Origin of the sequence: Sulfitobacter profundi, assembly GCF_042661425.1 — a bacterium.
GTDB lineage: Bacteria > Pseudomonadota > Alphaproteobacteria > Rhodobacterales > Rhodobacteraceae > Sulfitobacter > Sulfitobacter profundi.
Genome location: NZ_JBHSWA010000004.1, coordinates 1 through 229832 on the forward strand (window position 1 = coordinate 1; position 229832 = coordinate 229832).

The window sequence follows — 229832 nt, forward strand, 5'->3', positions numbered from 1 at the left end:
GGGTGATGTTCAACGCCTCGCGCGCGGCCTTGGGCGCCCCGACGCGCACCGCCTATTCGGCGTCGAAAGCCGGGATGATCGGCATGGCGCGCACATGGGCGCTGGAGCTTGCACCGCATGGGATCACCGTCAACGTCGTGGCCCCCGGCCCAGTGCAGACCGACAATTTCTGGGGCATCATCCCGAAAGAAAGCGAACGCGAAGCAGAGCTTGCCAAACGCATCCCGGTGGGCCGGTTGGGGCAAGTCGAGGACGTGACCAACGCATTTCTCTTCTTCTGCGATCCAGCCAATAGTTTCGTCACCGGCCAGACGCTTTTCGTCTGTGGCGGGTCGAGCATCGGGACGCTGACGCTCTGACCCTAGGGCTTAACCCTTGCGGAAATGCTGCACCAATTCAGGGACATAGGCATCGCCCGCGCCCATCTCGACGACCTTGGACAAGGCACCATAGACCCCATCGGCAATCTCAACCTGCGCGCCGGCTTGGGCGGACATCTGCCGATAATAGTCGAAATCCTTCAACGCGTTGCTGATCGCAAAGGGCAGCGCCTCGCGGTCGCCGTTTACGATGAAGGGCGACAGCCGATCAAGCGCGACACTGGCGCCGCCGCCACCCGCCAAGACATCGACAAAGCTCTGCGGATCAATGCCGGCATCTGCCGATTGCGCGGCGGCTTCGGCGAGCAGCGACATAAAGCCAACAGAGACGTAGTTGTGCAGCAATTTCAAACGGTGGCCTGCGCTGACCTCGCCCACATGTTTGACCTCGTCGGTGAAGGAGGCGAGGACGGGAGAGACCTTTTCAACAACCGCCGCGTCCCCCCGACCAGCAGGTTCAACTTCCCCTCATGGGCGAATTGCGCGGTGCGGGTCATTGGCGCGTCAACGAATTCGCCCCCCGCCGCTTTGACTGCCTCGGCCATCTTTACCGTCGAGGCGGGCAGAGAGGTAGAGCAATCGACCACAACCGCACCGGGCTTCAGTCCGGCAATCACGCCGCCTTCGCCGGTCAGGATCGCTTCGACCTGCGGAGAGCCGGTGACGCAGAGGATGATCACATCGGATGCGGCGGCAAGATCGCCCAGACTGTCAAAGGCCGTGGCCCCCAGCCCGTCCAGCTCATCGGTCGGCTGGTTGCCGGGGTGGCCAAAATAGCCAAGCGCAAAACCCCCGCGCCGCATCACGTTGCGGGCAATTCCGTGGCCCATTAGGCCAACACCAATCATACCGATTTTCATGGATTTTTCTCCCCTTGCCACCGCCACCCCTGCGCGCGGTTCCCTTGGGGAAAGGTCTACCGCGCGGTCTGCCATGGCGCAACGCGGCTGTAGCGGATTTTCTCGGCCAAACAGGGCTTTGTATATTTGAAACCGACACATCGGTTGATAGGAATGACCCATTGATTGAAAGAGGCTGATATGACCCTGACCTTCGACCCCCACCAGATCGCCGAGACCCTCTACCACGGGCAGTTCTGCCCGATGTTCATCGACGGCAAGGATGTGCCCGCGCGCTCGGGTGAGGTGCTGAATGTGGTCGATCCCGCTTCGGGCCGGGCGCTGGCGACGGTGCCGCGTGGCGGGGCCGAAGATGTCGATGCCGCCGTCGCCGCCGCGCGCCGGGCCTTTGAAGGGGCGTGGTCGAAATTCACGCCCTATGACCGGCAAGAGGTGCTCTTGCGCATTGCCGATGTGATGGAGCGCGATTGGGAAAAGCTCTGTGTGTCGGACACCGCCGATATGGGTCTGCCGCTGGCGCGGACTATGGGCAACAAACGCCGGGTGATCGGGATGCTGCGGTTCTATGCGGGGCAGGCGGTCGCGTTGCACGGCGATGTGATCGAGAACTCGGTCTCGCAATCGATGTTCTCTTTTACAACGCGCGAGCCGGTCGGCGTGGTGGGGGCGATTATCCCTTGGAACGCCCCGACCGCTGCCTCGATCTGGAAAATCGCGCCTGCCTTGGCGACGGGCTGCACCGTGGTATTGAAGCCCTCCGAAGACGCGCCGCTGACGCCCTTGATGATCGCGAAGTTGATGCAAGAGGCAGGCGTGCCCGATGGGGTGGTCAACGTGGTGACCGGCACGGGCCGCGAAGCAGGCGCGCGTTTGGCCGAACATGAGGACGTGAACAAAGTGGTCTTCACCGGTTCGACCGCCACGGGCAAGACCATCGCCCGCGCTGGCGTTGAGAACCTCAAGCGGATCACGTTGGAGTTGGGCGGGAAATCTCCGCTGATCATCTGCAAGGATGCTGACATCGACAAGGCGGTGCCTGTCGCGGCGATGGCGGTCTACGCGCATTCGGGGCAAATCTGCATCGCAGGCTCGCGGCTGTTCGTGGCGCGCGAAATTCAGGATGAGTTCATCGAGAAACTGGCCGCTTTCGCGCGGGGGCTGAAGATCGGGCATGGCTTGGATGAGGGCACGGACCTCGGCCCGCTGATCAACCGTGTGCAGGCCGAAAAGGTCGAGGGCTATATCGCTGCGGGCAAAGCCGAAGGCGCGCGGCTGGTCACCGGCGGGGCGCGGCCCGAGGGCGCGGACTATGAAGGCGGCAACTTTCTTGAGCCGGTGATCTTTGCCGATGTGACCGACGACATGACCATCGCGCGGGAAGAGATTTTCGGCCCCGTGATCTCTGTCCTGCCCTTCGACACGATGGAAGAGGTGATCGCGCGCGCCAATGCCACGCCCTATGGGCTGGCGGCGGGCATCTTTACCCGCGATCTAAGCACGGCGCACCAGACGGTGAAACGGCTGAAAGCGGGCTCGGTTTGGGTGAATATGTACCACGCAATCGACCCGGCGGTGCCGTTCGGCGGGCTCAAGATGTCGGGCTATGGCAAGGAAGGCGGCGTGGAGCACCTGCAGGCGTATTTGGATACCAAGGCGGTTTGGATTCAGACCGAGTAGGGAAACGCGACCGGCAACGCCGCCCGGTCTGATGCCGGGCGGTAAACTGTTAAAAACCGCTGACCTTCGGCAGCCATGTCGAAATCGCCGGCACAAAGGTCAGCAGCATCAACACGACAAAATTCGCCAGAAAGAACGGCGGCATCTCACGGATCAGCGCAGCCGGACGCAGGTTCACCGCCGAGGACACCACAAAAATCAAGCTCCCCACTGGCGGGGTCGTGAGGCCGAGTGTCAGGTTCACGATCACCACAATCGCGAAATGATCCGGCGCGATGCCAAGCGCATGGCTGATCGGCGCCAAGATCGGCACCAAGATCATCACGCCCGGCAGCGGGTCCATAAACAGGCCAAAGAGCAGCAGCAACACGTTGACCGCCAAGAGAAACAGGATCGGCGACAACTCCCATGAAATGATCGTCTCGGCCAGAAACTGCGGCACGCCTTCGATCACCAGAACCCATGCAAAGGCCCGCGCCGCGCCAAGGATCAACAAAACGGCGGACGAAATCAGCGCGGCGCGCAGGATCAGCCCCGGCAGGTCACGCAAGCGCAGCGCGCGGTAGACGAAAAAACCGCAGAAGAGGGCATAGAACACCGCGATGACCGACGCTTCGGTGGGCGTGAAAATACCGCCCCGGATGCCGCCGACGATCAGCACAATCAGCCCAAGTGCTGGCAGCGCCATGAATGTATTGCGCCACATCTGCGCCCGCTCGGGGCGCGCATCTGCGCTGCGATAGTCGCGTTTCCAACTGACCCACCCGTTGGCGGCAAGACTGCCACAGGCCAGCAAAAGCCCCGGAATGACACCGGCCATAAACAGCGACCCGACCGAGACTTCCTGATCCTGCAGCGCATAGATGATCATCACGATCGACGGCGGAATGATCGGCCCTACCACCGCCGAGGAAATCGTCAGCGCCCCGGCGTAGGAGCGGTCATAGCCGCCTTTTTCCATCATGCGGATCATCATCGCCCCCGGTCCCGCCGCATCGGCCAAGGCCGAGCCGGAAATGCCAGCGAACATGGTGGAGGAGATCACATTGGCATAGCCCAGCCCCCGCGCAGATGGCCCACGAATTGTGCCGCAAAGCGCAAAAGCGTGTGGGTGATCGCGCCGCCGGTCATGATCTCGGCGGCGAGGATAAAGAAGGGGACCGCGAGCAGGGGGAAACTGTCGAGGCCGGAAAACATCTCTTTGACAACGACGATCTGCGGATAGGAGCTGCCCAAGCCAATTGCCGCAAAAACCGAAATGGCCATGGCAAAGGCCACAGGCAGGCCCAGCACCATCAGCACGAAAAGCGAGATAAAGAGGATCTCAGCCATTGGCGGCTCCCGGCATGTTTTCGGTTTGGCCATCGGACTGATGGTAGTGGCCCGCCATTATGAAAGGCCGCGCGATCAGCAGCAAATGCACGATCAACAGCGTGAACCCAACGGGCATGGCAGCATAAACATAGCGGAACGACAGGCGCATTGCGGGGGTCATCTGGTACTGCGCGCGCTGCATATAATCCCAGCCGACTTTAACCATAAAGGCGAAAAAGAACAGCAGCACCGCCACGATGACCGCGCGCAGGATACGCTGCATCCGGGTGCTCATCACGTCATGCAGATTGGTAATCGCGACATGGCCACCCTGCCGCAACGCCAGCCCGGCACCCAGAAAGGCCATCCAGATCATCAGGTAACGGGCGGATTCATCGGACCATGACAGCGAATGGTTGGTGCTGAACCGCAAAGCGACATTGGCCCCCACGACCAAGACCATCCCCGTCAGGCAGGCGATCACCACCGCGGCGTTCACTTTGACGAATAGCTGTTCCAATCTGCGCATGGTTTCCCCTCCCGTGCAAAACGGCCGGAAGCGCTGCTCCCGGCCGTCTGATTTTACATCGCGGCGCTTACTCGGTCGCGGCGATCTGGTCGATCAACTCTTTGCCGTAGGTCTCATAGTAGCCTTCATAGGCGCTCTCAATCGAGGCGCGGAAAGTGGCTTTTTGCTCTTCGGTCAGCTCGTTGACTTCCATGCCGCGCTCTTTCAGCGTCGCGACGCCGCTTTGCTCGACATCATCGACGAAGCCGCGCATGGCAGCCACAGCCTCGGTCGCGCCCTTCTCAAAGGCAGCCTTGTCTTCGTCAGACAGACCTTCCCAGAAGGGTTTGGAGACCAGCAGCATGGCGGGCGAATAGACGTGGCCCGACAGCGTCAGGTACTTTTGCACTTCGTCGAGTTTCACCGACACAATCACCGACAGTGGGTTTTCTTGCCCGTCAATGGTGCCTTGCTGCAGCGAGCTGATGACCTCGGGCCATGCCATCGGCGTCGGCGCAGCACCGGCAGCGTTGAAGGCATCAAGGTGCACCGGGTTTTCCATGGTGCGCAGCTTCATGCCCGCGATGTCTTCTGGGGTCTCGATCGCGTTGCGGTTGTTGGTGATGTGGCGGAAACCCTGCTCACCCCAAGCCAAGGCCACCATGCCCGCGCCGTCAAACTCGGCCAGAATGTCTTGGCCGATGGGGCCATCAAGCACGCGGCGGGCGTGGTCGAGGCTGCGGAACAGGAAGGGGATGTCGGTCACACCGGTGGCGGGGACGAAGTTGCTCAGCGTGCCGGTGGAGACGATGGTCGCCTCTACGGTGCCAAGCTGCAGACCCTCGACCACTTCACGCTCACCGCCCAAGCCGGAAGAGGGGAAATGACGGAAGCTAAACTTGCCGTTGGTCTCGGCTTCCACGACTTCCTGCCACTTCTGCGCCGCGACGCCGTAGTGGCTGTCGGGGGCGAGGGCGTAGCCGATCTTGACTTCGGTCTGGGCGCTCAGTGCTCCTCCGGTGAGCGCGGCCAAAGTGGCGATAATTGCCGTGGGCTTGGTGATTTTGAACATTTTGTATCCTCCAGCGATCTTATTAACAAGGTCATGAAATCTGCTAGCGCTGGACGCTCAAAATGGCAATGGGGTGAGGGCGCTTTGTGGACAATGAATCCACAGCGTTTTGAGGGTGTTTTCCTTCGTGATATGAGCGGACTCGATGCTACAACCCTTGACCACTTCAGCAGTGCTCAGGGCTGACCCAGCTAGAGATCGAGCTCGATCTTGCGCACCCGGTCACGGAGCAGGGTTTTGGATACGGTCAGCAAATGCTGTTCCATCGCCGCGGCCGCACCGAGCGTATCGCGCCGGGCGATGGCGTCGTTCAGGGTCATGTGTTGTTCGCCAAGTATCTGCAATGTCTCAGGCGCGTGATAGGTGCGGCGGCGCGAGGTCCAAGCCACTTCGCGGCGCACCGCGCGGATGGATTCGTAGACCGTGAGGAACAGCGGGTTCCGGGCCATCTCGGCGATCTTGTAGTGGAACATGTCATCCGCTGCCTCATAGGCGTCGGGATCACTGAGGTTCAGCGTGGCGCGCATCAACTGGTCCAGCCGCTCGATCTCTTGCGGGCGGGCGCGGTCGGCGGCGAGGGCGGCCAGCGCGGGCTCGACCTCAAGCCGGACTTCCATGACATCGCTTGGCGTGACCTGCCGGGCGAGGTGGCGCAGGCTGTCGGCATTGGTGGCGGGCGGCGGCGTGGCAAAGGTGCCTTGGCCGTGGCGGCGGTAGATCGTGCCATCCTCTTGCAGCAGGCCAAGCGCCAGCCGCAGCCGCGCGCGGCTCACGCCGAAATGCTCGGCCAATGCCCGTTCGGGCGGCATCCGCCCATCGTTCAGAATATCCCCTTGCCGGATCGCTCCGCGCAGCCGCTCGGCCAATTCATCTTCACTTGGGGCGGTCTGGGGGGCTGAGTCATGAGTTGGAAAACGCTTCAAATAAATCAATGAACATACGCAATGACGTTACCATCAGGAAAATTCCAAAGGCAAACCGAAGCGCCCTTCGGGGGATGCTATGGGCCAATTTTACTCCGACATGGGCAAAGCTGCTGGTCAGCGGAATGATGATGGCCGCAGCGGCAAGGTTCACATAGCCAAGCGAGAAGGGCGGCAGCCCTTCGGCGCCGAGGCCCGTCAGCGCATAGACCACCGCGCCGGGCAGCCCGATGATAAAGCCGATTGCGGCAGAGGTGCCGACCGCGCGGCGGATGTCGTAGCCGAGAAAATTCAACAGCGGCACGCCAATGGTCCCGCCCCCGATGCCCATCATCGCCGACAGCCCGCCGGTGACAACACCCAGCACCGCCCAGATGGACTTGGCAAAGCCGCGCGGCGTGGGGTCGTCTTTGGTCTTGCGAAAGATCATGTCGAGCGCGACGAGCGCGGCTACGGTGGCAAAAACGCCGACAAGGATCAGCCCCGAGACATAGCCCCCAAAAGCGCGCCGATGACAACGCCAACCAAAAGCGACGGCGCCCAGAGTTTCAGCAGGTCCATATCAATCGCGCCGCGTTTGAAGTGACCATAGCCAGAGGACAAAGAGGTAAAGACGATAGTCGCCAGCGAGGTGCCAACGGCTACCTGCATGGTAATCGCCGGGTCCATCCCCGCCGTCGACAGGGCAAGATAGAGCGCAGGCACAATCACAATACCGCCGCCAACACCCAGCAGACCCGCAAGGATACCGCCAAAAATACCGGCGGTCACCGCAATGGCGAGGAGGGGCAAAAGCTGGCCAAAATCGAGCGCGTTCATCGGGTTAATCTTTCTTTGTCTCTACATCTGTCGCCAGTGACCGGCTGGCTTTGCCCGCTGCTTTGCGCGCCTCTTCGGCCCGCGCAATCGCGGCATCAATTGGTCCGCGGTCCGAGGTGCCCGAGAAATTGTCGAGGCTCGGCATCGCTTCGGCCACATGGAGATAGCGCTCTCCTGCGACCTCAAGCAGCCGGTCAAGTTCGCCAAGCGGATCGCCGTGATCGTCGACCCGCAAGTCGAGATAGGCGTGGTCCTGCCCGCGGTGGATCACCAGCCCCGCCGCCTGACGCCCGCGTTTGTCGCCGCCCGCCTCTTCGCCCGCACGCATCGCGGCAAGCAGCCGTTCGGCCATCGGCAGATCGCTGCGGGCGGCATAGGTGTCGAACGTGGCCTCTACGACCTCTGGCCCGGTCAGCATATTGCCCGCAACCGAATGAGTGCTGCCAACGCGGTGCCCGGCCCAATCGACACAGCCCGCACCGGTATGCGCGGCGAAATTCCCCTCGGCGTCGAGCATATGGCACTGGCGGATATCGCGGCCTGCGTCGCGCGCGGCGAATTCCTTCAGCAGTGCTTCGGCGGGGTCACCGCTTTCCAGCATGCGCCGGCCTTCGGTCCCCCAAAGCGGATTGACGAAAGCCTGCGTCGCCACGGCGACACGGCGCCCGATGTAGGGCACGGCAGCCCCGCAGGCGAAAAAGCGGCTGGCCACGGCGATGCCGATTTCTTGGCTGTCGGGATCACGGGCGATGATGGAATAGGTCATGGGTCAACGTCCTACGGCATAGGCCTGCATCAGGCGGGGGTCGCGGCGGCCTGAAGGCTGCCATCGGGATTGCGCAGCGCGGCGGTCATCCGCCCCACTGACCACGGCTCGGCCACGGTGACAATATGCCCCCGCGCGCGCAGCACGTCGATCACCGCAGCGCCGACATTGGGTTCGATCATCATCTCGCCGGGCAGGGCTTGGCGGGGAAAGAAGCTGCTTTGAAAATGCATGGTATGGAACAGCGGCGCGTCCATGCCTTCTTGGAGGTCGATCCCGTGATGCACGAAACGCAGGAACCAGATCAGCTGCCATTGATCCTGCTGGTCGCCACCCGGCGTGCCAAAGACCAGTTGCCGCCCATCTGCATGCTCGGCGAAAGAAGGGGTCAGCGTGGTGCGTGGCCGACGCCCGGGGGCAAGCGACGTGGGCAGGCCCCGCTCAAGCCAGAACATCTGTGCGCGCGAGTTCAGCGGAAAGCCCAAGCCTGGCACGACCGGATTGCTCTGCAACCATCCGCCCGAGGGCGTGGCCGAGACCATATTGCCCCAGCGGTCGATCACATCAAGGTGCACGGTATCGCCGCGTTTTTCGGTCAGATGCGCCATCGTCGGTTCTTGCGGCGCGGCATTCTGAACGCCGAAATCACGGGCAGCGCGTTCGATATAACGCTCGGCCAAATGCTCCAACCCGGCGATCACGCCGGGGCGCTGCTCAAGGGACGCTTTGCCGTTCACCAGTTTCGCGCGCTCAGCGTTATAGGCGTCAGAGAGCAGTTCTTCCATCGGGATGATGCTCTGTTCGGGGTCGCCGTAATAGGCTTCGCGGTCGGCATAGGCGAGTTTCATCGCCTCGATCACCGTATGGGTAAAGGAGGCGCCCATCGGGTCCATCGCGGCCAGATCAAAATGCTTGAGAATGGCGAGGGCCTGCAAAAACACCGGCCCCTGCGACCAGGCGTGGGTCTTGTGCACCGTCCAGCCGTGATACTCATACGTGAGCGTGTCTTCGTAGCTGGCCTGCCATTTGGCCATGTCCTCGCGCGCCAAGAGGGCGCTGTTCTTTTGCTCTGACACGTCATGAACGCAGGCGTCTTCTAGATAGTCGAAAATTGCATCGGCCACGAACCCTTCGGACCAGATTTTCCGCGCGGCCTCGATCTGCGCGCTGCGGTCCTCTCCTGCGGCTTCGGCCTCGCGCAGAATCCGTTCATAGGTGGCGGCTAGATCGGGGTTTTTGAAGTTGGCATTGGGCTCTGGCGCTTCGCCGCCCGGCGTCCAGACGGCGGCGGAGCTGGGCCATTCGGCGGCGAAATATTCGGCCAACCCCTTGATGGTGTTCGACACGCGCGGCAGCACCGGATGGCCATCGCGGGCATAGTCGATCGCGGGCTGCATCACCTCGCGAAGGCCCATGGTGCCATGATCGCGCAGCATCAGCATCCAGCCGTCAAAGGCACCGGGCACCACTGTCGACAAAAGCCCCGAGCCGGGGATCAGTTTCAGCCCGAGTTCCTCGAAATGCTCGAGCTTGGCGGCGGCGGGGCTGACCCCTGGGCGCAGACGACCTTGGTCGCCTGTTTCTCCGCGTCGTGAAAGATGATCGGCAGATCGCCTGCCGGGCCGTTCAAATGCGGCTCGACAACCTGCAAGACAAAGCCCGCAGCCACGGCGGCGTCAAAGGCATTGCCGCCTTTTTCGAGGATGCCAAAACCCACGGTCGAAGCGATCCAATGGGTCGAGGTGGTGACACCGAAGGAGCCGCGGATTTCAGGACGGGTGGTAAAGGGGGTCATGTCGTCTCCGGTTAGTGTTCGCGCGGGTCCAGCGCATCGCGCAGACCATCGCCGAGAAGGTTGAAGCCAAGCACGACCATGAAGATCGCAATGCCGGGCCAAAGCGCCATCCATGGCGCTTGATTGAGGAAGTTCTTCGCCATGTTCAGCATCGACCCCCAAGAGGGCGCGGGCGGCTGCTGGCCGAGGCCGAGGAACGACAGCGAGGCTTCGGCGATGATCGCGGTCGCGACGGTCAGCGTGGCCTGCACCAGCACGGGCGGCAGAACGTTGGGAAAGATGTAGCGGCGCAGGATGCGCGGGGTCGACAGGCCAATGGCGCGCGCGCTTTCGACGTAATCTTCGGCAGCGACACTTAGCACCTGACCGCGGGTGAGGCGGATGAAGATCGGCGTGGCCGAGATGCCGATGGCGATCATCGCGTTGGTCAGGCTTGGCCCGAGGAAAGCCGCCAGCGCAATGGCGAGGATTAGGAAGGGCGCAGCCAGCAGGGCTTCGGTGCAGCGCGAGATGATCGCATCGGTCCAGCCGCCGAAATACCCGGCAATGATGCCCAGAGGGACGCCAAGCCCAAGCGCGATGGCGACTGAAACGACCCCCGCCAGCAAGGACGCCTGCGCCCCCAGATCAGCCGGGACAGCACATCGCGGCCCAGCTCATCGGTGCCGAACCAATGCGCGGCGGACGGACCTTTGCGCACGGCGCCCCAATCGGTGGCGGCAGGGTCGGGGATGGGCAGCAACGGGGCCAGCAAAGCGATGGCGCAGAAGAACACCACCAGCACGCCGCCAAGCATGGCGCTGCGGTGGTGGCGGAATTTCTTCCAGACCCGGTTTTCCGGACGGGCAGAGAGGACCGGATCAGCGGCGCTTTCGGCGTCGATGGTGATGGGGGTGGCAGGTTGGGCCATTATTGCTTCCTCAGGCGGGGGTTCAGCAGCACATAGGCGACATCGGCCAGCAGGTTCATAAAGATAAAGCCAACGGCGGTGACCAGCACGATCCCCTGCACCACGGCGTAATCGCGGTTGAACACCGCATCGACCACAAGCTTGCCAAAGCCGGGGATGGTGAAAATCTGTTCGGTCAGCACCGCGCCCGCGATAAGTTCACCAAACAAGAGCGCAGTCAGGGTAACGATGGGCGTCAGCGCATTGCGGAAGGCGTGTTTGAGGATAACCTTCCGCTCGACCAGACCCTTGGCGCGGGCGGTGCGGACGTAGTCACTGCTCAGCACGCTCAGCATGGCCGACCGCGTGTGGCGCATCAGCGTGGCGGCGAGCGCTGTGCCCAGCACGAAGGCGGGCATGATCATCACGGTGATGGAGCGGATGGGGTCTTCGCTCAGGGGCACATAGCCCGAGGCGGGCAGCAGTTTCCATTTCACCGAGACCAGCAGGATCAGCATGATCCCCAGCCAGAAGTTCGGGATCGACAGGCCCGAGAGCGCCACCACATTGGCCACATAATCGGTCACGGTGCCCTTCTTAACGGCCGAGAAGATGCCCGCAGGCACGCCGATCAGTAGGGCAAAGATCATCGCCATCGTCGCCAGTTGGATCGTGACGGGCAGCTTTTCCCCGATCAGCTCAAGCACCGGCTGGTTGGTGCGCAGCGAAATGCCCAAGTCCCCCGTCAGCGCGTTGCCGATCCAAGTGAAATATTGCACCGGGATTGGGTCATTCAGGCGGTATTTCTCGCGCAGGAATTCCAGCACCTGCGGGTCGCGTTCTTCGCCGGCCATGGCCAGCACCGGATCGCCCGGCAGCAGCTTTTGCAAGGTGAAGACAAAGACCGAGATCAAGATGATCGTCGGGATCGCGATCACCAGACGGCGCAGGATGAAGGACAGCATTTTGAAACGTCTCGCTCAGGGGAGGGCACCGCCGGGACCGGCCCGGCGGTGCATATGGAGAAGGTTTTACCCTTCTTCTTTTTCATACCTTCAAGGCGGATCATGCCATCAGGATAGGGGTGAAGCCGGAGATGTCGGAGTCCAGCGCCCAGATCCATGTCTGGTGATAGAGGTACACGATCGGCAGCTCTTCGTTCAGGATCGCACGGGCCGCGGTGTAGCTTTCGCGACGCACGTCTTGATCGTTGGATTTGCGCGCCTTGTTCAGCAGCTCATCCACTTCCGGGTTCGAGAACTTGGAATCGTTGATGCCGCCATCGGAGGTCATGAACTGGTGGATGTTGCCATCGGGGTCCACACGGCCCGACCAGCCGATCTGGCTTGCTTGATAGTCACCCGCCGATTGGTCGGCCAGCAGCGTTGCGAATTCCTTGGAGGTGATCGAGATGTTGATCCCCGCCTCTGCCGCCATGGACTGCACGACCTGCATCAGTTGCAGCGGGATCGTGGTGTTGGGCACCTGCACCTCAAGATCGATCCCATCGGCAAAGCCTGCTTCGGCCAGCAGTTCCTTGGCCTTTTCTACGTCACGCTCAGGCACGGGGAAGTCGGTGCTGTACCAAGGCGAGTTCGGCGGGAAGGGCTGGTTGCCCGCGGCGAAGGCACCGTTGAAGACGACCTGATTGATCGCTTCGCGGTCGATGGCATAGCTCAGCGCCTGACGCAGACGTTTGTCGTTGCCCCAAGGGTTGTCGCCCTTTTCGCCATTGGCCACATTAATCGTGATGCCCTGATAGCCCAGCGATACGGCGCTTTCGACACTGATGCTGTTGTCGCCCTCGGCCTGCGCCAGATCGGTTGCGGCGAGGCGTTCAAGCATGTCGATGTCGCCCGATTGCAGGTTCGCCAGACGCACGGTGGTGTCAGGGATCGGCAGGTAGGTCACGCTGTCAAAGTGGTATTCGTCGGCGTTGTAATAGTCGGCGAATTTCTCCAGCACGATCCGGTCTTGGGCCACACGCTCTTTGAACTGGTAGGGGCCCGAACAGACCGGGTTCAGGCCAAAGTCATCGCCCGCCGCTTCGGCAGCGGTGGGGAAACCATCATCCCCGCGCGGTCGGCGAACTGCGCCATCAGCGTGGCGTCCGCATCGGCCAGATCAAAGCGGATTTCATGGCTACCCAGCACTTCGACGCCGGTGATGGAGGAAAGCTCGGACTTGCGGCGCGAGGTCTCAAGGTTCTGGCTGCGGTCGATGTTGGCGGCCACGGCCTCGGCGTCAAACGGTGTGCCGTCATGGAAAACCGCATCATCGCGCAGCATCATGGTCAGTTGCTTGCCATCCTCAGAAAAGGACCATTCTGTCGCCAGTTGGGGGATGATTTCCAGATCAGGCGTGATGTCCACCAGCTTGTCGCAAAGCGATGTATAGACGATCCGCCCCACAAAGGTGCGCGACTGGTCGGGGTCCAGCACATCTGCGTCAGATTGCAGCGCGATGCGCAGGTCTGCCGCCTGCGCGCCGAGGGTCGTGGCCCCCAGCAGCGCGGCGGCGAGGGTCATTTTGGTCAGTGTCATATCGAACTCTCCTGTCGTTTCATTAAGTCTGTTTTAGCCTGTTATTCTTGGTCTTGGCGGGGGCGGAGCGTTGTCCGATCCCGCATGGCGTCTTGGTAAAGCGCAAAGCGTGCCGCCGCGCCGGGGGCACGTTCTGGCGCATCGACAAGGCCGAGGTCCGGCGTGGCGGCGGCGATCTCTTCGAAAAAGTGGCAGGCCGCGACATGACCCTCGCCCGCGCGGGTCTCGCGTAAGGCAGGCGGCTCACTCGCGCAGCGTTCTTTGGCATAGGGGCAACGGGTGTGGAAACGGCAGCCCGAGGGCGGGTTGGCCGGGCTCGGCATCTCGCCCTCAAGCGCGGTTTGCGGTGTGCGTGCACCATGGGCGGCGACCGGAATGGCCGAGAGCAGAGCCCGGGTGTAGGGGTGACGCGGGTGGTTGTAGACCGTATCGACATCGCCCTGTTCGACGATCTGGCCCAGATACATCACCGCCACACGGTCGCTCATATGGCGGATCACAGCGAGGTCATGGGCGATGATCACCAGCGTGAGCCCCAACTCATCCCGCAGATCGCCCAGCAAGTTAATCACCTGCGCCTGCACCGACACATCAAGGGCCGAGACAGGCTCATCCCCGATCACCAGCTTCGGAGCGGAGGCCAGCGCGCGGGCAATCCCGATCCGTTGGCGCTGACCGCCCGAAAACTCATGCGGGTAGCGTTCGGCGTGCTCGGGGCGCAGGCCGACTTTAGCCAGCAGTTCCGCCACTTTGCCGCGCCGCTTAGAGGCGGACATTTTTGGGAAATGCGTCTCTAGGGGTTCGCCGACCAGCTTGCCGACGCTCATGCGCGGGTTCAGCGACGAAAAGGGATCCTGAAAGATGAACTGCATGTCCCGGCGCAGCGCGGTCAGGTCGCGCCCGGCAAGGCTGCGCACATCGCTGCCGTCAAACTGCACATCGCCCTCGGTCGGGGTCAGCAGCCGCATGAGCAGCCGCGCGAGGGTGGATTTGCCACAGCCGGATTCGCCGACGATGGCAAAGGTCTCTCCGCGGCGCACGTCGAAGGAGACGCCGTCGAGCGCCTTGACCGTGGCCCCTTTCGCCAAGCCGCCGCCCGAGGTTTTGAAATGTTTCTTTAGCCCGCGCGCGGTCAGGATCGTGTCGGTCATGCGCTCTGCTCCAGATGGGTCTCTAGCGGGGCGAAATGGCACGCGACGGCGTGGCCACCTTCCAGCGGCGCAAGCGGCGGTTCCTTGGCGCAGATGGGCTGGGCGAAAGGGCAGCGCGTGGCAAAACGGCAGCCTTCAGGCATGTTCTGCGTCGTGGGCACCATGCCCGGCACGGTGGCCAAACGCCCGCGCGGACCGCTCAACTGCGGGATCGAGGACATGAGGCCAATCGTGTAGGGGTGCTGCGGGTCGTTGAATATGCGCTCCGCCGGGCCGGTCTCAACAATCGTGCCCGCGTACATGACGGCCACGGTATCGGCGATTTCGGCCACGACGCCGAGGTCGTGGGTGATCATGATCGTGCCCATGTCGGTCTCGGCCTGAAGGTCGCGGATCAACTCAAGGATTTGCGCCTGAATGGTCACGTCGAGCGCGGTCGTCGGCTCATCCGCGATCAGCAGCGCGGGGTCGTTCACCAGCGCCATGGCGATCATCACCCGTTGGCGCATCCCGCCCGAGAGTTGATGCGGATAGTCACGCATCCGCTTTTCCGCCGCCGGAATGCCGACCCGCTTGAGGATCGCCAGCGCCTTATCCTCGGCCTCGGACTTGCTGGCGTTGCTATGGGCAAGCACGGCTTCGGTGATCTGGTCGCCAATGCGGAACGCGGGGTTGAGCGAGGTCATCGGCTCTTGGAAGATCATGGTCATCCGACTGCCGCGCAATTTGCGCATGGCGGTGTGATCGGCAAGGTCGAGCTTTTGCCCCTCGAAAACCATCTCGCCCGATCTGATCGTCGCAGCGCCTTCGGGCAGCAGCCCCATCATCGCCAAAGAGGTCACGCTTTTGCCGCATCCACTTTCCCCGACAACGCAGAGCGTCTTGCCCGGTTGGACCGCGAAGTTCACATGGTTGATCTGGTCGCTCGGCGCACCGCGAAAGCGCAGGCTGAAGTCGCGCACTTCGAGCAAAACCTTGTCTGGGTCGGTGTTGAGGCCGATGTCAGGGCTGGGCAATGGACCGCTTTCTTGAACCAATATCAGATTGGTCGAGTATGCGGTTGCAAGTTTCTTGCTGTCAATCCGGCGATTTTAATTTTTGGGAAAGCCTTTTTCGGTCAATCTGTTGCGACAGAAATTGCCTGCCGTATCAACGGCGATGCTTGATTTTTGAGCGATTTGTGAAGGTCTGTTGGGGGCTTGATTGGCAAGGATGGCGTGTGGGGGAGATTGCGGACGGTATTTAAGAAAGGATGAATTGAAGGGGGCGGGCGCGCATTCGGTGGGGCTGTGCTATTGTAGGGGGGCGATTTGTTGCTTTATCGAGGGGGAGCCAAGAATTTCGAAAGGGCGGCATCCCCGCATGACCAGCAAACCTAAAACGGCGGAACGCAAGCGCGGGTCCGGGGCGCAATTTGTCTATTCTATCCTGCGGGATGAGATCCTTGATTTAACCCTGCTGCCCGGCAGCCCGATCGACGAGATTCGCCTATCCGAGCGTCTTTCGATGTCGCGCACGCCGATCCGTGAGGCATTGGTGCGGCTGGCGAGCGAGGGATTGGTGACCACGCTGCCCAACCGTTCGACCGTGGTGGCGAATATCGACTTCATGAATCTGCACACCTTCTTTGACGCGATGACGTTGATGTACCGTGTCACCACGCGGCTGGCGGCGCAGTTTCATACCCCGGCCGATATGGCCAAGATCCGCGCGCGGCAGGCAGAGTTTGCCAAAGCTGTGTCGGCGCAGGACGCGCTGTCGATGATCGCCACGAACCGCGAGTTTCATGCCGAGATCGCGCGGGCGGGGCGCAACCCTTATTACGAATCGCTTTGTTTGCGCTTGTTGGACGAGGGGCGCCGTTTGCTGCGGATGTATTACCAATCCTTCGACGATCAGCTTCCCAGTGAGTATGTCCAAGAGCATGAGGATTTAATCGCGGCCATCGAGGTGCGCGATATCGGGCGCGCGGATTCTTTGGCGGAGACCCATGCGGATCAGATTGTAGGGCAGATTCAGGCGCTGATTTCGCGGGATCGACGGCAGCATATCGAACTATAACTAGAGTAAATGCGGGGTTTTTTCGCGCGCAGAAAGCTTTTGTCGATTTTCTGTCGACAAATAAAATACAATAGCTAAGATGCAGCCAACCCCGGCAATATCACAGCCGGATTCTATGAATGGAGAGACAAATGACCCCTTCGATTTTTTCCGGCTGCATCCCGGCCCTGATGACCCCCTGCACGGCAGACCGGAAACCCGATTTCGATGCGCTGGTGCGCATGGGCAAAAAGCTGATCGCCGATGGTATGAGCGCGGTCGTCTACTGCGGCTCCATGGGCGATTGGCCTTTGCTGACAGATGCAGAGCGGATGGAGGGCGTTGAGCGTTTGGTTGATGCGGGTGTGCCTGTCGTCGTTGGCACGGGTGCTGTGAACACCAAGCTGGCCGCCGAACATGCGGCCCATGCGCAAAGGGTCGGCGCGAAGGGGTTGATGTTGATCCCCCGCATCCTGTCGCGCGGCACGTCGGTTGCGGCGCAGAAGGATCACTTCAAAACCGTTTTGTCGGCCGCGCCAGAACTTCCTGCCGTGATTTACAACAGCCCCTATTACGGCTTCGCCACCCGCGCCGATCTGTTCTTTGCCCTGCGGGCCGAGCATTCGAACCTCGTGGGTTTCAAAGAGTTCGGCGGTGCGGATGATCTGCGTTATGCAGCAGAGAACATCACCAGCCGCGATGATGAAGTCACGCTGATGATCGGGGTCGATACCACCGTGTTCCATGGTTTCGTCAATTGCGGTGCCACGGGCGCTATCACCGGGATCGGCAATGTGCTGCCGCGCGAAGTGCTGCATCTTGTGGCCCTCAGCCAAGCCGCCGCGGCGGGCGATGCCGAAGCGCGCCAGCGGGCGCAGGAGCTCGACGCGGCGCTTGGTGTTCTATCCTCCTTTGATGAGGGGCCGGACCTCGTGCTTTATTATAAGCACCTGATGGTGCTTGAGGGCCATGGGGAATATGCGTTGCATTTTAACGAGACCGACGCTCTGACCTACAGCCAGCGCGGCTATGCCGAGGCGCAGTACCGGCTGTTCCGGACATGGTATGCCGATTGGAGCAAGCAGGGCGGCGCGGTCGCGAAATACGCCGCCTAATCCCCCTCCCAACTCTCCCCGGCTGGGCAGGCCCGTCGCACTTGCGGCGGGCCTTTTGCGTTGTTTTGCGCCCTTTCGAAGAAGATAATTGCAAACGCATATAAATTTGACTAGCATCTTTTCAGGGGCCAACGCATCGGGAGTGGGTGCGCCATTTGAGGGAGAATGTTTGAAATGAGTGCTACAGATTTAATGCGTGATTTTGGGGCGATGCTCGTCTCTGGCGGGGTCGAAGTGGTGGATTGTTCGGGCGTTCTGGGGCCGGATACGCCGATCCTGCAACTGCCAGCCGACTTTGCCAAGCCGACACCGAAGGTCGAGATTCACAAGATCAGCGAATATGACGAGGATGGCCCGTTCTTTGCATGGAACTGGATGGTGCTGGGAGAGCATTCCGGCACGCACTTCGATGCGCCGCACCATTGGATCACCGGCAAGGATTACGACGACGGGTTCACCGATACGCTCGACGTGCAGCGCCTCGTTGCGCCGGTGAATGTGATCGACTGTTCGCAGCAATCTCAAGAAGACCCGGACTTTCTGCTCGACGCCAAGGGCATCAAGGAATGGGAAGCGGAATATGGTGAGATCGGTAAGGGCGAATGGGTCGTCATGCGCACCGATTGGGACGCCCGCGTCGATGACGAAGCGCGTTTTCTCAATGCGGATGAGGCGGGCCCCCACAGCCCCGGGCCGACCCCGGATGCGATTGAATATTTGATGGACAAAAAGATCGTCGGCTGGGGCACCCAGTGCATCGGCACCGATGCGGGCCAAGCCGGTGGAATGGAGCCGCCGTATCCTGCGCATAACCTGCTGCATAAGAACAATTGTTTCGGTCTTGCCAGCCTTGCCAACCTCGACAAGCTGCCGCCCAAGGGCGCGATCCTGATTGCGGCACCGCTTAAGATCAAGAACGGTACCGGCAGCCCCATTCGGGCGCTGGCGCTGGTGCCGAAGGGCTGACCGGTGGCAGATACATCACCTTCCGAGGCGGGGAATGCGCCGCTGGATCAGATGGGCCTCGATAATTTCGCGCCCTATTTGATGAACCGGATCATGGGGCGGTATAACGCCGCCCTGTCGGCGGAGATGGCCGCGCTTGGGCTGACCACGCCGCAAATGCGCTCTCTCGCCGTGCTGTCGGTGACCGATGGCATCCTGATCCGCGAATTGGCCGTTTATGCTGTGGTGCAGCAATCCACGCTAAGCCGCGCGCTCGACGCGCTGGTGCGCGACGGGTTGGTGCGGCGCGAGACCGATGCGGCCGACAGCCGTGCCACGCGCGTTTATCTGACCGACAAGGGACAAGAGGCCTATGCAAGGCTTTGGCCGCATATGGCAGAGGCCTATGACGCGATGTTCAAAGGCATCGGCGCGGCCGAGAAAGAGGCCTTTGTGGCCACGCTGCGCACCATGCTGCGCAATATCCGAAAACACGATTTTTAAGAGGGTCCAATGGCCGAACGTTCGTTCAAGGCAGAGGTGGAGCACCTGCGCAAAGGGGATGGCGACGTCTTCACAGGTGAGGGTATCCTCGCGATTACCAAGGCGCTGTTGGAAAACGGGGTCGGCTATGTGGGCGGTTATCAGGGCGCGCCGATCTCGCATCTGATGGACGTGTTGGCCGATGCCGAAGAGCTTATGGGTGAGCTTGGCGTGCGGTTTGAGGCGAACGCATCGGAGGCCGCAGCGGCGGCGATGCTGGCAGCTTCGGTGCACTACCCCATTCGCGGGGCGGTGACCTTTAAGGGGCCGGTGGGGGTGAATGTGGCTTCGGACGCGCTGGCGAACCTCAGTTCCTCCGGCGTGACCGGCGGCGCGCTGGTGATCGTGGGCGAAGACTATGGCGAGGGCTCTTCGATCATGCAGGAGCGCAGCCATGGTTTCGCGATGAAATCACAGTTCTGGATGCTCGATCCGCGCCCCAACCTGCCCTGTATCACCAAGGCGGTCAAAGACGGGTTTGAACTGTCGGAGGCGAGCAACACGCCCGTCATGCTGATGGTCCGCATCCGGTCTTGCCATGTGACGGGCAGTTTCGAGACGCGCGACAACCAGCGCCCACCGCTGACCGTGGCCGAAGCCGCCGCCAACCCGCGCTCGGACTTCAACCGCGTGGTGCTGCCGCCGATGTCTTATCTGCATGAGCAGGACAAGATCGAAAACCGCTGGCCTGCCGCGGAAAAGTTCATCCGCGACAATGGGTTGAATGAGTTCTTTGGCCCCGAGAAAGCGCCCTTGGGCATCGTGGTGCAGGGCGGCATGTACAATTCGGTCATCCGGGCGCTGCAACGGCTGGGGCTGGCCGATATCCACGGCCAGACCGAAGTGCCGCTTTATGTGCTGAACGTCACCTATCCGCTTTTGCGGGACGAGTTCGACGAATTCTGCGCGGGCAAAGAGCATGTTCTGGTGGTCGAGGAAGGCCAGCCCGATCACATCGAACAGCAACTCGGCTCCTACCTCTACAGGCTCGAACGCAAGGTGAAACTGCACGGTAAGGACGTGCTGCCGATGGCGGGTGAATATACCGGGCAGGTGCTGCTCGATGGGATGACCGCTTTCCTTAAGATCGCCGCGCCCGAAATGCTCCCCGGCAAGGTCCGCGCGCCCAATGCCGAAGCGCCCGCGATCCCCGATCTGTCAGACACCGTGCCGATCCGCCCGCCGGGTTTTTGCACTGGCTGCCCCGAACGCCCGATTTTTGCTGCGATGAAACTGACTGAGCAAGAGCTGGGCAAGCACCAGATCACCGGCGATATCGGCTGCCACCTTTTCGGGTGCCTGCCGCCCTTTGAGATCGGCGGCTCGACCATGGGCTATGGCCTTGGCCCCGCTTCTAACGCGGCCTTCGACGGGGGCGGCGACAAGCGGGTGATCTCGATACTTGGGGATGGCGGATTCTGGCACAACGGGCTTTCGACCTCGATCGGGAACATGGTGTTCAACAAGTCCGACAGCGTCGCGGTGATCGTCGACAACTACTATTCCGCCGCCACGGGCGGGCAGGACGTGATGTCCTCGCGGGCGCATAACGACACGAAATCAACCAACAATCCGATCTCTAAGGCGCTCAAAGGCGTCGGCGTCGAATGGGTGCGCCAGATCGACCGGACCTATGACGTGGGTAGACTGCGCGAGGTGCTGCGCGAGGCGCTGACCACCGATTATAAGGGGCCGAAGGTCATCGTGGCCTCCTCGGAATGTATGCTCAACAAGCAGCGCCGCGAAAAGCCCCTGCGCAACAAGGCGATCAAGGAAGGTCGCCGCATGGAGGTGCCGCGCTTTGGCATCGATGCGGATGTTTGCACCGGGGATCATGCCTGCATCCGGCTCTCGGGCTGCCCGTCGCTGTCGCTCAAACGGCTCGACGATCCGCTGCGCGACGATCCGGTGGCGCATATTGATCAGACCTGCGTCGGCTGCGGCAACTGTGGCGAGGTCGCCGATACGGCGGTGCTTTGCCCGTCGTTTTACCAAGCGGATGTGGTGCACAATCCGACGCGGTTTGAGCGGTGGCGTGCCGATAAGTCCAGCCAGATCATCGCTTGGCTGCAAAGACGGCGCGACGCCAAGCGGCTGCGCAGCGAAGGAGTGACGACGTGAATTTGGTTCTGCCGCAAAAGACACCCGACGCGCGTGTCGGCGAAATCATCAAGCTCGCGGTCATGGCCGTGGGCGGGCAGGGCGGCGGCGTCTTGACCGGGTGGATCGAATCCATGGCCCGGGCCGAAGGCTATGTCTGTCAGGCGACCTCGGTCGCGGGGGTGGCGCAGCGCACTGGGGCCACGATCTATTACATTGAGATGGCGCCGAAAACCGCGTTTGAGCCGGTCTTTGCCCTCGCCCCTGCGGCGGGCGATGTCGACGTGTTGATCGCGGCTGAGATGATGGAAGTTGGCCGCGCCGTGATGCGCGGTTTCGTGACACCCGACCGCACCACGCTGATCGGCTCAACCCACCGCGCCCTTGCGGTGAGCGAGAAGATGGCCCCCGGCGATGGCATTGCCAATGCCGATGAAGTGCGCGCGGCGGCTGAGATCGCGGCGCAGAAACTGGTGCTCGAAGATATGGAGGGGCTGGCCGTGGGCGCGGGCTCTGTCATCTCGGCCTCGCTCTTTGGTGCTTTGGCCGGGTCTGGCGCGCTGCCGTTCCGCCGGGAGGCCTATGAGGATGCGATCCGCGCCGGGGGCAAGGGGTGGAGCCTTCGTTGCGTGCCTTTGCCGTGGGCTATGACGCGGCACAGGGCCGTCTGCCCAACGCCGCCCCGGTCCCTGTGGAAGACCCCGAAACCGCATTCCGCCTTGCCGGGCCGGACGCGCTGCAAAGCCAGTGGGACGCGCTGGTCACCCGCGCCGATGCGCTGCCCGAAGCGGTGCATGATCTGGCTTTTGCGGGGCTTGCCAAGGTCGTGAACTACCAAGACTGCGCCTATGGCACGCTCTATCTTGATCGGCTCGATACCGTGTTGGCCCGTGACAACGCCGCGCAGGACTGGCGGCTTTCGGCGGCTGCGGCGAAATATATTGCCAACGCCATGGCCTATGATGACGTTATTCGGGTGGCAGACCTGAAAACCCGCGCGCCGCGCTTTGCGCATATCCGGCAAGAGATGCGGGCGGGCGATGCCAACCTCATGCAGCTGACCGAATATTTTCACCCCCGCGCCGACGAAATCGCGGGCCTGATGCCTGCCCGTCTTGGCGCAAAGGTAGAGGCGAGCGAGAAGTGGATGGCGCGTCTGAACCGCTGGTTCGACAAGGGCCGCCGCCTGCGCACCGACAGGCTGCCTGCGTTTCTCATGCTGCATGTTCTGGGCGGGCTTAAAGGGTATCGTCTGAAAACCCATCGCCATGCCATCGAAGTCGCCCATCTCGACAGTTGGCTGTCGCGCTGTCTGGCGGAGGTCGAAGCCGATTACGACTCGGCGGTTGAACTGGTGAAATGCCGACGGCTCATTAAAGGCTATTCCGACACCCATGCGCGGGGGCTGGGCAAGTTCGACAAGGTGATGGATGCCGCCGCGCTGCTGCGCGGGCGAAAGGACGCGGCGCAGTGGATTGCACGTCTGCGCGAGGCGGCGCTGCAAGATGCCGAAGGAAAGGCGCTCGACGGGGCCATCGCGACGGTGCGGTCTTTCGTCTAGGGGCCGTGCCCGTTTTTTGGGCAGATGTGGGGCGGATCAACCTCCCGACGGTGCGGGGTCACCCAATCTCAGTTGACCGGGTGCCTCAGCCCCGCATAGCTGGGGGCGCACAAAGGGGGCCGCTGCCATGGAACTGTCGCATCTCATCGCCTTTAACATCGCGCTCATCGCGTCGATCCTCAGCCCCGGCCCGGCCTTTCTGATCGCGCTAAAGACCACGCTAAGTTCGGGGCGGCAGGCGGGTGTTGCGGTGGGGCTTGGGCTTGGCCTTGTAGCATCGTTCTGGACCCTCGCCGCGCTCTTGGGGTTGGAGGCGGTGTTCCTCGCTTTCCCATGGGCCTACGCAGTCGTGAAATCCCTGGGCGCGGTCTATTTGCTTTATGTGGCCTTTGGCATGTGGCGCGGGGCGCGGACGCCGGTGGCAACCACGGTGACCCCCGCCCGCCATGCCTTTCGGCAGGGGCTGATGATCAACATTCTGAACCCCAAATCGGTGCTTTTCGCCGCGGCGGTTCTGGTGGTCATCTTCCCCGAGGGGATGCGCCTGAGCGAGAACCTTTTGATCGTCGCCAACCACCTGATCATCGAAGTCGCCTTTTACACCACTTTGGCCTTCGGCATGAGCCGCCCGGCAGTGAGCCAAGGCTACCTGCGCGCGAAGGTTTACTTTGACCGGGTGGCCTCAGCGGTGCTGGGGCTTTTGGGGCTGCGCCTGCTGTTCGCGCGTTAAAGCTCGGCTTCCCACCGCCGCGACAGGCGCATCGCGCCGTTGATGATGCCGACCATGGAATAGGTCTGCGGGAAGTTGCCCCAGCCCTCGCCGGTGGCAAAGGCGGTGTCTTCGGACATCAGGCCAAGGTGGTTGCGGGCTTCCAACAGTTCTTCGAACAGCTTGCGGGCTTCCTCTTCGCGGCCAATCCGCGCCAGCGCATCGATCCGCCAGAAGGCGCAGACGTTAAAGCCGACCTCGGGCACGCCGAAATCATCCGCCTCTTCGTAGCGCAGCATGAAGGGGCCGCGGCCCAGCACTTCGGAAAGACGCTCGACCGTGGCGATGAACCGCGGGTCTTTCGGTGGCAGGAAACCGACCTCTCCCATCAGCAAGACACTGGCGTCCAAGGTGCTGCCGCCAAAGCTTTCGACAAAGGCGCCGCGCTCTTCTGACCAAGCGTTGTCGAGGATCTTGTCGCGGATCACCTCGGCGCGCTCGGCCCAGAGGGCGGCGCGGTCGTCCAACTTCAAATGGCGCGCAATCTTGCCCAAACGGTCGCAGGCAGCCCAGCACATCAGCGACGAAGACGTGTGAATGCGGGCACGGCTGCGCAGCTCCCAAATCCCGGCATCAGGTTCGTCGTGCAGCTCCCACGCCTGCTCGCCCAAGGGCTCAAGCTGTTCAAAGGCCGTGCGCCCGGTGTTCATCGGCAGGCGGTGATCAAAAAACGCGGGCGCTGCGCCAAGGATGATATTGCCATAGGTGTCGTGCTGGAAATGCTCATGCGCCTGATTGCCGATCCGCACCGGCCCCATCCCGCGGAAGCCTTGCAAGCTGGGTGAGATACGTTCGGTTAACGCCGTCTCAAGCCCGAGCCCTAGCACGGGCTGGATATGCCCGCCTTCGGCATCCGCCACGGCATTCATCAGCCATTGGAAATAATGCTCCAAGGTGCGGGTCGCGGCGAGACTGTTGAGCGCGCGCACGGTGAAAAACGCATCGCGGACCCAGCAATAGCGGTAATCCCAGTTGCGCCCCGAATCCGGCGCTTCGGGCAGAGAGGTGGTGATCGCGGCGATGACACCGCCCGTGGCCTCATAGCTGCAGAGTTTCAGCGTGATCGCGGCGCGAATGACGGCCTCTTGCCACTCGAAAGGGATCGCCAACCGCTGCGTCCAGCGCTGCCAATAGCGCGTGGTTTTGGTTCGAAAGGTGGTGCCAATCTGCTCAGGACTGTCCGACAGTGTCTCGTCCGGGCCAAGGATGAAGGTCATTTCCCCTTCGAGGTTGATCATGCGCCCGTCCAACACATGGTCGATCGGCGCGTCGGTGGTCAGGCGCATGTTCTGCTCAGGCCCGACAAAGCGCACATGGTTCGACCCGCGGGTAAGCGTGGGGGCCACCTCTCCCCATTGAAAGCGCGGTTTTAGATGCATCCGCACGCGGGGCGAGCCTTCGATCCGGCGGATTTGCCGGACCAACATCTGGGGGCGAAAGCTACGGCCATAGGCGGTGAAACGGGGGCAGAAATCAACAATCTCAACCGCGCCCTTGGCGCTGCGCAGGACCGTGCGCAGGATCGCGGTATTGGGCAGATAGCTCTGTTCGCTTTCTGTCATGTCTTCGAGTTCGACGGCAAACTCCCCGTCGCCCTCTTCGCCCGCGCCGTGGCCCATCAGACTGTGAAAGACCGGATCGCCGTCAAACCGTGGCAGGCAAAACCAGTTGATCGCCCCTTCGCGGCTGACCAGCGCCGCAACCGCGCAATTCCCGATGACACCCAGATCCATAAGTTCCTCTTTTCTATTCTCGATGCGTCTGCCGGGCGGGCCGGATCAGCGCAGAATTTCTTTCAGCCAATCGGCAAAGCCGGCCACATCTGCGATGCGATGTTGTGCGTCGGTTGGCCCTTGGCCGATCTTGATGCCAAAGCCACCCATGGCCTGCGCCGCGCGAAAGCCATCTTCGTCCGTTACGTCGTCGCCTACCATTACCGGCAGTCGCTCGGCAAAGGCGGGGGAGGCCATGAATCGCGTCACCGCGCCGCCCTTGTCGACACCTTTTAGGGCGACTTCGCTGACCATCTTGCCATGCAGGCCGCGCAGGCTGGCGTCTTCGCCAACCAGCGTATCGACAAAAGCGCGGCAGGCCTCGCCCTGATCGGGGGCCTTGCGGTAATGCAGCGCAATCGCGCCGGGTTTGCGTTCTGACGTCACCCCATGCAGCACGGCGAATTCTTCCACCCGGTCGATCACGGGGGCGGGGATCCCTGCGCTCTGCTTTGGGGCGTGATCCGCCGCGGTGCTCAGCCGCAACTCTAACCCATGCGAGCCAGAGACCGGCAGCCGCAGCGCGCCCAAGATGCGGTCCACATCCGCCAGCGCCCGGCCCGAGATCACCGCCACCGCCCCATTGGTCTGCGCAACGAGTTGCGTCAGCAGGTGGCGCGTCGCCTCCGGCAGGCAGGCGTCTTCGGGGTTGTCGACGATGGGGGCCAGCGTGCCGTCGAGATCAAGGAAAAACGCATGGCGCTCAAGCGGGATCACGGGCGGCAGATTGCTGTGCGACAGGGTGGTGCTATCCATAGGGTCTGGTCTATCCGTTTCAGGGCACTGGGATTTTCAGTGCGCGGGCGTTCTCACGAAACCTATGCGCCGGCGCAGCGAAATCAAAGGATTTATGCCGCAACTGCGCAAAGATGCGCGTCCTGCGGGGCGGGAACCCAGCCAATGCAGCGGCGTTTGCCTAGACGAAGGGCAATCTGCGCGCCCCCGCAAGACCCCGCATCACACATTCGGAACCCCAGATGACCGCACCGTCCACGCTTAGGTACTACCCCGACAGCAAACCCGGCATTGCGCGACGGCGCTGCGGCCGGGGGTTTTCCTATCACGCGCCCGATGGCCGCTGCATCAAGGACAAGGCCGAACGCGAACGTCTGGTAAAACTGGCGGTGCCCCCGGCCTATGAGCAGGTCTGGATCAGCCCTCATGTCAACGGTCACTTACAGGCGACGGGGTTCGATGCGCGGGGGCGCAAACAGTACCGCTATCATCCGCTCTGGTCCGAGGCGCAGGCGCAGGAGAAATACGCAAGCCTGCCCGAATTTGCCGAGACCCTGCCGCGCATCCGCCGCCGCGTGCGCCGGGACCTCAAGGAAGAGTTGGGCGAACGTGACTTTGCACTGGCCGCCGCTGTGGCGATGATCGACCGCCTGTCGCTGCGCGTGGGCAATCAAGTCTACGCCAAGACCAACCGCACCTATGGCACGCTGACCTTGAAACGGCGGCATCTGGTCTTGAAAGATGGGAAATTGCAGGCCTCCTTCATGGCGAAGGGCGGCAAGCGGGTCCGCCGCCAGATCGCTAACCGCACCCTGATGCGCGCCTTGGAGAAAATCCGCGATCTGCCGGGCGCGGACCTGCTGACATGGCTCGACGAAGAGGGGGAGCCGCGCAGGCTGACTTCTTCGGCCCTGAATGACTATATCGCCGAGGCCGCTGGCACCGAAGGGTTCTCCGCCAAGACTTTTCGCACTTGGGCCGGGTCTGTCGCGGCCTTTGACGTGGCATTAAAGGACGACAAACCGACCATCAAAGCCATGGCCGAAGCGGCGGCCCAACGGCTGCACAACACGCCCACCATTGCGCGCAACAGCTATATCCATCCGCAGGTCATCGACCTTTGCCAAAACCCCCAAGACCTGCCGGACCCACCTGATATTGACGATCTGACCCAAGCCGAACGGGGGCTTCTGGCCTTTTTGCGCAGCACCGCGTGACCCTGAATTGGCGGGACGGGCGAACTTTAACCGCGCTCAGGCATTGTAAACATGAATGGTGGTATCGCCCGGCTGCAGAAGGACTGAAATTTCATGAACGAGACAGGTGGGCCAACCCTCAGCGGTGTCCTTGACCAGATGGAGCATCTGTCCGGCGGCGCGGATCGGCAGATTACCGTGGAAGAGATCATCGATTGTCTGGGCAAACATTCATTTGCTTCGACGATCCTGACCTTCAGCCTGATCTCTACCTCTCCGGCCAGCGGCATCCCCGGCTTTACGGCGTTTATCGGGTTGGTGGTCTTGTTTTTAGTGGTGCAGATGATCTTTGGCCGCGAGAGCCTGTGGCTGCCGGGCTTTATCATGCGCCGCGACATCGCTGCGAAGAAGCTGCGTGCGGGGGTGCGCTGGCTGCGCCGCCCGGTGGATTTCGTGGATCAATATTTGCATCAGCGGTCGACCTTCATCCTGCACCGCCCGTGGATTTACTTGCCGCTGTTGATGGTGATGGCCCTGTCGATGTTCATGCCGTTCATGGAAATCGTGCCCACTTCCGGCTCTATCGCCTCGGCCATGATCGCCATTTTCGCGGCGGGCTATCTGATGCGCGACGGCAGGGTCGTGATTTTTTCGATGGTCTTGATGTCCCTGCTTCCCGTGGGGGTTGCATGGTTCTTTCTTGGGCGCTGAAAAAATAATCGCAGCGGTTTGCCATGCTGCGCCTGCAAAAGAATTGACCAAAGCCGACCAAGCTGGGAACCTTTACCAACCTAAACCATTAAACCGTTAGTGGTGGTCGGCGTTCCGCCTTAGCAGGCTCGGCGGCCAAAAATTGATTGTTCCCGAGGCATAAAATGGCTGGCAGATTAATTGTAATCTCAAATCGCATCCCGTCAGAGGCCGCCCCCTCCGGTGGGTTGGTCTATGCGCTTCATGAAACCCTGCGCAAGATCGGCGGCATCTGGATCGGGTCGCACCCGGAAACCACCGAAACCCCGTCAGAGAGCCTGAGCGAATATGGCGATCAGGGCAAATACACCCGGCTGAGCTTCAGCCTCAGCCCCGAAGACTACAAGAATTTCTACCTCGGTTTTTCGAACTCGGTGCTTTGGCCGGTCTGTCACCGTCGCGGCGATCTGGTGGAGTTGGACCGGGGGTTCGAGCGGGGCTACAGCGCCGTTAACGCGCGCCTTGCGCGGCAGGTGATGAAGGTGGCCCGGCCGGACGATATGATCTGGGTGCACGACTACCACTTCTTTCCCCTCGCGACAGAACTGCGCAAGCTGGGTTTTGCAGGTAAGATCGGGTTTTTCCTGCATATTCCTTTCCCCGCATTGGGCGATATGGGCGCCCTCCCGCGGGAGGCCAATCTGGCGCATTGGCTGGCGGACTATGACCTTGTGGGCCTGCAAACCCGCGCTGACGTGGCGCGTTGCCTTGAAATGTTCCGCGCCGAAACGGACTCCGAATTCTTGATGAACGGCACGATCAAATGCGGCTCTCGGGCAGTGGCGTTGAGATCATTCCCCATCGGGATCGATGTGGAGACCTTTGTGCAGGCCGCCCAAGGCGGCAGCGCGCAGGACCGGCTTGCCGATGATATGGCGGGGGACATCGTGATCGGGGTGGACCGGCTGGACTACTCCAAAGGTCTGCCAAACCGCTTCCGCGCCTTTGGCCGCTATCTGGAAACCCGCGATGAGCGTGAGCGGCGGGTAAGCATGGTCCAGATCGCCCCGCCAAGCCGCGAAGAGGTCGCCGCTTACCGCGAGTTGCGCTACGAATTGGAAGAACTTGTCGGCCGGGTGAACGGCGAACATGGAGAGATCGATTGGACCCCGCTGCGCTATATTCACCGCAACCTTGATCGCGATCTCTTGGCGCGGCTCTACCGCCGTGCGCGGGTGGGGATCGTCACCCCCTTTGCCGATGGGATGAACCTTGTCGCCAAGGAATATGTCGCGGCGCAAGACCCCGAAGACCCCGGCGTGCTGATCCTGTCGCATATGGCCGGCGCCGCCGAAGACTTGACGGATGCTATTCAGGTCAACCCGTACGACATCGAGGACATGAGCGAGGCGCTCAAGACCGCGCTTGCCCTGCCGTTGGAGGAACGCAAACGCCGCCATGCCAGTTGCATGGCGCAGGTGCGGGCGACGGATGTGAACCGCTGGAGCCAGAACTTTGTCGAAGCGTTACAAGCCTGCCTGCCTACACTGGTGACCAAACCCGCCGCGCGGGAATGGACGGACGCCTAGCGGCGCGCGTCAGGCATCGGGGGCAAAGATCACTTCGGTCTCCCAACCCTTGCATTTCTCTGCTAGCCCGGCGGGCAGGGGCAGATCGGTAAAGAACATATCCACCTCCCGCGCCGAAGCGATGCGCGCCGGGGCGGAGCGTTTGAATTTGGAATGATCCGTCACCAAAAAGGTCTTGCGCGACTGCGCGATGATACATTGGCTGACCCCCACTTCTTCGATATCGAAGTCGAGCAGATCACCATCCGCGTCCATGGCCGAACAGCCGATCACCGCGATGTCGAACTTGAACTGGCGGATCGTTTCGATTGTCAGATTGCCGACCAGCCCACCATCCATGCGGCGCAGCGCCCCGCCCGTCAGCACGATGCGGCATTCGGGATTGTCGACCAGAATATTGGCGACATTCATGTTGTTCGTCACCACCATCAGATCGCGGTGATGCAGCAGAGCGCGGGCCACCGCCTCGGTGCTGGTGCCGATATTCAGAAAGACCGAACAACCGTCGGGAATATGTTCGGCACAGGCGCGGGCGATGCGATTCTTGGCCTCTTCGTGCAGGTTGCGCCGCTCGGCATAGCCGATGTTGCTGGCCCCCGAAGGCAGCACCGCGCCGCCATGCACCCGCTCAAGCTTACCACTATCGGCCAGTTCCGTAAGGTCACGGCGGATGGTCTGATGGGTCACGCCGAAATGCTCGGCCAGCCCGTCGACGGTGACTTTGCCTTCGCGCCGGGCGATTTCAAGGATGTCGGGATGGCGGAATGTCTGTGAAATGGGTGTCGCTCCTGCCTGCTGTTGGCGCATTATCTCCAGTGTTTTGTCTAACGCAAGCAATCGCGCAGCAGGTTGTGGTTAGCATGTTCGATATACTGGTGAAACGAACATAAACGAAAATAAAACTTGTGCAGATGAGAGTCGTTTCGTAACACTGCCCCTAATTGGACAGTCTGAGATGGGGGAGGGCCGGATTTTGAACCAACAGCCCGATAGCCATGTGCCCGCTGCCCCGGTCGATCTTTTCGTCATCGGTGGGGGCATCAACGGCGCCGGGATCGCGCGCGACGCCGCAGGACGGGGGTTGAGCGTGACCTTGGCCGAGATGAATGATCTGGCCTCCGCGACCTCTTCGGCCTCGACCAAACTGTTCCACGGCGGGCTGCGCTACCTTGAGTATTTCGAGATCGGCCTTGTGCGCCACGCGCTGACCGAGCGCGAAGTGCTGCTGAAAGCGATGCCGCATATCTCTTGGCCGATGCGTTTCGTGCTGCCCTATCACCGCGACATGCGGTTTGAGGGGGACACGCCGACCTCCAAATTGCTACGGCTGTTCATGCCTTGGATGCGGGGCCGCCGCCCGGCGTGGCTGATCCGCTTGGGCCTGTTTCTCTATGACAATCTCGGCGGGCGCGAGATCCTGCCCGCCACCCGCAGCCTTGCGCTGCGCGGCACGCCCGAAGGGGCACCGCTGGAGGATCGGTTCGAAAAAGCCTTTGAGTATTCCGACTGCTGGATCGAAGACTCCCGTCTGGTGGTGCTCAACGCCCGCGATGCCGAACTGCGCGGCGCACGCATCATGACCCGGACCAAAGTCATCTCCGCTGACCGCAGCGCGGACGGCTGGCTGGTCACAGTTGAGCATGGCGCGGATGGCCAACGCGAAGTGATCCAAGCGAAGATGCTGGTCAACGCGGGCGGCCCATGGGTGGGGGACATCATCCACAATACCGCGCGGCTGAACTCCTCCGAAGGGGTGCGGCTGGTGCGCGGCAGCCATATCGTGACCAAGCGGCTTTACGATCACGACAAATGCTATTTCTTTCAAGGCACCGATGGGCGGATCATTTTTACGATCCCCTATGAGCAGGATTTCACCCTCATTGGCACCACGGACGCAGATCACCCCGATCCTTCCGTCACCCCGGAATGCACCCCCGAAGAGCAGGATTACCTGATCAACTTCGTGAACGGCTATCTCAAGCAGGACATCACCCGCAAAGACATCGTCTGGACCTATTCCGGCGTCCGCCCGCTTTATGACGATGGGGCCAGCAGTGCCACGGCGGCCACGCGGGACTATACGCTCAAGGTGGACGAAACCGGCGGCGCGCCGATTCTCAATGTCTTTGGCGGCAAGATCACCACATACCGCAAACTGGCCGAAGACGCGCTGGATCTGATCGCCCCGCATTTCGGCGGGCTGTCGGATCATTGGACCGCTGGCGTGGCGCTGCCCGGCGGTGATTTCCCGGTGGACGGTGTCGCGCAGTTGATCGCGCGGTTGAAAGCGGATTATGACTTTCTTGATGAAAGCTGGGCAGCACGGCTGATCCGCGCCTATGGTACCGATGCATGGGCGATGATGGGCGCGGCGAAAACGCTCGCGGATATGGGCGAGCATTTCGGCGCGACCCTCACGGCGGGTGAGGTCGCGTGGCTGATGAACAAGGAATATGCCCTCAGCGCAGAGGACGTCGTTTGGCGCCGCAGCAAGTTGGGCCTGCGAATGGATGAGGCGCAGATCGCGCGTCTTGATGAATGGATGCAGATGCGCGCGGCGAAACAAGCCGCCTCTGCGGCGGAATGAGGGGAGGACGAACGTGAGTTTGATCCTAAAAAACGTGTCGAAAACGGTGGGCGGTCAAACGCATATCCACCCGACCGACCTGACCTTGGAAAAGGGCACGATGAACGTGCTTTTGGGGCCTACGTCTGCGGGCAAGACCTCGCTGATGCGGCTGATGGCCGGGCTTGATGTGCCCAACACGGGCCAAGTGATCTGGAACGGGGAGGATGTCACCGGGATGCGCGTCCAAGACCGCAAGGTGGCGATGGTCTACCAGCAGTTCATCAACTACCCCTCGATGACCGTTTACGACAACATCGCATCGCCGATGAAGCTGGTGGGCAAGTCGAAGGATGAGATCGACCGCGCGGTGCGCGAGACGGCTGAACTGATGCAACTGACCCCGATGCTTGACCGCAAACCGCTGGAGCTTTCGGGCGGCCAGCAACAGCGCTGCGCCTTGGCGCGGGCGCTGGTGAAAAACGCAGGGCTGGTGCTGCTGGATGAGCCGCTGGCGAACCTCGACTACAAACTGCGCGAAGAGCTTCGCGCCGAGATTCCGCGCATCTTTGAACGCGCCGGGTCGATCTTTGTCTATGCCACGACAGAGCCGGAAGAGGCGCTGCTTTTGGGCGGCAACACCGCGACGCTTTGGGAGGGCCGCGTCACGCAATTCGGCCTGACGCCAAGCGTCTACCGTCGGCCTGAGAATGCCACGACGGCGCGGGTCTTCTCCGACCCGCCGATGAACTTCCTGAGCATGACCAAATCGGGCAACACGCTGCGGTTCGACGGCGGTGAGATGCCCGCTCCTGCCACGATGGCGAGCTTGAAGGACGGCGAATATACCGCTGGTTTCCGCCCCAACCACCTGACACTCGCAGCGCAGACCCCCGGCGCGATCGGCTTTGACGCGGTGCTGAACGTGACCGAGATCACCGGCTCGGAGACGTTTATCCACCTCGACTATCACGGCGCGAAATGGGTCGGGCTGGTGCATGGCATCCAGCATCTGCAACCCGGCCAGCCGCTGCCGGTCTATCTGGATCCGGCGCACATTTACTTGTTTGACGCGAACGGGGCGCTCGTCTCTGCCGCGCCCTATGCGGAGGCGGCATAATGGCCAAGATCACGCTTGATAACCTTGCGCATTCCTATTTGCCGAACCCCGGCCATGAGGATGATTTTGCCCTCAAGGAATTGAACCACGACTGGATCGACGGCGAAGCCTATGCGCTTCTGGGTGCGTCCGGTTGCGGTAAATCCACCCTCCTCAACATCATCTCGGGGCTGTTGCAGCCCTCTCAGGGTCGTATTCTGTTTAACGATGTCGATGTAACCCACGCCCCCACCGCCGAGCGCAACATCGCGCAGGTGTTCCAGTTCCCGGTGGTCTACGACACGATGACCGTGCGCGACAATCTCGCCTTCCCGCTGCGCAACCGGGGTGCGGATGCCTCTTATGTTGCAGATCGCGTGCAGCAGATCGCGCAGATGATCGGCATGGAAGACGAGTTGAATCGCAAGGCGCGCGGCCTCACGGCGGATGCCAAGCAGAAGATTTCGCTGGGTCGGGGCATGGTGCGTGAAGACGTCAACGCGCTGTTGTTCGATGAGCCGCTGACCGTGATCGACCCGCATATGAAATGGGAATTGCGCACGCAGCTCAAATCGCTGCACCACGAATTTGGCCACACGATGATATATGTGACCCACGACCAGACCGAGGCGCTGACCTTCGCCGATAAGGTCGTCGTGATGTATGATGGCCGGGTGGTGCAGATCGGCACGCCGCAAGAGTTGTTCGAGCGGCCCGCGCACACCTTCGTGGGCTATTTCATCGGCTCGCCGGGGATGAACCTGTTTGATGCGCAAATCTCTGGCAATGCCGCGCAGGTCGCGGGCACACACATTGACCTGACCAAAAGCTACGCCCCCAAAGGTGGCAAAACCCAGCTGGGCGTCCGGCCCGAGTTTATCCGTCTTAACGGCGAAGGGCTGGGCCTGCCTGCCAAGGTGACGCGCGTCGAAGACGTGGGCCGCCACAAAATCATCCGCCTTGATGTGGCCGGCCAGCCGGTCAGCGCCATCGCCGAGGAAGGCGCGTCCGTGCCGAGTGAAAACACCGCGATCAGTTTCGATCCGGCGGGCATCAATGTCTATGCCGACGATTGGCGCATCAGCGCAGAGGGAGAAGCCGCATGAACAAGACCGTCAACCAAAAGGCATGGTTCCTTGTCCTGCCAGTTCTGATCCTCGTGGCCTTCTCGGCTGTGATCCCGCTGATGACCGTGGTGAACTATTCGGTGCAAGACACCTTTGGCCGGAATGAATTTTTCTGGGCCGGGCTTGAGTGGTTTTCCGACATGCTGGACAGCGACCGGATGTGGGATGCGCTTGGCCGACAGTTGATCTTCTCGGGTGTCATTCTGGCGATCGAAATTCCGCTGGGCATCTTTGTTGCGCTGAACATGCCGAAAAACGGGTTCTGGGCCAGCTTTTGTCTGGTGCTCATGTCGCTGCCGCTGCTGATCCCGTGGAACGTGGTCGGCACCATCTGGCAAATCTTTGGCCGCGTCGACATTGGCCTTTTGGGCTACACGCTCGACAAGCTCGGGATCACCTATAACTACACCCAAGACATCACCGCCGCTTGGATCACTGTTGTGATCATGGATGTCTGGCACTGGACCTCGTTGGTGGCGCTCTTGGCCTACGCCGGGCTGCAATCCATCCCGGACGCCTATTATCAGGCCGCGAAGATCGACCAAGCCAGCCGTTGGGCCGTGTTCCGCTACATCGAACTGCCCAAGATGGCAGGCGTGCTGATGATCGCGATTCTGCTGCGCTTTATGGACAGTTTCATGATCTATACAGAGCCGTTCGTCGTGACGGGGGCGGGCCGGGCAATGCCACGACCTTCCTGTCCATCGACTTGGTGAAAATGGCCATCGGCCAGTTTGACCTCGGCCCCGCAGCGGCGTTCAGCCTGATGTATTTCCTCGTTATCCTGTTGATTTCATGGGTGTTCTACACCGTGATGGTCAACCTCGACAAAAGGGATGGTGTGTGATGACCGACACAACCGTGCAAGCCCCCGGTGCCGCGCCCATTCCGGGTGACGTGACCACTGCCAAACGCGCCCGGCGCAGCCGCTTTCGGCCCAAAGGGTCTGTGGTGGTGATGACCCTCTACCTGCTTTTCCTGCTACTGCCGATCTACTGGCTGATCAACATGAGCCTGAAGACCAACGCAGAGATCCTGGGGAGCTTCTCGCTCTATCCGCGTGATTTGACGCTGGCGAACTATGCCAAGATCCTCACCGATCCGAGCTGGTATATGGGCTATGTCAACAGCCTGATCTATGTTGTGCTGAACACCGTGATCTCGCTCGCTGTGGCGCTGCCTGCGGCCTATGCTTTCTCGCGCTACAGCTTTATGGGCGACAAGCATCTGTTCTTCTGGCTGCTGACCAACCGCATGGCCCCTCCGGCGGTCTTCGCGCTGCCGTTCTTCCAGCTTTATTCCTCCGTCGGGCTGTTCGACACGCATATCGCCGTGGCGCTGGCGCATTGCCTGTTCAACGTGCCGCTGGCGGTCTGGATCTTGGAAGGGTTCATGCGTGGCGTGCCGAAGGAGATTGACGAGACGGCCTACCTTGATGGTTACTCTTTCCCGCGCTTCTTCATCCGTATCTTCACCCCGCTGATCGCCAGCGGCATCGGGGTCGCCGCCTTCTTCTGCTTCATGTTCTCATGGGTGGAACTGCTGCTGTCGCGGACGCTTACTTCGGTCGACGCGAAACCCATCGCCGCCACTATGACCCGTACTGTTTCGGCCTCGGGCCTCGACTGGGGCGTGCTGGCTGCGGCGGGTGTGCTTACAATCGTGCCGGGCGCTTTGGTAATTTATTTCGTCCGCAACTACATTGCCAAGGGCTTTGCTTTGGGGAGGGTGTAATGAAACTGTCCGAATTTGTAGAAGAAACGCTATCGGAAATCGAAGCCGGGATCAAAAACGCTCGCAAAGAAAGCAATTCCCCATGGATCGCTCTCGGTTCAATTGGAGTGGAGCCAGTTTGGAAGCAGCAAACCGTAGACTTCGAGATAGCGGTTACAACTAGCAAAGAAGGCGGGGGCGGCTTGAAGGTATTCAGTGCAGGTGAGTTGAGGGCCGGAGCGTCAAAAGAAGAGATCAATCGGATTTCATTTTCCGTGCCGGTGTTCTTTAACTCAATCAGTCTGGAGGATGCATAATGTCTTGGATGGCTTGGACCATGCCCACCGCGATCTTCTTCGGTGTCATCGCGCTGTTACTCGTGACCTTCACGATCCTCGCGATCAAATTCCCCGAGACGCCACGCACCGGCATTCTCAGGATCGAAACAACCCGTGGTGACCGTCTGTTCATCACGCTTCTCGGCTCGGCCTTTATCAATTTGATCTGGCTGGGTTTCGAGGCGGGGCCGCAGCCCTATGCGCTGCTGGTCTGCCTTGCCTATGCCGCAGCCGTATTTCGCTGGGTCTAGGCGCTATCACGGCTGATCCCGGTTAATCGGGGCAGCCATACGACACGACCAAATGTCTAGGGAGGACATAATGAAACGATCTGTCATGAAATCGAGTACCGCACTTGCGGTCACGCTCGGTCTGCTCGCCGGACCAGTATTTGCGGATATGGATGCCGCGAAGAAATTCCTCGACGAGGAAATCGAACGCTCCGCGCTGAGCCGCGAAGAGCAAGAGGCGGAGATGCAATTCTTCATCGACGCTGCTGAGCCGTTCAAGGGCATGGACATCAAAGTGGTGTCCGAGACAATCACCACCCATGAATACGAGGCCAACGTGCTGGCCCCGGCCTTCACCGCGATCACGGGCATCAACATCACCCACGACCTGATCGGCGAAGGTGACGTGGTCGAGAAACTGCAAACGCAGATGCAGTCGGGCGAGAACATCTATGACGCCTATATCAACGACTCTGACCTGATCGGCACGCACTGGCGCTACAAGCAGGCGCGCAGCCTGACTGACTGGATGGCGAACGAAGGCAAAGACGTGACCAACCCCGGTCTCGATCTGGACGATTATATCGGCCTTGATTTCACCACGTCGCCTGACGGTGAGCTGTACCAGCTGCCCGACCAGCAGTTCGCGAACCTCTATTGGTTCCGCCAGGACTGGTTCACCGATCCTGAGTTGATGGCTGAGTTCAAAGAAAAATACGGCTATGAGTTGGGCGTGCCGGTCAACTGGTCTGCCTATGAGGACATCGCTGAGTTCTTCACCGGCCGCACCATCGACGGCGTCGAAGTCTTTGGCAACATGGACTACGGCAAAAAAGACCCGTCGCTTGGCTGGCGCTATACCGATGCGTGGATGTCCATGGCTGGCATGGGCGATGTCGGTGAACCCAACGGCCTGCCGGTCGACGAATGGGGCATCCGGGTCAACGAAAACTCGCAGCCCGTCGGTTCTTGTGTGACCCGTGGTGGTGCGACCAACGATGCGGCGGCGGTCTATGCGATCTCCAAATCCATCGAATGGCTTGAAAAGTACACGCCGCCCGCAGCCGCTGGCATGACCTTTGGCGAAGCCGGCCCGGTACCTGCGCAGGGTGCCATCGCCCAGCAGATGTTCTGGTACACCGCCTTCACCGCGGACATGGTGAACGATGCCGCCAAAGCCGTGCTGAACGAAGACGGCACACCCAAGTGGCGCATGGCACCCAGTCCACACGGTGCCTATTGGAAAGACGGCCAGAAGGTCGGCTATCAGGACGTGGGCAGCTGGACGCTGATGGAAAGCACCCCCGTGGATCGCGCCAAAGCCGCATGGCTCTATGCGCAGTTCGTGACGTCGAAAACCGTTGATGTTGAAAAGGCCCACGCCGGTCTGACCTTCATCCGCGAGTCGACCATCCAGCACGAAAGCTTCACCGAACGCGCGCCGAAACTTGGCGGTCTGGTGGAATTCTACCGTTCGCCCGCGCGGGTGGCATGGTCCCCCACCGGGACAAACGTGCCGGATTACCCCAAGCTGGCGCAGCTGTGGTGGCAGAACATCGGCGACGCAATGTCCGGTGCGAAAACCCCGCAAGAAGCGCTCGACAGCCTCTGTGCCGAGCAGGAAAAAGTGCTGGAACGGCTTGAGCGCGCAGGCGTCCAAGGCGATCTGGGTCCGAAGATGAACGAAGAGCAGGAAGCCTCCTACTGGCTGGAACAGCCCGGCTCGCCGGTTGCCAAGCTCGACAACGAAGACCCTGAGCCCGAGACAATCAGCTACGAAGAGTTGATCAAGTCCTGGCAGTAAGCCAAACTTTTGGGGGCCGGGGCGCAACAGCGTTCCGGCCCCTTTTTCATTCCATAAGACAACCGGGGGCTGCGCCATGACCCATATCCTCGCCATTGATCAAGGAACCACATCCTCGCGGGCGATCCTTTTTGACGGCAACATGGCCGTGACGGCCACCGCCCAAGAAGAGTTTCCGCAGCATTTCCCCCGTTCCGGCTGGGTTGAGCATGATCCCGGCGATCTGTGGTCCACCACTGCGGGCACCTGCCGCGCGGTGATCGAAAAAGCAGGCCTGCGCCCCGATGACATCACCGCCATCGGCATCACCAACCAACGTGAGACGACGCTGGTCTGGGACGCCAAGACCGGCCAGCCAGTCTATAACGCCATCGTTTGGCAAGACCGCCGCACTGCCGATTTCTGCCGCGCGCTGCGCGAGAGTGGTGACGACAAGATCATCACCGAACGCACGGGCCTGCTGGCCGATCCTTATTTCTCCGGCACCAAGCTGAAGTGGATTTTGGATAACGTCGACGGGGCGCGCGACCGCGCACAGGCGGGCGAGTTGCTTTTCGGCACGGTCGACAGCTACCTGATCTGGAAGCTCACAGGCGGCGCGCGCCATGTGACTGATGCCACCAACGCCGCGCGCACCATGCTTTATGACATTCACAAGGGCCGATGGAGCACGACGATCTGCAAGATGTTCGACATTCCCGTCGAGATGCTGCCCGAGGTCAAAGACTGCGCCGCCGATTTCGGCATGACCCGTCCCGATCTGTTTGGCCGCGAGATTCCGATCCTTGGTGTGGCAGGCGACCAGCAGGCGGCGACCATCGGGCAGGCTTGCTTCCAACCGGGCATGATGAAGTCGACCTATGGCACGGGCTGTTTTGCGCTGCTGAATACGGGCGAAACGGCGGTGACTTCAACCAATCGCCTGCTGACCACCATCGCCTATCAACTCGACGGCAAGCCAACCTATGCGCTCGAAGGGTCGATTTTCGTCGCTGGTGCCGTGGTGCAATGGCTGCGCGACGGGCTCAAGATGATCCGCGAGGCGAGCGAGACTCAAGCACTGGCCGAACAGGCCGATCCGCATCAGAATGTGGTGCTGGTGCCCGCCTTCGTCGGCCTCGGTGCGCCTTACTGGAACGCGGAGTGTCGCGGCGCGATCTATGGGCTGACGCGCAACTCCGGCCCCGCGGAACTGGCCCGCGCGGCGCTGGAAAGCGTCGGCTACCAGACCCGCGATTTGCTGGAGGCGATGCAGGCGGATTGGGCCGCACAGGGGCAGGCGGGCGAGATCGCCACCCTGCGTGTCGACGGCGGGATGAGCGCCAGTGACTGGGCGATGCAGTTCCTGTCCGACGTGATCGGCGCCTCGGTCGACCGTCCTGATGTGCTGGAAACCACGGCGCTTGGTGCGGCATGGTTGGCGGGGCAGCGGGCGGGCATCTATCCGGACATGGAAGGCTTTGCCCGCGAATGGGCGCTTGATCGGCGGTTTGAAATGGAGATGGATGCGGCGACGCGGGATGAGAAATACGGCGCATGGAAGCGCGCTGTGAACGCCACGTTGCAATTCTGATGGAGGGGATCGCAGCCTTTGGTTTCGCCACCGCTGGGCGCATCCGCTTTGGCCGTGGGACCGCTTCAGAAGCCGTCGACGCCGCGCTCAGCTTTGGCCGCCGGGTGCTGATTTTACGCGGTGGTTCCGTCGCTTGGGTCGATGAGCTCAGCCGCGAACTGACGGCGGCTGGATGTGACGTGACCGAGGTCCGCAGCAGCGGCGAACCCTCGGTCGAGGATGTCCGCTCTGCCGCTCTGGCAGGGCGCGGAGCGCAGGTGGTGCTGGGCGTCGGCGGAGGGGCGGTCATCGACCTTGCCAAAGCCGCAGCGGCGCTGATCCCGTCGGATTGCGACGTGATGGAACATCTCGAAGTCGTGGGCGCGGGCAAGCCGCTGCAAGCCGACCCGCTGCCGATGATCGCGATCCCGACCACCGCGGGCACCGGGGCCGAGGTCACCAAAAACGCCGTTATCGCCGTGACGCAAGCCGCGCGAAAAGTCAGCCTGCGCGACGACCGAATGCTGCCGCGTTTGGCCTTGGTCGATCCTGCGCTGACGGATGGCGCGCCGCGCGGCGTCACGTTGGGGTCGGGCCTTGATGCGTTGGTGCAGGTGATCGAGCCCTATCTTTCAAGCAAAGCCAACCCGCTCAGCGATGCGCTCTGCCGTGCCGCGATTCCGCAGGGGATTGCCGCGCTCAAACGTCTGGCGGCGGGCGAAGACCCTGCCGCGCGGGACGCGATGGCCTATGTCAGCCTGTCGGGCGGTTTGGCGCTGGCGAATGCGGGCCTCGGCGCGGTGCATGGGCTGGCCGGTGTGATCGGCGGGCAGTTTGGCGCGCCGCATGGGTTGATTTGTGGGCGTCTGCTGGGGCCGGTGCTGGCCGCCAATAGTGATGTGCTCGGTGCCTCCCGGCGGTTTTCAGAAGTGCAGACATGGCTGGCAGAGGGTTTTGATCTGCCCGAGACCGGCACATTCACCGCCCTCTCGGCCCTGCTTGACGATTGGGGGCTGGAGCGTCTGAACCGCTGGATCCCCGAAGGGACCGACCTTGTAGAGACTGCGCAGGAAGCGGCGGCGTCTTCCTCCATGCGGGCAAACCCCTGCGCCCTCAGCCAAGATGCGCTGGAAAATTGCATCCGGGCTGCGCTGTAAGTCGGGCAGGGGCCGGTTGCCCCCGCCCGTTTGTTCTCACGCGGCACGCGGCGGTGTATTGCCGTCGCCCAGGTCCCAGAACACGCCCGCCATCACCCGCAGCGCATCGCGGCAGACGGGTTTCAGCACATGTTCATCCGGCGCGTGCTGCGAACAGCTGCGATAGGAATGCGGCACCCAGACCGTCGGCAGACCCAGAATATCGCTGAAACTGTCGTTGGGCAGGGAGCCTGCAAGGTTCGGCAGGATATGTGGCGCTTTTCCGGCGCTTTTCGTGAGGGAGGCCGCCACGAACTTCACCCAAGGGTGATCCGCATCCAGCCGCGTCGCGCGGAAGAAGCCACGGTCATGCGGCTCGATCCGCACCTCCTCAAACCCGTGTTTATCAAGGTGGCGGCGCAGCGCGGGCAAGATGTCTTCGGGATCGGTACCGACCACATAACGCAATTGGCAGGTGGCGGTGGCATAGGCCGAGATCGCGTTGACCGGCGCTTCGGGGACGCCGCTTTTCATCGCGAGAATGGCAAAGCTGTTCCAGCCATAGGCGCGCTCGACCGGGGACAGGTCTTCTTCGCCCCAGTCGGTGTCGATGGCGGGGCCATCATCGCTTTCGATCGGCAGGTCTTTCAGCGCGTCGCGGACCGAAGGTGTCAGACTGTCAGGGCGCCATTCAGCGATCTGGATTTGCCCGCGTTTGTCGGTGATGGTCGCCAGCGCTTGGGCCAAGATCATCGCCGGATCGGCAAGCAAGCCACCCCAATTGCCCGAGTGATGCGCCCCGTCGCGTTTGTCGATGATCAGATCGAAAGAGACCCCGCCGCGCGAGCCCATGAACATGGTCGGCACATCGGGTTGCAGGCGCGGCCCGTCCGAGGCGATCAACACATCCGCCGTCAGCTTCTCGCGATGTTCGGTAAAGAACTCTGGCAAGCCCGCGCTGCCGGTCTCTTCGCTCATCTCGATCACGATGCGGCAGTTGAACCCCAGCTTGCCGCGGGTCTTCAGCACGGCTTCCAGCGCCGCGATATTGATCAGGTGTTGGCCTTTGTTGTCGGCGGTGCCACGACCATACAGCTTGTCGCCTTCCTCAACCAGTTTGAAGGGATGCAGCCCCTCGCGCCACTGGTCGGTTTGGGCGCGGATCACGTCGCCATGGCCATAGGTCAGCACGGTCGGCAGATCGTCGCCCTCGCGGCGCTCACCGACCAAAAGCGGCCCGCCGCGTGGGTCGGGGTTGTCGTGCAGCGAACAGGTAAAGCCCATCGCGGTCAGGCGCGGCTTCATCGTCTCGGTCAGGTAGCGCATGAGTTCAGGCGCTTGGTCGGGGTTCTGGCTTTCGGTCTCGTAAGAGACGAGGGTGCCCAATTCGGATTGGAATGTGCCGTCGTCGAAATAGGTCGTGATCGCTTGGATCGCGCTGTCGCGGGTCATGCTTAAAGGTCCTTTGTCATATCTTCGGAAACGGCGTCGCCCCAGGGCGACATGATCTCGGTGCAGCCGGAATTGCGCCCCGCGTCGCGCATTACACCTGCCGGGCAGGCAAAGGCGTAGGGAAAGATCGTGCGCTTTGTTTCGGCGACGGTGCTGTCTTCGCGCAGACGGTCCAGCACATCGCGCGGCAGGTCTTCGTCGGCAATGAGTTGGTTCGCGTCCGAAGCGTCGATCCGGGGCGCGTGGAAGCTTTCCTCCAACGACATGTCGAAATCGGTGACGAAGGACGACAATTGCGCCACCGCGCCGAGGATCTTGCGCCCGCCGGAGGCCAAAAGGCAAAGCGTTTTTCACCCTGTTCGCCGACCACCGGGCAGACGTTCATCAAGCAGCGTTTGTCCGGGCCGAGCGAGTTTGGGCGGCCCTGAACGGGATCGAACCACATGATGCCGTTGTTCATCAAAAACCCGGTCGACGGCGAGACGACCCGCGAGCCGAAGATCGACAGCAGTGTCTGGGTCTGCGCCACCATATTGCCGTGACGGTCGACGACCGAGAAATGCGTGGTGCAGCCCGGGGCCTCGGGGCTTTCGCCGGTGTCGCCCATCGATCCGAGCCGCCGCGCATAAGCGCCCTTTAGCGCCGCAGCCATCGCGGCATAGCTGTCGGGGCCGGGAGCGCTGCCGAGGTCTTCGGTTTCCAGCGAGGCAAAGGTATCGCGGAAGGTCGGGCCAGCGGTCAGCCCCGGCACGACATGGAACCGCGCGTCGCGGTAGGCGAAATCGAGCGGTGCGTGGAACTCGGCCCGGTAGGCTTGCAGGTCGTCGCGGCTGAGGCAGCCGCCTTTCTCCTGCACATCCCGCGCCATCGCGGCCCCGAGGTCTCCATCATAAAGCGCGCGCGCCCCGTGCCGCGCGATCTGGTCAAGGCTGTCGGCCATGCGCGATTGATCCAGCCGTTTTTCGGCCAGCGCGGTCCAACCGCTGATCGTCGGCCATTGCCCATCTTCGAGGAAAACCGCCGCAGCGTCGGCATCTTTGGCCAATTCGCGGGTGCAAGAGGCGATGACGAGTGCGGCATACCAATCCACCAACAGACCCTGCCGGGCATGTTCAATTGCTGGGACAAGCAGCTCGGCCCAAGGCATTTTGCCGAAACGTTCATGCGCCCGGCCCAACCCATCGACCACACCCGGCACGGCAATTGCCGTAGCACCCTGCACGTTACGGTCGCCTTCGACATGCTCCCACGGGAACAGATCGCCCGCCTTGCCGCGCCCGCTGAGCGGATAGTTCGCCGGGTCTAGCGCGCCGGGGCTGCGCATACCGTGGTTTAGCGCATGGGCCTGACCTTCTTTAGCGCGCCAAAGCATCATTGCCCCGCCCCCGGCAGGGCCGCTCATCCATGGCTCCAGCACCCCGATGACGAATGAGGTGGCCACGGCCGCGTCTACCGCATCGCCCCCCGCCGCGAGAACTTCGGCCCCCGCGATTGCTGCCAGACGGTGCTGTGCAGCGACGACGCCATGTTCGGTTTCGATGACGGTTTTGCGGGTTTGACTGCTGTGCGACAGGTTCGATGACATGGGATTACTCTTGCTCGTACATGGGGGTTTCCGGATCGTGCAAATGGCAGGCGACATGCCCCTGCGGGATCGGGGTGTGACGCGGGGCCTTTTGCGTGCAGAGGTCCGTCGCACGCGGGCAACGGGGATGGAAGTGGCAGCCCGGCGGCGGCGCGATCGGGTTGGGGTAGGCCATGCCAAGCTGCGTGTCCGGCACGCCCAAACCCGGCTCGGGCGTCAGGACAGATTTCAGCAGCGCCTGTGTGTAGGGGTGACGCGGGGCGTCGAAGAGCCCGGCAACCGAGTTCTGCTCCACGATCTCGCCCAGATACATCACCGCCACGCGCGTGGCGAGGTGTTCGACCACCGCAAGATCGTGACTGATGAAGAGGTAAGTCAGGCCGAATTCTTCGCGCAGCTCGCCCAGAAGGTTAAGAATTTGGCTCTGCACCGACACATCCAGCGCCGAGGTCGGCTCGTCGCAGATCACCACCTCGGGCTTCATGATCAGCGCGCGGGCAATCGCCACACGTTGGCGTTGGCCGCCCGACATCTGGCTGGGGTAGGTGTTCATCACCCGCTGCGGCAGGCCGACAACGTCGAGGATTTCTTTGACCTTCTGCTTGCGGCTGGCCTCATCACCGATGCCATGCACGCGCAGGGGCAGGGAGATCACGTCATAGATGCTTTTGCGTGGGTTGAGCGAGGAATAAGGGTCTTGAAAGATCGGCTGGATGCGCCGCGCCAGCGCCAGACGACCCTGCTGCGTGATCTCTTCGCCGTCGATTTTGACATGACCGGCGGTGGGCTGTTCCAGCCCCAAAAGGATCTTGGCGAGGGTGGATTTACCGCAACCGGATTCGCCGACGAGGCCCAGCACCTCCCCTTGCCCAGTTGCAGCGATACGTCGTTCACAGCCGTCAGCGGTTTGACCTTGCCGAACATGCCCTGTTTCACCCGGTAGGTCTTGCTGACGCCCGAAAGCTCCAGCACCGGGGGTGTTTACGCTGTCCTTCATACGGTCAGCTCCTTCTCGGAATGGCGTTTGCCATCGGGGAAAATGCAGCGGAAGGCGTGGCTGCCCTCCTCTCTTTTCGGGATCTCGCCCCGGCATTCGGCAACCGCATGGGGGCAACGGGTGCGGAAGACGCAGCCCTCGACCTCGCCCACGAGCGAGGGCACGATGCCCGGGATGGTGCCCAGTTTCGCGCCGCGGTCGGTCTTGCCGGGCAGTGGGATGCAGCGCAGCAGCCCGCGGGTGTAGGGATGCGAGGGGGCGCCAAAGATGTCGCCCACCGGGCCGGTCTCAACCAACTCGCCCGCATACATCGCGGCGACCTTGTCGGCCACGCGGGCCACGACACCGAGGTCATGGGTGATCAAGATCACCGCCATGTTCATCTCGCGGCCAAGATCGTGCAGCAGCCGCAGGATCTGTGCTTGGATCGTCACGTCGAGCGCGGTTGTCGGCTCATCCGCGATGATCAGTTCCGGCTCGCACATCAGCGCCATGGCGATCATCACACGCTGGCGCAGACCGCCCGAGAGCTGGTGCGGATACTGCGAAAGACGGCTCTCTGCGGCGGTGATGCCGACTTTCTCCAGCAATTCAATCGCCCGGTCCCGCGCCTGCTGGCGGCTGACCTTGCGGTGCAAGAGCAGCGCCTCGGCCAATTGGTCGCCGATCGTATAGGCGGGGTTCAGCGAGGTCATCGGCTCTTGAAAGATCATCGCCATCCGCGCGCCGCGCAGTTTGCGCATCTGGCCTTGGCTGGCGGTGGTCAACTCGGTCCCGTCAAAGGTCATCCGATCCGCGTTTCGCTTGATGGATTTGCCCAAAAGCCCCATCAGCGCGAGCGAGGTGAGCGATTTGCCCGACCCGCTTTCGCCAACGATACACAGGGTCTCGCCACGGTTAAGGTCAAAGTCGATCCCACGCACCGCATGCAGGGTGCCGCTGCCCGTGGGAATGTCGAGCCGCAGGTTGCGGACGCTCAGAAGTGGTTCTGTCATGGGTCAGCTCCGGTTTTCGGGGGCGGTCACGTCGCGCAGGCCGTCACCCATCAGGTTGATCGCCAGCACCAGCACAAAGAGGACGGCACCGGGGATCAGCACAAGCCACGGCTCGAACAGCATCATGTTCTTACCTTCAGAGACCATAAGTCCCCAGCTTGGCGTCGGCGGTTGCACCCCAAGGCCAAGGAACGACAGTGCCGCTTCCAGCAGGATCGCGTGGGCCATTTCCAGCGTCACGACAACGATCAGATTGTTGGCGATATTGGGCATGATCTCAGACAAAAGGATGCGCGGGGTGGAGGCACCGATGACCTGAGCCGCCGCCACGTATTCGCGCCGCCGCACCTGCATGGTCGAGGCGCGCATCACCACGGCGAAACGATCCCAGAGCAGCAGACCCAGAACGCCGATCACGACCTGTAGCGAACCGCCAAGGATCGCCACAACCGCGAGGGCCACCAGCACCACCGGCATCGCCAGACGTACGTTGATCAGGAAGGTCACGACCGCATCGACTTTGCCACCGAAGTAGCCCGCAGCCACGCCCATGGCCGTGCCAATCACGCCCGAGATCAGCGCCGCCACGGCCCCGATCAACAGGGAAATCCGCGCACCATAGATCAGGCGCGACAGATAATCGCGGCCAAGGTGGTCGGTGCCCAAGGGATGCTCCCAATCGCCGCCAAGGAACACAGGCGGCTCCATCCGGGTCATCAGGCTTTGCGCATAGGGGTCATGGGGTGCGATCCATGGGGCGAGGATCGCGATGATCGTGAGGATGATCAGAACGATCGCCCCGATCAGCAGACCTTGGTGCCCAAAGACGCGCTTGCGCAGCATCTGGCCGGGGGTCGGGCCGGTGATTTCGTCCAAAAGGCTGTCATGTGTACCAGCGGTGATCATGTCAGCTGCTCCTCATGCGGGGGTCGAGCCATGCATTCAGCACGTCTGCGAGGAAGGTGAAAACGATGTAGAACATCGAGAAAATCAGGATCAGTGCCTGTACGGTGGGCAGGTCATTCCGCGCGATGCTTTCCCACGCCAGATAGCCTGCGCCATGCAGCGCAAAGATCGATTCAACCACGATGGAGCCGCCCAGCATGAAGCCCATCTGCACGGCGGCAAGGCTCACCACCGGGATGATCGCGTTGCGCAGCGCATGGCGGAACAGCACGCGGCGTTCATTGGCCCCCTTGGCCCGCGCGGTGCGGATATAGTCGGAGTTCAGAACATCCAGCATCCCGGCGCGCGTCAGGCGCATGATGGCGGGCATCGCGTAATAGCCCAGCACGATGGTCGGTAGAATGAAATGACGCCAAGTCTCGGTGCCCGATGGCGGTAGCCAGCCCAGTTGGATCGCAAAGACAACAATCAGGATCAAACCGAACCAAAAGCTGGGCATCGCTTGCCCGGCGACCGAGATGAACAGCGCTACACGGTCAATGATCGAATTGGGACGGATCGCGGCGACCACGCCAAGCGGCACGGCAGTCAGCAGCGCGAAGGTGATGCCGCAGACGCCCAGTATCATGGTAACACTGAGACGGTCGGCAATGAGCGAGGCAACCGGCAGGCGGAAATAGTAGCTCTCGCCAAAATCGCCCTGAATGGCCGAGAACAGCCATTCGCTATATTGCACCAACATGGGCCGGTCGAACCCGTAGAGACGGCGCAGCGCCTCGATGTCTTCGCCACTGGCGGTTTCGCCCGCAAGTGCTGCGGCGGGGTCGCCCGACAGGAACAGCAGGCTAAAGCTGATAAACGACACGGTAAAGGCCACGAGAAGGGCCAGTCCCAAGCGTTTGAGAATGAATTGAAGCACGGGTGCAACTACCTTGAGGCTGCGCCGCAGGCGGATGGCCTGCCGCGTGGGTCTGGGTGGGGTGCGGAAAAAAGCAGGGCAGGGGCACCGAGCACGGCGCCCCTGCGGATCGGTTTACTTCCAGCTGGCCGTGGTGAAGCGCAGAACTTCGTCGGCTGTGGGCGTGTAGTCCACCTCGTTGGTGGTCACGTAGTTGGTGTTGTAGGAGAACATCGGCGCCCAATAGGCTTCCTCGGTGATGCGTTCGATCGCTTTGGAGTAGTTCTCTTTGCGGACCTCTGGGTCGGTCGAGCTGTCGGCTGTGTTGAGGTATTCCAGCGTCTCATCGTCCATCGCATAGTCGAGCGAGCCATGTTTGAAGAACTGGCTGACCATGGCAGAGGCATCGTTGATCGAATAGCTGCCCCATGTCTGGAACGACACGGCGGTTTCGCCTTTCATGTTCTGCTCACGCAGGGCGGAATACTGCAACATCTTGAAGTTGGTATCGATGCCCACAGCGTTCAGGTAGCTTGAGATCGCTTCGGCATATTCGCGGTCGCGGTAGGCATAGAAGTCGATAGTCAGACCGTCTTCATAGCCCGCTTCGGCCAGCAGTTCCTTGGCCTTCTCGGGGTTGTACTCATACTCGACCGCCGCCTCTTCGTCGCAGCCAAACTGGCTGGGGAAGCAGGGGTGTAGACGACTTTGGACTTACCCTTGAGCAGCGCGTCGACCAGTTCCTGACGGTTGATCGCGTGGTTCACCGCTTTGCGCACGCGGATGTCGGTGAAGGGGCTGTCTTCGGAACGGCCCGCCGCATCCAACGTCAGATAACCCACACGCATGGTGGATTCGTTGGAGACCTGAAACTCATCCCGCTCGGCCAGTTTCTCGGCTTGGTCCGAAGGCACCTGCCAGATCAGGTCGAGCGACCCGCTGAACAGTTCCGCCATCTGGGTGTTCACATCCGGGATGGTGCGGATGTCGACGTTTTTGATGCTGGGCTTGCCTTTGGGGCTGTCATGGTAGCCTTCGTAGGCTTCCAGTTTGAAGTGCTGGCCGGGGACGACTTCGGTCACTTTGTAAGGGCCGGTTCCGACGGGTTTGAGGCCCATGCCTTCGGGGCCAGCTTCTTCGTAGTAGTCGCTGGGGTACATCGACACGGGGCCGGACAGGAATTCGATGGCCGCTGGGAATTTCTCTTTCAGCATGATCCGCACGGTGTAATCGTCGATCTTCTCGGCCGATTTCATCCAGTTCACGTTGCGCTGTGTTTTCACGCCGTTGGCCTCATCGGCCACGTAGTTGACGGTGAACACCACGTCATCGGCGGTGAAGTCCGACCCGTCGTGGAATTTCACACCTTCGCGCAGTTTGAATTCGATGGTCGTGTCGTCGATCCATTCCCATTCGGTGGCGAGGTTGCCCATGTATTCGTTGCTGACCGGATCGCGGTAGATCAACCCGTCCCAGACGGCGCGCTGCAGCACAACGCCTTCGCGCGATGAGTTGAAGTAGCTGTCGACGTTCTCAAGTTCTTTGGTGAAGGCGACGTTCAGCGTGTCGTCTGCCTTGTCCGCCCAAGCCGCACCCGTGGCGGCGGCAAGGATAAGGCCGGTGATGGTAGATTTCAGGACCGTGGATTTCATGGTCAACTCCCCTGTTGGTTTACGAATTCGGTTTCGTATCGTTTTTGACTTGCGAAGCGTATCATATAATAATACTTGATATCGCTATACGATTAGTAAACGCAATGAGCTTGGCATACGTCAAGCCCCGGTTTGAACAATTGGGCCGGTTTCAGGGGTAGGTGATTGGAAAAGAAGCAAAATACGCTCTATGTGGGATCACTTGCCAAGGGGCTGCGACTGCTCCGCGCTTTTGATGAATCGCATACGGAATTGTCACTGGTAGAGCTGGCCGCGCGCAGCGGGCTGGACAAAAGTGCCGTGCAACGCCTTGCGAATACGCTGCATATCGAAGGCATGTTGGAGAAGGATCCGGCCACCCGGCGCTATCGCCCCTCCCATGCATGGCTCGAACTGGCCTATGCTTATTACTGGTCAGATCAACTGGTCGGGCAGGCGATTCCCAAGCTGATCGACCTCAGCCAAGAGATCGGTGAGACGGTGAATCTGGCCGAGCTTTCCAAGGACCATATCATCTACGTCAGCCGCTTGCCCTGCCAACGGACCTACTTCGCGGCGACGGTGATCGGGCGGCGGCTGCCTGCGCTTTCGACATCGGCGGGGCGGGCGATCATCTCGACCTTCTCGCCCGAAGACCGGGAAGAGGCGATTGAGACTTGGCCGCTCAAGCCCTTTACCGCGCGCACCACGATGGACCGCGCCACGATCCGCAACAGCATCAATGAGGCCGTCCAACATGGCCATGCGATTTCAAGCGATCAGATGATTCTGTCAGAGATCGGTGTGGCTTGCCCGATCACCGGCCCAGACGGGCGCGCCTTTGCGGCGGTGCAATGTTCGGTCTCGGCTCACACCTGGACGCGCGAGCGGATCAGGGCCGAAATTCTGCCGCGGTTGCAGGACACGGCGAACGCGATTTCACCATCCTCACAGGTGCATCGGCGCTAGAAAAAGGCCGGAGCATTTCGCCCCGGCCTTTGATTTCTTATTCCCAGTTCAGCTTTTCTTCTCGCTGCCAGAACCGCAGCTTGCGGCAGGACTGAAGGAAGTCACCCGCATTCTCGGCAGAGACTTCCACCGTGCCCTCGTCCTTCTCAACGCCGGCGGCATTGAGCAGCGGATCGGCGGCTTTGGTCCACGCGATGAATTTGTTATGCGCAAAGGCGTCCGAGACGAAATCCTGCGAGGGTTTGTTCTTGGCGATCTTGTCAGCCTTTTCGTCGCCAAAGACCAAGGCCACCGCGTCAAAGACCACCGACGGCCCGCCGTCGATCTTTTCATCCGCCGCGCGGGTGCTGCCATCTGACAGGGTGACCCCTTGGATATGCGGCGTCACGATCGCGACCATCGCGCCCTCGTCGGCGAACGTTTTCTCCAAGGCTTCCACGATCGACGCATCGGCGCCCTCCGTCAGGAACAGACCCAGCTTGCGGCCCGCGAAAGTGTTCGGCGGGTTTTTCAGAATGCTGAGCGCATCTGATGGCGGCAGATCGGTGATCGGGGTCCGGGCGGGTGTGGCCGGTTCCGGCATCTCGGTCACGCCAAGACCTTCGGCCACTTGTTTGGCCAGATCGTCATGCACGTTCATCAGATGCGACAGCATCCGCAGGCGAATGCGCTCTTCCTGACATTTCGACAGTTCGAACGTATAGGCCGCCGCGATATGCTGCTGTTCGATCTCTGTCTGGCTGATGTAGAACTGCCGCGCTTGGCTGTAGTGGTCGGCGAATGTCTCAGAGCGCACGCGCTGTTTGGTGCCGCTGACCTCTTCCGCGTAGCTCTTGAACCCAATCTCCGGGTTTTCCCGGGGGCCGCCATCTTCGCCCCAGCTGTTGGGCTCATAGTTCACCCGGCCTTTGGGGTTGTGCATCGCCATATGGCCGTCTTGTTGGAAGTGATGAAACGGGCATTTCGGCGCGTTGATCGGAATATGGGTAAAGTTCGGCCCCCGAGGCGTTTGATCTGCGTGTCGAGATACGAGAAGTTCCGCCCTTGCAGCAGCGGGTCATTCGTGTGGTCGATCCCGCGCACGATGTTCTGGGTGCAAAAGGCCACCTGCTCGGTCTCGGCAAAAAAGTTGTCGACGTTGGCATCCAACGTCAGCGTGCCAATGATGCGCACCGGCACCTGTTCTTCGGGGATCAGCTTGGTCGCGTCGAGGATGTCGAACTCAAAGTTATCGGCGAATTCGTCGTCAAAGACCTGAATGCCCAGATCCCACTGCGGGAAATCGCCCGCGTCGATGGCATCCCACATGTCGCGGCGGTGGAAATCTGGGTCCGCCCCGTTGATTTTGAGCGCCTCGTTCCAGACCACCGATTGCACACCTTGCTTGGGCTTCCAGTGGAACTTGACGTAATGGGATTTGCCCTCGGCATTGACCAGCCGGAAGGTGTGGACGCCAAAGCCTTCCATGAAGCGGAAGGAGCGTGGGATCGCCCGGTCAGACATCTGCCACAGAGTCATGTGGATCGCCTCGGGAGAGAGCGACACGAAATCCCAGAAGTTGTCATGCGCCGATTGCGCCTGCGGGAAACCACGGTCGGGGGCGGGTTTGACAGAGTGGATGAGGTCGGGGAATTTGATCGCGTCTTGGATGAAGAACACGGGGATGTTGTTGCCGACCAAGTCCCAATTGCCCTCTTTGGTGTAGAACTTCGTGGCAAAGCCGCGCACGTCACGGGCCAGATCAAAGGACCCTTTGTTGCCCGCGACGGTTGAGAAGCGGGTGAAGGTCGGGGTCTTTTCGCCGACGCGCTGGAAAATATCAGCGGCAGAAAGCTCGGGGATCGCTTCTTTGAGTTCGAAATGCCCATGCACCCCGTAGCCGCGGGCGTGAACGACACGCTCTGGAATGCGCTCGTGATCGAAATGGAACATCTTTTCGCGAAAAACGTGATCTTCCATCAAGACCGGGCCGCGCGGGCCTGCTTTGAGCGAGTTTTGATCATCCGCGATCGGACCGCCCTGCGCGGTCGTCATCGTCTTTTCACGGTCCGTGGTTTGCTGGCGGGGTTCACCGCCTTTGCCAAGTTCTTTGTCTGTCATGATCTTTCTCCACAGCGCCCCCGGAAATAATCGGGAGGATTTCTTGCTAATATGTGGCGGGCACAGATGGCCGCTCCAGAGGGGCGGCAATCGCCCGACCCTATGAAAGTTCAACCGCCCCGGCGGTGCGGGGTTCCGATGTTTCTGCGACCTGAGCGGGAAAGTTCTCGCCCCTCCAGCAATTGGCTGGCGCCTGACCGGGCGACGCGGTTGCTTCCTCTCCCTCTGGCAGGTTTAGAAAGGCGCGCAGCTTCGCGATATGCGCAGGCAGTTCTCGGACCGGGACGCGCTGCGGTTGCGGAACCTGTGCGGGCCAGCACCCCAAAGTGCCGCGCTGCACCTGATCAAGAAGGGTCGCTACATTCGGCAAACAGTCGTCGGCCAAATATTCCGTTCCGGCCAGCCGAATACGCAGGGTATCCGCCATTCCGCCCGCCGCCCGTCCGACAAGCCTGCAAGAGGCTTCGACCCAGATGTCATCCGCGTGATGCACCCGAAGGCCCGCCGCCCGCGCGGCGCGGATGATCGCGCGGTCCTCGCCGCAGGGGATCGGGGCGAAGCCGCCGACGGCCTCATAGGCCGGGCGGGTAAAGCCAAGGCTGGCCCCCGGTGCTTCGCCGTGGCTGTTTTGCAGATCGGCGCAGTTGGGGGCATGGCGGGCGTAGAGTTCCAGCACCAAGCGGCGATAGGCGGACTCATTGGCCTCTAGGCCGGGGTCTTGCCCCGCCAAACAGGCGGCTTCTTCGGGGTTCAGCGTCACTCTGCCACAAAGGGCATCGTAGCGGTGCAGGTGTTGAATGCTGCGGGCGACCCAATCGGGGCTGACGCGGCAATCGGCATCGGTGGTCAGGATCTGGCGCAGATGGGGCATCTGTTCCATGGCCACGGCGCCGCCCTTCCGCCGCGCCGCTCCGACCCCCATGCCGGGCGGAAAGGTGAGGTCGAGCACAGAAAGGTCGATGCCATGTCGCGCCGCCGCCAGCATGGCAATCTTGGCGGTGTCGTCGTCGGTGTTGTTCACCACAAGGATCACGCGGATACGGTCGTTGCACTGCGGGGCAAGGGCGCTCAGGCAGGCGCCGATCCGCTCCGCCTCATTCCGGGCGGGGATGATGATTGCAGTGTCCTTCCAGCGCTCGAAACTCATGCCCGCTCCCCGGAAACGCGCGGTCGATGCGGTAGTTCTCGGTCTCACTCACGCAGGTGAATTCATGGGTGCTGAGCGCACGTGCAAAGCCCTCGAGCGCCTCTTCTCCCTGAAGCGGGTTCCCGGTGTCCCCGCGCCAAGTCACACAGATGATCTCGGCCTGTGGCCAACGGGTCGCGATGTCGGAGGCCAGATGCTCCAGCCCCGGATGATCCAGAAAATAAAGCACCTCTGACAGGATCAGCAGATCAAAGTCACCCTCGGGCAGGGGGCCGGGATAGAACCCTTGAATGAACCGCCCCTCAGGCACCGCTTGCCGCGCGGCGATGAGGGCGCTGGCCACGGCGTCCATCCCGGTATAACGCGCGCAAAGGTCAATCAGGTGCCGCGCCAATTGCCCATTGCCGCAGCCCAACTCAAAGGCCGAGCGGTAGCCATCTTGCGCAAGCGCCGCCCGTGTCGCCGCGAATTTGGCCTGCTCATAGGCGCTGTGCTCAAACCCCCAAGGATCGCTCGTCTCGGCATAAAGACCCTGAAGATGATCCAACCCCACGCCCATCACGGCATCCTCCAGAAAATCTCATCTTGCTGCGCGAAAAGGTCGATCATCGCACCGGGCAGGACAAACCCTTGGGGGTCGTCTTGCACGACCTGTCCAAGCTGGCTGCGATGCGCCCGGATCGCGGCGGTTTTGGCCCCACGGTAGGTGGCGGTGTCGAGGGTGAGGGGGCGTAGCCAGCGGTGTTCGCTGCGAAGTTCGGATCGTCAAAACGGCTCCAGACCGGGTAGCTGTGGAAATGCAGATCGGGGCGCTGCGCCCGCAACGCCTCGGCCAGTTTTGCGGTTGTCTGATGATCGCAATGTTTGTCTTCGCGGGCGGGAACAAAGACGTGCCGCGCGGCTTGGCTGTCGATCAGCGCTGCCAGCGCGGGCAGGATGTCGGCGGCGGAAACCTCATGCAAACGGCTGTCAGGGTGGCCGAGCCACGTCAGGTCCGCCGCGCCCCCGCCGAGGATTTCAATCGCCTCAATCAGCTCGCCGCGGCGCATTTCGGCCAATCGCTCCAGGGGCCATTCGCGAGAGGCGGGGTGGCTGGCGCTGCCATCGGTCACGCAAACGACATGCGCCCCGGCGCCAGCAAAGGCACGGGCCAAAAGGCCGCCGCAGCCGAGTGTTTCATCGTCGGGATGGGGCGCCAAGACCACGATCTTTTCGCGGCCCGACAGGGCATCGGCCAGAGGCGCGTTGCGGCTCATCCAAAGACACCCCAAGTCGCTTTTTCGCTGGAAAGTGCCTGGCCCGCGGCGCGTTGCAGAAAGGCGTCTCGCGCTGCTTGGCGCAGGTAGACCGACAGGTCCCGCGCCATGCGGCCAGTTTCGGATGAGGCCGTGAAATGCCGCAGGCCGAGGCTTTGCTCAACCGCTTTGATCGTGTCGAGGGCGACTTCCTCGGTGTAGAGCCGCGCCGCGATGGAGGTGCCGACGATGGTCTCTTCCTCGTGGTCGCCCACGCTGGCCTGACCTGCGCGTTCGACCAGTGCCATCCCGGCCCAGACCCGCATCAAGACCTGCATCAGTCGCGCCAATTGGGCTTCGGCCTCAAGCCGGTCCATATCGCGCAGGGCGCTGGCCGCCGCATCGATCAACCCCGCGGCCGCGCCAGCCTGAAGCGCCGCGATCCGCCAGACCCCGCCGACGAAATGCGGCTCTTTCAGGTAGTCACCCGGGGCACCAATCCGGGCCTCTTCGCCCAAGGGCAGCCCGGAGAAATTATACGTCCCCGAGGCCGTGGCCCGCATCCCCAGCATGTCCCATTGCGTGGCATCGCCCCGTCTCGGGTCGGTCACATCAATCAGCGCAAGCTGCACCTTGGGGCCGGAATTGAGCGAGATAAGCGCGTGGGTGACGGTGCCGAGACCAGAGGCGAAGATCTTCTCACCTTGCAACACACCGCCCTCGGCCGTTGCAGGCGTGCCGCCATCGGCCCCCAGACTCCCAACAGTCCGCCGTCTTTGATCACCTGTTTTGCGTGTTCTGCCTGTGCCGGACTGCCGTAGAGCCGGATCAGGCGCAGCGCGTTAACGTGGCCTTCCCACAAACGCCCCACGCTAAGATTGGCCGCACCGATCTGCATCAGCGCATGGGCGGTGCGCAGGGGAGGCAGCACCGTCTTCCAGCATCAGACCCGCGTCGCGCAGAATCTCGATGGAGGCGCTGATCGGTGCCGTGCCCGCCTCCTCGTCCGGCGCCGCTTTGCGCAATGCGCTTCGGGCCGCTTGAGAAAGGACATCCGGTTGAGAACTGGGCGGAAAAGGATCGAAACGCGGCGCACTGTTCATGACAGCTTCCGACAGCCGCTCACGGGTATAACCACCAGATCAAGCATCACGATTCAGCCCCCATTCATGAAACGGGCAGCCTGCGCGGTCGGCAGCACTGCCTTCGACAGTGCAACCGATCAACTTATGCCTTGGTTCCCCCTTACGTTGCAGCCGCGAGGGGGAGCCGATTTCAGCCCTCAGGAATCTCGCCCATCACCTTGGGCACATGGTATCCCTTTTGCACCGCGTCACGCGCGCGCAGCCGTTGGTACCACGCCCGGACATTGGGGTAATCGGCAAGGTCGATCTGCTGCCATTCATAGCGCGAGACCCAAGGCCAGCAGGCCATATCGGCGATGGAGTATTCGCCGCAAATGTGGTCGCGCCCCTCAAGCTGTTTGTCGAGCACGCCATAAAGCCGTTTGACCTCCGCGCCGAAGCGTTCTTCGGCATAGGCGGCCTTGCCGGGGTTGAAATGCAGGAAATGATGCGCCTGCCCGGCCATCGGGCCAAAGCCGCCCATCTGCCACATCAGCCATTGCATCACCTCGGCCCGCGCGGCCTGACCTTCGGGCAGAAAGCGGCCATATTTCTCGGCGAGGTAGACCATGATCGCGCCGGATTCCATCAAGCTCACCCCGGTGTCATGGTCCACGATGGCGGGGATTTTGTTGTTGGGGCTGATTTTGAGGAAGTCGGGACTGTGCTGCTCATCCTTGCTGATGTTGATGGGATGCACGTTATAGTCGATCCCCAATTCTTCCAGCAGGATCGAGACCTTGCGGCCGTTCGGGGTGGTCCATGTGTAAAGGTCAATCATCGCTTTGGTCCCATATGTAGATGCGCGGTTTAATTTCTTGCAATGTTAAGCAGGCGGCTTGTGGCGGGTCAACGCAAGGAACCGCAGCGGGGGCAGGGGGTTTGCTTAACAAGGCACTATTTGCGGAGCGAAGATGCAGAAAAGTGATCCCTTATCGCAGCCCGAATCGCTGATCGCGCGAAATCCGTTTTGGAAAAGCTTTGCGCGCGGGACATCCATATCGCCACCGCCGAAAGCTGCACCGGCGGGCTGGTTGCCGCCCTTCTGACGGATATCGAAGGTTGCTCTCATGCGTTTGAGCGTGGTTTCGTCAGTTATACGGATCAGTCCAAACACCAGCTTTTGGGGGTCGACCGGGCGCTTTTGAACGCATGTGGCGCGGTCTCCCGCCCTGTGGCGATTGCGATGGCCGAAGGGGCAATGGCGCGCTCAGGTGCGCAGATCGCCGTCTCGACCACCGGATTTGTCGGACCGGGACGCCCCGAGGACGAAGAGGGGCTTGTGCATTTTGCGCTTGCACGCGAGGGATGTAACACGGTTCATCGGGCCGAGTCCTTTGGGGCCATTGGCCGCGATGCTATCCGGCAGCGATGCCTTGAAACGATATTGGATATGTTGGAGGAGAGCCTGACGTGAGCAAGAGCCAAGCCGCCGCCTTTACCGCCTACCACCGTCACGGCTTTGTCCGGGTGGCGACCTGTACACCCCATGTGCGGCCTGCTGATGTGGCCTTCAACCGCGATAGCCTGCTGGACGAAATGCGCCGCGCCGATGCGGCGCGTGTTGATCTGCTGGTCTGTCCCGAACTGTCGCTCTCGTCCTATGCCATTGACGATCTGCACATGCAGGATGCGCTGTTGAATGCGGTGGAAGAGGCGCTTGGCGCGCTTGTCGAAGCCAGTGCCGAGATGACCCCCGTGATCATGCTCGGCGCGCCGCTGCGCCGGGAGGGGCGGCTGTACAACTGCGCCATCGCCATTTCGCGCGGGCAGGTGCTGGGCGTCGTGCCAAAGTCTTACCTGCCCAATTACCGCGAGTTCTATGAGAAACGCTGGTTCGCCCATGGCCGTGACACCGGCGGAGAGATCACCGTCGCGGGCCGCCGCGTGCCCTTTGGCGATGATCTGATTTTCGAGGCGACGGATCTGCCCGGCCTTATCTTCCACGCCGAAATCTGCGAAGACCTCTGGACGCCCGCGCCGCCTTCGTCGGATGCCGCACTCGGAGGGGCGCTGATCCTCGCCAATCTTTCGGCTTCCAACATCGTGATCGGCAAATCCTCTGACCGCCATCTGCTGTGCCGGTCGCAATCCATGCGCGCCTTTGCGGCCTATGTCTACTCCGCCGCCGGGCCGGGAGAGAGCACGACCGATCTGGCCTGGGACGGGCAGGGGATGATCCATGAGTTGGGCGATCTGCTGGCCGAATCCACCCGCTTCCCACTTGAGCCGGAGCTGACCATCGCCGATGTGGATTGCGGGCGTATCCAGTCAGAGCGGATGCGCACGGGCAGTTTCCATGATGCCGCGCGGCACCACGCGCCAGAGTTTCGCCGCGTCACCTTCGCCCATCAGCCGCATCATGAAAACGCCGGGCTGATCCGCCCGCTGCGCCGTTTTCCCTATGTGCCGAACCGCGAGAGCCACCTCGACCAAGACTGCTATGAGGCGTTCAACATTCAGGTCGAAGGGCTGCGCCGCCGGTTCGAGGCGACCAAGGGCAAGACCATGGTGATCGGCATTTCCGGCGGGCTGGATTCAACCCATGCGCTGATCGTGGCGGCCAAAGCCTGTGACCGTATGGGCATCCCGCGCGACCGTATTCTTGGGTTCACCATGCCCGGCTTTGCCACCTCCGAAGGGACCAAGTCCAACGCTTGGAAGCTGATGAAGGCGATGGGCATCACCGCCGATGAGATCGACATCCGCCCCGCCGCGCGGCAGATGCTGGAGGATATGGATCACCCCTTCTCAGGTGGGGAGCCGGTCTATGACATCACCTTTGAAAACGTGCAGGCCGGGCTGCGCACCGATTACCTTTTCCGGCTGGCCAACCAGCGGCAGGGCTTCGTCATCGGCACTGGCGATCTGAGTGAGCTGGCGCTTGGCTGGTGCACCTACGGCGTCGGCGACCAGATGAGCCATTACGCGGTGAACACCGGCGTGCCGAAAACGTTGATCCAGTATCTGATCCGTTGGGCCACCCGCTCGGGCCAGTTCGACGCAGAGACGGACGGGGTGCTGCAAGCCATTCTGGACACCGAAATCTCGCCCGAATTGGTGCCCGCAGGCGAAGATGAAGAGATCCAAAGCACCGAGGCGATGATCGGCCCCTACGAGCTGAACGACTTCTTTCTCTTTCACACCATGCGCTATGGGCTTGCGCCGTCAAAGGTGGCCTTTCTGGCGTGGCACGCATGGCACGACATCGAAAAAGGCCGCTGGCCCGAAGGCTTCCCGCAGGCCAAACGCAACGCCTATGACTTGGAAATCATCCGCCATTGGCTTGAGAAATTCCTGCACCGCTTCTTTGCCACCAGCCAGTTCAAACGCTCGGCCTTGCCGAATGGGCCCAAGGTCAGCGCCGGGGGCGCGTTATCGCCGCGCGGCGACTGGCGCGCGCCTTCGGATAGTGTCGCAACCCCGTGGTTGGAAGAGTTGCGCAGCAGCGTGCCGGAAAGCTGGCCGAAAGGCTAAGCCGCGCTATTCCTCGCGGCTCAACTCACCTTCGACAAAGTTCGGGGTCAGCGGCGGTGCCGCGTGCCGCTCTTGGGTTTCAGGATCGCTGCGCAGGGTCATGCGCAGCAGCCCCCATGCCACGATGATAAGTTGAAAGCCGCCAAGCGCCAGCGGCAGGCCGCGCGGCCCCAGCGTATCCAGCAGCACACCCGCCAGCAGCGGGCCGATTGCCGCGCCAATCCCCTGCATCAACACCAAACCGCCCGAAACGGCCACCACCGCCGAGCCGGGGGCGCGGTCGTTGACATGGGCGATCACGATGGACTGCGCAGGCAGGACCAGCCCGCCGATGGCGAACCCCAGAACCAGCAGCATCGTCCCCGTCGGCGCCGGGATCGGCAGGGTCAGCAACATCAAGGCGCTGCCTGCGGCGGCTAGCCCCACGCCAAGACCCCGGCGGCTCATCCGGTCGGACATCCAACCCAGCGGGAACTGAAGCACCAGGCCGCCGATGGTAAAGGCCGCGATCAGCAGGGCGATGCGGGACTGCGTGTATCCCATTTCCTGAGCAAAGAGTGGTGCCAGCCCGTAGAATGTCCCGATGGAGGCCCCGACCAGCCCCGCGGCCACCGCGCCATAGGGCGACAGGCCCCAAAGGCGGCGCAGTGAAGGCGGCTCTTGCGCGCCCTCAGAGCGCGGCCCTTCCACGCGGCTTAGCGAAATTGGCACCAGCGACAGTGACATGACGATCGAGACGAGCACGAAGAGGATGAACTCAGCCGGATCCCCAAGGTTAAGCAGGAACTGCCCCGCCGCCCCCGACGCCATGCCGACCATGCCATAAACCGCCAGCAACTTGCCCCGCTGCGCGGAACTGACCGACGCATTGAGCCAGCTTTCCGTGACGATGATTAACCCGGCAAAGGCGAAACCCGTCAGGCAGCGCACCGCGATCCAGACCCAAGGATCGACAAAGGCCAAATGCATCAGCGCCGCCGCAGAGGCGACAGAGGCGAGCGCGGCAAAGGTGCGGATGTGCCCCACGCCGCTGATCAGCCGCGGCGCGACGAAAGACCCAATGCTCAGCCCCGCGAAAAAGCCCGACATGATCAGGCCGGTGGTCGCCCCGCCAAACCCCTCAAGCCCCGCGCGCACGGCCAAAAGCGTGCCTTGCAGTCCGTTGCTCATCTGCAAAAGCGAGAAGCCCAGTAGCAGTGTCGCCAGTGGTAGAACCGTCGCGCGCATGATGTCCCCTTTGGTCTTTTGTCTGGCCTTGGCCCCGGTGATTGCCTGGCCTTTGAGCCGGAATATGTGCGGCGGCAATCGAATTTCTAGTAATCAACCCCCGCGCCCTTTCACCGGGCTGGGTTCCGCGCCATAGTGGTAACAGCCAGCGGCCCCGTCAGGGAATGCCCGGCCATTGATCAAGCAGATTTGACGTGCCTTTTTCGGGGGATGCTCAATTATGCGCCTTGTAAAACAATTTGAAAGCGCATCCCCGTGAAATCCCTGCGCCAATTTTTCGTATTTTTGCTGGTTCTCATTGCTGGTCTTTACATGATGTTGACCTTCGTCCCCGCCTCCCGCCCCTATCTGGCTGAGACGGGTCTGCTCGATCTTTTGGGGATCGAGGTCGCATCGCAAGAGCCGGGGTCGTCAGGCCGCGGTTGGGGTGGCGGCGGGCCCTCGCTGGTTGTCACGGCAGCGGTCAGCCAAGAGACCTTGGCCGACCGGATCACCGCCATCGGCGACGGGCGCGCGCGCCGCTCGGTCACGCTGCGCTCCAACGCCGTGGGGGTCCTCACCGACCTCAACCTGCCCGCCGGACAGTTGATCGAGGCGGGCACCGTGGTCGCCCTGCTTGAGAATGAGGCCGAGCAGATCGCCCTGAAACAAGCCGAATTGCAGCTTGAAAACGCCCGGACCGAGCAAGACCGGGTGAAACGGTTGCAAAATACCGGCGCCGTCAGCGAAGTGCGACTACGCGAGACGGAATTGGCCCTTCAAAGCGCCGAACTTGCGCTTAGCCAAGCGCAGTTCGATCTGTCACAACGCCGCATCCTCGCGCCGATCTCGGGCTGGGTGGGGATCACCGACATCGAAGAAGGCGACCGGGTGAGTGCGCAGGATCAACTGGCCACCATCACCGACCGCAGCGAGATCCTGATCGATTTCCGCGTGCCCGAGCGGGTGGTGGGCAAGCTGGACCTTGGCAAAGAAATCACGGTCACCCCGCTTGGGATGCGTGATTTGACGCTGACGGGCGAGGTCAGCGCCATCGACAGCGTGATCGACCGCGCCAGCCGCACGCTTTTGGTCCAAGGCCGGGTGCCGAACGCAGACGACCAGTTGCGCGCGGGCATGGCCTTTTCGGTCAGCCTTACCTTTGTCGGCGACCCTTTCTTGGCGATCCCGCCGCTCGCGGTGCAATGGTCCTCGGACGGGCCATTTGTCTGGACGGTGCGGGAGGGCAAGGCGCATCAAGTCGCGGTCGAAATCGCGCAGCGCAACAGCAATTCCGTTCTTGTCCTGTCGGAGGGTCTGACCGCCGAAGATGTGGTGGTGACCGAAGGCGTGCAAACCCTGCGCGAAGGCGGTGATGTGCAAGACGCCAACCGCGCGGGCAGCGTGCAATCGGGTGCCGCGCCTTCGCGGAAGACCACCCTATGAGCGCCGCACCCTCGGGCGAAGGCCCGCCGCCCCCGCCTCCGGAGCGGGCACGGCGCTCTTCGTGCGGCGGCCAATCCTCGCCTTTGTGTTGAATGCGCTGATTGTGCTGGCGGGCATCGCCGCGCTTTTTGGCGCCGAGGTGCGTGAGCTTCCCAATGTCGACCGGCCCGTCGTTACCGTCACCACGACATTCTCGGGCGCGTCCCCGGAATCCGTTGATCAGGAATTGACGGGGCGGATCGAAGGGGCGGTAGGCCGCGTCTCGGGTGTGCGGGCGATTTCCTCGAACTCCCGCTTTGGGCGCAGCCGGGTCACGCTTGAGTTCAACGACAGCACCGATATCGACGTGGCTGCGACCGATGTGCGCGACGCGGTGGCGCGGATCGTGAACCAACTGCCCGAGGGCGCCGAGCAGCCGCAGATCGTCAAAGCCGACGCCAACGCCCAGCCGGTGATGCGTATCGCCGTGACCTCCATGGGCCGCTCGCCCGAAGAATTGACCAAACTGGTGCAGGACCGCGTCGAAGACCGGCTGATCTCGGTCAACGGGGTGGCGGATTTGCAGGTCTATGGTGACCGCGAACCGTTTTTCCGCGTCGATATTGATCAGTTGGAACTGGCCAGCCGGGGCCTGACCTTGGGTGACATCCAGCGCGCCTTGGCCGATGTCGCCTATGACGCGCCTGCGGGTGATCTGGCCGGGGACCGGCAGTCGATCAACGTGCGCACCACCGCCAGTGTCGCGACCACGCAGGCCTTTGAGGCGATGGAGATCAAAGAGAATGTCCTGCTCGGCGATGTGGCCACCGTGACGCTCGGCCCCGCCGATGGTGAGACGATCCTGCGGGCCAATGGGCAGTTGGGTCTGGGCATCGGCATCATCCGACAGGCGACCTCGAACACGCTTGAGATTTCGCGCGATGTGCGCGCCGTGGTGGCAGAGTTGAACGAGACGTTGCCCCAAGACGTGCGGATTTTCGTGACCTCTGATGATGCGACCTTTATCTCTGGCTCGATCCGCGAGGTGCTGTCGACGCTGGCCTTTGCCGTGGGCATCGTGGTGGCGGTGATCTTTATATTTCTGCGCGACTTCCGCGCCACGCTGATCCCGGCGCTGACCCTACCCGTGGCGTTGATCGGCACTTTGGCGGCGATCTATCTGGTCGGGTTTTCGATCAACATCCTGACCCTTTTGGCACTGGTTCTGGCCACCGGCATGGTTGTGGATGACGCGATTGTGGTGCTAGAGAACATCGTGCGCCAGCGCGCGGCGGGGATGGGGCCACGGGCGGCGGCGGTGCTGGGCACTTCGCAGGTGTTCTTTGCCGTGGTAACCACCACGGCCACGCTGGCGGCGGTCTTTATCCCGCTGTCGTTCCTGCCCGGTCAGGCGGGCGGGCTCTTTCGGGAGTTTGGCTTTACCCTCGCCATCGCGGTGATGCTGTCCTCGGTGGTGGCGCTGAGCCTTTGTCCGGTGTTGGCCAGCCGTCTGCTGACCAAACCAGTGGCGGAGAACCCGCGTGGCCCTGTCGTGGCGCTTGGCAATGCGTTGTTTCGGCTCTACGCCGCGACCCTCAAATGGGCGCTGGCGATGCCCTATGTCGTGGTGCTGATCGCGGCCTTTGTGGCGTTGACGGCAGTGCTGGTGGCGGGCGAAATTCGCCAAGAGTTGACCCCGCGCGAAGATCGCGCCGTGGCGCTGCTCAGCGTGTCAGCCCCGCAGGGCGTCTCGCTCGATTACACCCAAGCCAAGATGCGCGAGATCGAAGACTTGATCACCCCACTGCAAGAGGCGGGCGAGGTGACGAACATCTTCTCCATCACCGGGTTTGGCGCGGATAATCGCGGGTTCATGGTCTTCACCCTTGCCGGTTGGGAAGACCGCGCGCGCAGCCAAGATGAGATCGTGGGGCAGATCAACGGCAAGCTGCGCGGCATCGTCGGCGTGCGGGCCTTTGCGATCCAGCCCAACTCCCTCGGTATTCGCGGGGCGGGGCGGGGGCTGTCTTTCGCGATCACGGGCAACAATTATGAGCAACTGTCGCAGGTCGCGCAGGCCATGGTGGACCGGCTGAGCACTGACCCCGCGATGGGCCAAGTGCCGCTGGAATATGAGCGCACGCAGCCACAGCTTTTCGTGCAGATCGACCGGACGCTCGCGGCTGATTTGGGCGTCGACATCACCGGTCTGGGCCAAGCCTTGCAAGCCATGCTCGACGGGCGCGAGGTGGCATCGGTCTTTATCGACGACACCAGCTACGGCGTGCAGATGTTGTCGACCTCGGACCCGGTGAACGACCCGCGCGACCTTGAGAACGTCTTTGTCCAATCGGGCAACGGACAGATGATTTCGCTGGCCAGTTTTGTCACCCTCGAAGAGCGCGCCGTCGCCCCTGAGCTGGACCGGGAGGGGCAGAACCGCTCGGTCGAGATCTCAGCCGGGCTGACGCCGGGCCTGTCGCTGGGCGATGCACTGGCGCAGGTGCGGACGGTCGGCCAAGAGGTGCTGGACGAAGAGAACCTGATCGTCCCCTTGGCCGAAGCCGCCGCCTTGGATCAAACCAGTTCCGGGCTGTTCGTGACCTTCGGCTTTGCGATCCTTGTGGTTTTCCTTGTCCTCGCCGCGCAGTTCGAGAGTTTCGTCTCTGCCATCGTGGTGATGGCCACGGTGCCTTTGGGCCTTGCCTGCGCGATTTTCGCGCTGCTGATGACCGGGCAAAGTCTGAACGTCTATAGCCAGATCGGGCTGGTCATGCTGATCGGGATCATGGCCAAGAACGGGATTTTGATTGTTGAATTCGCCAACCAGCTGCGCGATCAGGGCGCGGATATTCACGGCGCGATCTTTGGTGCCTCTACCATCCGCCTGCGCCCAGTGATGATGACGATGACCTCGACCGTGCTGGGGGGCGTGCCGCTGATCCTGTCCTCGGGCGCGGGGGACGAGGCGCGCGAGGCGCTCGGCTGGGTGATTGTCGGCGGCTTGGGCATGGCCACGCTTTCGACGCTCTATCTCACACCTGTCGCCTATTTCTTGCTGGCACGTTTCACCACGCCCAAAGCCGCCGAAGAAGCCCGCCTGCAGGCCGAATTGTCAGAGGCGCAATTGGTCTGAGCGGCCGTTGCCGCCGATATTTCTGCGCCCATGCAACTTCCCACCGCACTGGGCGTTTAGCCATGTAGGATCGAACCGAAAGGGACAGGAACGTGCGTGGCGATTTGGATTTGGCAAAGGCGGACCAGCAGCATCCGACTGACGCGGCGACGCGCCAGAGCCTGTTTACCGATAAGTCCACATGGCGCGTTGCGCGGGCCGAGCGTTTTGGCCTTGTGGTCGATGCGGCGGATTACTTCCGTGTCTTGCGCAAAATCTTTCTCGGCGCGCGGCAGCAGTTGATGCTGATCGGCTGGGATTTCGACTTTGAGCTTGAGATGCTGCCGGGCGAGAGCGATGAGGACGGCAATGCGCCGGACGGCTATCCCAACCAACTCGGCGCCTTTGTAGAGGCGGTGGTTGAGCGGACGCCGGAGTTGCATGTCTACCTGCTGAAATGGAACGGGGCCGTGCTGGCCGCGCCGGGGCGGCTGGTGCCCTCGCTGGCGCTGAGCCTGTTTGGCGGTGACCGGATCCATTTCGCCTTGGACGGGCATCACCCCTTTGGCGCCTGCCACCACCAAAAGATCGTCGTGGCCGATGATGCCTTGGCCTTTTGCGGCGGCATCGACGCGACCGAAGACCGTTGGGACACGCCCGATCACCTGCCGCATGATCCGCGCCGGGTGCGCAAAGACGGCTCTCCCTCCGACCCTTGGCACGATGCCACCTCGGCGATGTCTGGCCCTGCCGCCGCGGCCTTGGGCGAATTGTCGCGCCGACGTTGGTTGAGGGCCACGGGGGATGAAATCGCGAAGCCGAATGGCGCGCCCATGTTCGAATGGCCCAAAGACCTGCCGGTGGATGCCGAAGACATTGATGTGGGGATCGCCCGGACCGAGCCGCCTTTCGACGAAGAGCCGCTGATCAATGAGATCGAACAACTCTACCTCGCCGGGATCAAATCGGCCCGCGACTATATTTATTTTGAATCGCAGTACCTCGCTGCGGACTCGGTCTGTGATGCGCTAAAGGCGCGTTTGGCCGAGGAGGACGGGCCGGAGATCGTCATCATCAACCCGCGCGATGCGGAATCGCAGTTGGAAGATGACGCCATGCATGTCCTGCGCGAACGGCTGGTCGAAGACTTAAAGGGGGCGGATCACCAAAACCGCTTCCGCATCTATTTTCCCGTCACCGACGAGGGAGAGCCGATCTATGTCCATGCGAAGATCATGATCATCGACGACCATCTTCTGCGTCTCGGCTCCAGCAACCTCAACAACCGCTCCATGGGGTTTGACACCGAATGCGACGTGGCGATTGAGCGCCCCGCGCAGGTGATCGAAGGGTTCAGGACCCGCCTCATAGCCGAGCACTTGGGCCTGCCGCCCGCCCGTGTGGCCGAGGTGATGGCCGAAAAGGGGTCGATGATCGGAGCAATTGAAACCCTGAACCGCAAGAAAGGTCGCGGCCTGCGTGCCGTGTTCCGGGGCAGCGAGACGGTTGTCGGCGGCTTTCTGGCAAACACCCGGCTGCTTGACCCGCGCTATCATCCCGGAGAGGGCACCACGACCGGGCGCGGCATTCGCCCGCGTCACATGGCGTTGATCGCGGGGGGCTGGGCCTTGCATGGCTGGCATGGCGCAAATGGGGCCGCCGCGATCCCGAGGTCTAAGGTCTGGGCTCGGCGGCAGGTGCCGCGAAACGCGCGCTATCTTGCACAGGGTTGCGCTCGGCCGGTGCCGCGGGCGCGGTGAGCACGCGCCGCGATGTTTCGGCAGTCCAAGCGATCCCATAAAGGGCCGCCGTTCCCACCGCAGGCAGCACCCATGGCACCCAAGCCGCCTCGGGCCGTGCCATCATCACCGCCTGACAGACCAGTGCCAACACCGTGCCGCTGGCAAAGATCAACAGCCCATGCCGACCAATCAGCCGGAAGGGGCTCGCCATCTGATGTCCAGAGAGGCGGGTCACGCTTGGCAATTGTGACAGAAAATATCCCAAAGCCAGAATATGGATAAACCGCGGGGCAGAGAGATAGGTCTTGTCATGGGAGGTGATGTTGAAGGGCACCCCAGCTTCGCGCAGGTGATGCATCTGTAGGTTCAGGAATTTGCCCAAGCCCGGCACATAGCGCCATGCCAGCACCCCAAGCAACACCGCGACGGACAGCCAAAACAGCGCTTTCGACGCAGGAAAAAACCGATAGCCCTGCCGCTGGCTGAGCCCAACCAGCAGGCCGCAGACAAAGATCGCCTGCCACGCAAAAGGGTTAAAGAACCAGCCGCCCGGATTGGGGTAGTTCGGCAGGTTCAGTCGGAAAACGCCGGTCAGCAGCCAAAGGGTCAGCGACAGTGCCAAAAGCAGCCGCGGCCAGCGCAGCCCCAGCATGATCGCCACAGGGGCACAGACCAGCAGAACCGAATAGGCAGGCAGGATGTTCACATAGCCAAACTGGTGCGTCAAAAGCGGTATCCCAATCACGGATTGGGTCGGGTTTTGAAAGACTTGCCGCATGTTGATCTTGGTCAGAAACTCGGCCTCTGTCGTGATCTGGAAAGCGGCGGCAAAGATGCCCAAAGTCACGGCCGAGAGCATGATCTGCACGAGATAAAGCGACCATGCCCGCTTCCACAGCGGCGCGACCGCGCGCCAGAGGCCATGCCGCAGGCGGTCTTTCTCAATGAACCGGGGCGTATAGGCCAAGCCCGCTGCGATGCCCGACATCAAAAAGAACGCCTCTGCAGCGTCGGCAAAGCCTAGGTTGCGGATGGTCAGAGCTTCATAGGGGTTGCCGGGGACGTGGTTGATGAAAATCATCACCAACGCCAAACCGCGAAACACATCGATGCGCGGGTCGCGGGCAGGTTTGGCCGTGGGGGCAGAGCCGAGCGATCTCGCCGCAGGCGACAGCCCGGTGCTAGGCTGGGGCATGGGTCAGGTCCGCCGCTTTGGGTTTCGCCATCAGATGTTCGTCATTCCACGTCAGCCGCCAGACATCGCAGATACTGTCGTATTCCGCGACGACATCCAGCGGTGCCGCATCCTCCGGCACGGCAAAGAGCGTGCGAGGCAGGGGGCGGGAGGTCCATGCGATAAGCAGCGGGGCCAACAGCATCGGAACCGCCACGGGCAGCAGCCAGATCGTCAGGTCAGGCGCAACCCATTGCACCGCCGCGATGATCGCCGCGCCAATGAAAACGATCCACCGGCCCGCCGCCCAGCCATCCGCCAAGCTCAACCGGCCTTCGTTGCGTTGGTTGGCAGGCCAGCCCCGTCTTGGCCCGAGAGCACCTGCAACACCGCGCGGCTGTGATAGAGCAGCATCAAGGGGGCCAAAAGCGTGGTCAGCACGATCTCGGTCAGAACCGAGAGCGACATGCGCAGGCTACGGCCAAAGTCGCGTGCGCGCTTGGTCAGGATCGCGTGCAGCAAGATCAGCAGCTTCGGCACCACCAGCAGACCCAAAACGCCCAAGGCCAGCAGCGTGATCTCGCGCGTGCTGGTGTCGGGGAAGACGGGGAAAAGCTGATAGGGGCCGGGGAAATACTCAGGCGGCGGCGCGTAAAGCGTGCTGATGGCCGAGGTGATCAGAAACGCCGCCCAAAGAAGGGAGACGACATAGGCGGTGACGTTCTGCAAAAAGACAAACCGGCTCCAGCCCGCCAGCCCGGGGGCAAAGATCAGCCGCGCATGTTGCAGGTTGCCTTGGCACCAACGCCGCTCTCGCCGCGCAAAGGACAGGACATTCTCAGGGCCTTCTTCGAAAGAGCCGCCCCAGGTTTCATCCACCTCGACCTTCCAACCGGCGCGGGCAAGCAACGCCGCCTCGACATAGTCATGGCTGAGAATATGCCCGCCCAAGGGCGGCGGGCCGGAAAGCTCGGGCAGCCCACAGCTTTCGGCGAAGGCGCGGACGCGGATGATTGCGTTATGGCCCCAGAAGGGCCCCGTCGGGCCCTGCATACGGGCAAGGCCACGGGTGAAGATCGGGCCATGAAACCACGAGGCGAATTGCAGTGCCCGGCCAAAGAAAGACCGCGCGCCGATGATCTTGGGCAGGGTCTGTAGCAACCCCAATTGCGGATCGGCTTGCATCCGCGCGATCATGGCGCGGATCGTCTCGCCCTCCATCAGACTGTCGGCGTCAAGGATCACCGCAAGGTCATAGGCCCCGCCGGAGCTGCGCATGAACTCTTCGATATTGCCCGCCTTGCGGCCCGCATTGTCGCGCCGTCTGCGGTAGAAAATACGCCCTTGGCCATCTGTCTCGCGCAGCAATCGGGCAAAGGCGAATTGCTCTTTCCCGGCGAGTGCGTCATCGCGCGTGTCCGACAGAACGACGAAATCCGCCGTCACACCGGCCCGGGTGACAGATCGGTCAATCGCGGCGATGCGGGCAAAAGTGGTCAGCGGGTCTTCGTTGCAGATGGGTACCGCGATCACGGTGCGCGGCTGCGGCGCGTCCAGCGCGGGGCGGGGAGGCGTTGATCTGCCGCCGAAAAGCCCGATCAGCGCCAATGACGCCCCCAAGCCAGCCAAGCCGTGGTCGCGAAAACGAGCAGGGCGCGGATGCCGTCCCACCCGCTGAACCCATCGCGCGCCGCCGCCTCGGCCAAAAGCATTGACGCAAGGGCCGCACAGCCGAGAGACAAAAAGACGGCGAACGCCCGTGCAAACCGGGTCGCCCCGTCCGCCGCAAGCTGCCTTTGCTGAAGTGTCATTGAACCTAGGCCTTGCGCCGCAGCAGGAACGCCCGCGCGACATCGGCCAGCCCGGCCAGATGGCCGCGCCGTTCCAAGGTCTGCCGTGGCATGGCAAGCGGGGCGGCGGGCGGCATCCAAGTCTCGGCCTCAACCGTCATTGCGGAATAGGGGGTCGTCGCGTCTTGAAGGTTCATGCGTTGATCCATTGGTACACCCATGTCTCTGTAAGATTGCGGTCATATCCCGATAGAACTGCCTTGATTTCGACGATGGCGTCAGGCTCTGCACGCAGTTCCAGCACCAGCCGCCATTCGTCTCTGCCATCTACCCGGCTCAGGATCGCCTCGACGATTTCGCCGTTCTGCGCGCTGGCGATCGGCTCCAACTCTGCGTCGCTTGGCATATCGCTCAGCTGTCCGCCGGCAAAGTCGATGACGAATTTGCGGGTTTGCGTATCTGCCTCTACCCCCGCAACCCCGCCGTGGCCCGAACGCAGCCGCACCACGCGGCCAAGGGTCTGCGGGGTCGCGCCCGGTGGGTTCATCCCCCAGTGCATGCGGTAGTCATAGGCCAATTCATCCCCAGCACGGGTTTCGCCCTCGGGAATCCAATAAGCGACGATGTTGTCATTGCCCTCCAGATCGGAGGGAATTTCGACCAGTCGCACCGTGCCCTTGCCCCAGTCGCCCAAGGGTTCGATCATCAAAGAGGGGCGCCGTTCGTAATGGGCCTGCGCATCGAGGTAATGCTCAAAGTCCCGGTTGCGCTGTGCCAACCCGAAGGAGCGCGGGCTCTGCGCCCCGAAATAGGAACTCGCCAAACGCGGCGGATTGTTCAGCGGGCGGCAGAGGGTCGCATCCTTGCCCGCGTTCAGCACCAAGACTTCGCTGTCGTGAACCGAGGGGCGGAAATCGTCAAAGCTGCCCTTGTCCGCGCCATTGTGCAGGAACATCGAGGTCAGCGGCGCGATGCCAAGCTGCTTGATGTCTTTGCGCAGGAACAGCCGCATGGTGACCTCGACGGTGGTGTCGTCGCCCGGTGTGATCACGAACCTATAGGCGCCGGTCACCGACGGGCTGTCGAGTGCGGCATAGATCGTGGCGCTGCTATCGCCCGGTTCGGGACGGCGCAGCCAGACCTCGCTGAAACGGGGGAACTCCTCGCCTTCGGGCAGGCCGGTGTTGACGGCAAGGCCGCGCGCGCTCAGCCCATAAAGCGTGTCTTTCCCCAGAGCGCGGAAATAGCTCGCGCCTTGGAAGACGATCAATTCGTCGAAAATATCGGCGCGGTTGAGCGGGGTGTGCAGACGGAAACCGGCAACGCCCGGCATCTCGGCATTGGGGGGATCGACTTGGCAAGCGCCGCGTCGTCATATTCAAAATCCGCGGTGGTGAAGCCCATGGGCTCAACCGTCTCGCCCCGGACCTCGTTGATCTCCACCGCTTCTTTGAACAGCCAGCCGGGGTGGAAGGCGTGCAACCTAAAGGTAACGCCCTTTTCCTGCCAGCGCGCCTGTTCGGGTCGGAATCGAATCCGTTGATAGGCGTCGTAATCAAGATCGGCGAGGAACCCTTTGACCGGCTTCGGAGCCGCATAGGACGACTGCGCCAAGTCCCGCATGTCATTGACCAGATTGTCGAATGTGAAGGAGGCGGCAGGCACCTCTTGCGCGCGACTGCGCAGCGGCATCAGCGCGGCAGCAAAGGACGCGGCGGAGAGGGTCAGAAACTGACGCCGCTCTAAGCTTTCGGTCCGCAATTTTTTCGATCGTGTAGTAGAAGAATTTGGCAAAACAATACCCCGAGAGACACGTTAAGAGTGTGCAATTTTTTCCCTATCTAATCCTTTCGGCGGCGCTGGAAACTTGATTCAGTAACTTTCAGCGGAATGCTGCAGAGCAGCGCGGAAAATCGCCTATCCGGGCTTTGCTTGCCGGGGTCTGCACAAAATTTTGCCCAGATTACCGTAGCATCGCCGCTTTTTTTGACATTCGATCCTGTGAAGCGGCGCCATTGGTGGGGCTTTGGGGGCATGCTACGGCTCTCAGCGCTCCAACCTCAGACGGGGCCGAAGCGCGGGAGGGGGTCAAACCGCGTCGAGCCCGTCGGCCAGCAAGCGCTCTAGGCTTTGCACTTCGACCTCCGTCAGGGGATCCCCTTTGCGCGGGTTTCAGCGCGGGCCTTGAACCGGCGCTGCGAGGGCAGCCGCGCCCCTTGGGCCGTGATCGCGGCAAAGAGCGTTTCCGCCCGCGCAAAGGGATCACCGGGGCGGCCAGCGGCAAACTTTTCCGGGTCGAAGGCGATGATCAACTCACCATGGGCCGGCGCGAGGGTGAGAGAGCCCAAGGCGTCGCGCGCCTCTGGGCTGGTCAGGTCGCCGATCATCACCCCGGCGAGCAGTTCGATCATGGTGGAAATGGCGGATCCCTTATGGCCACCAAAGGGCAACATGGCCCCGGCAAGGGCGGCTTTGGGATCGGTCGTGGGCCTGCCGTCGGGCGCGATGGCCCAGCCTTCGGGCAGGGGCGTGCCCGCGCGGCGGTGCAATTCGATCTCTCCCCGCGCGGCGACGCTGGTGGCAAAATCAAAGACGTAAGGGTCGCCCTCTGCCCGTGGCCAGCCAAAGGCGAAAGGGTTGGTCCCCATCAAGGGGTCGGTGCCGCCCGACGGGGCCACGCTGGCATAGCTGGGGCACATCGCCATGGCGGCGAGGCCCATATCGGTCAACGTCTCAATCTCGGGCCAGAGGGCGGCGAAATGGGTGCAATCGTTGATCACCATGGCGGCGATCCCGGTCGTGCGGCAACGCTCTGCCAGCACCGGCGCGCCCGCGTCGAATGCAGCGTTGGAAAAGCCGCCTCCCGCGTTCACGCGCACAATGGCGCTGTCGTCTTGGTGCATCTGCGGCACCGCATCGGGCACCACTTTGCCCGCCTTGATCGTGCGCAGGCACCCTTCGATCCGGTAGATGCCGTGGGATTTGCAGGCATCGCCTTCGCCCGCCACGATCACCCGCGCGAGGGCGGCGGCATTCTGCGGCGACAGGCCCGCGCCTTGGAAAATCTGCATGACAATTCCGTTTAGGGCGTCGTGGGACAGGGTCGTATCGGTCATCTGGATCCTCGCAGGGCTTGGGTTGCAATCATGCATACATCATGTATGCAGTTGCGCAGAGACGCAAGCTGACACCGGGCCGCGGCCCGCATGAAAGGATAGACGATGGCCTTTACCCCCCATGGCAAACATCTGATCGCCGGCGAATGGATCGCCACCGACGACCGCTTTAGTTCCAGCCCCGCCCATGGAAACGCACATGAATTCTCGGTCGGCACGGTGGATTTGGTCGACCAAGCCTGCGAAGCTGCCGAAGCGGCGTTTTGGGACTTCGGCTATTCCAGCCGCGCCACCCGCGCTAAGTTTCTGAACGCCATCGCCGATGAGATCGACGCCCGCGGTGCCCAGATCACCGAGATCGGCAGCCAAGAAAGCGGCCTGCCCACAGCGCGTCTGGAAGGAGAGCGGGGCCGGACCGTCGGCCAGCTGCGCCTCTTTGCCGCGCATATCGAAAAGGGTGACTACCTCGACCGCCGCTTCGATGCCGCCATGCCGGAACGCCAGCCCGCCCCGCGCCCGGCGATCACCATGGTGCAACGCCCGATCGGCCCTGTCGCCGTCTTTGGCGCGTCGAACTTCCCGCTGGCTTTCTCAGTCGCAGGCGGTGACACGGCGGCGGCGCTGGCGGCAGGCTGCCCGGTCGTGGTCAAAGGCCACTCCGCCCATCCCGGCACGGGTGAGATTGTTGCAGAAGCGATCCATGCGGCGGTTGAAAGCTGCGGCATGCCGCGCGGGGTGTTTTCGCTGATCCAAGGTGGCAATCGCGCTGTTGGTCAGGCCGTGGTGCAGCATCCGCTGATCAAGGCCGTGGGTTTCACCGGCTCTCTCGCGGGGGGCGGGCGCTGTTCGATCTCTGCGCCGCGCGGCCGGAGCCGATCCCCTTCTTTGGTGAATTGGGCTCGGTCAACCCTATGTTCATGCTCCCCGCCGCGATGGAGGCACGGGCCGAGGAACTGGGCAAAGGCTGGGCCGCGTCCCTGACCATGGGCGCGGGCCAGTTTTGCACCAATCCGGGCATTGCCGTGGTGATCGACGGGGCAGGGGCAGACGCCTTCGTGAAAAGTGCCGCCACCGCACTGCAAGACGTGGCCGAACAGGTCATGCTGACAGACGGTATCGCGCAGGCCTTCTGTGCGGGCCGCGACACGTTCAAGGCCGCGCAGAGCCTGCGCCAAGTGCATGTAGCCGACAGCACTGGCCGCAACGCCGCCCCGGCCCTGTTCGAGACCACGGGCGCAGAGTTCAAAGCCAACCCGGCGCTGCATGAAGAAGTCTTTGGCCCGCTGGGGCTGGTGGTGCGGGTTGCTTCGCTGGAAGAGATGCGCGCGCTGGCTCTCGATCTGGACGGGCAGTTGACCATCACCCTGCATATGGGTGACGCGGATGTTAAGGCCGCGCGGGTCTTGATGCCGGTGCTGGAACGCAAAGCCGGACGTCTGTTGGCAAACGGCTTCCCCACCGGCGTCGAGGTGGTGGATTCCATGGTGCACGGCGGGCCCTATCCGGCCAGCACCAACTTTGGCGCGACCAGTGTGGGCACCCTGTCGATCCGGCGTTTCCTGCGGCCGGTGTCCTATCAGAACCTGCCAGAGGCGCTGCTGCCCGAAGACGCGGCGGGGTGATCCCAGACGGGAAAGCCGGGCTGCACGCCCGGCTTTTTCATTTTAGCCGGAAAAGAGGGCGGCTGCGGCCCTATTCCCATCCCCAAACAATGACGACGGCGTCTCAATGTATCAAAAATATGTCGACACATCGGTAAAAGTTAAAAATACATATTGTATTTTTAATGAAGACATTGTTCCTTCATACCACCCCGTACCCCGCCCAGACAGAGTCGGGGCGACCAACCCAAGAGGGAGATATCTATGAAATTTACGCAACTCGCCGGGAGCCTCGTGGCTGCGACCGTGATCGGCACCACCGCACATGCCGACAAACTGGACGACATCATTTCTTCGGGCACGCTGCGCTGCGCCGTGGTGCTGGACTTCCCGCCCATGGGCTCGCGCGATGACACCAACACGCCCGTCGGCTTTGACGTGGATTATTGCAACGATCTGGCCGCAGCACTCGGTGTCGAAGCCGAAATCGTCGAGACGCCATTCCCCGACCGTATCCCCGCGCTCGTCTCAGGCCGCGCGGATGTGGGCGTTGCCTCCACCTCCGACACGCTGGAGCGGGCCAAGACGGTTGGCTTCTCGGTCCCGTATTTCGCCTTCACCAATGTCGTGCTGACCCGCGAAGACGCAGGTGTCGACAGCTTTGAAAGCCTCAAGGGCAAGACCGTCGGCTCCGTCGCGGGCACGTTTGAGGCCATCGCGTTGGAAGAGCAGGTCGACGCATGGGACGACGGCAGCTTCCGTTCTTATCAGAGCCAAGCTGACGTGTTCCTGTCCCTGTCCCAAGGTCAGATCGACGCGACCGTCGTGACTTCCACCGTGGCGTCTTCCATCGTCAACGGCGGCAAATTCGAAGGTCTGACCATCGCGGGCGATGCGCCCTTTGACGTGGACTACGTCGGCCTCATCGGACTGCGTCAGGAGTACGGTCTGCTGAACTATCTCGATCTCTTCGTGAACCAGCAGGTCCGCTCGGGCCGCTATCAGGAACTCTTTGACAAATGGGTCGGCGGCGACGCGCCTGACCTGACCATCGCCAAAGCCTATCGTTGATGGATGCGGGGGCCGCGCCTTGCGGCCCCCGTCTGCCGATAACCGCTGATCGGAGCAAATGATGGGCAACTACACCTTTCAATGGCGACAGGCCTTTCGCGCTTTCCCAGAAATGCTGGAAGGCGCGCTGGTTACGCTGCAGATATCGATCCTGTCGATGCTGATCGGCGTTGCCATCGCCGTGCTGCTGGCCGTGGGCCGCGATGCCAAATCGCGCTGGCTGCGGGCACCTGCGACCGCATGGGTCGAAGTGGCGCGCAACACGCCTGCACTTTTTCAGATTTACATGGCGCATTTCGGGCTTGGGTCTTTCGGGATCTACCTCAGCCCCTATGCCGCACTGCTGGCCGGGATCGCCTTCAACAACGCGGGCTACCTGTGCGAGACGTTCCGCGGCGCGATGCGGGCCATTCCGGACACGCAGCTGCGCGCCGGTCGGTCACTGGGCATGGGGCAAGCCAAGGCGTTTCGCCTGATCATCGTGCCGCAGATGTTCCGCATCTCGTTTCTGCCAACCACAAACCAGATGATCTGGGCGATTTTGATGACATCCCTGGGTGTCACGGTGGGCCTGAATTCGGACCTCGCGGGGGTCACACAAGACCTCAATGCGCGCAGCTTCCGGACCTTTGAATTCTTCGCATTGGCGGCGGTGATCTACTACGTGATCGCCAAGGCCGTGATGCTCGGCGCACGGCTCATGGCCGCCCGCCTGTTTCGCTACTGAAGGAAGAGAATAGATGTTTGATACGGCTCTGACCTTCAACGACTTAATGTTCATGCTCAAAGGCGCGGGTGTGACGCTTTCGGTCACCGCCTTTGCGGTGGTGGGCGGCACGCTGCTGGGGGTCTTCTTCGGGGTGCTGCGCAGCCAGATCAGCCCTTGGGCGGCCCTGCCGCTGACCTTTGTGCTGGATATCTTCCGCTCGGTTCCGCTGCTGATCCAGCTGATCCTCGCCAACGCTTTTCAGGCCATCGCGGGCTGGGGGATTTCCCCCTTCGTGACCTCCTGCATCGTGCTGGCGCTTTATACCTCGGCCTATTGCACCGAGATCGTGCGCGGCGCGATTGAGGCGGTGCCTTCGGTCACCCGCCGTGCGGCCCGTTCGCTCGGCATGACATGGGGCCAAGACCTCACGCAGATCGTCTTTCCCATGGCGCTGCGCGTGGGCCTGCCCAGTTGGATCGGCCTGACGCTTGGCGTGATGAAAGACAGCGCGTTGGTGATGTGGCTTGGCATCATCGAACTGCTGCGTGCCTCGCAAATTCTGGTGACACGCCTGCAAGAGCCGATGTTCATCCTGCTCGTGACGGGCGCGATCTATTTCGCGCTCAGTTTCCCCATTGCCCGGCTTGGCAGCCGCTTGGAAAAAAGGTGGCAAGAAAATGATTGAGATTGAAAACGTCCATAAATCCTTTGGCGCACTACAGGTGCTCAAGGGCATCGACCTGACCGTGCAAAAGGGCGAGGTCGTCTCGGTGATCGGCGGCTCTGGCTCGGGCAAATCGACGCTGCTGACCTGCATCAACGGGTTGGAGCCGATCGACAATGGCCGCATCGTGGTCGACGGCACCGAGGTCCACGCCCGCGACACCGACCTGAACAAGCTGCGCCGCAAAATCGGCATCGTGTTCCAGCAGTTCAACGCCTTCCCGCATCTGACGGTGCTGGAAAACGTCACGCTGGCTCCGCGCAAGGTCAAAGGTATGGGCCGCAAAGAAGCCGAAGAGATCGCGGTGCAGCAACTCTCGCATGTCGGTCTGGCCGACAAGCTGGGCGTCTATCCCGGCCGCCTGTCGGGCGGGCAGCAGCAGCGGATGGCGATTGCGCGTGCATTGGCGATGTCGCCCGATTACATTCTCTTTGATGAGGTGACCTCGGCGCTCGACCCGCAACTGGTGGGCGAGGTGCTCGACACGCTCAAATTGCTGGCAGATGAGGGGATGACGATGATCTGTGTCACCCATGAGATGAGTTTCGCACGCGATGTGTCGGACCGGGTGGCGTTCTTTCACAAGGGCGTCATGGCCGAGATCGGCGCGCCGGATCAGATCTTTGGCGATCCGCAGCAAGAAGAGACCCGTCAATTCCTATCGAGCGTCCGGTAATGAGCCAATCTCCGGTGACGGTTGTCGGCGCTGGCGTGGTGGGCCTGTCTACCGCGCTGGCGCTTCAGGCGCGCGGGTTGACCGTGCGGGTGATTGACCGCGAAGGCCCGGCAGCGGGCGCGTCGGCGGGCAACGCAGGCGCCTTTGCCTTTACCGAGATCCTGCCGCTCGCCTCACCCCGGATGATCCGGCAGGCGCCGAAATGGCTGCTGGATCCGCTGGGGCCGCTGACCGTGCCGCCGCGCTATGCCGGGCGGATCACACCGTGGATGTGGCGTTTCTGGAAGGCAAGTTGGCCTGCGCAGGTGCGGGCTTCGACCGTGGCGCAGACGGCGCTGATGAAGCTCTCGCAGGCCGCGCTCGACCCGCATCTGGAGTTGAGCGGCCTTGCCCATATGCTGCGGCACGACGGGCAATTGCAGGTCTATGAGAGCGAGGCCGAGTTCCGCGCGTCACTCCCCGGTTGGCAGGCCCGCGAAGAGGCGGGGATCGCCTTCACGCATCTAAAGGGCGATGAGATTGCGGCCTATCAACCCGGTCTTGCGCCCGGCTTCACCCATGCGACCTTCACCCCCGAGTGGCAGTCGATTTCGGACCCGCGTGACTATGTGCTGGCGATGGCAGAACGCTTCCGGGCAGGGGGTGGCGAGATCACGATCACTCGCGCCGAGCGTCTGGTTGCGGGCGGGGTCGAAACCTCCGATGGCATGATCCCCGGCTGCGTCGTGCTGGCCGCAGGTGCGCACTCGCATCACTTGGCCCTCACCGCCGGCGCGAAAATCCCGCTGGAGACCGAGCGAGGCTATAACACGACGCTGCCCGCCGGGGCCTTCGACCTGAAGCGTCAGATCACCTTCGGCGGCCATGGATTTGTCATCAGCAAGGTCGGCGACGGCCTGCGCGTTGGCGGGGCGGTGGAACTGGGCGGGCTCGACCTGCCGCCAAACTTTGCCCGCGCCGATGCGATGTTGAAAAAGGCCAAGCGCTTCCTGCCGGGGCTCGACACCTCGGGCGGCACGCAATGGATGGGTTTCCGCCCCTCGCTGCCAGATAGTCTGCCTGCCATCGGCGCGCTGCCGAACCGTCCGGATGTGTTCTGCGCCTTCGGCCACGGGCATCTTGGCCTCACGCAATCCGCGGGCACCGCCGCCATCATCGCGGACCTGATGACCGGCCAAGACCCCGGCATCGATCTGACCCCCTTCTCTCCCGCCCGTTTCTAGAGGCTGACATGACGCAACACACATTTCCTTGTATCGACGGCCACACCTGCGGCAATCCGGTGCGGCTCGTCACCGGCGGCGCGCCCCTGCTCAAAGGTGCGAACATGCTGGAAAAACGCGCGCATTTTCTGGCGGAATACGACTGGATCCGCACCGGTCTGATGTTCGAGCCGCGCGGCCATGACCAGATGTCGGGCGCGATCCTTTATCCGCCGACACGGGATGATTGCGACATCGCCGTGCTGTTCATCGAAACCTCGGGCTGCCTGCCGATGTGCGGCCACGGCACCATTGGCACCGTCACCATCGCGCTGGAAAACGGACTGGTCACGCCTGCTACCCCCGGACAGTTACGCCTTGAAACCCCCGCCGGGCGGGTCGATGTGACCTACCGCCAAGAGGGGCGTTTCGTCGAAGAAGTGCGGCTGACCAATGTGCCCGCCTTCCTCCATTCCGAAGGGCTGACGGCTGAGGTCGAAGGCTTGGGCGAAGTGGTCGTCGATGTGGCCTATGGCGGCAATTTCTATGCCATCGTCGAGCCGCAGAAAAACTTCCGCGATATGGCAGATTTCTCTGTTTCCGAACTGGTCGGTCTCAGCCCGAAACTCCGCACGGCGCTGAACGCGAAATACGAATTCATCCACCCCGAACACCCCGCCATCAACGGGCTAAGCCACATCCTCTGGACCGGCGCGGCCCAAGCCCCCGAGGCTCACGCCCGCAACGCGGTTTTCTACGGCGACAAGGCGATCGACCGCTCCCCCTGCGGCACCGGCACCTCTGCCCGGATGGCGCAACTCGCGGCCAAGGGGAAGCTGAAAGTTGGCGATGATTTCGTGCATGAATCCATCATCGGGTCGATGTTCAAAGGCCGCGTCGAAGCAGCGGCGGAGTTGGCGGGAAAGCCCGCGATCATCCCCTCCATCGCCGGTTGGGCCCGGGTCACCGGCTTTAACACCATCTTTATCGACGAGCGTGATCCCTTCGCGCATGGCTTTGTCGTCACCTGACTTGGAAAGGCTCCCCATGGCGCAAATCATCGTTCCCGCCGAGGCCCAAGGCGCGGTGCTCGTCTCGTCCGAGGGGTTGAGCTTCTGGGGCGGCGTCGATCCGGCCGATGGCAAGGTCATCGACGCGCATCACCCGCTCTGTGGACAATCGCTAGCAGGGAAGATCGTGTTGATGCCGACCAGCCGCGGCTCCTGCACCGGCAGTGGCGTCTTGTTGGAACTGGCGCTGAATGGCCATGCGCCCGCCGCCTTGGTTTTCCGCGAGGCCGAAGACATCCTGACCTTGGGGGCGCTGATCGCGGGCAAAATGTTCGACAAGCCGCTCGCGGTACTGCGCCTCGGCGCAAAGGACTACGACCTGCTCGCCAAAGCGCGCAGCGCGCGGATTACGCCGGAGATGCTGAGCACGGATGAGTGGGACTTGCCGCTGTCCGACAGGCCCGCCCGCGATCTGCATCTCACCGCTGAGGATCAAGCAATGCTGGGCGGAGCCCACGGCCCGGCAGTTCAACTGGCGATGGAGATCATCTGCACCATGGCGCGCGGGCAGGGGGCCGAGAGGCTGGTCGACGTGACCCGCGTGCATATCGACGGCTGCATCTACGCCAGCCCGGCCAATCTGCTTTTTGCCCAGACCATGGCCGATATGGGCTCGCAGGTGCGGGTGCCAACGACGATGAATGCCATCTCGGTCGACCACGGCAACTGGCGCGCGCAGGGCGTGCCGCCGAATTTCGGCCTGCCCGCCAGCCGTCTGGCCGATGCTTATGTCACCATGGGCGCGCGGCCCAGTTTCACCTGCGCGCCCTACCAACTGCCCGCCCCGCCCGAGCGCGGCGAGTTTATCGCATGGTCGGAATCCAACGCGGTGATCTATGCCAATAGCGTGCTTGGCGCGCGAACGGTGAAACATCCCGATTTCCTCGACCTGTGCATCGCGCTGACCGCACGCGCGCCGCTTTCGGGGGTCTATCTGGATGACCACCGCGCCCCACGCCGGGTGATCGATGTGGCATTGCCCGCGCAATATAACGAGGCGATCTGGCCGATGCTCGGCTGGCTGGCGGGGCAGGCGGCACCGGACCGGATCCCGCTGCTGCGCGGGCTGGAAACCGCTGCGCCGAACGAGGATGACCTCAAAGCGCTCTGCGCCGCCTTTGGCACCACCTCCGCCGCGCCGATGCTGCATGTGGCAGGCGTCACGCCCGAAGCCGATCTGCCCCCCGTGGCCGAGGCCGATACGCTGCGCATCACGCCCCAAGACCTGCGCCGTGTCTGGCGGCAATTCAACGCGGGGCCTGCGCAGGTCGATCTCGTGGCCTTCGGCAGCCCGCATTTCTCGCTCGCGGAATGCCGAGCTTTGGATGCGGCTCTGGCCGGGCGAAAACGTCACCCAGACACGGCGGTTATCGTTACCCTTGGGCATGACACGCTCACGGCGGCGCGCGACGACGGCACCGTGGCGCGGCTCGAAGCGGCAGGGGTGCAGGTCGTGCCCGACATCTGCTGGTGCTCGATTTCCGAGCCGGTCTTCCCGCCCTCGACCAAGGTGTTGATGACCAACTCGGGCAAATATGCCCATTACGCCCCGGGCCTTTCGGGCCGTGCGGTGCGCTTTGGCAGTATCGCCGATTGCGTTAAGGCCGCCGTGACCGGGCAGGCCGGGGAGGCGTTGCCGACATGGCTGGCCGCAAAGGAGACTAACAATGCGTAGCAGCAAGACCGTTCATGTGATCTCGGCCCATGCCGAGGGCGAAGTCGGCGATGTGATCGTCGGCGGTGTCACCCGCCCCCGGCGACACGCTTTGGGAGCAAAGCCGTTGGATCGCGCGGGACCAGACGCTGCGCAACTTCGTGCTGAACGAGCCGCGCGGCGGGGTGTTTCGCCATGTGAACCTGCTCGTCCCGCCGAAAGACCCGCGCGCCGATGCAGCCTTTATCATCATGGAGCCGGAGGACACGCCGCCGATGTCGGGCTCCAACTCGATCTGCGTGTCGACCGTCTTGCTCGACGGGGGATCCTGCCGATGACCGAGCCGGTGACGGAGCTAACGCTCGAAGCGCCGGGCGGGCTGGTGAAGGTCCGCGCGGAATGTCGCAATGGCAAGGCGGAGCGTATTTTCGTGCAGAACCTGCCGAGCTTTGCAGCCCGGTTGGATGTGCCGCTTGAAGTCGAAGGGCTGGGCCGGCTCACCGTCGATACCGCCTATGGCGGGGATAGTTTCGTGGTCGTCGACGCCGCCGCGATGGGGTTTTCGCTAGAGGCGCATGAGGCCCATGACATCGCCCGCCTCGGCGTGCGGATCACCAATGCCGCGATGCGGTTTGAGCATCCCGAGAACCCCGATTGGCAGCATTTCTCTTTCTGCCTTTTTGCCGGGCCAGTCACCCGCGACGCGACCGGTCTGCGCGCCGGGGCGGCGGTGGCAATCCAGCCGGGCAAGGTCGATCGCTCCCCCACGGGCACGGCGCTCTGCGCGCGGATGGCGCTGCTGCATGCGCGGGGGAAATGGGGGTGGAGGACAGCCTGACCACGGTCTCGCTGATCGGCTCGACCTTTACCGGGCGGATCTTGGGCGAGACGCGCGTGGGCGATCATCCGGCGATCCTTCCCGAACTCTCTGGGCGGGGCTGGGTCACAGGCATCCACCAGCACATGCTAGACCCCGATGACCCGTGGCCCGGCGGCTACCGACTGTCCGACACTTGGGGGGCACGCGGTTAGGCGCCCATCCCTTTCGCCAAATTGAACCCCGATCCCCCGGCCTGAGTGGGGGCGGGGCGCGGGGTGGATATTCGCCGCGCTACCGCCGCGCCGCCTCGGCGCGAAGCCGCCGTCCTTGGCTGACGCGAGGCAACGTCTTGCATGTGCACTTGGTTTTCGATTGATTACTTTTCAATCAGAACACGAACTTTCAAACAACGGAGAGTCACCATGAAGCTACGCACCACACTTGCATCCTCCGCATTGGCGCTCAGCCTTGCGTTTCAGGCCCAAGCCGCCGATGTCCCCGAGGGTGTGAACCTTGCCGAAGATCAAAGCTATACCTTCTGGCTGCTTGACGCGATCAAGTCGATGGACCCGCAGATCAACACCGATGTCGAAGGTTCGGACGTGCTGCGCAACCTCTTTGAAGGGCTTTATAACGAAGACGGCAATGGCGAACTGGTCCCCGGTGTGGCGCTGGATCATGAGGTCTCCGAAGACGGCAAGACCTATACGTTCAACCTGCGCAAAGACGCCAAATGGTCCAATGGTGATCCGGTCACGGCCAATGATTTCGTCTATTCTTGGCGCCGTTTGGCGGACCCGGCGACCGCGTCGGAATACGCATGGTATATGGAGTTGATGCAGGTCGAAAACGCGCCTGAGATCATCGCCGGGGACAAGTCGCCCGAGGAATTGGGCATCCAAGCCGTCGACGACCACACGCTTGAGGTCAAGATCACCACGCCGCTGCCCTATTTCCCGCAGATGCTGGTGCATGGGTCGACCTTCCCCGTGCTGCAAAGCGTGGTGGAAGAGCATGGCGACGATTGGACCGATGCGGGCACGCTCGTCGGCAACGGCGCTTATAAACTGGTCGAGCATCAGTTGGGCGAACGTGTCGTGATGGAGAAGAACGACACCTATTGGGATACCGACAACGTGGTGATGGAGAAGATCACCGCGCTCACGATCAATGACGTGAACCAAGCGCTGACCCGCTATCTGGCGGGTGAGTTGGACCGCGTGGATATCCCCGCCGGGCAGTACCCGCGTCTGAAGAAAGAATACCCCGAACAGGCGGTCTCAACCCCCTATAACTGCTCGTATATCTACATGCTGAACGTAGGGGAAAAGGGCCCCGAGGCGCTGAAAAACGTCAATGTACGCAAAGCCTTGGCCTATGCCATCGACCGCGACATCATTGTCGAGCGTATCCTGCAAGGCGGTCAGAAGCCGTCGTACAACTGGACCCACTGGGCGATCGCCGATTTCGAGCGTCCCGAGTTGGATTGGGCCGACAATATGGATCAGGCGCAGCGCGTGGAAAAGGCCAAGGAACTGTTGGCCGAGGCGGGCTATGGCCCCGACAACCCGCTGGACCTGACGCTGCAGTACAACACATCGGAAGATCACAAAAAGATCGCCATCGCGGCCTCGCAGATGCTCAAGCAGATCGGCGTGAACCTCACGCTGGATAACTATGAGTGGAAGGTCCACACCGACCGCATGCAGCGCCAAGACTACGACATGGCGCGCTATGCATGGTGCGGCGACTACAACGAGGCCTCGACCTACCTCGATCTGCTGACCTCATATTCGGGCCACAACAACGGCGAGTTCTACAATGACGCTTATGACAAGCTCATGAAGGACAGCAAAACCGCCGAAGACCCGCAGCCGCTTTACAAAGATGCGGAGCGTATCTTGGCCGAGGAAATGCCGATCATCCCGATCTACCACTACGCCAACGTCGACATGATCGCGGAAGACATCGAAGGTCTGCCCGAGAATAACGTCAACAACACGTGGTACGGCAAAGACCTCTATCGTACCGCGGAGTAACCTCTCGACATTCGGGCAGCCCGGCGGTTAAGGCACGGGCTGCCCGATTCCATTTTGCCCCCCTCAACCCCCGTATCCGGAGCGCGCGCCTCTTGCTCAGTTACATCCTCAAGCGCCTTGCCATCGCTGTTCCGACGCTGCTTGTGCTGATCGTCATCTCCTTTCTGCTGATGCATTCCGCCCCCGGTGGGCCCTTCACATCAGAGCGTGAATTGCCGCCGCAGGTGCTGGCGAACCTCAATGCGAAATACGGGCTGGATGATCCGCTTTGGAAGCAGATCGGCAGCTATGTTTGGGGCATCGTGACCGAGTTCGATTTCGGGCCGAGCTTTGTTTACAAAGACCGTTCGGTGAATGAGATCATCGCCCAAGGTTTCCCGATTACGCTGACCTATGGGCTGTTGTCCTTTGCTGTCGCAGTGATCGTCGGCGTTGGCCTTGGCGTGGCCGCAGCGGTGCGGCACAACTCGCTGCTCGATTATGTCGCGGTTGGGGTTTCCATCGGGGCGCAGGTGCTGCCGAATTTCGTCATGGCGCCGATCTTGGTGCTGGTCTTTACGCTCTGGCTTGGTTGGTTGCCCGGGGGCGGGTGGCAAGGGCCGGAGTATTGGATCATGCCGGTGATCGCGCTGTCGACATCCTTCATGGCCTCGATTGCGCGGATCACCCGCTCGTCGATGCTTGAGGTGCTGACCTCGAACCACATCCGCACCGCGCGCGCCAAGGGGCTGCCCGAACGCCGGGTGATCCTGCGCCATGCGCTGAAACCCGCGATGCTGCCAGTGATTTCCTATCTGGGCCCCGCTTTCGTGGCGATGATCACCGGCTCTGTGGTGGTCGATATCTATTTCTCCACCGGCGGCATCGGCAAGGCTTTCGTCGATTCAGCGCTCAACCGCGACTACGCGGTGATGATGGGGGTGACGATCCTCGTGGGCGCGCTGACCATCTTCTTTAACCTCGTGGTCGATATCCTCTACGGGTGGATCGACCCCAAGATCCGGTACTGACATGGTGATGACATCCGAACAACGGGTCGAAGCCAGCGAGATTGCGGGCAAGGGGCGTTCCCCTTGGGCCGATGCGCGGCGGCGGTTTTTCCGCAACAAGGCGGCGCTGATGGGTCTGGTAATCCTCGGCTTCGTCGTGGTCTTTGCGCTTTTCGGCAACAGCTTTGCGCAATGGTCGAACGAGGAATTGGACTACAACGTCATGGGCCAGATCGTCGAATTGGGTGGGCCGTCGATTGAAAGCGGCCATTACTTTGGCACCGACGATCTGGGGCGCGATTTGTTCGCCCGCACCGTGCAAGGCACGCAGATCAGCCTCGCGGTGGGCCTTGTCGGCGCGTTGATTGCCTGTGTGGTCGGCACGCTTTACGGCGCGGTGGCGGGCTACTTCGGCGGGCGCACCGACAGCATCATGATGCGGCTCGTCGATATCTTCATGGCCGTGCCTTACATGTTCGTGCTGATCCTGCTCTTGGTGATGTATGGCCGTTCGATCACCATTCTTTTTGCGGGCGTCGGGCTGATTTCATGGATGGAGATGGCCCGCATCGTGCGGGGCCAGACGCTGACCATCAAGGGCCGCGAGTTTGTTGAGGCTGCCCGCGCCACCGGCGTTTCGGCCCCGGTCATCATCCTGCGCCATATCGTGCCCAACCTCTTGGGCGTCATCGCGGTATACGCCACGCTGCTGGTCCCGCTGATGATCCTGACGGAAAGCTTCATCTCTTTCCTCGGGCTTGGCATTCAGGAGCCGCTGACCTCCCTCGGGGCGCTGATCTCCGAAGGGGCGGGGACCATCGCCTATGGCACCACTTGGCAGTTGGGTTTCCCGCTGCTGTTCTTCTGTCTCACGCTCTTTGGCCTGTTCTTTATCGGCGACGGATTGCGTGACGCCCTCGACCCCAAGGATCGCTGATGTCTCTGCTGGAAATCGACAAGCTCTCTGTCACCTTCGACGGCGAAGATGGCCCCGTGCATGCGGTCAATGACCTGTCGCTGTCGATCAGCCGGGGTGAGACCTTGGGCATCGTCGGCGAAAGCGGCTCGGGCAAATCGCAGACCGCCTTTTCGATCATGGGCCTGCTCGCGCCGAACGGGCGCACCGCTGGCTCGGTCCGGTTTGACGGGCAAGAGATTTTGGGCGCCAAACCCAAGGTGCTGAACAAACTCCGGGCTGAGCGGATTGCGATGATTTTTCAAGATCCGATGACCTCGCTCAATCCTTACATGCGCATCGCGGACCAGATGACCGAGGTGCTGACCCTGCACAAAGGCATGTCCAAACGCGACGCACTGGCGGAGTCGGTGCGGATGTTGGACGCAGTAAAGATCCCCGCAGCCAAGGAGCGCATCCGCCTCTTCCCGCACGAGTTCTCCGGCGGGATGCGCCAGCGGGTGATGATCGCCATGTCGCTGCTGTGCAAACCCGACCTGCTGATCGCGGATGAGCCGACCACCGCGCTCGACGTGACGGTGCAGGCGCAGATCATGGACCTGCTGGGTGATCTGCAAAAGGATTTCGGCATGGCCACGATCCTCATCACCCATGACCTTGGCGTCGTCGCGGGGTTCTGCGAGCGGGTGCTGGTGATGTACGGTGGCCGCGTGATGGAGCAGGGCCCGACCGAGCCGCTTTTCGCGCAACCGACGCACCCCTACACCCGTGGCCTTCTGGCTGCCGTGCCGCGGGTCGATGACCAAGACGCCACCATGAAGGCGATCCCCGGCAACCCGCCCAACATGGCCGCCCCGCCCGAGGGCTGCCCTTTCCGCCCGCGCTGCACCTACGCCGGTGAGGATTGCCGCGTGATGCCGCCACTTGCGCCTTTTGCCGAAGGCCGCGCCCGTGCCTGCCACCGTCCGATTGCGGAGGTCACCGCATGAGCCCGCTTCTCTCAGTGCGCGATCTCCACGTTCGTTTCCCCATCACCCGCGCTGGCGACATGCCTTGGACGAAACCGCGCTATCTGCACGCGGTGAACGGGGTGAGCTTTGATCTGGAGCCGGGCAAAACGCTTGGCGTGGTTGGCGAATCCGGCTGTGGTAAATCCACCCTCGCGCGGGGTTTGATCCAAATGGTCCCGGCGACGGGGCAGGTGAACTGGCGCGGAGAGACGGACCTGCTGTCACTCTCCCCCGGCAGATGAAACCCTACCGTTCTGAGATCCAGATGGTGTTTCAAGACCCTCTGGCCTCGCTCAACCCCCGCATGACGCTGGGCCAGATTATCGCAGAGCCGCTGCGCACGCACCGGCCCGAGATCTCTGCCAAGGAACGCCGCGCCCGTGTCGCGCAGATGATGGAGCGCGTGGGTCTGCTGCCGCAGATGATCAACCGCTACCCGCATGAGTTCTCGGGCGGCCAGTGCCAACGCATCGGCATTGCCCGTGCCCTGATCGTGGAGCCGAAGTTGCTGATCTGCGATGAGCCGGTCTCGGCGCTTGATGTGTCGATCCAAGCGCAGGTGATTGAGTTGCTGAAGGAGCTGCAACGCGATCTGGGGCTGGCGATGATCTTTATCGCCCATGACCTCAGCGTGGTGAAAAACATCTCGGACGAGGTCATGGTGCTCTATCTGGGCCGCATCATGGAAAAGGCCCCCAAGGCGCAGCTCTACGACAACCCGCAGCACCCCTATACGCAGGCGTTGCTTTCGGCGGTGCCGATCCCCGACCCCGTGGCCGAACGCGCCAAGCAGATCGTGCCGATGACGGGCGATATGCCCTCCCCGATGAACCCGCCCTCGGGCTGTGTTTTCCGGGGCCGCTGCCCGCGCGTGCAGGCCGATTGCGCTGAGGTGGTGCCAGAACCGGGGCGGGGCGCGCATCAGGTGGCCTGCATTCACCCCGGCCCGATGCAGGAAAATGAAGTGGCCGTAGGGCGCTGACGCCCTGCTGTCGGTTTAAATCCCTTTATAATAACGCTTTACCTGCCGCCTTAGAACCCCGCGGCGGCTTTGCATTCTGCAAAAATGATATACGTCTATCAAAAATGATTGACGTATATCAAAATATCCTCATAGATAGGGTCAAGACGCGCCGCTTGGGAGGGTTGGTGCGATGGGGGAGGGATCATGACAAGTCCAACGCTGAGCGATGTCGCACGCGCTGCCGGGGTGAGCTATGCAACCGCGGACCGGGTGATCAACAACCGCGGCAATGTGGCCGACAAGTCCATCGCCAAGGTGCGCGAGGCGGTCACCTCTCTTGGCTATGTGCGCAATGTCGCGGCGGCCAACCTGTCGCGCGGTCGGATCTACCGGCTCGCGTTTTTGATCCCCCGCGGCTCCAACGCTTTCTTCAACCGTATCCGCCAGCACATCGACCACGCCGCCGCCCATCACGTCAGCGAGCGTGTGACCGCCGAGGTGATCGAGGTCGCAGCCTTCGCGGTGGAAGGGCTGCAAGACAGTATCTCGGCCCTGCTTGAGCGTGATTTTGACGGTGTCGCCATCGTCGGGCTGCAAAGCGCTGCGCTTGAGGCACCCTTGGCCGAATTGCGCGCCAAAGGGGTGGCTGTGGTGGGCCTTGTCTCCGACCTGCCCCGCGCCGCCCGCGCGGCCTATATCGGCATCGACAATATCGCCGCCGGGCGCACTGCCGGGCGGATGGTGGGCCTTGCCCATGGCGGGCAGGGCGGGCAGGTGCAGACCTTTGCAGGCTCGCTCGACGCGCGTGACCACGCGGAGCGCCTTACCGGATTTCGCGAAGTGCTCAACGCTGATTTTCCGCAGGTTACGGTGCTCGATCCGATCATGACCAAGGACGATGCGCAGGTGCTTCAGGCGCAGACGCAAGAGGTCCTGACCCAGCAAGGGCTGACGGCGCTGTACAACGTTGGCGCGGGCAACAGCGGCCTGATCGCCGCCCTTCGCGGCGGGCAGGGGACACGCCCCTTTTGCGTGGTGCATGAGCTTGTCGCCCATTCCCGCCAAGCACTGATGGAGCGGCAGATTGATCTGGTCATCGACCAGCGGCCTGACGTGGAAATCAACCGCGCGTTCACCGTGCTGCGCGCCCTGATTGACGCGAAAGACCTGCCGCCGATGCCGGAACTCGTGCCGACGATTTATGTGCGGGACAATCTGCCCGCCGACGCTTTGACCGATCAGATGAAGGCCCAAGATACATGAGTGATTTCTTTAAAGATATTAAGCCCCTGTCCTATGATCCAGAAGGGTCTGACCTGGCCTTTCGCCACTACAATCCTGACGAAGTGGTCATGGGCAAACGGATGGAAGACCACCTGCGCTTTGCTGTGGCCTATTGGCATTCCTTTGCGTGGCCCGGCGGCGATCCCTTCGGCGGCCAGACATTTGACCGCCCGTGGTTTGGCGAGACGATGGACATGGCACGGCTCAAGGCCGATGTGGCGTTTGAAATGTTCGACCTGCTGAACGCGCCCTACTTTTGCTGGCATGACGCCGATATCCGCCCCGAGGGCGATACCTTTGCCGAGAGCCTGCGCAATTTCGAAGAGATCATCGATTATCTCGGCACCAAGATGGAAAGCTCCAAGACCAAGCTGCTTTGGGGCACCGCGAACCTCTTCGGTCACCGCCGCTTTATGTCAGGCGCGGCCACCAACCCCGACCCGGAGATTTTTGCCTGGTCCGCGGCGACGGTCAAAGCCTGTATGGATGCGACCCACAAGTTGGACGGTCAGAACTATGTGCTTTGGGGCGGGCGCGAGGGCTATGAAACCCTGCTCAACACCGACCTGAAACGCGAGCGCCAGCAGGCCGGACGGTTCTTGCAGATGGCGGTGGAGTACAAACACAAGATCGGCTTCAAAGGTGCCATTCTGGTGGAGCCGAAGCCGCAGGAGCCCACCAAACACCAGTATGATTTCGATGTCGCGACCGTCTATGGTTTCCTTAAGGAGTTCGGGCTGGAGGGCGAGGTTCAGATGAACATCGAACAGGGCCACGCGATCCTTGCGGGCCATTCGTTCGAACATGAATTGGCGCTGGCGTCCTCTCTGGGGATCTTCGGCTCCATCGACATGAACCGCAACGACTATCAATCGGGCTGGGACACGGACCAGTTCCCCAACAACGTCCCCGAGGTCGCGCTGGCCTATTACGAGGTGCTCAAAGCGGGCGGGTTCACCACCGGCGGCACCAACTTCGACGCCAAGCTGCGGCGGCAATCGCTTGACCCGATCGATCTGGTCGCGGCCCATGCAGGCGCGATGGATGTCTGCGCGCGGGGCTTCAAAGCCGCCGTCGCGATGTTGGAGGATGGCACGCTCGAGGCCATGCGCGATGAACGCTACGCGGGGTGGGAGAGCCCCGACGCCAAGGCGATGCTGGAAAGCGATCTGGCCAGCATCGCGGCACAGGTTGCCAAAGACGGCATCAATCCGCAGCCCCGCTCGGGCCGGCAGGAAATTCTGGAGAATATCGTGAACCGGTTCGTTTAAGCCGGGGAAAGGGAGGACCACCATGAAAACGATCAAGGGACCAGCGCTGTTTCTGGCGCAGTTTGCAGGCGACGAAGCGCCGTTTAATTCTTGGGACAGCATCACCAAATGGGCTGCCGATTGTGGCTATAAGGGTGTGCAGGTGCCCAGTTGGGACGCACGGCTGATCGACTTGGCCAAAGCCGCGTCGAGCAAAGATTACTGCGACGAATTCAAGGGCAAGGCAATCGAGAACGGCGTAGAGGTCACCGAACTTTCGACCCACCTTCAGGGCCAGTTGGTCGCGGTGCACCCGGCCTATGACACCGCCTTTGACGGCTTCGCCGTAGAGGAAGTGCGCGGCAATCCCAAGGCGCGTCAGGAATGGGCCGTCGAGCAGGTAAAGATGGCGCTTTCGGCGTCCAAGAATATGGGGATTGGCGCACATGCGACCTTTTCGGGCGCGCTGGCGTGGCCTTACGTCTATCCTTGGCCGCAGCGCCCTGCGGGGCTGATCGAAACGGCCTTTGACGAGCTGGCCGCGCGTTGGCTGCCGATCCTGAACCACGCCGAAGACTGCGGTGTCGATGTCTGCTATGAGATCCATCCCGGCGAAGACCTGCATGACGGCATCACTTATGAGATGTTCTTGGAACGCACGGGCAATCACGCGCGGGCCAATATGCTCTACGATCCCAGCCACTACGTGCTGCAATGCCTCGATTATATTGATAACATCGACATCTACAAAGACCGGATCAAGATGTTCCACGTCAAGGATGCGGAGTTCAATCCGACGGGTCGGCAGGGGGTCTATTCAGGCTACCAAAGCTGGACGGACCGCGCCGGGCGGTTTCGGTCGCTGGGCGATGGTCAGGTTGATTTCGGCGCGGTCTTTTCCAAAATGGCCGCCAATGATTTCGATGGTTGGGCCGTGGTTGAATGGGAATGCTGCCTGAAACACCCCGAAGACGGCGCGCGCGAAGGGGCGCAGTTCGTCAAGGATCATATCATCCGCGTGACGGACAAGGCCTTTGACGATTTCGCCGATGGCGGCACTGATGAGGCGGCAAACCGCAAGATGCTGGGGATCGACTGATGGCACGTATTCGACTTGGCATGGTGGGCGGCGGCAATGACGCCTTTATCGGCGGGGTGCACCGCATCGCTTCGCGCATCGACGACCGGTTCGATCTGATAGCGGGCGCGCTGTCTTCGACCCCTGAGAAATCCGCCGCCAGTGCAGAGGCTTTGGGCATTCCGCGGTCCTACGGCAGTTTCGAAGAGATGGCGGAGGCCGAAGCCGCCCGCGAAGACGGGATCGAGGCGGTGTCGATCGTCACGCCCAACTACGTCCATGCGGCTGCCGCCAAGGCGTTTTTGGCCAAGGGCATTCACGTGATTTGCGACAAGCCGCTGACCTCCACGCTGGAGGATGCAGAGGCGTTGGAGTCGGCGGTGGCCGAGGCCGACGCGCTTTTCATTCTCACCCATAACTACACCGGCTACCCGATGATCCGCCAAGCGCGGGCAATGATCGAAGCGGGCGATCTGGGCGATATTCGCATCGTTCAGGCAGAGTACCCGCAGGATTGGCTAACCGCGCCGATGGAGAACGAAGGCGTCAAGCAAGCCGAATGGCGCACCGATCCCGCACGCTCTGGCGCTGGTGGCTCGGTGGGCGACATCGGCACTCATGCGCATAACCTTGCGTGCTTTGTAAGCGGCTTGCAGGTCGAAAGCATCGCCGCCGATCTGCAAAGCTGGGGCGCGGGGCGCAAGCTCGATGACAACGCGCATATGATGCTGCGTTTTGCTGGTGGCGCGCGGGGTATGCTGTGGTCAAGCCAAGTGGCCCCCGGTAACGAAAACGCGCTGAAGCTGCGGGTTTACGGTGAAAAGGGCGGTCTGGAATGGTCGCAAGAAGATCCCAACTACCTGTGGTTCACGCCGCTTGGCGAACCCAAACGTCTGATCACCCGCAACGGGGCCGGGGCATCGGAAGCCTCGCAGTCGGTGAGTCGCATTCCCGGTGGCCACCCCGAAGGCTACCTCGAAGGGTTCGCCACAATCTATAACGAAGCCGCCGATGCGATCCGCGCGGTGCAGGGCGGGGCGAGCCGCGAAAGCGCCATGGGCGTGCTGCCCGGCATCGCGGCGGGGATGGACGGAATGCGGTTCATCAATGCATGCGTGACGTCTTCGGCCAACGACGCGGCGTGGACCAAGCTATGACACCCAACCCCGTTCTTGCCCTGCGCAATGTGAGCAAAAGCTTCGGCTCGATCGAGGTGTTGCATGGTGTGACCCTCGCGCTGGAGCCGGGCACCGTTCACGCGCTGATTGGCGAGAATGGGGCGGGCAAATCCACCACGATGAAGATCATGGCGGGCTATCAACTGCCCACGCAAGGGGATGTACAATTGGACGGCGCGCCCGCCCGGTTCGACAGCCTGCACGATGGCGAGGTGGCCGGGATCGTGATGATCCACCAAGAGTTCAATTTGGCCGAACCGTTGACGGTTGAGCAGAATATCTTTCTGGGCCGAGAGCTAAAGCGTGGCCCATTGCTTGATAAAGCCGAGATGCGGCGCCGCACGCGAGAGTATCTAGACCGCGTGGCTTGCGACGTTTCCCCTGATGCGCGCGTATCCACTCTGTCGAACTCCGACAAACAGATGGTCGAGATCGCCAAAGCCCTGTCGCGCGATGCGCGGGTGTTGATCATGGACGAGCCGACGGCGGTGTTGACCAAACGTGAGACGGATATGTTGTTCAAACAGGTCGCGGCGCTGCGGGCAGCGGGTACGGCGGTTCTGTTTACGTCACATAAGCTTGATGAGGTCGCCGAGATCTCGGACCATGTCACCATCATGCGCGATGGCGAAGTGGTGCAATCCAGCCCCACGGCAGAGATCACCGAAGATGAGATGGCGACCGCCATGGTGGGCCGCGATGTGTCTGATCTTTACCCGCCAAAACCCGGCGTCCCCGCAGACGCGCCGGTGGTGCTTTCGGTCGAAAACCTCAGCGTGCCGGGTTGCGCCAACAACGTGTCCTTTTCGCTCCGGCAAGGCGAGATACTGGGGATTGGTGGGCTGATCGGTTCGGGCCGGACGGAACTGATGGAGGGTCTGGCGGGACTGCGGGCGGCGCGCGTCGATCGCGTGACACTCTTTGGCGAGCAGGTTTATTTCAAACAACCCAGTGACGCGCAGCGGGCCGGGCTTTGCTACCTCACCGAAGACCGCAAGCTGCGGGGGCTGCTGCTGGAACGCGGTATGCGCGAGAACCTGACGCTGCAAAACCTGCATAAATTCGGCGGTTTCTTGATCGATCGGGGTGCCGAGGAAACGGCGCTGACCCATGCGATCAAAGAATTCGACATTCGCGCAGGCAGCCGCGATGTGCGTGTCGGCAATATGTCAGGCGGCAACCAGCAAAAGCTTTTGCTGGCCAAAATCATGCTCTCTGAACCGCGCATCCTGATCGTAGATGAGCCGACCCGCGGCATCGACATTGGCACCAAACAACAAATCTATGCCTTCTTGCGCAACTTGGCTGATCAGGGTCATGCGATCATCGTGATCACCTCTGAAATGCCCGAACTCATCGGCCTTGCCGACCGTGTGATGGTCATGCGGTTGGGCGAGGTCAGCGGCACGCTGAACGCAGGCGAGATCACGGAAGACGCGATTGTGCGCCTCTCGATGGGGCTGCGCGCCGAACAAATGCCGATGACGGCCTAAGGAAACCGAAGATGACAGATGTAACCACACCTCACACCAAAAGCTTCCGGATGCCGTCGATGTCCGTCCTCGGGCCGATCATCGCCTTGGTCGTCTTGCTGTTGATCGGCGCGCTAATGAACTCTAACTTCCTGAGCGCGGCGAACATCACCAACGTCTTGGCACGGTCGGCCTTTATCGGGATCATCGCGGTGGGCATGACCTTTGTCATCACCGCTGGCGGCCTCGACCTTTCGGTTGGCTCAATGGCGGCCTTTATTGCGGGGCTAATGATTTTGGTGATGAATGCGGCGTTGCCCAGTCTAGGCATCGGCGTGCCTATTATTCTGCTGGGGATGCTCACCGCCATCGTCGCGGGGCTGCTGGCGGGGCTGTTGAATGGCTTTTTGATCACCACTCTCGGGATCGAAGCCTTTATCGTCACCCTGGGGTCGATGGGGATTTACCGGTCGCTGGTGACATGGCTTGCCGATGGGGGCACGCTGTCGCTCGACTTTGGTTTGCGGACCTTCTACCGGCCCGTCTACTTCGACGGCATTCTCGGGATCAGTTGGCCGATCATCGTCTTTGCGCTGGTTGTGATCATCGGTGAGATCATCATGTCGCGGTCTGTCTACGGGCGCCATTGTGCGGCCACCGGATCGAACGAGAATGTCGCGCATTATTCAAATGTGAACGTGAAACGCACGCGGCTAATCTCTTACGCGGCCTTGGGCATTTTGGTCGGCGTTGCGACGATCATGTATGTGCCACGGCTTGGGTCTGCTTCGGCCTCTACCGGGGTGCTGTGGGAGCTTGAGGCCATCGCCGCGGTGATCATCGGCGGCACGGTTTTGAAGGGTGGCTTTGGCCGGGTCTGGGGCACCGTCATCGGCGTGCTGATCCTAAGCCTCATCGGCAATATCCTGAACCTTACTGATTTCGTGTCGCCATATCTCAATGGGGCGATCCAAGGGATTATCATTATTCTCGCTGTGATCCTACAGCGCGAAAGGAAGACGGCGCTTTAAGCCGTAGTTGAACGCTTCATGGGAGGAGCAAAAATGACATTTACCAAAACATTCATTGCCACAGCGCTGGCCACGGCTGTCGGTACGGGCGCCTTTGCCCAAGAGACCAAGGTTATCGGCGTCTCGATCCCGGCGGCGACCCACGGCTGGGCGGGGGTATGAACTTCCACGCCAAGGAAACCGTCGAGCGGCTGGAAGAGGTCTATCCCGATCTCGACTTCGTGCTCGCCACCGCGTCGGACCCCGGCAAACAGGTGAACGACATCGAAGACATGGTTGCCACACGCAACATTGACGCGCTGGTGGTGCTGCCGTTCGAATCCGATCCGCTGACCCCGCCGGTGCAAGCCGTGGCAGACAGCGGCGCATGGGTGACGGTTGTCGACCGTGGCCTGTCGGTCGAAGGTATTCAAGACCTCTATGTCGCGGGCGACAACAGCGGCTTTGGCAAGGTCTCGGGTGAGTTCATGGCCCAGCAGATGCCCGACGGCGGCGACATCGTCGTGCTGCGCGGCATCCCCACCACCATCGATAACGAGCGTGTCGAGGGCTTCAACACAGCCATCGAAGGCGCCGGGATCAACGTGCTCGATATGGAGCACGGCAACTGGAACCGCGACGACAGCTTTACCGTGATGCAGGATTTCCTGTCGAAATACCCCAACATCGACGCGGTCTGGGCCTCGGATGATGACATGGCGATTGGCGTTCTGGCCGCGATTGAGGCCGCAGGGCGCGATGACGTGAAATTTGTGCTCGGCGGTGCTGGCATGAAAGAGATGATCAAACGCACTGCCGATGGCGACGCGATGATCCCGGCCAATGTGACCTATCCGCCGTCGATGATCGCCACCGCGATTGAACTGACCGCCGTGGGCCTCACCTCCAACGCGCCGGTCTCGGGCACATTCGTGATCGGCTCGGTGCTGGTGACGCAAGAGAACGCGATGGATTTCTACTATCCTGACAGCCCGTTCTAATGAACATCGCCACCGGCAGATTGCCGGTGGCATTTTCCCACCTGTGAAGTAATGAGTACCGCATGACCTATCTCGGCTTGGACCTAGGCACCTCGGGCGTCAAAGCGCTTTTGATCGACGAAGGCCAAAGGGCCTTGGCCGAGGGTCATGCCCCGTTGGAGGTTCAGCGCCCGCACCCGATGTGGAGCGAGCAGGACCCCCATTCATGGATCACCGCCTGCGAGGCCGCGATTGCGCAGGTCCGCAGGGCGGCCCCTGTGCACTTCGCAGCGCTGCGCGGCATTGCCGTGTCGGGCCAGATGCACGGGGCCACGCTGCTTGACGTGAACGACCGGCCTCTGCGCCCGGCAATCCTGTGGAACGATGGCCGCGCCCACGCCGAATGCGCGGAGTTGGAAGCGCGCGCCGATTTTCGCGGGCTAGGCGGCAATATCGTCATGGCAGGTTTCACCGCGCCCAAGTTGCGGTGGGTGCAAAAGCATGAGCCTGAGGTTTTCGAACAGGTCCGCAAAGTTCTGTTGCCCAAGGACTATGTCGGCCTTTGGCTGACGGGTGAACACGTCTCGGAAATGTCCGACGCGGCGGGTACGCTCTGGCTGGATGTCGCCAAACGCGATTGGTCGGATGAACTGCTCGCCGCTACGGACCTTTCGCGCGATCACATGCCTCGCTTGGTCGAGGGCAGTGCGCGCGCGGGTGGGCTGCGGGCCGCGCTTGCCGCCGATTGGGGCGTCAGCAACGTTGCCGTTGCGGGGGCGCGGGCGACAACGCGGCCACCGCCGTCGGGCTGGGGCTGGTGCAACCGGGGCAGGGGTTTTTGTCACTCGGCACGTCGGGCGTGCTTTTCACCGTGACCGACCGTTTCGCCAGCAACACCGAGAACGCGGTGCATAGTTTCTGCCACGCCGTGCCCGAGACATGGCATCAGATGGGCGTGATCTTATCGGCGACGGATGCTTTGGCGTGGCTGGGGCAGATCACGGGACAAAGTCCCGCAGCCTTGGCGGGCATGGTTAGGGATGCGACCGAACCCTCTCCCATCACTTTCCTGCCCTATCTTTCTGGCGAACGCACGCCGCATAACGCGCCCGACGCCACCGGTGCCTTCCACGGGCTGCGCCGGGGGCATGGGTTGCACGACATGGTGCAGGCCGTGATGGAGGGGGTCGGATTTGCCTTTGCAGACTGCTGTCGCGCACTGGAGCAATGTGGCTCCCTGCCAGAGCGTGTTTGCGTGGCGGGCGGGGGCAGCCAGTCAGAGACATGGTTGCAGATGATCGCCGACATCACCGGCCTGACCCTCGACGTGCCGGAAAGCGGTGCGCAGGGGGCGGCGCTTGGCGCGGCGCGGCTGGCCATGCTGGGTGGCAGTGACGCGGCGCAGGCCGAGGTGATACACCCCCAAAGATCCGCAAAAGCATCGCCCCGAACCCCGCGCTTGAAGGGGCCTATGCGAAAAGCTACGCGGCCTACAGACAGGCGTGGACGGGGGTCAGACGCGCTGACCACCAGATCATAATGATAGACAGAGCAAGGGGCGACCAATGGGCCGCCCCGTCATCGATCACATCCCCGCAATCACCTTGTCCAAGGTGGCGGGATAGTCGCGCACCCGCACCCCGGTGGCGTTGTAGATCGCATTGGTGATCGCCGCGGCCGCGCCGCAGATGCCCAACTCACCGATCCCTTTCGCCTGCAGCGGGTTCGCCCAATCGTCACGTTCCTCCAGCAGATCGACGGTCAGCTGTGGCACGTCGGCGTTCACCGGAATGTGGTATTCGGCCAAGTTGTGGTTGGCCACATGCCCGTCGCGCGGGTCAAAGGCCAACTCCTCGGTCAGCGCGATGCCGATGCCAAAGGTCATCCCGCCCAGACATTGCGAGCGCGCCGTCTTGGCATTCAGGATCCGCCCTGCGGCGAAAGTGCCGTGCATCCGCCGCACCCGCGTCTCGCCCGAGGCGGCATGCACCGCGACTTCGGCGAAATAGGCACCGAATGTCGCCTGCCGCACCGCCTCGGAAGTGTCGCCGGGCAGCACATGGCCAAGCTTTGCGAGCTCATCGCCGTTCAGGATCTCGCTCAGGCTCCGGGTCTGATTGTCGAAAGTGGCCATGCCATCTTTCAGCGTCAGGTCATTTTCGTCCACCTCCAGCCGCTCGGCCAATTGGTTGCGGATCGCCTCACAGGCCAGATAGACGGAGGTGCCGCTCGACGACGCGCCCCACGACCCGCCAGAGCCAGAGGCCGGAGGCAGGGTGGTATCGCCCAAGACCACATCCACGGCATCGCGCGGCAGACCCATCATATCGCCCGCGATTTGCCCCAAGATCGCATAGGTGCCGGTGCCGATATCGGTCATATCCGTCTCGACCCGCAGGCGGCCATCGGGCATCAGCGTCACGCGGGCTTGGCTCTCCATCAGCACGTTGATCCGCGCCGCCGAGGCCATGCCGTATCCGATCAGCCATTCGCCCTCGCGCCGTTCCTTGATGCCGGGGCGGTCGGCCCAGCCAAAGGTCTCGGCCCCGCTGTCAAGCGCCTCACGGAAACGACGGGAAGAGAAGTCTTTGCCGCTTTCGGGGTCTTTTTCGGGGATGTTGCGGCGGCGCAGTTCGACCGGGTCCATGCCGATCTTGTCGGCCAGCTCATCCATCGCGCCCTCGAAAACGGTGACGCCCACCGCTTCGCCCGGCGCGCGGACAGAGCCTGCGCAGAGGCGGTGCACCCGTGCCAGATCCATCGACATCTTGCGGTTCGCCCCGGCATAGAGGAAATGCGAGGCTTGCAAAACCGGCTCGGCAAAGGTCTCTCCGGGCAGGTTGGACACGCGCGCGTCATGGCCCAGACCGGTCAACTTCCCCTCGGCATCGGCGGCAAGCCGTAGACGCTGCGTGGTCTCTGACCTGCGCATCGTCGCCTCATAGACCTGCGGCCGTTGGAGGGCGACAGAGACCGGGCGGCCCACTTCTTTTGCCGCAATCGCCGCCGCGACCGCCTCGGGGGCGATCCCGAGTTTCGAGCCAAAGCCGCCACCGACATAGGGGGACAGAATGCGCAGCCGGTCGGGGTGAATACCAAGCGCGTCCGACAGCTCATTGCGGTTGTATTTCAGCATCTGATAGCTGCCGCGCAGGGTCAGGTCATCGCCGTCCCACGACGCGATAGAGGCATGCGGCTCCATCGGGGAGCTGGAATGCGACGGGGTGGTATAGGTCACATCGACCGAAAACGCGGCCTCCTGCATCGCCCCATCCAGATCGCCCTGATCCAGCGTTTTCGCCTCTTGCGGTTCAACCGCCGCCGTTGCGGGATCGACCGGCATGACCTCGCCGTTTTCAAGTTCCACCTTCAGCGATTGCGCCGCATGGCGGGCCTGTTCAAAGCCTTCGGCAACCACAACCGCGATCAACTGCCCAAGATAGGAGGCGTGATCCGGCCCCTGAATCGGGGCTTTGTTCGCGGTGCCTTGGGCGGGGTTACGCAGCAGGCGTTCGTCTTGGATCACGGCCAAGACGCCCGGCATCTTCGCCACGTCATCCCGGTTGGCCAAAACCACGCGGCCACTGTTGCCCGGGGCGCGGACCATCACGCCATGCACCATCCCCTCGACCTGCCATTCGTTGGCATAGGTCGCCGTGCCGGTGACTTTCAGCGGCCCCTCGGGGCGGTCAAGCGGCGCACCGACAAGACCCTGCGCCATTTCATCAAGCCTGCGTGCGGTGGCGGGCGCGTCCATCTTGAATTGCTCGGTCATTGCTGGGCCTCCTCAGTGAGTTCGCCTAGCACCGACACCAGCGTGCGGCGGGCGAGGGGGATTTTGAAATCATTCGCGCCGTAGCCTTTGGCCTCGGCCAGCAGCAGGTCGGCGGCTTTGTTGAACAGGTCTTCCGATGGCGTTTCACCGGTCAGCAGGTCCTCAACCTCAGCATTCCGCCAAGGTTTCGGTGCCAGCCCGCCAAAGGCCAGATCGGCGCGGGTGATCCGCCCGTCTTCGATATCAACGATCCCTGCGACCGAGACCAGCGCGAAGGCATAAGAGGCCCGATCCCGCACTTTGCGGTAGGTCTGTTTGCCCTCGACGGGCGCGGGCAAGACCACAGCGGTGATCAACTCGCCCGCTTCAAGAACGGTCTCTTGATCGGGGCGGTCTCCCGGCAGAAGATAGAGATCATCCAGCGTCAGGCGGCGCGTGCTTCCATCCTCTTTCAGCGTCTCCACCTCGGCCCCAAGGGCGCGCATGGCCACGGCCATGTCGCTGGGATGGGTGGCGATGCAATGCTCCGACGTGCCCAGCACGGCGAGGATGCGGTTAAACCCGTCTTTCGCCGAACAGCCCGTGCCCGGCTCACGTTTGTTGCAGGGCATGGCGCGGTCGTAGAAATACAGACACCGCGTGCGTTGCAGCAGATTGCCCCCGTCGTCGCCTTGTTGCGCAGCTGCCCGCTGGCCCCGGCCAGCAGCGCGCGGCTCAGCACTGGCCAGCCTTCGCGCACGCGGGCGTCATTGGCCAGATCGCTGTTGGTCACCAAGGCCCCGACGCGCAGCCCGCCGTCGTCGGTCTCTTCGATCTCGGCAAGGTCCAGACGGTTGATGTCGATCAGCGCCTCGGGGGTCATGACCTCTAGTTTCATCAGGTCCAAAAGGTTGGTGCCCCCGGCGATGAAAGTGCCACCGCCCGCCGCTTGGCGCGCTGCGGCTTCTGTGTCTTCGGCGCGGGTATAGTCAAAAGGTCTCATGCGTTTTCTCCCGCGGCTTTGCGGATCGCCTCGACGATATTGGGATAGGCCGAACAGCGGCAGAGGTTGCCGCTCATCCGTTCCGAGATTTCTTCGGGCGTCAGGTCGGCCTTGCCGCTCAGATCATCGGTCACATGGCTGGGCCACCCGTTTGAGATTTCCTCAAGCATCGCGGTGGCCGAGCAGATCTGACCGGGGGTGCAATAGCCGCACTGAAACCCGTCTTCGCTGACAAAAGCCTCTTGCAGCGGGCTGAGGTTGCCGGGCTGGCCGATGCCTTCGATCGTCGTGACTTCATCACCGTCATGCATACAGGCCAATGTCAGGCAGGCGTTGATCCGGCGACCGTTCACCATGACCGTGCAGGCGCCGCATTGCCCGTGATCGCAGCCCTTCTTGCTGCCGGTCAGTCCAAGGTGGTGGCGCAGGGCATCCAAAAGCGTTGTGCGGGGATCAAGATCCAGCCGCTGCTCGGTGCCATTAATGGTCAATTTCGTTTCCACGGCAAATTCCTTTGGCTAAATGGGAGCGAAGGGGCAGAATCCTCCGGCTATCGGCTGCTGCGGGACGTAGGGCGGCGAAGTTGGGCGGCAAGCGGTTGAGGGCGGCGGAAGCGGAAGCCTTGGGGCGCGCGACCTTCTATTACATAATGATGATTACAAGCGACACTTCTGCCGATAGCCGCGTTAAACCGTCCCGCCTCTGGCCGCTTGGGCCAAAGCCGATTAGAAGCGGAGGCGAAACCCGGGGGAGCGAACCGTTGCAAAAGACCACATTGCCCGAAAGACCCGATTGGCGCGCCCATGCCGAAGAGGTCGGCTTTACCTTCGCCGATATGCATGGTGAGCCCTATTGGGACGAAACCTCGGCCTATGCGCTGTCGCTTGAGCAGATCGAGAACGACATCGAAGACCCCTCGACCGAGTTGCACGCCATGTGCCGCGAGGCCGTGGCAGAGATCATTGCCAGCGAAGAATTGATGGCGCAGCTTGCCATTCCAGAAGCGCATCGCGACCTCGTGGCCGAAAGCTGGCGGCGGGGCGACCCTGAGATCTACGGGCGTTTCGATCTGGCCTATGACGGCGCGCGCCCGGCCAAGCTGCTGGAGTATAACGCCGACACGCCAACCTCGCTCTACGAAAGCGCGGCCTTCCAGTGGCAGTGGCTTGAGGATCAGTTAAAGGCGGGCGTTTTGCCCGAAGGCACGGATCAGTTCAACGGCATCCATGAGGCATTGGTCGCCCGATTTGCCGAGGTTTTTGAGCCCGACAGCGACCTGCATTTCACCGCTGTCGCCGACAACCCCGAAGACTACGGCACCGTCGAAGCCATGGGGTGGGCCGCGCGTGAGGCGGGCCTTGGTGCGCATTACTGTGACCTCGACAAGATCGCGCTGAGCGAGGACGGTCAATTCCTAGACGATCAAGACCGCCGCATCGCTGTGTTGTTCAAGCTTTACCCGTGGGAAGACCTGTTGCGGGACGACTACGCGTCACATATCGCTGGGTCAGGCTGCCTGTTTCTGGAGCCTGCGTGGAAAGCGCTTCTGTCCAACAAAGGGCTGCTGCCCGTGCTTTGGCAGATGTTCGAAGGCCACCCCAATCTGCTGCCCGCGTTTTTTGAGGCGGATGTGGCAGACGCGCTCGCCGGGCGCGGCCCCGCCGCCCCCGCCTGCGCCGAGGCCTTTGACCGTGCCGCCGCGGATCTGGCAGCAGCGCATGTGCGCAAGCCAATCCTCTCGCGCGAAGGGGCGTCGGTCTCGATCCACCAATCCGGCAAGGTCATCGAACAGTCGAAAAACTTAGACTACGCCGAACATCCGCGCATCGTTCAAGCCTATGCCCCCTGCCCGAATTTGACGGATTTCGCCCCGTTATCGGGTCTTGGATCGTGGGCGAAAGTTGCGCGGGCATCGGTATCCGCGAGGACCGCTCGCGCATCACGCAGGATTTGTCCCGCTTCAAACCGCACTATATTCTCGCATAACGCTATGCCCCGCCGCCCCTTGGCAGAAAGACGACCATCATGACCAAACGCTCGAAACGGGTTTCCATCGCCATCGTCGGTGCCGCCGCCTTTACCCTCGCCGGATGTGAGGAGGAAAAGGTCGATGCCGCTGCCTTTCCCGACCTGCAAAGCTGTCTGGCGGATGCCTCAAGCGGCGGAATGTACACCCAGCAACAATGCGAAACCGCCTTTGACGCGGCCCAGACCCTCCATGTGGAATCCGCACCGCGCTATGACAGCCTAGAGGTCTGCGAAGAGCAGCATGGCGCAGACGCCTGCGGCTCGGAACAGACGGCAACCCAAAGTGGATCGGGCGGGATTTTCATGCCCCTGCTGGCGGGCTACCTGATCGGCAATATGATGAGCAATCGCGCAGGTATGGCGGCGGCACAGCCGCTGTATAAAACGAAGGATGGCCGCTTTACCAATGCGGCACGCTCCAGCACCTATTCAACCAATCGCGGCGCGGCCAAGCTTGGCACGTCGCAATTCACCCGGCCCAGCACCACCATCGGCAAAACCCCGATGACCCGCGCCACTGCCGCATCGCGTGGCGGTTTTGGCCGTTCGGGTGGTTCGCGCGGTTTTGGTGGCTGACGGGCACTAGGGCAGTCCCACGCCTACCTGCGGCGCATCACCGCCGCCGCAAGGATCGCAACAGCCAGCGCCAGCACCGCCACGCCCCAAAAGGTCGTGGCCATGGGGATGCACATGCACGCCCTCATGCGCCGCCAATGGGCCTGCGAAAGTGGTAAGGGCGAATGTCAGTCTCTTCATTTCAATATCCTTAATCTATTGCGTTGGCCCTTGTGGCCTCAACCCAGCCCCAAAATCTCACGCGCCTGCTGCGGCGTGGCGACAGGGCGACCCGCCTCGGCGCAGATCTCTGCCGCGCGGGTGACGAGGGCGGCATTGGAGGGCGCAAGGGTCTGTTTGTCCATCCGAATATTATCCTCCAGCCCGGTGCGCAGATGCCCCCTGCTGCAGCACACCATGCGTTAAGTTCGGCCTGATGCCGCCCGATCCCGGCCGCGCACCACGGGATGTCGCCGAAAAGCCGTTTGACCGTTTGGATATAGAAATCAAAGACGTCTCGATCCGCAGGCATGGCGTTTTTCACCCCCATGACGAACTGAATATAGGGCCGCGCCGGGATCTTGCCCGCGTCGGCCATGGCCTTGGCCTGTAGGATGTGGCTCAGGTCGAAGACCTCGATCTCGGGCAGCACGCTGTAGGTCATCATCTCTTCCGCCAGCCAGTCGACAAGCTCAGGCGGGTTTTCATAAACGCGGTTGGGAAAGTTGTTCGACCCTACGGAAAGCGAGGCCATATCGGGCCGCAGCGGCAGCATCCCGCCCCGGTTTCGCCCCGCGCCCGAGCGCCCTCCGGTTGAGAATTGCACGATCATGCCGGGGCAATGCTGCCGCAGCCCCTCTTGCAGCCGCGCGAAACGGTCGGGGTCTGCCGTGGGGGTGCCATCGGCGGTGCGGACATGGGCATGGCAGATCGTCGCCCCCGCCTCAAACGCGGCTTGGGTGCTTTCGATCTGTTCGGTAATGTCGATCGGCACCGCCGGGTTGTCGGCCTTGGTGGGAAGCGATCCGGTGATGGCCACGCAGATGATGGCTGGATTATCGGTCATGGGTGTCCTCGGCTGTCTGAAAATCAGTTAATCGGCGCTGTCGCGGGCAAGGGCGATGACACGGCGCAGCGCCTCCTCCGCGGCCCTCGCATCCTCCCCCGCGGGCCAGTCGTAAAACCCCTTGCCGCTGCGTTTGCCCAGATGCCCCTGCCCCACCAGGTTGGCGAGGGTCGGCGACGGGTCGTGCCGGTCACACAGATCGGGATAGAGGTATTCGGCAATGCTTAGATGTGTGCCCAGCCCGTTCAAATCGCGCTGCCGGAACGGGCCGGAAAGCGCCATGCGGACACCGACGGACCACTGAACGATCTCATCGATCTCCGCCGGGCTGGCGACACCTTGATCCACCAGATGCAGGCATTCGCGCATGATGGCATGTTGGATGCGATTGGCCACGAAACCGGGCGGCGCGTGGTCCAAACGCACGGGCCGCCGCTCCAACCCGCGCAGCAGGGTCATGACCTCTTCACATAGCCCTTCGGGCGCATCCTTGGCCGCGACCACTTCGACGGCTGGGATCACATCGCCGGGGTTGAAGAAATGCGTGATGACGGCGCGCTCTGGCCGGGCCATGTCCGCCGACATTTCTTCGAGTGTCAGGCCAGAGGTGTTCGACAAGATCGGCGCCCCCTCTGGCACCACCCCTCCAAGGCGGCCAGCACCTTCCGCTTGAGCGCAAGGTTCTCCGGCACGCATTCCAGCGCGACATCCACCTGCCCTGCGTCCTCCAACGCAGCAGTGGCGCTTGATCCCGGCACCGTCGCCAGAAACCCATCGCGCGCGGCCTCGGTCGGGTCGACCGCCTGTACCGTCCAGCCATGCTGGCCAAAGAGCCTGCCGATGGATTGCCCCATCGTGCCAGCCCCCACGATGATGATGCGTTTGGCCATGCTATCCCCCTCCCGGACATCAGTCATTTACTTATCACTAGATGATGGTGATAAGTAAACAGCGAATAGAGAAAAGGAGGCCCCCGTGGCCCAAAACCCTTCCCCGCGCCATGCGGTTGTCACTGGCGGCGCGCACAACATCGGCCTTGGTATTGCCCGCAGGTTAAGAGAGGACGGCTGGCGGGTCTTCGTGCTCGATATCGCGGAACCGGAGGATCCTGCCCTGCGCGCGGATGCGCAGCAGGTCGATCTGTCAGGCCCCGAGGCAACCACCGCCGCCTTGCAAAACATCCTCAAAGAGGGGCCGGTCACCTGTCTGGTCAATAACGTCGGCATCGTGAAACCCGCGCCCTTCGACGCGGTAGAGATTGATGACTTCGACCGCATCATGCACCTGAACCTCCGCCCCAGCATCTTGGCGGCGAAACTGCTGGTGCCGGGCATGCGCGCGGCAGGGGAGGGCGGATCGTGATGAACACCAGCCGTGTGACAAAGGGCAAGATCGACCGGACGCTTTATTCCGCCAGCAAGGGCGCGATCCAGTCGATGGCGCGGACATGGGCGCTGGAACTGGCGCGCGACGGGATCACCGTGAACTGCGTCGCCCCCGGCCCCATCGCCACGACCGCCTTTTGGGAGAACAACCCCGAAGATGCGCCAGAAACCCGCGCCATCGTCGATGCGGTGCCGATGGGCCGCATGGGCACGTCCGAGGATGTGGCGCAGGCGGTGGCCTTTTTCGCCGATGCCCGCAGCGGTTTCATCACCGGGCAAACGGTCTTTGTCTGTGGTGGCACGGCGGTTGGGTAATCAGCCCTCGGCCTCCAATGCGTCGAGCAGCCTGCGCAGGACCGGATTGCTTGGGTCGCGCAGATAGGCCAGCCCGATCCGGCTTTGAACCTTTGCATCGCGGATTGGCAGAAAGGCCACGCCCGCATCCTTCATCCGCGCGGCAGAGGCGGGGACAAAGGCCACGCCCAGACCCGCCGAGACGAAATTCACGATCGCAGTAAACTGCGGCGCGCGGTGCGCGACGCGGGGCGCGAAACCAGCATCAGCACAGAGTTGATAGGCGCAGGCCGCGAAACCCATATCAGGGCCGAGATGGCTGAAAATGAAACTCTCCTCGCGCAGCGTTGCCATGGAAACCGAAGGCACCCCGGCAAGCCGGTGGTCGGGCGGCACGGCCAGCAGAATATCCTCGGTATGGACGGTGCGCGTGACCAAAGTCTCGGGCACGCCCGAGAGCGGCAGGCGCACGAACCCCGCATCGAGCCTGCCCGCCACGATCTCGGCGATTTGTAAGTCCATGTCCAACTCGCGCAGGATCAGGTCCACATCCGCAGCGCCCGCGCGCAACTCTCGCAAAAGCCGCCCCAGAATGCCCGCGTAAGAGGCCGAGCCGACATAGGCCAGTTCAATCCGCCCGCGCTGGCCGATCCGAGCGGCCTCGGCCACCGCCTCGACCCGCTGTGCTTGTTGCAACAGCGCGCGGGCTTCGGGCAACAGCGCCTTGCCGAAGTCGGTCAGCATCACTCGGCGGCGATTGCGGTCAAACAGCAGCGCGCCGCCAAAGACGGTCTCAAGGTGTTTCAGTTGCTGCGTCAGTGCGGGCTGCGCCACGCCAAGATTGGCCGCCGCTTGGCCAAAATGCAGCGTTTCGGCGATGGCGACAAAGACCTCATATTGGCGCAGCGTTGCGCTGAGTTGCTTTTCCATGCGGTCCTCTGAACTGGCATCAGAGGATTTTCACACGCGGCCCGGTGATAAGCAAGTTAGATCACCGGGCGGCGGCACCTAGCCTTCGGCAGAGCGGGCGCGTTTGCGACGGTCGTGCAGGGTCTCGGCATCGGCCAGATCATCGCTTTCGACCTTGGTGGTTTCCTGCCCACTTGGCCGCTGCGCACGCTTGCGCCGGAGCGGCTCACTGTCGTCACTCTCCCGCGGGAGGATCAAACGCTCCACCCGTGTCCGGCGCAGGCCGAGTGTTGAGGTCAGATCAAAGACCCGCGCCGCGATCCGGTCGGCAGCCTGCGGCTGCACCAACACCTCAAGGCGCGTCACCGGGCGGGATTTCTTGCCCTGCCCGTTCAGCATCAGCAAATCGACCACGCCGTCCATCGCCCGCAGACGGTCCACCGCCGCGCCGAGTTCTTCGCCCGTCATGTCGTCGATATCGCAGGCGAATTGCACCAGACTGTCTTGGGCGATACCGCCCGAGGCGGTGTCAAAAACGCTGACCCGCAGGATATTCGGCAGGCCCTTCATCACCCGCATTCCCGCGCCCGACCCGGTGCAGCGCAGCCGCCCCGCTGGGCGGCTGGCGGTAGGGCTGCCGCCAGTGACATGCGCAAGGATCGCCGCACCCGTGGGGGTAACCCTTTCGCCCAGAACGCCATCGTCATGCCAGTCGTAGCCCTGCAAGATCAGCGCGGTCGCCGGTGCGGGAACGGGCAGTTTGCCATGCGCCGTTTCAACCAGCCCGCCGCCCAGAGGCAGTGGGGCGAGCGAGACGGTCGCCCCCGACAGCGCGGCGCAGATGCTGCCCGCAGCGGTCACGTCCATCAGCGCGTCCCAATCCGCGATCTCGTGAAAATGCACCCGGTCGATGGGGATGTCGTGCACCTGCGCTTCGGCCTCGGCAATCCGGTGAAGGATCGCGCAGGCGGCCTGAGCCGTGCCCTCGGACAGCGGTGCGTTTTCCAAAAGTTCGCGCATCGCGCGGTAGGTCGTCTCGGCCCCGTGGCGCCTGCCTGCGTCGGGTGCGGCCAGCACCAATTCGAACCGCCGCGCGGTGATGCCCGAAGCCACATGTTCGCTTAGTTCCGCATGGCCCACCTCGGCCGGGAGCACGGCGGCGACATCGGTCAGTGCGCGTTCGGCCAGTTCGGGGAAAGCATGCAGCATCGCCGCGATGAACATATCACCCGCCGCCCCGCCTACGGGGTCGAGGTGCAGATGAAGCCCTTGCCCCTGCATCAATGCGCATCCGGCCATGGGTTGCGCAGCTGACCCGCGTCAAACTGCATCTCCTGCAGATCGCCGACCACCTCCAGCCCCGGGCGGTCGCGCAGCTCTGGCAGCATCGCCTCGGAGGCATAGAGATACTCAAGCTTCAACGTATTCGGGATGCGCAGCAGCCGGACCTTGGTGATATCCTCGGCCCCGCAGGTCTTGATCGCCGTCTGGATCGCCGTGCGGTCGCAGGGCATGACCATGGGGATCTTAGACTGTTTCAACACCTGCGACGTGATGGCATTGGCATAGACCGCCTCTCGGTCGAAGTCTTGTTCCAACCGCTGCGTGATCACATCTGCTCGCGCCGCGCCATTGCCGTTGCCGTTGCTAAGCGGCGACAACCCAAGCGCCACCAGCCGCGAGATATGCAGATGGACCTGCATCTTTTCGCTTGAGAAACGATGTGTGATGTTCGGGTCCATCCCAGTGCCGGAAAATTCTTTGCCGATCTCATCGACCACCAGCACATCCAGATCGCCCGAAGCTGATGGTGCGTCCAGCGGCCCCAGCGGCAGGCGCGGCATGTTGCGCATCGCCTCTTGCAGATAGGGCGCTTCGGCCTCCAACATCCCGTCACTGTCGAGTGCCACGACCTGCGAGAGTTCATCGTAAGCATTCTCAATCGTGCCGATGCCGAAGAGCACCTTGCATCGCTCAAGCTTCATCCGCGCCATTTTGGCGACGAAGATGCCGACGTTATCAATGCCCCGCGAATGGCAAGTCTCGGCCCCCGATTGCTTGCCCAACCCGATGGAGAGCATCTTGGCCAGCCCGCTTTCGTTCGGCGCGCGGAACGACGTATGCGGCTTGATGCGGTTGAACAGGATGATCCCATCGGCGGCATTGGCGTGGCGGTCCATCCGCACCGACATGCCGTTGTCGAGCACGCCGATCTCGTCAGTCTCCATCGACGAGCGGATCTCGCAACCGAGGCTCTCTTCGGTCACGCCCAGTTTCGCCAGCAGCGCGGTTTGCCCCTCTGCGGTGGCGCCGCCGTGGCTGCCCATGGCGGGCACGACAAAGGGCTGCGCCCCGCGCGCGCGGACCTCGGCCACGATGGCGGCCAGCAGTTCCGGCAGGTTTGCCAGACCCCGGCTGCCTGCGGTGATGGCGATGGACATGCCGGGTTTGATCTTGCCCGCGCAACCGGCCTGCATCGCCTCCGCCACGGCAGCGCGCGGATCATCGACTTGCGTCGCGGCAAAGGTCTGACGGCAAAGCGCCATGCGCGGCAGCGGCGTATCCTCGACCAGTTTCACATAATTCGGTTTCATCTGCGCTCTCCCGTCTGACATCTTTACCCCGTGACCCCGATCGGCCAAGGCGCGAATTCCTCTTCGCCTACCCCGAGCGCTTCGGATTTGCTCTGCTCGCCCGAGGCGATGGCGAGGATGCGTTCAAAGATCGCTTGGCCCAGTTCCTCAAGGCTCAATTCGCCGTCGATCACGGTCCCGCAGTTGATGTCCATATCGTCCTGCATCTTGGTGAACATCGGTGTGTTGGAGGCCAGTTTGATCGTTGGCGAGGGATAGGAGCCAAAGCAAGACCCGCGCCCGGTGGTAAAGCAAATCAGGTTCGCACCCCCGCGATCTGCCCGGTGGCAGAGACGGGATCGAAGCCGGGCGTGTCCATAAAAACCAGCCCCTTTTGCGTCACCGCTTCGGCATAGCGGTAAACCTCCATCAACCCGGTGCTGCCGCTTTTCTTGGCCCCGCCGAGCGATTTTTCCAACACATTCGCCAGACCGCCCGCCTGATTGCCGGGGCTGACCACGCCGTTGATCTGAGTATCGCGGCCCTTGGTATGCTCCAGCCACCAGTCCATGCGTTCGACCAGTTTGCGGCCCACCTCTTCGCTGCGGGCGCGGCGGGTCAGCAGGTGTTCGACGCCGAAAATCTCGGGCGTTTCCGACAGGATCGCCGTGCCGCCGTTGCGCACGAGGATATCCGCCGCAGCCCCAAGCCCGGGGTTGGCCGACAGACCTGAAAGCCCGTCCGACCCGCCGCATTGCATTCCGATGGTGATATGCTCTGCCGAACAGGGTTCGCGCCGCACGGCATTGGCCTGATCCAACATCTCGCGCACGGCGTCCTTGCCATCGGCAATCGCGCGGGCCGTGCCGCCGACGTGCTGCATGGTGATGGTGCGCAGCATCTTGCCCTCGGCCAGTCCTTCCTCCTCAAAGAACTGCGCCAAATTGTTGCGCTCGCACCCCAGCGACAGGACCACGGCCCCGGCCAGATTGGGGTGGCGGATATAGCCCGAGAGCGTGCGCCGCAGCAGGTCCATCGGCTCGCCTGTCAGCTCCATCCCGCAGCCGGATTCGTGGATGAAGGGGATCACCCCGTCGACGTTCTCCCATGCCTCCATCCGCTCTTCGTCGAAGTAGTTGGCGATCTTGCGCGCCACGGTGGCGGAGCAATTCACGGTTACAAAAAGCCCGATGTAGTTGCGCGTGCCCACGCGGCCATTCGCGCGGCGGATTCCCATGAACTGCGCGCGGTCTGAAGGCGGCAGGAGGTCGGTCGGGGTATAGTCGCGGGCAAAGGCATAGTCTTTGTCGACCGCGTCGAACTTGATGTTGTGGCTGTGCAGCCAATCGCCTGCGGCGATCTCCTCTGCCGCGTAGCCGATGACGGTGTCGAATTTCAGGATCGGCGCGCCCTGCTGGATCGGGCGGATCGCGATCTTGTGTCCTTGGGGCGTATCGTGGTTGGCACGCAGCCCGTCTTGCGGCAATACCGCCCCTTGGGGCACCGCCGAGGTCGCCACGACCACGTTATCCGTCGGTGACAGCAGCATCACCTTTACGCGTCTGTCCTCTTGCATGGTCTGGCTGTCCATCGGATGCTCCCCCAGGGTGTCGAAAAAAACCGCTTCGGTAAGATGTCATTAACTGATATATTAGATTTAATAGCTATGGAAGAGCCCACATGACCTCATCGAACAGATCCGCCGCACAGAGCGCACAGACCCTCGCTAAAAGCATTTTGGGCGGCGGGACTGACTTGGGTCTGTTTGAGGGTGGGCCAACGGGGCGCGGGGTCTATGCCACGCTGCGCGATCAGATTGTCCGGCTCGACCTGCCGCCCGGCACCCCGCTTTTGCGTGCCGAATTGGCCGAAACCCATGGGGTGAGCCTGACGCCGCTGCGCGATGCACTGCAGCAGCTCGCCAAGGAGGGGCTGGTCAAGATCTACCCGCAATCGCGCACGTTGGTGACGCCAATCGACATGTCGGCGATCCGCGAAGCGCAGTTCATGCGCATCGCGCTTGAGACCGAAGTCGTGCGCCGTTTGGCCGCCGAGATCGCGCCCGAAGCCCTGACCCGCCTGCGCAGCATCGTCGCCCTGCAAAGCAGCATCTCGGACCAACCCGGCGACGTGCCGACTTTTCAGGAGTTGGACGAGGTGTTTCACCAGACCCTCTTTGTGGCAGCAGGCCACGTGCAAAGCCAGCGCATCATGCGCAGTCACGCGGGCCATCTGGAACGTCTGCGCCGCCTGCATTTGGATGACATTGATGAGGCGGGGCGCATCCTTAACAACAAGGACGTGATCGGGGGCCACAGCCGGATCCTTGATGGGATTGAAGCGGGCGATGCCCCTGCCGCGATGGAGGCGCTGCGCAAACACCTGCAACGCACCGTTGACCGCATGACCGAGAAACGGGCGGCTTTCCCGGAGTATTTCACCCCGGAAAAGCCTTGATTCAGCGGTTGTTGGCCTTGCGCCATTCCGCGAATTTATCGAGGTTTTCCTGCTTGGTGCCCGGATAAAGCCCGATGATCCCCGCGCCGCCTTTGACCTCCTCAACGACGAAATCCTCATAGGCCGTCATCTCTACCGCCTCATCCGCGACCTCTTCGGCGATATCTGCCGGGATGATGATCACGCAGTCGTCGTCGCCCACCACGATATCACCGGGAAAGACCGGTGCATCGCCGCAGCCGACGGGGCAGTTGATCTCTATCGCCTCATGGAGGGTCAGGTTCGTGGGGCTTGAGGGCCGCGCGTGGTAGGCGGGCATCTCGAGCGCGCCAATGGTCGCGGCATCACGCAGCCCGCCATCTGTCACCACCCCCGCCGCGCCGCGCATCATCAGACGGGTGATGAGGATATCCCCAGCACTCGCGGCACGCGCATCCTTGCGGCTGTCCATCACCAGCACATGGCCCTCGGGGCATGTCTCAATCGCGACGCGCTGCGGGTGTTCGGGATTGCGAAACTCGACCAGTTGATTGCGGTCTTCGCGGGCGGGCATATAGCGCAGCGTGAACGCCGGGCCGACCATATTCTGCCCCTTTGCCGCGACCGGGCCGACCCCCTGCACCACCTGATTGCGCAACCCGCGTTTATAGAGCGCCGTGGCCAGCGTCGCGACTGAGACCGCCTTGAGTTTCTCGCGTAGTTCGGGGGTCATGCTCTCTCTCCCTTTAGTCCGTTGTCTGTTATGAATTGGTCCAGCACCGCCTGCTGCCGCTCTGTCAGGGGCCAAGCGGAGGGCGGGCGCGTGGGGCCGCAATCCTGTCCGATGGCCATGAGTGCGGCTTTGACGGCGGTGACATTGGTGCCGTTCTGCTCTTCGGCGCGGATGTCTTCAAAGGCGCGCATGCCTGCGATCAAGCGGTTCGCCTCTACGTAGTTGCCTGCATCCAGCGCCGCGTGAATGGCGACCGACCGCTCCGGCCAGACGTTGATAAGGCCCGAGGTGAAGCCCCGCGCCCCCACGGCATAGAGCGGCGGTGCCCAGACCTCGGCCAGACCGCCGACCCAGACGATGTCTTTCGGCGCAGCTTCGATCGCTCGGGCAAGGTTCAAGGGGTTCGGCGTGGCCCATTTGACGCCCTTCACCCCTTCGACCTCGCACAGCCGCGCGATGCCCTCGGGCCCCATCGCATCGCTGCGCAGGTACAGCATCACCGGCAGCCCGCCAGACGCATCCCGCACCGCCCGCACATAGTCGACCGTGCCACGGGGAGAGACGAAGGGATCGGGCGGCTGGTGGACCATCAGCGCATCCGCTCCCGCCTCGGCACTTGCCTTGGCCAGTGCGCAGGCATCCCGAATGCCGCGCCCGACACCTGCGAGCAAAGGCGCGCGCCCGTCGATCATCTGCGCCACCTCCCGCACCATGGTGCAGGCTTCATCATTGGTCAGCGCGTAATATTCGCCGGTGTTGCCGTTCACGACCGGGATATGCACCCCGGCAGCGAGGGCGCGGTCAATGATCGGCGCCAGTTTGCGCGGCGCGATCTCTCCACCCGCGTCATAGGGCGTCACAAGGATGCCCGAGATGCCGGTGAGCGCTTTGGATAGATCATGTGTCATTGCCAGCGCCTCTCAGAAAATATCCGGCTCACCCGCCGCTTGGCCAAAGGCCGCGGTGAGATAGTCAAAGTCGCAGCCCTGATCGGCCTGCCCCACATGGCGCTGGAACATATAGCCCCAGCCCCGCTCGAACCGCGGCTCTGGCGCTTGCCACGCGGCGCGGCGGGCGGCGAGTTCGTCCTCATCCACCAGCATGTCGAGGGTACGCGCCTCAAGATCCATGCGCACGATGTCCCCCGTCTTCAGCAGCGCCAGCGGCCCACCCACGAAAGACTCCGGCGCGACATGCAGGATGCAAGCGCCATAAGAGGTGCCTGACATCCGCGCGTCTGAGATCCGCAGCATGTCGCGGTGCCCCTGTTTCAACAACGCTTTCGGCATCGGCAACATGCCCCATTCCGGCATCCCCGGCCCGCCCTGCGGCCCTGCGTTGCGCAGCACCAGCACATGGTCCGGCGTCACGTCGAGGTTTTCGTCATCGATCGCGGCCTTCATCTCAGGGTAGCTGTCAAAGACCAGTGCCGGGCCTTCGTGGCGGTGGAATCTCGGGTCGCAAGCGGCCGGTTTGATCACCGCGCCATTGGGGCAAAGGTTGCCCTTAAGCACGGCGAGCGAGCCTTCCTTGTAGACCGGGTTCGACAGGGGCCGGATCACGTCGTCATTATAGACAGGCGCGCCCGCGATCCCTTCCTCCAAGGGTTTGCCGGTGCAGGTGATCGCCGACCGGTCAAGCTTATCGCCCAACTGGTCCATCAGCGCCCGCAACCCGCCTGCGAAATAGAAATCCTCCATCAGGTATTCGCTGCTGCCCAAGGGTCGGATATTGGCAATAAGCGGTGTGGTGCGGCCCAGAGCGTCCAGATCGTTCAACTCCAGCGCCACACCCGCGCGACGCGCCATTGCCAAGAGATGCACCACCGCATTGGTCGAACAGCCTGTCGCCATCGCCACCGTCGCCGCGTTCTGCACGGCGGCGGGGGTGATGATCTTGTCGGGCGTAAGGTCCTCCCAAACCATATCGACGATGCGCCGCCCGCATGAGGCGCTCATCCGTTTGTGGCCCGCGTCAGCGGCGGGGATCGAGGTCGCCCCCGGCAGCGTCAGCCCCATCGCTTCGGCAATCGCCGTCATGGTGGAGGCCGTGCCCATGGTCATGCAATGCCCATAAGACCGCGCAATGCCGCCCTCGACACCGACCCACTCCTCGGCCGAGATCGTGCCCGCGCGGCGCTCATCCCAGAACTTCCATGCGTCCGAGCCGGAGCCAAGCGCCCGCCCCGCGTAATTGCCGCGCAGCATCGGGCCTGCGGGCAGGAAGATAAACGGCACGCCTGCGCTGATCGCGCCCATGGTCAGACCGGGGGTGGACTTATCACAGCCGCCCATCAGCACCACACCGTCAAGCGGATGCGAGCGGATCGTCTCTTCGGTCTCCATCGCGATCATATTGCGATAGAGCATCGAGGTCGGCTTGGTGAAACTTTCGTCAATCGAGATCGTGGGGATCTCCAACCCCAGCCCGCCGGCCTGCGCGATTCCCTTTTTCACGTCCTCCGCGCGGTCGCGGAAATGGAGGTGGCAGGGGTTCATCTCGGACCAAGTATTCAAGATACCGATCACCGGGCGGCCTTCCCAATCCTCGGGGCCCAGACCCATCTGCATCATGCGCGACCGATGCCCAAAACTGCGCAGATCGTCGGGGGCAAACCAGCGCGCGCTGCGCAGCTGATCGGCGGTTTTCTTGGTCTCGGTCATGGAATCCTCGCCAGCTAAAACATCATCGCAAAACGGGTGGAAAACACATCTTGCTCCAACTGATATATTACCGTATCACCCCAATTGTCGATACCATTTGAGGGGCGCGTCGCGAAAATGTCGGGAAAAACACTCAAGCAATCGCTTCGCCAAGGCAGCCGCCTGTCGGGTTTCTGGCTCTCGCTCTGCTCACCTACGGTGACGGAAATCGCCGCCGGCAGCGGGATCGATTGGTTGTTGCTAGACATGGAACATGCGCCGAATGACCTAAGCCAGATCACCGATCATCTGCGCGCCGCAGGCAGCGCCAATCCCAATGCGCAGATGGTGGTGCGGATGCCCTCATCCGACCAGACGATGACCAAGCGGCTGCTGGATATCGGCGTGCAAAATCTGATGTTCCCGATGATCCAAAACGCCGAAGACGCCCGCCGCGCCGTGTCATGGACCCGCTACCCCCCGAAGGGCTGCGCGGCATCTCGGCTACGATTCGCGCCAATAACTACGCGCGGCAGACGGATTACCTGACCACATATACAGACGCGCAATGCGTCATCGTGCAGGTCGAGACCCCCGAAGCGGTCGACCAAATTCCCGCCATCGCCGCCGTGGCCGGCGTGGACGCGATCTTTATCGGGCCGGGCGATTTGTCGTCGGCGATGGGCCATACCGGCAACCCGATGCACCCCGATGTCCAAGACAAGATCCGCGAAGCGGTCGACGCCATTCACGCCGCCGGGCTGCCTGCGGGCATCCTTGGCTACGGCGCCGATCTGGCGCGCCGCTACTTTGACAACGGTATCGAATTCGTCGCCATCGCGGGCGACGCTTGGCTGCTCACGCGGCAGATGGACGCGCTGGTGCAAACCATGGCGCAGCCCTCCCCCACTTTGACACAGCAAACCGACAAGGATTGATCATGAGCGCTGACAGCAAGACATTTCACCCCCACGGCAAGCACTTGATCGCAGGCGAATGGATCGGCGGCAGAGAAACCTTCGCCAATTCCCCCGCCACCGGCGAAAGCGACCAATTCCAAAGCGGCACCCCGGCCCATGTGGACCGCGCTTGCGAAGCCGCCGAGGACGCCTTTTGGTCCTACGCCTATTCAAGCCGCGAGAGCCGCGCCGATTTCCTTGACGCCATCGCAGACGAGATGGAGGCCCGCGCGGATATCATCACAGAAGTTGGCGCGCGCGATCTGGCCTGCCGACTGCCCGCCTTCAGGGCGAGCGCGGACGGACCATGGGGCAGCTTCGCCTCTTTGCCGATCACATCCGCAAAGGCGCCCATCTGGACCGTCGTGTCGACGGTGCCCTGCCCGAGCGCCAACCCATGCCCCGCCCCGACATCCGCATGATCCAGCGCCCCATCGGCCCGGTTGCGGTATTCGGCGCGTCGAATTTTCCGCTGGCATTCTCCACCGCAGGCGGTGACACCGCCGCGGCGCTGGCGGCGGGCTGCCCGGTCGTCGTGAAAGGCCATTCCGCCCATCCCGGCACGGGGGAGATTGTGGCCGAAGCGATCCATGCCGCGATCAAGAAATGCGACATTCATCCCGGTGTCTTCTCCCTCATCCATGCCAACAGCCGTGAGGTGGGCCAGACGCTGGTGCAGCATCCGCTGATCAAAGCCGTTGGCTTCACCGGCTCCCTCGGTGGAGGCCGCGCGCTGTTTGACCTCTGCGCGCAACGGCCCGAGCCGATCCCGTTCTTTGGCGAGTTGGGCTCGGTCAATCCGATGTTCGTTCTGGCCGAGGCCACTCGAAACCGCGGCGCGGAAATCGGCGCTGGCTGGGCCGGGTCGCTGACCATGGGCGCGGGGCAGTTCTGCACCAACCCCGGCATCGCGGTCGTGGCCAAGGGGGCCGAGGGCGATGCCTTTGTCGCAGCCGCGAAAGAGGCGCTTGAGCAGGTCGGCCCGCAGGTCATGCTGACCGACGGCATCGCCAAAGCCTACCGCGAGGGCAAGGAACGTTTCACCGGGCGCAACGCCGTGCGCGCGCTGCTGAGCAATGACAGCGAAGGCCGCAGCGCCCAGCCGAACCTCTTTGAAACCGATGCCGATACCTACCTACAAGACCACGCGCTTGGGGAAGAGGTCTTCGGCCCCTTGGGTCTGGTGCTGCGGGTCTCGTCGGGCGATGAGATGCAAGAGCTTGCCAAAGGATTCGAAGGCCAGTTAACCGCGACACTCCAGATGGACGAGGGCGACACCGAAGCCGCCAAGGCGCTGATGCCGATCCTTGAACGGAAAGCGGGCCGGGTGCTGGTGAACGGCTTCCCCACCGGGGTCGAGGTTTGCGATGCCATGGTGCACGGCGGCCCCTACCCGGCCTCCACCAACTTCGGCGCGACCTCCGTCGGCACCATGGCGATCCGCCGCTTCCTGCGACCTGTCTCCTACCAGAACCTGCCCGAGGCCTTGCTGCCCGAAGAACTGCGCGGGGCATCGACATGAGCGGCGATCTGATCGGCCCCGTCGCCGTGCTCGACGCGATGCCGGAGGATATGCAGAATAAAGTGCGCGGCTATGCCGAAGGGCTCGACCTGCGCTTTGCGGCGTCCTATTCCGAAGAGGATTTCGCCAAGGCGGTGAAAGGTGCCGCCTATATCGTTCCGCGCGGGCGCGGCCTTCCGGCGCCGGTGCTGCGGGGGCCGATAGCGTGCGCCTCGTGCATCAATGGGGCACCGGCTATGACAAGATCCCGGTGGATCTGGCGAAAGAAATGGGCGTGACCGTGGCGCGCAGCCCCGGCGTTAACGCCCCCACCATTGCGGATCTCACCATCGGCATGATGATCGCCGCCCTGCGCCGCATTCCGCTGCACTATAACAACACCCGCGCGGGCAAGTGGATCGTGCCAGAGATCGTCCCCGGCGCGCGGGACCTCAGCAGTCAAAAGGTCGGGCTGATCGGTTTTGGTGCCATCGGGCAACTCGTGGCGAAACGGCTGACGGGCTTTGACTGCGAGGTGCTCTACTACCGCCGCTCAGGGGAGGCTGAAGGCACCAGCGCGCGCTATGCCGAGCGGGACGAAATTTTAGAGACCTGCGATATCGTTAGCCTGCACATGCCGCTGACCGAGGCGTCGCACCACACCATCGGCGCGGCGGAACTGGCGCGGATGAAATCCGACGCCCTGCTGGTCAACACCGGACGCGGCGGGCTGATTGATGAGGCGGCTCTGATCGACACGCTCACCCATAAACGCATCGCGGGCGCGGCCTTGGATGTGTTTACCGAAGAGCCTGTCGAGCCGGACAACCCACTTCTGCGGCTCGATAACGTCCTGCCCCTGCCGCATATCGGTGGCCATAGCGAGGATAACCTCAAGCGCATGGTCGGCCATTGGGCAAGCAACATCCGCGCCTTTCACGAAGGGCGCGGGATCGATGAAAGCTGTATCGTCACCTAAACCATGCCTCCGGCCTGAACCCTCAAGCCGGAGGCGTACCGCTTAACCTTCGAGCGGTACGGGCATGAGGATCTTATTGGTCTGGCTCACGAGATATCCCGCCTCTGCGCTCTTCTTCAGATAAGCCTGCCACTCAGTATCCGCCGCCATCTGCGCGCGGCGCGCCGCCCGGTCGGCGGCATCCTGATAGGCCCAGATATGCACGAAGGAGTTCACATCCCCCGTCTCGACCTGAGCATAGATCACTGGCGCGCCGAGGATGCGTTTCTGCGCGGGAAAGCCGAACTCCGCATAGAGGGCGAGGTGTTTCTTGATCGTGCCGGGGCGGCAGCAATAGGTGCGGTGGTCGTAGATCATAAACGGGCCTTTCGGGGTGTTGGCGTCATGCGATACCGGCGTGGTCGGTGATCCGGGCCCGCGCCTGCAACAGGTGATAGGCCATCGATACGCCCGCGGCTTCGCTGTCGCCCGCACGGATCGCTTCAAGGATTTGGCGGTGCTCATTGATCACCACGTCGATCCGCGCTTGCGAGCCTTGGCGGGTCAGTTTTTGCGCCACGTCGATCCCCTGTTCGATCGACTCGCGCGCGCAGTCGAGCATCTGAAGGAAAACCTCATTGCCCGAGGCCGCCGCGATGGCGCGGTGGAATTGGTAATCGGCATCGAAGGAAGGGTTGCGCGCCTGCATCGACGCCTCAAGCGTCTGCAGCGCGGCCTCGATCCGGGCGATATCCTTGGGGCTGGCCCGTTGCGCGGCCATATGCGCGGTGGCTTTTTCAATCGTGATCCGCGCCTCCATCGCGCGCATCAGCCCGGCAACCGACCCCGCCGTGGCGTATTCGATCAGCTTTTCCGACGGCCGCCGCCGCACGAAGGTGCCCACGCCGCGCCGCGCCTCGACCAGCCCGTCCTCTTGCAATTTACGCAGCGCTTCGCGCACCACAGGGCGGGACACGCCAAAGGCTGTGGCGATCTGGTTTTCCGAAGGCAGCTTTTCGCCCTGCACCAGTTTGTTCGACACGATCTGCTCAAGCACCTGCCCGTAAAGCTGATCGGCCAGTGTCTGCCGTTTCTTGATCTTCAGTTTCGGTGTTGTCACCGGCTACCCTCCCGCCGCGGCGCGGCGCATCATATTGGCCAGCCGCAAGGCCGAAGTCGCAGCCCCATAGCCGTTGTCGATATTCACCACCGTCACCCCCGGCGCGCAGCTGGCAAGTATCGAATCGAGCGCGACCCTCCCGCCGCGGGCCACACCATAGCCCACGGAGGTCGGCACACCAATGACCACCCCCGGCACCAGCCCGGCCACGACCGACGGCAAGGCCGCGTCCATCCCGGCGAAGACGATCACCACATCCATCTCGCGCAACAGGTCTTCCCGCGCGAGCAGACGCCAAAGCCCGGCCACGCCCACGTCTGACACTTCGGTCGCGTCCATTCCACCGTAAGCCAACGTACGCTTCGCCTCTTCCATCGGGGCATAGTCTGACGTCCCCGCGCTGACCAAACCGATGCGTGGGGTGCTGGCCAACGGGCCAACCTCTCCGAGAATGGCGGTGCGAGAGGCGGCGCAGTAATCAACCAACTGACGCATATTTTCTGGCAGGTCGCCGAACTGCTCTGCCGTCAGCCTGGTCAAGAGAAGCCTGCGCCCCTCCGTCGCCGCGTCACCGATGATCGCGGCGATTTGCGGCACTGATTTATGCTCGCAAAGCACGGCTTCTTCGATGCCGATGCGCCCCCGCGCCCCCGGTCAAAGGTCACGTCCGGATGCCCGTCGGGGCCTTTCTCACTGATGGACAAATGCACTTCCTCTTGAATAGGCCCGCAGATCCACCGCGCGCCCGTCGTCCGTGGCCCGCCGGACCTGCGTCAGAATCGCCGCGCGCTTTTGGGCGGAAAGACCTTCGTAAATAGGCGGATCAAGCTCAACCACCCACCCCCGCGCAAGCGTCTGCAGCGCAGGGTGACATTGCCCAACGCCGCACGCAGCAGGGTTTCGACCCGGTCGATCACCGCCAGATCCGCAGGCTCCACCCGCAGGCCAGTCTCAATTCGGCTGGCCAAACAGGGGGCCGCGGGCAGTTCTGCCAGATCCCCCAGCCCAAGCGCCCGCGCCAAGGCGCGCACATCGGCTTTTGACATCTGCGCATCGACGAACGGGTGCAGCACGCCATGCTCCGCCGCAGCCTGCAAACCGGGGCGGTAGTCTGACAGATCGTCGGTATTGGTGCCCGCCGCCACCAACGGCCCCATCCGCGCCAATGTGCCATAGAGGTTCGACTTGCAAAAATAGCAGCGGTTCACCGGGTTGGCGCGGTAGGACGGATCGGCGAATTCGCCCGCATCCACCAGTTTCAGCGGCAGGCCCCAAGCGGCTGCAAAGTCTTTTACCCGCGCCGTCGCCGCCGAAGGGACCGCAGCCGAAACCGCGTGACAAAGCGTAACCCCCTCCGTCCCCCGCACCTTGGCCGCGGCAGCAGAGAGGGTGAGGCTATCGATCCCCCGCTAAGCGCGATGGTCAATGATGCGGGCCGCGCGAGGGCGGCTTGGAGCGCGGCAGGAACCGTCACTCGCCCAACCCATCCTCTGTCTTGAGCTGCGCCAAGAGACGCCCGCTCGACATTTGAAGGTGGTCGCGCATCCGCTGGCGCGCCCGTTCGGCATCGCCCTGAGCAATAGAGGCCGCAATGTCATAGTGTTCCTGAATGGCGTCCCGGCTTTCGCCGCCGCGTTTCAATGCTTGCAAACGCCCGGCCAGCATCGTCTCGCGCAGGCTGGCGACAAGGTAGTTGAAAAGGCTGAGATAATAGCTGTTCCCGGTCGCCTCACAAACCGCGCGGTGAAAGGCGAGGTCGGCGCTGACCCCACTCGCAACCGCGGGGCCGCCGATTTTGTTGCTTTGGTCATAGGCGGCGGCGGCGCGCTGGATCTCCTGGCAGGCTTCGGGCGTTGCACGGGCGGCGGCGATGGCGGCGGCTTCGATCTCAAGCCCCATGCGCAACTCTAGGATCTGCTCAAGCTTACGCTGGCTTTCCATATCCCGCTCAGGAATCGCAAAGCCCTGCCGGGGCCGATCACTGGCCACAAATGCCCCACGGCCCTGGCGGCTGGAAAGCATGCCTTCCGCCTTGAGCCGCGAGACAGCCTCCCGGATCACGGTGCGGCTGACATCGAAATCGCTGGCCAAGGTGGTTTCCGACGGCAGCACATCCCCCACGCCCCAGATGCCGTTCACGACATTATGGCGCAGGACTTCCGTCACTTGATCGCTGAGCGTCGCGCCATCGACGAGGAGCGCAGTCGCCTGAAGATTTCCAGTCATGATAACAACATCCTTTCGCCGATTGGAGCACCTGTATGACAAGCTGTCAATAATCAGTAACTAGGGCCATTCGCTGCATTACAAGCAGAATACAACATTACAAGTAAGAGGAAATCCCCCTAAATTTGTATTTTTAATTGACAGGCTGACGATTCCCCCGCAGTCTGCGGTCCTACGGCAAGAGGATGTCAGGGGGAGCCCGGAACCCATCCAGTTACTGCCGATACACAGTTAAAACTCGGGAGGAGTTTCTATGTCACCAATGTTGAAATCACTGCGCCGCACAGCCGCGGCCACCATCCTTTTCACCGTCGCCGGCGTCGCCGCACATGCGCAGAGCTTTGTCATGGCCACCGGCCAGCAGGGCGGGTCGTGGTATCCCGTGGGCGGCGCGATCAAGGCGATTGTTGAGCGTGAGAACCCCGATATGGACATCACCGTCACGCCAGGCGCGGGCGTGTCCAACGTGGTCGGCGTGGACGCGGGCCGCTTTGGCATCGCATTCGCGAACTCGATCTCGACCGTGGACAGCCTGTCGGGCAAAGAGCCATTCCGCAAGGCGACCACCAATGTCTGCAACCTTGGCATTCTCTATCCGCAGTATTTCCAGATCGTCGCGCTTGAGGATTCCGGCATCAAGACCATCGCCGACATGAAGGGCAAACGCCTGACCACGCAACAGCTTGGCAACACCGGCGAATTCCTGACGCGCGAGCTTTTGTCGACTGCTGACATGACGTTCGATGATCTCGATAGCGTGGCCAACACGTCCTATTCCGACTCTGCTTCGCAGATGAAAGACGGTCAGGCCGATTTCTTCACCCTTGGCTCGTCGCTGCCGACCGGTTCGGTGATGGATCTGGCGTCCTCGCGCAAAATCCGTCTGGTCGACGTGGACGAAGAGACCTTTGCCTATTTCAAGGACAAGAACGCCGCCTTCCAGCGTCGCGAAGTCAAAGCCGGTGCCTATCCCGGTTTCGATGAGACCGTGCACGCGATCAGCTACGACACCCATATGGTCGCGCCCTGCGACTATGACGGTGAGATCATCAAATCGGTGCTCAGCGCGATTGCCGACAATAACGACAGCTTTGCCGCGATCAGTAAATCCATGGCAGACCTGACGGTTGAGGAAATGGCCACAGACATCGGCGTGCCCTTCCACCCCGCCGCGAAAGAGTTCTACGCAGAGCGTGGCGTCTCGGGGATGTAATCCACCCCTGACGAGAAACGGGTCGGCCGGGGCCATGCTCCGTCCGACCTACCCCCTAAAGGCCCTGCCCCGCGCATTCCGCGCGATGACGCATAAGGGCCGCCTTCCACTCTAGACGCGAGAACCCCCATGCAACTGTCGATCTTTCTGGACAAGATGCCCCTGATTACCCGTATAGCAAGGCTGATCCTGATCGGCATGGCTGCTTGGCATCTCTACGTCGCCTTCGTTGGCCCGCCTAACCCCTATATTATGCGCGGCGTGCACGTCGCTTTGGCGCTTTTGCTGATTTTCTTGACGGTGAACCGCAAGGGTCTGCGCAATGATGTGCCCAGTTGGTATGATGTGGTCATCGGGCTTATCGCGGCGGGGGCCGCACTCTATCCTTCCTTTAACCTTAATTACATCACGCAGCGGTTTCTCTACGTCGACCCTCTGATGCCGATGGATATCGTGGTGGGGATCACTCTTGTGGTTCTGCTGCTTGAGGCAACTCGACGGATGCTCGGGCCGATGCTGCCCATCACCGCCCTGCTGTTTCTCGGCTACGGTCTGGCTTTCACCTCCACCCTGCCTTCGGTGATCCTTGAGCAATTGTTCATGACACCCGAAGGCATCTTCGGCATCCCGATCGCGGTCTCGGCAACCTATATGGTGCTCTTCATCCTCTTCGGCTCGTTGGTCGAGCGGATGGGCGTCGGCCAGCTCTTTATGGATTTTGCGGTGGCGCTTACGGGGCGTCAGGTCGGCGGCCCGGCCAAGGTGGCCTGTGTGACCTCCGGCCTCTTCGGCTCGGTCTCTGGCTCTGCCGTGGCCAATGTGATGACGACCGGCACCTTCTCTATTCCGCTGATGAAACGCATGGGGTTCAAACCCGCCTTCGCGGGCGCGGTTGAGGCCGTGGCGTCGACGGGCGGGCAGATCATGCCCCCCGTGATGGGGGCTGCGGCCTTTGTCATGGCGGAATACCTCGGCGTGGGCTACCTGACGGTCGCGAAATATGCGCTGGCCCCCGCGGTTCTGTTCTATGTCGCGCTCTTCGCGGCGGTCCATTTTGAGGCCAAGCGCAAGGGCATCGGCTCAGTCCCGAAAGAGGATCAAGTGCCGCTGAAGATCGTGCTGCTTGAACGCGGCCACCTGTTCTTGCCGTTGGCGATTATCGTGGGCGTGCTGATGATGGGCTACTCTGCTCCCTATGCAGCACTTTGCGGTATCATCTCGGTCGTGCCGGTCGCGGCCCTGCGCAAGACGACACGGCATTACGTCACCATCGACAACATCCTCGAAGCGCTTGAGGGCGGCGCGCGCAACGTGCTGGCGATTGCCGCGGCCTGTGCCTGTGCGGGCATCGTGGTGGGCGTGATCGACATTACCGGCCTTGGCCTCACCTTCTCGAACTTCGTGATCGAAGCGGCCCAAGACACGCTGGTCATCGCGCTGTTCCTGTCGATGATCGCGGGCATCATCCTTGGTATGGGGATGCCGACAACACCCGCCTATATCGTGCAGGTCGCCCTGCTGGTTCCGGCGCTGGTGAAGCTGGGCGTACAGGTCGAAGCGGCGCACCTCTTTGTGTTCTACTTCGCCATCCTGTCGGCCATCACACCCCCGTCGCCATGGCGGTCTATGCAGCCAACACCCTATCGCACGCCAAGATCGTCGAGGCGAGTTGGGCTGCGGTGAAACTCGGTGCCACCGGCTTTATCGTGCCCTTCATGTTCGTCTATGAACCGGCGATCCTGATGCAGGGTTCGGTCACCCAGATCACGCTGGTCCTGTTGCAGGCCACCATTGGCGTCATCCTGCTGGCCGCCGCCTTGCAGCGCTACTACTTCGGCAGACTGTCCAATGTGCTGTCGGTGGTGCTGTTCGGGGCGTCCTTGCTGCTGATCTACCCCGATCTGCGGCTCACCGCCTCGGGGTTGGTCATCGCGGGCGTTATCCTGGCCTTCCAAAAGTCCAGGAACCCCAACCCGAAAAGCCAAGCGGCCACACATACTTAAATCTTAGAACGAACGAAACGGAGCCTTCTCCATGCTGCAAAAAACTTCCCTCAAGGCGCGGACCGGCGGACAGGTCCTTGTGGATCAACTGCTGATCCACGGTGCCGACACCGCCTATTGCGTGCCCGGCGAAAGCTATCTTGAGGTGCTCGATGCGCTGCATGATGTGCAGGACAAGTTCAGCCTTATCAACGCAAGGCACGAGGCCGGGGCCGCCAATATGGCCGAGACCTATGGCAAGCTGACGGGCAAGCCCGGCATCTGCATGGTCACCCGTGGCCCCGGCGCCTGCCACGCGGCCATCGGTGTGCATATCGCGCAACAAGACAGCACGCCGATGATCCTACTGGTGGGTCAAATCGCCCGCGACACGACTGACCGTGAAGCGTTTCAAGAAGTCGACTACCGCGCCATGTTCGGCCCGATCGCCAAATGGGCCACCCAGATCGACGACCCGGCGCGCGTGCCGGAATACATGGCCCGCGCCTTCCGCGTGGCGACCTCGGGCCGCCCCGGCCCGGTGGTGATCTCCCTGCCCGAAGACATGCTGACCGAGGTGGTTTCCGTCGCCGACGCGCGGCCCTATACGGCGACCCATGCTGGGCTGTCGCCTGACAATCTCGACATGCTCAAGACCGAGATCGCGCAGGCCGAACGGCCCCTGCTGCTGCTCGGCGGCTCGGGCTGGTCGGATGAGAGTGCGGCGGCCATCACCCGCTTTGCCGAGGCCAACAAGATCCCCGTCACCACCTCTTTCCGGCGGCAAGACATCGTCAACAACCTCTCGCCCGTCTATGCAGGCGATTTCGGCACCTCTACCGCGCCCAGCCTCTATGCGCATCAACGCGATGCGGATCTGCTCGTGGTGATCGGCGCGCGTTTGGGGGAGATGACGACCAAGACCTACACCACCATGCAATCGCCCAACCCCGAGACGCGGCTGGTGCATCTCTACCCCGACGCGGATGAGATCGGGCGCGTCTATTCGCCAGATCTGGGCATCGCTGCAGCACCCGTTTCTGTCGCTGCCGCCTTGGACGGTGTCGATCTGGGCCGCGCTGAGGCGTGGGGCGGTTGGTGCGAGAAACTCCACGCCGATTACCTCACCGATACCGAAGCGCCCAATGGCGGCGACTGGGATCTCGACATGGGGGTGGCACTTGCGCAGCTGCGCGACGAGCTGCCCGATGATGTGGTGGTCACGCTCGACGCGGGCAACCACACCGGCTGGGCGCAACGGTTCCTGCGCTTTGGCCGTCCGGGCCGGATTGTCGGCTCGACCTGTGGTGCGATGGGCTATTCCGTGCCCGCCGCCGTCGCGGCCTCGATTGCCGAACCGGAGCGCCTGACGCTCTCCTTCGTCGGCGATGGCGGCTTTATGATGAGCGGCAATGAACTTGCCACCGCCGCGCAATATGGCGGGCGGCCCATCGTGCTGCTGTTCAACAACGGCATCTATGGCACGATCCGCATGCACCAAGAACGCGACCACCCCGAGCGCATCTCGGGCACCACTTTGCAGAACCAAGATTTCGTCAAGATGGCCGAGGGGCTGGGCGCTCATGCTGAACGGGTGACCAAGACCGAGGATTTCGCCGCCGCCTTCATCCGCGCCCGCGAAAGTGGCCGCCCGGCCCTGATCGAGCTTGTAACCGACCCCGAGCAGATCTCGACCCGCACCACCATCAGCAAGCTGCGCGCGGCGGCCCAGAAAAAGTCGACGCCGACCAGCGCTAAAGGATGACCCAGATGACCACTCTGACCGCGCCACGCCGCGCGCCCGAAACGGACGGGCAAAACCATAGCGCTCTGCTCGATGATCTGCGCCAAGCCATCGGTGCCGCCCATGTCGTGACCGACGCCAAGGATTTCGACGCGCGGCTGATCGAAGATCGCGGGCTTCGGCGCGGCACGGCGCTGGCCCTCATCCGCCCCGGCTCCACCGAGGAGGTCGCCGCCTGCATGCGTCTGTGCCATGCCGCACAGGTGCCGGTGACCCCGCAGGGCGGCAACACCGGTCTGGCTGGGGGCGGCGTGCCGGACGGCGGGATCATCCTCACGACTGGCCGGCTGAACCGCGTTCGGGGGTCGATCCGACCAACGCAACCATGACGGTTGAGGCGGGCTGTATCCTCGCCAATATCCAAGCGGCTGCGGATGAGGTTGATGCGCTCTTCCCGCTGTCGCTCGCCTCCGAAGGGTCCTGCCAGATCGGCGGCAATCTTTCGACCAACGCGGGCGGCACGGCGGTGCTGCGCTATGGCAATACCCGCGATCTGGTGCTGGGGATCGAAGCGGTTCTGCCCGATGGCCGGGTGCTGAATGATCTGGGCGGGCTGCGGAAAAACAACACTGGCTTTGACCTCAAACACCTCTTTATCGGGGCCGAAGGAACGCTTGGCATCATCACGGCAGCGGTGATCAAGCTTTTCCCCAAGCCCACCGCCCGCGCCACGGCGCTGGTGGCCTGCACCGGCCCCGACCCCGCGCTCGCGCTCTATGCCCGGATGCGTGGCCAAACGGCGGACACGCTCTCGACTTTTGAATATATCGACCGGCTTGGCCTGCAAATGGTGATCGACCACGCGCCCGGCTGTAGCGACCCGATGGCAGAGACCCATCCGGCCTATTGCCTGATCGAACTCACCGGCAATGGCGCGCAGGCCGACCTTGATGCCCGGCTGGAGGCGGCGTTGGAAGCAGCGTATGAGGCGGAAGAAATCATCGACGCCGTGATCGGCGCATCGGAAGCGCAGAAGGACGCGCTTTGGGCGCTGCGGGAAAACCTCTCAGAAGCGCAAAAGCCTGAGGGCGCGTCGATTAAGCATGACGTATCCGTGCCGGTCTCGCGCGTGGCTGATTTCATCCGCGAGGCGACTCAAGCATGCATGGAACATATGCCCGGACTGCGCCCCTGCCCCTTTGGCCATTTCGGCGACGGCAACCTGCATTTCAACCTGTCGCGCCCCGTCGATATGGCCGATGCCGATTTCCTTGCAGAATACAGCACGTTCAACCGCATCGTGCATGATATCGTGCACCAGATGGGCGGCTCATTCTCGGCGGAACATGGCATTGGCACGTTCAAACGGGCCGAACTGCGCCGCTATAAAGACCCGGTCGCGCTGGAGTTGATGGAGCAGATCAAAGCCGTGCTCGACCCGGGCCAATTGATGAACCCGGGCAAGGTGCTTTGACGGCTTAGCCGCGCCCGACAAATGGCATCTTGGTGGCCATCACGGTGACAAACATGGCGTTGGAGTCGAGCGACAGCTTCGCCATGTATGACAGCGTTTCGGCCACGTCGTTCACATCCATGCGTGGCTCGGACATGCGGCTGCCGTTCGGTTGCAGGATGCCGTCTTTCATCCGCTCCGTCATCTCGCTGGCCGCATTGCCGATGTCGATCTGCCCGCAAGCGATGTCATGCGCGCGCCCATCGAGCGACAACGCGCGGGTGAGCCCGGTGATCGCGTGTTTCGTCGCCGTATAGGGCACCGACAGAGGGCGCGGCACATGGGCGCTGATCGAGCCGTTGTTGATGATCCGCCCGCCCTTTGGGCTTTGGCGTTTCATCAAGGCGAAGGCCGCGCGGGCGCAGAGGAAAGAGCCGGTCAGATTGGTCGCGACGATGTCATTCCACTCCGCCACGCTGAGCGCATCCACCTCAACCGCCGGACCATTGCGCCCGGCATTGTTGAACAGCAGGTCCAGCCGCCCGAAGGTCGCCTCCACTCTGTCGAAAAGCGCGTCGACATCGGCCTCAACCCCCACGTCCGCAGCCACGGCGATATGCCCCTGCCCGTCAAGCGTAGCACAGGCAGCGTCGATCTTATCCTGCTGCCGCCCGGTGAGAACGAGAGTGAAACCGTCTTTCGCCAACCTTTGCGCGCAGGCGAGGCCGACGCCGCTCCCGGCCCCTGTGATCAGAGCAATCTTTTGGTTCATCCTACTATCCCATTCCTTATCGTTGCGCGTCGGGCCGTTACTGAGAATCTAATATATAAGATGTTACAGGGAAAGGTTTTTTCACCGCTTTCCAATCATCACGGGGTCCGCGCCTCACATTCACGCGAGCGCACTAGACGACCGGTCTATTATTTCATAGATGCCCCTCATGACAGACGCAAAGAAATCAGATCAGACGCGGCAACGCATCTTGGACACCGGACGTAGCCTCGTGCTGCGGCACGGGTTCTCTGGCGTTGGCCTGTCGCGGATCCTGAGCGAAAGCGGCGTGCCCAAAGGGTCGTTCTACTATTACTTCGCGTCGAAAGAGGCTTTTGGCACCGCGATGCTGGCCGATTACATCGAGGCCTATCTCGACCGCGTCGATGCGCTGATTGCAGCCCCGGGAACGGCGGGCGACAAGCTCGACAGTTTCTGGTCTGCATGGCTCAGCCAATCTAGCGCCCCGGGGATCGCCAATGCGTGTTTGGTGGTGAAACTCGGCTCCGAAGTAGCTGATCTGTCGGATTCCATGCGCGAAACACTTGATCAGGGTGTCGACGCATTGGTCGCCCGGATTGCCCAATTGCTGCGCCAAGGCGCAGAGGATGGGACCGTTCGTGCGTTGTCTGACCCCGAAACCACCGCCCGCATGCTCTATGCCAAATGGCTCGGCGCGGCGGTGCTGGCCAAACTGGCGCGCAGCGATGCAGCCCTGCGCATGGCCCGCGCTGAAACCTCTGCCCAACTCTCCCCCACTGGGGGCCAATTCCCAACCTGAAAGGAAACAGCATGTTCGCTGCCATCCACGACACATTCGGCGAGCCCGCCGAGGTTCTGACCACCCGCGAAACCGACAAACCCGCACCCGCCGCAGGCGAAGCGCTGGTCCGCATGGTGCTGTCGCCCATTCACAACCACGACCTTTGGACCGTGCGCGGCAACTATGGCTACAAGCCCGAACTGCCCGGTGCCATCGGCGGCTCTGAAGCGCTTGGCATCGTCGAGGCCGTGGGCGAAGGCGTTGACGAAGCGCTGATCGGCAAGCGCGTCACGGCGGCCGGGTTCCACGGCGCATGGGCTGAGTATTTCACCGCCCCCGCTGCCGGCCTGCTGCCCCTGCCCGAGGCGATCTCGGACGAGGCCGGTGCGCAGTTGATCGCCATGCCGTTCAGCGCCCTGTCCCTGCTGGAGACCCTGAAGGTCGGCGAAGGCGAATGGTTGATCCAAACCGCCGCCAACGGCGCGGTGGGCAAGATCATGGTCGGTCTGGCCAAGGCACGCGGGATCAAGCTGCTGAACCTCGTCCGCCGCGAAGGTGCCGCCGAAGAAATGCGCGACACCGGCGCGGAGAACGTGCTTTCCACCGAAGATGCGGATTGGCAGAGCAAGGCGCGCGAGTTGATCGGCAAAGACGGCGCGGTTTCGGCCATCGACTCGGTCGGCGGGGAGGTGGGCGGTCAATTGGTCGAGCTTCTGGGCAAGGATGGGGAGTTGATCGTTTTCGGCACGGCGACGGGCCAACCGCTTTCCATGTCCTCGGGCGAATTGATCATGAAGCACATCACCGTCAAAGGCTTCTGGGGTTCGCGCGTCAGTGGTGACATGGCGGCTGAGACGCGGGGCCGTCTGATTGGTGAGCTGGTGCAACTCGCCGCGAAGGGGCAGCTCCCCCTCGACACAGGCGGCACCTACCCGCTGGCCGATGTGACCGAGGCGATGAAGGCCGCACTGACCACCGGGCGTGGCGGCAAGGTCATGCTGCGCCCTTGATCGGGATTTAACGACAGCGGCGGCCCTCAACGCGGGGCCGCCGCGCCATTCTTGGACCGCCCAAGATTACGACACATCCGCGAATTTCCGCCCTTTATTTGGGCAAATGCAGCGCGCTGGCGACCCTGCACCGCCTCGGCGATGACTCTCCCCGTCTCTATGGTGATTAAAAAATCATCATACCTTTCCGGGCGGAGCCATTCTCATTCTCGTCGACACCAGCATAAACAGCCCCCAAGCGACCCCCGTGCAGCCGCGCGCGATCGGTGCGGCGATGGTCTCGGCCAAGGCCGCGCGGGGTGGCTCGATGCTGGGGGATTTGCGGCAATCGGGCGCGATGAAGCTGCTGTTTCCGCGCCCCGACCCCGCGATGCTGCAAGCGATCATTATCAATTCCGCAGGTGGCATCACGGGCGGCGATGCCTTCACCCTGACCGCCCGTGCAGAGGCCAAGGCCGCGCTCAGCCTCACCACGCAGGCCGCCGAACGCGCCTATCGCGCGCAACCGGGGCAAGTGGCAAACCTGCGCAACACCCTCGCCGTAGACTCCGGCGCGACGCTGCATTGGCTGCCGCAAGAGACGATCCTTTATGACGGATGCGCGCTGCGGCGGCGGCTGTCGGTCGATCTGGCGCAAGATGCCTCCCTCCTGCTGGTTGAGCCGCTGGTCTTTGGCCGCGCCGCCATGGGTGAAACCCTTCGACAGGCCCATTTCCGCGACCGGATCGAGGTCAGCCGCGCGGGACGCCCGCTGTTCCACGACGCGATGACGCTTAGCGGCGATGTCACCGCCCATCTGGCGGCCCCTCATATCGCGGCGGGCGCGGGCGCCCTTGCCACGATTATCTATGTCGCGCCCGATGCCGAAGCGCGGCTTGCCCGGCTCCGCGGCCAATTGCCCGCCAGCGCCGGGGCCAGTCTGATCGGCCCTGACCTGCTGGTCGCGCGGATCCTCGCGGCAGACAGTTTCGACCTTCGCCAGTCGCTCGTCCCGATCTTGGGCGAACTGAGCGGTGACACCCTCCCCCGATCATGGATGACCTGACGTGCAACTGACCCCGCGAGAAAAAGACAAATTGCTGATCTCCATGGCCGCCGAGGTCGCCCGCAAGCGCCTTGCGCGGGGGTCAAGCTGAACCATCCCGAAGCCATCGCGCTGATCACCGACACCGTGGTCGAAGGCGCGCGGGACGGGCGCAGCGTGGCCGATATGATGCAGGCCGGTGCCCATGTCATCACCCGAGACGACTGTATGGAGGGGGTGGCCGAGATGATCCCCGAAGTGCAAGTCGAAGCCACTTTCCCCGACGGAACCAAATTGGTCACCGTGCACAACCCCATCAGATAAGGACATTTCATGCCGCGTTTTGCCCCCCTTCTTGCCCTGCCGCTCATGTCGCTTGCCATGGCGGCCTTTGCCCATACAGCGCCTCTCCCCCATGGCCATGGCGCAGAGAGTGACGGATCGCTGGCGGTCTATATTGTCGCCGGGCTGGCCTTTGTGCTGTCGGGCCTGATCCTTGCCATGCGCCACCTGAAAACAGCAAAAGCATGATCCCCGGAGAGATCTTTCCGGCGGCGGGCCTGCTGACCCTGAATGCCGACAGCGAGGCGATCACGCTCATGGTGGCCAATACCGGTGACCGCCCGGTGCAGGTGGGCAGCCACTACCATTTCGCCGAGAGCAACCCCGCGCTTGAGTTTGACCGCGCGGCGGCACGGGGGCACCGGCTTGATATCGCGGCGGGGACCGCTGTGCGGTTCGAGCCCGGCCAACGGCGTGAGGTATCGCTGATCCCGATCCGCGGGGCGCGGCGGATCTTTGGCTTTAACAGCGCGGTGATGGGAGACCTCTGATGCCTGCACAGATCAAACGCGGTGACTATGCCGCCATGTTCGGCCCCACGGTGGGCGACCGGGTGCGGCTGGCTGACACGGACCTCATCATCGAAGTTGAGCGCGACCTGACCACCGAACACAGCGGTCAAAACGCCCCCGCCTATGGCGAAGAGGTCAAATTCGGCGGCGGCAAGGTGATCCGCGACGGCATGGGCCAGTCGCAGGTGACCCGAGCAGGCGGGGCCGTGGACACGGTCATCACCAATGCGCTGATCGTCGACCATACCGGCATCTACAAAGCCGATGTGGGGCTGAAAGACGGGCGCATCGCCAAGATCGGCAAGGCGGGCAACCCTGACACGCAACCGGGGGTCGATGTCATCATCGGACCGGGCACCGAGGTGATCGCGGGCGAAGGGCGCATCCTGACCGCAGGCGGGTTTGACAGCCACATCCATTTCATCTGCCCGCAACAGATCGAAGACGCGCTGCATTCGGGGCTGACCACCATGCTCGGCGGCGGTACCGGCCCCGCGCATGGCACATTGGCCACCACCTGCACGCCCGGCGGCTGGCATATTGGGCGCATGATGCAGGCGGCAGATGCCTTTCCGATGAACCTCGCCTTCGCGGGGAAAGGCAACGCCAGCCAGCCCGCCGCCCTTGAAGAACAAATCAACGCGGGCGCTTGTGCGCTGAAACTGCATGAGGATTGGGGCACCACCCCTGCCGCGATTGACTGCTGCCTGAGCGTCGCCGACGCCATGGATGTGCAGGTGATGATCCACACCGACACGCTGAATGAAAGCGGCTTTGTCGAACATACCGTAAAGGCCATGAAAGGCCGCACGATCCACGCATTCCACACCGAAGGCGCAGGCGGGGGCCATGCGCCGGATATCATCAAGATCTGCGGCGAAGAGCATGTGCTGCCCTCCTCGACCAACCCCACGCGGCCCTTCACGGTCAACACACTGGAAGAGCATCTCGACATGCTCATGGTCTGTCACCACCTTGATAAATCCATCCCCGAGGACGTGGCCTTTGCCGAAAGCCGCATCCGGAGAGAGACCATCGCCGCCGAAGATATCCTGCATGACATGGGGGCCTTTTCCATCATCGCCAGCGACAGTCAGGCCATGGGCCGGGTCGGAGAAGTCTTGATCCGCACATGGCAGACCGCCGACAAGATGAAAAAGCAGCGCGGGCGGCTGGCCGAAGAGACGGGCGAGAACGACAACTTCCGCGTCCGCCGCTACATTGCGAAATACACCATTAACCCCGCCATCGCGCATGGCATCTCGACCCATATCGGCAGCATCGAAGAGGGCAAGCGCGCCGATCTGGTGCTGTGGAACCCCGCCTTTTTCGGAGTGAAGCCCGAGATGGTGCTTTTGGGGGCAGCATCGTCTGTGCGCAGATGGGCGACCCAAACGCCTCTATCCCGACCCCGCAGCCGGTCTATTCGCGGCCCATGTTCGGGGCCTATGGCCGCGCGGTGGAAAACTCTGCCGTGGTCTTTATCAGCGAAGCGGCAGAGGCGGCGGGCGTGGGCGGCAGGCTTGGCCTTGCCAAACAAACCCTCGCCGTGCGCAACACCCGCGAGATCGGCAAGCGCGATCTAAAGCTGAACGATGCGCTGCCCAAGGTCGAGGTGAACCCCGAAACCTATGAAGTCCGCGCCGACGGTGAGTTGCTGACCTGTGAACCTGCCTCTGTGCTGCCCATGGCGCAGCGCTATTTCCTGTTTTGACGAGATCGAAATGACCCCCATCCTATGCCAAGACATGCGCCGCGCCGAAGCGTGGTCCGATGCCAGTGACCGGGTAGAACTGACCTATGACGGGCGTTTTCTGCGCCGCAAGGTGCTGACCACAGCGGGCGGGCTGCCGTTTCTGGTCGATTTGGCGCAGACCACCTCGCTTGACCACGGCGACGCTTTTGTTCTGGCCGACGGGCGCGTGGTTGAGGTGGTGGCCGCCGACGAAGACCTGCTGGAAGTGACCGGCCCCGACCTGCCGCGCATCGCGTGGCACATCGGCAACCGACATACCCCCTGCCAGATCGACGCCGACCGGCTTGTGATCCAGCGCGACCATGTGATCGCCAAGATGCTTGGCCAGATTGGTGCCGCCACGCGAGAGATCACCGCCCCTTCCGCCCCGAAGGCGGTGCCTATGGCCATGGGCGCACCCATGGGCATGACCACGGCCCTGTCCATCACGCCGTTCATGATCACGACCATGCGCATGATCACGACCCCGCCCAGCACCACGACCACGCGCATGGCTGAAACCCTGCAGGCCGACGCGCTTCTGACGCTGGTGCAGATGCTCTCCCCTCCTATCCGGTGGGGGCATTTGCCTATAGCCACGGGCTGGAATGGGCGGTGCAGGACGGGGCGGTGACGGATCAAGATGCTTTGGCCGACTGGCTGTCCAGCGTGCTGCGGCACGGCGCGGGACAGGCCGATGCGCTTTTCCTCGCGGCGGCCTATCGCGCGGATGACCCGGCAGAGATCGACGCGCAGGCCCGCGTCTTTGCCGCCTCTGCCGAGCGGTTGAAAGAGACCGTGCTGCAAGGCGAAGCCTTTGCCCGCGCAAGTGCCGCGATCTGGCAGGTCGACCTGCCGCCGCTTTGCTATCCTGTTGCCGTAGGACACGCGGCGCGTCTGCAAGCGCTGCCGCTGCGCCAAACGCTAGAGATGTTCTTGCACGCCTTTGCCGCCAATCTTGCCACCGCAGGCATGCGCCTTATTCCCTTGGGGCAGACCGAGGGGCAGATCGTCATCCGCGCGCTCGCGCCAGTCTGTCTCGAAGTTGCCGGGGCGGCGGCGGGCACGCTCGACGATCTCTCCTCCACCGCCTTTTTAAGTGACATCGCCGCCATGAAACACGAAACCCAGTATTCGAGGATTTTCCGCACATGAAACGCAACAACGGCCCTTTGCGCGTCGGCATCGGCGGCCCCGTGGGCGCGGGCAAAACCACCCTGACGGCAGCGCTTTGCCGCGCCCTGCGTGACCGGCTGTCAATCGGCGTGATCACCAATGACATCTACACCCAAGAGGATGCCGAAGCGCTGATGCGGATGCAGGTGTTGCCCCAAGACCGGATCATCGGGGTCGAGACCGGCGGCTGCCCGCATACGGCAATCCGCGAAGATGCCTCGATCAACCTTGCCGCCGTGGCAGAGATGGTCGCGCGCCACCCTGAGGTGGACGTGGTCTTGATCGAAAGCGGCGGCGACAATCTGTCGGCCACTTTCAGCCCTGAATTGGCGGATGTGACGCTTTATGTGATCGACGTGGCAGCGGGTGAGGAAATCCCCGCAAAGGCGGTCCGGCGATTACCAAGTCCGACATTCTGGTGATCAACAAGACCGATCTCGCGCCCCATGTCGGGGCCTCGCTTGAGGTCATGCAGCGTGACAGCGCGCGGATGCGGCCAGTCCTGCCGACGGTCTTTTGCGCATTGAAGTCCGGTCAAGGGGTCGACGCCCTGCTGGAGCATCTGGCGCAGGTGGGCGGGTTGGACCTTGCGCCTATGGCCCCGGCAACCGCGGATTAGGCGGTGGTGAGACCCGCCTTCCGGTCGCGGAAGGCGGGCAACGGCTGCTATCCTCGCCCCGCTGCGGCCCACCATTCCAAAGCGCGTTGAGGAGTGCCGCCCGTCCGTTAATCCGCGCCAAAAAGGTCGCGGGTAAAGACCTTGTCCGGGACATCCGCCAGATCGGGGTGATTGCGGTTTGCCACGATCACATCCGCGCGCGCCTTGAAGGCCTCCAGATCGCGGGTGACCTCCGAACCAAAGAACTGGTCCTCCTGCAACACAGGTTCATAGACGATCACTTCGATGCCCTTGGCCTTGAGCCGTTTCATGATCCCTTGGACCGAGCTTTGGCGGAAATTGTCCGACCCGGTCTTCATCACCAGCCGGTAGATGCCCACCCGCTGCGGGCCAAGTGCCATGATCTGCTCTGACACAAAATCCTTGCGGGTGCGGTTCGCCTCGACCACGGCGTTGATCAGGTTCTGCGGCACATCCAAATAGTTCGCCAGCAACTGCTTGGAATCCTTGGGCAAACAATAGCCGCCATAGCCGAAAGATGGGTTGTTGTAATGCCCGCCGACGCGCGGGTCGAGGCAGACACCGTCGATAATCTGGCGCGTGTCTAACCCATTGGTCAGCGCATAGCTGTCCAATTCATTGAAATACGCCACCCGCATGGCGAGGAAAGTATTGGCGAAGAGTTTGACCGCCTCTGCCTCGGAGGCACCGGTAAAGAGCATGGGAATATCATCGTCGATTGCCCCCTCGGCCAGCAGTTGCGCAAAGCGCCGCGCACGGGGGCTGTCTTCGCCGACGACGATCCGCGAGGGGTGCAGATTGTCATAAAGCGCGCGGCCTTCGCGCAGGAATTCCGGGCTGAAGATCACTTGATCGGTGTCCAACGCGGCAGACAGACCTGCGGTATAGCCCACCGGCACCGTGGATTTAATAACGATGGTGGCCGTTTTCGCAACCGCCAGAACATCCCGCACCACGGCCTCGACACTGGAGGTGTCGAAAACATTGGTGCGCGGGTCATAGTTCGTCGGCGTGGCGATCAGCACATAGTCGGCCTCACGGTATGCCGCCTCCGGCTCGGTGCTGGCCTTGAGGGTGAGCGGCTTTTGGGCGAGGTATTGCTCGATCTCGGGGTCGACGATCGGCGCGTGGCGCGCATTCACCTGCGCCACCCTGTCCGCGTTCAGATCCACCGCCGTCACGTCATTGTGCTGCGCCAAAAGCACCGCGTTCGACAGCCCGACATAGCCGATGCCAACAACGGCGATCTTGGTCATAGACATAAGCGTGGGCCTTTCCTGCGTGCCGGTGGCGGGATGTTAGACTGCGGCTTTCGGATTGAAAAGGTGCCGCCTGACAGGGAGTTAGGGCGGATTGGCGAATGTGAAAGCAGCCCGGTTCAGCAATTTGCGCGCGGGGCGCGGCCGGGCAAGCCCCCGCGCCGTTGCGCCCCGCCCGAGCGGTGGGTTGTCAGGCTGGAAAGACTTCTTTCACACAGTCTCAGGCGACCCATAACCCGGAGAGCCCCGATGCCCGACACCTCAGAGCGCCTGTCCCTTCCCTATCTGATGCCGGCACAGGCGCAGAAACATGTGACCCACAACGAAGCGCTGCAACGGCTGGACCTTCTGGTGCAGCTTGCGGTCGAAGGTTTCGACGCCAACACGCCGCCCGCCCTGCCGCAGGCGGGGAGGTTCATGCCCTCGGCACCGCCCCCACGGCGGCTTGGGCGGGTCATGTCGGCGAACTGGCCGTCTGGATTGGAGAGACCTGGCAGTTCAGCGCGCCACAGGACGGCTGGCTTGCCTTGGATAAATCCACCGGGATCCTGCACCGTTGGGTGGCGGGCGCATGGGCCGAGGTGTCGCCCCCGATCTGGCGAACCTCTCTGGGGTGGGGATCAACACGGATCACGACAGCGGCAATCGCTTGTCGGTTTCTTCCCCGGCGAGCCTGTTCACCCACGAAGGCGCGGGGCATCAAGTGAAGCTCAACAAAGCCAGCGCCGCCGATACCGCGAGCCTGCTGTTCCAGACCGATTTTTCCGGACGGGCCGAAATGGGCACGGCGGGGCAGGATGATTTCGCCATCAAGGTCAGCGCCGATGGCAGCGGGTGGACCACCGCGCTGGCCTTTGACGCCGCCAGCGGCATGGCCTCGGGCGCGGCGCTGACGGAGAGCGTGGGTGACGCGACGGTGGGCCGGCTGCTGCGCGTGGGGGATTTCGGCATCGGTGCGGATGCGGGGCCGCTTGTGGCGGACCTTGACGCGCATGCGCTTTCGGGCAGTTTCTCAGCCTATGGCGGCGCCCATGCACAGGCACCCGCTGGGGCCAATCCGTTTTCGGCGCTGGATGGGGTCTTTGGCCTGCTGTGCGGCAACAGCACCTTGGGCGGGCAGAGCGCGAACTTGTGGCAGATCGCAGTGGGGATCGACACGCCGGGTCTGGCCTTTCGCGTGCGGGCAACCGGGGCGTGGGGCGCGTGGCAATCCCTGTGGACTGGGGCGAACACGACTGTGGATGCCAATGGGTTCATCAAGGAAGCGAGCCCGATTGTCCGGCTGTTCCACGACAGCAGCGAAGAGCCAGCGGTGCCCCTAGCGGCGCGGTTCGAACGGATTGGGCTTGGCCACTACAGATTGACGGATGTCCCGCCGCTTGCGTCCAAAGGGTGGCAGATCGAAGTGCCGCAGGATGCGAATGGCAACCGGTTGGTCTATGTCGATTGCAGCTATGACGCGGGAATGGCGGCGCTTGATGTCCGTACCCGCGAGGTGATCTGGCAGGATGGCTGGGCCGGGGGTGCGCCCTGTGACATCCCCGTGGGCCGTTGGGTTGATCTGCGGTTCGACATGCCCTGAGGCAAAGAGCCCCGGCCCGCTGACGCCACAGCGGGCCGGGCTGCAATCAGAGAATGCTGCGCAACTGCGCGACCTCATAGTTGCCCCCGCAAAGCAAAACGGCAGAGGTTTGGCCTGCGTATTTCTGCGGCTCCGCCAGATAGGCCGCCAACGCCAAGGCGGCGGCCCCTTCGACCAACATATTCTCTTCCCATGCCAGCACCTTTAGCGCGGCGGCGATTTGTTCTTCGTCGCAATATACGATCTTGTCGATCACCGCGCTCGCCATCGGCAGGGTGAGCGATCCTTCATCGACCCCGCCCGCCACGCCATCGGCCAAAGTGTCGAGATGGTCCGTCTCGACGATCTTGCCCGCCTTGATCGACGCCGCCAGAGCGCAGCTGTTGGCGGCACTCACGCCGATCACACGGGTTTGCGGCGAGAACTCTTTGATCACCGACCCCATGCCAGAGATCAGCCCGCCCCCGCCCATCGAGATAAAGACAGTGTCGATCCCTTCGATCTGGTCGAGCAGTTCCAGCGCGGCGGTGCCTTGGCCCGCGATCACCTCGGCGTCGTTGTAGGGGGAGATATAGGTGTAGCCTTCGGCTTCGGCCAAGGCTTGCGCATGCCGTTCCGAAAGCGACGCATCCGACCCATGGATCACGACCTTGGTGCCAAAACCTTCGATGGTTTTGCGTTTCTTGGCGACAACCGTCTCGGGCAGCACGACGATCAATTCATGCCCCGTGGTCTGGGCGGCACGTGAACAGGCGATGCCGTGGTTGCCGGAGGATGCGGTGATGACCGGTCGGTCCAGCGGCACCGTGGTCAGTTTGGCACTTGCCCCGCGCAGCTTGAACGACCCGGTGTGTTGAAAGTTCTCGGTTTTGTAGAAAAGCCGCGTGCCCTCTGCCATCGGCAGGCGCGAGGCGATCACCGGGGTGCGTGAAATCGCGCCTGCGATCTTGCGGTGAACCACGCAGGAACGCGCGGCGGATTGGGCGATCAGATCAGAGACTGGCGGCATGATAGGCTCCATCAGGTTGGCTGAGATGCGCCGCTGCGGCATGCGGGCCCGTCAGAACCGATGACCACAGCGGAGGGCGGTCATGGGTTAAGGCTGCGTGGCTGTCTGGGCCACGCTCTGCCGCGCGAGGAAGGTTGAGACACGTGCCAGCCCGTCCTGCAAGTCGGCGGTCGAATTGGCGAAACCGATGCGCAGCCAACCCTCCATATCCATGGCGCTGCCGGGGGTGAAAAGCACGCCCTCTTCCTCCAGCAACTGGGTGCAGAAATCGCGGCTGCGCAGTGGCAGGTCGTATTGCACCAACGCCGTGGTGCCCGACTGGGGTTTCACCCATGAGATCAGCGGCTCCGCCTCGACCCAATCTGCCAAGATTTCGAGGTTCCCCGGGTGATCCGATGCGCGCGCTCAAGGATCTGCGCGCGGCTCTCAAGCGCGAGAGCCGAGAAATACTCGTCGATCCCCCCGACGGAAATCGTGTTGTAGTCACGGTGGATCATGATCTTCTCAAGCAGCGCCTGCGGCCCCGCCACCCAGCCCACGCGCAGCCCGGCCAGCGAATAGGCTTTGGACATGCCCGCCGTGCTGATGCCGCGGTCGTAGAGATCGCAGATCGAGGCGGTATAGCCATCACCCGTCTGATCGGTGCCGCGATAGACCTCATCGCAGAGCACCCAAGCCTCGCTGCCGCGCGCGATCTCGGCGATCTCTGCCAGCATCGCGCGGTCCATCAGCGCGCCGGTCGGGTTGTTGGGATTGTTGGTGGCGATCATCCGCGTGTCAGGGCGCATCATGGCGCGCAATTCGTTCAGATCGGGCAGAAACCCGTTCTCGGGGCGCAGGTGCAGCAGTTCGACCTCTGCGCCGATGCTCTCGGGGATGGAGTAGTGCTGCTGGTAGGTCGGCACGATGGCGATGACATGATCACCGCGCGAGATCAGCGTTTGGTGTACCAAGGCATTGGCCCCGATGGTGCCATGGGTGGTCAGGATGTTCTCGCGGCTCTGGGTCTCATAAAGCCCCGCCACTGCGTCGCGCAGACGGTCCGAGCCTTCGATCGCGCCGTAGCCCATGCGCATCCCGCGCAATTCGCCCAGCACCGAATTGTCGACGCCCGCCATGTCGATCAACTCTCCCAATGTGATCGAATCGACGCAGGTCTCGGCGAGGTTGTAGCGGCAGTGGTTTTCGAACTCGTTCATCCACATTTCGACGCCGAAGGTCGCGATCTTCATGGGGTTTTCCTTTCGTATCTCAGTGGTCTGCCAGCGCAGCGAAAAGCTGGCGCAGAAAGTGCGGCGTGGCGGTTGGGGCGAGCCAGCGCATCACCGCCACGATGTCATGCTTCGGCGCGATCCAGATCGTGTGCCCACCCGCGCCCTGCGCGCTAAAGGCGGTTTCGGGCAGCTTGGGGTCAGCCTCCGCCCCGCGGTTCAGCCACCACAGGAAGCCGTATTTATCCAGTGTCGGCGTGGGCGTCAGCGCTTGCTGCATCCAACCTTCGGGCAAGATCTGCGCGCCGTTCCACTGGCCGTTTTGGCAGATGAATTGGCCGAAGCGCGCGTGATCTTCGGCGCCGATGAACAGCCCGCCGCCCCAATGGCCACCACCGGTGACCGATTGAACGCGCCTGTCTGCCATCTCGATCCAAGAGGTCGAATAGCCCTCCCACCGCCAATCGTCTGAGGCGCCGATCGGGCCCATGATCCGCGCGCGCAGCACCTCTGGCAGCGGGCGGCCGAACCGCATCAGCAGCGCATAGGCCAGCGCGTTCACCCGCACGTCGTTGTATTCGTAATGGCTTCCCGGTGGGCGGACTTTGCGCAATTGTCCCTTGCGGCTGTTGTCTGCGCCCGGCCCGATCTGGCGGTAATGGTCGACCTGATCGTCCTTGCCGAAAATCTCGCCGCGCCATTCGCTGTTCATCTGCAACATATGCCGCCAAGTGATGCGCCCGTTGTGGTCGCCCGCAAAATGCGGCCCCGGCACGCTGTCGCCCACGGGCGCGTCGAGGTCGGTGATTAGCCCATCCTTCACCGCAAGCCCCGCCAGCACCGACAGGTAGCTCTTGGCGATGGAAAAGGTCATGTCGGTCCGCGTCGTATCGCCCCAATCGGCGACCCGCTGCCCCCGGTGCAGGATCACCCCTGCCGGGCCGCCGCGCGGCTTTACCGGGCCCACGATCTCGGTCCAAGGGCCGCTTTCGTTCCACTCGCGGTTGCCAACATAGGCCCCATCGGGGTGATACATCGAGCGGGGCCAGTCAGTCTCATGCGCCAGCGCGTGGTCGACGACGGCTTGCAGGGCGGGGGTGGCGGCGAATGTCATGGGGACTCCTCGGGGCTTGGGGCGAACCTTTCCCAAGGGGGCGGAATTGTAAACCGGTTAAATGGTTTCGTCGTCCTCAATCGCGCCCGCTCAGCCCCCGATGTCAGGATAGACCTGAGAGCGTTTGACCACCCCGTAGACAAAACTGGTGTCGATTGACCCGATGCCGCCGATGGGGTGCAGCCGGGCGCGCACGAAACGCTCGTAGTCTTCCAGATCGCCCACCACCACGCGCAGCAGGTAGTCTGACAATCCGCTCATCACAAAACACTCCAGCACCTCCGGGATCGCGCGATCTTATTTTCAAAACGTTTCACCGTGCCCTCGTCATGGCCATCGAGCGTCACCCGCACCATGACCGTAACCGGCAGGCCGTAGGCCTTGGCGTCGACCTCCACACTATAGCCACGGATCGCGCCGTTTTTCTCAAGCGCGCGCAGGCGGCGGAGACAGGGGAAGGCGACAGGCCAACTTCCTCGGCCAGATCAAGGTTCGTCATCCGGCCATTGCGCTGTAGCGCGCGGATGATGCGGCGGTCAGTAGCGTCCAGTCGGGGTGTTTGGGGCATGATATGCCAAATCCTCTGCAATCGGCGCATACATTAGCAACCAAATGCCTCTTGCGCCATCGGATCATGCCCTCAAAATCAATCAGGGGGCCAGCCATGACCGAGAACCAGAAATCCTTCTCCACCCGCGCCATCCACCACGGGTATGACGCGCAAAGCGAACAGGGCGCGCTGAACCCGCCGATCTACATGAGCTCGACCTTCACCTTCGAGACCGCCGAGGCCGGCGGCGACATGTTCGCGGGCGAGCGCGCGGGGCATTTCTATACCCGCATTTCCAATCCGACGCTGGACCATCTGGAAAAACGCATTGCCAACCTTGAGGGGCCGAAGCGGGCCTCGCCACCGCCTCGGGCATGGGGGCGATCACCTCCACGCTCTGGACATTCCTGCAGGCGGGCGATGAGATCATCATCGACAAGACGCTTTACGGCTGCACCTTTGCATTTATGACCCACGGCCTGCCGCGCTTTGGCGTCAAGGTGACGCTGGTCGACATGACCGAGCCTGAAAACCTTTCCGAGGTGATCAGCGCTCAGACCAAGATCGTCTATTTCGAAACCCCCGCGAACCCGAACAACCGTCTGGTGGACATCGCCGCGATCTCGGCCATTGCGCATCGCGCCGGGGCCAAGGTGGTGGTCGACAACACATATGCCACGCCGGTGATCACCCGTCCCATCGAACATGGCGCGGACATCGTGTTGCATTCGGCGACGAAATTCCTCTCAGGCCACGGTGATGTGGTCGCGGGTCTTGTCGTTGGCAGTGCCGAGGACATGACGCAGGTGCGGCTTGTCGGGCTCAAAGACATGACCGGTGCCGTGATGTCGCCGCTGACCGCCATGCTGCTCTTGCGCGGGATCAAAACGCTGGAACTGCGGATGGAGCGGCACTGCGCCACGGCCGCCAAGGTGGCCGAGGCGCTCGAAGCGCATCCGGCGGTGCTGCATGTCGCCTATCCGGGGCTGGAGAGCTTTCCGCAGGCCGAACTGGCGCGGCGGCAGATGGGCAATTTCGGCGGCATGATCCCCTTTGAGGTCAAGGGCGGCAAACCGGGCGGCATCGCCTTTATGAACCGTCTGCACCTCATTCAGCGCGCGGTGAGCCTTGGCGATGCGGAAAGCCTGATCCAGCATCCGGCGAGCATGACCCATTCCACCTATTCCCCCGAGGAACGCGCCGAGCATGGCATCGCCGAAGGGCTGGTGCGGCTCTCGGTTGGGCTGGAATCTGCGGAAGACATCATTGATGACCTTTACGCCGCGCTTGGCGCGCATAACATGCAAGCGGCCTGATCCGGCAAAGACCGGACCAGTCGCGGGCGGTGTCGAGGAGGGCACCGCCCGAGGGATCCTCAAGATGAAAGACCTGCCATGACCGCTCTCGCCCCTGCCCAGCTCAAAACCATCGAACAACGTCTGCTGTGGCTGTCGCATTGGATGATCCACAACGCCAACCACATCCGGCCCAAGGTGGACGGGATCAAGGTGGGCGGGCATCAGGCGTCTTCGGCCTCCATGGTGTCGATCATGACGGCGCTTTATTTCAGCGCCCTGCGGCCCGAGGACCGGGTGGCGGTCAAACCCCATGCCTCCCCGATCTTCCACGCGATGCAATATCTGATGGGCAATCAGACCCGCGAAAAGATGGAAAACTTCCGCGGGTTTCAGGGCGTGCAGAGCTACCCCAGCCGGACCAAGGACATCGACGACGTGGATTTCTCCACCGGATCGGTGGGTCTTGGCGTGGCAGTGACTTCCTTCGCCTCATTGGTGCAGGACTACATCACCGCGAAGGTTTGGGGCGCGGATGTCGATCTGGGCCGCATGGTGGCGCTGGTGGGCGATGCGGAACTCGACGAGGGCAATATTTATGAGGCCCTGCAAGAGGGTTGGAAGAACGATCTGCGCAACACATGGTGGATCATCGACTACAACCGCCAATCGCTCGACGGGGTGGTGCGTGAAGGGCTGTTCAAACGGATCGAGCAGATTTTCGACGCCTTCGGCTGGGATGTGGTCAAGGTGAAATACGGCGCCCTGCAACGCGCCGCCTTTGACGAGCCGGGCGGCGACAAGCTGCGCGACTGGATCGACAATTGCCCCAACCAACTTTACTCGGCGCTGACCTATCAGGGCGGCGCGGTCTGGCGCGAGCGGCTGATGGAGGCGCTTGGCGATCAGGGCGATGTCACAGCACTGATCGACGCGCGCAGCGATGACGAACTGGCCGAGCTGATGGAGAACCTTGGCGGCAATTGCGTGGAAACCATGGCCGAGACCTTTGCCGCCATCGACCACGACCGCCCGGTCTGTTTTCTGGCCTACACGATCAAGGGCTGGGGCACGCCGATCGCGGGGCACAAGGACAACCACGGCGGGCTGATGACCAAAAGTCAGATGGCCGATTGGCAGAAACACATGGGAGTGAATGAGGGCGCGGAATGGGAGAAATTCGCCACCGTCGACGACCCCGATGCCCTGCAAGCTGCGCTCGACCGCGTGCCGTTTTTTGCCAAGGGCCGCCGCCGCTACGGTGACGCGACCCTGCCGGTGCCGCAGATCGAACTTTCCAGCGACCGCGAGATTTCCACGCAAATGGCCTTTGGCAAGATCCTCGACGATCTGTCGAAAGGCGACAGCGATCTGGCCGCGCGTATCGTCACCATGTCCCCCGACGTGACCGGCACCACGAACCTCGGCCCGTGGGTGAACCGGCGCAAGCTGTTCGCGCGCAGCGAACAGGCCGACACCTTCATTAACGAGAAAATCCCCTCCACCGCGAAATGGGAGTTCACCCCCGAGGGCCAGCATATCGAGCTAGGCATCGCCGAGATGAACCTCTTTCTGCTCTTGGGTGCGGCGGGTCTGTCGCATTCGCTCTTTGGCAAGCGGGTCATTCCCATCGGCACGGTCTACGACCCCTTCGTCGCCCGCGGCTTGGATGCGTTGAACTATGCCTGCTATCAAGATGCGCGCTTTATGATTGTCGGCACGCCGTCGGGCGTGACGCTCGCCCCGAAGGCGGCGCGCATCAGTCGATCGGCACACCGCTGATTGGGATGAGCCAAGACGGGCTGGCGAGCTTCGAGCCTGCCTTTGCCGATGAGTTGGCCGTCATCATGCAGTGGGCTTTCGATTATCTGCAAAAGGACGGCGAGGGCGACCCGGACGAACGCACGTGGCTGCGCGATGAGACCGGCGGCTCGGTCTATCTGCGGCTCACCACCAATCCCATCGAACAGCCCGGCAAGCGCGTGGACGAGGACTTCCGCCAAGGCGCCATCGACGGGGCCTATTGGCTGCGCAAGCCGGGGCCGAACTGCGACGTGGTGATCGCCTATCAAGGCGCGGTGGCGCCCGAAGCGATCAAAGCGGCGGGCAACATCGCCGAAGGCCGCCGCGATGTCGGCGTGCTGGCGGTGACCTCTGCCGACCGTCTGAACGCGGGCTGGACAGCCGCGCAACGCGCCCGCGCGCGGGGCAATGCGGCGGCGGAAAGCCATATCGAGACGCTGCTGGGGCAGCTCCCGCGCGACTGCAAGCTGATCACGGTGATCGACGGGCATCCGGCAACGCTTTCGTGGCTGGGCTCGGTCGTTGGGCACCAGACCGTGCCGCTTGGGGTTGAGCACTTCGGCCAGACCGGCACCATTGCCGACCTTTATCGCCACTTCGGGATCGACGCGCGGTCGATCGTGGAAAAGGTGCAGGGGCTGACCCCGGGCCGCCAGATGCTGCACCGGGTTGCGGGCTAGACGCCCTCCCCCGGATCGAAAGGACCGACATGACCTATTCCCTTGCCATTCACGGCGGTGCCGGAACCATCCTCAAGGAAAACATCACCCCCGAGCAGGAGGCCGCCTATCACGACGCCCTCGCCCGCGCGCTGGAGGCGGGCGAAGCCATCCTGCGCGAATGGGGCAGCGCGATGGACGCGGTCGAAGCGGCGGTCTGCGCGCTGGAGGATGAGCCCCTGTTCAACGCAGGGCGCGGCGCGGTCTATACCTCGGAAGGCGCGCAGGAGATGGACGCCGCCGTGATGGACGGGCGCGACCGCAGGGCGGGATCGGTCGCCGGTGTCTTTGGCCCGAAGAACCCGGTGAAACTGGCCCGCGCGGTGATGGAGCGGACCGAGCATGTCACGCTCATTGGCCCCAACGCACTCGAGATCGCGCGGCAAGCGGGGCTTGAATTCGGCGACCGCAACTACTTTTTCACCCAGTCCCGCTGGGACGCGTTGCAAGAGACGCTTGCGATGCGGGCGCGCGGCGAAGTCTCGGACGATCCGGCGCGGCGGCATGGCACCGTGGGGGCCGTGGCGCGCGATGTTGCAGGAAATATAGCCGCCGCCACCTCAACAGGGGGCATGACCGCCAAGGCCCCGGGCCGCGTCGGCGACACGCCGATGATCGGCGCGGGCACATTCGCCGATAACGCAACCTGCGCGGTCTCGGCCACCGGACATGGAGAGGTCTTTATCCGCTGGAACGCGGCGGGCGAAATCGCCGCACGCATGCGACACGCGGGCGAAGACCTTGCCACCGCCGCCGATCATGTGGTGATGCAGGATCTGGCCCCCAACGACGGGTCGGGCGGGGTCATCGCCGTGGACGGTGCGGGCAATATCGCCATACCGTTCAATTCCCAAGGGATGTACCGCGGCTCGGTGCGGCAAGGCAGCGCCCCCGAAACCAACATCTACTGAGCGGCCCCGCCCTTCGGTTGCCCTCCTGCCACTGCGGGCAGGACAAATGCGGCCCGTTGAGGGCCACCCGCCATCTAAATCTTGACATTTAGCCCCCTCCCTTTGATTGACGGTCAAACGAACTTGACGGGAGAGGGGACAAGGTGCGTTTTTTAGCAGCAATTGCCAGAGTTATCTGCGCGGTGAACTTATTCATCGGCAATCTCTTCTCATGGCTCGCACTCGGCATCGTGTTGGTCTGTTTCACCGTGGTCGTGCAGCGCTATCTTTTCGCGATCAGCTTCGTTTGGATGCAAGATCTCTATATTTGGCTAAACGGCGCGATGTTCACCGCCGTTGCGGGCTTTGCCCTGCTGCGCGACGACCATGTGCGGGTCGATATCTTTTACCGCCCCGCCACGATGGCACGCCGCGCGCTGATCGACCTGATCGGCGTGGTCGTTTTTCTGCTGCCCTTCTGCTGGATCGTTTACACCTATTCGATGCCCTTCGTGACACGCGCATGGGGTTATCAAGAAGGGTCCGCCAATGTGGGCGGCATGCCGGGGCTTTATATTCTCAAGGCCTTCATCATCGGCTTTGCATTTCTACTCGCAATTCAAGGGATTGCATGGATCATCCGCTCCATCCTCGTGCTCAGCGGCAATGCTGAGCTGGTGCCCAAATCCATGCAATACAGCCGGGACCAAATCCCCGCAGACCACCCGCAGGGAGCCGTTTGATGGATCCGATTTTGATCGGCGAAATGCTCGCCGCGCTAATGTTTTTTGGCGTTATCGGCTTTTTGCTCTTGGGCTTTCCGGTCGCCTTCACGCTTGCTGGTGTGTCGTTGCTCTTTGGATTGGTCGGCATCGGCTTTGGCGTCTTCGACCCATCGAACTTCGGCTCTCTGCCGAACCGTTACATCGGCTTCATGACCAACGAAGTCTTGGTCGCCGTGCCGCTATTTATCTTCATGGGGGTGATGCTGGAGCGCAGTCAGATCGCCGAGCAACTGCTGATGACCATGGGCAAACTCTTTGGCAATATGCGCGGCGGGCTTGGCTTTTCGGTCGTGATCGTGGGTGCGATGCTGGCCGCCTCAACCGGTGTGGTTGGCGCGACGGTTGTGACCATGGGGCTGATCTCTCTGCCTGCCATGTTGCGGGCAGGCTATGATCCAAAGCTTGCCACCGGCGTCATCTGCGCGAGCGGGACACTGGGCCAGATCATTCCACCGTCGACCGTTTTGATCTTCATGGGCGACATGCTCGCGGGCATCAACTCGCAAGTGCAGATGGCCAAGGGGAACTTTGCGCCATCGCCCGTGTCGGTCGGCGACCTTTTCGCCGGGGCGCTTTTGCCGGGCATCCTACTGGTGTCGCTTTACATGGGCTATGTCCTGTTCAAGGCCGTGACTGCGCCTGCCTCCTGCCCTGCGACACCCGTTCCTGCGGATGAAAAAGGCCAGCTTCTGCGGGACTTCTTTGTGGCGCTGGTGCCGCCGCTCTTGCTGATCCTTGCCGTTCTCGGTTCGATCCTCGGCGGTATTGCGACACCGACCGAGGCGGCTTCGGTCGGGGCCGTTGGCGCGATGGTCTTGGCAGCGTTGCGCTGGCGCCTGTCCTTCCGCATTCTGCGCGAGACGATGATCGCAACAGCGACAATCACCAGCATGGTCTTCATCATTCTGCTGGGGGCCTCGGTGTTCTCCATCGTGTTCCGCATGATGGGCGGCGACAATCTGGTGCATGAGTTCCTGAGCAACCTGCCCGGCGGCCCCTTGGCGGCGGTGGCGGTGGTGATGATCATCATGTTCTTCCTCGGGTTCATCCTTGATACCTTTGAGATCATCTTCATCGTGATCCCGATCACCGCGCCCGTGCTTTTGATGCTGGACATTGATCCGATCTGGCTGGGCGTGCTGGTGGGGGTGAACTTGCAGACCTCCTTCCTCACGCCGCCCTTCGGCTTTGCGCTGTTCTATTTGCGCGGGGTGGCTCCGGCGGATCTGCCGACCAGTGCGATCTACAAAGGCATTCTGCCGTTTGTGATGTTGCAGGTGGTGGCGATTGCGATCCTCTTCGCCTTCCCGCAGATCGTGACGTGGTTGCCGAAGTTGATCGCCGGGTAAGACGGCGTTTTTCTAGAGCAAAGGCCCGGTGGAAACGCTGGGCCTTTTGCGTTTAAGCGCTAAGGGCATCGCCCTCCCTGGTGGGCGATCTGGACGTGGGAAAGTAGCTGATGCCGTGCTTTCTCGCAAACCAATCCGGCTGGTGAAAGGTCGCAAAATCGCCCTCCGGGGGAGGAAGGGCGATGCCCTCAAATAAAAAGGCCCGGCGTTTCCACCGGGCCTTTCCACATTCCTGAACGCGAAGCTTAGTACTTCAAGAACTTCTGACGCGCCTGAACGTAGGGGCTGTCGATGTTCTCGGTCCGGGTGCGGACGAGGTTCAGCGCTTCGACAAAGCTGTCGGCGGTCTTCTTGACCAGCGGATCGTCGCTGTTGCGCAGCTCTTCGACCACTTCGACCGACGCCTTGGCACCGGCTTCCATGATGTCGTCGGGGAAGTTGCGCACGGTCACGCCATGCTCTTCCTGCAGCGTCTTCAGCGCACGAGGATCGTTGGCGTAGAAGTCAGCGGCAACCTGATCGTATTCCGCCTGGCTCACGTCACGGATGATCGCCTGCAGGTTCTCGGGCAGTTCCTGATACTTCTTCTTGTCGACGACAAGCTCTGTCGCCAGACCCGATTCCACGAAGGACGGCATGTAGTAGTTCTTAGCAACCTGATGGAAGCCGAGCGCCAGATCGTTGTAGGGGCCAACGAATTCCGCGGCATCGAGTGTGCCCGACTGCAGCGCCTGGAAAATCTCGCCCGCGGCCATGTTGGTCACGGTTGCGCCAAGCTTCTCCCAGACGCGGCCACCAAGGCCCGGCGTCCGGAAGCGTACACCTTTAACGTCGTCGAGACTCTTCAGCTCATCACGGAACCAACCACCCGTCTGCGTGCCGGTGTTGCCCGACAAGAAGCCCTGAACGCCGAACTGGTCATAGATCTCATCCCAGATTTCCTGACCGCCCATATAGCGCATCCAAGCTGTCAGCTCGGGCGTGGTCATGCCGTAAGGAACGCCGGTGAAGAACGACAGTGCCGGCGATTTGTTCTGCCAGTAATAGGCCGCGCCGTGGCTCATCTCGGCGGTACCGTCGATCACGGCATCGAGCGACTGCAGCGGCGGCACCATTTCACCGGCGGAGAAGACCTGAATGGTCAGCTCGCCACCCGAGGCGGCGGTGATCCGGTCGGCCAGACGCTGCGCGCCGACACCCAGACCGGGGAAGTTTTTGGGCCAAGTGGTGACCATGCGCCACGTGATGTTGCCCTGCGCAATAGCGGGCGCTGCAAGTGTCGTGGCGGCGGCACCTGCCCCCATCACACCAGCTTTGCGAATAAATGAACGACGATCCATGTTTTTCCTCCCAAACGGATATTTGCTAAGCCTCCCCCGACGTCGATGCGGAGGGCTCTGCGCAGCAGATAATCGTCGCTTTTCGAAAATGTCCATGGCTTAGGCAAATTGAAACCTCTCCTTCTGGACAAACTCTCCCCACGCCGCATACGTAGTGCTACTTAAAGCAGCATTATTATTGGTCTTTTGCCTTGTTTTTGGCAGAAAGGCCAATAATGTGCGAGCTGCCAGGGAGGGCTCAGATCTTGATAAAATTCATCGACCAGATGAACGAATTCGTCGGGCGTATCGTGTCGGTCGTCGCCGTCATTTTCGCCGCAATCATCATCTATGACGTTTTCATGCGCTATGCGCTGAATGACCCGACCCGCTGGGCTTTTGACGTTACGAAACAGTTATATGGCTTTTATTTCGTGATGCTGGGCGGCTATGCGCTGCGTCATCAAGCCCATGTGCGGGTCGATCTGATCACCGAAACCCTTGCCCCCACCCTGCGACGCTGGGTCGAAGCGGCGGGCTATGTGATCTTTTTCTTCCCCTTCGCGTGGATCTTCACCACCCGCTCTTATGAATTCGCCATGCGCTCTTATGCTCAGGGCGAGACGACCTATGGCTCGGTGCAGCTGCCGGTCTATCCGCTGAAAATGGCCATGGCGCTCGCCGCTGGTTTGCTGTTGCTGCAAGGTGTGGCGGAATTTTTGAAACTCGTACTTAACCGTCAGGAACTGCCCCGTGACGCCTGAACTCATTGCACTCACCATGTTTGGCCTGCTGTTGCTGGGCCTTTTCATGGGCCACCCGCTGGCCTTCGTTCTGGGCGGCACCGCCGTTTTGGGCGCTGTCATCGCTGGCAAGCCCATGGTGCTGGGCATCGTCATCAACCGGATTTTCGGCGATGTGCTCGACAACTTCACGCTGATCGCGATTCCGCTGTTCATCTTGATGGCGCGGTTCCTGTCCGATTCGGGCGTGACGGATAAGATGTTCGAATCGCTTCGGCTTTTGATGTCGAACATCCGCGGCGGTCTGGCGCTGGCGGTGGTCTTCATCTCGATCCTGCTGGCCGCCACCACCGGCATCATCGGCGCGTCGATCACCGTGATGGGCGTGATGGCCCTGCGCCCGATGCTGCAATATGGCTACAGCCCGACACTGACCACCGGCGTCATCGCGGCCTCCGGCTGTCTGGGCATTCTGATCCCGCCGTCGATCATGTTGATCCTTATGGCCTCCTATTCGCCCCTGTCGGTGGGCGAGCTTTTCGCCGGTGCGATGGTGCCGGGCGTGGTGCTGGGGCTGCTCTATGCGGTGTGGGTCTTTATCGTGGCCGTGGTGCGGCCGGATATGGCCCCGGCGGTTGAGCCGGATGAGAAGATCTCTAAACCCGCGCTTGTGCGTATGCTGCTGATCGAAGCCGTGCCGCCGCTGGTGCTGATCCTTGGCATCCTCGGCTCGCTTCTGGCGGGCATCGCCACGGCGACCGAAGCCTCGGCCATTGGCGCGGCGCTGGCGCTGGTCATCGTGATCATGCGGCGCAAGTTCACTTGGGCCAGCTTTTACGGCGCGATGCTGGAAACGGGCCGCACCTCGGCGATGATCTTGTTTATCGTTGTGGGCGCCACCGCTTTCACCGGCGTGTTCAACATCACCGGGGGTCTGCGCGCCACGCAAGAGATCATCCGCAACCTCGATATGGCCCCTTGGATGCTGATCGCGATGATGATGTTCATCGTCTTCATCCTCGGTGCATTCCTTGATTGGACCGGCATTGTGCTGCTGTCTTTCCCGATCTTCCTGCCCATCGTGCAGGAGATGGACGTGAGCCTGTTGTGGTTCGTCGTCCTGATGTCGGTGGTTTTGCAGACGTCCTTCCTCACCCCGCCCTTTGGATATGCGCTATTCTACCTGCGCGCCATTGCGCCGCGCGAGGTCAAGACGTCGCATATCATCGTCGGTGTGCTGCCGTTCATCGGGTTGATCCTGATGATGTGCGTGGCCATCGCCCTGTTCCCGCAGCTTGTCACTTGGCTGCCGGAAACGCTCTATACAAAATAAATCAACGGAGGAGAGAATATTATGAAATTGAAATCAACACTTGCCGGTCTGGCACTCTGCGCTGGCTTTGGCACGCAGGCCGCGGCCCAAGACAACTGGACCATGACCACCACATGGCCCACTTCGCTGGAACTGATCGAGATCGACAAACACTTCGTTGATCTGGCCAACAAGCTGACTGGCGAAGACCTGACCATCGAATTCTTCGAAGGCGGCTCCCTCGTGCCCGCAGGCGAAGTTTTCGGCGCGGTTGAATCGAACACCGTGCAGGCTGGCGCCGACTGGCCCGGTTACTGGGCTGGCCGCAACTCTGCCTTCTCGCCGCTGGCGACCACGGCGAGCCTGTTCAACGCGGTTGATTACGTCAACTGGATCGAACAATGGGGCGGCAAAGAACTCTATAACGAGATCTACGGCAAGTTCGGCATGGTCTATCTGCCCTACGGCGTGACCAACAACGAATCCGGTTTCCGCACCAACGAGCAGATCGTTACGCTGGAAGACCTCAAGGGCAAGCGTCTGCGTCTGTCGGGTCTTGAGCAAGGCCGTCTGTTGGAGAAACTGGGTGGCTCTCAGGTCTCCATGGCCGGTGGCGAAATCTACCAGTCGCTTGAGCGCGGCGTGATTGATGGTGCCGAATTCTCGACCCCCAACGTCGACTTCTCGGGCGGTTTCCAGCAGGTCACCAAATACTGGGCGACACCGGGCTGGCACCAGTCGGCGTCGATCTTCGGTGTGATGATCAACAAAGGCGCGTGGGACGCGCTGTCGGACGAAACCCGCGAAGCGCTTGAAATCGCGGCACAGGCTAACCTCGTCTGGTCGCTCTCCTTCACCGAGAAGCGCGCGACCGAAGCCTATCAGCAGTTCCTCGATGCGGGCATCGAGATCAACCGCTACGACGATGAAACGCTGGCCACCGTTCAGGAAATGGCCAACGAAACCATCGAAGAAACCGCCTGTGAGAACCCCGATTCCGCAAAGGTTTACCTGAGCCAGTTGGAGTATCTGAACGACTACGCCAAATGGCGTGACGCCTCGGCGCCGTTCAACTTGGGCCGCACGCCCAACGGTCCGGACATCGAAAAAATCCGCGCCTGCGCGGAGTGATCTGAGCCTATCGGTTCTAACGGAAAGGCCCGCCAAATGGCGGGCCTTTTTACGTTTTCGGGGGCTTAGTCTGTACCGAGACAGAATTAACCCCGCTCAGCCGGGACTACAGTTCAAGAATGCCTGCGACCTCTTGCGCTAGCGCGCGGACTTCATCCGCGGCAGGGCCGGACTTTTTCGCCTCGACCACACCCAGACCCCGGCCAAGGGCATCGGCGTAGATCACTCTGTTGGCCAGCGACGCGTCAAGCCGCCCGGCCCCAAGCTCGGCCACCGACTTGGCCACGTCATCGCCGACCCGCGTGCCGGCGCGGGTGCGGTTCATCACGATATGCGTCGGTTTCTGCGCCCGCTCGGCCAAATCCAATACGTCATGGGTTGCCCAGACATCGGCCTGACTGGCCGATACCGGCACCAGCACCAGATCCGAGTCGCGCAGGACCCAACGCACATCGCTATCCGCCTTTGGGGGCGTATCGATGAGAATGACATCAGCCTCGTTGCCGACCGTCCGGATGGCGCGGGATATCCCATAGGGGTCGCCGTGGCGAACTTCAGTTTTGGATCAAGCCCAAGCATCTCTTCGCGAATGTCGAGCCACTTGCCAAGGCTGCCTTGAGGGTCCGTATCCAACAGGCCCACGCTTTTGCCCGCTGCCAAATAGGCAATCGCCAAGTTCGAAACGAGGGTGGTCTTGCCTGCCCCACCCTTTTGTTGGGCTACACAGATAATCCGGGCGCTCATTTGCCAAGCCTTCAATAGGTTCTCTGCACCGCAGCATAACGGGCCAAGCCGGTAAAAGCGACAAATACCTCGCGACAGGCGCGCGGCACCCGCCTAGCCCTCGACACGCTTGAGAAACTTTTGCAATCGCGCATCCTTGGGCGCGCTGAAAATCTCAGATGGCGGGCCGCTCTCAACAATCTTGCCGCCGTCCATAAAGATCACCCGATCCGCGATCTCGCGGGCGAACTGCATCTCATGGGTCACGATCAGCATGGTTTGCTTGCGCTCTGCCACCGCGCGCATCAGGTCCAGCACCTCACCGACCCATTCAGGATCAAGCGCGGATGTCGGCTCATCGAACAGCATCAGCTCGGCCCCAAGCGCCATCGCGCGACCGATGCCGACACGTTGCTGCTGCCCGCCGGACAGCGCCGCGGGGAAACTGTCGGCCTTGTCGGCCAATCCGGTCTCGGCCAAGACCGAAAGCGCGCGCTGCTCGGCCTCATCCTTGGGGCGCTTTTGCACGGTGACAAGCGCCTCCATGATGTTCTCTTTCGCCGTCTTGTTGGCGAACAAGGCGTAGTTCTGAAACACCATCGCAGTCCGACGGCGCAGCGCCAGAATGTCGGCCTTGCGCACCTTCGCGGCGTCAACCGTCACATCGCCGATGCGAATGGTCCCCGCCTGCGGCACGTCGAGGAAGTTGAGACAGCGCAGCAGGGTCGATTTGCCCGTGCCGGAGGGGCCGATGACAACCACGCGCTCGCCTTCCGCAATCTGCAAATCAATGCCATTGAGGACCGGCGCGCCGCCGAAATGTTTGGTCAGGCCAGTGATATCAATCATCGGACGAACGCCTTGTTTAGATAGGTTTCAAGCCGCTTTTGCATCTGGCTAAGCGCTTCGACAATGACCCAATAGATCATCGCCACAACGAGATAGGCCTCGAAGTAGAGAAAGCTGCCCGCCGCCTCTTTCTGGGCTGCGCCCATCATTTCGGTCACGCCAAGAGTAAATGCCAGCGAGGTGCCTTTGATCATGTCGATGAAATAATTGACCAATGTGGGCGCGGCGATCCGGGCGGCCTGTGGCAGGATGATGCGCCACATCATCTGGCCTTGGGTCATGCCGATGGATTGCGCGGCCTCCCATTGGCTGCGGTCGACCCCCATGATCGCGGCGCGGATGCTCTCGGCCATATAGGCCGAGAAATGCAAGGTCAGGCCCATGATGGCGGCGGTCACGCCGTTGATATCCGACAGGAATGACAGCACCTGCGGCAGGCCAAAGTAGAACAGAAACAACTGCACCAGCAGCGGCGTGCCGCGGAAAAAGCTGATGAAGACGATCACGAACCAGTCGAGAACAGGCACTTTGGCCACCCGTTCGACAGCCAAAAGCGAGGCGAGGATGAGTGCACAGACCATCCCCGCCACCGCCATGAACAAAGTTAACGGTACATAGCCCAATATGACGGGCACCAGCCCCAGCATGTAGTCAAGGTCTAGCGCCCGCATGGGTTACTCCGCTTTGGTGATGTCAGTGCCGAACCATTTGTCCGAGATTTCGGTCAGTGTACCGTCTTCGCGCAGGGACTCCAGTGCGGTGTCGACACGGTCCCGCAGGGCGCGGCCTTCGTCATTGTCTTGGAACGGCAGCGCGTTGCGGATTTCGGAGAACGGCTTGCCTGCCAGTTGCAGCGGCAGGGGCTCTCCTGAATCAGCTGGGCAGAGGAAACCCGGTCCATCACGAATGCATCCACCCGGCCAAGCGCGGTGTCTTGGGCGATGTTGGACTCATAGGTCTTGATCTCGATCTCATCTGCAAAGTCGAGTTCGTTCAAAAGCTGCTCGAAGTTCGAGCCGAGGTTGACCGCAACGGTTTTACCGCGCAGGTCTTCGACGCCACCGATCTCTTCGTTGCCCTCTTTGGTCACGACCTGCGCGCCATCAAATACGTAAGGCGCGGTAAAGGCGAACTTTTCCTCACGCTCTGGCGTGATGGTGATCTGGTTGGCGATCGTGTCGATGCGGCCTGCGTCCAGCGCGCCGATCAGGCCGGAAAAGGCCATGGTTTCGAATTCAACCTCAAAGCCCGCCTCTTCGCCGACAGCATTCATCACGTCGACTTCGAAACCCTGAAGCACGTCCTGCTTAACGAAGGTGAAGGGGAAATAGCCGCCCGACATGCCCACGCGGAGCGTTTCATTGTCTTGGGCGAAGGCTGCGGTGCCAGAAACCGCGGCGAGCACGGTGGCGGTAACGATCTGTTTCAGCATTGAATTTACTCCTGTAACGCTTGAGCATCAGATGTCACCGGGCGCCGCCCGCTTCAACACCATTGCTGAAACAGGAACGTTTGACGGGCGGGATGGGTTAAGATGGAATGGGAGCTTTGGCCATCGGGTATGCGCGGGTCGAATTTCCTACTGTGGCCCCAGAGGCAGAACAGAATTCCCAAAAGGCAGGATTGATTCCTCAGCTGCGGGACGGATATGCGCAATTTACATAGCTTTGCGCCCCTCAAAGCGCGTCGATATCCAGCCCCTCAGCGGCCCAAGCGGCAAGCTTGCGGTCGACAGTTTTGCGAGAGACACCCAAACGCCGCGCGGCCTCGGCCCGGTTGCCGCCCGAAAGATCAAGAATGTGCAGCATGTGGCGCTGTGTGACCAGTTCAAGATCCTCGATTGCCCTTGGCCCATCGACGGTGCCATGGCCCGCAAAGGCTTCGGGCAGGCTGCCGAGGATGACCGAGCGTTCGATCAAATTTCGCAATTCTCGTACATTGCCCGGCCAATCGTAGCGCCGCAGTTTCAGCAATGTCTCGGCATCCAACCGCAGCGCGGGCATGCCAAGCGCGGTCGAGAATTGCTGCATGAACATCGCCGCCAGTTCGACGATATCATCCGAGCGGTCCTTGAGCGGCGGCATCGCGACTTCGACAACATTCATCCGGTGATAAAGGTCTGCGCGGAAACGCCCCTCCTCCACCGCTTTGGGCAAATCGGCATTTGTGGCGAAAAGGAACCGCAGGCTCAGCGGAATTTCCCGCTCGGCCCCTTCGGGCCGGATGCGTTGATCTTCCAGTACTCGCAACAAAGCCGCCTGCAACTGCTCCGGCATCTGCGCCACTTCATCAAGGAACAGCGTGCCGCCATCGGCCAAAAGGAACAGCCCCGGCTGTAGGGTTTCGTTCCCCTCCACCGCACCGAAGAGTTCAGGCACGATCCGATCCGGCGTAATGGCGGCGCAGTTGACCGCAACGAAAGGATGGTCGGCGCGGTCAGACATCTGGTGCAGTTGCCGCGCGGCCAACTCCTTGCCGGTGCCGCTGGCCCCAGTGAAAAGCACCGGCGTCGGGACCGGGGCAAGCCGGTTCAGCATCCCGCGCACCTTCGACAGGGCCTCGGACTTGCCAAGCATCTGCACCGCTGCCCCGCCCTGCAATTCACGCCGCAACAGCGTGTTGTCGCGGCGCAGGTTCTTGCGGTCGAGCGTGCGGGAAACGGCGCCGAGGATTTGGTTCGCCCGGAAGGGTTTCAGCACGAAATCACTGACGCCCGCGCGCAGCGCGGCGATGGCGGTTTCCAGATCGGCATAGGCGGTGATCAGAACCGTGTCGGCGTAAAACCCTTTGCGGCGCTGCTCGACCACCCATTCCAGCCCGGTTTTGCCGGGCATGACATTGTCCAGAACGACCACATCGAAATGCGCCTCGTCCAAGAGTTTGGTGGCCTCTGCAGGCGACGCGGCCTGTGCCACGCGCTTGACACGCGGCTCCAAAATCTTGGTCAGGAAATGGCGCATTCCCGGTTCGTCGTCGATCACAAGGATCGACGCGCCCTCGAGCGTGCCGCCGTATTCATCGCCTGCCGCCATGATATGCCTCTTCGGTGTCAGTCCAACCGGACGTTTTCACCTGAATAGACCTCAGCCGAGGAAAAGCCTATCTCATGCAGTCCGAAATAGGCCACAACGCCGATCACCGCGACGCCCAGAAACCCTGCCAGCATGGCTTTCATTGCGCGTATCCTTTTACCTGAACGCCGCCCATCATTCTGCGGGGGTCCGCTTGTCATCTTTGACCTCATCAAGCCAGAGCGAATGGTGCTGCTCGGCCCAACGTTCATCAACCTCGCCGTTGCCCATGGCGTCAAAGGCGCCTTCCATACCGAGTGTCCCGATATAGATGTGCCCCAAGATCACCGCCATCATCAGAAAGCCGATGATCGCGTGCCAAAGCTGGGCATATTGCATTTCCGCATGCGGCGTCAGATCGCCCTGAAGCGGGCCAAGGCCTGCGGCCTCGGCCATGCCGATGTCATTGATAAGGTTGAAGGTATGCCCGAAAAGCTGGATCTCGAAGGGAAACAGCAGCGACAGCCCCGAGAGCGAGACCGAGAAGCCCAGCAGGATCACGGCCCAGAAAACGATCTTTTGCCCGAAGTTGAACTTTTTCGCGGGCGGGTGTTTGTCGCCGATGAAACCGCCGCCTTGCTTGATCCAAACCCAATCGGTCTTGTTCGGGATATTGTGCCAAATCCACATCACAAAGACCATGACGAGCGCAATCATAAAGGCCCATGACACGTTGTTGTGGATGAACTTGGACCCGGTCAGCAGCACCGAGTTAAACTCATGCCCCAAGAGCGGAATGACCACCTTGCGGCCAAAGAGCGTGGCCAATCCCGTCAGGGCAAGCAGGATGAAAGACCCGGCCAGCATCCAATGGGCAAACCGTTCGATCGCTTTGAAACGGGTTATGGTACGCCCGACCTTGCCGCCTTCGATGCGGATCCGCCCCCGCAGGAGATAGAACAGCAAGAGCACGGCCAGCGTCCCGGCAAGAAGCCAAGCGCCGTAGGTTGCCAGCGGCCCTTCGCGGAATTGTTGCCACCACATGCCGTTGTCTTGCACCAAGACGCGGCCCGTCTTGTTCATCGTGCTGACGCGCACGGGCAATTCGTTATAGCGGATGCCGCGCCACAGGTCCGGGTCCGAGCGCCCGCCAAGCGGGCCAAGGCCCGGCACCGTTGCAGCGTCGCCGCCCAGATTGTTGCGCCGGAACCCGTCGTCAATCTCGGCCCCGTTTTGGCGGCGTTCGATGTCGGCCAGGTTCTGCGCGCCGCCGGTGTTGGCGCGGTCAATGGCCGAGGGGGTCGCGTTCTCGGGCAGGCGCACGTCCTGCGCCGTGGCGCTGACCGGCAGCGCGGCCAAGGCGAGAATGAAAAGAGCCATCAGGTGGCGCAGCATGGGAAATCCCCCGGCTAGACAGATATGGAGAAAAGGGGCGACCCGGTCAGGCCGCCCCGAAAGCCGTTACTGGCCTTTTTGCTCGTAAGCCGTGCCCCAGCCCCAAGCGCCGGAGCCAAAGCCGCGCGCGACAACACGCTCGCGGTAGATGTCGGAGACCATGTCCCCGTCACCGGCCAGAAGCGCCTTGGTCGAACACATCTCGGCGCAGATTGGCAGTTTGCCTTCCGCGATCCGGTTGCGGCCGTACTTCTGGAACTCCGCCTGAGAGTGGTTTTCCTCGGGGCCACCGGCGCAGAAGGTACATTTGTCCATCTTGCCGCGGCTGCCGAAGTTGCCAGCCTGCGGATACTGCGGCGCGCCGAAGGGGCAGGCGTAGAAGCAGTAACCGCAACCAATGCAGAGGTCCTTGGAGTGCAGAACGATGCCATCGTCGGTCTGGTAGAAACAATCCACCGGGCAGACCGCCATACAGGGCGCGTCCGAGCAGTGCATACAGGCGACCGAGATCGAGCGTTCGCCCGGTTGGCCGTCTTGAATGGTTACCACGCGGCGGCGGTTGATGCCCCAAGGGACTTCGTGTTCGTTCTTACAAGCCGTTACACATGCGTTGCATTCAATGCAGCGCTCGGCATCGCAGAGAAACTTTGCTCTTGCCATTCTCTTGTCTCCTTACGCTGGCATAATCTTGCAGAGAGTCGCTTTGGTCTCCTGCATTTGCGTCACTGAATCGTAGCCGTAGGTCTGAACCGTGTTGGTGCTTTCGCCCAGAACGATCGGATCGGCCCCGTCGGGGTATTTGTCCCGCAGGCTGACACCTTCCATGTGCCCGCCGAAGTGGAAGGGCATGAAGGCCACGCCCTCGCCCACCCGTTCGGTGACCATGGCCATCACCTTGATCTTGCCGCCCTCGGGCCCTTCGACCCAGACATCGGACCCGTCGCGCACGCCGAGGTTGTTGGCGTCACGGGTGTTGATCTCGATGAACATGTTCTGTTGCAGCTCGGCAAGCCATGGGTTCGACCGGGTCTCGTCCCCGCCGCCCTCATATTCGACCAGACGGCCAGATGTGAGGATGAGCGGGAATTCCTTCGAGAAGTCGTTCTTTTGGATCGAGGCATAAAGCGTCGGCACCCGCCAGAAGGTCTTGTCTTCGTAGGTCGGATAATCCGCCACCAGATCGCGCCGGTTGGAATAGAGCGGCTCGCGGTGTTTTGGCACCGGGTCGGGGAAGGTCCAGACCACGCAGCGGGCCTTGGCGTTCCCGAAAGGCGCGCAGCCATGTTCAATCGCGACCCGCTGGATGCCGCCCGAAAGGTCGGTCTTCCAGTTGATGCCACCGACTTGGGCCACGTAATCGGATTCCATCTCGCCTTGCTGCGAGGTTTCACCGACCTCTTCTTGGCCATCGTCCGCATTTTCAGGCTTCTCGTAACCTGCGACCGCTTCGATGATGGCGCGTTCCTCCGCTGTGAGATCGCCGTCCCAGCCCAAATCCGTCAGCATCTGCATCGTGAACTCAGGATAGCCGTCTTTGATCTCGGAGCCTTTGGAATAGACACCTTCAGCCAGCAGGTTTTCACCGTCACGTTCCACACCAAAACGGGCGCGGAAGGTCAGGCCGCCTTCGGCCACTGGCAGCGACAGATCGTAAAGGTTCGCCGTGCCGGGGTGGTTCATCTCGGGCGTGCCCCAGCAGGGCCATGGCATGCCGTAGTAATCGCCATCCGCCGGGCCGCCGTTGGCACGCAGAGTGGTTTTGTCGAAGGTGTGCTGGTTCTGCATGTGCATTTTCATCCGCTCGGGCGACTGCCCGGTATAGCCGATGGTCCACATGCCTTTGTTGAACTCGCGCGTCAGGTCTTCGATGAGCGGCTCTTCACCGTTCACTTCGATGTTGCGGAACATGCGATCATCAAAGCCGAACTTCTTGGCGAACTTATAGAGGATCGTATGGTCCGGCAGGCTTTCAAACAGCGGCTCGACGACCTTTTCGCGCCACTGGAGCGAGCGGTTCGATGCGGTCACGGAACCGGAGGTTTCGAACTGCGTACAGGCCGGGAGCAGATAGGTGTTGTCGGTCCGATCGTGGAGAACGGCAGAGACGGTTGGGTATGGGTCGACCACAACCAGCAGGTCGAGCTTTTCCATCGCCGTTTTCATCTCACCCTGACGGGTCTGCGAGTTCGGCGCGTGGCCCCAGAGCACCATGGCTTTGGTGTTGTCGGGCTGCTCAAGGTTCTCACGGTCCTCAAGCACACCATCGATCCAACGCGACACCGGGATGCCGGTGAGGTTGATCATCTTTTGCTCTTCGCCCGCGCCATCGGTCCACGAGGCGAAGCGGCTCTGGATCCATTCCAGATCCTCACCCCAGACCCGCGCCCAATGCGCCCAAGAGCCATCGGACAGGCCGTAGTAGCCCGGCAGCGTATCGGCCAGAACGCCAAGGTCGGTCGCGCCCTGCACGTTGTCGTGGCCGCGGAAGATGTTGGTGCCGCCACCGGCGGTGCCCATGTTGCCCAAGGCCAGCTGCAGAATGCAGTAAGCGCGGGTGTTGTTGTTGCCGTTGGTGTGCTGCGTGCCACCCATGCACCAGATCACTGTGCCGGGGCGGTGGTTGGCCAGTGTCCGCGCGACGCGCTGAAGCTGTTCGCCGGGCACGCCGGTGACGCGCTCAACCTCATCGGGGGTCCAGTTGGCGACTTCCTGACGGATTTCATCCATGCCCCAGACGCGGGTGCGGATGAATTCCTCATCCTCCCAACCGTTCTCGAAGATATGGTAGAGGATACCCCAGACCAGCGCCACGTCAGAGCCGGGACGCATCCGCACATATTCGTCGGCATGGGCCGCGGTGCGGGTGAACCGCGGATCGCAGACGATCAGCGGCGCGTTGTTCTCTTCTTTGGCTTTCAGCACGTGCTGCAGCGACACCGGGTGCGCCTCGGCGGGGTTGCCGCCGATGATGAAGATCGCGCGCGACTTGTGGATGTCGTTGTAGCTGTTGGTCATGGCGCCGTAGCCCCATGTGTTCGCCACGCCTGCCACGGTGGTAGAGTGACAGATCCGCGCCTGGTGGTCGACGTTGTTGGTGCCCCAGTAGGCGGCGAATTTGCGGAACAGATAGGCCTGTTCGTTGGAGTGTTTCGCCGAGCCGAGCCAGTAGACCGAATCCGGGCCGGAGGTATCACGGATCGACAGCATCTGATCGCCGATCTCGTTGATCGCCTGCTCCCAAGAAATCCGCTGCCATTCGCCGCCGACTTTCTTCATCGGGTATTTCAGGCGGCGCTCACCATGGGCGTGCTCACGGACCGAGGCGCCCTTGGCGCAATGCGCGCCGAGGTTGAAGGGGCTGTCCCAACCGGGTTCTTGACCGAGCCAAACACCGTCCGACACTTCGGCGATGACGGTACAGCCGACCGAGCAATGGGTGCAGACGGATTTCTTGACTTCCATCTTTCCGCTGACGGCTGCGGTGGCGGCTGATGCCTGTTGCACGCTGCCCGCGGTGCCTGCGATTGCGGCAAGCCCGCCGATGGCAAGGCCCGAACCGCGCAGGAACGCGCGCCGGTCAATACCGCTGCGCGCCACATCGGACATGATGCCTGTCCGCTGCGCAGACCGCGCGACCCCATTGGTCTTTTTCCTCAACATATCTTCACTCCCTATGCGCGGGCTGGTCCCCGCCTGAGGTGGCTATTGAACGGCGGGTGTTATCGCCTTGCCAAGTTTTCGGGGCCTCGCCCCGGTTATCTGATCAGAACCGCGCGGCGGCGTAATAGGCCCGCGTGTGTTCGGTGTCTTGGATGCGGACCGACGACAGGTCGGGGGCTTGGGCCGCTTCGGCCTCGGTCCCTGTGGTGGCCACGGCAACGGCGGCCAAGGGGCGGCGGAGCCCGCGAATTTCAGGAAGTCGCGCCGGTCCTTGCGAACGGGTGCGTCGGTGGTACCCTCTGGCTTGCGTGTCATCTTCTCTCTCCTGTTACGTCTCTTGTTCAGGGGCGCGTGGCCCCGCCTGTCTCATCGCGGTGGGTCTAGTCGTCTTTGCTGAGCCGGAAGGCTTCGGCTTCAATCTGCATGAAGGCACGGCCAATTTTGCCCACGGGGGCATAGAAGACCGAGTTTTTCGCGCCTTCGAGGTCGGCAAAGAAGTGCCCAGCCCAAGGGGCGATATGCCGGTTAAAGAATGTCTTTTGCTGCGCCAGCGTCGCGGGGGACGCAAAACGGCCTGCGATCATCGCGCCCATCATCTCCATGAGCGAAGCGATGTTGTCTTCGGGCTCAAACACATTCGCTGCCCGTTCCAACCCGCGCGCCACCATGTCTTGCCGCAGCGCGGCCAGCGGTTTTTCGTTGAGAAAGCCGGTCAGATAGAAGCTGGCATAGGGCAGAAGTTCCCCCCGACCCAGCCCGATGAAAAGCCGATTGAACTCACTCTCGGCGCCCGACGGTTTGGTTTTGGCGGCGAGTTTGGACAGCGTCTTGAAGCCCTGCCCCAACTCGCTGTCATCCCCCGACAGACCCGCGCATTGATCCAACAAGATCTGATCCGGCGGCCCGGAAAGGATTAGCCCCATGAAGTTGTAAAGGTCCGCGCGCAGGCGGTCTTCTTCGGGCAGGGGCGTCGCGGCCAATTGGGTCATGCGCTGCTACCTTCCATGTCCTGTGCCAGATCGCTGGCAAATTGAAACCGCATCCGGCGGTGGGTCGGCGCGGGCTGCGCTTCGGCTTCTTCTTCCGGGGCGGCATGATGCACCTCAAGAGGCGCATCTGGGGCCAGCGCCGTTTCGGTCCGGCGGGGGCCGGGCACGACGACATCATGGGTCGAGGCCAGAACGGGCGCGTCATTGTTGGCGCTCTCAACCGTCTCTTCGGGTGCGTCGGCCTCAGCGGTCAGCACCTCCTCGACCTTCGAGACCATGCCGCGGCCCACTTGATAGATCGTGTTAACCGGTTTCCCAGCTGTCGCCGCCGCTGTGTAATCGTCGTCGTAATCGTTCAACCCGTCAAGGCAGGCCAGCACTGGGTTGGTTTTCCAAAAGCTGCGCAGCGCGCGGGTCTTGAGCCGTTGGGGCAGTTGCGCCTTGAGAAAGGCACGCAGTTGTTCGCCGCTCACCAGATCCTCGGGCGCGGGCAGATCGAACTCGGCCAGCAGGTCATCATCGCTGCGCTCGGCCAGCGCGGCTTCTTCAGCCTCTGCCACCTGCGCTGCGTGAACGCGCACTTCGGCTTCTGCCTCAGCCGCGACGGCGGCGCGGCGTTTCTGCCAAAAACCGCTCATGCCAGACGCTTTCGTTTCAGCGCGGGCGATGCATAGATGTCCGCAGGCTTTTCAATGCGCGGATCCCCGATCCCGTCTTGTTTAAGATCAGTGCGCAGACGATCCCGGCGGCGTTTGACGAAGGCTTCCTCTTGGTGGAACTCTTCGACGAACTCTTGCACCCATGCCAACAGACCCGGCGTCATCGCGACCTTTTCAACCACCTCTTCGGCGCTGTCGCAATAATCCTGCGCCTCATAGGGCGATGCTGTGACCAGCGCGAGTTTGAAGGGGCGGTCGGTTGCACCCGGAATGGGGCGCATCACAACATAGACACATGGCACATCCGCGCCGAGCCCGTGGACATAGGCTTCGGTCTCGGCTCCGTGGAGGTCCAGCTTGAGCGTGGCGGCGTGGTACTCGACGATCTCGCCGTCGCGGCGCAGCTCGCGCCAATCGGCCTCCCCGGCACCGGGCAGCACGGCGGTCGCTTTCCAGCTCCACTTGGCCCAACGGGTCACCCCCGGCGCGCGCCGCAGTACAATGCCCAAGGGCATCGTCCGATACATTGTCGGGTTGTGAATCAAATTGCTCCTCCGTTTCAACGACCTTCGCCTCTAAGGCTGGTCCGGGGAAGCGCAAATCCGCGCCAAAGCCCGAAAAACCCGGCTTTCGAGACAAGATGGCCCATCGGCTTGGCCCGCCAATGGCGCCTCGGCCTAATTGTCTAACTTGAGTATTTCGCTCGGAAAATGAGTGAATCGCAAAATTCGAATCACTGCCCCGGCTGACCGCTGTTTCTGCCTGCTTCACCGCCTAGGAGCAGCACCGCCGCGCCGCGAATTTCGGTTGTAGGGGGTGGCAAATCCCGTCTAGCTTGGGGCCTCTGCCCTGCCCAGATGGGCTGCGGAATGTCGTGCGAGATAAGGGAAAATTCATGGCCAAGACATTGATAACATGCGATTGCGCAGGGTCGCAGCGTATCGATTCCGATGCATTGGCCGAGCGCAGCGGTTTGGCGGTCGCGCCCCCTGTTCGGCCCTCTGCACCACCCAGATCGACCGGGCGGCCAAGGCCCTGACTGCCGGGGACGCAATTTTATGCTGCACCCAAGAAGAGCGGGTCTTTACCGAATTGGCCGAGGAACTAGGCCAGCCCCTGCCCCCTTCTTGGACCTGCGCGACCGGGCCGGATGGTCGGATGACCCCCGTGACAAACTACCCAAAATGTCCGCCCTTGCAGCCGAGGCGCTTTTGGACGCCCCGGCAGAGAAAACCATCGATGTCGGCTCCGAAGGGCTTTGCCTGATCGTGGGGCGCGGCCCGGCGGCGCTGGAGGCGGCGGCACAGCTCAAGGACCACCTGAGTGTCACGCTGTTGATGGACGACGCGGTGACACAGGCCGAGGACAATCTGCCCGAGGTGCGCGATTTTGACCTCATTTCCGGCAAGCTGCGCCGTGCCAAGGGCGCGCTTGGACAGTTCGAAGTGGTGATCGACGCGCTGCGGCAGGTCGACCCGCGTGGCCGGGGACCGCTCAACTGGACCGCGCCGCGCGACGGTGCGCGCAGCCAATGTGACATCATCATCGACCTGCGCGGCGAGACGCCGCTGTTCCCGGCGCATGAAAAACGCGAAGGCTACCTGCGCGCCGATCCCGGCCACCCGCCTGCCGTGGCCGCCGCCGTGTTGGCTGCCTCGCATCTCACCGGCACATTTGAGCAGCCGCTCTATGTGCGGACCGAGCCGCTGCTCTGCGCCCATTCCCGCGCGGGGCAAACCGGCTGTACCAATTGTCTGGACCTTTGCCCCACTGGCGCAATCACGCCCGACGGCGATCATGTTGCGATCGACCCGATGATCTGCGCGGGCTGCGGTGCCTGTTCCTCGGCCTGCCCCTCGGGTGCGATCAGCTATGACGCGCCGCCCGTCGATTTCACCATGCGCCGGGTGCAGACACTGGCGCGTGCCTATCTCGAAGCGGGCGGCGAAGCGCCGCGCCTGATGGTGCATGACGCCCATGGCGCCGAGATGATCCGCCTTGCCGCACGCCACGGGCGCGGGCTGCCTGCCGATGTGGTGCCGATGGCGCTCGATGCGCTCGCCGCCTTTGGCCATGCTGAGGCGCTGGCCGCGCTCGCCGCCGGGTTCGCCCATGTCTCGCTTCTGCTTGGCCCCAAGGCCGACCGCGACGCGATTGAGACGCAGACCGCGCTGGCCCGCGCCATTGCGGGGGACGCGCGGATGTCGCTGATTGACACCCCCGACCCCGAGGCGCTGACCGACATCCTCTATGACAGCGAGGCCCCTGCCCCCGTCGCCCAGCCGGTGCGCCCCATGGGCAGCCGCCGCCAGATCGCCCGGCAGGCAGCGCGGGCGCTCAACCCCGAGGCCGAGGTGTTGGACCTGCCCGAGGGTGCGCCCTACGGCGCCGTTCTGGTCGACAAAGATGCCTGCACGCTGTGTCTGTCCTGCGTGTCGCTCTGCCCTTCGGGCGCGCTCGGCGACAACCCGGACCTGCCGCAACTGCGCTTTCAGGAAGACGCCTGCCTGCAATGCGGGCTCTGCGCCAATGTCTGCCCCGAGGATGCCATCACCCTCGCGCCGCGCCTCGACCTGACCGAAGCCGCGCTGAGCCAGCGCGTGCTGAACGAGGAAGAGCCCTTTGCCTGCGTCGAATGCGGAAGCCTCTTTGGTGTGAAATCCACCGTGGAGAAAATCACCGACAAGCTGCGCAGCCATTCGATGTTTGCCGACGAGGCAAAACTGCGGATGATCCAGATGTGCGATGACTGCCGGATCAATGCGCAGTATCACAGCACCAACAACCCGATGACCGGCAACGAACGCCCGCGCCCTCGGACCACCGACGATTATCTCTCCAAACGGCGCGACCACTAGGCCGCCCACAGCACAGGAGCCACCCATGAGCGAAGACTTCAACATGTCGATGCGCAAGTTTCTCAAACAGGTCGGCGTGACCTCGCAGCAGGCCATCGAAAAGGCCATGCGCGACCATGACACCAGCGGCAAAGAGTTTGCGGTCAAGGCCGTGATCACCATCCCCGAACTGGGCCTTGAGCATGAGATCGACGGCACCATCGCCGGCGCGGACAAGGGCGAGGCATAAGCGACGTGACAGCCAGCAGGAAGCGGTCTTGACCGCCTTGAAGACCGTGACCGATCCGGCCACGGGGACAGACATCGTGGCCAGCGGCGTGATGCGCGCGCTGAATGTGGATGACGCGGGCGCGGTGCGTTTCGTGATGGAAATCCCGCCCGCCCAAGCCAAAGCCTATGAGGAGGCCAAGGCGCTGGCCGAAGCGGCGCTGGCGCAGGTCGAGGGGGTCTCGAAAGTCTCCATCGTGCTGACCGGCCACAGCGAGAAAGCCCCGCCGCCTGACCTCAAGCCTCAGCGCAAAGCGGAGCCAACCGGCCCGCAAAAATCCCCGGCGTCGACCGGATCATCGCCGTCGCCTCGGGGAAGGGCGGCGTCGGCAAATCCACCGTTTCCGCGAACCTCGCCTGTGCGCTGGCCGCCCAAGGCCGCCGGGTCGGGCTGCTGGATGCCGATGTCTACGGCCCCAGCCAGCCGCGCATGCTCGGCGTCTCTGGCCGCCCCGCCTCGCCCGATGGCAAGACCATCCTGCCGATGCGCAACCACGGCGTTACCATGATGTCGATTGGCCTGATGACCAACGAAGACCAAGCCGTGGTCTGGCGCGGGCCGATGCTGATGGGCGCGCTGCAGCAGATGATGACGCAGGTGCAATGGGGCGCGCTTGACGTGCTGATCGTGGACCTGCCGCCCGGCACCGGCGACGTGCAGATGACGCTGGCGCAAAAGGCCCATGTGGATGGGGCGGTTATCGTCTCTACACCGCAGGATGTGGCTCTGATCGACGCGCGCAAGGGCATCGATATGTTCAACCAGCTGAAGGTGCCGATCCTCGGCATGATCGAAAACATGTCGACGCATATCTGCACCAATTGCGGCCACGAAGAGCATGTTTTCGGCCACGGCGGCGTCGCGACTGAAGCCGAGAAATGGGGCGTGCCCCTGCTGGCCGAAGTGCCGCTCGATCTGCAGATCCGTCTCGCCTCCGACGGCGGCGCGCCGATCACCGTCAGCCAGCCGGATAGCAAGCAGGCCGCGGCCTTTCACGCCATCGCCAAGCAACTCGTGGACGCTGGCGCCGCATGAGCGAACCGCTGTCCTTCCCCCGCTGATGTCGGGCGAGGCGGTCGTGGGCGATGCCCTTGCCGCCGCCTGCGCCCGCGCGGCCGAGGGCTGCGATGCGGGTCTGATCACCTACCGGCTTGACGGGGCCGAGATGCAGGCGGCCTTGGTCTTTGCCCCCGAGGTGCCGCTGGCCCGCGCGGTGGCGATGCTGCCGCTCTGCGGGGTGGGCTTTCAAAACGCCCTCGGCGCGCTCTCGCCGCCCGAAGTCGCGGTGCAACTGGAATGGAACGGCGGCATCCGCGTGAACGGTGCGGCCTGCGGCGCGCTCCGGATGATGGCCTCGACAACCGATCCGACGGCGGTGCCCGATTGGCTCGTCGTCGGTTTCACCCTGCCGCTCTACCCTGCGAACGACCCTGACATGGCGCAAACGGGTCTAAACCCGGATCAAACCGCGCTCTATGCCGAAGGCTGCGCCGAGGTGCAGCCCCCTGCCCTTGTCGAATCCTGGGCGCGGCACACGCTGCATTGGATCAACCGCTGGGAAGACCTCGGCCCTGCCAGCCTGCATGGCGAATGGCGCGGCTTGGCCTACGGGATCGACGAAGAGGTGACCGCGCAGGGCGCAAGCGGTACATTCATCGGTGTCGACGAGGACTTCGGCATGTTACTGCGCGCGGGAGAGACGACCCGCCTGATCCCGCTCACCACCTTATTGGAGCCCGCACCATGACCCTCAAACTTGCCCGCGCGATCCATTTCGATGAGAGCGACCGCAACGTCTTCGCCTCACCCGCCCGCACCGGGGAATGGTGCATCTCTGGCGGATTCGAGTTTTCCGATTGGACCGAGGGCGACCTGACTGGCAAAGCCCGCCAAGCCTTCGCCAACGGCTGGCTCGGGCTCGAAACCTTTGGCCGCGTGACCTTTGTCGCCGTGACCCAGATCGAAGAAGCCGAGGTAGAGGCCCTCGCCGCGCTCCTGGCGCAGCATTTCGTTACCTACTACGGTGCACCTTCGGTCGATGCCGCGCGTCCCGTGGCGAAAGAGGAGTTGGCGCAGATGATCGACCTCTGCGCCGATCACGCGCCCAACTGTCTGCTCACCGTGGCGCGCGAGTTGACCGACGCGGGCGTCCGTGAAAGCTTTCGCATGATCCAGCCGCAGGATGCAGGACTAGAGCAATTCGCGATCCACGGCGACCTGCCCGAGTGAACCATCCGCGCCGGTTTGTGCGCGGATGGTCTCTAACTCAGGTTATTCGGCACCTTCCGCGTTGAACACGAATAGTGTCTCACCATTGATCTTATAGTCGTTGATCAGCGCTTTCGCCCGGTCCGATGTCAGCCAGTCTTCGAGCTTCAGAGCCAGATCATTTTTGACATGGCCGTGACGCTCGGGGTTCACCGGCAGATAGGCATATTGGTTAAACAGAACCGGATCGCCCGCATAGAGCAACGCCAGATCCCCCTTATTGCCGAAGTTCAGCCAGCTTGCCCGGTCCGACATCACATAGGCAGGCATCCCCGAGGCGGTGTTGAGCGCCGCCCCCATGCCTGCCCCGACGGCGCTATACCAATCGCCGAACTCTGCCGGATCGACCCCCGCTTCAGCCCAAAGCGACAGTTCTTTCTTATGGGTGCCGCTGTCATCCCCTCGGCTCACGAAATCAGACTCTTTGCCGGCGATTGCGCTCAATGCTTCGGTGGCCGCACCCGAGGATGCGATGCCCGCCGGATCGCTTTTTGGACCGATGAAGACGAAATCGTTGTACATGATTTCCGTTCGGTGGCTGCCGAACCCCGCGTCGACGAAAGCCTCCTCGGCTTTGCGCGAATGGACCAGGATCGCGTCCACGTCCCCGGATTCGCCTAGCTTGATCGCCTGGCCGGTCCCGACGACCAACAATTGCACATCGAGATCAAGATCCGCTGCGATCTGAGGCAAGAGAACATCCGCGAGACCGGAGTTGTTGAACGATGTCGTCACCGCCATTTTCATCACGTCCGCGGCCTGCGCCGCACCGCTCATCGCCAGCGCGGAAATTGCGCCTACAATCCAATGTTTCATTCTACGATATCTCCTCTTAAAAATGCCTGCGCCTCTGGGGTCTCAGGTCGGTTGAAAAACATAGTCGCGGGACCGGCCTCATGCAGACGGCCCCCAGAAGGAACAAGACATCGTCGGCCAAACGGCGGGCTTGACCGTGGTCATGTGTCGAAAGGATCAGCCGCGTGCCGGCAGATTTCGCCGATTGCAAAATCGCCTCGATCTCGCGGGTCGCACGGCCATCCAATGCGGCACAGGGCTCATCGAGAAACAGCAGCTTGGGCTTGCAGATCAGGGCGCGGGCGAGGGCCAGTTTCTGCTGCTCGCCACCCGATAGCACAGGGGCTGCGCGGCCCAAAAGCGGCTCTAACCCGACGCGTGCGGCCCATTCCTCCGCAGCCTGACGGGCCTCTGCCTTTGCGACACCACGCAGGCGCAACGGATAGACAAGGTTCTCCAAAACCGTGCGCCGGAGCATGACGGGCCGCTGGAAAACGAATGCCTGATGATGCCGCGCCTCTTCGGTCGTGCAGGCCCAGTCGATCCGCCCCGCAGAGAGCCGCGCGGTGCCATGCAGCAATTGCAACAGCGTGGTTTTGCCCGCGCCGTTCGGGCCGATAACGACCGTGGCGCCCTGCCCGTCTAGCGTCAGATCAATCGGTCCCACCAGCCGTTGCCCGCGTCTTCGGCTTTCGACCGCGCTGGCCTGCATCGGGAAAAGCTGCATCACCACCGGCCCTCCCGTTCGGTGCGGCCCAGCCAATGGATCGCGAGGTTCACCGCCACGGCCAGCCCGATCAGTACGAAACCGAGGGCGAGCGCCAAGGCAAACTCACCCTTTCCGGTCTCAAGCGCGATCGCGGTGGTCAACACCCGCGTCGCATGGTCGATATTGCCCCCGACGATCATGATCGCCCCCACCTCCCCAATCGCGCGGCCAAAACCTGCGAGCGCGGCAGTGAGGAGCGCACGGCGGGAATCCCAAAGCAGGGTCCGTATCTTTTGGCCCTGCGTGACATTCATCGAAATCAACAGATCATGATATTCCTGCCAAAGTTCGCGGATCGACTGATGCGCGATCGAGGCAATGAGCGGCACGATAATGATCACCTGCGCTATGATCATCGCCGTGGGGGTAAAAAGCAGCCCCAACACGCCAAGGGGCCCGGAGCGGGAAAGGACCACATAAACGATGAGCCCCACCACGACCGGCGGCAGCCCCATGAGCGCATTTAAAACCGCGATCACCAAGCGCCGTGCGCGAAACCGTTTTACGGCGACCAATGCCGCGAGGGGGAGGGCAATCAGGCAGGCAACGACCAAGGCGGAGACGGTCACCTGCAATGACCGACCGGCGATCTCAACCAACTCGGGATCAAGCGTGAAGACAAGCCAAAAGGCCTGCGTCAGTCCGCTCCAAATATCGACCATCCCGCAGTGGCCTCCCCCGACTTGGGGCCCAAAGCCCCCTTTTCCCGCACAGTGTCAGGACTGACCTGCCGACGCCAGAGCCACCGGGACCGAAATTGCCGGAAGAGACAGACTGGCTTGAAACTCACCGTGATCTCGGCCGCGCAAGGTCAGGATGACCCATCCCATGATTCTCGCAAATCGGGTATGTGGCTCTAACTACGGCAAAACCGCGAAATGCTGGCCATCCGGCTCATGATGAGCTCATTCTCATTTCCAAGGATAGTTTTAACAAATAAATACAGACCCTTAGACGTAAAAGCCCGGACTATCTTTGATCGTAGCTCCGACTATCGATGCCGTCTTTCCCTCTCCTCGCGCAAGAATCTATTGCACGCATCGCTTTAATGGCATTAAGTAACGGAAACAAAAGCGCTACCGAATAATAGCGTTACTGAGAGCGAGGGCAGATGTGACGGACACTGTACACATCAATACACGGATCCGCCGTAATGCGGAAACGCTTTCCGAGGCGTTGGAAAGTCACATGTTGAAGGTCTTTGCGCCCGACGCGCGCAAGGAGCTACGCCGCTTTTCAGCCGGAGAAGCGGCTGAATTGCTTGGAATTTCAACCAGCTTCCTTCGCAAACTCCATTTCGACAATAAGGTCGTTGACGTTCAGACAAGCCCGGGCGGGCGGCGGCATTACAGTGCTGAAGATCTGCTCTCAATCCGGCGCACGCTTGAATCAACGGCCAAATCGCGCGGTGCCTACCAGCGTGGCCGTCGTGACGGGGACAAACTGCAAGTATTGTCTTTTTTGAACTTCAAAGGCGGCAGCGGAAAGACGACGAGCGCAATCCATGCGGCGCAACGACTGGCCTTGAAGGGCTACCGTGTGCTCTGCGTCGATATTGACCCGCAAGCGTCTCTAACAACGCTTTTTGGCTATCGGCCAGAGTATGATTTCCTGAACTCGGGGACCATCTACGATGCCATCCAATATGACGATCCGGTCCCTTTGGCCGATGTCATTCAGAAAACATTCTTTACTGGCATTGATCTTGCTCCCGGCGGGTTGATGCTTCAGGAGTTTGAGCATGAAACCCCCAAGCTCTGCTGAACAACACCCAGCCAGCATTTTTCGCCCGGTTGGCGACCTCTCTGCAGGACGTAGAGCAAGATTACGACGTGGTTATCTTCGATTGCCCGCCGCAACTGGGGTACCTCACGATGTCGGCGCTTTGCGCCTCGACGGGCGTGCTAATCACTGTCGTCCCGAACATGCTCGACGTCGCATCGATGTCGCAGTTCCTGCAGATGAGCGCGGACCTGCTTGATGTAGTCTCTAATGCAGGAGCAAGCATGGAATTTGATTTCCTGCGTTTCCTGATAAATCGGTACGAGCCGAATGATGGGCCGCAACAGCAGGTTCTATCCTTCTTGCGCCAGCTCTTTGACGAGGAAGTCATGGTCGCACCAATGCTGAAATCCACCGCGATTTCGGATGCCGGGCTGACGCATCAGACGATTTATGAGGTCGACCGGTCCCAATTTCACCGCTCGACCTATGACCGGGCGGTGGATTCACTCAATCTTGTGAATGATGAGATCGAAAGCATGATCCAGAAAGCATGGGGGCGGTAATGGCACGTAAAGGCATTTTATCTTCTGCACCGGCGAATGTTGAGAAGCCGGAGAAGCCTAAATCCCCCTCGATAGAGCCTAATAAGAGCCGGGGTAAGGCCAGTTTAATGCCGCGCGGCGCGGTGGGGGCGCTTCAGTCTTCGTTGAACCGGATGCAAGAAAACGCGGTTCAGGAAATGGACGGTAATCTGATCGACATGGCAGGTGTCGAAGACCGTTTAGGCACTGATACGCAGGCTCAGAAGCAGCTGCATGACAGCCTCAAGACTTACGGGCAGCAGGTTCCTGTGCTCGTTCGGCCCCATCCCAAAACCCCCGGACGGTTCGAAATTGTCTACGGGCGGCGGCGGCTTCAGGCACTGAAAGCGCTTGCGATGCCCGTCAAGGCGATGGTCCGCCAGTTGGACGACCATGCTTTGGTGATGGCGCAGGGGCAGGAGAATACCGCGCGACAGGACCTGTCGTTTATCGAAAAGGCGAGCTTTGCTGCTCAGCTAGACGTGGGCGGGCATGACCGGCAGACAATCGCAGACGCGCTGTCGATCGATCTGCCTATGGTCAGTCGCATGCTCAAAGTTGGTCATGCGTTCGAGCTACCTTTCTTGCGCCAGATCGGTTCTGCCCCGTCCATCGGGCGGGATCGCTGGATGGCTTTGGTCAAACTCTTTGAGCAACCCGCAGCAAAAGCGCGGGCGGACAAACGGATGTCGCGGGCCGACTGGGAAGGGTTCAATTCAGATGAACGGTTCGAGGCGATCTTTTCCGAAGCCTCAGCCCAGCCCGAGAAAGCTGCCGCCTCCCCTGCCCCATCGGCCAAGCCCCGCACCCTGCGGAGCCGTGATGGCAAGGCTTTGGCGGACATTCGCAGCGGCAAGCGTGGGGTGACGGTGACCGTCCCTGCCCGTGCAGCCGAGGGATTTGATACATGGCTCGATGCGCATGCAGAAGAGCTTTTGCAAGAGATTCACGACCGCTGGCAAAAGACCCGCGCGTGAGAAATTGAGGAAGTAGCAACAGGAGGCACATCCAAGACCACAAAAAAGCCCCCCAGGATAAATCCCGGAAGGCCCTTCTCAAACTTTGCACCTTCGAGATAGCCCCAAAGATTTATCGATGTCAACTCTACCCGATGGGATAGGGCCGGTATTTTGTTGTCTTTCGTGATTTTAAATGGAAAACACGTTCCGAACTGGGTTCGGGCGGCCGAAATCGGCTACCCAAGTGTCATGCGAGGGGCCGGACAAATGGGCATTGCTCGACCGGCTGACAACTGCGGCTGACTGTTTTGAATTGTCGCACCGCACCCTCACCGTATTGAAGGCGTTGCTCAGCTTTCTGCCGAGCCGTCATATTCCAGATGGCGCGGCAGGGATCGTATTTGCCTCGAACGCCCGGCTGTCTGAGCGGTTGCACGGGATGCCTGAAAGCACGCTTCGACGGCATCTTGCCCAGCTTGTCCGTGTCGGGCTTATTGCCCGGCACGATAGCCCCAATCGCAAACGCTTTGCACGAAACCGGGGCGGCGCGATTGCGCTGGCCTTTGGCTTTGACCTCTCCCCCTTGTCGTTCAGTCAGATATGATAGAGACAGCCGCTCAGGCAGCCGAAGCGCACAGTGAGCGCCTGCAAGCGCTGAGGGACCGGGTGCTTGTTCTGAGGCACGCGCTGATCCGTCAGGGTGGCGCTGAGGGGGTGGCAAATGAGGCGGGGCGTGTCCTTCGGCGCAAGCCGGATGAAGCGGCATTGACCCTTCTTGAGAATGCATTACGTGAGGCGCTTGAGAGCACGGCCACCATTGTTGATGAAGCCGAAGCAGAACCGGTTTCCCCTGCCCCATCTACAGAACAAATGAGCGCCAGCGACGGCGAAAATGAGCGGCACATACAGGATTCAATTAAATCCTATTTTGACTCTGAACAGCAGAGCGGTCCGAAAGACGCCCTCCCTCACTCGGCTGACAACATTGACAGTGAAGACAACGAGCCAAAAAAAGGGGTCACTTTTGCTGAGGTGGTCGCTGCTTGCAAAGAAGTTCAAAGCTTCTTCCCAGAAGCGATGCGCAATTGGAGTGACATTGTACGGATCGGAGATCAGATTGCCCCAATGCTGGGGATTGACCTGCCGGTCTTAAATGAGGCAAAACGGGACATGGGTGCGGAGAGCGCAGCGGTGACAGTCCTTTGTCTGCTTGAGAAAGCCGCGACCATCCGAAGCCCGGGCGCATATCTTCGCCGTTTGACCCAAATGGCCCGTAATGGCGCTTTTTCCCTTAATCCTATGGTGGCAGCACTGGTAAATCAGCGCAATTGTCAGCTGACAACTTGAAAACCTATGGTTTTACAGTGGGTTAGGCATATGTATGCCTGGCAATCGGGGCCAAAATACTGAATTGGTGGGATTTGTCGGGCAAAATACGCCCCCACACTTCACCCTTGAAGGCGCAGCGGCTAAATTGGCCTCACTTTTTCGGGAAAGCCCATGACCTCCGTTCGCCTACGCCTGCTGATCCTCGCGCTAACACCGCTTATCGTGTTGATGCCGCTGCTGCTGGTCTTGGGCATGTCGCGTTGGACGGCGGACTATGACGAAGTGCTCATCGCGAATGTCGAGAGCGAGTTGAGGATCGCCAACCAGTATCTCGCGCGGTTGTTGGCGCAGACCGGCAATGAACTGGATGCCGTCGCAGGCTCGGTCGAATTTGCCCGCTTGCTTGAGATGCCGACCGCAGATCGGGTGGCCTCCTTTGCCGAGATACAAGATCGGCTGGGCTTGGATTTTCTGCGCTTCCTCCCCTCGAAACAGCGGTCGATGAAGGCGAGGATTGGCCGGTGATCGCCCGCGCGGCGCGGGGAGCACGCGGGGCGGAGATCGACGTATTTAGCAATGCACGGCTGACAACTTTGAACGACGCGCTCGCGGTACGCGCGCAGGTGCCGGTGATCGACACGCCCGCCGCCGTGCCCACCAACCGGAAAGTCGAAGACCGCGGGATGGTGGTCCATGCGGCAAGCCCGGTGGCGCTGAACGGCAGGCAGGGCGTTTTGGTTGGCGGAATGCTTTTGAACCGAAACCTCGACTTCATCGATACGATCAACGATCTGGTCTATTTGAACGCGGTAACCGGCGGCGACCGGCAGGGGACTGCGACGCTGTTCCTTGATGATCTGCGCATCTCGACCAATGTGCGCCTGTTCGAGGATGTGCGCGCCCTTGGCACGCGCGTCTCGGCCGAAGTGCGGGAGGCCGTGTTGATCGAAGGGCGCACTTGGCTCGACCGGGCGTTTGTGGTGAATGATTGGTATATCTCAGGCTACCAGCCCATCACCGACAGTTTCGGGGAGCGGGTAGGGATGCTCTATGTCGGCTTTCTTGAGGCGCCTTTTGCGCAGGCGAAGCGCGAGGCGTTCTGGTGGATGCTGGCGGCCTTCTTTGCCGTGCTGGCCCTCTCGGCGCCGGTGTTCCTGTGGCTGGCGCGGGGAATCTTCTCGCCGCTTGAACGGATGACAAAGGTCATGCACCGCGTCGGCAAGGGAGAGCTTTCGGCGCGGATCGGGCCAGTGCCCGCGCGGGATGAGATCGGCGCCGTGGCGCATCACCTCGATTGGTTGCTGGAGCAGGTTCAAGAACGCGACCGGCAGTTGCGCAGTTGGAATGATGAGCTGAACCAGCGCGTGGATCAGCGTACCGGTGAATTGCGCGAGGCGAATGAGAAGTTGGAGCAGACCTTCCGCCAGTTGGTGATGAGCGAAAAGCTCGCCTCCATCGGGGAAATCACCGCCGGGGTCGCCCATGAGATCAACAACCCGGTCGCGGTCATCATGGGCAATGTCGATGTCATCCGTGAGACTCTAGGCGAGGATGCCGCGCCCGTGGCCACGGAACTGGGGCTGATCGACAGACAACTGTCGCGGATCGAGGTGATCGTCGGCAAATTGCTGAAGTTCGCCGCGCCGTCTGAGTTTTCCGACTGTGAACATAATATCGCGCTACGGCCCTTGGTGCAGGATTGCCTCGTGCTCGTTGACCATCTGATCAGCCGGGGCGGGATTGAGGTGGATTGCGATTTTGAAGAGGTCCCGCCCGTGCGCGCGGACTCGGGCGAGATTCAGCAAGTCGTGGTGAACCTTGTGGTCAATGCCGTGCAGGCGATGCGGGGGGCAGGGCGGTTGGATCTGTATCTAAGGTCTGAGGAGCGCGACGCTTTGCCCGGTGTCGCGCTTTCTGTCCATGACAGTGGGCCGGGGGTGCCAGAGGCGTTGCTCGGCTCGCTGTTCGATCCCTTCTTTACCACGAAACCCGGAGAGGGGACGGGGCTGGGCCTGTCGATCTCTCAGACGCTGATCCAGCGCGCCGGGGGGATCATCACGGTGCGCAACCGGGACGAGGGAGGCGCGGCCTTTACCGTCTGGCTGCCGCAAGCGCCCGATGATGGAGGCCCCCCTGAACGCGCGCGGCGCGTTTAGGGGGGCAGGGGCTCTAGGCGGCCTTGCTGTCGAAGCCTTCCAGATAGGCCACGAGGATATCCAGCGCCGCCTGTAGGTCACTCTTGGAGACCATCTCCGTCACCGTGTGGATGTAGCGGGTGCCAACCACGATCCCCACGGCCCGCGCGCCAGCGGCGGCCTGCTGCGCCGCTGCGCCGTCTTGGCCGCCGGCGGCGAGCATGGTGCGTTGGAAGGGGATTTTGCGGGCCTCGGCCAGCTTTTCGATGTCGCGCACCAAATCCACATCGGCGATGAAGCTGCTGTCACGCACGTGCAGGCCAAAGCCCTTGCCGAGGCGTGTGGTGGACAGATGCTCGGGCACGCCGGGCGTGTCGCAGGCCAGCGTCGTGTCGATGCCAAGACCGATGTCGGGCTGAACCTTATAGGCCGCGGTGCGCGCGCCGCGCAGGCCGACTTCCTCCTGACAAGTGAAGGCCACGTGAATTTCCGCCCCGCGTCCCTTGTCGGCCAGCTTGCGGATCGCTTCGATCCCCAGCCAGCAGGCGACGCGGTTGTCGAGCGCCTTAGACACAAATTGATCGCCCATTTCGAGGAAAGGTTCATCCATCACCACGAAGTCACCGACCTTGACGATGTCCTTGGCTTTCTCACCCAGCCCAAGATCAATGAAGAATTCCGAGACTTCGGGAATCTTCTTGCGGTCCTCGGGGAGGAGATGTGAATGGGCTTGCCGCCGGGGTTCATCACGCCCTTCAGATCGCCCTGATCGGTGCAGACCAACACTCGGCGCGAGAAGAGGTTGCGCGGATCAAAACCCCCACGGGTTGAAGGTACAGAAACCCGTCTTTCGAGATATGGCTGACCAGAAACCCGATCTCATCCATGTGGCACAACAGCATGATCTTGGGCGCTGTGCCGTCGCCTGCCGTCGCATCACGGCGGCAGAGGAGGGATCCCATGGCGTCGGTCTCCACATGGTCGAACAGGCCCTCGATCTGCTGGGTGATCAGGTCACGCACGCGGTGCTCGCGCCCCGGCACGCCGGGGGTTTCGCAAAGGTCTTTGAGTAGGTCGATGTTCATGCTGGCCTCATCCTTGGTGATTTGGCCGCACTATCGCGCCGCGCTGGTCGAAGTGCAAACAGACGCGGCGCGATGAGGCTGAGAGGGCAGGGGGCTTACATCTGCCCCGGTAGGAAAAGCACCAGCGCGGGGAAGATCAGCAGCAGGATCAGCCGCAGGATATCGACCAGCCAGAAGGGCGTGACCCCGCGAAAGATCGTCCCGGTAGAGACATCGCCGACCACGCCCTTAAGCACAAAGACGTTCAGACCCACGGGAGGGGTAATCAGGCTGATCTCTGTCACTACGACGACGATGATACCGAACCACACCGGATCAAACCCAAGGCTGGTGACCAGTGGAAAGAAGATCGGCACCGTCAGCAGCAGCATCGACATGCTCTCGAAAATGCAACCAAGCGCGATGTAAATCAAAAGGATCAGCCCCATGACCACCCATGGGCCGAGGTCCAGCGCCGTGACGGTCGCCAGCAGCCCTTCGGGCAGGCCCGCGAGGTTCACGAAGTTTGAGAAAATCCATGCGCCAATCAGCACCGAGAAAAGCGAGGCGGACGTGAGCGTGGTTTCCTCCAGCACCTCTCGCAGTCCGGCCCAGCTGAGCCCGCCACGCGCCCAAGCGATCAGGAACGCACCTGCAGCGCCCATACCCGCCGCCTCTGTCGGGGAGAAGGCGAGGTGGATGGGCCAGAAATCAAGCACACCGTAGAGCCCGCCGATCACCAGCGCAAAGAGCGCTAGCACCGACCAAACGTGGTTCAGTGCGCGCAGCCGCTCACCCCATGTGGCGCGGGGGCCAGCGGGGCCTGCCTCGGGGTTCATGGCGACGGAAAAGCGCACCGCGCAGAGGTAAAGAAGGATGCCAAGCGCGCCGGGCACGATGCCCGCGATAAACAGCGCGCCGATCGAGGTCTCGGTCAGCAGCCCATAGATCACAAGGATCACCGACGGCGGGATCAGGATGCCGAGCGTGCCGCCAGCGGCAATGGACGCGGTCGAAAGACTGTCAGCATAGCCGTATTTGCGCATCTCTGGCATGGCGACTTTGGACATGGTCGCCGCCGTGGCCAAGGACGAGCCACAGATCGCCGCAAAGCCCCCGCAAGCCACGATGGTGGCCATCGCCAAGCCGCCGCGGAAGTGCCCCAGAAAGGCGTTGGAGACTTGGTAAAGCTCACGGCTGATGCCGCCTTTGTTGACGAAGAGCCCCATGAGGATGAAAAGCGGGATCACCGACAGCCCGTAGTCTTGGCTGGTGTCGATAATCAGCCGCGACACCATAGAGATTGAGGCGCGGTAGCTGGTTTCATAGACCAGCCCGACCATCCCAACGAGGCCCATGGCAAAGGCAATCGGCAAGCGCAGCAAGACGAGGGCGAAAACGGCGGCAAAGCCGATGGCAGATGCGATCATGTGGCAGGGTCCAGAAGTTGCGGCGCAAAGAGGCGCAAAAGCCCGCGCAGGATCAGCACAACGGCGGTGAGATAGGTCATCACCGCGATGAACATGCCGATGTAAAAGGTCGGAATTTCAAGGTATTCTGTCACGTCGCCATAGCTCAGCGCGCGGTAGGCAAGGTCCACGACCCGCCCGGCCGGAAACCACAGCATCACCCCGCACCCCAGCGTCACCAACCCGTCGCGCCAGCGTTGCAGCCCCCAATTTTCAAAGGGGCGGTCCAGCAGATCAGCAGCGATATGCCCCTCGCGACCAGACAGAACGGGGAGGGCAGAGAAAACGATCAAGGCGATGCCGATGCGGATCAGCTCGGTCGCGGCTTCGATCGGGGCGTTGAAGACCGAGCGCATGATGACATCGGCAAAGGTCAGCACCATCAGCGCGAAAAGCGCGACAGAGGCCATCGTCATCGGCAGGGCCGAGAGGGCGGCGGTGAGGCGGATCAAAGAGCGCATGGCGGTTCCCTGGCTGGGGGCCGACCGCTGCTGCGACCGGCCCCTTTGGCGGTGGGGGTTACTGGCTGGCGTTTGCCATTTCCTCACGCATCATCTCATAGGCGGCCTGCCCATCGACACCGGCCTCGTCCAACTCGGCGATCACCTTGTCGCGCACCTTGGCGGCCATTTCGGCAAAGCGGGCCTGATCTTCTTCAGAGGCGGTGACGATCTTGTTGTCGCCTGCGGCTTCGGTCGCCTCACGCGCGTCCACGTCGCTCTGATCCCAGACGGCACCCATCATGCGGCTCGCCGTCTCGCCAAAAACTTCGCTGTCGAGCTTTTGCTGCACGTCTTCGGGCAGGCTGTCAAAGGTCTCTTGGCTCATGATGACCGAGAAGGAACCACGGTAAAACCCGCCGGGCATTTCATAGACGTTCTTGGCGACTTCGTTCAGTTTAAAGCTGATCCGCTCGCCCATGTTCATCGCCACCGCGTCAGCGGCACCGGAATCGAGGGTTTCGTAAACCTTGGGCGCGGGCACCTGAATGCCGACGAGGCCAAGCTCCGCCCCCACATCCGCCGAAACACCGCCACCGAGACGGGTTTTAAGCCCTTGGAGGTCTTCCAGCGAGGCGACTTCTTTGTTGGAGTGAATCTGCCCCGGACCGTGGGTCGTCAGCGCAATAACCTTCACGCCGCGGTGCTCGTCCAACTCGGCCAGCATCGCTTCATGCACGCGCCAATGGGCGACCGAAGCCGCCTCGGCATTGCCCTCGTATCCGGGGATTTCCACCAGCTTGGTGCCGACGAAACGACCGGGCGTGTAGCCATGAAACAGGATCGCGATATCTGCGGCACCGTCCAGCAACAGGTCCATCTGCGCGGGCGGCGGGGCAAGGCCGTTTTTCAGCTCGGTCTCGATCAGCCCATCACTGGCTTCCGACATCATGTCGGTCAGTTGCGTGAACATGCCGGTGTTGACCGGGTGGCTTGGTGGCAGCCAAGTGGAAATGGTCAGCGTCTCGGCGGCAAACGCGCCGGTCGCGGTGCAGAGCGCAAGCGCACTCGTCGTGAGAAACTTGGTGAATTTGGTCATTTTGGGCTCCTCCCCATACCGTTCGATATGCCTTGGCGGGGTTCTCCCAAACCCGTGCCGCCAAGTATATGCTTTTTCATGTATTCACATTTACAGCACGATTGGAACCATTTTTTGCGCGCAGGGCAAGGGCTGCGATCAGCCGCGTTGATCCGCAGTGTCGTCCAAGGCGGCCAGCAAGGATTTCAGCGCCGGTTTCAATTGCGCGCCCTCATTGCCCTTGAGCATTTCGATCAAAGCGGCCTCATGACGGCGCGCTTGCGGCACCAGTTCGGCGGCCAGCGCCCGGCCCGCATCGGTCAGATAGACCCGCACGCGGCGGCCATCGGCGGGGTCACTGCGGCGGATCAGCAGGCCGCGTTCCTCCATTTGGGCGATGATCCGGGTGAGTCGTGATTGCTCGGCCAGCGCCTGCCGAGCCAGTTGCGTGATCATCGCGCCATCGGTGTCCGACAGACAGGCCAGCACGCGCCATTCCGGCACGCGCAGCCCCGCCTTGCGCACCTGCGCGTGGAACTGTGCGCTCGCCACATCGCTGGCCGCCGCCAACAAATAGAGCAGGTAATCGGAGACGAATCCCCCTCCTGACCCGTGTCTTTGTCAGAGGTTGCGTCGGTCTTTTGTTGCGTCACACCTGTTAAGCCTTTGATGAAAAGAGGGCTCCTTGCGCCTCGGCACCCCTAAATGGCGGTCAAATTCGCGCTTGGCAAGAAAACCCTTGACCGAAACTATATGAAAAATCATATTGTTTACCACGGGAGGACATCACATGACGAAGATCAACGCTATTGTGCGGGAGGTCACAGCGCTGACCGATCGCATCAGTGAGTTCCAGATCGCAGCCGCAGATGGCAGCGCGCTGCCGCGGTGGGAGGCGGGCGCCCATGTGCTTTTCGATCTGCCCGACGGCGACACCCGCGCCTATTCTCTGATCTCCTTCGATCCGATTCCCGAGGCCCCCGAGAGCTACCGCATCGCCGTCCAACGCGAACCTGAGGGCAAGGGCGGCTCAACCCATATGCACGGGCTGAAACCGGGGGCAGAAATCACCTGCGCCGCGCCGAAGAACGACTTCCCCTGACCCAAGACGCGCCTGCGGTGCTGCTGGCGGGGGGATTGGCATCACGCCGATGATCTCAATGGCGGCGACGCTCAAGGCCGCTGGTCAGGCGTTTGCATTTCACTACTCAGGCCGCAGCTCATCCCTGATGGCCTATCGCGATACCCTGCGCGCGACCTTTGGCGATGCCTTGCATCTGCATTGTGACGATGACGACAGCGCGCTGAACCTTGATGCGGTGATTGCCTCTGCGGGGGCGACGCGCATTTCTATGTCTGTGGCCCCAAAGGGCTGATCGACGCGGTCAAGGCGAAGGCCGAAGCCGCTGGTATCGCGCCTGACCACATCCACTTCGAACTCTTCGACGCACCCCAAGAGCAGCAGGGCGACAGCGCCTTCGAGGTCGAAGTAGCCTCAAGCGGGGAGGTTTTCACCATCCCGCCCGGCCAATCCATCATCGACGTGCTGGAGGCGGGGGCGTCGATGTCATGTACGACTGCCAGCGCGGCGACTGTGGCATCTGCCAATGCGACGTGATCAGCGGCACGCCCGATCACCGCGACGTGGTGCTGTCTGAGGCGGAACGCGCGGCAGGCAATGTCATGCAAATCTGCGTCAGCCGCGCCAAATCACCGCGCCTTGTACTCGACATCTGAGGGAGGAACTCATGGGACGTTACGACAGCCCGGCGGCACTGGCCGCCCTCGTGCAGCCACATCAGGTGCACCGCGATATCTACACCGACGCGGAGGTGTTCCAACAAGAGATGAAGCATCTTTTCGCCAATGCGTGGGTCTTTGTCGGCCATGAAAGTCAGACGCCGAACAAGGGCGATTATTTCAGCACCCACATCGGCACCCAGCCGGTCATTCAGGTGCGTCATTCCACCGGCGACATCCATGTGCTGCTGAACCGTTGCCCGCATAAGGGCACGAAAATCGTCATCGACCGGCAGGGCAACACCGGCAAGTTCTTCCGCTGCCCCTATCATGCATGGAGCTTCAAAACCGACGGCTGCCTTCTGGCGATCCCGCTCAAAAAAGGCTACCAAAATACCGGGCTGGAAGAGACCGACAGCGGCAAGGGCATGCGCAGCGTTGGCGATGTGAAGAACTACCGCGGCTTCATCTTTGCCCGGCTCGCGGAAGAGGGCATCAGCTTCGAAGAGTTCTTTGGCGCGAGCCTGACCTCGCTCGACAATATGGTGGACCGTTCCCCCGCCGGACGGCTCGAAGTCGTCGGCCCGCCGCTGCGTTACATGCATCATTGCAACTGGAAGATGCTGGTCGAAAACCAGACCGACACCTGCCACCCGATGGTAGCCCACGAAAGCTCTGCCGGGACGGCGGTGAAACTCTACGAGGAAATGGACCTCCCCGAAGGTGCCCCCAAGCCCCCCGCGATGGAGATCATCGCCCCCTTCATGTCGCCTTACGAATTCTTCGAAGGCATGGGCATCCGCACTTGGCCCAATGGCCACGGGCATACGGGCGTAAACCATTCAATCCACTCGGATTACGCCGCCATCCCCGGCTATTTCGAAGCGCTCTGCGACAGCTATGGAGAGGAGAAAGCCAAGGCGATCTTGGACGAAAACCGCCACAACACGGTCTATTTCCCGAACATCATGATCAAGGGCCCGATCCAGCAGCTGCGCGTATTCATCCCCATCGCGGCGGACCGCACGGTGGTGGAAAGCTACATCTACCGCCTTGTCGACGCCCCGGAAGAGCTGACCGCCCGCACCGCGATGTACAACCGCATGATCAACGCGCCGACCTCCATCGTCGGCCATGACGACTTGGAAATGTACGAGCGCGCCCAAGAGGGTCTGATGGTCGACGGTTTGGAATGGGTGAACATCCAACGCCTGATCGAAGACGACGAAGATTTTGAAGTGGAAGCGGTCGAAAACGGCACCACCGAACGCCAGATGCGCAACCAATTCCACGCTTGGGTCAAGTTCATGACCATGAGCCAAACAGCGGAGGCAGCGGAATGAGCGTGACGCGCGAGTGCCTGATCGACTTCATCTATGACGAAGCGCGCATGTTGGACGAGGGGCGCTATACCGAATGGCTGAACCTCTGGCTGGCGGACGGGCATTACTGGATGCCGCTGGACTATCAGCAGACCGATCCGATCAACGAAACGTCGTTGATGTATGAGGATATGTTCATGCTAAAATTGCGCGTCGAACGGCTCAACGGCGCACGGACCTTCAGCCAAAAGCCAAAAAGCCGCTGCCATCATGTGATCCAGCGGCCTTTCGTGGATGAGATGGACATGGAGGCGGGGCGTTTCGTCACGACCACCTTCATGCACTACGTTGAGACGCGGCTTGATGAGCAGCAACTGCTCGCCATCACCGCGCGGCATGAGTTGGCCATGGTCGATGGCGCGCTTCGGATTGCCAACAAACGGGTCGATATCGTCAATTGCGATGCAGCCTTTCGCAACATTCAGTTGCTGCCATGATCGCGCCAGAGATCGCAACGGTTTACGCGGCCTTTCAGGACACCGCCGCGCGGCATCCTAACCGCGCCTTTCTCAATGTCTTGCCAGAAACGGCGGAAACCTACGGCATCGCGGCGGGCGAGGTGAGCTATGCCGCAGCCGCGCGCGAGGTTGCGGCTTTGCGTGAGAACATCGCGGCGGCGGGCTACCTTCCCGGCCAGCGGGTCATGCTGCTGGTGGAGAACCGCCCGGCCTTTTTCCTCTGGTGGCTGGCGCTGAACGGTTTGGGCCTGTCGGTCGTGCCGGTGAACCCCGATCTGCGCGCGGCGGAACTGAGCTATATGATCGACCACGCCGAGCCTGTTTTGGCCGTGGCGATCCCTTCGCGGGGCGATGACCTGCGCGCGGCGGCGCGGCAGGCGGGGCGCGACATGCCGGTGATTGCACCGGGCGATCCACTCCCATCGCCGGTCACGTTCACGGCCATCGCGGCGCATAATGGCGGCGCGGAGAACGCGGAAGCCGCACTTCTCTACACTTCCGGCACCACGGGCCAGCCCAAAGGCTGCATCCTCACCAATACCTATTTCCTCGACGCCGGGCGGTGGTACGCCGACACGGGTGGGCTCTGCGCCCTGTCGCAAGACCGCGAGCGCATGATTACGCCCCTGCCGATCTTCCACATGAACGCGATGGCCTATTCCTTTATGGCGATGATCGCCGTTGGCGGCTGCCTGACCGCGCTTGATCGGTTCCATCCGCGCACCTGGTGGGCCTCGGTTCGGGCCTCGGGGGCGACCTGCCTGCACTACCTTGGTGTCATGCCATCCATGCTGATGGGGGCCGAAGAAAGCGAAGCCGACCGCGATCACGCCCTGCGCTTCGGCTTTGGCGCAGGGGTCGACCCAAAACTCCACGCCGCGTTTGAGGCGCGCTTCGGCTTTCCGTTGGTGGAGGCTTGGGCCATGACCGAAACGGGCGCGGGCGCCGTGATCTGCGCCAACCGCGAACCCCGGAGGGTGGGCGAAAGCTGTCTTGGTGCCCCCGAGGGTGGGCTGGATGTGCGGCTGGTCGATGATGCCGGGCAAGAGGCCAATCAAGGCGAGCTGCTGGTGCGCCGCGCCGGTCCCGACCCTCGGCGCGGGTTCTTCGCGGGCTACTTCAAAAATGCCGAAGCCACGAATGAGGCATGGTCGGACGGTTGGTTTCACACCGGCGACATCGTGCGCCGTGCTCCGGATGGCGCGATGTATTTCGTTGACCGCAAGAAAAACGTGATCCGCCGCTCGGGCGAAAACATCGCAGCGGTTGAGGTAGAATCGACCCTGATGCGCCACCCCGCCGTGGCCAGCGCCGCCGTCGCCGCCGTGCCCGACGCGGTGCGCGGGGATGAGGTCTTTGCCTGTATCGTTGCCAAAGACAGCGCCGCCGATCCCGCCGCGCTGGCGCAAGAGATCACCCAATGGTGCCTCACCCAACTTGCCTACTACAAGGCCCCCGGCTTCATCGCCTTTGTCGAGGCGCTGCCCCTGACCGCGACCCAAAAACTCCAACGAGGGGTGCTGAAAACGCTGGCCGCCGACCTGCTCGCCGACCCTGCCACGCAAGACCTGCGCAGGCTGAAGAAACGGACAGCGGCATGAGGCGTCAGGGCTATGACGGTGTGGTGCTTGCGGCACCCATCTCGGTTCCCTACGCGCGCTACAGCACCGAGACCGCGCATTGGTGGATCGCCCGCGCCCTGCGCGAGATGTTGGGTGAAGCGGGAATCGCGCCGACGGAGTTGGACGGTTTTTCGGTCTCCAGCTTCTCGCTCGCCCCCGACACGCCGGTCGGGCTGACCCAACATTTGGGACTTTCCCCGCGCTGGCTTGATACCGTGCCCACGGGTGGGGCCAGCGGGGTGATCGCGCTGCGCCGTGCGGCGCGGGCGGTGCAATCGGGGGACGTGGATGTGGTCGCCTGCGTGGCGGGGGACGCAAACCGGATCGACAGTTTTCGCACCCTGCTCAGCGGGTTTTCGCGCTTTTCGATGGATGCCACCTTTCCCTATGGGTTCGGCGGCCCCAACGCCAGTTTCGCGCTGCTGATGGACCGCTACATGCAAGAATTCAGCGCCACGCGCGAGGATTTTGGCCGCATCGCTGTGGCCCAACGCGCCAATGCCTTGCACTACCCCAATGCGCTGATGAAGACCCCACTCACCCTCGATCAATACCTCAATGCACGGATGATCTCGGACCCCATTGCGCTTTTCGATTGCGTCATGCCCTGCGCGGGGGCCGAAGCCTTTTTGGTCATGCGCGAGGAGGAGGCCGCGCGCCGCAATCTGCCCTTCGCCCGGATCAGCGGCACGATCGAGCGGCACAACGCCTACCCCGAAGACCCGATGCAACTGCGCGGCGGTTGGGGTGTGGATATTGACGAACTCTATGACATGGCGGGCCATGGGCCGGAGGGCGTCGACCTGCTGCAAACCTACGACGACTACCCGGTGATCTCGATGATGCAGTTCGAAGACCTCGGCTTTTGCGCCAAGGGGAGGGGGCCGCGTTCGTCCGCCAGCGTGATCTGACGATCTCGGGCGACTTTCCGCATAACACCTCTGGCGGGCAACTATCGGTCGGCCAAGCCGGGGCCGCGGGTGGTTATCTGGGTCTGGTCGAGGCGATCCGGCAGGTGACGGGACAGGCCGAAGGCACGCAGGTTGCAAGTGCCCGGCGGGCGCTGGTCTCGGGCTTTGGCATGATCAATTATGACCGGGGCGTCTGTTCGGCGGCGGCGATCATCGAAGGGGGCGGGGCATGACCGAACCATTGATGCCGCCCCAAAAGAAGAACCCGCAAAAGCGCAGCACGGTGCCGACCCTGCCGCCTGCCCAACGCTCGCGCGCGGCGCTTGGGCTGGCGATTGCCGCAGGGCGCGGGCAGTTCGCCCTGCAGCACTGCGCGGATTGCGGCGCGGTGCAATATCCACCGCGTGATGCCTGCGGCAAATGCCTGTCGGTGGCGCTTGATTGGCGCGAAACTGAACCGGCGGGCGAGGTGCTGGCCGAAACGACGATCCGGGTCTCGCCCGATCCTTACTTTCGCGAACGTCTGCCGTGGCGCATTGGCACGGTGCAACTCGCCGCGGGGCCGGTGGCGGTGTGCCATCTGCACGGCGATGTCGGGCGCGGCGATCACGTCCGTCTGGCGCTCAAATTGGACCGGGCTGGGCAGGGGGTCATGGTGGCCCTGCCGCGAGAGGAAAGCGAATTTATGCAAGACGATCCAATGCTGCGCGCAATGTCGAGCGACCCGAAACACCGGCGGGTGCTGATCACCGATGCCCGCTCCCCTTGGCTCTGCCGCTGGCCCAAGCGGTTTTGAAAGCTGGTGCGGCGCAGGTCTTTCTGGGCGAGCCGGAACATTGGCGGCGGTGGAAAGGACGCGCGGTTTTTGAGGCGATGGAAAACGTCAGCCTCATGCCGCTTGATGTGACCGACACCGCCTCGGTCTCGCGCCTTGCGGCAGAGATCGGCGGCAAGGTCGATATCCTCATCAACACGGCACAGTTCATCCGCCCCGGCGGGGTGCTGGGCAATGATACGATCTTTGCCCGCGAGGGGATGGAGACCAATGTGCTGGGCCTGATGCGACTGGCGCAGGGCTTTGGCCCGGCGATGGCGTCGCGCACGGCGGATGGTGTGAATTCGGCAGTGGCGTGGGTGAACATCCTGTCGGCGGGAGCCTTGGCGCCCGAGGCAGGGTTTGGCGGCTTCGATGCCTCGCAGGCAGCGGCGCGGTCGCTCAGCCAGACGCTGCGGGCGGAATTTGCCGGGTCCGGGCTGCGGGTGATGAATGTCTACACCGGCCCGGTAGACGATGAATGGCACCAACCCCTGCCACCGCCCAAAGTCACCCCCGCGCGCTGGCGCGGACGGTGGTGACTGGCCTGATTGATGGCCTCGAAGAACTCGCCTGCGGGGATGTGGCCAAGGATGCTCTGGCCCGTTGGCTGGATGATCCGGCACTGATGGAACGTGAGATGCGGGGGAGCGGCGCATGAGCGATGCAATCACAGCACTGGCCGATGCGCTGGCAAGCGGCGCGGCCCGGGTCGTCGATCTGACCCACCGGCTTGATCCCGATTTCCCCGTGATCGTGCTGCCACCCGAGTTCGGCCAATGCGCGCGGTTCCGGATGGAGGAGGTCTCGGCCTATGACCATCGTGGCCCGGCGTGGAAGTGGCATAACCTCACCCTCAATGAGCACACTGGCACCCATTTCGACGCGCCGATTCACTGGGTCTCGGGCAAGGACGTGGCAAATGGCGCGGTGGATGAAATCCCGCCCGAGGCCTTCATCGGTCCGGTTGTTGTGATCGATTGCTCCGAGGGGGCAGGGCAAGACGATGACTTTGAACTGACCCCCGAAATCATCCGCGATTGGGAAAACAAACACGGCACGATCCCGGCAGACGTCTGGGTGCTGATGCGCACCGATTGGTCAAAGCGCAGCGGCGCGGATTACCTCAACATGCGCGAGGACGGCGCCCATTCGCCCGGTCCCACACCCGCCGCAATCTCCCTTCTGTTGGAGCGCGGCATTCGTGGCTTTGGCACCGAAACCGTCGGCACCGATGCGGGGCAGGGGATGCATTACGACCCGCCCTTTCCGGCGCATTACCTGCTGCATGGGGCCGGCAAATACGGGCTGCAATGTCTGTGCAACCTCGACCAACTGCCGCCCACCGGGGCCATGCTGATCGCACCGCCGCTCAAGATTAAAGGCGGGACCGGCAGCCCCTTGCGGGTGCTGGCGCTGATACCGGGAGCGAGACCATGAGCAATTACACCGCCGTCATCACCGGGGGCAGCAAGGGCATCGGCGCCGATCTGGCGCAGCGGCTGCTGGAGCGCGGTTATCGGGTGATCTCAATCGCGCGGGGTAAGCCGGAATGGGAGGCGGAAGGCGCCCAGCATGTCGAAGCCGATCTGCTCGATCCCGCCTCCGTCGCCGCCGTGGCCGCCGATATCGCGGCGCGTTATGACGTGACCCATCTGGTGCATAACGCCGGGTTGATCTGGCCCAATCTGATTGAAGAGGCCAAGCCCGAAGACATCTCCGGACTGGCGCAACTGCACCTCGGCTCGGCCCTGACGCTTCTACAAGCCTTCCTGCCCAACATGAAAAAACGCGGCTTTGGCCGGGTGATGTTCAACGCCTCGCGCGCGGCCTTGGGCGCCCCGACGCGCACCGCCTATTCGGCGTCGAAAGCCGGGATGATCGGCATGGCGCGCACATGGGCGCTGGAGCTTGCACCGCATGGGATCACCGTCAACGTCGTGGCCCCCGGCCCAGTGCAGACCGACAATTTCTGGGGCATCATCCCGAAAGAAAGCGAACGCGAAGCAGAGCTTGCCAAACGCATCCCGGTGGGCCGGTTGGGGCAAGTCGAGGACGTGACCAACGCATTTCTCTTCTTCTGCGATCCAGCCAATAGTTTCGTCACCGGCCAGACGCTTTTCGTCTGTGGCGGGTCGAGCATCGGGACGCTGACGCTCTGACCCTAGGGCTTAACCCTTGCGGAAATGCTGCACCAATTCAGGGACATAGGCATCGCCCGCGCCCATCTCGACGACCTTGGACAAGGCACCATAGACCCCATCGGCAATCTCAACCTGCGCGCCGGCTTGGGCGGACATCTGCCGATAATAGTCGAAATCCTTCAACGCGTTGCTGATCGCAAAGGGCAGCGCCTCGCGGTCGCCGTTTACGATGAAGGGCGACAGCCGATCAAGCGCGACACTGGCGCCGCCGCCACCCGCCAAGACATCGACAAAGCTCTGCGGATCAATGCCGGCATCTGCCGATTGCGCGGCGGCTTCGGCGAGCAGCGACATAAAGCCAACAGAGACGTAGTTGTGCAGCAATTTCAAACGGTGGCCTGCGCTGACCTCGCCCACATGTTTGACCTCGTCGGTGAAGGAGGCGAGGACGGGAGAGACCTTTTCAACAACCGCCGCGTCCCCCCGACCAGCAGGTTCAACTTCCCCTCATGGGCGAATTGCGCGGTGCGGGTCATTGGCGCGTCAACGAATTCGCCCCCGCCGCTTTGACTGCCTCGGCCATCTTTACCGTCGAGGCGGGCAGAGAGGTAGAGCAATCGACCACAACCGCACCGGGCTTCAGTCCGGCAATCACGCCGCCTTCGCCGGTCAGGATCGCTTCGACCTGCGGAGAGCCGGTGACGCAGAGGATGATCACATCGGATGCGGCGGCAAGATCGCCCAGACTGTCAAAGGCCGTGGCCCCCAGCCCGTCCAGCTCATCGGTCGGCTGGTTGCCGGGGTGGCCAAAATAGCCAAGCGCAAAACCCCCGCGCCGCATCACGTTGCGGGCAATTCCGTGGCCCATTAGGCCAACACCAATCATACCGATTTTCATGGATTTTTCTCCCCTTGCCACCGCCACCCCTGCGCGCGGTTCCCTTGGGGAAAGGTCTACCGCGCGGTCTGCCATGGCGCAACGCGGCTGTAGCGGATTTTCTCGGCCAAACAGGGCTTTGTATATTTGAAACCGACACATCGGTTGATAGGAATGACCCATTGATTGAAAGAGGCTGATATGACCCTGACCTTCGACCCCCACCAGATCGCCGAGACCCTCTACCACGGGCAGTTCTGCCCGATGTTCATCGACGGCAAGGATGTGCCCGCGCGCTCGGGTGAGGTGCTGAATGTGGTCGATCCCGCTTCGGGCCGGGCGCTGGCGACGGTGCCGCGTGGCGGGGCCGAAGATGTCGATGCCGCCGTCGCCGCCGCGCGCCGGGCCTTTGAAGGGGCGTGGTCGAAATTCACGCCCTATGACCGGCAAGAGGTGCTCTTGCGCATTGCCGATGTGATGGAGCGCGATTGGGAAAAGCTCTGTGTGTCGGACACCGCCGATATGGGTCTGCCGCTGGCGCGGACTATGGGCAACAAACGCCGGGTGATCGGGATGCTGCGGTTCTATGCGGGGCAGGCGGTCGCGTTGCACGGCGATGTGATCGAGAACTCGGTCTCGCAATCGATGTTCTCTTTTACAACGCGCGAGCCGGTCGGCGTGGTGGGGGCGATTATCCCTTGGAACGCCCCGACCGCTGCCTCGATCTGGAAAATCGCGCCTGCCTTGGCGACGGGCTGCACCGTGGTATTGAAGCCCTCCGAAGACGCGCCGCTGACGCCCTTGATGATCGCGAAGTTGATGCAAGAGGCAGGCGTGCCCGATGGGGTGGTCAACGTGGTGACCGGCACGGGCCGCGAAGCAGGCGCGCGTTTGGCCGAACATGAGGACGTGAACAAAGTGGTCTTCACCGGTTCGACCGCCACGGGCAAGACCATCGCCCGCGCTGGCGTTGAGAACCTCAAGCGGATCACGTTGGAGTTGGGCGGGAAATCTCCGCTGATCATCTGCAAGGATGCTGACATCGACAAGGCGGTGCCTGTCGCGGCGATGGCGGTCTACGCGCATTCGGGGCAAATCTGCATCGCAGGCTCGCGGCTGTTCGTGGCGCGCGAAATTCAGGATGAGTTCATCGAGAAACTGGCCGCTTTCGCGCGGGGGCTGAAGATCGGGCATGGCTTGGATGAGGGCACGGACCTCGGCCCGCTGATCAACCGTGTGCAGGCCGAAAAGGTCGAGGGCTATATCGCTGCGGGCAAAGCCGAAGGCGCGCGGCTGGTCACCGGCGGGGCGCGGCCCGAGGGCGCGGACTATGAAGGCGGCAACTTTCTTGAGCCGGTGATCTTTGCCGATGTGACCGACGACATGACCATCGCGCGGGAAGAGATTTTCGGCCCCGTGATCTCTGTCCTGCCCTTCGACACGATGGAAGAGGTGATCGCGCGCGCCAATGCCACGCCCTATGGGCTGGCGGCGGGCATCTTTACCCGCGATCTAAGCACGGCGCACCAGACGGTGAAACGGCTGAAAGCGGGCTCGGTTTGGGTGAATATGTACCACGCAATCGACCCGGCGGTGCCGTTCGGCGGGCTCAAGATGTCGGGCTATGGCAAGGAAGGCGGCGTGGAGCACCTGCAGGCGTATTTGGATACCAAGGCGGTTTGGATTCAGACCGAGTAGGGAAACGCGACCGGCAACGCCGCCCGGTCTGATGCCGGGCGGTAAACTGTTAAAAACCGCTGACCTTCGGCAGCCATGTCGAAATCGCCGGCACAAAGGTCAGCAGCATCAACACGACAAAATTCGCCAGAAAGAACGGCGGCATCTCACGGATCAGCGCAGCCGGACGCAGGTTCACCGCCGAGGACACCACAAAAATCAAGCTCCCCACTGGCGGGGTCGTGAGGCCGAGTGTCAGGTTCACGATCACCACAATCGCGAAATGATCCGGCGCGATGCCAAGCGCATGGCTGATCGGCGCCAAGATCGGCACCAAGATCATCACGCCCGGCAGCGGGTCCATAAACAGGCCAAAGAGCAGCAGCAACACGTTGACCGCCAAGAGAAACAGGATCGGCGACAACTCCCATGAAATGATCGTCTCGGCCAGAAACTGCGGCACGCCTTCGATCACCAGAACCCATGCAAAGGCCCGCGCCGCGCCAAGGATCAACAAAACGGCGGACGAAATCAGCGCGGCGCGCAGGATCAGCCCCGGCAGGTCACGCAAGCGCAGCGCGCGGTAGACGAAAAAACCGCAGAAGAGGGCATAGAACACCGCGATGACCGACGCTTCGGTGGGCGTGAAAATACCGCCCCGGATGCCGCCGACGATCAGCACAATCAGCCCAAGTGCTGGCAGCGCCATGAATGTATTGCGCCACATCTGCGCCCGCTCGGGGCGCGCATCTGCGCTGCGATAGTCGCGTTTCCAACTGACCCACCCGTTGGCGGCAAGACTGCCACAGGCCAGCAAAAGCCCCGGAATGACACCGGCCATAAACAGCGACCCGACCGAGACTTCCTGATCCTGCAGCGCATAGATGATCATCACGATCGACGGCGGAATGATCGGCCCTACCACCGCCGAGGAAATCGTCAGCGCCCCGGCGTAGGAGCGGTCATAGCCGCCTTTTTCCATCATGCGGATCATCATCGCCCCCGGTCCCGCCGCATCGGCCAAGGCCGAGCCGGAAATGCCAGCGAACATGGTGGAGGAGATCACATTGGCATAGCCCAGCCCCCGCGCAGATGGCCCACGAATTGTGCCGCAAAGCGCAAAAGCGTGTGGGTGATCGCGCCGCCGGTCATGATCTCGGCGGCGAGGATAAAGAAGGGGACCGCGAGCAGGGGGAAACTGTCGAGGCCGGAAAACATCTCTTTGACAACGACGATCTGCGGATAGGAGCTGCCCAAGCCAATTGCCGCAAAAACCGAAATGGCCATGGCAAAGGCCACAGGCAGGCCCAGCACCATCAGCACGAAAAGCGAGATAAAGAGGATCTCAGCCATTGGCGGCTCCCGGCATGTTTTCGGTTTGGCCATCGGACTGATGGTAGTGGCCCGCCATTATGAAAGGCCGCGCGATCAGCAGCAAATGCACGATCAACAGCGTGAACCCAACGGGCATGGCAGCATAAACATAGCGGAACGACAGGCGCATTGCGGGGGTCATCTGGTACTGCGCGCGCTGCATATAATCCCAGCCGACTTTAACCATAAAGGCGAAAAAGAACAGCAGCACCGCCACGATGACCGCGCGCAGGATACGCTGCATCCGGGTGCTCATCACGTCATGCAGATTGGTAATCGCGACATGGCCACCCTGCCGCAACGCCAGCCCGGCACCCAGAAAGGCCATCCAGATCATCAGGTAACGGGCGGATTCATCGGACCATGACAGCGAATGGTTGGTGCTGAACCGCAAAGCGACATTGGCCCCCACGACCAAGACCATCCCCGTCAGGCAGGCGATCACCACCGCGGCGTTCACTTTGACGAATAGCTGTTCCAATCTGCGCATGGTTTCCCCTCCCGTGCAAAACGGCCGGAAGCGCTGCTCCCGGCCGTCTGATTTTACATCGCGGCGCTTACTCGGTCGCGGCGATCTGGTCGATCAACTCTTTGCCGTAGGTCTCATAGTAGCCTTCATAGGCGCTCTCAATCGAGGCGCGGAAAGTGGCTTTTTGCTCTTCGGTCAGCTCGTTGACTTCCATGCCGCGCTCTTTCAGCGTCGCGACGCCGCTTTGCTCGACATCATCGACGAAGCCGCGCATGGCAGCCACAGCCTCGGTCGCGCCCTTCTCAAAGGCAGCCTTGTCTTCGTCAGACAGACCTTCCCAGAAGGGTTTGGAGACCAGCAGCATGGCGGGCGAATAGACGTGGCCCGACAGCGTCAGGTACTTTTGCACTTCGTCGAGTTTCACCGACACAATCACCGACAGTGGGTTTTCTTGCCCGTCAATGGTGCCTTGCTGCAGCGAGCTGATGACCTCGGGCCATGCCATCGGCGTCGGCGCAGCACCGGCAGCGTTGAAGGCATCAAGGTGCACCGGGTTTTCCATGGTGCGCAGCTTCATGCCCGCGATGTCTTCTGGGGTCTCGATCGCGTTGCGGTTGTTGGTGATGTGGCGGAAACCCTGCTCACCCCAAGCCAAGGCCACCATGCCCGCGCCGTCAAACTCGGCCAGAATGTCTTGGCCGATGGGGCCATCAAGCACGCGGCGGGCGTGGTCGAGGCTGCGGAACAGGAAGGGGATGTCGGTCACACCGGTGGCGGGGACGAAGTTGCTCAGCGTGCCGGTGGAGACGATGGTCGCCTCTACGGTGCCAAGCTGCAGACCCTCGACCACTTCACGCTCACCGCCCAAGCCGGAAGAGGGGAAATGACGGAAGCTAAACTTGCCGTTGGTCTCGGCTTCCACGACTTCCTGCCACTTCTGCGCCGCGACGCCGTAGTGGCTGTCGGGGGCGAGGGCGTAGCCGATCTTGACTTCGGTCTGGGCGCTCAGTGCTCCTCCGGTGAGCGCGGCCAAAGTGGCGATAATTGCCGTGGGCTTGGTGATTTTGAACATTTTGTATCCTCCAGCGATCTTATTAACAAGGTCATGAAATCTGCTAGCGCTGGACGCTCAAAATGGCAATGGGGTGAGGGCGCTTTGTGGACAATGAATCCACAGCGTTTTGAGGGTGTTTTCCTTCGTGATATGAGCGGACTCGATGCTACAACCCTTGACCACTTCAGCAGTGCTCAGGGCTGACCCAGCTAGAGATCGAGCTCGATCTTGCGCACCCGGTCACGGAGCAGGGTTTTGGATACGGTCAGCAAATGCTGTTCCATCGCCGCGGCCGCACCGAGCGTATCGCGCCGGGCGATGGCGTCGTTCAGGGTCATGTGTTGTTCGCCAAGTATCTGCAATGTCTCAGGCGCGTGATAGGTGCGGCGGCGCGAGGTCCAAGCCACTTCGCGGCGCACCGCGCGGATGGATTCGTAGACCGTGAGGAACAGCGGGTTCCGGGCCATCTCGGCGATCTTGTAGTGGAACATGTCATCCGCTGCCTCATAGGCGTCGGGATCACTGAGGTTCAGCGTGGCGCGCATCAACTGGTCCAGCCGCTCGATCTCTTGCGGGCGGGCGCGGTCGGCGGCGAGGGCGGCCAGCGCGGGCTCGACCTCAAGCCGGACTTCCATGACATCGCTTGGCGTGACCTGCCGGGCGAGGTGGCGCAGGCTGTCGGCATTGGTGGCGGGCGGCGGCGTGGCAAAGGTGCCTTGGCCGTGGCGGCGGTAGATCGTGCCATCCTCTTGCAGCAGGCCAAGCGCCAGCCGCAGCCGCGCGCGGCTCACGCCGAAATGCTCGGCCAATGCCCGTTCGGGCGGCATCCGCCCATCGTTCAGAATATCCCCTTGCCGGATCGCTCCGCGCAGCCGCTCGGCCAATTCATCTTCACTTGGGGCGGTCTGGGGGGCTGAGTCATGAGTTGGAAAACGCTTCAAATAAATCAATGAACATACGCAATGACGTTACCATCAGGAAAATTCCAAAGGCAAACCGAAGCGCCCTTCGGGGGATGCTATGGGCCAATTTTACTCCGACATGGGCAAAGCTGCTGGTCAGCGGAATGATGATGGCCGCAGCGGCAAGGTTCACATAGCCAAGCGAGAAGGGCGGCAGCCCTTCGGCGCCGAGGCCCGTCAGCGCATAGACCACCGCGCCGGGCAGCCCGATGATAAAGCCGATTGCGGCAGAGGTGCCGACCGCGCGGCGGATGTCGTAGCCGAGAAAATTCAACAGCGGCACGCCAATGGTCCCGCCCCCGATGCCCATCATCGCCGACAGCCCGCCGGTGACAACACCCAGCACCGCCCAGATGGACTTGGCAAAGCCGCGCGGCGTGGGGTCGTCTTTGGTCTTGCGAAAGATCATGTCGAGCGCGACGAGCGCGGCTACGGTGGCAAAAACGCCGACAAGGATCAGCCCCGAGACATAGCCCCCAAAAGCGCGCCGATGACAACGCCAACCAAAAGCGACGGCGCCCAGAGTTTCAGCAGGTCCATATCAATCGCGCCGCGTTTGAAGTGACCATAGCCAGAGGACAAAGAGGTAAAGACGATAGTCGCCAGCGAGGTGCCAACGGCTACCTGCATGGTAATCGCCGGGTCCATCCCCGCCGTCGACAGGGCAAGATAGAGCGCAGGCACAATCACAATACCGCCGCCAACACCCAGCAGACCCGCAAGGATACCGCCAAAAATACCGGCGGTCACCGCAATGGCGAGGAGGGGCAAAAGCTGGCCAAAATCGAGCGCGTTCATCGGGTTAATCTTTCTTTGTCTCTACATCTGTCGCCAGTGACCGGCTGGCTTTGCCCGCTGCTTTGCGCGCCTCTTCGGCCCGCGCAATCGCGGCATCAATTGGTCCGCGGTCCGAGGTGCCCGAGAAATTGTCGAGGCTCGGCATCGCTTCGGCCACATGGAGATAGCGCTCTCCTGCGACCTCAAGCAGCCGGTCAAGTTCGCCAAGCGGATCGCCGTGATCGTCGACCCGCAAGTCGAGATAGGCGTGGTCCTGCCCGCGGTGGATCACCAGCCCCGCCGCCTGACGCCCGCGTTTGTCGCCGCCCGCCTCTTCGCCCGCACGCATCGCGGCAAGCAGCCGTTCGGCCATCGGCAGATCGCTGCGGGCGGCATAGGTGTCGAACGTGGCCTCTACGACCTCTGGCCCGGTCAGCATATTGCCCGCAACCGAATGAGTGCTGCCAACGCGGTGCCCGGCCCAATCGACACAGCCCGCACCGGTATGCGCGGCGAAATTCCCCTCGGCGTCGAGCATATGGCACTGGCGGATATCGCGGCCTGCGTCGCGCGCGGCGAATTCCTTCAGCAGTGCTTCGGCGGGGTCACCGCTTTCCAGCATGCGCCGGCCTTCGGTCCCCCAAAGCGGATTGACGAAAGCCTGCGTCGCCACGGCGACACGGCGCCCGATGTAGGGCACGGCAGCCCCGCAGGCGAAAAAGCGGCTGGCCACGGCGATGCCGATTTCTTGGCTGTCGGGATCACGGGCGATGATGGAATAGGTCATGGGTCAACGTCCTACGGCATAGGCCTGCATCAGGCGGGGGTCGCGGCGGCCTGAAGGCTGCCATCGGGATTGCGCAGCGCGGCGGTCATCCGCCCCACTGACCACGGCTCGGCCACGGTGACAATATGCCCCCGCGCGCGCAGCACGTCGATCACCGCAGCGCCGACATTGGGTTCGATCATCATCTCGCCGGGCAGGGCTTGGCGGGGAAAGAAGCTGCTTTGAAAATGCATGGTATGGAACAGCGGCGCGTCCATGCCTTCTTGGAGGTCGATCCCGTGATGCACGAAACGCAGGAACCAGATCAGCTGCCATTGATCCTGCTGGTCGCCACCCGGCGTGCCAAAGACCAGTTGCCGCCCATCTGCATGCTCGGCGAAAGAAGGGGTCAGCGTGGTGCGTGGCCGACGCCCGGGGGCAAGCGACGTGGGCAGGCCCCGCTCAAGCCAGAACATCTGTGCGCGCGAGTTCAGCGGAAAGCCCAAGCCTGGCACGACCGGATTGCTCTGCAACCATCCGCCCGAGGGCGTGGCCGAGACCATATTGCCCCAGCGGTCGATCACATCAAGGTGCACGGTATCGCCGCGTTTTTCGGTCAGATGCGCCATCGTCGGTTCTTGCGGCGCGGCATTCTGAACGCCGAAATCACGGGCAGCGCGTTCGATATAACGCTCGGCCAAATGCTCCAACCCGGCGATCACGCCGGGGCGCTGCTCAAGGGACGCTTTGCCGTTCACCAGTTTCGCGCGCTCAGCGTTATAGGCGTCAGAGAGCAGTTCTTCCATCGGGATGATGCTCTGTTCGGGGTCGCCGTAATAGGCTTCGCGGTCGGCATAGGCGAGTTTCATCGCCTCGATCACCGTATGGGTAAAGGAGGCGCCCATCGGGTCCATCGCGGCCAGATCAAAATGCTTGAGAATGGCGAGGGCCTGCAAAAACACCGGCCCCTGCGACCAGGCGTGGGTCTTGTGCACCGTCCAGCCGTGATACTCATACGTGAGCGTGTCTTCGTAGCTGGCCTGCCATTTGGCCATGTCCTCGCGCGCCAAGAGGGCGCTGTTCTTTTGCTCTGACACGTCATGAACGCAGGCGTCTTCTAGATAGTCGAAAATTGCATCGGCCACGAACCCTTCGGACCAGATTTTCCGCGCGGCCTCGATCTGCGCGCTGCGGTCCTCTCCTGCGGCTTCGGCCTCGCGCAGAATCCGTTCATAGGTGGCGGCTAGATCGGGGTTTTTGAAGTTGGCATTGGGCTCTGGCGCTTCGCCGCCCGGCGTCCAGACGGCGGCGGAGCTGGGCCATTCGGCGGCGAAATATTCGGCCAACCCCTTGATGGTGTTCGACACGCGCGGCAGCACCGGATGGCCATCGCGGGCATAGTCGATCGCGGGCTGCATCACCTCGCGAAGGCCCATGGTGCCATGATCGCGCAGCATCAGCATCCAGCCGTCAAAGGCACCGGGCACCACTGTCGACAAAAGCCCCGAGCCGGGGATCAGTTTCAGCCCGAGTTCCTCGAAATGCTCGAGCTTGGCGGCGGCGGGGCTGACCCCTGGGCGCAGACGACCTTGGTCGCCTGTTTCTCCGCGTCGTGAAAGATGATCGGCAGATCGCCTGCCGGGCCGTTCAAATGCGGCTCGACAACCTGCAAGACAAAGCCCGCAGCCACGGCGGCGTCAAAGGCATTGCCGCCTTTTTCGAGGATGCCAAAACCCACGGTCGAAGCGATCCAATGGGTCGAGGTGGTGACACCGAAGGAGCCGCGGATTTCAGGACGGGTGGTAAAGGGGGTCATGTCGTCTCCGGTTAGTGTTCGCGCGGGTCCAGCGCATCGCGCAGACCATCGCCGAGAAGGTTGAAGCCAAGCACGACCATGAAGATCGCAATGCCGGGCCAAAGCGCCATCCATGGCGCTTGATTGAGGAAGTTCTTCGCCATGTTCAGCATCGACCCCCAAGAGGGCGCGGGCGGCTGCTGGCCGAGGCCGAGGAACGACAGCGAGGCTTCGGCGATGATCGCGGTCGCGACGGTCAGCGTGGCCTGCACCAGCACGGGCGGCAGAACGTTGGGAAAGATGTAGCGGCGCAGGATGCGCGGGGTCGACAGGCCAATGGCGCGCGCGCTTTCGACGTAATCTTCGGCAGCGACACTTAGCACCTGACCGCGGGTGAGGCGGATGAAGATCGGCGTGGCCGAGATGCCGATGGCGATCATCGCGTTGGTCAGGCTTGGCCCGAGGAAAGCCGCCAGCGCAATGGCGAGGATTAGGAAGGGCGCAGCCAGCAGGGCTTCGGTGCAGCGCGAGATGATCGCATCGGTCCAGCCGCCGAAATACCCGGCAATGATGCCCAGAGGGACGCCAAGCCCAAGCGCGATGGCGACTGAAACGACCCCCGCCAGCAAGGACGCCTGCGCCCCCCAGATCAGCCGGGACAGCACATCGCGGCCCAGCTCATCGGTGCCGAACCAATGCGCGGCGGACGGACCTTTGCGCACGGCGCCCCAATCGGTGGCGGCAGGGTCGGGGATGGGCAGCAACGGGGCCAGCAAAGCGATGGCGCAGAAGAACACCACCAGCACGCCGCCAAGCATGGCGCTGCGGTGGTGGCGGAATTTCTTCCAGACCCGGTTTTCCGGACGGGCAGAGAGGACCGGATCAGCGGCGCTTTCGGCGTCGATGGTGATGGGGGTGGCAGGTTGGGCCATTATTGCTTCCTCAGGCGGGGGTTCAGCAGCACATAGGCGACATCGGCCAGCAGGTTCATAAAGATAAAGCCAACGGCGGTGACCAGCACGATCCCCTGCACCACGGCGTAATCGCGGTTGAACACCGCATCGACCACAAGCTTGCCAAAGCCGGGGATGGTGAAAATCTGTTCGGTCAGCACCGCGCCCGCGATAAGTTCACCAAACAAGAGCGCAGTCAGGGTAACGATGGGCGTCAGCGCATTGCGGAAGGCGTGTTTGAGGATAACCTTCCGCTCGACCAGACCCTTGGCGCGGGCGGTGCGGACGTAGTCACTGCTCAGCACGCTCAGCATGGCCGACCGCGTGTGGCGCATCAGCGTGGCGGCGAGCGCTGTGCCCAGCACGAAGGCGGGCATGATCATCACGGTGATGGAGCGGATGGGGTCTTCGCTCAGGGGCACATAGCCCGAGGCGGGCAGCAGTTTCCATTTCACCGAGACCAGCAGGATCAGCATGATCCCCAGCCAGAAGTTCGGGATCGACAGGCCCGAGAGCGCCACCACATTGGCCACATAATCGGTCACGGTGCCCTTCTTAACGGCCGAGAAGATGCCCGCAGGCACGCCGATCAGTAGGGCAAAGATCATCGCCATCGTCGCCAGTTGGATCGTGACGGGCAGCTTTTCCCCGATCAGCTCAAGCACCGGCTGGTTGGTGCGCAGCGAAATGCCCAAGTCCCCCGTCAGCGCGTTGCCGATCCAAGTGAAATATTGCACCGGGATTGGGTCATTCAGGCGGTATTTCTCGCGCAGGAATTCCAGCACCTGCGGGTCGCGTTCTTCGCCGGCCATGGCCAGCACCGGATCGCCCGGCAGCAGCTTTTGCAAGGTGAAGACAAAGACCGAGATCAAGATGATCGTCGGGATCGCGATCACCAGACGGCGCAGGATGAAGGACAGCATTTTGAAACGTCTCGCTCAGGGGAGGGCACCGCCGGGACCGGCCCGGCGGTGCATATGGAGAAGGTTTTACCCTTCTTCTTTTTTCATACCTTCAAGGCGGATCATGCCATCAGGATAGGGGGTGAAGCCGGAGATGTCGGAGTCCAGCGCCCAGATCCATGTCTGGTGATAGAGGTACACGATCGGCAGCTCTTCGTTCAGGATCGCACGGGCCGCGGTGTAGCTTTCGCGACGCACGTCTTGATCGTTGGATTTGCGCGCCTTGTTCAGCAGCTCATCCACTTCCGGGTTCGAGAACTTGGAATCGTTGATGCCGCCATCGGAGGTCATGAACTGGTGGATGTTGCCATCGGGGTCCACACGGCCCGACCAGCCGATCTGGCTTGCTTGATAGTCACCCGCCGATTGGTCGGCCAGCAGCGTTGCGAATTCCTTGGAGGTGATCGAGATGTTGATCCCCGCCTCTGCCGCCATGGACTGCACGACCTGCATCAGTTGCAGCGGGATCGTGGTGTTGGGCACCTGCACCTCAAGATCGATCCCATCGGCAAAGCCTGCTTCGGCCAGCAGTTCCTTGGCCTTTTCTACGTCACGCTCAGGCACGGGGAAGTCGGTGCTGTACCAAGGCGAGTTCGGCGGGAAGGGCTGGTTGCCCGCGGCGAAGGCACCGTTGAAGACGACCTGATTGATCGCTTCGCGGTCGATGGCATAGCTCAGCGCCTGACGCAGACGTTTGTCGTTGCCCCAAGGGTTGTCGCCCTTTTCGCCATTGGCCACATTAATCGTGATGCCCTGATAGCCCAGCGATACGGCGCTTTCGACACTGATGCTGTTGTCGCCCTCGGCCTGCGCCAGATCGGTTGCGGCGAGGCGTTCAAGCATGTCGATGTCGCCCGATTGCAGGTTCGCCAGACGCACGGTGGTGTCAGGGATCGGCAGGTAGGTCACGCTGTCAAAGTGGTATTCGTCGGCGTTGTAATAGTCGGCGAATTTCTCCAGCACGATCCGGTCTTGGGCCACACGCTCTTTGAACTGGTAGGGGCCCGAACAGACCGGGTTCAGGCCAAAGTCATCGCCCGCCGCTTCGGCAGCGGTGGGGAAACCATCATCCCCGCGCGGTCGGCGAACTGCGCCATCAGCGTGGCGTCCGCATCGGCCAGATCAAAGCGGATTTCATGGCTACCCAGCACTTCGACGCCGGTGATGGAGGAAAGCTCGGACTTGCGGCGCGAGGTCTCAAGGTTCTGGCTGCGGTCGATGTTGGCGGCCACGGCCTCGGCGTCAAACGGTGTGCCGTCATGGAAAACCGCATCATCGCGCAGCATCATGGTCAGTTGCTTGCCATCCTCAGAAAAGGACCATTCTGTCGCCAGTTGGGGGATGATTTCCAGATCAGGCGTGATGTCCACCAGCTTGTCGCAAAGCGATGTATAGACGATCCGCCCCACAAAGGTGCGCGACTGGTCGGGGTCCAGCACATCTGCGTCAGATTGCAGCGCGATGCGCAGGTCTGCCGCCTGCGCGCCGAGGGTCGTGGCCCCCAGCAGCGCGGCGGCGAGGGTCATTTTGGTCAGTGTCATATCGAACTCTCCTGTCGTTTCATTAAGTCTGTTTTAGCCTGTTATTCTTGGTCTTGGCGGGGGCGGAGCGTTGTCCGATCCCGCATGGCGTCTTGGTAAAGCGCAAAGCGTGCCGCCGCGCCGGGGGCACGTTCTGGCGCATCGACAAGGCCGAGGTCCGGCGTGGCGGCGGCGATCTCTTCGAAAAAGTGGCAGGCCGCGACATGACCCTCGCCCGCGCGGGTCTCGCGTAAGGCAGGCGGCTCACTCGCGCAGCGTTCTTTGGCATAGGGGCAACGGGTGTGGAAACGGCAGCCCGAGGGCGGGTTGGCCGGGCTCGGCATCTCGCCCTCAAGCGCGGTTTGCGGTGTGCGTGCACCATGGGCGGCGACCGGAATGGCCGAGAGCAGAGCCCGGGTGTAGGGGTGACGCGGGTGGTTGTAGACCGTATCGACATCGCCCTGTTCGACGATCTGGCCCAGATACATCACCGCCACACGGTCGCTCATATGGCGGATCACAGCGAGGTCATGGGCGATGATCACCAGCGTGAGCCCCAACTCATCCCGCAGATCGCCCAGCAAGTTAATCACCTGCGCCTGCACCGACACATCAAGGGCCGAGACAGGCTCATCCCCGATCACCAGCTTCGGAGCGGAGGCCAGCGCGCGGGCAATCCCGATCCGTTGGCGCTGACCGCCCGAAAACTCATGCGGGTAGCGTTCGGCGTGCTCGGGGCGCAGGCCGACTTTAGCCAGCAGTTCCGCCACTTTGCCGCGCCGCTTAGAGGCGGACATTTTTGGGAAATGCGTCTCTAGGGGTTCGCCGACCAGCTTGCCGACGCTCATGCGCGGGTTCAGCGACGAAAAGGGATCCTGAAAGATGAACTGCATGTCCCGGCGCAGCGCGGTCAGGTCGCGCCCGGCAAGGCTGCGCACATCGCTGCCGTCAAACTGCACATCGCCCTCGGTCGGGGTCAGCAGCCGCATGAGCAGCCGCGCGAGGGTGGATTTGCCACAGCCGGATTCGCCGACGATGGCAAAGGTCTCTCCGCGGCGCACGTCGAAGGAGACGCCGTCGAGCGCCTTGACCGTGGCCCCTTTCGCCAAGCCGCCGCCCGAGGTTTTGAAATGTTTCTTTAGCCCGCGCGCGGTCAGGATCGTGTCGGTCATGCGCTCTGCTCCAGATGGGTCTCTAGCGGGGCGAAATGGCACGCGACGGCGTGGCCACCTTCCAGCGGCGCAAGCGGCGGTTCCTTGGCGCAGATGGGCTGGGCGAAAGGGCAGCGCGTGGCAAAACGGCAGCCTTCAGGCATGTTCTGCGTCGTGGGCACCATGCCCGGCACGGTGGCCAAACGCCCGCGCGGACCGCTCAACTGCGGGATCGAGGACATGAGGCCAATCGTGTAGGGGTGCTGCGGGTCGTTGAATATGCGCTCCGCCGGGCCGGTCTCAACAATCGTGCCCGCGTACATGACGGCCACGGTATCGGCGATTTCGGCCACGACGCCGAGGTCGTGGGTGATCATGATCGTGCCCATGTCGGTCTCGGCCTGAAGGTCGCGGATCAACTCAAGGATTTGCGCCTGAATGGTCACGTCGAGCGCGGTCGTCGGCTCATCCGCGATCAGCAGCGCGGGGTCGTTCACCAGCGCCATGGCGATCATCACCCGTTGGCGCATCCCGCCCGAGAGTTGATGCGGATAGTCACGCATCCGCTTTTCCGCCGCCGGAATGCCGACCCGCTTGAGGATCGCCAGCGCCTTATCCTCGGCCTCGGACTTGCTGGCGTTGCTATGGGCAAGCACGGCTTCGGTGATCTGGTCGCCAATGCGGAACGCGGGGTTGAGCGAGGTCATCGGCTCTTGGAAGATCATGGTCATCCGACTGCCGCGCAATTTGCGCATGGCGGTGTGATCGGCAAGGTCGAGCTTTTGCCCCTCGAAAACCATCTCGCCCGATCTGATCGTCGCAGCGCCTTCGGGCAGCAGCCCCATCATCGCCAAAGAGGTCACGCTTTTGCCGCATCCACTTTCCCCGACAACGCAGAGCGTCTTGCCCGGTTGGACCGCGAAGTTCACATGGTTGATCTGGTCGCTCGGCGCACCGCGAAAGCGCAGGCTGAAGTCGCGCACTTCGAGCAAAACCTTGTCTGGGTCGGTGTTGAGGCCGATGTCAGGGCTGGGCAATGGACCGCTTTCTTGAACCAATATCAGATTGGTCGAGTATGCGGTTGCAAGTTTCTTGCTGTCAATCCGGCGATTTTAATTTTTGGGAAAGCCTTTTTCGGTCAATCTGTTGCGACAGAAATTGCCTGCCGTATCAACGGCGATGCTTGATTTTTGAGCGATTTGTGAAGGTCTGTTGGGGGCTTGATTGGCAAGGATGGCGTGTGGGGGAGATTGCGGACGGTATTTAAGAAAGGATGAATTGAAGGGGGCGGGCGCGCATTCGGTGGGGCTGTGCTATTGTAGGGGGGCGATTTGTTGCTTTATCGAGGGGGAGCCAAGAATTTCGAAAGGGCGGCATCCCCGCATGACCAGCAAACCTAAAACGGCGGAACGCAAGCGCGGGTCCGGGGCGCAATTTGTCTATTCTATCCTGCGGGATGAGATCCTTGATTTAACCCTGCTGCCCGGCAGCCCGATCGACGAGATCGCCTATCCGAGCGTCTTTCGATGTCGCGCACGCCGATCCGTGAGGCATTGGTGCGGCTGGCGAGCGAGGGATTGGTGACCACGCTGCCCAACCGTTCGACCGTGGTGGCGAATATCGACTTCATGAATCTGCACACCTTCTTTGACGCGATGACGTTGATGTACCGTGTCACCACGCGGCTGGCGGCGCAGTTTCATACCCCGGCCGATATGGCCAAGATCCGCGCGCGGCAGGCAGAGTTTGCCAAAGCTGTGTCGGCGCAGGACGCGCTGTCGATGATCGCCACGAACCGCGAGTTTCATGCCGAGATCGCGCGGGCGGGGCGCAACCCTTATTACGAATCGCTTTGTTTGCGCTTGTTGGACGAGGGGCGCCGTTTGCTGCGGATGTATTACCAATCCTTCGACGATCAGCTTCCCAGTGAGTATGTCCAAGAGCATGAGGATTTAATCGCGGCCATCGAGGTGCGCGATATCGGGCGCGCGGATTCTTTGGCGGAGACCCATGCGGATCAGATTGTAGGGCAGATTCAGGCGCTGATTTCGCGGGATCGACGGCAGCATATCGAACTATAACTAGAGTAAATGCGGGGTTTTTTCGCGCGCAGAAAGCTTTTGTCGATTTTCTGTCGACAAATAAAATACAATAGCTAAGATGCAGCCAACCCCGGCAATATCACAGCCGGATTCTATGAATGGAGAGACAAATGACCCCTTCGATTTTTTCCGGCTGCATCCCGGCCCTGATGACCCCCTGCACGGCAGACCGGAAACCCGATTTCGATGCGCTGGTGCGCATGGGCAAAAAGCTGATCGCCGATGGTATGAGCGCGGTCGTCTACTGCGGCTCCATGGGCGATTGGCCTTTGCTGACAGATGCAGAGCGGATGGAGGGCGTTGAGCGTTTGGTTGATGCGGGTGTGCCTGTCGTCGTTGGCACGGGTGCTGTGAACACCAAGCTGGCCGCCGAACATGCGGCCCATGCGCAAAGGGTCGGCGCGAAGGGGTTGATGTTGATCCCCCGCATCCTGTCGCGCGGCACGTCGGTTGCGGCGCAGAAGGATCACTTCAAAACCGTTTTGTCGGCCGCGCCAGAACTTCCTGCCGTGATTTACAACAGCCCCTATTACGGCTTCGCCACCCGCGCCGATCTGTTCTTTGCCCTGCGGGCCGAGCATTCGAACCTCGTGGGTTTCAAAGAGTTCGGCGGTGCGGATGATCTGCGTTATGCAGCAGAGAACATCACCAGCCGCGATGATGAAGTCACGCTGATGATCGGGGTCGATACCACCGTGTTCCATGGTTTCGTCAATTGCGGTGCCACGGGCGCTATCACCGGGATCGGCAATGTGCTGCCGCGCGAAGTGCTGCATCTTGTGGCCCTCAGCCAAGCCGCCGCGGCGGGCGATGCCGAAGCGCGCCAGCGGGCGCAGGAGCTCGACGCGGCGCTTGGTGTTCTATCCTCCTTTGATGAGGGGCCGGACCTCGTGCTTTATTATAAGCACCTGATGGTGCTTGAGGGCCATGGGGAATATGCGTTGCATTTTAACGAGACCGACGCTCTGACCTACAGCCAGCGCGGCTATGCCGAGGCGCAGTACCGGCTGTTCCGGACATGGTATGCCGATTGGAGCAAGCAGGGCGGCGCGGTCGCGAAATACGCCGCCTAATCCCCCTCCCAACTCTCCCCGGCTGGGCAGGCCCGTCGCACTTGCGGCGGGCCTTTTGCGTTGTTTTGCGCCCTTTCGAAGAAGATAATTGCAAACGCATATAAATTTGACTAGCATCTTTTCAGGGGCCAACGCATCGGGAGTGGGTGCGCCATTTGAGGGAGAATGTTTGAAATGAGTGCTACAGATTTAATGCGTGATTTTGGGGCGATGCTCGTCTCTGGCGGGGTCGAAGTGGTGGATTGTTCGGGCGTTCTGGGGCCGGATACGCCGATCCTGCAACTGCCAGCCGACTTTGCCAAGCCGACACCGAAGGTCGAGATTCACAAGATCAGCGAATATGACGAGGATGGCCCGTTCTTTGCATGGAACTGGATGGTGCTGGGAGAGCATTCCGGCACGCACTTCGATGCGCCGCACCATTGGATCACCGGCAAGGATTACGACGACGGGTTCACCGATACGCTCGACGTGCAGCGCCTCGTTGCGCCGGTGAATGTGATCGACTGTTCGCAGCAATCTCAAGAAGACCCGGACTTTCTGCTCGACGCCAAGGGCATCAAGGAATGGGAAGCGGAATATGGTGAGATCGGTAAGGGCGAATGGGTCGTCATGCGCACCGATTGGGACGCCCGCGTCGATGACGAAGCGCGTTTTCTCAATGCGGATGAGGCGGGCCCCCACAGCCCCGGGCCGACCCCGGATGCGATTGAATATTTGATGGACAAAAAGATCGTCGGCTGGGGCACCCAGTGCATCGGCACCGATGCGGGCCAAGCCGGTGGAATGGAGCCGCCGTATCCTGCGCATAACCTGCTGCATAAGAACAATTGTTTCGGTCTTGCCAGCCTTGCCAACCTCGACAAGCTGCCGCCCAAGGGCGCGATCCTGATTGCGGCACCGCTTAAGATCAAGAACGGTACCGGCAGCCCCATTCGGGCGCTGGCGCTGGTGCCGAAGGGCTGACCGGTGGCAGATACATCACCTTCCGAGGCGGGGAATGCGCCGCTGGATCAGATGGGCCTCGATAATTTCGCGCCCTATTTGATGAACCGGATCATGGGGCGGTATAACGCCGCCCTGTCGGCGGAGATGGCCGCGCTTGGGCTGACCACGCCGCAAATGCGCTCTCTCGCCGTGCTGTCGGTGACCGATGGCATCCTGATCCGCGAATTGGCCGTTTATGCTGTGGTGCAGCAATCCACGCTAAGCCGCGCGCTCGACGCGCTGGTGCGCGACGGGTTGGTGCGGCGCGAGACCGATGCGGCCGACAGCCGTGCCACGCGCGTTTATCTGACCGACAAGGGACAAGAGGCCTATGCAAGGCTTTGGCCGCATATGGCAGAGGCCTATGACGCGATGTTCAAAGGCATCGGCGCGGCCGAGAAAGAGGCCTTTGTGGCCACGCTGCGCACCATGCTGCGCAATATCCGAAAACACGATTTTTAAGAGGGTCCAATGGCCGAACGTTCGTTCAAGGCAGAGGTGGAGCACCTGCGCAAAGGGGATGGCGACGTCTTCACAGGTGAGGGTATCCTCGCGATTACCAAGGCGCTGTTGGAAAACGGGGTCGGCTATGTGGGCGGTTATCAGGGCGCGCCGATCTCGCATCTGATGGACGTGTTGGCCGATGCCGAAGAGCTTATGGGTGAGCTTGGCGTGCGGTTTGAGGCGAACGCATCGGAGGCCGCAGCGGCGGCGATGCTGGCAGCTTCGGTGCACTACCCCATTCGCGGGGCGGTGACCTTTAAGGGGCCGGTGGGGGTGAATGTGGCTTCGGACGCGCTGGCGAACCTCAGTTCCTCCGGCGTGACCGGCGGCGCGCTGGTGATCGTGGGCGAAGACTATGGCGAGGGCTCTTCGATCATGCAGGAGCGCAGCCATGGTTTCGCGATGAAATCACAGTTCTGGATGCTCGATCCGCGCCCCAACCTGCCCTGTATCACCAAGGCGGTCAAAGACGGGTTTGAACTGTCGGAGGCGAGCAACACGCCCGTCATGCTGATGGTCCGCATCCGGTCTTGCCATGTGACGGGCAGTTTCGAGACGCGCGACAACCAGCGCCCACCGCTGACCGTGGCCGAAGCCGCCGCCAACCCGCGCTCGGACTTCAACCGCGTGGTGCTGCCGCCGATGTCTTATCTGCATGAGCAGGACAAGATCGAAAACCGCTGGCCTGCCGCGGAAAAGTTCATCCGCGACAATGGGTTGAATGAGTTCTTTGGCCCCGAGAAAGCGCCCTTGGGCATCGTGGTGCAGGGCGGCATGTACAATTCGGTCATCCGGGCGCTGCAACGGCTGGGGCTGGCCGATATCCACGGCCAGACCGAAGTGCCGCTTTATGTGCTGAACGTCACCTATCCGCTTTTGCGGGACGAGTTCGACGAATTCTGCGCGGGCAAAGAGCATGTTCTGGTGGTCGAGGAAGGCCAGCCCGATCACATCGAACAGCAACTCGGCTCCTACCTCTACAGGCTCGAACGCAAGGTGAAACTGCACGGTAAGGACGTGCTGCCGATGGCGGGTGAATATACCGGGCAGGTGCTGCTCGATGGGATGACCGCTTTCCTTAAGATCGCCGCGCCCGAAATGCTCCCCGGCAAGGTCCGCGCGCCCAATGCCGAAGCGCCCGCGATCCCCGATCTGTCAGACACCGTGCCGATCCGCCCGCCGGGTTTTTGCACTGGCTGCCCCGAACGCCCGATTTTTGCTGCGATGAAACTGACTGAGCAAGAGCTGGGCAAGCACCAGATCACCGGCGATATCGGCTGCCACCTTTTCGGGTGCCTGCCGCCCTTTGAGATCGGCGGCTCGACCATGGGCTATGGCCTTGGCCCCGCTTCTAACGCGGCCTTCGACGGGGGCGGCGACAAGCGGGTGATCTCGATACTTGGGGATGGCGGATTCTGGCACAACGGGCTTTCGACCTCGATCGGGAACATGGTGTTCAACAAGTCCGACAGCGTCGCGGTGATCGTCGACAACTACTATTCCGCCGCCACGGGCGGGCAGGACGTGATGTCCTCGCGGGCGCATAACGACACGAAATCAACCAACAATCCGATCTCTAAGGCGCTCAAAGGCGTCGGCGTCGAATGGGTGCGCCAGATCGACCGGACCTATGACGTGGGTAGACTGCGCGAGGTGCTGCGCGAGGCGCTGACCACCGATTATAAGGGGCCGAAGGTCATCGTGGCCTCCTCGGAATGTATGCTCAACAAGCAGCGCCGCGAAAAGCCCCTGCGCAACAAGGCGATCAAGGAAGGTCGCCGCATGGAGGTGCCGCGCTTTGGCATCGATGCGGATGTTTGCACCGGGGATCATGCCTGCATCCGGCTCTCGGGCTGCCCGTCGCTGTCGCTCAAACGGCTCGACGATCCGCTGCGCGACGATCCGGTGGCGCATATTGATCAGACCTGCGTCGGCTGCGGCAACTGTGGCGAGGTCGCCGATACGGCGGTGCTTTGCCCGTCGTTTTACCAAGCGGATGTGGTGCACAATCCGACGCGGTTTGAGCGGTGGCGTGCCGATAAGTCCAGCCAGATCATCGCTTGGCTGCAAAGACGGCGCGACGCCAAGCGGCTGCGCAGCGAAGGAGTGACGACGTGAATTTGGTTCTGCCGCAAAAGACACCCGACGCGCGTGTCGGCGAAATCATCAAGCTCGCGGTCATGGCCGTGGGCGGGCAGGGCGGCGGCGTCTTGACCGGGTGGATCGAATCCATGGCCCGGGCCGAAGGCTATGTCTGTCAGGCGACCTCGGTCGCGGGGGTGGCGCAGCGCACTGGGGCCACGATCTATTACATTGAGATGGCGCCGAAAACCGCGTTTGAGCCGGTCTTTGCCCTCGCCCCTGCGGCGGGCGATGTCGACGTGTTGATCGCGGCTGAGATGATGGAAGTTGGCCGCGCCGTGATGCGCGGTTTCGTGACACCCGACCGCACCACGCTGATCGGCTCAACCCACCGCGCCCTTGCGGTGAGCGAGAAGATGGCCCCCGGCGATGGCATTGCCAATGCCGATGAAGTGCGCGCGGCGGCTGAGATCGCGGCGCAGAAACTGGTGCTCGAAGATATGGAGGGGCTGGCCGTGGGCGCGGGCTCTGTCATCTCGGCCTCGCTCTTTGGTGCTTTGGCCGGGTCTGGCGCGCTGCCGTTCCGCCGGGAGGCCTATGAGGATGCGATCCGCGCCGGGGGCAAGGGGTGGAGCCTTCGTTGCGTGCCTTTGCCGTGGGCTATGACGCGGCACAGGGCCGTCTGCCCAACGCCGCCCCGGTCCCTGTGGAAGACCCCGAAACCGCATTCCGCCTTGCCGGGCCGGACGCGCTGCAAAGCCAGTGGGACGCGCTGGTCACCCGCGCCGATGCGCTGCCCGAAGCGGTGCATGATCTGGCTTTTGCGGGGCTTGCCAAGGTCGTGAACTACCAAGACTGCGCCTATGGCACGCTCTATCTTGATCGGCTCGATACCGTGTTGGCCCGTGACAACGCCGCGCAGGACTGGCGGCTTTCGGCGGCTGCGGCGAAATATATTGCCAACGCCATGGCCTATGATGACGTTATTCGGGTGGCAGACCTGAAAACCCGCGCGCCGCGCTTTGCGCATATCCGGCAAGAGATGCGGGCGGGCGATGCCAACCTCATGCAGCTGACCGAATATTTTCACCCCCGCGCCGACGAAATCGCGGGCCTGATGCCTGCCCGTCTTGGCGCAAAGGTAGAGGCGAGCGAGAAGTGGATGGCGCGTCTGAACCGCTGGTTCGACAAGGGCCGCCGCCTGCGCACCGACAGGCTGCCTGCGTTTCTCATGCTGCATGTTCTGGGCGGGCTTAAAGGGTATCGTCTGAAAACCCATCGCCATGCCATCGAAGTCGCCCATCTCGACAGTTGGCTGTCGCGCTGTCTGGCGGAGGTCGAAGCCGATTACGACTCGGCGGTTGAACTGGTGAAATGCCGACGGCTCATTAAAGGCTATTCCGACACCCATGCGCGGGGGCTGGGCAAGTTCGACAAGGTGATGGATGCCGCCGCGCTGCTGCGCGGGCGAAAGGACGCGGCGCAGTGGATTGCACGTCTGCGCGAGGCGGCGCTGCAAGATGCCGAAGGAAAGGCGCTCGACGGGGCCATCGCGACGGTGCGGTCTTTCGTCTAGGGGCCGTGCCCGTTTTTTGGGCAGATGTGGGGCGGATCAACCTCCCGACGGTGCGGGGTCACCCAATCTCAGTTGACCGGGTGCCTCAGCCCCGCATAGCTGGGGGCGCACAAAGGGGGCCGCTGCCATGGAACTGTCGCATCTCATCGCCTTTAACATCGCGCTCATCGCGTCGATCCTCAGCCCCGGCCCGGCCTTTCTGATCGCGCTAAAGACCACGCTAAGTTCGGGGCGGCAGGCGGGTGTTGCGGTGGGGCTTGGGCTTGGCCTTGTAGCATCGTTCTGGACCCTCGCCGCGCTCTTGGGGTTGGAGGCGGTGTTCCTCGCTTTCCCATGGGCCTACGCAGTCGTGAAATCCCTGGGCGCGGTCTATTTGCTTTATGTGGCCTTTGGCATGTGGCGCGGGGCGCGGACGCCGGTGGCAACCACGGTGACCCCCGCCCGCCATGCCTTTCGGCAGGGGCTGATGATCAACATTCTGAACCCCAAATCGGTGCTTTTCGCCGCGGCGGTTCTGGTGGTCATCTTCCCCGAGGGGATGCGCCTGAGCGAGAACCTTTTGATCGTCGCCAACCACCTGATCATCGAAGTCGCCTTTTACACCACTTTGGCCTTCGGCATGAGCCGCCCGGCAGTGAGCCAAGGCTACCTGCGCGCGAAGGTTTACTTTGACCGGGTGGCCTCAGCGGTGCTGGGGCTTTTGGGGCTGCGCCTGCTGTTCGCGCGTTAAAGCTCGGCTTCCCACCGCCGCGACAGGCGCATCGCGCCGTTGATGATGCCGACCATGGAATAGGTCTGCGGGAAGTTGCCCCAGCCCTCGCCGGTGGCAAAGGCGGTGTCTTCGGACATCAGGCCAAGGTGGTTGCGGGCTTCCAACAGTTCTTCGAACAGCTTGCGGGCTTCCTCTTCGCGGCCAATCCGCGCCAGCGCATCGATCCGCCAGAAGGCGCAGACGTTAAAGCCGACCTCGGGCACGCCGAAATCATCCGCCTCTTCGTAGCGCAGCATGAAGGGGCCGCGGCCCAGCACTTCGGAAAGACGCTCGACCGTGGCGATGAACCGCGGGTCTTTCGGTGGCAGGAAACCGACCTCTCCCATCAGCAAGACACTGGCGTCCAAGGTGCTGCCGCCAAAGCTTTCGACAAAGGCGCCGCGCTCTTCTGACCAAGCGTTGTCGAGGATCTTGTCGCGGATCACCTCGGCGCGCTCGGCCCAGAGGGCGGCGCGGTCGTCCAACTTCAAATGGCGCGCAATCTTGCCCAAACGGTCGCAGGCAGCCCAGCACATCAGCGACGAAGACGTGTGAATGCGGGCACGGCTGCGCAGCTCCCAAATCCCGGCATCAGGTTCGTCGTGCAGCTCCCACGCCTGCTCGCCCAAGGGCTCAAGCTGTTCAAAGGCCGTGCGCCCGGTGTTCATCGGCAGGCGGTGATCAAAAAACGCGGGCGCTGCGCCAAGGATGATATTGCCATAGGTGTCGTGCTGGAAATGCTCATGCGCCTGATTGCCGATCCGCACCGGCCCCATCCCGCGGAAGCCTTGCAAGCTGGGTGAGATACGTTCGGTTAACGCCGTCTCAAGCCCGAGCCCTAGCACGGGCTGGATATGCCCGCCTTCGGCATCCGCCACGGCATTCATCAGCCATTGGAAATAATGCTCCAAGGTGCGGGTCGCGGCGAGACTGTTGAGCGCGCGCACGGTGAAAAACGCATCGCGGACCCAGCAATAGCGGTAATCCCAGTTGCGCCCCGAATCCGGCGCTTCGGGCAGAGAGGTGGTGATCGCGGCGATGACACCGCCCGTGGCCTCATAGCTGCAGAGTTTCAGCGTGATCGCGGCGCGAATGACGGCCTCTTGCCACTCGAAAGGGATCGCCAACCGCTGCGTCCAGCGCTGCCAATAGCGCGTGGTTTTGGTTCGAAAGGTGGTGCCAATCTGCTCAGGACTGTCCGACAGTGTCTCGTCCGGGCCAAGGATGAAGGTCATTTCCCCTTCGAGGTTGATCATGCGCCCGTCCAACACATGGTCGATCGGCGCGTCGGTGGTCAGGCGCATGTTCTGCTCAGGCCCGACAAAGCGCACATGGTTCGACCCGCGGGTAAGCGTGGGGGCCACCTCTCCCCATTGAAAGCGCGGTTTTAGATGCATCCGCACGCGGGGCGAGCCTTCGATCCGGCGGATTTGCCGGACCAACATCTGGGGGCGAAAGCTACGGCCATAGGCGGTGAAACGGGGGCAGAAATCAACAATCTCAACCGCGCCCTTGGCGCTGCGCAGGACCGTGCGCAGGATCGCGGTATTGGGCAGATAGCTCTGTTCGCTTTCTGTCATGTCTTCGAGTTCGACGGCAAACTCCCCGTCGCCCTCTTCGCCCGCGCCGTGGCCCATCAGACTGTGAAAGACCGGATCGCCGTCAAACCGTGGCAGGCAAAACCAGTTGATCGCCCCTTCGCGGCTGACCAGCGCCGCAACCGCGCAATTCCCGATGACACCCAGATCCATAAGTTCCTCTTTTCTATTCTCGATGCGTCTGCCGGGCGGGCCGGATCAGCGCAGAATTTCTTTCAGCCAATCGGCAAAGCCGGCCACATCTGCGATGCGATGTTGTGCGTCGGTTGGCCCTTGGCCGATCTTGATGCCAAAGCCACCCATGGCCTGCGCCGCGCGAAAGCCATCTTCGTCCGTTACGTCGTCGCCTACCATTACCGGCAGTCGCTCGGCAAAGGCGGGGAGGCCATGAATCGCGTCACCGCGCCGCCCTTGTCGACACCTTTTAGGGCGACTTCGCTGACCATCTTGCCATGCAGGCCGCGCAGGCTGGCGTCTTCGCCAACCAGCGTATCGACAAAAGCGCGGCAGGCCTCGCCCTGATCGGGGGCCTTGCGGTAATGCAGCGCAATCGCGCCGGGTTTGCGTTCTGACGTCACCCCATGCAGCACGGCGAATTCTTCCACCCGGTCGATCACGGGGGCGGGGATCCCTGCGCTCTGCTTTGGGGCGTGATCCGCCGCGGTGCTCAGCCGCAACTCTAACCCATGCGAGCCAGAGACCGGCAGCCGCAGCGCGCCCAAGATGCGGTCCACATCCGCCAGCGCCCGGCCCGAGATCACCGCCACCGCCCCATTGGTCTGCGCAACGAGTTGCGTCAGCAGGTGGCGCGTCGCCTCCGGCAGGCAGGCGTCTTCGGGGTTGTCGACGATGGGGGCCAGCGTGCCGTCGAGATCAAGGAAAAACGCATGGCGCTCAAGCGGGATCACGGGCGGCAGATTGCTGTGCGACAGGGTGGTGCTATCCATAGGGTCTGGTCTATCCGTTTCAGGGCACTGGGATTTTCAGTGCGCGGGCGTTCTCACGAAACCTATGCGCCGGCGCAGCGAAATCAAAGGATTTATGCCGCAACTGCGCAAAGATGCGCGTCCTGCGGGGCGGGAACCCAGCCAATGCAGCGGCGTTTGCCTAGACGAAGGGCAATCTGCGCGCCCCCGCAAGACCCCGCATCACACATTCGGAACCCCAGATGACCGCACCGTCCACGCTTAGGTACTACCCCGACAGCAAACCCGGCATTGCGCGACGGCGCTGCGGCCGGGGTTTTCCTATCACGCGCCCGATGGCCGCTGCATCAAGGACAAGGCCGAACGCGAACGTCTGGTAAAACTGGCGGTGCCCCCGGCCTATGAGCAGGTCTGGATCAGCCCTCATGTCAACGGTCACTTACAGGCGACGGGGTTCGATGCGCGGGGGCGCAAACAGTACCGCTATCATCCGCTCTGGTCCGAGGCGCAGGCGCAGGAGAAATACGCAAGCCTGCCCGAATTTGCCGAGACCCTGCCGCGCATCCGCCGCCGCGTGCGCCGGGACCTCAAGGAAGAGTTGGGCGAACGTGACTTTGCACTGGCCGCCGCTGTGGCGATGATCGACCGCCTGTCGCTGCGCGTGGGCAATCAAGTCTACGCCAAGACCAACCGCACCTATGGCACGCTGACCTTGAAACGGCGGCATCTGGTCTTGAAAGATGGGAAATTGCAGGCCTCCTTCATGGCGAAGGGCGGCAAGCGGGTCCGCCGCCAGATCGCTAACCGCACCCTGATGCGCGCCTTGGAGAAAATCCGCGATCTGCCGGGCGCGGACCTGCTGACATGGCTCGACGAAGAGGGGAGCCGCGCAGGCTGACTTCTTCGGCCCTGAATGACTATATCGCCGAGGCCGCTGGCACCGAAGGGTTCTCCGCCAAGACTTTTCGCACTTGGGCCGGGTCTGTCGCGGCCTTTGACGTGGCATTAAAGGACGACAAACCGACCATCAAAGCCATGGCCGAAGCGGCGGCCCAACGGCTGCACAACACGCCCACCATTGCGCGCAACAGCTATATCCATCCGCAGGTCATCGACCTTTGCCAAAACCCCCAAGACCTGCCGGACCCACCTGATATTGACGATCTGACCCAAGCCGAACGGGGGCTTCTGGCCTTTTTGCGCAGCACCGCGTGACCCTGAATTGGCGGGACGGGCGAACTTTAACCGCGCTCAGGCATTGTAAACATGAATGGTGGTATCGCCCGGCTGCAGAAGGACTGAAATTTCATGAACGAGACAGGTGGGCCAACCCTCAGCGGTGTCCTTGACCAGATGGAGCATCTGTCCGGCGGCGCGGATCGGCAGATTACCGTGGAAGAGATCATCGATTGTCTGGGCAAACATTCATTTGCTTCGACGATCCTGACCTTCAGCCTGATCTCTACCTCTCCGGCCAGCGGCATCCCCGGCTTTACGGCGTTTATCGGGTTGGTGGTCTTGTTTTTAGTGGTGCAGATGATCTTTGGCCGCGAGAGCCTGTGGCTGCCGGGCTTTATCATGCGCCGCGACATCGCTGCGAAGAAGCTGCGTGCGGGGGTGCGCTGGCTGCGCCGCCCGGTGGATTTCGTGGATCAATATTTGCATCAGCGGTCGACCTTCATCCTGCACCGCCCGTGGATTTACTTGCCGCTGTTGATGGTGATGGCCCTGTCGATGTTCATGCCGTTCATGGAAATCGTGCCCACTTCCGGCTCTATCGCCTCGGCCATGATCGCCATTTTCGCGGCGGGCTATCTGATGCGCGACGGCAGGGTCGTGATTTTTTCGATGGTCTTGATGTCCCTGCTTCCCGTGGGGGTTGCATGGTTCTTTCTTGGGCGCTGAAAAAATAATCGCAGCGGTTTGCCATGCTGCGCCTGCAAAAGAATTGACCAAAGCCGACCAAGCTGGGAACCTTTACCAACCTAAACCATTAAACCGTTAGTGGTGGTCGGCGTTCCGCCTTAGCAGGCTCGGCGGCCAAAAATTGATTGTTCCCGAGGCATAAAATGGCTGGCAGATTAATTGTAATCTCAAATCGCATCCCGTCAGAGGCCGCCCCCTCCGGTGGGTTGGTCTATGCGCTTCATGAAACCCTGCGCAAGATCGGCGGCATCTGGATCGGGTCGCACCCGGAAACCACCGAAACCCCGTCAGAGAGCCTGAGCGAATATGGCGATCAGGGCAAATACACCCGGCTGAGCTTCAGCCTCAGCCCCGAAGACTACAAGAATTTCTACCTCGGTTTTTCGAACTCGGTGCTTTGGCCGGTCTGTCACCGTCGCGGCGATCTGGTGGAGTTGGACCGGGGGTTCGAGCGGGGCTACAGCGCCGTTAACGCGCGCCTTGCGCGGCAGGTGATGAAGGTGGCCCGGCCGGACGATATGATCTGGGTGCACGACTACCACTTCTTTCCCCTCGCGACAGAACTGCGCAAGCTGGGTTTTGCAGGTAAGATCGGGTTTTTCCTGCATATTCCTTTCCCCGCATTGGGCGATATGGGCGCCCTCCCGCGGGAGGCCAATCTGGCGCATTGGCTGGCGGACTATGACCTTGTGGGCCTGCAAACCCGCGCTGACGTGGCGCGTTGCCTTGAAATGTTCCGCGCCGAAACGGACTCCGAATTCTTGATGAACGGCACGATCAAATGCGGCTCTCGGGCAGTGGCGTTGAGATCATTCCCCATCGGGATCGATGTGGAGACCTTTGTGCAGGCCGCCCAAGGCGGCAGCGCGCAGGACCGGCTTGCCGATGATATGGCGGGGGACATCGTGATCGGGGTGGACCGGCTGGACTACTCCAAAGGTCTGCCAAACCGCTTCCGCGCCTTTGGCCGCTATCTGGAAACCCGCGATGAGCGTGAGCGGCGGGTAAGCATGGTCCAGATCGCCCCGCCAAGCCGCGAAGAGGTCGCCGCTTACCGCGAGTTGCGCTACGAATTGGAAGAACTTGTCGGCCGGGTGAACGGCGAACATGGAGAGATCGATTGGACCCCGCTGCGCTATATTCACCGCAACCTTGATCGCGATCTCTTGGCGCGGCTCTACCGCCGTGCGCGGGTGGGGATCGTCACCCCCTTTGCCGATGGGATGAACCTTGTCGCCAAGGAATATGTCGCGGCGCAAGACCCCGAAGACCCCGGCGTGCTGATCCTGTCGCATATGGCCGGCGCCGCCGAAGACTTGACGGATGCTATTCAGGTCAACCCGTACGACATCGAGGACATGAGCGAGGCGCTCAAGACCGCGCTTGCCCTGCCGTTGGAGGAACGCAAACGCCGCCATGCCAGTTGCATGGCGCAGGTGCGGGCGACGGATGTGAACCGCTGGAGCCAGAACTTTGTCGAAGCGTTACAAGCCTGCCTGCCTACACTGGTGACCAAACCCGCCGCGCGGGAATGGACGGACGCCTAGCGGCGCGCGTCAGGCATCGGGGGCAAAGATCACTTCGGTCTCCCAACCCTTGCATTTCTCTGCTAGCCCGGCGGGCAGGGGCAGATCGGTAAAGAACATATCCACCTCCCGCGCCGAAGCGATGCGCGCCGGGGCGGAGCGTTTGAATTTGGAATGATCCGTCACCAAAAAGGTCTTGCGCGACTGCGCGATGATACATTGGCTGACCCCCACTTCTTCGATATCGAAGTCGAGCAGATCACCATCCGCGTCCATGGCCGAACAGCCGATCACCGCGATGTCGAACTTGAACTGGCGGATCGTTTCGATTGTCAGATTGCCGACCAGCCCACCATCCATGCGGCGCAGCGCCCCGCCCGTCAGCACGATGCGGCATTCGGGATTGTCGACCAGAATATTGGCGACATTCATGTTGTTCGTCACCACCATCAGATCGCGGTGATGCAGCAGAGCGCGGGCCACCGCCTCGGTGCTGGTGCCGATATTCAGAAAGACCGAACAACCGTCGGGAATATGTTCGGCACAGGCGCGGGCGATGCGATTCTTGGCCTCTTCGTGCAGGTTGCGCCGCTCGGCATAGCCGATGTTGCTGGCCCCCGAAGGCAGCACCGCGCCGCCATGCACCCGCTCAAGCTTACCACTATCGGCCAGTTCCGTAAGGTCACGGCGGATGGTCTGATGGGTCACGCCGAAATGCTCGGCCAGCCCGTCGACGGTGACTTTGCCTTCGCGCCGGGCGATTTCAAGGATGTCGGGATGGCGGAATGTCTGTGAAATGGGTGTCGCTCCTGCCTGCTGTTGGCGCATTATCTCCAGTGTTTTGTCTAACGCAAGCAATCGCGCAGCAGGTTGTGGTTAGCATGTTCGATATACTGGTGAAACGAACATAAACGAAAATAAAACTTGTGCAGATGAGAGTCGTTTCGTAACACTGCCCCTAATTGGACAGTCTGAGATGGGGGAGGGCCGGATTTTGAACCAACAGCCCGATAGCCATGTGCCCGCTGCCCCGGTCGATCTTTTCGTCATCGGTGGGGGCATCAACGGCGCCGGGATCGCGCGCGACGCCGCAGGACGGGGGTTGAGCGTGACCTTGGCCGAGATGAATGATCTGGCCTCCGCGACCTCTTCGGCCTCGACCAAACTGTTCCACGGCGGGCTGCGCTACCTTGAGTATTTCGAGATCGGCCTTGTGCGCCACGCGCTGACCGAGCGCGAAGTGCTGCTGAAAGCGATGCCGCATATCTCTTGGCCGATGCGTTTCGTGCTGCCCTATCACCGCGACATGCGGTTTGAGGGGGACACGCCGACCTCCAAATTGCTACGGCTGTTCATGCCTTGGATGCGGGGCCGCCGCCCGGCGTGGCTGATCCGCTTGGGCCTGTTTCTCTATGACAATCTCGGCGGGCGCGAGATCCTGCCCGCCACCCGCAGCCTTGCGCTGCGCGGCACGCCCGAAGGGGCACCGCTGGAGGATCGGTTCGAAAAAGCCTTTGAGTATTCCGACTGCTGGATCGAAGACTCCCGTCTGGTGGTGCTCAACGCCCGCGATGCCGAACTGCGCGGCGCACGCATCATGACCCGGACCAAAGTCATCTCCGCTGACCGCAGCGCGGACGGCTGGCTGGTCACAGTTGAGCATGGCGCGGATGGCCAACGCGAAGTGATCCAAGCGAAGATGCTGGTCAACGCGGGCGGCCCATGGGTGGGGGACATCATCCACAATACCGCGCGGCTGAACTCCTCCGAAGGGGTGCGGCTGGTGCGCGGCAGCCATATCGTGACCAAGCGGCTTTACGATCACGACAAATGCTATTTCTTTCAAGGCACCGATGGGCGGATCATTTTTACGATCCCCTATGAGCAGGATTTCACCCTCATTGGCACCACGGACGCAGATCACCCCGATCCTTCCGTCACCCCGGAATGCACCCCCGAAGAGCAGGATTACCTGATCAACTTCGTGAACGGCTATCTCAAGCAGGACATCACCCGCAAAGACATCGTCTGGACCTATTCCGGCGTCCGCCCGCTTTATGACGATGGGGCCAGCAGTGCCACGGCGGCCACGCGGGACTATACGCTCAAGGTGGACGAAACCGGCGGCGCGCCGATTCTCAATGTCTTTGGCGGCAAGATCACCACATACCGCAAACTGGCCGAAGACGCGCTGGATCTGATCGCCCCGCATTTCGGCGGGCTGTCGGATCATTGGACCGCTGGCGTGGCGCTGCCCGGCGGTGATTTCCCGGTGGACGGTGTCGCGCAGTTGATCGCGCGGTTGAAAGCGGATTATGACTTTCTTGATGAAAGCTGGGCAGCACGGCTGATCCGCGCCTATGGTACCGATGCATGGGCGATGATGGGCGCGGCGAAAACGCTCGCGGATATGGGCGAGCATTTCGGCGCGACCCTCACGGCGGGTGAGGTCGCGTGGCTGATGAACAAGGAATATGCCCTCAGCGCAGAGGACGTCGTTTGGCGCCGCAGCAAGTTGGGCCTGCGAATGGATGAGGCGCAGATCGCGCGTCTTGATGAATGGATGCAGATGCGCGCGGCGAAACAAGCCGCCTCTGCGGCGGAATGAGGGGAGGACGAACGTGAGTTTGATCCTAAAAAACGTGTCGAAAACGGTGGGCGGTCAAACGCATATCCACCCGACCGACCTGACCTTGGAAAAGGGCACGATGAACGTGCTTTTGGGGCCTACGTCTGCGGGCAAGACCTCGCTGATGCGGCTGATGGCCGGGCTTGATGTGCCCAACACGGGCCAAGTGATCTGGAACGGGGAGGATGTCACCGGGATGCGCGTCCAAGACCGCAAGGTGGCGATGGTCTACCAGCAGTTCATCAACTACCCCTCGATGACCGTTTACGACAACATCGCATCGCCGATGAAGCTGGTGGGCAAGTCGAAGGATGAGATCGACCGCGCGGTGCGCGAGACGGCTGAACTGATGCAACTGACCCCGATGCTTGACCGCAAACCGCTGGAGCTTTCGGGCGGCCAGCAACAGCGCTGCGCCTTGGCGCGGGCGCTGGTGAAAAACGCAGGGCTGGTGCTGCTGGATGAGCCGCTGGCGAACCTCGACTACAAACTGCGCGAAGAGCTTCGCGCCGAGATTCCGCGCATCTTTGAACGCGCCGGGTCGATCTTTGTCTATGCCACGACAGAGCCGGAAGAGGCGCTGCTTTTGGGCGGCAACACCGCGACGCTTTGGGAGGGCCGCGTCACGCAATTCGGCCTGACGCCAAGCGTCTACCGTCGGCCTGAGAATGCCACGACGGCGCGGGTCTTCTCCGACCCGCCGATGAACTTCCTGAGCATGACCAAATCGGGCAACACGCTGCGGTTCGACGGCGGTGAGATGCCCGCTCCTGCCACGATGGCGAGCTTGAAGGACGGCGAATATACCGCTGGTTTCCGCCCCAACCACCTGACACTCGCAGCGCAGACCCCCGGCGCGATCGGCTTTGACGCGGTGCTGAACGTGACCGAGATCACCGGCTCGGAGACGTTTATCCACCTCGACTATCACGGCGCGAAATGGGTCGGGCTGGTGCATGGCATCCAGCATCTGCAACCCGGCCAGCCGCTGCCGGTCTATCTGGATCCGGCGCACATTTACTTGTTTGACGCGAACGGGGCGCTCGTCTCTGCCGCGCCCTATGCGGAGGCGGCATAATGGCCAAGATCACGCTTGATAACCTTGCGCATTCCTATTTGCCGAACCCCGGCCATGAGGATGATTTTGCCCTCAAGGAATTGAACCACGACTGGATCGACGGCGAAGCCTATGCGCTTCTGGGTGCGTCCGGTTGCGGTAAATCCACCCTCCTCAACATCATCTCGGGGCTGTTGCAGCCCTCTCAGGGTCGTATTCTGTTTAACGATGTCGATGTAACCCACGCCCCCACCGCCGAGCGCAACATCGCGCAGGTGTTCCAGTTCCCGGTGGTCTACGACACGATGACCGTGCGCGACAATCTCGCCTTCCCGCTGCGCAACCGGGGTGCGGATGCCTCTTATGTTGCAGATCGCGTGCAGCAGATCGCGCAGATGATCGGCATGGAAGACGAGTTGAATCGCAAGGCGCGCGGCCTCACGGCGGATGCCAAGCAGAAGATTTCGCTGGGTCGGGGCATGGTGCGTGAAGACGTCAACGCGCTGTTGTTCGATGAGCCGCTGACCGTGATCGACCCGCATATGAAATGGGAATTGCGCACGCAGCTCAAATCGCTGCACCACGAATTTGGCCACACGATGATATATGTGACCCACGACCAGACCGAGGCGCTGACCTTCGCCGATAAGGTCGTCGTGATGTATGATGGCCGGGTGGTGCAGATCGGCACGCCGCAAGAGTTGTTCGAGCGGCCCGCGCACACCTTCGTGGGCTATTTCATCGGCTCGCCGGGGATGAACCTGTTTGATGCGCAAATCTCTGGCAATGCCGCGCAGGTCGCGGGCACACACATTGACCTGACCAAAAGCTACGCCCCCAAAGGTGGCAAAACCCAGCTGGGCGTCCGGCCCGAGTTTATCCGTCTTAACGGCGAAGGGCTGGGCCTGCCTGCCAAGGTGACGCGCGTCGAAGACGTGGGCCGCCACAAAATCATCCGCCTTGATGTGGCCGGCCAGCCGGTCAGCGCCATCGCCGAGGAAGGCGCGTCCGTGCCGAGTGAAAACACCGCGATCAGTTTCGATCCGGCGGGCATCAATGTCTATGCCGACGATTGGCGCATCAGCGCAGAGGGAGAAGCCGCATGAACAAGACCGTCAACCAAAAGGCATGGTTCCTTGTCCTGCCAGTTCTGATCCTCGTGGCCTTCTCGGCTGTGATCCCGCTGATGACCGTGGTGAACTATTCGGTGCAAGACACCTTTGGCCGGAATGAATTTTTCTGGGCCGGGCTTGAGTGGTTTTCCGACATGCTGGACAGCGACCGGATGTGGGATGCGCTTGGCCGACAGTTGATCTTCTCGGGTGTCATTCTGGCGATCGAAATTCCGCTGGGCATCTTTGTTGCGCTGAACATGCCGAAAAACGGGTTCTGGGCCAGCTTTTGTCTGGTGCTCATGTCGCTGCCGCTGCTGATCCCGTGGAACGTGGTCGGCACCATCTGGCAAATCTTTGGCCGCGTCGACATTGGCCTTTTGGGCTACACGCTCGACAAGCTCGGGATCACCTATAACTACACCCAAGACATCACCGCCGCTTGGATCACTGTTGTGATCATGGATGTCTGGCACTGGACCTCGTTGGTGGCGCTCTTGGCCTACGCCGGGCTGCAATCCATCCCGGACGCCTATTATCAGGCCGCGAAGATCGACCAAGCCAGCCGTTGGGCCGTGTTCCGCTACATCGAACTGCCCAAGATGGCAGGCGTGCTGATGATCGCGATTCTGCTGCGCTTTATGGACAGTTTCATGATCTATACAGAGCCGTTCGTCGTGACGGGGGCGGGCCGGGCAATGCCACGACCTTCCTGTCCATCGACTTGGTGAAAATGGCCATCGGCCAGTTTGACCTCGGCCCCGCAGCGGCGTTCAGCCTGATGTATTTCCTCGTTATCCTGTTGATTTCATGGGTGTTCTACACCGTGATGGTCAACCTCGACAAAAGGGATGGTGTGTGATGACCGACACAACCGTGCAAGCCCCCGGTGCCGCGCCCATTCCGGGTGACGTGACCACTGCCAAACGCGCCCGGCGCAGCCGCTTTCGGCCCAAAGGGTCTGTGGTGGTGATGACCCTCTACCTGCTTTTCCTGCTACTGCCGATCTACTGGCTGATCAACATGAGCCTGAAGACCAACGCAGAGATCCTGGGGAGCTTCTCGCTCTATCCGCGTGATTTGACGCTGGCGAACTATGCCAAGATCCTCACCGATCCGAGCTGGTATATGGGCTATGTCAACAGCCTGATCTATGTTGTGCTGAACACCGTGATCTCGCTCGCTGTGGCGCTGCCTGCGGCCTATGCTTTCTCGCGCTACAGCTTTATGGGCGACAAGCATCTGTTCTTCTGGCTGCTGACCAACCGCATGGCCCCTCCGGCGGTCTTCGCGCTGCCGTTCTTCCAGCTTTATTCCTCCGTCGGGCTGTTCGACACGCATATCGCCGTGGCGCTGGCGCATTGCCTGTTCAACGTGCCGCTGGCGGTCTGGATCTTGGAAGGGTTCATGCGTGGCGTGCCGAAGGAGATTGACGAGACGGCCTACCTTGATGGTTACTCTTTCCCGCGCTTCTTCATCCGTATCTTCACCCCGCTGATCGCCAGCGGCATCGGGGTCGCCGCCTTCTTCTGCTTCATGTTCTCATGGGTGGAACTGCTGCTGTCGCGGACGCTTACTTCGGTCGACGCGAAACCCATCGCCGCCACTATGACCCGTACTGTTTCGGCCTCGGGCCTCGACTGGGGCGTGCTGGCTGCGGCGGGTGTGCTTACAATCGTGCCGGGCGCTTTGGTAATTTATTTCGTCCGCAACTACATTGCCAAGGGCTTTGCTTTGGGGAGGGTGTAATGAAACTGTCCGAATTTGTAGAAGAAACGCTATCGGAAATCGAAGCCGGGATCAAAAACGCTCGCAAAGAAAGCAATTCCCCATGGATCGCTCTCGGTTCAATTGGAGTGGAGCCAGTTTGGAAG

189 protein-coding genes and 45 pseudogenes (1 of these 234 running past the window's edge) are annotated in these 229832 nt (G+C 62.1%); 128 read left to right on the plus strand and 106 right to left on the minus strand.

Going from position 1 to position 229832, the window contains the following annotated elements; genetic code table 11:
- Nucleotides 1-359: SDR family NAD(P)-dependent oxidoreductase (locus ACFQAU_RS19895; protein WP_386284805.1), on the plus strand; the 359-nt coding region annotated here is incomplete at its 5' end.
- A gap of 9 nt (nt 360-368) precedes the next feature.
- On the opposite strand, the pseudogene ACFQAU_RS19900 reads toward ACFQAU_RS19895, so the two are convergent.
- Nucleotides 369-1240: pseudogene (locus tag ACFQAU_RS19900) on the minus strand (NAD(P)-dependent oxidoreductase).
- Between the two features lie 180 nt (nt 1241-1420).
- Here ACFQAU_RS19900 and ACFQAU_RS19905 point away from each other — a divergent pair.
- Nucleotides 1421-2917 (plus strand): aldehyde dehydrogenase family protein, encoded by a 1497-nt coding sequence (locus ACFQAU_RS19905; RefSeq protein ID WP_132445364.1) that lies wholly within the window; start codon nt 1421-1423, stop codon nt 2915-2917.
- A gap of 49 nt (nt 2918-2966) precedes the next feature.
- On the opposite strand, the pseudogene ACFQAU_RS19910 reads toward ACFQAU_RS19905, so the two are convergent.
- From ACFQAU_RS19910 to ACFQAU_RS19975, 14 genes and pseudogenes are all read right to left on the minus strand, one after another.
- A pseudogene (locus tag ACFQAU_RS19910) lies at nt 2967-4249 on the minus strand (TRAP transporter large permease).
- Nucleotides 4242-4760, minus strand: coding sequence for a TRAP transporter small permease (locus ACFQAU_RS19915; protein ID WP_132445361.1), 519 nt, complete (start codon nt 4758-4760; stop codon nt 4242-4244). The pseudogene ACFQAU_RS19910 and the gene ACFQAU_RS19915 overlap by 8 nt, the downstream one beginning before the upstream one ends.
- A 67-nt stretch (nt 4761-4827) precedes the next feature.
- Nucleotides 4828-5811: a TRAP transporter substrate-binding protein gene (locus tag ACFQAU_RS19920; protein ID WP_132445358.1), complete on the minus strand. Its 984-nt coding sequence runs from the start codon at nt 5809-5811 to the stop codon at nt 4828-4830.
- 191 nt (nt 5812-6002) lie between these two features.
- Nucleotides 6003-6677, minus strand: a complete 675-nt coding sequence (locus ACFQAU_RS19925) for a FadR/GntR family transcriptional regulator (RefSeq protein WP_317389131.1) — start codon at nt 6675-6677, stop codon at nt 6003-6005.
- A gap of 34 nt (nt 6678-6711) precedes the next feature.
- Nucleotides 6712-7553, minus strand: a pseudogene (locus ACFQAU_RS19930) (sulfite exporter TauE/SafE family protein).
- A 4-nt stretch (nt 7554-7557) separates the two neighbouring features.
- Nucleotides 7558-8319 carry a DUF1028 domain-containing protein gene (locus ACFQAU_RS19935; RefSeq protein WP_120352330.1) on the minus strand — a complete coding sequence of 254 codons (762 nt, stop codon included), beginning with the start codon at nt 8317-8319 and terminating at the stop codon, nt 7558-7560.
- Nucleotides 8320-8322: 3 nt separating this feature from the next.
- A pseudogene (locus ACFQAU_RS19940) lies at nt 8323-10114 on the minus strand (gamma-glutamyltransferase family protein).
- An 11-nt stretch (nt 10115-10125) separates the two neighbouring features.
- Entirely contained in the window at nt 10126-10695 is a 570-nt protein-coding gene (locus tag ACFQAU_RS19945; protein ID WP_386285098.1) for an ABC transporter permease, read from the minus strand.
- Nucleotides 10584-11024, minus strand: coding sequence for a hypothetical protein (locus tag ACFQAU_RS19950; RefSeq protein ID WP_386284816.1), 441 nt, complete (start codon nt 11022-11024; stop codon nt 10584-10586). Before ACFQAU_RS19950 ends, ACFQAU_RS19945 begins: the two co-directional genes overlap by 112 nt.
- On the minus strand, nt 11024-11968 hold the full coding sequence (locus tag ACFQAU_RS19955) for an ABC transporter permease (RefSeq protein WP_067628831.1): 945 nt from the start codon (nt 11966-11968) through the stop codon (nt 11024-11026). Before ACFQAU_RS19955 ends, ACFQAU_RS19950 begins: the two co-directional genes overlap by 1 nt.
- A gap of 100 nt (nt 11969-12068) precedes the next feature.
- The gene (locus ACFQAU_RS19960; protein ID WP_386285101.1) at nt 12069-13028 is read right to left on the minus strand and encodes an ABC transporter substrate-binding protein; all 960 of its coding nucleotides are present in this window, start codon (nt 13026-13028) and stop codon (nt 12069-12071) included.
- Entirely contained in the window at nt 13025-13546 is a 522-nt protein-coding gene (locus tag ACFQAU_RS19965) for an ABC transporter substrate-binding protein (RefSeq protein WP_386284820.1), read from the minus strand. Before ACFQAU_RS19965 ends, ACFQAU_RS19960 begins: the two co-directional genes overlap by 4 nt.
- A 41-nt stretch (nt 13547-13587) precedes the next feature.
- Nucleotides 13588-14697, minus strand: coding sequence for an ABC transporter ATP-binding protein (locus ACFQAU_RS19970; protein WP_132445346.1), 1110 nt, complete (start codon nt 14695-14697; stop codon nt 13588-13590).
- Nucleotides 14694-15713, minus strand: coding sequence for an ABC transporter ATP-binding protein (locus ACFQAU_RS19975; RefSeq protein ID WP_120352334.1), 1020 nt, complete (start codon nt 15711-15713; stop codon nt 14694-14696). Before ACFQAU_RS19975 ends, ACFQAU_RS19970 begins: the two co-directional genes overlap by 4 nt.
- A 12-nt stretch (nt 15714-15725) precedes the next feature.
- On the opposite strand from ACFQAU_RS19975, the gene ACFQAU_RS19980 reads away from it, so the two are divergent.
- The 9 genes from ACFQAU_RS19980 (at nt 15726) to ACFQAU_RS20020 (ending at nt 23731) form a co-directional block, all read left to right on the plus strand.
- Complete coding sequence (locus ACFQAU_RS19980; protein ID WP_165935583.1) at nt 15726-15863, plus strand: hypothetical protein; 138 nt, start codon at nt 15726-15728, stop codon at nt 15861-15863.
- Between the two features lie 196 nt (nt 15864-16059).
- The gene (locus ACFQAU_RS19985) at nt 16060-16758 is read left to right on the plus strand and encodes a GntR family transcriptional regulator (protein WP_120352335.1); all 699 of its coding nucleotides are present in this window, start codon (nt 16060-16062) and stop codon (nt 16756-16758) included.
- A 131-nt stretch (nt 16759-16889) separates the two neighbouring features.
- Nucleotides 16890-17852, plus strand: a complete 963-nt coding sequence (locus ACFQAU_RS19990) for a dihydrodipicolinate synthase family protein (RefSeq protein ID WP_132445343.1) — start codon at nt 16890-16892, stop codon at nt 17850-17852.
- A gap of 174 nt (nt 17853-18026) precedes the next feature.
- The gene (locus ACFQAU_RS19995) at nt 18027-18818 is read left to right on the plus strand and encodes a cyclase family protein (RefSeq protein ID WP_120352447.1); all 792 of its coding nucleotides are present in this window, start codon (nt 18027-18029) and stop codon (nt 18816-18818) included.
- A gap of 3 nt (nt 18819-18821) precedes the next feature.
- The gene (locus tag ACFQAU_RS20000; protein ID WP_240791622.1) at nt 18822-19301 is read left to right on the plus strand and encodes a MarR family winged helix-turn-helix transcriptional regulator; all 480 of its coding nucleotides are present in this window, start codon (nt 18822-18824) and stop codon (nt 19299-19301) included.
- Nucleotides 19302-19310: 9 nt separating this feature from the next.
- A complete protein-coding gene (locus ACFQAU_RS20005; RefSeq protein ID WP_132445340.1) occupies nt 19311-21461 on the plus strand; it encodes a thiamine pyrophosphate-dependent enzyme in 2151 nt (716 codons plus the stop codon).
- Nucleotides 21458-22270, plus strand: a complete 813-nt coding sequence (locus tag ACFQAU_RS20010) for a 2-oxoacid:acceptor oxidoreductase family protein (protein ID WP_386284832.1) — start codon at nt 21458-21460, stop codon at nt 22268-22270. Before ACFQAU_RS20005 ends, ACFQAU_RS20010 begins: the two co-directional genes overlap by 4 nt.
- The gene (locus ACFQAU_RS20015; RefSeq protein ID WP_386285104.1) at nt 22267-23001 is read left to right on the plus strand and encodes a DUF6537 domain-containing protein; all 735 of its coding nucleotides are present in this window, start codon (nt 22267-22269) and stop codon (nt 22999-23001) included. Before ACFQAU_RS20010 ends, ACFQAU_RS20015 begins: the two co-directional genes overlap by 4 nt.
- Nucleotides 23002-23128: 127 nt before the next feature.
- Nucleotides 23129-23731 (plus strand): LysE family translocator, encoded by a 603-nt coding sequence (locus ACFQAU_RS20020; protein ID WP_132445333.1) that lies wholly within the window; start codon nt 23129-23131, stop codon nt 23729-23731.
- On the opposite strand, the gene ACFQAU_RS20025 is transcribed toward ACFQAU_RS20020, so the two are convergent.
- Both ACFQAU_RS20025 and otsB (ACFQAU_RS20030) read right to left on the minus strand, forming a co-directional pair.
- On the minus strand, nt 23728-25503 hold the full coding sequence (locus tag ACFQAU_RS20025) for a glycoside hydrolase family 15 protein (RefSeq protein WP_132445330.1): 1776 nt from the start codon (nt 25501-25503) through the stop codon (nt 23728-23730). The genes ACFQAU_RS20020 and ACFQAU_RS20025 overlap by 4 nt on opposite strands.
- Nucleotides 25504-25548: 45 nt before the next feature.
- Nucleotides 25549-26298 (minus strand): trehalose-phosphatase, encoded by a 750-nt coding sequence (gene otsB / locus ACFQAU_RS20030; protein WP_132445327.1) that lies wholly within the window; start codon nt 26296-26298, stop codon nt 25549-25551.
- A gap of 221 nt (nt 26299-26519) precedes the next feature.
- Here otsB (ACFQAU_RS20030) and ACFQAU_RS20035 point away from each other — a divergent pair, with 221 nt between their 5' ends.
- The 3 genes from ACFQAU_RS20035 to ACFQAU_RS20045 all read left to right on the plus strand — a co-directional run bounded on the left by ACFQAU_RS20035 (nt 26520) and on the right by ACFQAU_RS20045 (nt 29752).
- Complete coding sequence (locus ACFQAU_RS20035; protein ID WP_132445324.1) at nt 26520-27494, plus strand: DNA topoisomerase IB; 975 nt, start codon at nt 26520-26522, stop codon at nt 27492-27494.
- A 93-nt stretch (nt 27495-27587) separates the two neighbouring features.
- Complete coding sequence (locus ACFQAU_RS20040) at nt 27588-28184, plus strand: exopolysaccharide biosynthesis protein (RefSeq protein WP_120352343.1); 597 nt, start codon at nt 27588-27590, stop codon at nt 28182-28184.
- A 164-nt stretch (nt 28185-28348) separates the two neighbouring features.
- A complete protein-coding gene (locus ACFQAU_RS20045; protein ID WP_240791621.1) occupies nt 28349-29752 on the plus strand; it encodes an alpha,alpha-trehalose-phosphate synthase (UDP-forming) in 1404 nt (467 codons plus the stop codon).
- Nucleotides 29753-29761: 9 nt separating this feature from the next.
- Here the strand turns inward: ACFQAU_RS20045 and ACFQAU_RS20050 are convergent, their stop codons facing one another.
- The gene (locus ACFQAU_RS20050) at nt 29762-30529 is read right to left on the minus strand and encodes a DeoR/GlpR family DNA-binding transcription regulator (RefSeq protein WP_067628842.1); all 768 of its coding nucleotides are present in this window, start codon (nt 30527-30529) and stop codon (nt 29762-29764) included.
- A 178-nt stretch (nt 30530-30707) separates the two neighbouring features.
- On the opposite strand from ACFQAU_RS20050, the gene glpD (ACFQAU_RS20055) reads away from it, so the two are divergent.
- The 10 genes and pseudogenes from glpD (ACFQAU_RS20055) (at nt 30708) to ACFQAU_RS20100 (ending at nt 41338) form a co-directional block, all read left to right on the plus strand.
- A complete protein-coding gene (glpD, locus tag ACFQAU_RS20055) occupies nt 30708-32339 on the plus strand; it encodes a glycerol-3-phosphate dehydrogenase (protein WP_132445321.1) in 1632 nt (543 codons plus the stop codon).
- Nucleotides 32340-32352: 13 nt separating this feature from the next.
- Nucleotides 32353-33438: an ABC transporter ATP-binding protein gene (locus ACFQAU_RS20060; RefSeq protein WP_067936725.1), complete on the plus strand. Its 1086-nt coding sequence runs from the start codon at nt 32353-32355 to the stop codon at nt 33436-33438.
- Complete coding sequence (locus ACFQAU_RS20065) at nt 33438-34523, plus strand: ABC transporter ATP-binding protein (protein ID WP_132445318.1); 1086 nt, start codon at nt 33438-33440, stop codon at nt 34521-34523. Before ACFQAU_RS20060 ends, ACFQAU_RS20065 begins: the two co-directional genes overlap by 1 nt.
- Nucleotides 34520-35391 (plus strand): annotated as a pseudogene (locus tag ACFQAU_RS20070) (carbohydrate ABC transporter permease). Before ACFQAU_RS20065 ends, ACFQAU_RS20070 begins: the two are co-directional and overlap by 4 nt.
- Nucleotides 35391-36278: a carbohydrate ABC transporter permease gene (locus ACFQAU_RS20075; protein WP_132445312.1), complete on the plus strand. Its 888-nt coding sequence runs from the start codon at nt 35391-35393 to the stop codon at nt 36276-36278. The pseudogene ACFQAU_RS20070 and the gene ACFQAU_RS20075 overlap by 1 nt, the downstream one beginning before the upstream one ends.
- The gene (locus ACFQAU_RS20080; RefSeq protein ID WP_132445309.1) at nt 36278-36574 is read left to right on the plus strand and encodes a trypco2 family protein; all 297 of its coding nucleotides are present in this window, start codon (nt 36278-36280) and stop codon (nt 36572-36574) included. Before ACFQAU_RS20075 ends, ACFQAU_RS20080 begins: the two co-directional genes overlap by 1 nt.
- Nucleotides 36574-36846 carry a DUF2160 domain-containing protein gene (locus tag ACFQAU_RS20085; protein ID WP_007121386.1) on the plus strand — a complete coding sequence of 91 codons (273 nt, stop codon included), beginning with the start codon at nt 36574-36576 and terminating at the stop codon, nt 36844-36846. The genes ACFQAU_RS20080 and ACFQAU_RS20085 overlap by 1 nt, the downstream gene beginning before the upstream one ends.
- An 85-nt stretch (nt 36847-36931) precedes the next feature.
- The gene (locus tag ACFQAU_RS20090) at nt 36932-38629 is read left to right on the plus strand and encodes an ABC transporter substrate-binding protein (RefSeq protein WP_132445591.1); all 1698 of its coding nucleotides are present in this window, start codon (nt 36932-36934) and stop codon (nt 38627-38629) included.
- Between the two features lie 76 nt (nt 38630-38705).
- Nucleotides 38706-40202: a glycerol kinase GlpK gene (glpK, locus tag ACFQAU_RS20095; RefSeq protein WP_120352348.1), complete on the plus strand. Its 1497-nt coding sequence runs from the start codon at nt 38706-38708 to the stop codon at nt 40200-40202.
- Nucleotides 40166-41338, plus strand: coding sequence for an iron-containing alcohol dehydrogenase (locus ACFQAU_RS20100; RefSeq protein ID WP_132445306.1), 1173 nt, complete (start codon nt 40166-40168; stop codon nt 41336-41338). The genes glpK and ACFQAU_RS20100 overlap by 37 nt, the downstream gene beginning before the upstream one ends.
- A 36-nt stretch (nt 41339-41374) precedes the next feature.
- Here the strand turns inward: ACFQAU_RS20100 and ACFQAU_RS20105 are convergent, their stop codons facing one another.
- The 8 genes and pseudogenes from ACFQAU_RS20105 to ACFQAU_RS20140 all read right to left on the minus strand — a co-directional run bounded on the left by ACFQAU_RS20105 (nt 41375) and on the right by ACFQAU_RS20140 (nt 49802).
- On the minus strand, nt 41375-42769 hold the full coding sequence (locus ACFQAU_RS20105; protein WP_132445303.1) for a M20 family metallopeptidase: 1395 nt from the start codon (nt 42767-42769) through the stop codon (nt 41375-41377).
- Between the two features lie 91 nt (nt 42770-42860).
- Nucleotides 42861-44354 carry a gamma-glutamyltransferase gene (locus ACFQAU_RS20110; RefSeq protein WP_386284851.1) on the minus strand — a complete coding sequence of 498 codons (1494 nt, stop codon included), beginning with the start codon at nt 44352-44354 and terminating at the stop codon, nt 42861-42863.
- Nucleotides 44355-44358: 4 nt separating this feature from the next.
- Nucleotides 44359-45351: pseudogene (locus ACFQAU_RS20115) on the minus strand (ABC transporter ATP-binding protein).
- Nucleotides 45348-46346 (minus strand): ABC transporter ATP-binding protein, encoded by a 999-nt coding sequence (locus tag ACFQAU_RS20120; protein ID WP_132445297.1) that lies wholly within the window; start codon nt 46344-46346, stop codon nt 45348-45350. Before ACFQAU_RS20120 ends, ACFQAU_RS20115 begins: the two are co-directional and overlap by 4 nt.
- 3 nt (nt 46347-46349) lie before the next feature.
- Nucleotides 46350-47252, minus strand: coding sequence for an ABC transporter permease (locus tag ACFQAU_RS20125; RefSeq protein ID WP_120352353.1), 903 nt, complete (start codon nt 47250-47252; stop codon nt 46350-46352).
- 1 nt (nt 47253) lies between these two features.
- A complete protein-coding gene (locus ACFQAU_RS20130; RefSeq protein WP_132445294.1) occupies nt 47254-48171 on the minus strand; it encodes an ABC transporter permease in 918 nt (305 codons plus the stop codon).
- Nucleotides 48172-48285: 114 nt separating this feature from the next.
- Entirely contained in the window at nt 48286-48768 is a 483-nt protein-coding gene (locus ACFQAU_RS20135; protein ID WP_386285110.1) for a periplasmic substrate-binding domain-containing protein, read from the minus strand.
- On the minus strand, nt 48735-49802 hold the full coding sequence (locus ACFQAU_RS20140; protein WP_386284857.1) for an ABC transporter substrate-binding protein: 1068 nt from the start codon (nt 49800-49802) through the stop codon (nt 48735-48737). Before ACFQAU_RS20140 ends, ACFQAU_RS20135 begins: the two co-directional genes overlap by 34 nt.
- Before the next feature lie 165 nt (nt 49803-49967).
- Between ACFQAU_RS20140 and ACFQAU_RS20145 the strand changes: the two genes are divergently transcribed.
- Nucleotides 49968-50750, plus strand: a complete 783-nt coding sequence (locus ACFQAU_RS20145; protein WP_067936249.1) for an IclR family transcriptional regulator — start codon at nt 49968-49970, stop codon at nt 50748-50750.
- A gap of 37 nt (nt 50751-50787) precedes the next feature.
- Here ACFQAU_RS20145 and ACFQAU_RS20150 read toward each other — a convergent pair.
- The 6 genes and pseudogenes from ACFQAU_RS20150 to ACFQAU_RS20175 all read right to left on the minus strand — a co-directional run bounded on the left by ACFQAU_RS20150 (nt 50788) and on the right by ACFQAU_RS20175 (nt 57137).
- Nucleotides 50788-52850, minus strand: a pseudogene (locus tag ACFQAU_RS20150) (catalase).
- 100 nt (nt 52851-52950) lie between these two features.
- Entirely contained in the window at nt 52951-53997 is a 1047-nt protein-coding gene (locus tag ACFQAU_RS20155) for a glycosyltransferase family 2 protein (RefSeq protein ID WP_132445285.1), read from the minus strand.
- A complete protein-coding gene (locus ACFQAU_RS20160; RefSeq protein ID WP_386284862.1) occupies nt 53945-54556 on the minus strand; it encodes a class I SAM-dependent methyltransferase in 612 nt (203 codons plus the stop codon). The genes ACFQAU_RS20155 and ACFQAU_RS20160 overlap by 53 nt, the downstream gene beginning before the upstream one ends.
- 46 nt (nt 54557-54602) lie before the next feature.
- Complete coding sequence (locus ACFQAU_RS20165; RefSeq protein WP_386284865.1) at nt 54603-55253, minus strand: PIG-L deacetylase family protein; 651 nt, start codon at nt 55251-55253, stop codon at nt 54603-54605.
- Nucleotides 55250-55942: an acyl-CoA dehydrogenase gene (locus ACFQAU_RS20170; protein ID WP_386284868.1), complete on the minus strand. Its 693-nt coding sequence runs from the start codon at nt 55940-55942 to the stop codon at nt 55250-55252. Before ACFQAU_RS20170 ends, ACFQAU_RS20165 begins: the two co-directional genes overlap by 4 nt.
- Nucleotides 55943-56507: 565 nt before the next feature.
- Nucleotides 56508-57137 carry a glutathione S-transferase family protein gene (locus tag ACFQAU_RS20175; RefSeq protein ID WP_132445273.1) on the minus strand — a complete coding sequence of 210 codons (630 nt, stop codon included), beginning with the start codon at nt 57135-57137 and terminating at the stop codon, nt 56508-56510.
- 189 nt (nt 57138-57326) lie between these two features.
- Here ACFQAU_RS20175 and ACFQAU_RS20180 point away from each other — a divergent pair, with 189 nt between their 5' ends.
- Nucleotides 57327-57773 (plus strand): CinA family protein, encoded by a 447-nt coding sequence (locus ACFQAU_RS20180; protein WP_240791620.1) that lies wholly within the window; start codon nt 57327-57329, stop codon nt 57771-57773.
- Entirely contained in the window at nt 57770-59833 is a 2064-nt protein-coding gene (locus tag ACFQAU_RS20185) for an NAD(+) synthase (RefSeq protein WP_132445267.1), read from the plus strand. Before ACFQAU_RS20180 ends, ACFQAU_RS20185 begins: the two co-directional genes overlap by 4 nt.
- Before the next feature lie 6 nt (nt 59834-59839).
- On the opposite strand, the gene ACFQAU_RS20190 is transcribed toward ACFQAU_RS20185, so the two are convergent.
- The gene (locus ACFQAU_RS20190) at nt 59840-61060 is read right to left on the minus strand and encodes an MFS transporter (protein WP_067916452.1); all 1221 of its coding nucleotides are present in this window, start codon (nt 61058-61060) and stop codon (nt 59840-59842) included.
- A 255-nt stretch (nt 61061-61315) separates the two neighbouring features.
- Between ACFQAU_RS20190 and ACFQAU_RS20195 the strand changes: the two genes are divergently transcribed.
- The 3 genes from ACFQAU_RS20195 to ACFQAU_RS20205 all read left to right on the plus strand — a co-directional run bounded on the left by ACFQAU_RS20195 (nt 61316) and on the right by ACFQAU_RS20205 (nt 67339).
- On the plus strand, nt 61316-62485 hold the full coding sequence (locus ACFQAU_RS20195) for an efflux RND transporter periplasmic adaptor subunit (RefSeq protein ID WP_132445264.1): 1170 nt from the start codon (nt 61316-61318) through the stop codon (nt 62483-62485).
- A gap of 61 nt (nt 62486-62546) precedes the next feature.
- Entirely contained in the window at nt 62547-65600 is a 3054-nt protein-coding gene (locus ACFQAU_RS20200; RefSeq protein WP_386284897.1) for an efflux RND transporter permease subunit, read from the plus strand.
- A gap of 92 nt (nt 65601-65692) precedes the next feature.
- Nucleotides 65693-67339 (plus strand): phospholipase D-like domain-containing protein, encoded by a 1647-nt coding sequence (locus ACFQAU_RS20205; protein ID WP_386284900.1) that lies wholly within the window; start codon nt 65693-65695, stop codon nt 67337-67339.
- Here ACFQAU_RS20205 and ACFQAU_RS20210 read toward each other — a convergent pair.
- The 6 genes and pseudogenes from ACFQAU_RS20210 to ACFQAU_RS20235 form a co-directional block, all read right to left on the minus strand.
- Nucleotides 67254-68516 (minus strand): OpgC family protein, encoded by a 1263-nt coding sequence (locus ACFQAU_RS20210; protein WP_132445255.1) that lies wholly within the window; start codon nt 68514-68516, stop codon nt 67254-67256. The genes ACFQAU_RS20205 and ACFQAU_RS20210 overlap by 86 nt on opposite strands.
- Nucleotides 68503-70306, minus strand: a pseudogene (gene mdoH / locus ACFQAU_RS20215) (glucans biosynthesis glucosyltransferase MdoH). Before mdoH ends, ACFQAU_RS20210 begins: the two are co-directional and overlap by 14 nt.
- 5 nt (nt 70307-70311) lie before the next feature.
- Nucleotides 70312-70482 carry a hypothetical protein gene (locus ACFQAU_RS20220; protein ID WP_162931903.1) on the minus strand — a complete coding sequence of 57 codons (171 nt, stop codon included), beginning with the start codon at nt 70480-70482 and terminating at the stop codon, nt 70312-70314.
- A complete protein-coding gene (locus ACFQAU_RS20225; protein ID WP_386284913.1) occupies nt 70479-71618 on the minus strand; it encodes an OpgD/OpgG family glucan biosynthesis protein in 1140 nt (379 codons plus the stop codon). Before ACFQAU_RS20225 ends, ACFQAU_RS20220 begins: the two co-directional genes overlap by 4 nt.
- Complete coding sequence (locus ACFQAU_RS20230) at nt 71552-72046, minus strand: glucan biosynthesis protein (RefSeq protein WP_386284916.1); 495 nt, start codon at nt 72044-72046, stop codon at nt 71552-71554. The genes ACFQAU_RS20225 and ACFQAU_RS20230 overlap by 67 nt, the downstream gene beginning before the upstream one ends.
- Before the next feature lie 386 nt (nt 72047-72432).
- The gene (locus ACFQAU_RS20235) at nt 72433-73401 is read right to left on the minus strand and encodes an Ldh family oxidoreductase (RefSeq protein ID WP_386284919.1); all 969 of its coding nucleotides are present in this window, start codon (nt 73399-73401) and stop codon (nt 72433-72435) included.
- A 105-nt stretch (nt 73402-73506) separates the two neighbouring features.
- On the opposite strand from ACFQAU_RS20235, the pseudogene ACFQAU_RS20240 reads away from it, so the two are divergent.
- The 22 genes and pseudogenes from ACFQAU_RS20240 to xylB form a co-directional block, all read left to right on the plus strand.
- Nucleotides 73507-75023 (plus strand): annotated as a pseudogene (locus ACFQAU_RS20240) (aldehyde dehydrogenase (NADP(+))).
- 243 nt (nt 75024-75266) lie between these two features.
- A complete protein-coding gene (locus ACFQAU_RS20245; protein WP_132445579.1) occupies nt 75267-76073 on the plus strand; it encodes an ABC transporter substrate-binding protein in 807 nt (268 codons plus the stop codon).
- Between the two features lie 61 nt (nt 76074-76134).
- Nucleotides 76135-76800 (plus strand): amino acid ABC transporter permease, encoded by a 666-nt coding sequence (locus ACFQAU_RS20250; protein WP_120352371.1) that lies wholly within the window; start codon nt 76135-76137, stop codon nt 76798-76800.
- A 13-nt stretch (nt 76801-76813) separates the two neighbouring features.
- The gene (locus ACFQAU_RS20255; protein ID WP_120352372.1) at nt 76814-77467 is read left to right on the plus strand and encodes an amino acid ABC transporter permease; all 654 of its coding nucleotides are present in this window, start codon (nt 76814-76816) and stop codon (nt 77465-77467) included.
- A complete protein-coding gene (locus tag ACFQAU_RS20260) occupies nt 77460-78182 on the plus strand; it encodes an amino acid ABC transporter ATP-binding protein (RefSeq protein WP_132445576.1) in 723 nt (240 codons plus the stop codon). Before ACFQAU_RS20255 ends, ACFQAU_RS20260 begins: the two co-directional genes overlap by 8 nt.
- Nucleotides 78182-79405 (plus strand): NAD(P)/FAD-dependent oxidoreductase, encoded by a 1224-nt coding sequence (locus ACFQAU_RS20265; RefSeq protein ID WP_132445573.1) that lies wholly within the window; start codon nt 78182-78184, stop codon nt 79403-79405. The genes ACFQAU_RS20260 and ACFQAU_RS20265 overlap by 1 nt, the downstream gene beginning before the upstream one ends.
- 8 nt (nt 79406-79413) lie before the next feature.
- On the plus strand, nt 79414-80415 hold the full coding sequence (locus ACFQAU_RS20270; RefSeq protein ID WP_132445570.1) for a 4-hydroxyproline epimerase: 1002 nt from the start codon (nt 79414-79416) through the stop codon (nt 80413-80415).
- Nucleotides 80416-80431: 16 nt separating this feature from the next.
- Nucleotides 80432-82129, plus strand: coding sequence for a cis-3-hydroxy-L-proline dehydratase (gene lhpI / locus ACFQAU_RS20275; RefSeq protein WP_132445567.1), 1698 nt, complete (start codon nt 80432-80434; stop codon nt 82127-82129).
- Nucleotides 82122-83140, plus strand: a pseudogene (locus ACFQAU_RS20280) (trans-3-hydroxy-L-proline dehydratase). Before lhpI ends, ACFQAU_RS20280 begins: the two are co-directional and overlap by 8 nt.
- A 210-nt stretch (nt 83141-83350) precedes the next feature.
- Nucleotides 83351-84967: a peptide ABC transporter substrate-binding protein gene (locus ACFQAU_RS20285; protein ID WP_120352377.1), complete on the plus strand. Its 1617-nt coding sequence runs from the start codon at nt 83351-83353 to the stop codon at nt 84965-84967.
- Nucleotides 84968-85059: 92 nt separating this feature from the next.
- Nucleotides 85060-85977: an oligopeptide ABC transporter permease OppB gene (gene oppB, locus ACFQAU_RS20290; protein ID WP_120352378.1), complete on the plus strand. Its 918-nt coding sequence runs from the start codon at nt 85060-85062 to the stop codon at nt 85975-85977.
- A 1-nt stretch (nt 85978) separates the two neighbouring features.
- On the plus strand, nt 85979-86893 hold the full coding sequence (locus tag ACFQAU_RS20295; protein WP_120352379.1) for an ABC transporter permease subunit: 915 nt from the start codon (nt 85979-85981) through the stop codon (nt 86891-86893).
- Complete coding sequence (locus ACFQAU_RS20300) at nt 86893-87861, plus strand: oligopeptide/dipeptide ABC transporter ATP-binding protein (protein ID WP_132445559.1); 969 nt, start codon at nt 86893-86895, stop codon at nt 87859-87861. Before ACFQAU_RS20295 ends, ACFQAU_RS20300 begins: the two co-directional genes overlap by 1 nt.
- Nucleotides 87858-88864 (plus strand): annotated as a pseudogene (locus ACFQAU_RS20305) (ABC transporter ATP-binding protein). Before ACFQAU_RS20300 ends, ACFQAU_RS20305 begins: the two are co-directional and overlap by 4 nt.
- Nucleotides 88865-89050: 186 nt before the next feature.
- Nucleotides 89051-90109 carry a LacI family DNA-binding transcriptional regulator gene (locus ACFQAU_RS20310; RefSeq protein ID WP_120352382.1) on the plus strand — a complete coding sequence of 353 codons (1059 nt, stop codon included), beginning with the start codon at nt 89051-89053 and terminating at the stop codon, nt 90107-90109.
- A complete protein-coding gene (xylA, locus tag ACFQAU_RS20315) occupies nt 90106-91401 on the plus strand; it encodes a xylose isomerase (RefSeq protein ID WP_132445556.1) in 1296 nt (431 codons plus the stop codon). Before ACFQAU_RS20310 ends, xylA begins: the two co-directional genes overlap by 4 nt.
- A gap of 22 nt (nt 91402-91423) precedes the next feature.
- Nucleotides 91424-92479, plus strand: a complete 1056-nt coding sequence (locus ACFQAU_RS20320) for a sugar phosphate isomerase/epimerase family protein (protein ID WP_132445553.1) — start codon at nt 91424-91426, stop codon at nt 92477-92479.
- Nucleotides 92479-93615, plus strand: coding sequence for a Gfo/Idh/MocA family protein (locus ACFQAU_RS20325; protein WP_132445550.1), 1137 nt, complete (start codon nt 92479-92481; stop codon nt 93613-93615). Before ACFQAU_RS20320 ends, ACFQAU_RS20325 begins: the two co-directional genes overlap by 1 nt.
- A complete protein-coding gene (locus ACFQAU_RS20330) occupies nt 93612-95129 on the plus strand; it encodes a sugar ABC transporter ATP-binding protein (protein ID WP_132445547.1) in 1518 nt (505 codons plus the stop codon). The genes ACFQAU_RS20325 and ACFQAU_RS20330 overlap by 4 nt, the downstream gene beginning before the upstream one ends.
- A gap of 11 nt (nt 95130-95140) precedes the next feature.
- Nucleotides 95141-96139: an ABC transporter permease gene (locus tag ACFQAU_RS20335; RefSeq protein WP_240791628.1), complete on the plus strand. Its 999-nt coding sequence runs from the start codon at nt 95141-95143 to the stop codon at nt 96137-96139.
- Nucleotides 96140-96172: 33 nt separating this feature from the next.
- Nucleotides 96173-97119, plus strand: a pseudogene (locus ACFQAU_RS20340) (ABC transporter substrate-binding protein).
- 62 nt (nt 97120-97181) lie between these two features.
- A pseudogene (gene xylB / locus ACFQAU_RS20345) lies at nt 97182-98616 on the plus strand (xylulokinase); the annotation flags it as partial.
- A 67-nt stretch (nt 98617-98683) separates the two neighbouring features.
- Here xylB and ACFQAU_RS20350 read toward each other — a convergent pair.
- The 4 genes and pseudogenes from ACFQAU_RS20350 to ACFQAU_RS20365 form a co-directional block, all read right to left on the minus strand.
- Complete coding sequence (locus ACFQAU_RS20350; RefSeq protein ID WP_132445541.1) at nt 98684-100873, minus strand: xanthine dehydrogenase family protein molybdopterin-binding subunit; 2190 nt, start codon at nt 100871-100873, stop codon at nt 98684-98686.
- Nucleotides 100870-101217, minus strand: a complete 348-nt coding sequence (locus ACFQAU_RS20355) for an FAD binding domain-containing protein (protein WP_386285114.1) — start codon at nt 101215-101217, stop codon at nt 100870-100872. The genes ACFQAU_RS20350 and ACFQAU_RS20355 overlap by 4 nt, the downstream gene beginning before the upstream one ends.
- 45 nt (nt 101218-101262) lie before the next feature.
- Nucleotides 101263-101855 (minus strand): annotated as a pseudogene (locus ACFQAU_RS20360) (FAD binding domain-containing protein); the annotation flags it as partial.
- Nucleotides 101852-102358, minus strand: coding sequence for a 2Fe-2S iron-sulfur cluster-binding protein (locus ACFQAU_RS20365; RefSeq protein WP_132445535.1), 507 nt, complete (start codon nt 102356-102358; stop codon nt 101852-101854). The gene ACFQAU_RS20365 and the pseudogene ACFQAU_RS20360, both read right to left, overlap by 4 nt.
- 257 nt (nt 102359-102615) lie before the next feature.
- On the opposite strand from ACFQAU_RS20365, the pseudogene ACFQAU_RS20370 reads away from it, so the two are divergent.
- Nucleotides 102616-103841: pseudogene (locus ACFQAU_RS20370) on the plus strand (glutathionylspermidine synthase family protein).
- 39 nt (nt 103842-103880) lie between these two features.
- The gene (locus ACFQAU_RS20375; protein WP_067941094.1) at nt 103881-104459 is read left to right on the plus strand and encodes a DUF1190 domain-containing protein; all 579 of its coding nucleotides are present in this window, start codon (nt 103881-103883) and stop codon (nt 104457-104459) included.
- 218 nt (nt 104460-104677) lie between these two features.
- On the opposite strand, the pseudogene ACFQAU_RS20380 reads toward ACFQAU_RS20375, so the two are convergent.
- The 3 genes and pseudogenes from ACFQAU_RS20380 to ACFQAU_RS20390 form a co-directional block, all read right to left on the minus strand.
- Nucleotides 104678-105504 (minus strand): annotated as a pseudogene (locus ACFQAU_RS20380) (3-oxoadipate:acetyl-CoA acetyltransferase).
- A gap of 27 nt (nt 105505-105531) precedes the next feature.
- A complete protein-coding gene (locus ACFQAU_RS20385; RefSeq protein ID WP_386284941.1) occupies nt 105532-106143 on the minus strand; it encodes a 3-hydroxyacyl-CoA dehydrogenase family protein in 612 nt (203 codons plus the stop codon).
- Nucleotides 106101-106394, minus strand: a complete 294-nt coding sequence (locus ACFQAU_RS20390; protein WP_386284945.1) for a 3-hydroxyacyl-CoA dehydrogenase NAD-binding domain-containing protein — start codon at nt 106392-106394, stop codon at nt 106101-106103. Before ACFQAU_RS20390 ends, ACFQAU_RS20385 begins: the two co-directional genes overlap by 43 nt.
- 85 nt (nt 106395-106479) lie before the next feature.
- Here ACFQAU_RS20390 and ACFQAU_RS20395 point away from each other — a divergent pair.
- A pseudogene (locus ACFQAU_RS20395) lies at nt 106480-107204 on the plus strand (SDR family NAD(P)-dependent oxidoreductase).
- On the opposite strand, the gene ACFQAU_RS20400 reads toward ACFQAU_RS20395, so the two are convergent.
- From ACFQAU_RS20400 to ACFQAU_RS20415, 4 genes and pseudogenes are all read right to left on the minus strand, one after another.
- The gene (locus tag ACFQAU_RS20400) at nt 107205-108113 is read right to left on the minus strand and encodes a LysR family transcriptional regulator (RefSeq protein ID WP_132445523.1); all 909 of its coding nucleotides are present in this window, start codon (nt 108111-108113) and stop codon (nt 107205-107207) included.
- Nucleotides 108114-108191: 78 nt separating this feature from the next.
- Nucleotides 108192-109391 carry a nickel pincer cofactor biosynthesis protein LarC gene (gene larC, locus ACFQAU_RS20405; RefSeq protein WP_240791627.1) on the minus strand — a complete coding sequence of 400 codons (1200 nt, stop codon included), beginning with the start codon at nt 109389-109391 and terminating at the stop codon, nt 108192-108194.
- Nucleotides 109373-110686, minus strand: coding sequence for a nickel pincer cofactor-dependent isomerase, group 22 (locus ACFQAU_RS20410; RefSeq protein WP_240791626.1), 1314 nt, complete (start codon nt 110684-110686; stop codon nt 109373-109375). Before ACFQAU_RS20410 ends, larC begins: the two co-directional genes overlap by 19 nt.
- A gap of 23 nt (nt 110687-110709) precedes the next feature.
- Nucleotides 110710-112256 (minus strand): annotated as a pseudogene (locus ACFQAU_RS20415) (UxaA family hydrolase).
- Between the two features lie 89 nt (nt 112257-112345).
- Here ACFQAU_RS20415 and ACFQAU_RS20420 point away from each other — a divergent pair.
- A complete protein-coding gene (locus tag ACFQAU_RS20420) occupies nt 112346-113122 on the plus strand; it encodes a GntR family transcriptional regulator (protein WP_132445517.1) in 777 nt (258 codons plus the stop codon).
- 1 nt (nt 113123) lies between these two features.
- Here ACFQAU_RS20420 and ACFQAU_RS20425 read toward each other — a convergent pair whose 3' ends face one another.
- From ACFQAU_RS20425 to araD, 3 genes are read right to left on the minus strand one after another with little or no spacing between them, the layout of a single operon-like run.
- Entirely contained in the window at nt 113124-113834 is a 711-nt protein-coding gene (locus ACFQAU_RS20425) for a ribonuclease activity regulator RraA (protein ID WP_132445514.1), read from the minus strand.
- Nucleotides 113831-114742, minus strand: coding sequence for a dihydrodipicolinate synthase family protein (locus ACFQAU_RS20430; protein ID WP_132445511.1), 912 nt, complete (start codon nt 114740-114742; stop codon nt 113831-113833). The genes ACFQAU_RS20425 and ACFQAU_RS20430 overlap by 4 nt, the downstream gene beginning before the upstream one ends.
- Before the next feature lie 12 nt (nt 114743-114754).
- Entirely contained in the window at nt 114755-116497 is a 1743-nt protein-coding gene (gene araD, locus ACFQAU_RS20435) for an L-arabinonate dehydratase (RefSeq protein ID WP_132445508.1), read from the minus strand.
- A gap of 117 nt (nt 116498-116614) precedes the next feature.
- Here araD and ACFQAU_RS20440 point away from each other — a divergent pair.
- From ACFQAU_RS20440 to ACFQAU_RS20455, 4 genes and pseudogenes are all read left to right on the plus strand, one after another.
- A pseudogene (locus ACFQAU_RS20440) lies at nt 116615-117414 on the plus strand (HpcH/HpaI aldolase family protein).
- Nucleotides 117415-117416: 2 nt separating this feature from the next.
- Nucleotides 117417-118957: pseudogene (locus ACFQAU_RS20445) on the plus strand (aldehyde dehydrogenase (NADP(+))).
- A complete protein-coding gene (locus ACFQAU_RS20450; protein WP_386284955.1) occupies nt 118954-119235 on the plus strand; it encodes a hypothetical protein in 282 nt (93 codons plus the stop codon). The pseudogene ACFQAU_RS20445 and the gene ACFQAU_RS20450 overlap by 4 nt, the downstream one beginning before the upstream one ends.
- Entirely contained in the window at nt 119163-119915 is a 753-nt protein-coding gene (locus ACFQAU_RS20455) for a 2-hydroxyacid dehydrogenase (protein WP_386284958.1), read from the plus strand. The genes ACFQAU_RS20450 and ACFQAU_RS20455 overlap by 73 nt, the downstream gene beginning before the upstream one ends.
- 42 nt (nt 119916-119957) lie before the next feature.
- Here the strand turns inward: ACFQAU_RS20455 and ACFQAU_RS20460 are convergent, their stop codons facing one another.
- The 5 genes from ACFQAU_RS20460 to ACFQAU_RS20480 all read right to left on the minus strand — a co-directional run bounded on the left by ACFQAU_RS20460 (nt 119958) and on the right by ACFQAU_RS20480 (nt 123240).
- Nucleotides 119958-120272, minus strand: coding sequence for an NIPSNAP family protein (locus ACFQAU_RS20460; protein WP_132445499.1), 315 nt, complete (start codon nt 120270-120272; stop codon nt 119958-119960).
- Nucleotides 120273-120297: 25 nt separating this feature from the next.
- Nucleotides 120298-121014, minus strand: a complete 717-nt coding sequence (locus tag ACFQAU_RS20465; protein WP_132445496.1) for a FadR/GntR family transcriptional regulator — start codon at nt 121012-121014, stop codon at nt 120298-120300.
- A gap of 3 nt (nt 121015-121017) precedes the next feature.
- On the minus strand, nt 121018-121611 hold the full coding sequence (gene larB / locus ACFQAU_RS20470) for a nickel pincer cofactor biosynthesis protein LarB (RefSeq protein WP_386284964.1): 594 nt from the start codon (nt 121609-121611) through the stop codon (nt 121018-121020).
- A 176-nt stretch (nt 121612-121787) separates the two neighbouring features.
- The gene (larE, locus tag ACFQAU_RS20475; protein ID WP_386284968.1) at nt 121788-122381 is read right to left on the minus strand and encodes an ATP-dependent sacrificial sulfur transferase LarE; all 594 of its coding nucleotides are present in this window, start codon (nt 122379-122381) and stop codon (nt 121788-121790) included.
- Between the two features lie 103 nt (nt 122382-122484).
- Nucleotides 122485-123240 (minus strand): FadR/GntR family transcriptional regulator, encoded by a 756-nt coding sequence (locus ACFQAU_RS20480; protein ID WP_120352409.1) that lies wholly within the window; start codon nt 123238-123240, stop codon nt 122485-122487.
- 253 nt (nt 123241-123493) lie between these two features.
- Between ACFQAU_RS20480 and ACFQAU_RS20485 the strand changes: the two genes are divergently transcribed.
- From ACFQAU_RS20485 to ACFQAU_RS20510, 6 genes are all read left to right on the plus strand, one after another.
- The gene (locus tag ACFQAU_RS20485; protein WP_240791624.1) at nt 123494-124453 is read left to right on the plus strand and encodes a TAXI family TRAP transporter solute-binding subunit; all 960 of its coding nucleotides are present in this window, start codon (nt 123494-123496) and stop codon (nt 124451-124453) included.
- A 129-nt stretch (nt 124454-124582) separates the two neighbouring features.
- Nucleotides 124583-126136, plus strand: coding sequence for a TRAP transporter permease (locus ACFQAU_RS20490; RefSeq protein ID WP_386284975.1), 1554 nt, complete (start codon nt 124583-124585; stop codon nt 126134-126136).
- Nucleotides 126133-126456 carry a hypothetical protein gene (locus ACFQAU_RS20495; protein WP_386284979.1) on the plus strand — a complete coding sequence of 108 codons (324 nt, stop codon included), beginning with the start codon at nt 126133-126135 and terminating at the stop codon, nt 126454-126456. Before ACFQAU_RS20490 ends, ACFQAU_RS20495 begins: the two co-directional genes overlap by 4 nt.
- 31 nt (nt 126457-126487) lie before the next feature.
- Nucleotides 126488-128200, plus strand: coding sequence for a thiamine pyrophosphate-binding protein (locus tag ACFQAU_RS20500; RefSeq protein WP_386284982.1), 1713 nt, complete (start codon nt 126488-126490; stop codon nt 128198-128200).
- A gap of 5 nt (nt 128201-128205) precedes the next feature.
- Nucleotides 128206-128568, plus strand: a complete 363-nt coding sequence (locus ACFQAU_RS20505; RefSeq protein ID WP_386284986.1) for an FAD-binding oxidoreductase — start codon at nt 128206-128208, stop codon at nt 128566-128568.
- The gene (locus ACFQAU_RS20510) at nt 128565-129653 is read left to right on the plus strand and encodes an FAD-binding oxidoreductase (protein WP_386284989.1); all 1089 of its coding nucleotides are present in this window, start codon (nt 128565-128567) and stop codon (nt 129651-129653) included. The genes ACFQAU_RS20505 and ACFQAU_RS20510 overlap by 4 nt, the downstream gene beginning before the upstream one ends.
- 4 nt (nt 129654-129657) lie before the next feature.
- Here ACFQAU_RS20510 and ACFQAU_RS20515 read toward each other — a convergent pair whose 3' ends face one another.
- The gene (locus ACFQAU_RS20515) at nt 129658-130404 is read right to left on the minus strand and encodes an SDR family oxidoreductase (RefSeq protein ID WP_132445480.1); all 747 of its coding nucleotides are present in this window, start codon (nt 130402-130404) and stop codon (nt 129658-129660) included.
- A gap of 169 nt (nt 130405-130573) precedes the next feature.
- Here ACFQAU_RS20515 and ACFQAU_RS20520 point away from each other — a divergent pair, with 169 nt between their 5' ends.
- From ACFQAU_RS20520 to ureG, 10 genes and pseudogenes are all read left to right on the plus strand, one after another.
- Nucleotides 130574-131185, plus strand: coding sequence for a TetR/AcrR family transcriptional regulator (locus ACFQAU_RS20520; RefSeq protein ID WP_132445477.1), 612 nt, complete (start codon nt 130574-130576; stop codon nt 131183-131185).
- An 11-nt stretch (nt 131186-131196) separates the two neighbouring features.
- A complete protein-coding gene (locus tag ACFQAU_RS20525) occupies nt 131197-132177 on the plus strand; it encodes a zinc-binding dehydrogenase (protein WP_132445474.1) in 981 nt (326 codons plus the stop codon).
- A 274-nt stretch (nt 132178-132451) separates the two neighbouring features.
- A complete protein-coding gene (locus ACFQAU_RS20530; protein WP_132445606.1) occupies nt 132452-133222 on the plus strand; it encodes an urease accessory protein UreD in 771 nt (256 codons plus the stop codon).
- A gap of 1 nt (nt 133223) precedes the next feature.
- A pseudogene (locus ACFQAU_RS20535) lies at nt 133224-133525 on the plus strand (urease subunit gamma).
- Nucleotides 133526-133534: 9 nt separating this feature from the next.
- Complete coding sequence (locus ACFQAU_RS20540; protein ID WP_067941446.1) at nt 133535-133732, plus strand: hypothetical protein; 198 nt, start codon at nt 133535-133537, stop codon at nt 133730-133732.
- Nucleotides 133729-134034, plus strand: coding sequence for an urease subunit beta (locus ACFQAU_RS20545; RefSeq protein WP_067630724.1), 306 nt, complete (start codon nt 133729-133731; stop codon nt 134032-134034). Before ACFQAU_RS20540 ends, ACFQAU_RS20545 begins: the two co-directional genes overlap by 4 nt.
- A pseudogene (gene ureC, locus ACFQAU_RS20550) lies at nt 134034-135769 on the plus strand (urease subunit alpha). The gene ACFQAU_RS20545 and the pseudogene ureC overlap by 1 nt, the downstream one beginning before the upstream one ends.
- A gap of 10 nt (nt 135770-135779) precedes the next feature.
- Nucleotides 135780-136309 (plus strand): annotated as a pseudogene (ureE, locus tag ACFQAU_RS20555) (urease accessory protein UreE).
- 111 nt (nt 136310-136420) lie between these two features.
- Entirely contained in the window at nt 136421-136945 is a 525-nt protein-coding gene (locus ACFQAU_RS20560; RefSeq protein WP_386284998.1) for an urease accessory protein UreF, read from the plus strand.
- Nucleotides 136942-137585: pseudogene (gene ureG / locus ACFQAU_RS20565) on the plus strand (urease accessory protein UreG). The gene ACFQAU_RS20560 and the pseudogene ureG overlap by 4 nt, the downstream one beginning before the upstream one ends.
- Before the next feature lie 107 nt (nt 137586-137692).
- On the opposite strand, the gene ACFQAU_RS20570 reads toward ureG, so the two are convergent.
- A complete protein-coding gene (locus ACFQAU_RS20570) occupies nt 137693-138868 on the minus strand; it encodes a nucleotide sugar dehydrogenase (RefSeq protein WP_132445469.1) in 1176 nt (391 codons plus the stop codon).
- A gap of 285 nt (nt 138869-139153) precedes the next feature.
- Here ACFQAU_RS20570 and ACFQAU_RS20575 point away from each other — a divergent pair.
- The 3 genes and pseudogenes from ACFQAU_RS20575 to ACFQAU_RS20585 form a co-directional block, all read left to right on the plus strand.
- Nucleotides 139154-139246: pseudogene (locus tag ACFQAU_RS20575) on the plus strand (DUF2793 domain-containing protein); the annotation flags it as partial.
- A 71-nt stretch (nt 139247-139317) separates the two neighbouring features.
- Nucleotides 139318-139380, plus strand: a pseudogene (locus ACFQAU_RS20580) (hypothetical protein); the annotation flags it as partial.
- 56 nt (nt 139381-139436) lie between these two features.
- Complete coding sequence (locus ACFQAU_RS20585) at nt 139437-140447, plus strand: pyocin knob domain-containing protein (RefSeq protein ID WP_386285127.1); 1011 nt, start codon at nt 139437-139439, stop codon at nt 140445-140447.
- A 46-nt stretch (nt 140448-140493) separates the two neighbouring features.
- Here ACFQAU_RS20585 and ACFQAU_RS20590 read toward each other — a convergent pair whose 3' ends face one another.
- From ACFQAU_RS20590 to ACFQAU_RS20610, 5 genes and pseudogenes are all read right to left on the minus strand, one after another.
- Nucleotides 140494-141456, minus strand: coding sequence for a pyridoxal-phosphate dependent enzyme (locus tag ACFQAU_RS20590; protein ID WP_132445463.1), 963 nt, complete (start codon nt 141454-141456; stop codon nt 140494-140496).
- 87 nt (nt 141457-141543) lie between these two features.
- Nucleotides 141544-141825, minus strand: coding sequence for an aminotransferase class I/II-fold pyridoxal phosphate-dependent enzyme (locus tag ACFQAU_RS20595; RefSeq protein ID WP_386285004.1), 282 nt, complete (start codon nt 141823-141825; stop codon nt 141544-141546).
- Nucleotides 141795-142688 (minus strand): aminotransferase class I/II-fold pyridoxal phosphate-dependent enzyme, encoded by an 894-nt coding sequence (locus ACFQAU_RS20600; RefSeq protein ID WP_386285008.1) that lies wholly within the window; start codon nt 142686-142688, stop codon nt 141795-141797. The genes ACFQAU_RS20595 and ACFQAU_RS20600 overlap by 31 nt, the downstream gene beginning before the upstream one ends.
- A gap of 19 nt (nt 142689-142707) precedes the next feature.
- A complete protein-coding gene (locus ACFQAU_RS20605; RefSeq protein ID WP_132445457.1) occupies nt 142708-143781 on the minus strand; it encodes a serine hydrolase domain-containing protein in 1074 nt (357 codons plus the stop codon).
- Between the two features lie 90 nt (nt 143782-143871).
- Nucleotides 143872-144349 (minus strand): annotated as a pseudogene (locus tag ACFQAU_RS20610) (Lrp/AsnC family transcriptional regulator).
- A 96-nt stretch (nt 144350-144445) separates the two neighbouring features.
- Here ACFQAU_RS20610 and ACFQAU_RS20615 point away from each other — a divergent pair.
- From ACFQAU_RS20615 to ACFQAU_RS20635, 5 genes and pseudogenes are all read left to right on the plus strand, one after another.
- Nucleotides 144446-145647, plus strand: a pseudogene (locus ACFQAU_RS20615) (methionine gamma-lyase).
- A gap of 78 nt (nt 145648-145725) precedes the next feature.
- Nucleotides 145726-148109, plus strand: a pseudogene (locus ACFQAU_RS20620) (transketolase-like TK C-terminal-containing protein).
- Nucleotides 148110-148138: 29 nt separating this feature from the next.
- Complete coding sequence (locus ACFQAU_RS20625; protein ID WP_132445448.1) at nt 148139-149059, plus strand: isoaspartyl peptidase/L-asparaginase family protein; 921 nt, start codon at nt 148139-148141, stop codon at nt 149057-149059.
- A gap of 143 nt (nt 149060-149202) precedes the next feature.
- A complete protein-coding gene (locus ACFQAU_RS20630) occupies nt 149203-149781 on the plus strand; it encodes a TRAP transporter small permease subunit (protein ID WP_067622577.1) in 579 nt (192 codons plus the stop codon).
- A complete protein-coding gene (locus ACFQAU_RS20635; RefSeq protein ID WP_132445445.1) occupies nt 149781-151172 on the plus strand; it encodes a TRAP transporter large permease in 1392 nt (463 codons plus the stop codon). The genes ACFQAU_RS20630 and ACFQAU_RS20635 overlap by 1 nt, the downstream gene beginning before the upstream one ends.
- Before the next feature lie 245 nt (nt 151173-151417).
- Here the strand turns inward: ACFQAU_RS20635 and ACFQAU_RS20640 are convergent, their stop codons facing one another.
- Nucleotides 151418-152512 carry a TRAP transporter substrate-binding protein gene (locus ACFQAU_RS20640; RefSeq protein ID WP_067622572.1) on the minus strand — a complete coding sequence of 365 codons (1095 nt, stop codon included), beginning with the start codon at nt 152510-152512 and terminating at the stop codon, nt 151418-151420.
- Between the two features lie 242 nt (nt 152513-152754).
- Here ACFQAU_RS20640 and ACFQAU_RS20645 point away from each other — a divergent pair, with 242 nt between their 5' ends.
- The 3 genes from ACFQAU_RS20645 to dctP are packed head-to-tail and all read left to right on the plus strand — an operon-like array spanning nt 152755 to nt 155677.
- On the plus strand, nt 152755-153255 hold the full coding sequence (locus tag ACFQAU_RS20645) for a TRAP transporter small permease subunit (RefSeq protein WP_067936149.1): 501 nt from the start codon (nt 152755-152757) through the stop codon (nt 153253-153255).
- Nucleotides 153256-153271: 16 nt separating this feature from the next.
- Nucleotides 153272-154567 (plus strand): TRAP transporter large permease, encoded by a 1296-nt coding sequence (locus tag ACFQAU_RS20650; RefSeq protein ID WP_067941246.1) that lies wholly within the window; start codon nt 153272-153274, stop codon nt 154565-154567.
- Nucleotides 154568-154588: 21 nt separating this feature from the next.
- Entirely contained in the window at nt 154589-155677 is a 1089-nt protein-coding gene (dctP, locus tag ACFQAU_RS20655) for a TRAP transporter substrate-binding protein DctP (RefSeq protein WP_067941242.1), read from the plus strand.
- A 106-nt stretch (nt 155678-155783) separates the two neighbouring features.
- Here the strand turns inward: dctP and ACFQAU_RS20660 are convergent, their stop codons facing one another.
- From ACFQAU_RS20660 to ACFQAU_RS20725, 14 genes and pseudogenes are all read right to left on the minus strand, one after another.
- Nucleotides 155784-156128 carry a hypothetical protein gene (locus ACFQAU_RS20660; protein WP_386285130.1) on the minus strand — a complete coding sequence of 115 codons (345 nt, stop codon included), beginning with the start codon at nt 156126-156128 and terminating at the stop codon, nt 155784-155786.
- Nucleotides 156129-156310: 182 nt separating this feature from the next.
- A pseudogene (locus ACFQAU_RS20665) lies at nt 156311-156421 on the minus strand (AAA family ATPase); the annotation flags it as partial.
- Nucleotides 156422-156514: 93 nt separating this feature from the next.
- Entirely contained in the window at nt 156515-157249 is a 735-nt protein-coding gene (locus tag ACFQAU_RS20670; protein ID WP_132445439.1) for an amino acid ABC transporter ATP-binding protein, read from the minus strand.
- The gene (locus ACFQAU_RS20675) at nt 157246-157920 is read right to left on the minus strand and encodes an amino acid ABC transporter permease (protein ID WP_120352433.1); all 675 of its coding nucleotides are present in this window, start codon (nt 157918-157920) and stop codon (nt 157246-157248) included. Before ACFQAU_RS20675 ends, ACFQAU_RS20670 begins: the two co-directional genes overlap by 4 nt.
- 3 nt (nt 157921-157923) lie before the next feature.
- Nucleotides 157924-158681: pseudogene (locus ACFQAU_RS20680) on the minus strand (amino acid ABC transporter substrate-binding protein).
- 244 nt (nt 158682-158925) lie between these two features.
- A complete protein-coding gene (locus ACFQAU_RS20685; protein WP_120352435.1) occupies nt 158926-160281 on the minus strand; it encodes a sigma-54-dependent transcriptional regulator in 1356 nt (451 codons plus the stop codon).
- Between the two features lie 17 nt (nt 160282-160298).
- Nucleotides 160299-160424: a hypothetical protein gene (locus tag ACFQAU_RS20690; RefSeq protein ID WP_259950196.1), complete on the minus strand. Its 126-nt coding sequence runs from the start codon at nt 160422-160424 to the stop codon at nt 160299-160301.
- 31 nt (nt 160425-160455) lie between these two features.
- Nucleotides 160456-161655, minus strand: coding sequence for a formate dehydrogenase subunit gamma (locus ACFQAU_RS20695; RefSeq protein ID WP_132445436.1), 1200 nt, complete (start codon nt 161653-161655; stop codon nt 160456-160458).
- A 66-nt stretch (nt 161656-161721) separates the two neighbouring features.
- Nucleotides 161722-162315, minus strand: coding sequence for a formate dehydrogenase FDH3 subunit beta (gene fdh3B / locus ACFQAU_RS20700; RefSeq protein ID WP_067266580.1), 594 nt, complete (start codon nt 162313-162315; stop codon nt 161722-161724).
- Between the two features lie 12 nt (nt 162316-162327).
- On the minus strand, nt 162328-165315 hold the full coding sequence (locus tag ACFQAU_RS20705; RefSeq protein ID WP_132445433.1) for a formate dehydrogenase subunit alpha: 2988 nt from the start codon (nt 165313-165315) through the stop codon (nt 162328-162330).
- A 103-nt stretch (nt 165316-165418) separates the two neighbouring features.
- A pseudogene (locus ACFQAU_RS20710) lies at nt 165419-165630 on the minus strand (twin-arginine translocation pathway signal protein).
- Nucleotides 165631-165695: 65 nt separating this feature from the next.
- Nucleotides 165696-166304 carry a TorD/DmsD family molecular chaperone gene (locus tag ACFQAU_RS20715; protein ID WP_132445427.1) on the minus strand — a complete coding sequence of 203 codons (609 nt, stop codon included), beginning with the start codon at nt 166302-166304 and terminating at the stop codon, nt 165696-165698.
- The gene (locus tag ACFQAU_RS20720; RefSeq protein ID WP_132445424.1) at nt 166301-166942 is read right to left on the minus strand and encodes a DUF3306 domain-containing protein; all 642 of its coding nucleotides are present in this window, start codon (nt 166940-166942) and stop codon (nt 166301-166303) included. Before ACFQAU_RS20720 ends, ACFQAU_RS20715 begins: the two co-directional genes overlap by 4 nt.
- Entirely contained in the window at nt 166939-167478 is a 540-nt protein-coding gene (locus tag ACFQAU_RS20725) for a DUF3305 domain-containing protein (protein ID WP_067941244.1), read from the minus strand. The genes ACFQAU_RS20720 and ACFQAU_RS20725 overlap by 4 nt, the downstream gene beginning before the upstream one ends.
- Before the next feature lie 380 nt (nt 167479-167858).
- On the opposite strand from ACFQAU_RS20725, the pseudogene ACFQAU_RS20730 reads away from it, so the two are divergent.
- The 5 genes and pseudogenes from ACFQAU_RS20730 (at nt 167859) to ACFQAU_RS20750 (ending at nt 172318) form a co-directional block, all read left to right on the plus strand.
- Nucleotides 167859-169821: pseudogene (locus tag ACFQAU_RS20730) on the plus strand (4Fe-4S binding protein).
- A gap of 25 nt (nt 169822-169846) precedes the next feature.
- Complete coding sequence (locus ACFQAU_RS20735) at nt 169847-170050, plus strand: DUF6494 family protein (protein WP_067628701.1); 204 nt, start codon at nt 169847-169849, stop codon at nt 170048-170050.
- Nucleotides 170004-171124: pseudogene (gene apbC / locus ACFQAU_RS20740) on the plus strand (iron-sulfur cluster carrier protein ApbC). Before ACFQAU_RS20735 ends, apbC begins: the two are co-directional and overlap by 47 nt.
- A gap of 25 nt (nt 171125-171149) precedes the next feature.
- The gene (locus ACFQAU_RS20745; RefSeq protein ID WP_386285030.1) at nt 171150-171836 is read left to right on the plus strand and encodes a biotin/lipoate--protein ligase family protein; all 687 of its coding nucleotides are present in this window, start codon (nt 171150-171152) and stop codon (nt 171834-171836) included.
- Nucleotides 171833-172318 carry a DUF6505 family protein gene (locus ACFQAU_RS20750; RefSeq protein ID WP_132445412.1) on the plus strand — a complete coding sequence of 162 codons (486 nt, stop codon included), beginning with the start codon at nt 171833-171835 and terminating at the stop codon, nt 172316-172318. The genes ACFQAU_RS20745 and ACFQAU_RS20750 overlap by 4 nt, the downstream gene beginning before the upstream one ends.
- 42 nt (nt 172319-172360) lie before the next feature.
- On the opposite strand, the gene ACFQAU_RS20755 is transcribed toward ACFQAU_RS20750, so the two are convergent.
- The 3 genes and pseudogenes from ACFQAU_RS20755 to ACFQAU_RS20765 all read right to left on the minus strand — a co-directional run bounded on the left by ACFQAU_RS20755 (nt 172361) and on the right by ACFQAU_RS20765 (nt 174583).
- Complete coding sequence (locus tag ACFQAU_RS20755; RefSeq protein WP_132445409.1) at nt 172361-173173, minus strand: ABC transporter substrate-binding protein; 813 nt, start codon at nt 173171-173173, stop codon at nt 172361-172363.
- Nucleotides 173170-173879 (minus strand): annotated as a pseudogene (locus ACFQAU_RS20760) (energy-coupling factor ABC transporter ATP-binding protein). The gene ACFQAU_RS20755 and the pseudogene ACFQAU_RS20760 overlap by 4 nt, the downstream one beginning before the upstream one ends.
- The gene (locus ACFQAU_RS20765) at nt 173879-174583 is read right to left on the minus strand and encodes an ABC transporter permease (RefSeq protein WP_067628713.1); all 705 of its coding nucleotides are present in this window, start codon (nt 174581-174583) and stop codon (nt 173879-173881) included. Before ACFQAU_RS20765 ends, ACFQAU_RS20760 begins: the two are co-directional and overlap by 1 nt.
- A gap of 451 nt (nt 174584-175034) precedes the next feature.
- Here ACFQAU_RS20765 and repA point away from each other — a divergent pair.
- From repA to ACFQAU_RS20790, 5 genes and pseudogenes are all read left to right on the plus strand, one after another.
- Nucleotides 175035-176209, plus strand: a pseudogene (repA, locus tag ACFQAU_RS20770) (plasmid partitioning protein RepA).
- Nucleotides 176209-177204, plus strand: coding sequence for a plasmid partitioning protein RepB (repB, locus tag ACFQAU_RS20775; RefSeq protein ID WP_132445406.1), 996 nt, complete (start codon nt 176209-176211; stop codon nt 177202-177204). The pseudogene repA and the gene repB overlap by 1 nt, the downstream one beginning before the upstream one ends.
- A gap of 175 nt (nt 177205-177379) precedes the next feature.
- Complete coding sequence (locus ACFQAU_RS20780; RefSeq protein WP_386285040.1) at nt 177380-177790, plus strand: helix-turn-helix domain-containing protein; 411 nt, start codon at nt 177380-177382, stop codon at nt 177788-177790.
- Nucleotides 177787-178533, plus strand: coding sequence for a replication initiation protein RepC (gene repC, locus ACFQAU_RS20785; RefSeq protein WP_386285043.1), 747 nt, complete (start codon nt 177787-177789; stop codon nt 178531-178533). The genes ACFQAU_RS20780 and repC overlap by 4 nt, the downstream gene beginning before the upstream one ends.
- A gap of 153 nt (nt 178534-178686) precedes the next feature.
- Nucleotides 178687-180671 (plus strand): annotated as a pseudogene (locus ACFQAU_RS20790) (sensor histidine kinase).
- Between the two features lie 13 nt (nt 180672-180684).
- Here ACFQAU_RS20790 and ACFQAU_RS20795 read toward each other — a convergent pair.
- From ACFQAU_RS20795 to ACFQAU_RS20815, 5 genes and pseudogenes are all read right to left on the minus strand, one after another.
- A pseudogene (locus ACFQAU_RS20795) lies at nt 180685-181735 on the minus strand (M42 family metallopeptidase).
- A 95-nt stretch (nt 181736-181830) separates the two neighbouring features.
- Entirely contained in the window at nt 181831-183144 is a 1314-nt protein-coding gene (locus ACFQAU_RS20800; protein WP_120352313.1) for a TRAP transporter large permease, read from the minus strand.
- Nucleotides 183141-183644, minus strand: coding sequence for a TRAP transporter small permease (locus ACFQAU_RS20805; RefSeq protein WP_132445394.1), 504 nt, complete (start codon nt 183642-183644; stop codon nt 183141-183143). The genes ACFQAU_RS20800 and ACFQAU_RS20805 overlap by 4 nt, the downstream gene beginning before the upstream one ends.
- 58 nt (nt 183645-183702) lie before the next feature.
- Complete coding sequence (locus ACFQAU_RS20810; protein WP_067628729.1) at nt 183703-184722, minus strand: TRAP transporter substrate-binding protein; 1020 nt, start codon at nt 184720-184722, stop codon at nt 183703-183705.
- A gap of 138 nt (nt 184723-184860) precedes the next feature.
- Entirely contained in the window at nt 184861-185253 is a 393-nt protein-coding gene (locus ACFQAU_RS20815) for a MarR family winged helix-turn-helix transcriptional regulator (protein WP_386285050.1), read from the minus strand.
- 238 nt (nt 185254-185491) lie between these two features.
- Between ACFQAU_RS20815 and ACFQAU_RS20820 the strand changes: the two genes are divergently transcribed.
- From ACFQAU_RS20820 to ACFQAU_RS20875, 12 genes and pseudogenes are all read left to right on the plus strand, one after another.
- Nucleotides 185492-185803, plus strand: a complete 312-nt coding sequence (locus ACFQAU_RS20820) for a ferredoxin reductase domain-containing protein (RefSeq protein WP_386285053.1) — start codon at nt 185492-185494, stop codon at nt 185801-185803.
- Nucleotides 185804-185852: 49 nt separating this feature from the next.
- Nucleotides 185853-186077 (plus strand): ferredoxin reductase domain-containing protein, encoded by a 225-nt coding sequence (locus tag ACFQAU_RS20825; RefSeq protein ID WP_386285056.1) that lies wholly within the window; start codon nt 185853-185855, stop codon nt 186075-186077.
- A 193-nt stretch (nt 186078-186270) separates the two neighbouring features.
- On the plus strand, nt 186271-186438 hold the full coding sequence (locus ACFQAU_RS20830) for a 2Fe-2S iron-sulfur cluster-binding protein (RefSeq protein ID WP_386285059.1): 168 nt from the start codon (nt 186271-186273) through the stop codon (nt 186436-186438).
- Nucleotides 186439-186449: 11 nt separating this feature from the next.
- Nucleotides 186450-187784 carry an aromatic ring-hydroxylating dioxygenase subunit alpha gene (locus ACFQAU_RS20835; RefSeq protein ID WP_132445388.1) on the plus strand — a complete coding sequence of 445 codons (1335 nt, stop codon included), beginning with the start codon at nt 186450-186452 and terminating at the stop codon, nt 187782-187784.
- The gene (locus tag ACFQAU_RS20840; RefSeq protein WP_132445385.1) at nt 187781-188260 is read left to right on the plus strand and encodes an aromatic-ring-hydroxylating dioxygenase subunit beta; all 480 of its coding nucleotides are present in this window, start codon (nt 187781-187783) and stop codon (nt 188258-188260) included. The genes ACFQAU_RS20835 and ACFQAU_RS20840 overlap by 4 nt, the downstream gene beginning before the upstream one ends.
- Nucleotides 188257-189882 (plus strand): AMP-binding protein, encoded by a 1626-nt coding sequence (locus ACFQAU_RS20845; protein WP_132445382.1) that lies wholly within the window; start codon nt 188257-188259, stop codon nt 189880-189882. Before ACFQAU_RS20840 ends, ACFQAU_RS20845 begins: the two co-directional genes overlap by 4 nt.
- Before the next feature lie 794 nt (nt 189883-190676).
- Nucleotides 190677-191047: pseudogene (locus tag ACFQAU_RS20850) on the plus strand (thiolase C-terminal domain-containing protein).
- Entirely contained in the window at nt 191044-191610 is a 567-nt protein-coding gene (locus tag ACFQAU_RS20855; protein WP_386285065.1) for a Zn-ribbon domain-containing OB-fold protein, read from the plus strand. The pseudogene ACFQAU_RS20850 and the gene ACFQAU_RS20855 overlap by 4 nt, the downstream one beginning before the upstream one ends.
- On the plus strand, nt 191580-192170 hold the full coding sequence (locus tag ACFQAU_RS20860) for an SDR family NAD(P)-dependent oxidoreductase (protein ID WP_386285068.1): 591 nt from the start codon (nt 191580-191582) through the stop codon (nt 192168-192170). Before ACFQAU_RS20855 ends, ACFQAU_RS20860 begins: the two co-directional genes overlap by 31 nt.
- Nucleotides 192167-192289, plus strand: coding sequence for a hypothetical protein (locus ACFQAU_RS20865; protein WP_386285071.1), 123 nt, complete (start codon nt 192167-192169; stop codon nt 192287-192289). The genes ACFQAU_RS20860 and ACFQAU_RS20865 overlap by 4 nt, the downstream gene beginning before the upstream one ends.
- Nucleotides 192286-193068 carry a cyclase family protein gene (locus tag ACFQAU_RS20870; RefSeq protein WP_132445373.1) on the plus strand — a complete coding sequence of 261 codons (783 nt, stop codon included), beginning with the start codon at nt 192286-192288 and terminating at the stop codon, nt 193066-193068. The genes ACFQAU_RS20865 and ACFQAU_RS20870 overlap by 4 nt, the downstream gene beginning before the upstream one ends.
- A complete protein-coding gene (locus ACFQAU_RS20875) occupies nt 193065-193790 on the plus strand; it encodes an SDR family NAD(P)-dependent oxidoreductase (protein ID WP_132445370.1) in 726 nt (241 codons plus the stop codon). Before ACFQAU_RS20870 ends, ACFQAU_RS20875 begins: the two co-directional genes overlap by 4 nt.
- Before the next feature lie 9 nt (nt 193791-193799).
- Here ACFQAU_RS20875 and ACFQAU_RS20880 read toward each other — a convergent pair.
- Nucleotides 193800-194670: pseudogene (locus ACFQAU_RS20880) on the minus strand (NAD(P)-dependent oxidoreductase).
- Between the two features lie 180 nt (nt 194671-194850).
- Between ACFQAU_RS20880 and ACFQAU_RS20885 the strand changes: the two are divergent.
- Nucleotides 194851-196347, plus strand: coding sequence for an aldehyde dehydrogenase family protein (locus ACFQAU_RS20885; RefSeq protein ID WP_132445364.1), 1497 nt, complete (start codon nt 194851-194853; stop codon nt 196345-196347).
- A 49-nt stretch (nt 196348-196396) separates the two neighbouring features.
- Here the strand turns inward: ACFQAU_RS20885 and ACFQAU_RS20890 are convergent.
- From ACFQAU_RS20890 to ACFQAU_RS20950, 13 genes and pseudogenes are all read right to left on the minus strand, one after another.
- Nucleotides 196397-197679: pseudogene (locus ACFQAU_RS20890) on the minus strand (TRAP transporter large permease).
- Nucleotides 197672-198190 carry a TRAP transporter small permease gene (locus ACFQAU_RS20895; protein ID WP_132445361.1) on the minus strand — a complete coding sequence of 173 codons (519 nt, stop codon included), beginning with the start codon at nt 198188-198190 and terminating at the stop codon, nt 197672-197674. The pseudogene ACFQAU_RS20890 and the gene ACFQAU_RS20895 overlap by 8 nt, the downstream one beginning before the upstream one ends.
- Before the next feature lie 67 nt (nt 198191-198257).
- On the minus strand, nt 198258-199241 hold the full coding sequence (locus ACFQAU_RS20900) for a TRAP transporter substrate-binding protein (protein WP_132445358.1): 984 nt from the start codon (nt 199239-199241) through the stop codon (nt 198258-198260).
- 191 nt (nt 199242-199432) lie between these two features.
- The gene (locus ACFQAU_RS20905) at nt 199433-200107 is read right to left on the minus strand and encodes a FadR/GntR family transcriptional regulator (RefSeq protein WP_317389131.1); all 675 of its coding nucleotides are present in this window, start codon (nt 200105-200107) and stop codon (nt 199433-199435) included.
- 34 nt (nt 200108-200141) lie between these two features.
- Nucleotides 200142-200983 (minus strand): annotated as a pseudogene (locus ACFQAU_RS20910) (sulfite exporter TauE/SafE family protein).
- A gap of 4 nt (nt 200984-200987) precedes the next feature.
- Nucleotides 200988-201749, minus strand: coding sequence for a DUF1028 domain-containing protein (locus tag ACFQAU_RS20915; RefSeq protein ID WP_120352330.1), 762 nt, complete (start codon nt 201747-201749; stop codon nt 200988-200990).
- A 3-nt stretch (nt 201750-201752) separates the two neighbouring features.
- A pseudogene (locus ACFQAU_RS20920) lies at nt 201753-203544 on the minus strand (gamma-glutamyltransferase family protein).
- Between the two features lie 11 nt (nt 203545-203555).
- Nucleotides 203556-204455 (minus strand): ABC transporter permease, encoded by a 900-nt coding sequence (locus ACFQAU_RS20925; protein WP_132445352.1) that lies wholly within the window; start codon nt 204453-204455, stop codon nt 203556-203558.
- Nucleotides 204455-205399 carry an ABC transporter permease gene (locus ACFQAU_RS20930; protein ID WP_067628831.1) on the minus strand — a complete coding sequence of 315 codons (945 nt, stop codon included), beginning with the start codon at nt 205397-205399 and terminating at the stop codon, nt 204455-204457. The genes ACFQAU_RS20925 and ACFQAU_RS20930 overlap by 1 nt, the downstream gene beginning before the upstream one ends.
- A 66-nt stretch (nt 205400-205465) precedes the next feature.
- Nucleotides 205466-206461 carry an ABC transporter substrate-binding protein gene (locus ACFQAU_RS20935; RefSeq protein ID WP_386285120.1) on the minus strand — a complete coding sequence of 332 codons (996 nt, stop codon included), beginning with the start codon at nt 206459-206461 and terminating at the stop codon, nt 205466-205468.
- On the minus strand, nt 206458-206979 hold the full coding sequence (locus ACFQAU_RS20940; RefSeq protein WP_386284820.1) for an ABC transporter substrate-binding protein: 522 nt from the start codon (nt 206977-206979) through the stop codon (nt 206458-206460). Before ACFQAU_RS20940 ends, ACFQAU_RS20935 begins: the two co-directional genes overlap by 4 nt.
- Nucleotides 206980-207020: 41 nt before the next feature.
- Nucleotides 207021-208130, minus strand: coding sequence for an ABC transporter ATP-binding protein (locus tag ACFQAU_RS20945; RefSeq protein ID WP_132445346.1), 1110 nt, complete (start codon nt 208128-208130; stop codon nt 207021-207023).
- Entirely contained in the window at nt 208127-209146 is a 1020-nt protein-coding gene (locus tag ACFQAU_RS20950) for an ABC transporter ATP-binding protein (RefSeq protein WP_120352334.1), read from the minus strand. The genes ACFQAU_RS20945 and ACFQAU_RS20950 overlap by 4 nt, the downstream gene beginning before the upstream one ends.
- A 12-nt stretch (nt 209147-209158) precedes the next feature.
- Here ACFQAU_RS20950 and ACFQAU_RS20955 point away from each other — a divergent pair, with 12 nt between their 5' ends.
- The 9 genes from ACFQAU_RS20955 to ACFQAU_RS20995 all read left to right on the plus strand — a co-directional run bounded on the left by ACFQAU_RS20955 (nt 209159) and on the right by ACFQAU_RS20995 (nt 217163).
- The gene (locus ACFQAU_RS20955; protein ID WP_165935583.1) at nt 209159-209296 is read left to right on the plus strand and encodes a hypothetical protein; all 138 of its coding nucleotides are present in this window, start codon (nt 209159-209161) and stop codon (nt 209294-209296) included.
- Between the two features lie 339 nt (nt 209297-209635).
- Entirely contained in the window at nt 209636-210190 is a 555-nt protein-coding gene (locus tag ACFQAU_RS20960) for a GntR family transcriptional regulator (protein WP_386285078.1), read from the plus strand.
- Nucleotides 210191-210321: 131 nt separating this feature from the next.
- Nucleotides 210322-211284 (plus strand): dihydrodipicolinate synthase family protein, encoded by a 963-nt coding sequence (locus ACFQAU_RS20965; protein ID WP_132445343.1) that lies wholly within the window; start codon nt 210322-210324, stop codon nt 211282-211284.
- A 174-nt stretch (nt 211285-211458) separates the two neighbouring features.
- Entirely contained in the window at nt 211459-212250 is a 792-nt protein-coding gene (locus ACFQAU_RS20970; protein ID WP_120352447.1) for a cyclase family protein, read from the plus strand.
- 3 nt (nt 212251-212253) lie between these two features.
- Entirely contained in the window at nt 212254-212733 is a 480-nt protein-coding gene (locus tag ACFQAU_RS20975) for a MarR family winged helix-turn-helix transcriptional regulator (RefSeq protein ID WP_240791622.1), read from the plus strand.
- 9 nt (nt 212734-212742) lie between these two features.
- On the plus strand, nt 212743-214893 hold the full coding sequence (locus ACFQAU_RS20980) for a thiamine pyrophosphate-dependent enzyme (RefSeq protein WP_132445340.1): 2151 nt from the start codon (nt 212743-212745) through the stop codon (nt 214891-214893).
- Nucleotides 214890-215702, plus strand: a complete 813-nt coding sequence (locus ACFQAU_RS20985; protein WP_386284832.1) for a 2-oxoacid:acceptor oxidoreductase family protein — start codon at nt 214890-214892, stop codon at nt 215700-215702. The genes ACFQAU_RS20980 and ACFQAU_RS20985 overlap by 4 nt, the downstream gene beginning before the upstream one ends.
- Nucleotides 215699-216433, plus strand: coding sequence for a DUF6537 domain-containing protein (locus tag ACFQAU_RS20990; RefSeq protein WP_386285104.1), 735 nt, complete (start codon nt 215699-215701; stop codon nt 216431-216433). The genes ACFQAU_RS20985 and ACFQAU_RS20990 overlap by 4 nt, the downstream gene beginning before the upstream one ends.
- Nucleotides 216434-216560: 127 nt before the next feature.
- Nucleotides 216561-217163: a LysE family translocator gene (locus ACFQAU_RS20995; RefSeq protein ID WP_132445333.1), complete on the plus strand. Its 603-nt coding sequence runs from the start codon at nt 216561-216563 to the stop codon at nt 217161-217163.
- Here ACFQAU_RS20995 and ACFQAU_RS21000 read toward each other — a convergent pair.
- From ACFQAU_RS21000 to otsB (ACFQAU_RS21010), 3 genes are read right to left on the minus strand one after another with little or no spacing between them, the layout of a single operon-like run.
- Nucleotides 217160-218935 carry a glycoside hydrolase family 15 protein gene (locus ACFQAU_RS21000; protein WP_132445330.1) on the minus strand — a complete coding sequence of 592 codons (1776 nt, stop codon included), beginning with the start codon at nt 218933-218935 and terminating at the stop codon, nt 217160-217162. The two genes, ACFQAU_RS20995 and ACFQAU_RS21000, sit on opposite strands and share 4 nt — an antisense overlap.
- Nucleotides 218936-218980: 45 nt before the next feature.
- Nucleotides 218981-219136, minus strand: a complete 156-nt coding sequence (locus tag ACFQAU_RS21005; protein ID WP_386285081.1) for a trehalose-phosphatase — start codon at nt 219134-219136, stop codon at nt 218981-218983.
- Nucleotides 219136-219729 (minus strand): trehalose-phosphatase, encoded by a 594-nt coding sequence (gene otsB, locus ACFQAU_RS21010; RefSeq protein ID WP_386285086.1) that lies wholly within the window; start codon nt 219727-219729, stop codon nt 219136-219138. The genes ACFQAU_RS21005 and otsB (ACFQAU_RS21010) overlap by 1 nt, the downstream gene beginning before the upstream one ends.
- 221 nt (nt 219730-219950) lie before the next feature.
- On the opposite strand from otsB (ACFQAU_RS21010), the pseudogene ACFQAU_RS21015 reads away from it, so the two are divergent.
- The 3 genes and pseudogenes from ACFQAU_RS21015 to ACFQAU_RS21025 all read left to right on the plus strand — a co-directional run bounded on the left by ACFQAU_RS21015 (nt 219951) and on the right by ACFQAU_RS21025 (nt 223181).
- Nucleotides 219951-220923: pseudogene (locus ACFQAU_RS21015) on the plus strand (DNA topoisomerase IB).
- A gap of 93 nt (nt 220924-221016) precedes the next feature.
- Nucleotides 221017-221613 (plus strand): exopolysaccharide biosynthesis protein, encoded by a 597-nt coding sequence (locus ACFQAU_RS21020; RefSeq protein ID WP_120352343.1) that lies wholly within the window; start codon nt 221017-221019, stop codon nt 221611-221613.
- A 164-nt stretch (nt 221614-221777) separates the two neighbouring features.
- Complete coding sequence (locus ACFQAU_RS21025) at nt 221778-223181, plus strand: alpha,alpha-trehalose-phosphate synthase (UDP-forming) (RefSeq protein ID WP_240791621.1); 1404 nt, start codon at nt 221778-221780, stop codon at nt 223179-223181.
- A gap of 9 nt (nt 223182-223190) precedes the next feature.
- Here ACFQAU_RS21025 and ACFQAU_RS21030 read toward each other — a convergent pair whose 3' ends face one another.
- A complete protein-coding gene (locus ACFQAU_RS21030; RefSeq protein WP_067628842.1) occupies nt 223191-223958 on the minus strand; it encodes a DeoR/GlpR family DNA-binding transcription regulator in 768 nt (255 codons plus the stop codon).
- 178 nt (nt 223959-224136) lie between these two features.
- Here ACFQAU_RS21030 and glpD (ACFQAU_RS21035) point away from each other — a divergent pair, with 178 nt between their 5' ends.
- The 6 genes and pseudogenes from glpD (ACFQAU_RS21035) to ACFQAU_RS21060 form a co-directional block, all read left to right on the plus strand.
- Nucleotides 224137-225768 carry a glycerol-3-phosphate dehydrogenase gene (gene glpD, locus ACFQAU_RS21035; protein ID WP_132445321.1) on the plus strand — a complete coding sequence of 544 codons (1632 nt, stop codon included), beginning with the start codon at nt 224137-224139 and terminating at the stop codon, nt 225766-225768.
- 13 nt (nt 225769-225781) lie between these two features.
- Nucleotides 225782-226867 carry an ABC transporter ATP-binding protein gene (locus ACFQAU_RS21040; RefSeq protein ID WP_067936725.1) on the plus strand — a complete coding sequence of 362 codons (1086 nt, stop codon included), beginning with the start codon at nt 225782-225784 and terminating at the stop codon, nt 226865-226867.
- Nucleotides 226867-227952 carry an ABC transporter ATP-binding protein gene (locus ACFQAU_RS21045; protein ID WP_132445318.1) on the plus strand — a complete coding sequence of 362 codons (1086 nt, stop codon included), beginning with the start codon at nt 226867-226869 and terminating at the stop codon, nt 227950-227952. The genes ACFQAU_RS21040 and ACFQAU_RS21045 overlap by 1 nt, the downstream gene beginning before the upstream one ends.
- Nucleotides 227949-228820, plus strand: a pseudogene (locus tag ACFQAU_RS21050) (carbohydrate ABC transporter permease). Before ACFQAU_RS21045 ends, ACFQAU_RS21050 begins: the two are co-directional and overlap by 4 nt.
- Nucleotides 228820-229707: a carbohydrate ABC transporter permease gene (locus ACFQAU_RS21055; protein ID WP_132445312.1), complete on the plus strand. Its 888-nt coding sequence runs from the start codon at nt 228820-228822 to the stop codon at nt 229705-229707. Before ACFQAU_RS21050 ends, ACFQAU_RS21055 begins: the two are co-directional and overlap by 1 nt.
- A protein-coding gene (locus ACFQAU_RS21060; RefSeq protein ID WP_132445309.1) for a trypco2 family protein crosses the window boundary here: on the plus strand, nt 229707-229832 show its 5' end (the start). Its footprint extends 171 nt past the window's final position; only the first 126 of its 297 coding nucleotides appear in the window; its start codon is at nt 229707-229709; its stop codon lies off the right edge, out of view. The genes ACFQAU_RS21055 and ACFQAU_RS21060 overlap by 1 nt, the downstream gene beginning before the upstream one ends.

What these genes read in the sequence shown, in the direction of transcription:
- ACFQAU_RS19905 (WP_132445364.1), top strand. Translation starts at nt 1,421, where the DNA reads ATGACCCTGACCTTCGACCCCCACCAGATCGCCGAGACCCTCTACCAC.
- ACFQAU_RS19915 (WP_132445361.1), bottom strand. Translation starts at nt 4,760, where the DNA reads ATGCGCAGATTGGAACAGCTATTCGTCAAAGTGAACGCCGCGGTGGTG.
- ACFQAU_RS19920 (WP_132445358.1), bottom strand. Translation starts at nt 5,811, where the DNA reads ATGTTCAAAATCACCAAGCCCACGGCAATTATCGCCACTTTGGCCGCG.
- ACFQAU_RS19935 (WP_120352330.1), bottom strand. Translation starts at nt 8,319, where the DNA reads ATGACCTATTCCATCATCGCCCGTGATCCCGACAGCCAAGAAATCGGC.
- ACFQAU_RS19950 (WP_386284816.1), bottom strand. Translation starts at nt 11,024, where the DNA reads ATGGCCCAACCTGCCACCCCCATCACCATCGACGCCGAAAGCGCCGCT.
- ACFQAU_RS19955 (WP_067628831.1), bottom strand. Translation starts at nt 11,968, where the DNA reads ATGCTGTCCTTCATCCTGCGCCGTCTGGTGATCGCGATCCCGACGATC.
- ACFQAU_RS19965 (WP_386284820.1), bottom strand. Translation starts at nt 13,546, where the DNA reads ATGACACTGACCAAAATGACCCTCGCCGCCGCGCTGCTGGGGGCCACG.
- ACFQAU_RS19970 (WP_132445346.1), bottom strand. Translation starts at nt 14,697, where the DNA reads ATGACCGACACGATCCTGACCGCGCGCGGGCTAAAGAAACATTTCAAA.
- ACFQAU_RS19985 (WP_120352335.1), top strand. Translation starts at nt 16,060, where the DNA reads ATGACCAGCAAACCTAAAACGGCGGAACGCAAGCGCGGGTCCGGGGCG.
- ACFQAU_RS19990 (WP_132445343.1), top strand. Translation starts at nt 16,890, where the DNA reads ATGACCCCTTCGATTTTTTCCGGCTGCATCCCGGCCCTGATGACCCCC.
- ACFQAU_RS19995 (WP_120352447.1), top strand. Translation starts at nt 18,027, where the DNA reads ATGAGTGCTACAGATTTAATGCGTGATTTTGGGGCGATGCTCGTCTCT.
- ACFQAU_RS20005 (WP_132445340.1), top strand. Translation starts at nt 19,311, where the DNA reads ATGGCCGAACGTTCGTTCAAGGCAGAGGTGGAGCACCTGCGCAAAGGG.
- ACFQAU_RS20020 (WP_132445333.1), top strand. Translation starts at nt 23,129, where the DNA reads ATGGAACTGTCGCATCTCATCGCCTTTAACATCGCGCTCATCGCGTCG.
- ACFQAU_RS20025 (WP_132445330.1), bottom strand. Translation starts at nt 25,503, where the DNA reads ATGGATCTGGGTGTCATCGGGAATTGCGCGGTTGCGGCGCTGGTCAGC.
- otsB (WP_132445327.1), bottom strand. Translation starts at nt 26,298, where the DNA reads ATGGATAGCACCACCCTGTCGCACAGCAATCTGCCGCCCGTGATCCCG.
- ACFQAU_RS20035 (WP_132445324.1), top strand. Translation starts at nt 26,520, where the DNA reads ATGACCGCACCGTCCACGCTTAGGTACTACCCCGACAGCAAACCCGGC.
- ACFQAU_RS20040 (WP_120352343.1), top strand. Translation starts at nt 27,588, where the DNA reads ATGAACGAGACAGGTGGGCCAACCCTCAGCGGTGTCCTTGACCAGATG.
- ACFQAU_RS20045 (WP_240791621.1), top strand. Translation starts at nt 28,349, where the DNA reads ATGGCTGGCAGATTAATTGTAATCTCAAATCGCATCCCGTCAGAGGCC.
- glpD (WP_132445321.1), top strand. Translation starts at nt 30,708, where the DNA reads ATGGGGGAGGGCCGGATTTTGAACCAACAGCCCGATAGCCATGTGCCC.
- ACFQAU_RS20065 (WP_132445318.1), top strand. Translation starts at nt 33,438, where the DNA reads ATGGCCAAGATCACGCTTGATAACCTTGCGCATTCCTATTTGCCGAAC.
- ACFQAU_RS20075 (WP_132445312.1), top strand. Translation starts at nt 35,391, where the DNA reads ATGACCGACACAACCGTGCAAGCCCCCGGTGCCGCGCCCATTCCGGGT.
- ACFQAU_RS20080 (WP_132445309.1), top strand. Translation starts at nt 36,278, where the DNA reads ATGAAACTGTCCGAATTTGTAGAAGAAACGCTATCGGAAATCGAAGCC.
- ACFQAU_RS20085 (WP_007121386.1), top strand. Translation starts at nt 36,574, where the DNA reads ATGTCTTGGATGGCTTGGACCATGCCCACCGCGATCTTCTTCGGTGTC.
- ACFQAU_RS20090 (WP_132445591.1), top strand. Translation starts at nt 36,932, where the DNA reads ATGAAATCGAGTACCGCACTTGCGGTCACGCTCGGTCTGCTCGCCGGA.
- glpK (WP_120352348.1), top strand. Translation starts at nt 38,706, where the DNA reads ATGACCCATATCCTCGCCATTGATCAAGGAACCACATCCTCGCGGGCG.
- ACFQAU_RS20100 (WP_132445306.1), top strand. Translation starts at nt 40,166, where the DNA reads ATGGAAGCGCGCTGTGAACGCCACGTTGCAATTCTGATGGAGGGGATC.
- ACFQAU_RS20105 (WP_132445303.1), bottom strand. Translation starts at nt 42,769, where the DNA reads ATGACCCGCGACAGCGCGATCCAAGCGATCACGACCTATTTCGACGAC.
- ACFQAU_RS20110 (WP_386284851.1), bottom strand. Translation starts at nt 44,354, where the DNA reads ATGTCATCGAACCTGTCGCACAGCAGTCAAACCCGCAAAACCGTCATC.
- ACFQAU_RS20120 (WP_132445297.1), bottom strand. Translation starts at nt 46,346, where the DNA reads ATGACAGAACCACTTCTGAGCGTCCGCAACCTGCGGCTCGACATTCCC.
- ACFQAU_RS20125 (WP_120352353.1), bottom strand. Translation starts at nt 47,252, where the DNA reads ATGATCACCGCTGGTACACATGACAGCCTTTTGGACGAAATCACCGGC.
- ACFQAU_RS20140 (WP_386284857.1), bottom strand. Translation starts at nt 49,802, where the DNA reads ATGAAATCCACGGTCCTGAAATCTACCATCACCGGCCTTATCCTTGCC.
- ACFQAU_RS20155 (WP_132445285.1), bottom strand. Translation starts at nt 53,997, where the DNA reads ATGAGTTTCGAGCGCTGGAAGGACACTGCAATCATCATCCCCGCCCGG.
- ACFQAU_RS20160 (WP_386284862.1), bottom strand. Translation starts at nt 54,556, where the DNA reads ATGGGCGTGGGGTTGGATCATCTTCAGGGTCTTTATGCCGAGACGAGC.
- ACFQAU_RS20165 (WP_386284865.1), bottom strand. Translation starts at nt 55,253, where the DNA reads ATGAGCCGCAACGCGCCTCTGGCCGATGCCCTGTCGGGCCGCGAAAAG.
- ACFQAU_RS20175 (WP_132445273.1), bottom strand. Translation starts at nt 57,137, where the DNA reads ATGATTGACCTTTACACATGGACCACCCCGAACGGCCGCAAGGTCTCG.
- ACFQAU_RS20190 (WP_067916452.1), bottom strand. Translation starts at nt 61,060, where the DNA reads ATGCGCGCGACGGTTCTACCACTGGCGACACTGCTACTGGGCTTCTCG.
- ACFQAU_RS20210 (WP_132445255.1), bottom strand. Translation starts at nt 68,516, where the DNA reads ATGCCCCAGCCTAGCACCGGGCTGTCGCCTGCGGCGAGATCGCTCGGC.
- ACFQAU_RS20220 (WP_162931903.1), bottom strand. Translation starts at nt 70,482, where the DNA reads ATGAACCTTCAAGACGCGACGACCCCCTATTCCGCAATGACGGTTGAG.
- ACFQAU_RS20225 (WP_386284913.1), bottom strand. Translation starts at nt 71,618, where the DNA reads ATGCCGGGCGTTGCCGGTTTCCGTCTGCACACCCCGCTCAACCGCGCC.
- ACFQAU_RS20235 (WP_386284919.1), bottom strand. Translation starts at nt 73,401, where the DNA reads ATGACCGATACGACCCTGTCCCACGACGCCCTAAACGGAATTGTCATG.
- ACFQAU_RS20245 (WP_132445579.1), top strand. Translation starts at nt 75,267, where the DNA reads ATGAAATTTACGCAACTCGCCGGGAGCCTCGTGGCTGCGACCGTGATC.
- ACFQAU_RS20250 (WP_120352371.1), top strand. Translation starts at nt 76,135, where the DNA reads ATGGGCAACTACACCTTTCAATGGCGACAGGCCTTTCGCGCTTTCCCA.
- ACFQAU_RS20255 (WP_120352372.1), top strand. Translation starts at nt 76,814, where the DNA reads ATGTTTGATACGGCTCTGACCTTCAACGACTTAATGTTCATGCTCAAA.
- ACFQAU_RS20260 (WP_132445576.1), top strand. Translation starts at nt 77,460, where the DNA reads ATGATTGAGATTGAAAACGTCCATAAATCCTTTGGCGCACTACAGGTG.
- ACFQAU_RS20265 (WP_132445573.1), top strand. Translation starts at nt 78,182, where the DNA reads ATGAGCCAATCTCCGGTGACGGTTGTCGGCGCTGGCGTGGTGGGCCTG.
- ACFQAU_RS20270 (WP_132445570.1), top strand. Translation starts at nt 79,414, where the DNA reads ATGACGCAACACACATTTCCTTGTATCGACGGCCACACCTGCGGCAAT.
- lhpI (WP_132445567.1), top strand. Translation starts at nt 80,432, where the DNA reads ATGGCGCAAATCATCGTTCCCGCCGAGGCCCAAGGCGCGGTGCTCGTC.
- ACFQAU_RS20285 (WP_120352377.1), top strand. Translation starts at nt 83,351, where the DNA reads ATGAAGCTACGCACCACACTTGCATCCTCCGCATTGGCGCTCAGCCTT.
- ACFQAU_RS20295 (WP_120352379.1), top strand. Translation starts at nt 85,979, where the DNA reads ATGGTGATGACATCCGAACAACGGGTCGAAGCCAGCGAGATTGCGGGC.
- ACFQAU_RS20300 (WP_132445559.1), top strand. Translation starts at nt 86,893, where the DNA reads ATGTCTCTGCTGGAAATCGACAAGCTCTCTGTCACCTTCGACGGCGAA.
- ACFQAU_RS20310 (WP_120352382.1), top strand. Translation starts at nt 89,051, where the DNA reads ATGACAAGTCCAACGCTGAGCGATGTCGCACGCGCTGCCGGGGTGAGC.
- xylA (WP_132445556.1), top strand. Translation starts at nt 90,106, where the DNA reads ATGAGTGATTTCTTTAAAGATATTAAGCCCCTGTCCTATGATCCAGAA.
- ACFQAU_RS20320 (WP_132445553.1), top strand. Translation starts at nt 91,424, where the DNA reads ATGAAAACGATCAAGGGACCAGCGCTGTTTCTGGCGCAGTTTGCAGGC.
- ACFQAU_RS20325 (WP_132445550.1), top strand. Translation starts at nt 92,479, where the DNA reads ATGGCACGTATTCGACTTGGCATGGTGGGCGGCGGCAATGACGCCTTT.
- ACFQAU_RS20330 (WP_132445547.1), top strand. Translation starts at nt 93,612, where the DNA reads ATGACACCCAACCCCGTTCTTGCCCTGCGCAATGTGAGCAAAAGCTTC.
- ACFQAU_RS20335 (WP_240791628.1), top strand. Translation starts at nt 95,141, where the DNA reads ATGACAGATGTAACCACACCTCACACCAAAAGCTTCCGGATGCCGTCG.
- ACFQAU_RS20350 (WP_132445541.1), bottom strand. Translation starts at nt 100,873, where the DNA reads ATGACCGAGCAATTCAAGATGGACGCGCCCGCCACCGCACGCAGGCTT.
- ACFQAU_RS20375 (WP_067941094.1), top strand. Translation starts at nt 103,881, where the DNA reads ATGACCAAACGCTCGAAACGGGTTTCCATCGCCATCGTCGGTGCCGCC.
- ACFQAU_RS20390 (WP_386284945.1), bottom strand. Translation starts at nt 106,394, where the DNA reads ATGGCCAAACGCATCATCATCGTGGGGGCTGGCACGATGGGGCAATCC.
- ACFQAU_RS20400 (WP_132445523.1), bottom strand. Translation starts at nt 108,113, where the DNA reads ATGGAAAAGCAACTCAGCGCAACGCTGCGCCAATATGAGGTCTTTGTC.
- larC (WP_240791627.1), bottom strand. Translation starts at nt 109,391, where the DNA reads ATGGCCGGATGCGCATTGATGCAGGGGCAAGGGCTTCATCTGCACCTC.
- ACFQAU_RS20410 (WP_240791626.1), bottom strand. Translation starts at nt 110,686, where the DNA reads ATGAAACCGAATTATGTGAAACTGGTCGAGGATACGCCGCTGCCGCGC.
- ACFQAU_RS20420 (WP_132445517.1), top strand. Translation starts at nt 112,346, where the DNA reads ATGACCTCATCGAACAGATCCGCCGCACAGAGCGCACAGACCCTCGCT.
- ACFQAU_RS20425 (WP_132445514.1), bottom strand. Translation starts at nt 113,834, where the DNA reads ATGACCCCCGAACTACGCGAGAAACTCAAGGCGGTCTCAGTCGCGACG.
- ACFQAU_RS20430 (WP_132445511.1), bottom strand. Translation starts at nt 114,742, where the DNA reads ATGACACATGATCTATCCAAAGCGCTCACCGGCATCTCGGGCATCCTT.
- araD (WP_132445508.1), bottom strand. Translation starts at nt 116,497, where the DNA reads ATGACCGAGACCAAGAAAACCGCCGATCAGCTGCGCAGCGCGCGCTGG.
- ACFQAU_RS20450 (WP_386284955.1), top strand. Translation starts at nt 118,954, where the DNA reads ATGAGCGGCGATCTGATCGGCCCCGTCGCCGTGCTCGACGCGATGCCG.
- ACFQAU_RS20460 (WP_132445499.1), bottom strand. Translation starts at nt 120,272, where the DNA reads ATGATCTACGACCACCGCACCTATTGCTGCCGCCCCGGCACGATCAAG.
- ACFQAU_RS20480 (WP_120352409.1), bottom strand. Translation starts at nt 123,240, where the DNA reads ATGACTGGAAATCTTCAGGCGACTGCGCTCCTCGTCGATGGCGCGACG.
- ACFQAU_RS20485 (WP_240791624.1), top strand. Translation starts at nt 123,494, where the DNA reads ATGTCACCAATGTTGAAATCACTGCGCCGCACAGCCGCGGCCACCATC.
- ACFQAU_RS20490 (WP_386284975.1), top strand. Translation starts at nt 124,583, where the DNA reads ATGCAACTGTCGATCTTTCTGGACAAGATGCCCCTGATTACCCGTATA.
- ACFQAU_RS20500 (WP_386284982.1), top strand. Translation starts at nt 126,488, where the DNA reads ATGCTGCAAAAAACTTCCCTCAAGGCGCGGACCGGCGGACAGGTCCTT.
- ACFQAU_RS20505 (WP_386284986.1), top strand. Translation starts at nt 128,206, where the DNA reads ATGACCACTCTGACCGCGCCACGCCGCGCGCCCGAAACGGACGGGCAA.
- ACFQAU_RS20510 (WP_386284989.1), top strand. Translation starts at nt 128,565, where the DNA reads ATGACGGTTGAGGCGGGCTGTATCCTCGCCAATATCCAAGCGGCTGCG.
- ACFQAU_RS20515 (WP_132445480.1), bottom strand. Translation starts at nt 130,404, where the DNA reads ATGAACCAAAAGATTGCTCTGATCACAGGGGCCGGGAGCGGCGTCGGC.
- ACFQAU_RS20520 (WP_132445477.1), top strand. Translation starts at nt 130,574, where the DNA reads ATGACAGACGCAAAGAAATCAGATCAGACGCGGCAACGCATCTTGGAC.
- ACFQAU_RS20525 (WP_132445474.1), top strand. Translation starts at nt 131,197, where the DNA reads ATGTTCGCTGCCATCCACGACACATTCGGCGAGCCCGCCGAGGTTCTG.
- ACFQAU_RS20530 (WP_132445606.1), top strand. Translation starts at nt 132,452, where the DNA reads ATGGTCTCGGCCAAGGCCGCGCGGGGTGGCTCGATGCTGGGGGATTTG.
- ACFQAU_RS20540 (WP_067941446.1), top strand. Translation starts at nt 133,535, where the DNA reads ATGCCGCGTTTTGCCCCCCTTCTTGCCCTGCCGCTCATGTCGCTTGCC.
- ACFQAU_RS20545 (WP_067630724.1), top strand. Translation starts at nt 133,729, where the DNA reads ATGATCCCCGGAGAGATCTTTCCGGCGGCGGGCCTGCTGACCCTGAAT.
- ACFQAU_RS20570 (WP_132445469.1), bottom strand. Translation starts at nt 138,868, where the DNA reads ATGTCTATGACCAAGATCGCCGTTGTTGGCATCGGCTATGTCGGGCTG.
- ACFQAU_RS20585 (WP_386285127.1), top strand. Translation starts at nt 139,437, where the DNA reads ATGGGCCGAGGTGTCGCCCCCGATCTGGCGAACCTCTCTGGGGTGGGG.
- ACFQAU_RS20590 (WP_132445463.1), bottom strand. Translation starts at nt 141,456, where the DNA reads ATGCCGCCAGTCTCTGATCTGATCGCCCAATCCGCCGCGCGTTCCTGC.
- ACFQAU_RS20600 (WP_386285008.1), bottom strand. Translation starts at nt 142,688, where the DNA reads ATGAAGATCGCGACCTTCGGCGTCGAAATGTGGATGAACGAGTTCGAA.
- ACFQAU_RS20605 (WP_132445457.1), bottom strand. Translation starts at nt 143,781, where the DNA reads ATGACATTCGCCGCCACCCCCGCCCTGCAAGCCGTCGTCGACCACGCG.
- ACFQAU_RS20625 (WP_132445448.1), top strand. Translation starts at nt 148,139, where the DNA reads ATGACCTATTCCCTTGCCATTCACGGCGGTGCCGGAACCATCCTCAAG.
- ACFQAU_RS20635 (WP_132445445.1), top strand. Translation starts at nt 149,781, where the DNA reads ATGGATCCGATTTTGATCGGCGAAATGCTCGCCGCGCTAATGTTTTTT.
- ACFQAU_RS20640 (WP_067622572.1), bottom strand. Translation starts at nt 152,512, where the DNA reads ATGGATCGTCGTTCATTTATTCGCAAAGCTGGTGTGATGGGGGCAGGT.
- ACFQAU_RS20650 (WP_067941246.1), top strand. Translation starts at nt 153,272, where the DNA reads ATGTTTGGCCTGCTGTTGCTGGGCCTTTTCATGGGCCACCCGCTGGCC.
- dctP (WP_067941242.1), top strand. Translation starts at nt 154,589, where the DNA reads ATGAAATTGAAATCAACACTTGCCGGTCTGGCACTCTGCGCTGGCTTT.
- ACFQAU_RS20670 (WP_132445439.1), bottom strand. Translation starts at nt 157,249, where the DNA reads ATGATTGATATCACTGGCCTGACCAAACATTTCGGCGGCGCGCCGGTC.
- ACFQAU_RS20675 (WP_120352433.1), bottom strand. Translation starts at nt 157,920, where the DNA reads ATGCGGGCGCTAGACCTTGACTACATGCTGGGGCTGGTGCCCGTCATA.
- ACFQAU_RS20685 (WP_120352435.1), bottom strand. Translation starts at nt 160,281, where the DNA reads ATGGCGGCAGGCGATGAATACGGCGGCACGCTCGAGGGCGCGTCGATC.
- ACFQAU_RS20690 (WP_259950196.1), bottom strand. Translation starts at nt 160,424, where the DNA reads ATGAAAGCCATGCTGGCAGGGTTTCTGGGCGTCGCGGTGATCGGCGTT.
- ACFQAU_RS20695 (WP_132445436.1), bottom strand. Translation starts at nt 161,655, where the DNA reads ATGCTGCGCCACCTGATGGCTCTTTTCATTCTCGCCTTGGCCGCGCTG.
- fdh3B (WP_067266580.1), bottom strand. Translation starts at nt 162,315, where the DNA reads ATGGCAAGAGCAAAGTTTCTCTGCGATGCCGAGCGCTGCATTGAATGC.
- ACFQAU_RS20705 (WP_132445433.1), bottom strand. Translation starts at nt 165,315, where the DNA reads ATGTTGAGGAAAAAGACCAATGGGGTCGCGCGGTCTGCGCAGCGGACA.
- ACFQAU_RS20715 (WP_132445427.1), bottom strand. Translation starts at nt 166,304, where the DNA reads ATGACCCAATTGGCCGCGACGCCCCTGCCCGAAGAAGACCGCCTGCGC.
- ACFQAU_RS20720 (WP_132445424.1), bottom strand. Translation starts at nt 166,942, where the DNA reads ATGAGCGGTTTTTGGCAGAAACGCCGCGCCGCCGTCGCGGCTGAGGCA.
- ACFQAU_RS20725 (WP_067941244.1), bottom strand. Translation starts at nt 167,478, where the DNA reads ATGCCCTTGGGCATTGTACTGCGGCGCGCGCCGGGGGTGACCCGTTGG.
- ACFQAU_RS20735 (WP_067628701.1), top strand. Translation starts at nt 169,847, where the DNA reads ATGAGCGAAGACTTCAACATGTCGATGCGCAAGTTTCTCAAACAGGTC.
- ACFQAU_RS20745 (WP_386285030.1), top strand. Translation starts at nt 171,150, where the DNA reads ATGTCGGGCGAGGCGGTCGTGGGCGATGCCCTTGCCGCCGCCTGCGCC.
- ACFQAU_RS20750 (WP_132445412.1), top strand. Translation starts at nt 171,833, where the DNA reads ATGACCCTCAAACTTGCCCGCGCGATCCATTTCGATGAGAGCGACCGC.
- ACFQAU_RS20755 (WP_132445409.1), bottom strand. Translation starts at nt 173,173, where the DNA reads ATGAAACATTGGATTGTAGGCGCAATTTCCGCGCTGGCGATGAGCGGT.
- ACFQAU_RS20765 (WP_067628713.1), bottom strand. Translation starts at nt 174,583, where the DNA reads ATGGTCGATATTTGGAGCGGACTGACGCAGGCCTTTTGGCTTGTCTTC.
- repB (WP_132445406.1), top strand. Translation starts at nt 176,209, where the DNA reads ATGGCACGTAAAGGCATTTTATCTTCTGCACCGGCGAATGTTGAGAAG.
- ACFQAU_RS20780 (WP_386285040.1), top strand. Translation starts at nt 177,380, where the DNA reads ATGGAAAACACGTTCCGAACTGGGTTCGGGCGGCCGAAATCGGCTACC.
- repC (WP_386285043.1), top strand. Translation starts at nt 177,787, where the DNA reads ATGATAGAGACAGCCGCTCAGGCAGCCGAAGCGCACAGTGAGCGCCTG.
- ACFQAU_RS20800 (WP_120352313.1), bottom strand. Translation starts at nt 183,144, where the DNA reads ATGATCGCATCTGCCATCGGCTTTGCCGCCGTTTTCGCCCTCGTCTTG.
- ACFQAU_RS20805 (WP_132445394.1), bottom strand. Translation starts at nt 183,644, where the DNA reads ATGCGCTCTTTGATCCGCCTCACCGCCGCCCTCTCGGCCCTGCCGATG.
- ACFQAU_RS20810 (WP_067628729.1), bottom strand. Translation starts at nt 184,722, where the DNA reads ATGACCAAATTCACCAAGTTTCTCACGACGAGTGCGCTTGCGCTCTGC.
- ACFQAU_RS20820 (WP_386285053.1), top strand. Translation starts at nt 185,492, where the DNA reads ATGACGAAGATCAACGCTATTGTGCGGGAGGTCACAGCGCTGACCGAT.
- ACFQAU_RS20825 (WP_386285056.1), top strand. Translation starts at nt 185,853, where the DNA reads ATGATCTCAATGGCGGCGACGCTCAAGGCCGCTGGTCAGGCGTTTGCA.
- ACFQAU_RS20830 (WP_386285059.1), top strand. Translation starts at nt 186,271, where the DNA reads ATGTACGACTGCCAGCGCGGCGACTGTGGCATCTGCCAATGCGACGTG.
- ACFQAU_RS20835 (WP_132445388.1), top strand. Translation starts at nt 186,450, where the DNA reads ATGGGACGTTACGACAGCCCGGCGGCACTGGCCGCCCTCGTGCAGCCA.
- ACFQAU_RS20840 (WP_132445385.1), top strand. Translation starts at nt 187,781, where the DNA reads ATGAGCGTGACGCGCGAGTGCCTGATCGACTTCATCTATGACGAAGCG.
- ACFQAU_RS20845 (WP_132445382.1), top strand. Translation starts at nt 188,257, where the DNA reads ATGATCGCGCCAGAGATCGCAACGGTTTACGCGGCCTTTCAGGACACC.
- ACFQAU_RS20855 (WP_386285065.1), top strand. Translation starts at nt 191,044, where the DNA reads ATGACCGAACCATTGATGCCGCCCCAAAAGAAGAACCCGCAAAAGCGC.
- ACFQAU_RS20870 (WP_132445373.1), top strand. Translation starts at nt 192,286, where the DNA reads ATGAGCGATGCAATCACAGCACTGGCCGATGCGCTGGCAAGCGGCGCG.
- ACFQAU_RS20875 (WP_132445370.1), top strand. Translation starts at nt 193,065, where the DNA reads ATGAGCAATTACACCGCCGTCATCACCGGGGGCAGCAAGGGCATCGGC.
- ACFQAU_RS20885 (WP_132445364.1), top strand. Translation starts at nt 194,851, where the DNA reads ATGACCCTGACCTTCGACCCCCACCAGATCGCCGAGACCCTCTACCAC.
- ACFQAU_RS20895 (WP_132445361.1), bottom strand. Translation starts at nt 198,190, where the DNA reads ATGCGCAGATTGGAACAGCTATTCGTCAAAGTGAACGCCGCGGTGGTG.
- ACFQAU_RS20900 (WP_132445358.1), bottom strand. Translation starts at nt 199,241, where the DNA reads ATGTTCAAAATCACCAAGCCCACGGCAATTATCGCCACTTTGGCCGCG.
- ACFQAU_RS20915 (WP_120352330.1), bottom strand. Translation starts at nt 201,749, where the DNA reads ATGACCTATTCCATCATCGCCCGTGATCCCGACAGCCAAGAAATCGGC.
- ACFQAU_RS20925 (WP_132445352.1), bottom strand. Translation starts at nt 204,455, where the DNA reads ATGGCCCAACCTGCCACCCCCATCACCATCGACGCCGAAAGCGCCGCT.
- ACFQAU_RS20930 (WP_067628831.1), bottom strand. Translation starts at nt 205,399, where the DNA reads ATGCTGTCCTTCATCCTGCGCCGTCTGGTGATCGCGATCCCGACGATC.
- ACFQAU_RS20940 (WP_386284820.1), bottom strand. Translation starts at nt 206,979, where the DNA reads ATGACACTGACCAAAATGACCCTCGCCGCCGCGCTGCTGGGGGCCACG.
- ACFQAU_RS20945 (WP_132445346.1), bottom strand. Translation starts at nt 208,130, where the DNA reads ATGACCGACACGATCCTGACCGCGCGCGGGCTAAAGAAACATTTCAAA.
- ACFQAU_RS20960 (WP_386285078.1), top strand. Translation starts at nt 209,636, where the DNA reads ATGTCGCGCACGCCGATCCGTGAGGCATTGGTGCGGCTGGCGAGCGAG.
- ACFQAU_RS20965 (WP_132445343.1), top strand. Translation starts at nt 210,322, where the DNA reads ATGACCCCTTCGATTTTTTCCGGCTGCATCCCGGCCCTGATGACCCCC.
- ACFQAU_RS20970 (WP_120352447.1), top strand. Translation starts at nt 211,459, where the DNA reads ATGAGTGCTACAGATTTAATGCGTGATTTTGGGGCGATGCTCGTCTCT.
- ACFQAU_RS20980 (WP_132445340.1), top strand. Translation starts at nt 212,743, where the DNA reads ATGGCCGAACGTTCGTTCAAGGCAGAGGTGGAGCACCTGCGCAAAGGG.
- ACFQAU_RS20995 (WP_132445333.1), top strand. Translation starts at nt 216,561, where the DNA reads ATGGAACTGTCGCATCTCATCGCCTTTAACATCGCGCTCATCGCGTCG.
- ACFQAU_RS21000 (WP_132445330.1), bottom strand. Translation starts at nt 218,935, where the DNA reads ATGGATCTGGGTGTCATCGGGAATTGCGCGGTTGCGGCGCTGGTCAGC.
- ACFQAU_RS21005 (WP_386285081.1), bottom strand. Translation starts at nt 219,136, where the DNA reads ATGGTAGGCGACGACGTAACGGACGAAGATGGCTTTCGCGCGGCGCAG.
- otsB (WP_386285086.1), bottom strand. Translation starts at nt 219,729, where the DNA reads ATGGATAGCACCACCCTGTCGCACAGCAATCTGCCGCCCGTGATCCCG.
- ACFQAU_RS21020 (WP_120352343.1), top strand. Translation starts at nt 221,017, where the DNA reads ATGAACGAGACAGGTGGGCCAACCCTCAGCGGTGTCCTTGACCAGATG.
- ACFQAU_RS21025 (WP_240791621.1), top strand. Translation starts at nt 221,778, where the DNA reads ATGGCTGGCAGATTAATTGTAATCTCAAATCGCATCCCGTCAGAGGCC.
- glpD (WP_132445321.1), top strand. Translation starts at nt 224,137, where the DNA reads ATGGGGGAGGGCCGGATTTTGAACCAACAGCCCGATAGCCATGTGCCC.
- ACFQAU_RS21045 (WP_132445318.1), top strand. Translation starts at nt 226,867, where the DNA reads ATGGCCAAGATCACGCTTGATAACCTTGCGCATTCCTATTTGCCGAAC.
- ACFQAU_RS21055 (WP_132445312.1), top strand. Translation starts at nt 228,820, where the DNA reads ATGACCGACACAACCGTGCAAGCCCCCGGTGCCGCGCCCATTCCGGGT.